Source organism: Streptomyces sp. NPDC045431 (assembly GCF_040646655.1).
In the GTDB taxonomy this organism is placed as follows: Bacteria; Actinomycetota; Actinomycetes; order Streptomycetales; family Streptomycetaceae; genus Streptomyces.
This window is the reverse complement of the sequence record NZ_JBEZAQ010000007.1, coordinates 1-226,738: the sequence shown is the minus strand read 5'-3', so window position 1 is coordinate 226,738 and position 226,738 is coordinate 1. Positions and strand designations below refer to the sequence as shown.

The window sequence follows — 226,738 nt, the reverse complement described above, 5'->3', positions numbered from 1 at the left end:
GTTGCGCAGGACGAGCTCCCGTCCGGCGTCGTGCTCGCCGGTGAACTCGTCGGCGTGCATCTGGTGCTCGCCGCGCACCAGCGGCCGTACGCCGGGCACGCCGGAGGCGTCGTCGGCCCGTACGACGTCGACGGTGCGCGTCGAGTCGGCCGCGTAGAGGAGCTCCACGGCCGTGGTCTCCAGGGCGTCCGCGACGCGCTCCAGGGAGCGGGTGCTGGGCCGGGCGCGCTCGTTCTCGATCTGGCTGAGAAACGGCACGGACAGTCCACTGCGCTCGGCCACCGCGGCGAGGGTGAGCGAGAGTGCTCTGCGCCTCCGGCGGACGGCCGCGCCCACGCGAAGCGTCTCCTTGTCGTCCATCTCTACGGCTCCCTCCCTCTCCGACCACCTTACGCAGCGTCGGTACCACCGAGTAGCGCAACGGGAGGGAAAGGCGCGATAGGGCGGGCCTCACGCGCACGGTGAGACTAGGGCCTGTCTTTCGGATCAGGCCGGATAAGGGAGCGGGGTCTGGTGCCGTACATCGCAAGGCGGAGGAGGGAGCCTCCCCCGTTGCCCGAAGGGCTACGGGGGCCATTGGCGACCGACGACAACGCGGCGTGGGGGCACCCCCAGGCGAAGCTCTGGGGGAGCGGCACCAGGGCACGCGAGCCCGGCAAGATCCGGAAGACAGGCCCTTAGCCCGGGCACTTCCGGCACAACGGAATGGTGATGCCCTTCACTGGCGTGTCAGTCCGGTGTCGGTGGGTGGTGCATGATCGGTGGTGTGACGCGACGCCTGATGCTCCTCGACACCGCCTCCCTGTACTTCCGCGCCTACTTCGGGGTCCCCGACTCCGTGAAGGCCCCGGACGGCACACCCGTCAACGCCGTGCGCGGGCTGCTGGACTTCATCGCCCGGCTGGTCCAGGACCACCGGCCGGACGAGCTGGTGGCGTGCATGGACGCGGACTGGCGGCCGCACTGGCGGGTGGAGCTGATCCCGTCGTACAAGGCGCACCGGGTCGCGGAGGAGGCCGCTCCGGGGTCGGGCCCGGACGAGGAGGAGATCCCGGACACGCTGTCGCCCCAGGTGCCGGTGATCGAGGCGGTGCTGGACGCGGTGGGCATCGCCCGGGTCGGCGTCGCGGGGTATGAGGCGGACGACGTGATCGGCACGCTCACGGCGCGGGCGGCGGGGCCGGTGGACATCGTCACCGGGGACCGCGATCTGTACCAGCTGGTGGACGACGCCCGGGGCGTGCGGGTGCTGTATCCGCTCAAGGGCGTCGGCAGCCTCCAGGTCACGGACGAGGACTGGCTGCGGTCGAAGTACGGCGTGGACGGGCGGGGGTACGCCGATCTGGCGCTGCTGCGCGGGGACCCGAGCGACGGGCTGCCGGGGGTGCCCGGCATCGGCGAGAAGACCGCCGCGAAGCTCCTGGCGGCGTACGGGGACCTCGCCGGGATCATGGCGGCGGTCGACGATCCGGCGTCGAAGCTCTCGCCGGCGCAGCGCAGGCGGCTGGCCGAGTCGCGGGAGTACGTGGCGGTCGCGCCGAAGGTGGTGCGGGTCGCCGACGACGTGCCGCTGCCGGACTTCGACCCCGCGCTGCCGGCGGGGCCGGTGGAGCCGGAGGCGCTGGACGAGCTGGCGGCGCGGTGGGGGCTGGGCGGCTCGCTGGACCGTTTGCTCTCCGTGCTGCGGGGGTGAGGTGTTAGCTTAGGTAAGCCTAAGCAACCATGTTCGGGGAGAGACGGGGAGACCACCGTGGCGCAGCAGCCCGCCCGCAAGGCACCAAAAGCCCGCGAAGCTCGTGTCGTTCGTACCGAGCGGCTCACGCCGCACATGGTGCGGGTGGTCCTCGCCGGCGAGGGGCTGTCCGATTTCAGCGCGGACGAGTTCACCGACCACTACATCAAGCTGCTCTTCCCGGCACCGGGGGTGACCTACCCGGAGCCGTTCGACATGGACCGCATCCGGGAGGAGTTCCCGCGCGAGCAGTGGCCGACGACCCGGACGTACACGGTACGGGCGTGGGACGCCGCCCAGCGCGAGCTGACCGTCGACTTCGTCGTCCACGGCGACGAGGGCCTCGCCGGCCCGTGGGCCGCCTCCGCGCAGGTGGGCGAAACGATTCGCTTCCTCGGCCCGGGCGGCGGGTACGCGCCGGACCCGGCGGCGGACTGGCACCTGCTCGTCGGCGACGAGAGCGCACTGCCGGCGATCGCCGCGTCGCTGGAGCGGCTGCCGGAGGGCGCCGTGGGGCACGCCTTCGTGGAGGTCGACTCCCCCGACGACGAACAGAAGATCGCGGCTCCGCCCGGCGTCGAGCTCCGCTGGTTCCACCGCACCGGCCGCCCGGTCGGCGAGGCGCTCCTCACAGCGGTCCAGGACCTGGACTTCCCGCCCGGCGACGTCCACGCCTTCGTCCACGGCGAAGCCGGCTTCGTCAAGGACCTCCGCCGCCACCTCCGCCAGGACCGCCAGATCCCCCGCGAACGGCTCTCCATCTCGGGCTACTGGCGCCTGGGCCAGACGGACGAGGCCTGGCGCGCGATCAAGCGCGACTGGAACGCCCAGGTGGAACGCGAACAGGAGCCCCCCGCGGGCCCGGCGGCCGCCTGAGCCACCTCCGGGCCGCCGCAGCCACCGGTCCCGGCCCCGACGAGCCCTGCCGTCCCCGCACCCCGGCCCGCCACCGCAGAGAAGGACGAGACACGCACGCCCTGAAGGGCCGGGGCCCCACTGGAGCCCGGGCGCGCCGCGAAGCTGCGCCCCGGGGCGCAGCCCCGCTGGGCCCAAGGCGCCGGCCCCTGGGTCCGGGGCGGATCACGGCTGCGAACCGATCGGCGATGGCCCGGTCACGGTCGCTGGTCATGTACCGGTCGAGGGTCCTGGAGACGCCGCTCCGCGATACCGGGTCGGGTGTCAGCTCACGGACGTGGCCTCCGTGCGGCCCCGCACGATGATCTTGCCGGTGTTCTCGCCGCGCAGCATTCCCAGGAACGCGTCCACGATGTGCTCGAAACCGTCGACCACCGTCTCGTCCAGAGCGAGCCGACCGCTCTGCAGATGCGGCACGGCGAATTCGTACAGTTCCTCCTGCACATCGCGGTGGTTGCTGACCAGGAAGCCCTCCATGCGGATGCTCTTCTCCACGATGTCCGCGTAGTCGAAGCGCGGGTGCGACGCGCCGGGGGTGTTGTACTGGCTGATCGTGCCGACGCGGACGATGCGTCCGAACTCGCGCAGCGCTCCCACTGCCGCGGCCAGTTGCTCGCCGCCGACGTTGTCGACGAACACGTCGATGCCGCCTGGTGCGGCCTTGCCGAGCAGGTCGGCGGCGGGCCCGTCGTGGTAGTTGAAGACGGCGTCATAGCCCACCTCCCGCGTAAGGTGGTCTGCCTTCGCTGCCGAGCCCGCGCTGCCCACGAGCCGTCCGGCGCCGAGCAGTCGGGCGAATCGCCCGGTCGCCGTGCCGACCCCGCCCGCCGCTGCCGACACGAACAGGTCCTCGCCCTCCTGGAGCCGGGCGATCCGGGTGAGGCCCACATAGGCGGTCAGGCCGGTGCCGCCGAGAGTGCTCAAGTACGCGGTCAGGGGCACCCCTTCGAAGCGGGGCAGCTGTCGGACCTCCTCCGGTGTGACCGCCGCGTGCGTGCGCCAGCCCTGCCGGTGGAACACGATCTCGCCCTCGGCCAGATGGGGTGTGCGCGAGGCGATGACTCGCCCTATGGTGCGGCCCTCCAGCGGTGCGTCGAGCGCGAAGCCGCCGGGCACATCGTCCATCAGCTCGCGGTGATACGGGTCGACGGACCAGTAGAGGTTTTCCACGAGCGCGCTGCCGGCTGCGGGCTCGGGAAGCGGGGACTCGATGAAGGCGAAGTGCTGGGCGGTGGGAAAGCCGTGGGGGCGGGCGATCTGATGCACGGTGAGCGCGGTCGTGTTCATGACCGGACCGTAAGGCGGGAATGCGCCACCTGGGCAGTCGGTTGGGCTCATGCGACCGACCGTTCCATGAGCAGTCCTCATATCTCGAGGTGAGCGCCCTGTGGCCCGCAGTACCGACTCCGATCTCGCCCCCCACGAACTGCGCGTCCTGGTGGCGGTCGCGGACACCGGCGGGTTCTCGGCCGCGGCCGGGACACTCGGTCTGACGCAGTCCGCGGTCTCCCACTCGGTGCGCGGCAGCGAGCGCAAGATCGGTGCCGTGCTCTTCGACCGCGGCCGCACCGGCGCCCGTCCCACCCTCGCCGGAGACAAGGCCGTGGCGTACGCCCGCCGCATCCTGCGCCTGCTGGACGTCCTGAACGCCGAGGCGCGCGGCGCGGCCCGGTTCGACGCGGCGGAGGGGCCGCTGCGGATCGCGGCCTTCCGCAGCGCGGCTCTCCACCTGCTGTCGCCCGTCCTCCAGCGGCTACGCGTCCGGCATCCCGGGATCGAGCCGCGGGTGCGGATCGTACGCGAGGTGGGGCGCGGCACCGCGGGCGAAGTGGCCGACGGGAGAGCCGACATAGCCATCGCCACACTCGGCGGCTCCGTGCCGCCTCCACCGGGTCTGGTCGCGAGCCGGCTCCTCGAAGAGCCGTACGCCCTGGTGCACCCGAAGGGTCACGCCGCCCCGCGCTCGCTGCCGCTGGTCGACTGGGCGGAGAACTGCGGCTCGTACACCCGCGACTGGTGGGCGGCACAGGACTGGATCCCGAAGGCGACCGTCGAGGCCGAGGATGACGGAGCGGTGCTCTCCCTGGTGAGCGGCGGTCACGGAATGGCGATCATGCCTGCGCTCTCCTTGGTCGGAGCGGCGAACTCGGTCGCGATCACTGATCTCGGTCTCGATCGCCCGACACGCCAGGTCGGCTATGTCACCACCTCCGAACTGGCCGGATCCGCCGTCGTGCGCGCCTTGGTGAGGGAATTGCGGGCGGTGGTCCCGCAGTGCGTGGGCCTTGCTCGACAGTGAGGCTTGATCAGGTCGAGCGTCGCGTGAGCGCAGATCCGCCTGGGGGATCAAGCCGAGCAACTCCGAAGCCGCCCTGGGCACCGCGTGGCAGATTCCTTCTTACTCCCGCGCCTCGCCCTCCTCCTCCCCATACCGCCGCGCCGACGCATCCACATGCGCCAACCGCCGCAACGCCGCGAACACCGCCTCCCCCAGCACCGTCCCGACCACCGCGCTCTCCACCAGGTCCTCGCGCCTGGCGCCCCCCGCCACCCACGCGAGATCCGCCGCGGCGACTCGCTCCGCGGCCTCCGCGTAGGTGTCCAGCACCTCGAAGAAATCCGCGTGCCCCACCTGCCGCAACGCGGCCAGCGCACCCGCGAGCGCGTCCAGCGCGGGGTTCTCGTCCCCGACGCGCCACCCCCGGTCCGCCACCAGCTCCTTCGCCGTCACGCGCGCCGCCTCCCGCTCCGGGTCCGCCTCGCCGCCGCTCGACGCCGTCAGGCGGTGGGTCGCCTCGCCCAGCACCTTGTGGACCGGCCGCTGGGGGTCGTCGATCGCGTCGAGCACCTCGCGCAGGGCCGCAACGGACAGCCCGCCGACGTCGATCAGGGCCCGCACCAGGCGGAGCCGCCGCTCGTGGGTCTCGTCGTAGGACGCCTGATTGGGGCTGGTCAGCCGCCCGGCCGGCAGCAGCCCTTCCCGTACGTAGTACTTGATCGTCGGGACCGACACCCCGGTCCGCCGACTCAACTCGCCAATGCGCATGCCCGCGTCACCCCTTGCCTTGAGAACTCCCATCATAGATAGTCTCGCTATCGGATAGCTCCGCTACCCAAAACTGGGGGTTCCCATGTCCTTCTCGCACCGGCTGTCGTCGCTGCACCGGCCTCTCCTCCTCCTCTCCGCCGCCATGGCCCTCCTCGCCGGCGTCTCCGCCGTCGGACTGGTCATCGACGACCGCGTCCTTGCCGGGGCGCCGGTCTGGGCCAAGCCGTTCAAGTTCGCGGTCTCGTTCGTGGCGTACTGCCTGTCGCTCGCGTGGATGCTGTCGCTGCTGCCGCGCTTCCGGCGCACCGGCTGGTGGGCGGGGACCGTCGTCGCCACGTCGTGCGCCGTCGAGATGGCGATCATCACCTTCCAGGCGGCCCGGGGACGACGCAGCCACTTCAACCACGCCACGCCCTTCGACAGCACGCTGTACGACGCCATGGCGGGCACGGTCGTCGTGCTGTGGAGCGCGACGCTCGTCATCGCCGTCCTGCTGTTCCGGGCGCGGTTCGTGGACCGGGCGTCCACCTGGGCCCTCAGGCTGGGCGCTCTGCTGGCACTGGCCGGCGCCGGAATCGGTTTCCGCATGACACGACCCGCGCCGGGTCAGCAGCCGGGCGCCTCCGAGGTGGTCGGCGCGCACAGCGTCGGCGTACCGGACGGCGGTCCGGCCATGCCCCTCACCGGCTGGTCGACGACCGGCGGCGACCTCCGCATCCCGCACTTCGTCGGCATGCACGCGCTCCAACTGCTGCCTCTCTTCCTCCTGCTCCTCGTCGCCCTGGCGCCCCGGTTCGCCCGGCTGCGCGACGAGCGTGTACGCCTGCGCCTGGTGCTCGTGGCCTCGGCGGCGTACGCGGCCGTCTTCGCCCTGGTCACCTGGCAGGCGCTGCGCGGTCAGCCCCTGGTCCACCCGGACGGCGCGACACTCACCGCAGCGGGGGTCGTCGCACTCCTCACCGCAGCCGGCGGCTGGGCCGCGCTCCGTACGACGGCGCCGGCGACCGGTGCCCACCCCACGCACCTGGAGCGAGTGGCATGACCGTCATCCTCTTCGAGCTGTCCTTCTATCTGGCCGCGCCCGTCTGGCTGCTGATGATCCTGGCGCCCCACTGGCGATGGACCACGCGGATCGCCTCGTCCCCCCTCACCGTCGTACCCATCCTGCTCGTCCATCTGGGCCTGGCCGTCCCGGTGTTCCCGGAGCTCTGGGCCGCCGTACGCGAGCCCGATCTGGAGACCTTCCGCGACCTGACCGCCCTGGCGGACGGGGCCGGAGCGGTCTGGGCCCAGGTCATCGCCTGGGACCTGCTGATCGGACAGTGGATCTTCCTGCGGTCGCGCGAACTCGCCCTGCACCCGCTGCTCGCCGGGCCCCTGCTGATCCTGACCATCCTCCTCTCCCCCATCGGCCTGCTCGTCTTCCTGGCCGTACGAGAGGTCAGAACTCGGCGCACCGGGCCCACGGGCCCCTAGGGGGTGTCTTATCGATCTTGCCGGGCTCGCGACGCCTGGCAAGATCGATAAGACACCCCCTAGCCTGAACGCATGCACCAGTACGAGCGCGTCACCGGCACCGTCCTGGGCTCCGCCGTCGGCGACGCCCTCGGCGCACCCTTCGAGTTCGGCCTGCCCGGCGTGTACCGCGCCCGGTTCCCGGACGGCGTCGGCGAGATGTGCGGAGGCGGGGGCTGGGACCCGGGCGAGGCCACCGACGACACGCAGATGGCGGTGCTGGTGGGCGAGTCTCTGCTGGAGCGGAGCGGCCTCGACCTGCCGGACGTCTTCGACCGGTTCCGGCGCTGGGCGGCGGGCCAACCCAAGGACATCGGGCTCCAGACGGAGGACGTCCTGACCAACGGCGAGCCGTGGGACCTGGCGGCCGCGCTGCATTTCCAGCTCAACGGCCGCGCGGCGGGCAACGGTTCCCTCATGCGGGCCGCCACGTCCGCCGTGTACTTCGCGGGCGCCGGACGTACCGGCACCATGGCGGCCGCCCGGCGGATCGCGGCGCTCACGCACGGTGACCGGGCCGCGTGGGAGGGTACGGCCCTGCTGCACGAGCTGATCCGCGTGGCACTGGAGGGCGCCGACCCTGTGGCGGCGGTTCCGGACGCCCTCGCCGCCGTGCACCCGGGCCATCGGGCGCGGTGGACCGCCGTCCTGGCGCCCGGCTGGCATCCGGCTGACGCCACCGAGTTCAACGGCGCGGTCTGGCCGTGCCTGGGCTCCGCGCTCTGGGCCCTGCGGACGACCGGCTCCTTCGAGGAGGCCCTGGCGGCGGCGATCGACCTGGGTGGCGACACCGACACGGTCGCGGCGGTGACGGGCGCACTGGCCGGCGCCGTGTACGGCGCGGCCGCCATCCCCGCGCGCTGGACGTCACCGCTGCACGTCCCTCTCCCGGGATACGGCGACCGGGTCCTGCGCGCCCCCGAACTCGTCGCGCTCGCCGAGCGTCTCGGCGCGCACCCACACTGAGGGCCCGGCCGGAGCGATCCGACCGGGCCCTCACCTCTCCACGGGGTGAAACGCCGTCAGCCCACCGAGCTGTACGCCACCACACCCCGCAGCAGCCCGTCGACCGCCTTGCGCGCGCTCTTGGCGACCGTGCTGTCCTCCCTCGGCGCCGCGGCCGCGATCTGGCCGAGGACGTCGATCACCTGCTTGCACCACCGGACGAAGTCGCCGGCCGGCATCTCCGTCTCGCGCAGCACCTCGTCCAGGCCGCTGCCGGAGGCCCACTGGTGGGCCGCCCAGGCGAAACCGAGGTCCGGCTCGCGCTGGCCGACGCCCTCGGTCTGGTTGATCCTGAACTCCTCCTCCAGGGCGTCCAGGTGGCCCCAGATGCGGACCATCTCACCGAGCGCGGCCTTCGTGCGGCCCGTCGGCAGCTTCGGTGCGACGGCGTCGTCCGACTGCCGGGCCTCGTACACCAACGCCGAGACGCAGGCGGCCAGTTCCGCGGGGTTGAGGCCCTCCCACACGCCCTCGCGCAGGCATTCACTGGCCAGCAGGTCCAGTTCGCCGTAGAGCCGGGCGAGCCGCTTGCCGTTCTCGGTCACCTCGTCGGCGCGCAGGTAGTCCATCTCGGTCAGCAGCGCGACGATCCGGTCGAAGGTGCGGGCGATGGTGTTCGTCCGCCCCTCGATGCGCCGCTCCAGCTGGCGCGTGTCCCGCTGGAGGCGGTGGTACCGCTCGGCCCAACGGGCGTGGTCCTCGCGCTCGTCGCACCCGTGGCAGGGGTGCGCGCGCAGCGCCTTGCGCAGCCGGGCGATCTCGCGGTCGTCGGCCGCCGCGGAGCGCTGCTTGCGGTGCCGGTCCGGGACGATGTGCCCGGCCTTGGAGCGCAGCGCGGACGCGAGGTCGCGCCGCGACTGCGGGGAGCGGGGGTTGAAGGTGCGCGGGATGCGCATCCGCTCCAGGGGCTCCACCGGCACCGGGAAGTCGATGGCGGCGAGCCGCTTGACCTGCCGTTCGGCGGTGAGCACCAGCGGGCGCGGCCCGTCGGCGTGCTCGAAGCCGCGGTGCCCGTTGGACCGGCCGGCCGGCAGGCCGGGGTCCAGGACCAGCGCCAGGCCGGCGAACTTGCCGGTCGGCACGTGGATGACGTCACCGGGCTTGAGCTTCTCCAGCGAGGAGGCGGCCGCCGCACGCCGCTGCGCCGCGCCCTGCTTGGCCAGTTCGGTCTCGCGCTCCTTGAGCTCGCGGCGCAGCCGCGCGTACTCCTCGAAGTCGCCGAGGTGGCAGGTCATGCCCTCGCGGTAGCCCTCGAGCCCCTCCTCGTTGCGCTGGACCTGCCGGGAGATGCCGACCACCGACTTGTCCGCCTGGAACTGCGCGAACGACGTCTCCAGCAGCTCGCGCGAGCGGTGCCGCCCGAACTGGTCGACCAGGTTCACCGCCATGTTGTACGACGGCTTGAAGCTGGAGCGCAGGGGGTAGGTGCGCGTGCCGGCGAGGCCCGCGAGGTACTCCGGGTCCATGCCGCGCTGCCAGAGCACGACGGCGTGGCCCTCGATGTCGATGCCGCGCCGCCCGGCGCGTCCGGTCAGCTGGGTGTATTCGCCCGGGGTGATGTCGGCGTGCTGTTCGCCGTTCCACTTGACGAGCTTCTCCAGCACCACGGACCGCGCGGGCATGTTGATGCCCAGGGCGAGGGTCTCGGTGGCGAACACCGCCTTGACCAGGCCCCGTACGAAGAGCTCCTCGACGACCTCCTTGAAGGTCGGCAGCATGCCGGCGTGGTGTGCGGCGATGCCCCGCTCCAGGCCTTCGAGCCATTCGTAGTACCCGAGGACGTGCAGGTCCTCCGTCGGGATGGACGCGGTGCGCTCCTCGACGAGCTCCCGCACCCGCCGGCGCGACTCCTCGTCGTTGAGCCGCAGCCCTGCGTACAGGCACTGCTGTACGGCGGCCTCGCAGCCGGCGCGGCTGAAGATGAAGGTGATGGCGGGCAGCAGCCCTTCGGCGTCGAGCCGCTCGATCACCTCGGGGCGTCCGGGTGTCCAGATCCGCGAGCGCTGGCGCCGCTCGCGCTCCCGGTCGGCCTCGCTCATCCTGCCGCGCCGCCGGTCACGGCCGTTGAACGGGCGGGAGTTCTCCATGCGGGCCAGGCGCAGCAGATCGGGGTTGACCTCGCGCCGGGCGGAGCCGCGGCCGCCGTGGTCGGTCTCCTCCTCGAAGAGGTCGTACATCCGGCGCCCGGCCAGCACGTGCTGCCACAGGGGGACGGGACGGCTCTCGGAGACGATCACCTCGGTGTCGCCGCGGACGGTGTCCAGCCAGTCGCCGAACTCCTCGGCGTTGGACACGGTCGCCGAGAGCGACACCAGCGTCACCGACTCGGGGAGGTGGATGATCACTTCCTCCCACACGGCGCCGCGGAACCGGTCGGAGAGGTAGTGCACCTCGTCCATGACCACGTAGCCGAGGCCGCGCAGCGACTGGGAGCCCGCGTACAGCATGTTCCGCAGGACCTCGGTGGTCATGACGACCACCGGTGCCTCGGAGTTGACGCTGTTGTCACCGGTCAGCAGGCCGACCTTCTCCGGCCCGTAGCGTTTGACCAGGTCGGCGTACTTCTGGTTGGACAGCGCCTTGATGGGCGTGGTGTAGAAACACTTGCGCCCCTGCTCCAGGGCGAGGTGCACGGCGAACTCACCGACGATGGTCTTGCCGGAGCCGGTGGGGGCCGCGACGAGTACGCCCTTGCCTGCCTCCAGGGCACGGCAGGCCTCGATCTGGAACGGGTCCAGCTCGAAGTCGTACAGGTCGCGGAAGGGAGCGAGCGCGGTCGCCTGCTCGGCGGCGCGGCGCCGGGCCGCCGCGTACGCCTCCGCGGGTGTGAGGTCTTCTTGGGTCATCTTGTTATCGAGCGTACCCGCCACCACTGACAGTCAGCTCGATCTTTAATCCGCCTTGCACAACGCCACGGTCCGCAGCGGTACGGGGGCGCGGCGTGACCGGACCTCAGGTGATGTCGTCGTAGCCGTTCAGCCGCTGCGGACGGGAGCCGGCGGCGTCTCCGGTGGCCTGCTCGGGCAGCGCGGCGCGCGCGGACGGCACTGCCTCCACCTCGCCGATCGGGGCGGGGGTGAGGTCGACGGGAGCGGCCTCGTCGTCGTCCAGCTCGGCGTCCGGGTCGTTCCGCCGTCGCCGCTTGTCGTTGAGGAGGGCGATGCCGACGGCCAGGAAGTACAGCAGGATGATGGGCCCGGAGAGGGCGATCATGCCGAGCGGGTCCGTGGACGGGGTGGCGATGGCGCCGAAGACGAAGATGCCCATGATCACACCGCGCCACCAGCCGGCCATGCGCCGTCCGGTGACGATCCCGGCGGCGTTGAGCATGATCAGCAGCACCGGCAGCTCGAAGGAGAAGCCGAAGATGAGGACCATCCGGACCGTGAAGTCCAGGATCTTGTCGACTTCGAGCAGGTTGGCCGCGGGGTCCGGCGTGATGCTGAGCAGCACGCTCATGCTCACCGGCATGATCAGGTACGCGACGTAGACGCCGGCGGCGAAGAGCGGGACGGCGGCGGCGGCGAAGTAGTACGTGTACTTCTTCTCGCTCTTGTGGAGGCCGGGCGCGACGAAGGCCCACAGTTGGTAGAGCCAGACGGGGCACGACAGGACGATGCCCGCCATCAGGACGACCTTGACCGTGGTCGTGAACGGGGACAGCAGGTCGTTGTAGACGATGGTGGCGCACTTGCCACCGGTCTCCATGACTCCCTTCGGGCACCGCTCGACCGGTGACGAGAGGAAGTCCATCAACTCCTGGCTGTAGAACGCCGCGGCGATGGACGTGATGGTGATCGCCAGCATGGCCTTCGCGAGCCGGTTGCGGAGCTCGCGCAGGTGGTCCGCGAGCGGCATCCGCCCCTCGGGGTCCTTCTCCTTCTTACTGCGGGCAGGCTTGAGCAACCCACGTCCTCATCTCGTGCGGCAGGCCGTCCGCTCGGCGGTCGGCCTTGGGTCAGCGCTGGGTGGTGTCGGACGGCTCGGTGACCGGGCGGGCGCTGGTCACGTCACCGGGCGCCGCCTTGATGGTGCGCTGGGCCGGGGGCTGCTCGGCCGGCGGGTCGGCCGGGGCGGGCTGCTGCCCGTCCGCCTTCATGGCCTTGGCCTCGCTCTTCAGGATGCGGGCGGACTTGCCGAGCGAACGGGCCATCTCCGGGAGCTTCTTGGCGCCGAAGAGGAGGACGATGGCCAGGACGATGAGAGTGATCTCAAGAGGGCCGATCTGTCGGAACATAACTGTTGTCTACCTTCTCACCGAGGCGGCTTGGGGCGGGCTCCCGACCGGTGAACCGGACTGATGTCCGAGCCAACGGCCGTCAGGATCGTAACGCGCGCGGGTAAACGCCCGGCAATCCCTGTGCGTACTCCCGTTTGCGGCGGATTTCAGCGAAACCGCCGCAACCAGCAGCGTACCTGCCGGGAGTGGACGCGAGGAGGTCGCGTGCGCTATCGCGTCACCGCAGCGTCTCCCCCGCACGGGCCAGATCGGTGGCCGCGCGTTCCAGGTCCTCGGCCGCGCGATTGATCCGCTGCGTGGTGTGCGTCACTTGACGTCCGAGGCGCTGGGCCTCGATGAACACCCGGATGCCCAGGACGCCGAGGACGGCGATACCGAGGAAACCGAGGGCGATGGCGAGCATGGGCCAGAACATGCGCAGAGCCTAGACCTCGTCAGACGGTGGAGTGGAGCCGCAGCGTCCGCACGCCGCCCCCGGTGAGGAGCTCGACGATGCGCGCGCCGGCCGGTTTGCGGACGGCGGAGCCGCACGCGGGGCAGGTGAAGGAGTAGAAGGTGGTACGCCGACTGGCGCCGATGGCGAGCCGGAGGCAGCCGGCGGAGAGCTCGCAGCGTGCGTGGCACTCGGAGCAGGCGGCCCTGAAGAGGACCGGCGCGAGCGGCGGGGACAGGGACAGGGTTCCGGTTCCGGTGGCGGCTCCGGCCCCGGCACGGGTGCCGGCACCGGCGGCGCTTCCGCTTCCGCTTCCGACGCTGGTCCCGGTTCCGGGCGTCGCGGACATATCGCTCAATTCCCTCGACTTTTCATCCACTCGTCGGCTCCCACATGGCCGGTTCTTCGCGGTCGCCCCCGACGACCGTCGCCGTCTGGAGCCGTCGGGCCCGTCGGACCCGTAGGACGCCATCGGACCCGTCGGCCGCCGCGTCAGACGCCGTCGTACGCGGCCAGCGCCTCGGCGGCCGCCCGCCGCGCGCTCTCGGCGAGCTCCGGCGGCGAGACGATCCGCCCGTCGCGCCCCAGCCGCAGCGCGAGCCGCCGCAGCGACGCCGGGTCAGGGGTGCGCACGGTGACGCGCAGGCCGCCGTCGGGCAGCTCCTCGGCGCTGTCGTGCGGGTAGTACTCGGCGACCCAGCGGCCGCCGGGGCCCACCTCGATCACGACCTCGGGGTCGTCGGCCGACGGCTGGACGAGCCCCTCGGACAGGTCGCGCAGCTCTATCTCCGGCGGCGCCGACGGCTCGTCGAGGATCCGGATCTCGGCCACCCGGTCGAGCCGGAAGGTGCGCCGCGCCTCGGAGAGCCGGCACCACGCCTCCATGTACGTATGGCCGACCGCGAAGAGCCGGATCGGGTCGACCTCGCGCTCGGTGAGCTCGTCGCGCGCGGGAGAGTAGTACCGCACCCACAGCCGGCGCCGCTCCGAGATGGCGCGGTCGACCTCGGCGAAGACGCCGCCCTCGGACTCGAAGGTCACCGAGAGGCGGGAGCTCGCGCCCGCCGCCTCACCGGCCGCGGCCTCCAGCTTCGCGGTGGCGCGCAGCAGCGCCTCGCGGTCGCCCTCGCGCAGCCCCGGCAGGGTGGCGACGGCCCGCGCGGCGACCAGCAGCGCGGTGGCCTCGTCGGCGGCGAGCCGCAGCGGCTCGGCGGCCTCGGCGGCGAGGGCGGCCGGGTTGTGCCACCAGATCCGCTCGCCGTCGGTGTCGATGTCCAGCAGGTCGCCGCCGCGGAAGCTGGTCCCGCACATGGGCAGCACGTCGAGGTCGGAGATCAGCTCGTCCTCGGTGATCCCGAAGGCCCGGGCGACGTCGCCGACGTGCGCGCCGGGGCGCTCACGCAGGTACGTCACCAGGGACAGCATCCGCCGGGTCTGGTCGATCGCGTTCGTGGCCATCGTTTCGTACGTCCCCCTCAGCCCTTGGCCACGGCGCGCAGCCGGTCCACCACGTCGGCCCGCAGATCGGCCGGTTCCAGTACGACGACGTCCGGCCCGAACTCGACGAGCCAGGCGTCCAGGCCGTGCCCGTACGGAATCTCCAGCTCGTCCCAGCCGTCACCCAGCTCCGTCACGGACAGGGCGCGGGCGCGCAGCGGGTAGCCGCAGTCCGTGCGCAGCCGGATCCGCGCGGAGCGGGCCGCGCTCTCCCCCGCCCACCGCTCGACGGTCTCGCGGACGGTCGAGACGTCCGGTACGGGCGCGGTGAAGGCGCCGGCCCGGGAGCGGACCGTGCCGGTGATCCGGGAGAGGCGGAAGACGCGCCCGGCGCCGCGCTCGCGGTCCCAGCCGGCCAGGTACCAGTGGCCGCGCCAGCACTCCAGCGACCACGGCTCGACCTGGCGGGTCTCCGGGCGGGCGGCGTTGGCCTTGCGGTACTGGAAGACGACCGGGCGGCGGTCGCGGCAGGCCAGCATGAGCGGTTCGAAGGCGGCCTCGTGGACCGGGATGCGCGGTTCGAGCGCGCTGTGCCGGTCGTCGAAGGTGTCCTCGGCCTCGGGCATGCCCGCGGCACGCAGCTTCTGCAGGGCGCCGCTGGCGGCACCGGCGAGGCGGGCCTGCTGCCACACCTTGGCGGCGAGGCCGAGCGCGGCGGCCTCCTCGGCGTCGAGCTGGACGGGCGGCAGGCGGTTGGAGTCGCGGCGGGCAAGATAGCCGGTCTCGCCGTCGAGGTTCTCCACGGTCTCGATGACCAGGCCCAGTTCGCGCAGGTCGTCCTTGTCGCGCTCGAACATGCGGTTGAAGGACTCGTCGGAGCCGGCTTCCAGGTACGCCTCGATGGAGCCGCGCAGCTCGCGCTTGCTCAGCGGACGGCGGGTCCCGAGCAGGCACAGCGCCAGATTCATCAGCCGCTCGGCCTTGGCAATCGCCATCGACGCCCTGCACCCACCTCTGCTCGTGGAGACACTCTCGCCGGATGACGGTACCGCCCCGGGGTGTCGTGGCAAAAGCCGAGGCCCATGCCGTGGAACGGCATGGGCCTCGAACGACCGGTACGACCGGTACGACCGGGAAACGGCCGCGGGCGTCAGCCCTAGCGGACGGCCACCAGGTCGCAGACGAAGATCAGGGTCTCGCCCGGGGCGATGGCGGAACCGGCGCCACGGTCGCCGTACGCGAGGTGCGGGGGGATGATCAGCTGGCGGCGGCCGCCGACCTTCATGCCCTGCACGCCCTTGTCCCAGCCCTCGATGACCTGGCCGACACCGAGCTTGAACTCCAGCGGGGTGCCGCGGTTCCAGGAGGCGTCGAACTCCTCGCCGGTGGAGAAGGCGACACCCACGTAGTGGACCTTGACGAACTGGCCGGCCTGGGCGACCTCGCCGTCGCCCTCCCAGACGTCCTTGATCTCAAGGTCGGCCGGCGGCTCGCCGCCCGGGAAGTCGACCTCGGGCTTGTCGTTGCTCACGGGAAACATGCTCCTTGGTGTGCGATGTGCAAAGGGCCAGTCTTACAGACGTCCGCTACGCGACTCCGAGGATGTCCACCGCGAACACCAGCGTCGCCTTGGGCGGGATCGGCCCCTGGCCCTGGTCGCCGTACGCCTTGTCCGGCGGTACGACGAGGAGCACGCGGCTGCCGACCTTCTTGCCCGCCAGGCCCTCGGACCAGCCCGGGATCACGTTGGCCAGCGGGAAGGTGACGGGGCCGCCCTTCGAGAAGCTGCTGTCGAACTCCTTGCCGCCGTCCCACAGGACACCCTTGTACTGCACGGCGACCGTGTCGCTCGGCTTCACGGCCGGGCCGGTGCCCTCGATGACGTAGTTCGAGACCAGCTTCTTCGGCGCGGCCTTCTTCGGCACGTCGACCGACGGGGCCTTGCCGTCGGTGTTGGTGCCGACCTTGGGCAGGTCGATGTTGTCCTGCGCGACCTCGGTGCCCTTGGCGGAGGACATGAAGGTCTTGGCCTTCACGATGTCCATGACGAAGACGAGGGTGGCGTTCGGCTTGATGTCTCCCTGGCCCTGCGCGCCGTAACCGAGCTCCGGCGGGATCGACACCTCCAGGCGGCTGCCGACCTTCTGGCCGTCCAGGGCCTTCTGCCAGCCCTCGATGACGCCGCCGCCGCCGATGGACACGGAGAAGGGCTCACCGCGGTCGAAGCTGTTGTCGAAGGGCTTGTCGGAGTCCCAGGTCTGCCCGAGGTAGTGCACCTGGGCCTGGTCGCCCTTCTTGAGCTTCTGGCCCTTGCCCTCGCTGAGGACCTCGACCTTGAGCTCCTTGGGCGGGGCGCCCTCGCCCTTGGCAAGGGTGGGCTTCTCCCCGAACTTCGCTCCCGCGGTGATCGCCGGGAGACCGTTCTTCATCGAGGCGGTAGAGGCGGTGTCGGAGGCGGTGGAGCCCTTGTCGTCGCCGCACGCCGCCGTGGACAGCAGCAGCAGGGGGACGACGAGTAGGCCGGCAAGTCGGCGCACGTGTTCCTCAGATCTCAGACGGCACAGTGGTCGTCCGCCACTCTAGGGTGCGAAACGGCCCCGCACGAGAAACGTGCGGGGCCCTTTCACCTCCCAGGAGATCCGGATCACATTCCGGCGGTCACATCCCGGCGATCAGCTTCTCCACCCGGTCGTCGACCGACCGGAAGGGGTCCTTGCACAGCACCGTGCGCTGCGCCTGGTCATTGAGCTTCAGGTGCACCCAGTCGACCGTGAAGTCCCGGCGCTGCTCCTGGGCGCGGCGGATGAAGTCGCCGCGCAGGCGGGCGCGGGTGGTCTGCGGGGGCACGGACTTGCCCTCGAAGATCTTCACGTCGTTGCAGATCCGGGCGGCCTGTCCGTTCTTCTCCAGCAGGTAGTAGAGCCCGCGCCGACGGTGGATGTCGTGGTACGCGAGGTCTATCTGGGCGACCCGCGGGTGCGACATGGTCATGTTGTGCTTGGCCCGGTAGCGCTCGAGCAGCTTGTACTTCATGACCCAGTCGATCTCGGTGTCGATCCGGTCCAGGTCCTCCTGCTCGATGGCGTCGAGCGTGCGGCCCCACAGCTCCAGGACCTGGGCGACCGTACCGGTGCGGATGCCGCGCCGGTCGACGAAGTCGACGGCCTTGTCGTAGTACTCGCGCTGGACCTCCAGGGCGGAGGCCTCCCGCCCGCTGGCGAGGCGCACCTTGCGCTGTCCGGTGATGTCGTGGCTGACCTCGCGGATGGCCCGGATCGGGTTCTCCAGGGTGAGGTCGCGCATGACCGTGCCCGCCTCGATCATGCGCAGGACGAGGTCGGTGGCGCCGACCTTGAGCAGCATGGTCGTCTCGGACATGTTCGAGTCGCCGACGATGACGTGGAGGCGGCGGTAGCGCTCGGCGTCCGCGTGCGGTTCGTCGCGGGTGTTGATGATGGGCCGGGAGCGGGTCGTGGCGGAGCTGACGCCCTCCCAGATGTGCTCGGCCCGCTGGCTGACGCAGTACACGGCGCCGCGCGGGGTCTGCAGCACCTTGCCGGCGCCGCAGAGCAGCTGCCTGGTCACCAGGAACGGAATGAGGATGTCCGCGAGCCGGGAGAACTCTCCGTGACGGGCGACGAGATAGTTCTCGTGGCAGCCGTAGGAGTTTCCCGCCGAGTCGGTGTTGTTCTTGAAGAGATAGACGTCGCCCGCGATTCCCTCCTCGTGCAGACGGCGTTCTGCGTCGACGAGCAGGCCTTCCAGAATGCGCTCGCCGGCCTTGTCGTGCGTGACCAGTTCGGTCACGTTGTCGCATTCGGGCGTTGCGTATTCCGGATGCGATCCCACGTCGAGGTAGAGGCGGGCGCCGTTCCGCAGGAAGACGTTGCTGCTGCGGCCCCATGACACGACACGGCGGAAGAGGTAGCGCGCCACTTCGTCAGGAGACAGTCGGCGCTGTCCCCTGAACGTGCACGTGACGCCGTACTCGTTCTCCAGCCCGAAAATGCGGCGGTCCATGAGGGAACATTACGCCTGATGGCCCGTGCTGAAACCGGGTTCGACTGCACCGTTTCGATCATTTTCCGATGTCGCCACGACATCGTCGTCGGGTTGAGCCGTACGCAGCGGAACTGCCAGCGCCCGCCGGGTGGCCAGCAGGACCAGCAGGGCGGCGAATCCGGCGGCGCCCGCGACGGCGAAACTCGCGGCGGTACCGGCCAGCTCTACTGCCGGACCGGCCACGGCCGTTCCCGCCGCGGCGCCCACGCCGAAGGTGGTGACCAGCCAGGAGAACGCCTCGGTGACCGTGCCGCGCGGCGCGTGCCGGTCGACGACGATGAAGGCGCAGGCGATGGCGGGCGCCAGGAAGACACCGGAGACGGCCGCCAGGGCCGTCATGGGGACGACCCCGGGGGTGAGCACCAGCGGCAGATAGCCGAGGGCCAGCAGGGCGACGAGCACGCGCAGCCGCCGCTCGGGGGCGCCGGCCCACTGGCGGGCACCGTACAGGCCGCCGCCGATGAGAGCGCCGAGCCCGAGCGCGGCCATCAGCCAGCCGTACACGGACTCGCTGCCGTGGTCCTCGGCGTACGCGTACGCCGCGACCGTGATGGAGCCGAGGGCGAGGCCGACGAAGAAGAAGGAGCCGAGCAGGGCGAGCAGCCCGGGCGAGCGCAGGGCGCCCAGCCAGTGCGCGTCGCGGGGCGCGGAGCGCCAGGTGCGCGACGGCTCGGAGACGACGACGGAGAGGGCGCCGAGGACGCCGAGCGCGTTGATGACCAGCAGCGCGGCGGACGGCGACCAGACCGCGACGAGCAGCGTGACCAGCAACGGGCCGACGGTGAACATGACTTCCTGGGCGACCGCGTCCATGGCGTACGCCCGGTGGACCCGGTCCTCGCGGCCCAGCACGCTCGGCCACAGGGCGCGCAGGCCGCCTTCCAGCGGCGGGGTGAACAGCCCGGCGACGGCGACGGCCGCGTACGTCAGCGGCAGCGGCTCCGTTCCGGTGAGGACGAGCAGCGCCATGCCGAGCGCGGAGACGACGGCGGCGGGCAGCTGCACGCGGGGCTGGCCGTACAGGTCGACGGCGCGGCCGAGGACGGGCTGGCCGATGGCGTTGGCGAGGCCGTACACGCCGGCGAGGGCGCCGGCCAGGCTGTAGCTGCCGCCCTCGGCCCGGGTGAAGACCATGATCGCGATGGGTCCGGTGCCGTTGGGCAGCCGCCCGACGAGGGTGCCGACGAGCAGCCGGAGGGCGTGGGGTGCCCGGAGTATGTCGGCGTATCCGCCGGCCGTGGCTGCCATGTACTGCCCCTCTCCCCCGGCGATCATGCCGAGGTTTTACGTATAACGTCCTGCGTCATACGTACCATGACGGCATTCCGCGGGTCCACCCCCGCGGCCACTGATCGTCGAGACGTGGAGGCGCGCGTGCACCACCCGGACCCGGACCCGGCACCCAGGGCCGCAGCCCCGCCCACCAGCCGGGACGTGGCCCGCGCGGCCGGGGTGTCGCAGGCCACCGTGTCCCTGGTACTCGGCGACAAGTGGCGCGGGCGGGTCTCGGAGCGGACCGCCGCCGTGGTGCGGGACGCGGCGGACGAGCTGGGCTACCGGCCCAACCTCGCGGCGCGCAGCCTGCGCCTCGGCCGTACGCGCACGGCGCTGCTGGTGGTCCCGGCGCTCACGAACGAGTTCTTCGCCCGCGTCTACACGGGCGCGGCCACGGTCGCCGCCGCACACGACTTCGGCGTGGTCCTGTACCCCTCGCCCGAGGGCGTCGGCCCGGCACGGGACCCGTTCGCCTCGGCGCGCGCCGCGCTGGACGGGGTCATCGCCTCGTCGATGGCCGCCGACGCGCTGCGGGCGATCCGGGGCACGGACCTGCCGCTGGTGATGCTCGACAGCGACCCGGCCGATCCGGGCGCGGCCGCCCATGTGAACCTCGACGTCGCCGACGGCATGCGGCAGGTGCTGGCCCACCTTCTGGGCCTGGGCCACCGCCGCTTCCTGCACCTGTCGTCGGCGGTGCCGTCCTGGACCTTCGACGTACGCGCCCGGGCCCTGGACGCCTACCTGCGCGAGGTGCCCGGCGTCGAGGTCCGTACCGTCGCGGCGCCGCTGAGCGTGGCGGGCGGCCGGGAGGCGGCCGAGCGTGCGCTGGGCGGGCCCGGCCCGCGTCCGACGGCCGTCGTGTGCGACGACGACATCCTGGCGGCGGGCGCCTGCAAGGCGGTACGGCGCCTGGGGCTGCGGGTGCCCGAGGACGTGTCGGTCACCGGCTTCGACGACCTGGCGCTGGCGACCGCGGTGGAGCCCGAGCTCACGACGGTGCGGCTGCCGGCCGAGCGCATCGGCGAGCGCGGCATGGCGGCACTGCTGGCCGTGCTGACGGGCCGGCCCCCGGAGCACGGCGACCTCCCGGTGGCCCTGGTCCCCCGCGGCTCCTCGGGCCCGGCACCGGCGTAGCCCGCGGCCGGCGTGCCCACACCGGCATAACCCGCGCCCGCCGTGCCGGGCCCCGGCACGGCGATGCCCCGTCCCGCCTGGCGGCGGACCGGGGCATCAGCAGCGGATGGAGTCCCTGAACCCGGGGCTACTCCTCCTCCGCCTCGTCCGAGGGGGCGTCCGTCGGGGTCGAGGCCGCGCCGTCCGCCTCCAGCAGGCGGACCAGCTGGCGGCCGACGATCCGCTTGAACTTGCGCTGCTGCGGGCGCGTGCGGTCCAGGACCGCCACCTCCAGCCGCTCCGCGGGGATCTCCCGCTCGCTGCCGTTGGTGTCCCGGGACAGCGCCTGCACCGCGAGCTTCAGCGCCTCGGCGAGCGACATCCCGTCGCGGTGCCGCTGGTCGAGGAAGCTGCTGATCTGCTCGGCGTTGCCGCCGACCGCGACCGAGCCGTGCTCGTCGACGATCGACCCGTCGTGCGGCAGCCGGTAGATCTGGTCACCCTCGGGCGACGTGCCCACCTCGGCGACGACCAGCTCCACCTCGTACGGCTTCTCGCCGGCACTGGAGAAGATCGTGCCGAGCGTCTGGGCGTAGACGTTGGCGAGCCCACGGGCCGTCACGTCGTCCCGGTCGTAGGTGTAGCCGCGCAGGTCGGCGTAGCGCACACCGCCGATCCGCAGGTTCTCGTACTCGTTGTACTTGCCGGCGGCGGCGAAGGCGATCCTGTCGTAGATCTCGCTGAACTTGTGCAGGGCACGGGACGGGTTCTCACCGACGAAGACGATGCCGTCGGCGTACTGCAGCACAACCAGGCTGCGGCCGCGGGCGATGCCCTTCCGGGCGTACTCCGCCCGGTCGGCCATGGCCTGCTGGGGTGAGACATAGAACGGCGTCGACACCGGCTATCCGTCCCTTTCTGTCAGTGGCGGGTTCATCAGAGCAGCGCGGCGCGCGGTCCGTCGGGCTGTTCGAGGCGGCGCTCCAGCACGGCGCGGGAGATCTCGGAGGCCTCGGCCTCGGTGAGCCGCCGGAAGCCCTCGTCCGTGATGACGGTGAGGACCGGGAAGATCCGGCGCGCCACGTCGGGACCGCCGGTCGCCGAGTCGTCGTCCGCCGCGTCGTACAGCGCCTGCACGACGAGGGTGACCGCCTGCTGCTCGGTGAGGTCCTCGCGGTAGAGCTTCTTCATGGAGCCCCGCGCGAAGATCGAGCCGGAGCCGGTGGCCGCGAAGCCGTGCTCCTCGGAGCGGCCGCCCGTCACGTCGTACGAGAAGATCCGGCCCTTCTCGCGCTCGACGTCCCAGCCGGCGAAGAGCGGGACGACGGCCAGGCCCTGCATGGCCATGCCCAGATTGCTGCGGATCATCGTCGAGAGGCGGTTGGCCTTGCCCTCCAGGGACAGCTGGGTGCCCTCCACCTTCTCGAAGTGCTCCAGCTCCAGCTGGAAGAGTTTGACCATCTCCACGGCGAGACCCGCGGTGCCGGCGATGCCCACGGCCGAGTACTCGTCGGCCGGGAAGACCTTCTCGATGTCGCGCTGGGCGATCATGTTGCCCATGGTGGCCCGCCGGTCACCGGCGAGGACGACGCCGCCGGGGAACGTGGCGGCGACGATGGTGGTCCCGTGCGGGGCCTCGATGGCGCCCTGCAGGGGCGGCAGCGTCCGGTTGCCCGGGAGCAGCTCCGGCGAGTGGTCGGCCAGGAAGTCCATGAAGGACGAGGAGCCAGGCGTCAGGAAGGCAGCTGGTAGACGCCCGGTGCTACGAGTGTTGGCTTCCACGAAGTCCCCTCCAGGTAGGCGGCAGCCCGACGAACGGTGTCGGGATCATCTCCCAACTTGCCGATGGCCGAATTGCAGTTGAAGCACAGTACGCCACGGACCTTACCCGTCTCGTGACAGTGATCCACATGGACGGCCGGACGCCTTAGACAGATGGAGCAGATACCCATCTGCGAGGACACCATCTCCTCGCGCTCGGCGCCGGTGATGCCGTACTGGCGCTTCAGGTGCCCTTGTCGGCCTTGGATGGCTTTGCACGCCTTGCATCGCATGGCCAGGCCGTCCGAAGCCGACGCGTTGCGATGCCATTCGCTGTGCGGCTTGATCTCGCCGCAGGTTCGGCAGAGCTTGCGCCCGGGCGAGACGTCCACCTTTTCACGCACCGGTTTTCCGATCGCCTCGCGGCGGCGCCGGTAGTGCGCGGCGCCGTACTCCGCCACGCACTCCCGGCAACGCACCTGGAGGCCGTCACGCCGATTCCTGTCCGCCGCGAAAGCAGCGGCGGGCAGCGTACGCCTGCAGCCGGTGCACTGCTTACCGCTCGCAGAGGCAGAACTCTCGCTCACTGCCCGCCTTTTTGAACAAAGCTTCGAACGAAGTCCTCTGCGTTCTCCTCGAGCACGTCGTCGATCTCGTCCAGCACGGAGTCGACGTCGTCCGACAGCTTCTCCTGGCGCTCCTTGAGGTCCTCGGAAGCCTGCGCCTCCGGGGCCTGCTCCTCGACCTCCTCCGTGGAGCGCGTCGCCTTCTGCTGCCCGCCGCCGGTGTCCTTGGTCGCCATATCCCTCACCCCGCTCGGTTTGCCCGCTTGGTTCGGTCTCTCAAGATCAGACCCTACAAGGACGGTCTGACATCGGCCCTGCACTTTCCTCAACGTCCGGGGCCCATCACCATGATTCCCGGAAGATCGCCGGCCGAAGCTCTTTTCGAACGACTGGTCCCGTGGTCTCAGCCGCCGGACAGGACGCGGACCAGCTCCTCGGCCGTGCGGCAGCGGTCCAGCAGCGCCTTCACGTGGTTGCGTGTACCGCGCAACGGCTCCAGGGTGGGCACCCGCTGCAGGGAGTCGCGGCCGGGCAGGTCGAAGATGACCGAGTCCCACGAGGCCGCCGCGACGTCGTCCGCGTACTGCTCCAGGCACCGGCCGCGGAAGTAGGCCCTGGTGTCCTCCGGCGGCTTGCTCTGGGCCCGCTGGACCGCTTCCTCGCCCAGGAGGCGCTTCATCTTCCCGCGGGCCACCAGACGGTTGTACAGACCCTTGTCGGGCCGTACGTCGGCGTACTGGAGGTCCACCAGGTGGAGCCGGGCGGCGTCCCAGTCGAGGTCGTCCCGGCGCCGGTAGCCCTCCATGAGCTCGCGCTTCGCGATCCAGTCGAGCTCACCGGAGAGGCTCATCGGGTCGTTCTCGAGCCGGTTGAGGGTGTCCTCCCACCGGGACAGGACGTCCTTGGTCTGCTCGTCGGCGTCGGCCCCGAACCGTTCCTCCACGTACTTGCGGGCCAGCTCGAAGTACTCCATCTGCAGCTGCACGGCGGTCAGCGTCCGTCCGTTACGGAGCGTGATCAGGCGCTTCAGGGAGGGGTCGTGCGAGACCTGGTGGAGGGTGCGCACCGGCTGGTCGACGGCGAGGTCGACCGTGATGAAGCCCTCCTCGATCATGGACAGGACCAGGGAGGTCGTGCCCAGCTTGAGGTACGTCGAGATCTCCGACAGGTTCGCGTCACCGATGATCACATGGAGCCGGCGGTACTTCTCGGCGTCGGCGTGCGGCTCGTCGCGGGTGTTGATGATGGGCCGCTTGAGCGTGGTCTCCAGGCCGACCTCGACCTCGAAGTAGTCCGCGCGCTGGCTGATCTGGAAGCCGTGCTCGTGGCCGTCCTGGCCGATGCCGACCCGGCCGGCGCCGGTGACGACCTGCCGGGAGACGAAGAACGGCGTCAGGTGGCGCACGATGTCCGAGAAGGGGGTCTCCCGCTTCATCAGGTAGTTCTCGTGCGTGCCGTAGGACGCGCCCTTGTTGTCGGTGTTGTTCTTGTAGAGGTGGATCGGCTGGGCGCCGGGCAGCTGGGCCGCCCGCTCGGCGGCCTCGGCCATGATCCGCTCGCCCGCCTTGTCCCACAGGACGGCGTCGCGCGGATTGGTGACCTCCGGGGCGCTGTACTCCGGGTGGGCGTGGTCCACGTAGAGCCGGGCGCCGTTGGTGAGGATCACGTTGGCCAGGCCGATGTCCTCGTCGGTGAGCTGGCTGGAGTCGGCGGCCTCGCGGGCGAGGTCGAAGCCGCGGGCGTCCCGCAGCGGGTTCTCCTCCTCGAAGTCCCAGCGGGCGCGGCGCGCCCGGTGCATCGCCGCCGCGTAGGCGTTGACGATCTGGGACGAGGTGAGCATGGCATTGGCGTTCGGGTGCCCAGGGACGGAGATCCCGTACTCCGTCTCGATGCCCATTACTCGCCGTACAGTCATGCGGCCCTCCTTGCCCGGCGGCGTCCCCGTTCGGAAACGGCGCTCAAGTACCGCTGGTACCCCGATGCGTATGCGGTGCCCGTCCCCGCACTGCGCGACCCGGCGGTATGGAAGAGCCTAGAACGCCTCCGCGCTGGTGGGGAGATCCATTGCGTCATTGCTGCGGTGTGGTCGGAATGATGCCCACGTGGCCGTTCATTCGTTCATTTGTTCATCACGGAAAGCAACCGGCTGCGGATGCCCGGTACGGACACCCGCAGCCGGTTTGCGATTACAGGTACTGGCCGGTATTCGCCACCGTGTCGATGGAGCGACCGGTGTCCGCGCCCTGCTTTCCGGTGACGAGGGTGCGGATGAAGACGATCCGCTCGCCCTTCTTTCCGGAAATACGAGCCCAGTCGTCCGGGTTCGTGGTGTTCGGCAGGTCCTCGTTCTCCTTGAACTCGTCCACGCACGCCTGGAGGAGGTGGGAGACCCGCAAACCCTTCTGGTTGTGGTCGAGGAATGCCTTGATGGCCATCTTCTTCGCCCGGTCGACGATGTTCTGGATCATCGCTCCGGAGTTGAAGTCCTTGAAGTACAGGACTTCCTTGTCGCCGTTCGCGTACGTGACCTCGAGGAACCGGTTCTCCTCGGACTCCGCGTACATCTGCTCCACGACCGACTGGATCATGGCGTCGACGGCGGCTTCCTTGTTGCCGTTGTGCTCGGCCAGGTCGTCGGCGTGCAGCGGCAGCGAAGGTGTCAGGTACTTGGCGAAGATGTCCTTGGCCGCCTCCGCGTCCGGGCGCTCGATCTTGATCTTCACATCGAGCCGGCCGGGCCGCAGGATGGCGGGGTCGATCATGTCCTCGCGGTTGGAGGCGCCGATGACGATGACGTTCTCCAGGCCCTCCACACCGTCGATCTCGGCGAGCAGCTGGGGGACGATGGTGTTCTCCACGTCCGAGCTGACACCGGATCCGCGGGTGCGGAAGAGGGACTCCATCTCGTCGAAGAAGACGATGACGGGGGTGCCCTCGCTCGCCTTCTCACGGGCACGCTGGAAGACGAGGCGGATGTGCCGCTCGGTCTCGCCGACGTACTTGTTGAGGAGCTCGGGGCCCTTGATGTTGAGGAAGTAGCTCTTCCCCGCGGGCTGGCCGGTCACCTCGGCGACCTTCTTGGCAAGGGAGTTGGCGACGGCCTTCGCGATCAGCGTCTTGCCGCAGCCGGGCGGGCCGTAGAGCAGGATGCCCTTCGGTGGCCGCAGTTCGTGCTCCTGGAAGAGGTCGGGGTAGAGGTACGGGAGCTCGACCGCGTCGCGGATCAGCTCGATCTGGTTGCCCAGACCGCCGATCTTCGTGTAGTCGACGTCCGGAACCTCTTCGAGGACGAGCTCCTCGACCTCGCTCTTCGGGATGACCTCGTACACATAGCCGGACCTGGGTTCCAGCAGCAGGGCGTCGCCGGGGCGGATGGTGGTGTCCAGCAGCGGCTCGGCGAGCCTCACCACCCGCTCCTCGTCGGTGTGCCCGAGCACCAGGGCCCGCTCGCCGTCCTCCAGGATCTCCTTGAGGGTGACGATGTCCCCGGCGCGCTCGAACTCCATGGCCTCGACCACGTTGAGCGCTTCGTTGAGCATTACTTCCTGGCCGCGCCGGAGCTCCTCGAGCTCGACGCTGGGGCTGACGTTCACCCGGAGCTTGCGGCCCCCGGTGAAGATGTCGCAGGTGCCGTCCTCGTTCGCTTGCAGGAAGACACCGAAGCCCGCCGGCGGCTGCGCGAGCCGGTCGACCTCCTCCTTGAGGGCCACGATCTGATCGCGGGCCTCACGGAGCGTGTTGGCGAGCCGCTCGTTCTGAGCGGACACGCCGGCCAGATTGGTCTGCAGCTCGACGATCCGCTCTTCGAGAATCCTCGTGTGACGCGGAGAGTCGGCGAGCTTACGTCGCAGGACGGCGATTTCCTGCTCGAGATAGGCGACCTGGCCGGCTGGGTCCTCAGACCCCCGCCCCGGCCGGATGCCGCGGTTGATGTCGTCGTCGTGGGCTGCCACGGTCCTCACCTCCTCCAAGGGGAGCTGGACGCTTCCTGACCCTACCTGGGTGGGTGGTGATTGAAACCCCTAGATCACAAAGACTCTCGAGGTGTGTCCGATCTTCACCCTTGCGCTCTCCCTCACTGCCAGGGGGATACCCACCCATCAACATCTGAAAGCGGGCGGTTGTATGGTCGGAGGGGCCAACACCCGTCGGGGGTGGCCGGACTTAGACGAACGAAGCTAGGGGAATTGCGTGCAGCACGAGGCTCCGACCACGGGCGCCGACGAGGCCCTTGAGGTCTGGATCGACCAGGACCTCTGCACCGGCGACGGGATCTGCGCGCAGTACGCCCCCGAGGTCTTTGAACTGGACATCGACGGCCTGGCGTACGTCAAGAGCGCTGACGACGAGCTGTTGCAGGACAAGGGCGCCACGACGCCCGTACCGCTGCCGCTCCTGCGGGACGTGGTGGACTCCGCCAAGGAATGTCCGGGCGACTGCATCCATGTCCGACGCGTTTCGGACAAGGTGGAGGTCTACGGTCCCGACGCTGAGTGACAGCGTCGACACGGACATACCCCTACATATCGCTCGGTTCGGCGGGTTCGGAGCGGACGAACTTTCCACCCGCCCACCGCCACTTGACCGTCTCCACCTGGTCCGGGCAGCAGCGCGGCACGTCCGCCGACGAGTACCCCATGAGCGTCGCGGTGACGGCACCGTCACGGACGGCGAGCTCGCTCGCCGAGAGCCGCTCGGCGGGCTCCACCAGGGTGGCCACCACGCGCGCACCGGTGCCGTCGCGCCCCGCCGTGAGGACGTAGAGGCCGCTCGGCGGCGTACCGGAACCGGCGTCGCAGCGGACGGCCGCGACCGTCTCGGGACGTCCGTCCCCGTCGAGGTCCCCCGATGCGCTCTTCGCCACCGCGGTGGGCGCTCCGCCGCACTCCAGCGGGTACGTCGCCGCCCTCGCGTCCGGGGCGGTGACCGGCGCCGGGGCGGCCGGGGCCGCGGCGGTGGTGACGGCGCCGCCGGTCTGCGAGGCGGTGGCGGCGCCGGGTTGCAGCAGTCCGGCGGCCGCGACCACCGCGGCCATCGCCGCGGCGGTGGCGAGCCAGTGCACCGGGCGGGCGTGGGTGTGCGCGAGGTCCAGGGCGGCGGAGGGCTGCACGCGGAGTGCCTCCTGTGGGCTGTGCGGTGGGGGTGGCCTGCATCGTGCCATATGTCACAGGGAGGCGGAACAGGGGGGGTCAAGCCCGGGTGAACGTGAAGGCGCCGCCCTCCAGTTCCCGCGCCGGTGGCGGGAACTGGAGGGCGGCGCCCGTGCGTTGTCGAGGCGTCAACCTCAGGGCGTCAGCCCTTGTTGGGGCCTTCGTAGTCGTCGCCGTACGCGCCCTTGGCGGGGCGGCGGCGGCGCATCGGCGGCTCGACGCCGTCCGCGAGGCGGCGGGCGGTGACCAGGAAGCCGGTGTGGCCGATCATCCGGTGGTCGGGGCGGACGGCCAGGCCCTCGACGTGCCAGTTGCGGATCATCGACTCCCAGGGCTGCGGCTCGGCGTAGCAGCCGATCTCGCGGATGGACTCGACGGTCCGCGCGAGCTGGGTCGTGGTCGCCACGTAGCAGCAGAGGATGCCACCGGGGACGAGCGCCTTGGAGACGGCCTCCAGGCACTCCCAGGGGGCGAGCATGTCCAGGATGACGCGGTCGACGTCGGAGTCCGACAGGTTGTCCTGGAGGTCGCCGACGGTGAGCTGCCAGGCGGGGTGCGGGCCACCGAAGTAGCGCTCCACGTTGGCCTTCGCGATCTCGGCGAAGTCCTCGCGGCGCTCGTAGGAGTGCAGCATGCCGCTGTCCCCGATCGCGCGCAGCAGGAAGCTGCTGAGCGAGCCGGAACCCACCCCCGCCTCGACGACGCGCGCGCCGGGGAAGATGTCGGCGAAGGCCAGGATCTGCCCCGCGTCCTTGGGGTAGACCACGGCGGCGCCGCGGGGCATGGACAGGACGTAGTCGGGGAGCAGGGGGCGCAGCGCGAGGTAGGCGACGTTTCCCGTGGTTCGGACAACACTGCCCTCGGGAGCACCGATCAGCTCGTCGTGCGGGAAGGAACCCTTGTGGGTGTGGAAGTTCTTCCCGGCCTCGAGCGTGAACGTGTAGTGGCGTCCCTTGGGGTCGGTGAGCTGGACCTGGTCCCCGACCTTGAAGGGCCCGCGACGGCGGGCGGCACCGGTCGGTTCGGACATGTGACCAGTGTATGGGGTTTACGAACCCGGCCGTGCCATGGCCTGGACGAAGGCCCGCTCGACGTCGGCCGTGGACAGGACGCCGTAGATCTCCCCGGTCTCCTCGACGACGAGGTACTCGCTGGCGGGGGTGGCCCGCAGCCGGTCCAGGAGGGCCTCTCCGGCGAGCTCGGCGGGGACGCGCATGCCGTCGGTGAGCTCCTGGGCGAGGCCGCTGACCGCGACCCAGGGGCGGCGGTGCTGGGGGACGCCGACGATGGCCGTCTCGCGGACGAGGGCGGTCGGCTCGCCGTGGCCGTCGACGACGACCAGGGCGCGGGCGCCTGCTTCGTTGGCGCGGCGCAGGGCCTCGGAGAGGGGGGTGTCGGACTCGACGGGAACGGCACGCCGGGTGAGGGCGCGGGCGCGCAGGTCGGGCAGGTGCTCGCGCAGGCGGGCCATGCGCAGGCTGTTGCCGGCGCCGGTCCAGATGATCGCGGCCAGGATGGCGGCCAGCAGGGCGTCGGTGACGGTCTCCATGCCGCCGATCTCGCCGCCCGCGGCGCCGAGTGCGCCGGTGTGGGTGAGCAGCGGCAGGCCGATGAGGACGGCGACGGCGAGGGCGCGGCCCACCCAGGCGGCGGCGACGGTGCCGGCCATGGGCCTGCCGGTGATCTTCCAGACGACGGCGCGGAGCATGCGGCCGCCGTCCAGCGGCAGGCCGGGCAGCAGGTTGAACGCGGCGACGAGCAGGTTGGAGATCATCAGTCCGGCGAGCAGGACGCCGGGTACGGTGCCGGGTTCGACGGCGTACAGCGCGGCGTAGAAGGCTCCGGCGAGGACCAGGGAGAGCAGCGGGCCGACGAAGGCGAGGACGAACTCGCGGCCGGGGGTCTCGGACTCCTTCTCGATCTCGGAGACGCCGCCGAAGAACTGGAGCTGGATGCGGCGCACCGGCAGTTTGAAGCGGAGCGCGGCGAGGGTGTGGGCCAGTTCGTGGACGAGTACGGAGGCGTAGAACGCGACCGCGAAGAAGAGGGAGACCAGGTAGCGCATGTTGCCGAGTTCGGGCAGGACGCGGTCGAGCTGGCCGCCGAAGACCCAGGTGATGAGGGCTGCCACCAGGAACCAGCTCGGGGCCACGTACACGGGCACGCCGAAGAGGCGGCCCATGAGGATGCCACCGCCGGGTTCGCGCGGTGTGCCGGTGTCGGGGCCGGCTGCGGCCGTGTCGGACCTCGGGCGGGGGGTCTCGCCGCTCTCGTCGTCCTTTTTCACGGGTTCCCTTCGGTGCGTAGCGTGATGAGCTACTCACGATCATGCAATGGCGGGGGGTCTGGCGTCGATGGTATGCCGCTCGCTGTCAGTGGCGGGCCGTAGGGTTCTGAACCATGACCACGAGCTCTTCCGGCTCGCCGGGCCCGGACGGCCCCGCGAGTCCCCGGCCGCCCGCGTCGCTGTCGCCGTCGCGGGCGAGCGACTTCATGCAGTGCCCGCTGCTGTACCGGTTCCGGGTGATCGACAAGCTGCCCGAGAAGCCGAGCGAGGCGGCGACCCGCGGCACGCTGGTGCACGCGGTGCTGGAGCGGCTCTTCGACGCCCCGGCGGCGGAGCGTACGGCTCCGCGGGCGAGGTCGCTGGTGCCCGGGCAGTGGGAGCGGCTGCTTGAGGCGCGGCCGGAGCTCGGGGAGCTGTTCGAGGGGGACGCCGAGGGCGAGCGGCTGACGCGGTGGCTGGCCGAGGCGGAGCAGCTGGTCGAGCGGTGGTTCACGCTGGAGGACCCGACGCGGCTGGAGCCTGCGGAGCGGGAGCTGTTCGTGGAGACGGAGCTGGAGTCGGGGCTCCGGCTGCGGGGGGTGATCGACCGGGTCGACGTGGCTCCTTCGGGTGAGGTGCGGATCGTCGACTACAAGACGGGCAAGGCGCCGCGGCCGGAGTACAGCGAGGGGGCGCTGTTCCAGATGACGTTCTACGCCCTGGTGGTGTGGCGGCTGAAGGGCGTGGTGCCGCGCCGGCTCCAGTTGGTGTACCTGGGCAGCGGCGATGTGATGACGTACGACCCGGTGGAGGCGGACCTGCTGCGGGTCGAGCGCAAGCTGCTGGCGCTGTGGGACGCGATCCGCCGGGCGACCGAGACGGGTGACTGGCGGCCGCGGCCGACGAAGCTGTGCGGCTGGTGCGACCACCGGTCGTTCTGCCCGGAGTTCGGGGGTACGCCTCCGGTGTACCCGCTGCCGGTGATCCCGGCGCAGCGGGCGGACGCTCCGGAGGCGGCAGGGCAGAATGGGCCTGGTCAGCCGAGCCTTGACGGCCTTTAAGGAGTACTCGTGGCCATCCGCGTCCTACTGGTCGACGACCAGCCGCTGTTGCGCACCGGTTTCCGGATGATTCTGGAGGCGGAGCAGGACATCGCGGTCGTCGGGGAGGCCGGGGACGGCCTCCAGGCCCTCGACCAGGTGCGGGCGCTGCAGCCCGATGTGGTGCTGATGGACATCCGGATGCCCCGGATGGACGGGGTGGAGGCGACCCGGCAGATCACCGGGCCGGAGCGGGACGGGCCGGCGAAGGTGCTGGTCCTGACCACCTTCGACCTGGACGAGTACGTGGTGGAGGCGCTGCGCGCGGGGGCGAGCGGCTTCCTGCTGAAGGACGCGCCCGCCCATGAGCTGGTGCAGGCGATCCGGGTGGTCGCGGCGGGCGAGGCGATGCTGGCGCCGAGCATCACGCGCCGGCTGCTGGACAAGTACGCGAGCCATCTGCCCTCGGGCGAGGAGCCGGTGCCCGACGCGCTGAACACGCTGACCGACCGTGAGGTCGAGGTGCTGAAGCTGGTGGCGCGGGGGCTGTCGAACGCGGAGATCGCCGCGGATCTGTTCGTCAGCGAGACGACGGTCAAGACGCACGTGGGCCATGTGCTGACGAAGCTGGGCCTGCGCGACCGGGTGCAGGCGGCGGTGTACGCGTACGAGAGCGGCCTGGTGCGCCCCGGCGCGCAGCAGTAGCCCGGCCCGGCGAGCAGCCCGGCCCCGTAAGTGGTCCGGCCCGGCCTGTCGGTACGACGACGGGGCGGGGTGCCCGGCGTCCGCCGGAGGCACCCCGCCCCGTATCCGGCCATCGGGCCGGTCAGGCCTTCTTGATCTCCCAGAAGCGGAAGACGGTCGACGCGTCCAGCGTCCACTCCAGGCCCGTGATGCCGTCGCGGGCGACGGCGTACTGCTTGCCCTGCCACAGCGGGAGGATCGGCAGCTCCTCGGCGACGAGGTCCTGGAGCTTGCCGTAGTCCTCCTCGGTGGCCGTGCGGTCGGCGGCGGCCGCGGTCTTCGGGATGATCGTCCCGGTGATCCGCTTGTTCTCGTAGTTGTTCTCGAGGACGTTGCCCTCGCCGAAGAACGGCGAGGTGAAGTTGTCCGGGTCCGGGTAGTCGGGGACCCAGCCCTTGACGTACACGCCGTACTTGCCGGCCTTGATGTCCTTCTCGTACTGGGCGTACTCGACGGACTTCACGGTGACGTCGAACAGGCCACTGGCGTTGAGCTGCTTGGCGATCGCCTTCAACTCCTCGTCCGTGGACGGGCCGTAACGGCTGGGCGTGGACCAGAGGGTGAGCTGGACCTTGCCGTCGACGCCGGCGGAGCGCAGGGCCTGCTTGGCCTTCTCGGGCTGGGGCCGGTCGCCGTAGGTGTCGAAGAAGGCGGTGTTGTGGCCGGTGATGCCGGCCGGGACGATCGAGTAGAGGGAGGTGGCGGTGGCCCGGTGGACGTCCTCCACCAGGGCGTCGCGGTCGACGAGGTACGCGATGGCCTTGCGGACGCCGAGCTTGCCGACGACCGGGTCCTTCACGTTGAAGACGAGGTGCTTGACCTCGGCGCTGGTGCCCTCGATGACCTCGATCTTGGAGTCGGCCGTCGCCGACTCCTTCAGCTCGGCGATGTCGGCGGCGGCGAGGCCGCGGTAGGCGACGTCGATGTCGCCCTTCTTCAGGGCGTCGGCGAGGGACTTGCGGTCGCCGTTGTAGAACTTCAGCGTGACGCCGCCGTTCTTCACCTTGGCCGTGCCCTGGTACTCGTGGTTGACCGAGAAGACCGCCTTGCCGTCGGAGTACGACTCCAGCTTGTACGGGCCGGAGCCGACCGCCTTGCCGTCGGTGCGCAGGCTGTCGGCGGCGTACTCGCGGTGGTCCACGATGGAGCCCGCACCCGAGGCGATCTTGCTGGGGAAGGTGGCGTCCGGGACCTTCAGCTTGAAGACGACGTTCTGCTCGTCGGGCGTATCGATGGACTGGATCGAGGTCAGCAGCGGCGCCGGGCCGGCCGGGTCGTTGATCTTCAGCGCCCGCTCGAAGGAGAACTTGACGTCCTCGGAGGTCAGCGGGTTGCCGTTGCTGAACTTCAGGTCGTCGCGGAGCGTGCAGCGGTAGACCGTGCTGTTGCCCTGGTCGAAGCCGCACTTCTCGGCCGCTTCCGGCTGTGGCGTGGAACCGCCCTTGGGGAAGCTCAGCAGGGACTGGAAGACGTTGTTGAACAGCAGCCAGGAGCCGGGGTCGTAACCGGCGGCGGGGTCGGTCGACAGGACGTCGTCGGACATGCCGACGAGCACCGTGACGCCGCTCTCACCCGCGTCGCCCTTCTCCGAACCGCAACCGCTCAGCATGGCGGCCGCCAGCACTGCCGAGAGGGGGGCGGTCAGCCACTTGTTGTGCACCTTCACAGGAACCTTGCCTCTGGATCTTGCATGTGACGACCGCGCCCGTCGCGCGGCCGGGTACATCGTGGGTCAGGCGTCGCCTCGGGCCAGCTCCCAGAGCTGGAGGTCCGAGGAGGTGTTGAGGGCCCACTCCACACCGGTGAGGTCGTTGCGGTGGGCGACGTACTGCTTGCCCTGCCACAGCGGAAGCACGGGGACGTCGTTGGCGACGATGTCCTGGAGCTGCTCGAAGGCGGGCGAGGCGGAGTTGCGGTCGGCGGCGCGGCGCGACTGCGGGATGAGCTTGCCGCGCGCCTCGGTGCTGACGTAGGGGGAGTTGAGGAAGTTGTCGGCGTCGAGGAACGGCGCGATGTAGTTGTCCGGGTCGGGGAAGTCGGGGACCCAGCCGAGCCCGTAGACGGCGTACTCGCCGCGCTTCTGCGCGGGGCGGAAGGTCGACCAGGGGACGCCCTCGACGCGGACGTCGAAGAGCTTGGTGGCGTTGAGCTGGTCGCGCAGCGCCTCGAACTCCTTGGCGGTGCCCGGACCGTAGTAGTCGCTGGTGTAGTGCAGCGTCAGCTTGACCGGGGTGGTGATGTCGGCTTCGCGCAGGATGGAGGCGGCCTTCTGGCTGCTGGGCTCGCCGTACTTGTTGAAGAACGAGTTGGTGTGCGCGGTGATCGTCGACGGGATCAGCGAGTAGAGCGGGGTGGCCGTGGAGCCGTACACCTTGGCGGCGATCTGGCCGCGGTCGACGACGGCGGCGACGGCCTGGCGGACGGCCTTGTCCTGGACGGAGGCGGCCTCGGTGTTGAAGGCGAGGTAGCGGATCTCCAGGCCCGGCATCTCGCGGAGCTCGACGCCCTCCTCGGGGTGCTCGGCGAGGTCCTTGATCTGCTCGGGCGACATGGTGCGGGTCATCATGTCGATGGAGCCGGCCTGGAGGGCGTCGCCCATGGCGGCGGAGTCGTCGAAGGAGCGCAGCTCGACGCGGTCGTTGCGGAGCTTGATGTGGCCCTTGTAGTGCTCGTTCCGGGTGAAGACGATCTTCGTGACCTGGTCGTCCCGCACCTCGGGCCGCATGGTGTACGGGCCGGAGCCGTCGACCTGGAAGCCGTCGCGGAGCTTCTTGGCGTCGTACTTGTCGGCGCTGAGGATGCCCGCGACGGGCGTGGACAGCTTGTACGGGAAGGTGGCGTCGGGCGTCTTGAGGTGGAAGACGACCTCGTCGTCGGCCTTGGTCTCGATGGTGTCGATGTTCGACAGGAGGCCGGCGGCACCGTTGTCGGAGTTGATGGCGAGGACGCGCTCGATGGAGAACTTCACGTCCTTGGCGGTGACGGGCGTGCCGTCCGAGAAGGTGAGGCCCTCGCGCAGGGTGCAGCGGTAGCGCTCGCTGGCCCGGTCGGTGAAGGCGCACTGGGAGGCGGCCTCGGGGACCGGCGTGCCGCCGCCGCGCGGGACGCGCATGAGCGTCTGCACGGTCTGGCGCAGGACGTTCCATGCGCCGGCGTCGTACGCGAAGGCCGGGTCGAAGGGGGCGGAGGCGTCCTTCGTGGCGGTGAACCGGTCCGTGGTGCCGACGACGATGGCGTTGCCGTCGCCGGATCCCGCCTCCGAGCCGCCGCAGGCTGCGAGTACGGGGGCCAGCAGGCCGATGAAGGCCGGCAGCACCAAGGTCTTGCGGTTCATCTGAACGTTCTCCTCATCCGGCACTGGGTACAGCGGTGTGGCGTACTCCGCCGCGGCCGCCCGGTCGGGGCGGGGCGATCGGGCCGGGATACAGAGCGATCGGTCCGGTGTTCACGGAGTGCTGGTGGCTTGACGCGAACACGCGGATTAGTGCGGCGAAGTTCTCGCCAAGAGATTAGTGGGCGGTGTCAGGCGCTCTGGAACGGGCTTGAGTTGAGCCCGCATCAGACAGTGAGGAGTAATGCGCCACCGGCGATCACTATGCGACGGAATGTTTCGTACACGCCCTAATGAATCGGGACACATGGGCCCACCTCAGGGGCCGGAAGCGGCGCCCGGAGGCTCCGAAGGCCTGGCCTGACCAGCACGCAGAGTGACCAACGTCACGCCGGATTCCCTCTTTTCCCGGTTACGGAAAAGACCCGGCCGGGCGCTCTCGGTTTTCGCCGTATGCGGCTCAGTTCATTCCGTTGATCAATGAACGGAGAAAACCGAGGTCGACCTCTTCCAGGGAACGGACGACGGCCCGGCCGGCGGCGGGCGCGATCGGCGCGACGGAGGGAACGGCGACCACCCTGCAGCCCGCGGCCTCGGCGGCGGCGACCCCGGTGGCGGTGTCCTCGATGACGGCGCACCGGCCGGGCTCGGCGCCCACGCCGCGGGCGGCGAGGAGATACGGGTCCGGGTGGGGCTTCGTCCGGGGCACCTCGTCGCCCGCGACGGTGAGGGTGAACCGGTCCGGGCCCAGGGAGAGCAGGACGCGGTCGATGATGCGGCGGTGCGAGGCGGAGACGAGGGCGGTGGGGACCTCGTGCGCGGTGAGCTCGGCCAGCAGCCGCTCGGCCCCCGGCATGAGCGGCACACCGCGGTCGATGCGCTGTTCGAATCTGTCGTTGAGGAGCACGGTCAGCTCGGGGAGGGTGATCTCGGCGCCGGTGGCCTCGATGAGGAACCCGGCGCTGCGGGTCATCGGCCCGCCGACCACCACGTCCCGCCAGGACTCGTCGAGCCGGTGGCCCAGCTCGGCGAAGACCTCGACCTCCGCGTCCCACCAGAAGCCCTCGGTGTCGACCAGCGTGCCGTCCATGTCCAGGAAGACGGCCTGAAGGGCGGCTCCATCGGCCGTACGGGTCGGGGACACGGGGACCGTGCTGGTCATCGGCACACCTCCATCGAGGGACGAGAAGGCCGGTCGCGCTCCCGCGGGGGAACCCCCGGTGGGAAGAGCGACCGGCCTGCACTGGACCGACCAGTGTACGTCGCGTTCCGGAAACGCGCCTTCGGCTGCGTCGACGGGTACCTCAGCGGGCGTTGAAGTACTTCGCCTCCGGGTGGTGGAGGACGATCGCGTCCGTGGACTGCTCGGGGTGGAGCTGGAACTCCTCGGAGAGGTGGACCCCGATGCGCTCCGGCTGGAGGAGGTCGGCGATCTTGGCGCGGTCCTCCAGGTCGGGGCAGGCGCCGTAGCCCAGGGAGAACCGGGCGCCGCGGTACTTCAGCGCGAACATGTCCTCGACGTCCGCCGGGTCCTCGCCGGCGAAGCCGAGCTCGGCGCGTACGCGTGCGTGCCAGTACTCGGCGAGGGCCTCGGCGAGCTGGACGGACAGGCCGTGCAGTTCGAGGTAGTCGCGGTAGGAGTCGGCGGCGAACAGCTCGGCGGTGGCCTCGCCGATCTTCGAGCCGACGGTGACGACCTGGAGGCCGACGACATCGGTCTCGCCGGACTCCTCCGGGCGGAAGAAGTCCGCCAGGCACAGGCGGCGGCCGCGCCGCTGGCGCGGGAAGGTGAAGCGGGTGCGCTCGTGGCCGCTGTCGTCGAGGAGGATCAGGTCGTCGCCCTTGGACACGCACGGGAAGTAGCCGTAGACGACCGCCGCTTCGAGCATGTTCTCGGTGTGGAGCCGGTCCAGCCAGCCCCGCAGCCGCGGCCGGCCCTCGGTCTCCACGAGCTCCTCGTACGTGGGGCCGTCCCCGGTACGGGCCTGCTTGAGGCCCCACTGGCCCTTGAACAGCGCGCCCTCGTCCAGCCAGGACGCGTAGTCCTTGAGCGGGATGCCCTTGACGACGCGAGTGCCCCAGAACGGCGGGGTGGGCACCGGGTTGTCGGTGGCGACGTCGGAGCGGACGCCGCCCTCGGGGGCCGGCTCCTCCACCACGGTGGCGGCCGCCCGGACGCGGCGCTGCTTGAGCTCGGGCAGGGTGGCGCCGGGTACGCCGCGCTTGACGGCGATCAGGGCGTCCATCAGGCGCAGGCCCTCGAACGCGTCGCGGGCGTAGCGGACTTCGCCCTCGTAGATCTCGTGGAGGTCCTGTTCGACGTAGGCGCGGGTGAGGGCGGCGCCACCGAGGATGACCGGGAAGCGGGCGGCCAGGCCGCGCTGGTTGAGCTCCTCCAGGTTCTCCTTCATGATCACCGTGGACTTCACCAGGAGCCCGGACATGCCGATGACGTCGGCCTTGTGCTCGTCGGCGGCATCGAGAATGGCCGAGACCGGCTGCTTGATGCCGAGGTTGACGACGTTGTAGCCGTTGTTCGACAGGATGATGTCGACGAGGTTCTTTCCGATGTCGTGGACGTCGCCGCGGACGGTGGCCAGCACGATGGTGCCCTTGCCCGCCTCTTCGCCCTCCACCTTCTCCATGTGGGGTTCGAGGTAGGCGACGGCGGTCTTCATGACCTCGGCCGACTGGAGCACGAACGGCAGCTGCATCTGGCCCGAGCCGAACAGCTCGCCGACGACCTTCATGCCGTCGAGCAGCGTCTCGTTGACGATGTCGAGCGCCGGGCGGGTGGTCAGCGCCTCGTCGAGGTCGGCCTCCAGGCCGTTGCGCTCGCCGTCGATGATGCGGCGCTTGAGGCGCTCGTCCAGCGGCAGCGCGGCGAGCTCCTCGGCCTTGCCGGCCTTGAGGGACTTGGCGGTGGCGCCCTCGAAGAGCTGCATCAGCTTCTGGAGCGGGTCGTAGCCCTCGCGGCGCCGGTCGTAGATGAGGTCGAGGGCGGTGGTGACCTGCTCCTCGTCGAAGCGGGCGATCGGCAGGATCTTGGAGGCGTGCACGATCGCCGAGTCGAGGCCCGCCTTGACGCACTCGTCGAGGAAGACGGAGTTGAGCAGGATGCGGGCGGCCGGGTTGAGGCCGAAGGAGATGTTCGACAGGCCGAGCGTGGTCTGGACGTCCGGGTGGCGCCGCTTGAGCTCGCGGATCGCCTCGATGGTGGCGATGCCGTCCTTGCGCGACTCCTCCTGACCGGTGCAGATGGTGAAGGTCAGGGTGTCGATGAGGATGTCCGACTCGTGGATGCCCCAGTTGCCGGTCAGGTCGGCGATCAGCCGCTCGGCGATCGCCACCTTCGTCTCGACGGTGCGGGCCTGGCCCTCCTCGTCGATCGTCAGCGCGATCAGCGCGGCGCCGTGCTCCTTGGCGAGCGCGGTGACCTTGGCGAATCGCGACTCGGGGCCGTCGCCGTCCTCGTAGTTCACCGAGTTGATCACCGCGCGGCCGCCGAGCTTCTCCAGGCCGGCCCGGATGACCTCGACCTCGGTGGAGTCCAGCACGATCGGCAGCGTGGAGGCGGTGGCGAAGCGTCCGGCCAGCTCCTCCATGTCGGCGACGCCGTCACGGCCGACGTAGTCCACGCACAGGTCCAGCATGTGGGCGCCTTCGCGGATCTGGTCGCGGGCCATCTCCACGCAGTCGTCCCAGCGGCCCTCCAGCATGGCCTCGCGGAACTTCTTCGAGCCGTTCGCGTTCGTCCGCTCGCCGATGGCGAGGTACGAGGTGTCCTGCCGGAACGGCACCGTCTGGTACAGCGACGCGGCGCCCGGCTCCGGGCGCGGGTCGCGCGGCGCCGGGGCGAGGCCGCGGACGCGCTCGACGACCTGGCGCAGGTGCTCCGGGGTCGTACCGCAGCAGCCGCCGACCAGCGACAGCCCGTACTCGCGCACGAAGGTCTCCTGCGCGTCGGCGAGCTCGGGGGCGGTCAGCGGGTAGTGCGCGCCGTTCTTGCCCAGGACCGGCAGGCCGGCGTTGGGCATACAGGACAGCGGGATACGCGAGTGGCGGGCCAGGTAGCGCAGGTGCTCGCTCATCTCGGCGGGGCCGGTGGCGCAGTTCAGACCGATCATGTCGATGCCGAGCGGCTCCAGCGCGGTCAGCGCCGCGCCGATCTCCGAGCCCAGGAGCATGGTGCCCGTCGTCTCCACGGTGACGGAGACGATCAGCGGCAGATCGGCGCCGAGGGCGTCGAGCGCGCGGCGCGCGCCGAGGACGGCGGCCTTCGTCTGGAGCAGGTCCTGTGTGGTCTCCACGAGCAGCGCGTCGGCGCCGCCGGCGATCATGCCCTCGGCGTTCTGCTGATAGGCGTCGCGGAGCGCGGTGTACGGGGCGTGGCCGAGCGTCGGCAGCTTGGTGCCGGGGCCCATGGAGCCGAGCACCCAGCGCTGCTGTCCGGTGGAGGCGGTGTACTCGTCGGCGACCTCGCGGGCGATCCGGGCGCCGGCCTCGGACAGCTCGTGGACGCGCTCGGGGATGTCGTACTCCCCCAGGGCCGCGAGGTTCGCGCCGAAGGTGTTGGTCTCGACGCAGTCCACGCCCACGGCGAAGTACGCGTCGTGGACCGAGCGCACGATGTCGGGCCGGGTGACGTTGAGGATCTCGTTGCAGCCTTCGAGGTTCTCGAAGTCCTCGAGGCTCGGGTCCTGGGCCTGGAGCATGGTGCCCATGGCTCCGTCGGCCACCACCACACGGGTGGCGAGGGCCTCGCGGAGGGCGGCGGCTCGGGTCCTGCTGTCAGTGACCTGATTGCTGTCAGCGGAAGGGGTCGGCGACGAGGCCATGGAAGTGCTCCCTGGTTGCGACGGCTGTCGGCTTTGCGCCTCCAGTGGGAAGCGCACCGGCCCAGGGTAACCGCGTACCCCATGGGGTGGACATCTCGTTCCACGTGCCGGACTGCATGCTGTCCTCGGGCTGTCGGGGGCGTGCCGGGGCCGGCTGATTTCCGAGTGCTTCTCGGGTGTGGCTCAAGGTCGGCATCGGCCGATAGTGTTCAGCATTGTCGAACTGTGGAAGAAGGGCCGGGGCGATGCCGAAGAACATCCAGTCGCTTGAACGAGCGGCGGCGATGCTGCGCCTGCTCGCGGGTGGGGAGCGCCGTCTCGGTCTGTCCGACATCGCCTCGTCGCTGGAGCTCGCTAAGGGTACGGCCCACGGCATCCTGCGCACCCTCCAGGCGGAGGGCTTCGTCGAGCAGGACCCGGCCTCCGGGCGCTACCAGCTGGGCGCGGAGCTGCTGCGGCTCGGCAACAGCTACCTGGACGTGCACGAGCTGCGGGCCCGGGCCCTGGTGTGGACGGACGACCTGGCCCGCTCCAGCGGCGAGAGCGTCCACCTGGGCGTGCTGCACCAGCACGGCGTGCTCGTCATCCACCACGTCTTCCGCCCGGACGACAGCCGCCAGGTGCTGGAGGTCGGGGCGATGCAGCCGCTGCACTCCACGGCGCTCGGGAAGGTGCTGTCGGCGTACGACCCGGTGGCGCACAGCGAGGCCGTGGAGGCGGAGCGCGAGGCGTTCACGCCGCGCACCATCACGACGCTGGACGACTTCGAGACCGTACTGGAGATGACGCGGGCGCGCGGCTGGGCGGCCGACGTGGAGGAGACCTGGGACGGCGTGGCGTCGGTGGCCGCGCCCATCCACGACCGGCGCCGGATGCCGGTCGGCGCGGTCGCCATCACGGGCGCGGTGGAGCGGGTCTGCAACGACGGCGAGCTGCGCTCGGAACTGATCGCGGCGGTACGGGACTGCGCCCGCGCGGTCTCCCGCGACCTGGGCGCGGGCCGCTTCTGAGCCCTCCGGCACCTGCTGTGCGGGGCCCCGCGCGGCACGACCGCACACGACTCCGCGCACGCCGGCGCCGTAGAACCCCGGAGCCCTGAACCCGTCTGACCCCGGCGCCGCAGAGCCCCGGCGCATCCCGGAGAGCCCCGGACCCGTCCGACCCCGGCGCCGTAGAGCCCCGGGGCGCCCGGGGCCCCGGGCTCGTCCAACCCCGGCGCCGCAGAGACCCGGCGCCTGGAGCGCGGCAGCCGGTTCGGCCTGTCGCGCAGGCTTCCGATGCCCGCCCGTCGGCCTGCGGGCGGCCAGCCGCCGCTCCTGGCACGGCGAAACCCCCGCGTCCGCGAGCCCGGGACCGGGCGAGGGTGCTCCCACGCTCCCCCCGGGCCCCGAGCCCTGGCCGCCGGGGCCCGCACCGCCGATCCCGCGCCCTACCGGGCGCGGACACGGACCGCCGTACGGATCCTCAAGCCCACCGAGCCCCCTGCGCCCACGCGCCCCGGCCCTGCCGGACCCCCAGTGCGCCAGGCCCGGCCGCGCGGGCCCCCGGCCGCCGGCCCCGCCGCTGCAGCGCTCGCGCCGCACACCGGGGCAGGCCTCACAGCACCGCCCGCACCCCGGTAACGAACGCATTTCGGCCAGCCGAACCCATTGACGGCACGTTTAACCGACGGCAAAACTGCCGTTCATCGGTCGGCATTGTCGAACACCTACCGGCAATAGGCGCTAGAGTGTGGCAACGCCAGGAGGCCGGTTAACGCCCTCAGCCGAGGGCGCGGACCACCGGAGGGACCCGGGGTTCGCCTTCCCCTGGACGAAGGACAAAGGAGTCGCGGGTGTCCAGCTCCGACATCTTCATCGGCGAGATCATTGGTACCGCCGTACTCATCCTGCTCGGCGGCGGCGTGTGCGCCGCCGTCACACTGAAGCGCTCGAAGGCGCAGAACGCCGGCTGGCTGGCCATCACCTTCGGGTGGGGCTTCGCGGTCCTGACCGCTGTCTACATGACGGGTTCCCTGTCCGGCGCCCATCTCAACCCCGCCGTCACGGTCGGCATCGCGATCAAGGACGGGGACTGGAAGAACGTCCCCGTCTACTTCGCGGGCCAGCTCCTCGGTGCCATGATCGGCGCCGCGCTGGTCTGGATCGCGTACTACGGCCAGTTCCACGCGCACCTCACCGATCGCGAGATCGTGGGTGACACCGCGGACAAGGCCATCGAAGGCCCGCACAACGAGAGCGCGGCCAAGGCCGGGCCCGTCCTCGGCGTCTTCTCCACCGGCCCCGAGGTCCGCAACGTGTGGCAGAACCTCGCCACCGAGATCATCGGCACCGCGGTGCTCGTCCTCGCGGTCCTCACGCAGGGCCTCAACGACAGCGGCAAGGGCCTCGGCACTCTCGGCGCCCTGATCACGGCGCTCGTCGTGGTCGGCATCGGCCTCTCGCTCGGCGGGCCGACCGGTTACGCCATCAACCCGGCCCGCGACCTCGGCCCGCGCATCGTGCACGCCCTGCTCCCGCTGCCGAACAAGGGCGGCTCGGACTGGGGGTACGCCTGGATCCCCGTCGCCGGCCCGCTGATCGGCGGAGCCCTCGCCGCGGGTATCTACACCCTTGCCTTCGCCTGAGCAGGCCGTCCTTCGTCCTCTTACCGACTTCCGGGAGCAACCGTGACCGACGCACACACCACCGGGCCCTTCATCGCGGCCATCGACCAGGGCACCACCTCCAGCCGCTGCATCGTCTTCGACCGCGACGGGCGCATCGTCTCCGTCGACCAGAAGGAGCACGAGCAGATCTTCCCCAAGCCCGGCTGGGTGGAGCACAACGCGACCGAGATCTGGACCAACGTCCAGGAGGTCGTCGCCGGCGCCATCGAGAAGGCCGGCATCACCGCCGCCGACGTCAAGGCCATCGGCATCACCAACCAGCGCGAGACCACGCTGCTGTGGGACAAGAACACCGGTGAGCCCGTCCACAACGCCATCGTCTGGCAGGACACCCGCACCGACGCGCTCTGCAAGGAGCTCGGCCGCAACGTCGGCCAGGACCGCTTCCGCCGCGAGACCGGCCTGCCCCTCGCGTCCTACTTCGCCGGCCCGAAGGTCCGCTGGCTGCTCGACAACGTCGAGGGCCTGCGCGAGCGCGCCGAGCGCGGCGAGATCCTCTTCGGCACGATGGACTCCTGGGTCATCTGGAACCTCACGGGCGGTGTCGAGGGCGGTCACCACGTCACCGACGTCACCAACGCCTCCCGCACCATGCTGATGAACCTGCACACCATGGACTGGGACCAGAAGATCCTCGAGTCCATGGGCGTCCCGGCGGCCGTGCTGCCGGAGATCCGCTCCTCCGCCGAGGTCTACGGCCAGGTCAAGGGCGGCGTCCTCGACGGCGTCCCGGTCGCCTCCGCGCTCGGCGACCAGCAGGCGGCCCTCTTCGGCCAGACCTGCTTCTCCGAGGGCGAGGCGAAGTCGACGTACGGCACGGGTACCTTCCTGCTGCTGAACACCGGCGAGAAGATCATCAACTCCTACTCGGGCCTCATCACCACCGTCGGCTACAAGATCGGCGACCAGGCCCCGGTGTACGCGCTGGAAGGCTCCATCGCCGTCACCGGCTCCCTGGTGCAGTGGATGCGCGACCAGATGGGCCTGATCAGCACCGCCGCCGAGATCGAGACCCTCGCCTCCTCCGTCGAGGACAACGGCGGCGCGTACTTCGTACCGGCCTTCTCCGGCCTCTTCGCCCCGTACTGGCGCTCCGACGCCCGCGGTGTGATCGCCGGCCTCACCCGGTACGTCACCAAGGCGCACATCGCCCGCGCCGTGCTGGAGGCCACCGCCTGGCAGACCCGCGAGATCACCGACGCCATGACCAAGGACTCCGGCGTCGAGCTCGCCGCGCTCAAGGTCGACGGCGGCATGACCTCCAACAACCTGCTGATGCAGACCCTCTCGGACTTCCTGGACGCCCCCGTGGTGCGCCCGATGGTCGCCGAGACCACCTGCCTCGGCGCCGCCTACGCCGCCGGTCTGGCCGTCGGCTTCTGGCCCGACACCGACGCGCTCCGCGCCAACTGGCGCCGCGCCGCCGAATGGACCCCCCGCATGGACGCGGACACCCGCGACCGCGAGTACAAGAACTGGCTCAAGGCCGTTGAACGCTCCATGGGCTGGCTCGAAGAAGAGAACTGACGAGGAGTAAATCGACATGACCACCCTGCAGAGCGTCCCGGCCCTCGGGACGCACCCGGCTGCCGGTTCCCTGCCGAGCCGTGCGGAGACGCGGGAGCAGCTCTCCAAGGCGACGTACGACCTCCTGGTGATCGGCGGCGGCATCCTGGGCATCTCCACCGCCTGGCACGCCGCCCAGTCCGGGCTGCGGGTGGCCCTGGTGGACGCCGGCGACTTCGCCGGCGCCACCTCCTCCGCCTCCTCCAAGCTGCTCCACGGCGGTCTGCGCTACCTGCAGACCGGCGCGGTGAAGCTGGTCGCGGAGAACCACTTCGAGCGCCGTGCGGTCTCCCGCCAGGTGGCCCCGCACCTGGCGAACCCGCTCACCTTCTACCTGCCGGTCTACAAGGGCGGCCCGCACGGCGCCGCCAAGCTCGGCGCGGGCGTCTTCGCCTACTCGGCGCTCTCCGCCTTCGGCGACGGTGTCGGCCACCTGCTCAGCCCCGCCAAGGCCGCGCAGGACGTGCCGGAGCTGCGCACCGACAACCTCAAGGCCGTGGCCGTGTACGGCGACGACCAGATGAACGACGCGCGCATGGCGCTGATGACGGTCCGCGCCGCCGTCGACGCGGGCGCCACCGTCCTCAACCACGCCGAGGTCACCGGCCTGCGCTTCACCCGCGGCCGGGTCACCGGCGCGGACCTCAAGGACCGCCTCAGCGGCGACGAGTTCGGCGTCGACGCGCGCCTCGTGCTCAACGCCACCGGCCCCTGGGTCGACCACCTGCGCCGCATGGAGGACCCCAACGCGGCCCCCTCCATCCGCCTCTCCAAGGGCGCGCACCTGGTCCTGAAGCGCACCTCCCCCTGGCGCGCCGCGCTCGCGACCCCCATCGACAAGTACCGCATCACCTTCGCCCTCCCGTGGGAGGACATGCTGCTGCTCGGTACGACCGACGAGGAGTACGAGGGCGACCCGGGCGAGGTCGCGGTCAACGACAAGGACGTCACCCAGATCCTGGACGAGGCCGCGTTCTCCATCCGCGACCAGCAGCTCTCCCGGGACCTGATCACGTACTCCTTCGCCGGTCTGCGGGTGCTGCCCGGCGGCCCGGGCGACACCTCCAAGGCCAAGCGCGAGACGGTCGTGACCGAGGGCCGCGGCGGCATGCTGTCGGTGGCCGGCGGCAAGTGGACGACCTTCCGCCACATCGGCCGCACGGTGATGAACAAGCTGGCGTCCCTGCCCGGCGGCCCCCTCGGCGACGACATGGAGCCGATCTCGGCCCTGCCGAAGAAGCTGCCGCTGCCCGGCATAGCCAACCCCAACGCCGTGGCCCACCGGCTGCTGGTCGACGGCGGTACGCCGGGCCCGCGCATGGCCGCCGACACCGCCCGCCACCTGGCCACGCACTACGGCTCCCTCTCCTTCGACATCGCGCGCATGGCGTACGACGACCCGGAGCTGGGCGAGCGCATCCACCCGGACGCGCCGGAGATCTGGGCGCAGGTCGCCTACGCCCGCGACCACGAGTGGGCCGAGACCGCGGACGACGTGCTGCGCCGCCGTACGACGCTGACGATCCGTGGCCTGGCGACGGACGAGATCCGCGCCAAGGTGGAGGACATGCTCGGCAAGAAGGCCTGATCCCGCGGGGTCTGGTGACGACGAGGGCGGCTCCCCCGGGGGGCCGCCCTCGCCCGCGTCCCGGGGGTGCGCGCCCCGGCTCGAACAGTGCACTCGGACGTGTACAGGGGCTGCGGCCGTGCCCCCTGGAAGCCGTAAGGTTGGTTCGTACGCACGGAACTTCGGAAGGAGGCCTGGGTGATCGAGCTCGAGGGGGTTCCCGAGCTGATCGACCCGGTCATGGTGGCCGCGTTCGAGGGCTGGAACGACGCCGGCGACGCCGCCTCCACCGCGGTCGCGCACCTGGAGCGGGAGTGGAAGGGCGAGGTGTTCGCGGCGCTCGACGCCGAGGACTACTACGACTTCCAGGTCAACCGCCCCACGGTGTACCTGGACGGCGGGGTACGGAAGATCACCTGGCCCACCACGAGACTGTCGGTGGTCCGGGTGGGCGGCGACAAGCCGCGCGATCTGGTGCTGGTCCGCGGTATCGAACCGTCGATGCGCTGGCGCTCGTTCTGCAACGAGTTGCTGGGCTTCGCCCACGAACTGGGCGTGGAGATGGTGGTGATCCTGGGCGCGCTGCTCGGGGACACCCCGCACACCCGGCCGGTGCCGGTCACGGGCGTCACGTCCGACCCGGACCTGGCGCGCACGATGGACCTGGAGGAGACCCGGTACGAAGGGCCGACGGGCATCGTCGGCATCCTCCAGGAGGCCTGTACGCACGCGGGCGTGCCGGCGGTGAGCCTGTGGGCGGCGGTGCCGCACTACGTGTCGCAGCCGCCGAACCCGAAGGCGACGCTGGCGCTGCTGAACCGGCTGGAGGACCTGATCGACCTGCGCATCCCGCTGGGTGAGCTGGCCGAGGACGCGCGGGCCTGGCAGGTCGGCGTGGACCAGCTCGCCTCGGAGGACAGCGAGGTGGCGGAGTACGTGCAGACGCTGGAGGAGGCGCGGGACACCGCGGAGCTCCCGGAGGCGTCGGGTGAGGCCATCGCCCGGGAGTTCGAGCGGTACCTGCGGCGCCGTGACGGCGGCCCCGCAACCGGTCCAGGGGCCGGGGGCCAGGGAGCCGCTCCGGGGCACGCGACCGACATGGGCGACAGCTCGTACCTGCGCGACACCTCCAGCGGCCGTACGCGGCCGCCGAAGCCGCCGAAGCGGGAGGCCGGTTCGGGGCCCGACACCGAGCCCGGCAGCGGGCCTGACACCGGGCCGGACGCCAGACCGGAGGCCGGGCCGGACGCCGGACCGGGCACCGGACCGGACGCCGCCGAGGAAGACGGCTCCGCCGAGGAGTGAGAGCACGCCGGAGGGGCGGCACCGAGGATTCGGTGCCGCCCCTCCGTCATGGTCACGGCCGCTCGGCCGCCGCCCGGTGCCCGCCGCCTGACGGTACGTCGGGCGGACGGCGTCACTACAGCGCGACGCCCATCAGCGCGTCGACGGTACGGGAGACGAGGCCGGGCGCGGTCTCGTCCGTGCCGCCCTCGGACTCCTGGAGCGCGGCCCAGCGGTCCACGGCCGCCAGCGCGCGCGGGGTGTCCAGGTCGTCGGCGAGTGCCTCGCGGACCTCCTCGAGCAGGGCGTCGGCGGACGGGCCGTCGGGGCGGGAGACGGCGGCGCGCCAGCGGCCGAGCCGCTCGACGGCGTCCTGGAGGACCTGGTCGGTCCACTCCCAGTCGGCCCGGTAGTGGTGGGCGAGGAGCGTGAGCCGGATGGCGGCCGGGTCGACGCCGTCGCGGCGGAGCTTGGAGACGAAGACCAGGTTCCCCTTGGACTTGGACATCTTCTCGCCGTGGAGGGCGACCATCCCGGCGTGCACGTACGCCTTGGCGTACGGGTGCTCGCCGGTCAGGGCCTGCGCGTGCGAGGCGCCCATCTCGTGGTGCGGGAAGATCAGGTCGGAGCCGCCGCCCTGGACGTCGAAGCCCATCCCCAGGTGGTCCAGGGCGATGGCGACGCACTCGATGTGCCAGCCGGGCCGTCCGGGCCCGAGGCTGGCGCCGTCCCAGCGGGGCTCGCCCTCGCGGGCGGCCATCCACAGCATCGGGTCGAGGGGGTTCTTCTTCCCCGGGCGGTCCGGGTCGCCGCCGCGTTCGGCGGACAGGGCGCGCATGACGTCGTGGTCGTAGTGGGACACCTCGCCGAAGTGCGGGTCCGCCTCGACGGAGAAGTAGACGTCCCCTTCGAGTTCGTACGCGGCGCCGGCGTCGCGGAGCCGCTCGATGAGCGGCACGATGCCGGGTATCGCCTCGACGGCACCGATGTAGTGCTGCGGCGGCAGCAACCGCAGGGCGGTCATGTCCTCGCGGAACAGCGCGGTCTCGCGCTCGGCGAGCCCGACCCAGTCGATGCCGTCCCGCTGGGCCCGCTCCAGGAGCGGGTCGTCGACGTCGGTGACGTTCTGGACGTAGTGGACCTGCCGCTTGGTGTCGAGCCACACGCGCTGAACGAGGTCGAACGCGTTGTAGGTCGCCGCGTGACCCATGTGGGTCGCGTCGTACGGCGTGATGCCGCAGACGTAGATACGGGCGACGGGGCCGGGGGCGAGGGTCACTCGCCCGCCGGTCGCGGTGTCGTGGATCCGGAGGTCGCGGCCCTTGCCGGGCAGGGCGGGGACCTCAGAAGCGGGCCAGGCATGCATGTCACGAGCGTAACCGGACGGGTGTTCCGGATACGAACCGGATGCACGATCATGACGCGATAGGCACTCTTGCGCCGTGGCGCCATCTGTGCAGGTGACGCGGCCGGGGTGCGTCGGGCGCGTCGGTGCGTCAGACCGGGGGCCAGGGGATCGCGGGCCACCGCCCCGACGGCTCGGGATGGCGGGCGGAGGTGCGCAGCTGTGCCACCCGGGCCCGGGCCGCCGTCACCTCGGCGGGCGTGAGCAGCTCGGCCAGGCGGTCGGCGAGGGCTGCTCCGGGGGCCAGGGCGGCGTCCAGGCGGGCCAGGACCTCCAGCGCCTCCTGTGGGAGCGGCTCGCCCGCCCAGCCCCACAGCAGCGTGCGCAGCTTGTCGTCCACGTTGAAGGTCACGCCGTGGTCGATGGCGTACAGTCGGCCGTCCGGCGCCGGCAGCAGGTGGCCGCCCTTGCGGTCGCCGTTGTTGATCACCGCGTCGAGGACGGCGAGCCGTCGCAGCCGTACGTCGTCGGCGTGGACGAGCAGCGCCGTGCGGCCCTCGCCGACCTCCGCGAGGCCCACCGCCTTCCAGCCCTCCCCCGGCTCGTCGTCGTCGACGAGGGCGAGGAGCGGGGTGGCCGACGGGTCGCCGTCGATCCACAGCTGGACCATGCCCCGGCCGTACGGCCCGTCGCGCAGGACCGTCGGCGGGACCAGGCCCCAGCCGGTCGCCTCGGAGACTTCGTACGCCGCGACCTCGCGCTGCGCCAGGGTCCCGTCCGGGAAGTCCCACAGGGGGCGCTCCCCCGCGACGGGTTTGTAGACGCAGTCGGCTTCCTGGCCTTCGTACGCGACGGAACAGAGCAGCACCGCGTTGGACGCCTCGCGGACCTGGCCGCGCACGGTCAGCTCCCCCTCGGCGAGCAGGTCGAGCTGCTCCACCGCCGTGAGGCCGGTCAGGCCCCTCGACGGTATCCGTTCTGACGCGGGCATACGTGTCCTTCCGGATCGAGCGGCAGGCTGCACAGCGGGCACGGCGGCCGGCCGGCGTTGACGACGTCGAGGGCGCGCTTGGCGAAGGCCCGCGCCTGGGCCCCGGTGAGCCGGACGCGCAGCATCGGCGGGCCGTTCTCCTCGTCCTGGAGCAGCCGCTCCTCGGCCTCGGCGAGGTCCTCCTCGGAGTCCGCGTCGAGCTCGACGAGCGCCTGCGCCTCGACGATCATGCGCTGGTTCTCGCCGTCCCACGCGAGCGCCATCGTGCCGACCCGGAACTCCTCCTCGATGGGGGCGTCCAAGGGGGCGGTGTCGGCGGTGTCGGGGGGAGCCACGGCCGGGACCGGGGCGTTGCCGCCGGTCCGGCGTACCACCTCGTCGAGCAGTTCGTCGATCCGCTCGGCGAGCGCGGCGACCTGCGTCTTCTCCAGCGCGACGCTGGTGACGCGGCCGCCGGCGGACGCCTGCAGGAAGAACGTACGGCGCCCCGGCAGCCCGACCGTGCCGGCCACGAAGCGCTCCGGTGGGTCATAGAGGAACACCTGACGGGACACGTTCCCTCTCCCTTGCGTCCTTGAGTTGTGCGGTGCGACGGCGTGCGGTCCGACGGCACTTCGGCCCGTCCACCCTACTGTGCCGGGCGATCACGGTGCGCCCGCGCCGCCTCCCACCTCCGCCGCCCCTCCTTCGGTGCCTCCGTCGGTCCGCTCGCGCGGGATCAGCGCCGCGAAGTCACCGGTGTCGCCGAGCCGTACGAGAAAAGGCCGCAGGCGGGTGTAACGGATCACGGTCACGGAACAAGGATCCACATGGATCCGCTGGAAAAGATCGAGATGCATCCCGAGGGCGTCGGCCACGAGGGACTTGATGATGTCGCCGTGCGAGCACATCAGGTACACGGCGTCCTCGCCGTGCTCCGCCTCCACCCGGGCGTTCCACTCCCGTACGGCGTCGACGGCGCGCGCCTGCATGGCGCGGACCGACTCGCCGCCGGGGAAGGCCGCGGCGGACGGGTGCTGCTGGACGACCTCCATCAGCGGTTCGTCGTTGAGCTCGGCGAGCTTGCGCCCCGACCAGTCGCCGTAGCGGCACTCGCCGATCCGCTCGTCGGTGTGGACCGGCAGCCCGGGCCGGGCGTCCAGCAGCGGCTGCAGGGTCTCCCGGCAGCGCTGGAGCGGGCTGGTGACGGCGGCGGCGATCGGCACGCCGACCAGCCGCCCGGGCAGCGCGGCGGCCTGCGCGGCACCGCGCTCGTCGAGCGCGACGCCGGGCGTCCAGCCCGCGAGCACACCGGCCGTGTTGGCGGTCGAACGTCCGTGCCTTACGAGGATCAGCGTGGCCATGCACGTCAGCCTAGGCGGCCGCACCGACATCGGGGGTGCAAGGGGCCGGTGACCGGGGAAGAATACGCGCCGTGATCGTGGACTGCGCCATCTACCGGGACGGGCACCGCAGCGAGGGCCCCTCCGACTTCTCCGACGCCCTGGACCAGGCACGGGCCTGGGGTGGTGACGCGTTCCTGTGGATCGGCCTGCACGAGCCGACGGAGAGTGAGTTCGATCACGTCGCGGAGGAGTTCGGGCTCCATCCGCTCGCCGTGGAGGACGCCCTCAAGGCGCATCAGCGGCCGAAGCTGGAGGTGTACGACGACTCGCTCTTCGTGGTCCTCAAGCCGGTGGTGTACGAGCCGCAGGGCGACACCGTCACCACCGGCGAGCTGATGGTGTTCATGGGCGACTCCTTCGTGGTGACCGTCCGGCACGGCGAGGGCGCACCGCTGGGGGCCGTGCGCAAGCGGCTGGAGGCGGAGCCGGAGCTGCTCCGGCACGGGCCGACCTCGGTGCTGTACGCGATCAGCGACGCCGTCGTGGACCACTACATAGAGGTGGCGGGCGAGCTCCAGGTGGACCTGGAGGAGATGGAGACGGAGGTCTTCCAGCCCGCGGGCGGCGACTCCAAGAACACGGCGTCGCGGATCTACATGTTCAAGCGGCAGGTCCTGGAGTTCCGGCGGGCCACCGGTCCGCTGGCCGCGCCGATGACCCGCCTCGCGGGCGCGGGCGTGCCGTTCGTGAACGAGCACGCCCAGCCGTTCTTCCGGGACGTGAGCGACCACCTGACCCGGGCCACCGAGCAGGTGGAAGGGCTGGACCGACTGCTTTCGGACATTCTCTCGGCACACCTCGCACAGATGGGCGTGCGGCAGAACGACGACATGCGCAAGATCTCGGCATGGGCGGCGATGGCGGCGGTGCCCACCATGGTCGCGGGCGTCTACGGCATGAACTTCGAGCACATGCCGGAGCTGACGTGGGTGTTCGGCTACCCGATGGTCATCGTCCTGATGGCCGTCGCGTGCGTGGGCCTGTACCGGCTCTTCAAGCGCCGCGGCTGGCTCTGAAGCCCGCCGGCCCGGCCCCGTCGCGACCGTCGCGCGCGGGACCGGGCCGGCTCCGCGTCAGAAGGCCGGGGCCGGCTCGGCCGGGCCGCCGAGCGCGTCGCGCCGCTGGGGCATGGTGAGGCTGACCATGCGCCGCCAGCCGCCGGCCCGTTCGTACGCGTACATCGCCCGGATCCCGAGGGCGAGGGCGGTCCGCTTGGGGCGGGGCCACTTCAGGAGACGGCCCATGTGGTCCATGACGGCGAGGCTGACGTCGCGGTAGACCTCGATCTCGGCGAGGGCGGACTCGCGCAGGGTGCGCTGGATGGTGCGGCCGTGTCCCTCGCGCGCGAGGCGCAGCAGTTCCTCGTGGCAGTAGGCGAGGTGGTTGTCCTCGTCGTGGCAGATCATGCGGATGGCCTTGCCCACCTCGGGGTGGTCGGCGAAGTACTTGACCAGCATGTCCATCTGGTCGGCGGCGCGCTGCTCGGTGACCCGGCTGTGGGACAGGTAGACGACGATGTCGCGCTCCGTCAGCGGCTCGTCGCGGCGGAGCTTGTCGTGGGCCAGGCCGATGCCGCGCCGCTCCAGCAGCATGGTGTAGTCGGTCTCCGGCGGGACGGGGGCCGGGTCCAGGCCGCGCTTCTTGAGCAGGGCGTTGAAGATCCGGCCGTGCTTGTCCTCGTCGGCGCCGTGCCGGGTGATCTTGGGGGCGAGCTCGCGCATGCTCTCGGGGACGAGGGCGGCGATCCGGGCGTTCTCCCAGCCGCCCTGGGCTTCGCCGCTGGCCGCGATGGAACAGAACAACCGGTAGGAGTCGTCGTTGTCCAGGATCTCCTGGAACAGGCTTCGCGCCGAAAGCATCACTGCACCTCCATGCAGGCGGGCGGCCCTATGCGTCCGCACTTCCGCAAAGGACGAGTCAAGTGCGGCGAGGGGGGCGTGGCAACAGAACCACGGGGCAACTCCGCCGAAAGGAGCAGCATGGGGAGGAACCGGACGCTTCCCGAGGCGTCCAGGCAGTAACCGACGCGACCGGTGGCGCGTTGTGCAGCGTGACGGCCGTGGCGGGGATGACCCCGAGCCCCCACCACGGCCGCAGGCTTGTCCGTCAGCCGGTGCCCGTGTGCTAGTCCGCGAGCCCGGCGCGCTCCAGGGCCTCCGTACCGGCCCGCAGGGCCGCGATCCGCTCCTCCAGCGTGAAGCCGGCCGGGGCGAGCGTGAGCGTGGTGACACCGGCCGCCGCGTACGCCGCCATGCGGTCGGCGATGCGCTCCACGGAGCCCAGCAGCGTGGTCTGGTCGATCAGTTGGTGCGGTACGGCGGCCGCCGCGCCCGCCTTGTCGCCGGAGAGGTACTTCTCCTGGATCTCGGCGGCCTCCTTCTCGTAGCCCATGCGCTGGGCGAGCTGGTTGTAGAAGTTCTGCTTGCGGCTGCCCATGCCGCCGACGTACAGGGCGGTGTACGGGCGGAAGGTGTCGGCGAGCGCGGGGATGTCGTCGCCGAGGGCGAGCGGGACGGTCGGGGCGACGTCGAAGCCCTCCATGGTCAGGCCGGCCTTCTCGCGGCCCGCGCGCAGGTGCCGCAGGGCCGTCTCCTCCAGGTGCTCGGCGGAGGGGAAGATCAGCAACGCGCCGTCGGCGATCTCGCCCGTCTGCTCCAGGTTCTTCGGGCCGATGGCCGCGATGTAGAGCGGGATGTGCGCGCGCTGCGGGTGGACGGTGAGCTTGATCGGCTTGCCGGGACCGCCCGGGAGCGGGAGGGTCCAGTGCTCGCCCTCGTGCGTCAGGCGCTCGCGCGCCATCGCCTTGCGGACGATCTCGACGTACTCGCGCGTGCGGGAGAGCGGCTTGTCGAACTTCACGCCGTACCAGCCCTCGGAGACCTGCGGTCCCGAGACGCCGAGGCCGAGGCGGAACCGGCCGCCGGAGAGCGTGTCCAGGGTGGCGGCCGTCATCGCCGTCATGGCGGGCTGGCGGGCCGGGATCTGCATGATCGCCGAGCCGACGTCGATGTTCTCGGTCTGGGCGGCGACCCAGGCGAGGACGGTCGGGGCGTCGGATCCGTAGGCCTCGGCGGCCCAGCACACGTCGTAGCCGAGGCGGTCGGCCTCCTGGGCGACGGCGAGGTTGTCGCCGTCCATGCCGGCGCCCCAGTAGCCGAGGTTGATGCCAAGCCGCATACCGGCCCCTCCACTCATCTACTCATCAGTAATGTCCTGGTGCCGGACTCTAGCGCGCGGGCCCCCGATGCGGCAGGGGACGGCACCCGGGGAGGTTGTCCACAGGGTCTCTGCGCGTGGGCCCTTGGCCAGTAATCTCGCGACCATGGAGCAGAGGCATCTCGGCCGTACGGGCCTGCGTGTGTCCCGGATCGGGCTCGGCACCCTCACGTGGGGCCGGGACACCGACGAGCACGACGCCGCGGACCAGCTGAAGCTGTTCTGGGAGGCGGGCGGGACGCTGATCGACACGGCGGACGTGTACGGCGGCGGTGAGGCCGAGTACCTGCTCGGGCAGCTCGTGGAGCGGCTCGTACCGCGGCGGGAACTGGTCATCGCGACGAAGGCGGGCAGCGTGCCGGACCCGGACCGGCGGTTCGACGGCTCGCGCGGCCATCTGCTCGCGGCGCTCGACGCCTCGCTGGCCCGGCTGGGCACCGACTACGTGGACCTGTGGCAGATCCACGCCTACGACCCCGAGACGCCGCTGGAGGAGACGCTCCAGGCCCTCGACATCGCGGTGAGCAGCGGGCGCGCGCGGTACGTGGGCGTGTCGAACTTCTGCGGCTGGCAGCTGGCGAAGGCGGCCACCTGGCAGCTCGCGCACAGCGGGATACGCGCCCGGCTGGCCAGTACGCAGATGGAGTACTCGCTGCTGCAGCGGGGCGTGGAGCGCGAGGTGCTGCCGGCCGCGCGGGACCTGGGCGTGGGCCTGCTGCCGTCGTCACCGCTGGGACGAGGGGTGCTGACGGGCAAGTACCGGCACGCCACCCCGGCCGACTCGCGCGGCGCCTCGGAGCGGCTGGCGCCGTTCGTGGAGCCGTACCTGGAAGAGGCGTCGAGCCGGATCGTGGACGCGGTGACGACGGCGGCGGACGGGCTGGCGACCACCCCGCTGCACGTCGCGCTGGCGTGGGTGCGGGACCGGCCGGGGGTGGTGGCGCCGATCGTCGGCGCGCGCACCGCGCGGCAGCTCGGCGAGGCACTGTCAGTGGAGAGCCTTAGTCTTCCTGACGAGATCCGCCGGGCGCTGGACGACGTGTCCGCCCCGGTGCACCGCTATCCCGACCAGGACTGGAGCACGCTGTGACCGCGCTTCCCCGGGGGACCGCCCCCGGCCCCTCCTCCGACGACCAGGCCCCCGCTGCGGAGCCCGAACCGGGCGCGGCGGTCGAGGCGGAGGCCGAGGCCGCCGCGGAGGACGGCACGGAGCCCAGTACGGAGGACTCGGCGCAAGGCACGGAGGGCGCGGAGGGCACGGAGCAGACCGCCGAGGGGCTCTCCGAGGCGGCAGCCGAGCTGGCCGCCCAGCGGGAGCTGCGGGCGCGCATCGAGCGGCGCAAGGCCGAACAGGCCGGGCCCATCGAGGCGGGCACCAAGCTCAGCGGGCGAGCGGCGGACCTGCTCGCGGCGGTCCGCGCCGTGGAGAGCGGTGAGAAGCCGGCCGCCTCCTTCCTGGACTCCCCCGCGCCCGCGCCCCGGCGCCCCGCTCCCGAGCCGTCGGCGCCCGAGCGGCCCCGGGCCGTCGAGGCCCCCCGCGCGCCGCGTACGGCCGATGCGGACACCGTGGCGGCCGTGCGTGCGGTGCTGGCCGAGGGCGGCGCTCCGGAGGCCCTCGCCGTGCGCGTGGCGACGGTGCTCGGCGAGTCGGCGGCGCAGGTGCTGCGCGAGGACCCGTGGCAGCTGCTGGCTGTTCCGGGCGTACGGCCGGAGCAGGCCGACGGCTTCGCACGGGCGCTGCTCGGCGCGGAGTGCGGACCGGGCGACGAGCGCCGGGCCGCCGCGCTCATCGGCTGGCTGCTGGAACGGGCGGCGCTCCAGGGGCACACGGCGCTGGAGGCGACCGAGGTGCGCGCGGCGCTGGCCGGGCACTCGGTGCCGGAGCCCGACGACGCCGTACGGCACGCCATCGCCGAGGGCGCGGTGCTGGTCTTCCACGAGGAGGAGGAGCCGCAGGACGACCTGGAGGAAGGCCCGGAGGAGGAGCCCGCCGAGGCGTCCGGCGAGCCTGCGGAGCCGGCGCCCGTGCTGCTGGGGCTGGACCGGTACGCGCTCGCCGAGGAGAGCCTCGCCGACGGCCTGGCCCGGCTGGCCAAGTCGGGGCCCGATCCCCGCTGGGAGGGCGCCGAGCCGGCCGAACTGGCCCGCGCGGTCGCCGAGCACGGGCTGGTCGCCCACACGGGCGGCGAGGCGGCCCGGGCGGAACCGCTGGCCCTGGCCCGGGCGGCGCGCGGGCTGGGCCTGCGGGCCACCGTGGCGACGTACACGGAGAACGGCCGCCGCAGGCTCGACGCGGACGGGGGCGGCGGCGCGGAGGGGCGCGCGGACGGCGCGGTGGACACGGTGACGGTCTCCGGTCTGCTCTCGGGAGCCGTGGACACGGCGGACCTGGACCTGCTGGTGGTGCTGGACGCCCCGCAGCTGGACGTGGAGACCGCCGCGATGCTGGTGGAGTCCCTGCCGGACGGCTGCCGTCTGGTGCTGAGCGGCGACCCGGGGGTGCTGTGGTCGGCCAGCGCGGGACGGGTGTTCGCGGACGTCCTGGCCGCGCGGGTGTGCCCGCAGATCGCCTCCCGCAGGCCGGACCCCGGCCCCCTGGGTGAGCTGGTCTCCGGCATCGGGGTCGGCGAGCTGAACCAGGTGGAGGCCCCGGACAAGGAGGTCGTGATCGTCCCGGTGCGGGACGCGGGCGAGGCCGTGCACCGTACGGTGCAGCTGGTCGCGGACTCGGTGCCGCGGGCGTTCGGGATCCCCGCCGACCAGACCCAGGTGATCACCGTCGGCCACGGCGGCTCGGCGGGCACCCGGGCGCTGAACGCGGCGCTGAAGCAGCGGCTCAACCCGGGGCCGGGCCGCTTCGGCGGCTTCGACCCGGGCGACCGCGTGGCGTACGCCCCCGCGCCGGGCCGTACGGTGCCGGGCACGGTGGTGTCGGCCGACGCGCAGGGGCTGCACCTCGACTGCGCGGGCGAGCGGGTCGTCGTGGCCAGGGACCGGGTGGAGTCGGCGGTCCGCCACGGCTGGGCGCTGACCGCGCACCAGGCGGTGGGCGCGCGCTGGCCCGCGGCGGTCGTGGTGCTGCCGGGCGATGCGGCGCAGGGCCTGAACCGGGCGTGGGTGTACACGGCGTTCGGCCGCGCCGAGCGGCATCTGTCGGTGGTGCACGGCGTGGACCAGGCGCTTCCGCGCGCGGTCGCGGAGATCCTGCCCGCGCCCCGCACGACCCGCCTGCGCGGGCTGCTGGAGTCGCTGCTGGCGGCACCGGAGGAGTGACGCGCGGGGCGCCCCGCCCGGGCGGGGCGCCCACGGGTTCAGGAGCTGCCGGGCGGGGCCTCGTCCGGGTCGCCGTGGAGCTCGTCCTCATCGAACACCGCGCTCACGTCGAAGCGGCAGATCACCCGTTCCGGGTCCGCCTGGTCGAAGGGCGTGCTGAGCCATTCGCCTGGTTCGGGGAGCTCGTCCGCGGCGGCGACCCAGAGGGTCGAGTCGCCTTCCTCCAGGCCGAACTCCTTGTGGCGCGACGCGATCTCGTCCGGCTCGAACTCGCCGAAGAGCACGCCGAGGGCCGCGTGCACGCTCGCCCCCACCACCGCGGCCGCGTCCGCGCCGTCCTCCTCGCGGTCCCCCCGGTCCAGGTCGGCGATGCGCTGCGCCTGGGCCAGCAGCCTCTGCGGCTCGGCCACGGCGTAGTCGCGGCGGATCAGCACGGTGAGCGCGCTCGGGTCCTCCGGGCCCTCGTAGGGGGGTAGCGAGTCCTCCACGCCCGGGATCTCGAAGGGCGTGACCTCGTCGTAGCGGTCGTAGAGACGTTCGTCGTACGCCTCGGCCGCCGCGGCGAGCTCGTTGAACGCGGCGTAGACGGCCGGGTCGTCGTCACCGGTGCGGTTCTCGACCGCCTCCAGGTGGCGGTCCAGTGCGGCTTTGACCGCCTCGGCGGCGGCGCGTACCTCGGCAGCGGTGGGCTGCGCAGCATCAGACATACCCCAGACGCTATCCGTACGAAGCCGGTGCTTGCACAATAGATGCGATGCCGGAATACGAATTTGTCGACGTGTACGTACCTCGCGGGGTGTCCCGCAAGGAGGCGACCCGTCTGCTGACCGACCATGCCGAGTACGGACACTGGGAGTTGGACCGACTGAGTCTGCACCGGGACGGCAGCCGTCGAGTGCGGCTGCGCCGGCGCATCATCCGTCAGGTACGCGCCACCTGGTGAGGTGACGCGCAGGAGCGCACAGGACGGAGCGGGCCCCGCGATGCGGGGCCCGCTCCGTCGTGGGGCGTGCGTCAGTGGCCGACTACCGACGGCGACCGCCGGTGACTACGAGGACTGCCGGGCGCGGCGGTAGAGGACCGTCCCGCCGAGCAGGAGGCCCGCACCCGCCGGGATGAGCATCCCGAGGGCGCCGGCACCGGTCTGCGCCAGCTCGTCCTCCGCCTTCGGCGGGGTGACGGTCTGGGCGCCGGGCTCGTTCGGCTCGACCGGGGAACCGGGCTCCTCCGGAGTGGTCGGCTCGTCCGGGTTGGCCGGCTGGCCGGGCTTCCCGGGCTTGCCGGGCTCGTCCGGGCCGGGCTTGCCCGGCTCGCCGGGGCCGGGGTTGCCGGGGTTGCCGGGCTCACCCGGGCCGGGGTTGCCCGGGCCGGGCTGGCCGGGCTCACCGGGGCCCGGGTTACCCGGATTGCCGGGTCCGGGGTTCCCGGGGTTGCCCGGGCCGGGGTTGCCGGGGTGGCCGGGCTTGTCGTGGCCGTTGGCGCAGCCGTTGCCGAACGTCGGGTTCAGCGCGCCGGCGACGTCCACGCTGTTGCCGCAGGCGTTGACCGGCACGCTCACCGGCGCCTGGACGTTGTTGCCGGACGCGACACCGGGCGAGTTGCTGGTCGCGCCGCTCGCCTTGGCCCCGCTCGACTTGTTGGCGCACCTGTTCCCGAACGCGGGGTTGAGCGCCCCCACGACGTTCACGGAGTTGCCGCACGCGTTCACCGGCACGCTCACCGGCGCCTGGACCGAATTCCCGGACGCGACGCCCGGGGAGTTCGTCGCGGCCCCGTGGGCGCCGGCGCCGTTGTGCGCCTGTGCGTACCCGCCGCCGAGAGCGAGTACCCCGCCCGCGGCCGCCATGATGGTCAGGCCCTTTCGCGTGACCTGTCGCATAGCTAGTTCCCTGCCTTCTGGGCTCCGGAAATACCCCCGGGCACACCGCGCGGAGGCGTCATGTCCACCGGCCCCGGAGCGCGTCCCGCGCGCTCCGGGGCCGGCCGGGCCTCACACCCTTGCGGGCCGAGGCCCAGGCATCACTTGTTGATGCAGACGTTGCCGAAGGCCGGGTTCAGCAGGCCCACGATGTTGACGGTGTTGCCGCAGACGTTCACCGGGATGTGGATGGGAACCTGAACCACATTGCCCGAGATGACGCCCGGGGAGCCCACAGCGGCACCGTGCGCACCAGCGTCGGCGACGGCCATGCCGGCGCCCGCCAGAACGAGGCCCCCAGTGGCGGCCGCGATGGCGACGACCTTCTTGATCATTATTCCTCCTTGTTGGCAATGCGATCCCAGCCGCGGACCGCACCACCTGTAACGAGGGGGAGGTAATGGGGCTACGTCGTGATGACCGTGTTCACCCTTTTCGGTCGCATGTGCACAGGCGGTCGATTATTGGAGTTTCGTTTCAGCCGACTAATCGCCCGGTTGGAGCCCCGAGCGGTCTCAGCTGGCGTCGATGAAACGGTCCAGCACCCGCACGCCGAACTTCAGTCCCTCCACCGGCACCCGCTCGTCCACGCCGTGGAACATCCCGGCGAAGTCCAGCTCCGGCGGCAGCTTCAGCGGCGCGAAGCCGAAGCAGCGGATGCCCAGGTCGTCGAAGGACTTGGCGTCGGTGCCGCCGGAGAGCATGTACGGCACGGCACGGGCGATCGGGTCCTCCGCCCGCAGCGCGGTCTGCATGGCGTCCACCAGGTCCCCGTCGAAGCTGGTCTCCAGCGCCTTGTCGGCGTGCACGTCCTCGCGCCGCACGCGCGGGCCCAGGAGCCGGTCGAGGTCGGCGAGGAACTCCTCCTCGTACCCGGGCAGGAAGCGCCCGTCCACATGGGCGGTGGCCTGCCCCGGGATGACGTTGACCTTGTAGCCGGCGCCGAGCATGGTCGGGGCCGCCGAGTTGCGGAGCGTGGCGCCGATCATCTTGGCGATGCCGCCCAGCTTGGCGAGCGTGGCCTCCATGTCCTCGGGGTCCAGCGGGGTGCCGAGCGCGTCCGAGAGCTCGTCGAGGAAGGACCGCACGGTCTTGGTGACCCTGACCGGCCACGTGTGGCGGCCGAGCCGGCCCACGGCCTCGCACAGCTCCGTGATGGCGTTGTCGGTGTTGGTCATCGAACCGTGGCCGGCCGTGCCCTCGACGGTCAGCCGCATCCAGTGCATGCCCTTCTGGGCGGTCTCCACCAGGTACAGGCGCAGGTTCTCGTTGACCGTGAAGGAGAAGCCGCCGACCTCTCCGATGGCCTCCGTGACGCCCTCGAAGAGCCCGGGGTGCTTGTCGACCAGGTGGCGGGCGCCGTACGTGCCGCCCGCCTCCTCGTCGGCGAGGAAGGCCAGCACGATGTCGCGCGGGGGCTTGCGGCCGCTGCGGAGCCGGTCCCGTACGACCGCGAGGGTCATCGCGTCCATGTCCTTCATGTCGACCGCGCCGCGGCCCCAGACGCAGCCGTCGGCGACCTCGCCGGAGAAGGGGTCGTACGTCCAGTCCTCGGCGTTGGCGGGGACGACGTCGGTGTGGCCGTGGATGAGGAGCGCGGGCCGGGACGGGTCCTCGCCCTCGATGCGGGCCACGGTGGAGGCGCGGCCCGGGTGCGACTCGATGATCTTCGGTTCGAGTCCGACCTCGGCGAGCTTCTCGGCGATGTACTCGGCGGCCGCGCGCTCCCCGGGGCCCGAGTGGTCGCCGTAGTTGCTGGTGTCGATCCGGATGAGGTCGCGGCAGAGGTCGGTGACCTCGTCCTCGCCCGCCGTGACGTTGGCGGTTCGTGCCGTGCTCGACTCGCTCACGCTGGTTCCTCCCGCGTAGCTGCTGCTGGGTCCTCTCATCCTGCCCCCTCCCCCGGTACGGGCGGGGGCGTGATCGAGCACCTCGAATGTTTGCTATGGTTTTCCACGTCGGAACGGCCACGGGCCGCGAGACAGACACCTTGTCCGGGTGGCGGAATGGCAGACGCGCTAGCTTGAGGTGCTAGTGCCCTTTATCGGGCGTGGGGGTTCAAGTCCCCCCTCGGACACAGAGAAGGAGAGCGGGTCCGGTCGGCAGACCGGGCCCGCTCTTCGGTGTGGGCGGGGTTCGCATAGGCTCGGCCGCACGATGAGGAACACGCTGGATCCGCTGGAGCCCAAGGCCGACAAGGCGACCGTGCGCCGGCACAACCTGAGCCTGGTGCTGCGGGCCGTGCACGACGAGGGCGAGGTGACCCGGGCGGCGGTCGCGGCGCGGGTCGGGCTGACCAGGGCGGCGGTGTCGTCGCTGGTCGAGCAGCTGATGGTGAGCGGGTTCCTCACCGAGTCGGGCAAGACGTTCAGCGGGCACGCGGGGCGGCCGGGGACCGCGCTGCGGGTGGCGCGCACCGGGCCCGCGGGGCTCGGTGTGGAGATCAACATCGACTACGTCTCGGTCTGCGTCGTGGACCTTTCCGGCGCCGACCGCGTACGGCTCACCGAGCACCTCGACAACCGGGGCGCGGAGCCGGGCGAGGTGCTGGAGCGGGCGGCGCGGATCGCGGCGCGGGCGCTGGAGTCGGCGGCGGCGGAGCGGCTGGATCCCGCCGGGGTGCGGCTCGCGCTGCCGGGCCTGGTCTCGGGCGGCAGCGTGCGCCAGGCGCCGAACCTGGGCTGGAACGGGGTGGCGGCGGAGGAGCTGTTCGGGCGGGCGCTGGGCGGGCTGCTGCCCGGGCGGCCGGCGCTGCCCGTCGGGTCGGACAACGAGGCCAACGCGGCCGCCCTGGCCGAGCTGTGGTTCGGCGGGCCCGAGCGGGTGCGCAGCTTCCTGTACGTATCGGGCGAGATCGGCGTGGGCGGCGCGCTCGTCGTCGACGGGGAGCTGCTGCGCGGGGCGCACGGTTTCGCCGGGGAGATCGGGCATGTGGTGGTGGACCGCGACGGGCCGGAGTGCCGGTGCGGCTCCCGTGGCTGCCTGGAGCAGTACGCGGGCCAGGCGGCGCTGCTGCGGGGCGCGGGCCTCGACGAGGCCGCCGGGGTGCCGGGGGTGGCGCGGCTGGAGCGGCGGGCCCGGCGCGGGGACGCGGCGGCCGTGGCGGCGCTGGAGCGCGCCGGGCGGATGCTCGGGCTCGTGGTGTCGGGTGCGGTGAACCTGCTGGACCCGGAGGCGGTGGTGCTGGGCGGGATCTACCGGGGCCTGATGCCCTGGCTCGGCCCGGCGGCGGACCGCGAGCTGACGGAGCGCGTCGTCTCGGGCCTGTGGCCGGCGGGGAGCGGCCGGCTGCGGGCGTCGTCGTCCTCCGGGGACGCGGCGCGCGGGGCCGCGGCGCTGGTGGTGCGGGATGTGATCGCGGACCCGGCGGGGTACGTGGAGCGGGCGGGAGCCGTCCCGTCCCACGCCCCCGCCCCGTGAACCGCTCCCGTGCGGTGAACCCGGACGGGGCTCAGCGGGTCGCCAGCAGGTGCTCCAGGGCCAGCTGGTCGAGGCGCTCGAAGGACAGGGAGCGGGCGGCCGCCGCCTCCGGGTCGAAGGACTCGTAGGCGGAGGCGTCCGCCAGGAGGCCCGCGAGGCCGTCCTCGGCGGTGGGGCGGGCGAGCTCCGGGAGGCGGGAGGCCGCCAGGGCCTCCTGGACCTCCGGGTCGGCGCGGAAGGCGGCGGCCCGGGACTTGAGGATCAGGTAGTTGCGCATGCAGTTCTTCGCGGACTCCCAGACGCCGTCGGAGCCGTCCGTGCGCACGGGCTTGAAGTCGAAGTGGCGCGGGCCCGCGTAGCCGGCGCTCTCCAGGAGGTCGACCAGCCAGAACGCCTGACGCAGGTCACCGGCGCCGAAGCGGAGGTCCTGGTCGTACTTGATGCCGGACTGGCCGTTGAGGTCGATGTGGAAGAGCTTGCCCGCCCACAGGGCCTGGGCGATGCCGTGCGGGAAGTTGAGGCCCGCCATCTGCTCGTGGCCGACCTCCGGGTTGACGCCGACCAGGTGCGGGCGCTCCAGGCGCTCGATGAAGGCCAGGGCGTGGCCGATGGTGGGCAGCAGGATGTCGCCGCGCGGCTCGTTGGGCTTGGGCTCGATGGCGAAGCGCAGGTCGTAGCCCTGCTCGGTGACGTACTGGCCGAGCAGGTCGAACGCCTCCTTCATCCGGTCGAGGGCGGTGCGGACGTCCTTCGCGGCGCCGGACTCGGCGCCCTCGCGGCCGCCCCAGGCGACGTACACGGTGGCTCCGAGTTCGACGGCGAGGTCGATGTTGCGGAGGGTCTTGCGCAGGGCGAAGCGGCGGACGTCGCGGTCGTTGGCGGTGAAGGCGCCGTCCTTGAATACGGGGTGGGTGAAGAGGTTCGTCGTGGCCATCGGCACCTTGAGGCCGGTGCGGTCGAGGGCGGCGCGGAAGCGCTTGACGGCGGTCTCGCGCTCGGTGTCCGAGGAGCCGAAGGGGATCAGGTCGTCGTCGTGGAAGGTCACGCCGTACGCGCCCAGTTCGGCGAGGCGCTCCACCGACTCGACCGGGTCGAGGGCGGGGCGGGTGGCGGTGCCGAAGGGGTCGACGCCCTGCCAGCCCACGGTCCACAAGCCGAAGGTGAACGTGTCCTCGGGGGTGGGAATGAAGCGTTCCGGCATGTCCGGGCCTCCAGGTCTATTTGTTTTCTCGCATTACTAATACGCTACGGATGCTCCGCCGCCAAGCACCGCAGAGAACCGAGACAAGCGAGAAGAGGTACGCGATGCCGTCGTCCCCGGTCGTCATCGGCGTGGACAGCTCCACGCAGTCCACCAAGGCGGCGGTGGTGGACGCCGCCTCCGGGCGGGTCCTCGCCCTGGGACGGGCCGCCCACACGGTCAACGGCTCGGACGGTGCCCGCGAGAGCGACCCCGGGCAGTGGTGGCGGGCGCTCACCGAGGCCGTCGGCGAGGCGCTGCGGGGGCTGGACCCGCGGGCCGTCACCGGTATCGCGGTCGCCGGGCAGCAGCACGGGCTGGTGGTCGTGGACGGCGCCGGAGTGCCCTTGCGCCCGGCCGTGCTGTGGAACGACACCCGCTCGGCGCCGCAGGCCGCCGCCCTCACCCGGGAGCTCGGCGCCCAGGGCTGGCTGGACCGCACCGGGTCGGTGCCGGTGGCCTCCATGACGGCCGCCAAGTGGCGGTGGCTGCGCGAGCAGGAGCCGCGCACGGCCGACGCGGCCGCCGCCGTGCGGCTCCCGCACGACTTCCTCACCGAGCGGCTGAGCGGGGCGGCCGCGACCGATCCGGGCGACGCCTCGGGCACCTGCTGGTACAGCACGGCGACGGGGGCGTACGACCCCTTCCTCCTGGAGCTGCTGGAGCTGGACGCGGGCCTGTTGCCGGCCGTGGTGCCCGGCGGGGCCACGGCCGTCGGAACGCTGACCGGCTCGGCGGCGAAGGAGCTCGGGCTGCCGGAGGGCGTCCCGGTCGCCGCCGGTACGGGTGACAACATGGCCGCCGCCGTGGGCCTGGGACTCGGCCGGGCGGGGCTCCTCGACCACCCGGTGGTCTCGCTCGGCACCTCGGGGACCGTCTTCGCGGCCACCCGCACCCGGCCCGCCACGGCCGCGCTCGCCGGTTTCGCCGCCGCCGACGGCCCCGGGACGTACCTGCCGTTGGGGTGCACGCTGAACTGCACGCTCGCCGTCGACAAGGTCGCCGCGCTGCTCGGTCTTGACCGCGAGGACGCCGCGCCCGGCGGCGAGGCCGTCCTCCTGCCGTACCTCGACGGCGAGCGCACCCCCGACCTGCCGCGCGCCTCCGGGCTGCTCACGGGGCTGCGCCACGCCACCACCCCGCAGCAGCTCCTCGGGGCCGCGTACGAGGGCGCCGCCTTCACGGTGCTGCGGGCGCTGGACGCGCTGCCCGGCGCCGCCGGTACGGAGGTGCCGCTGCGGCTCGTCGGGGGCGGTGCCCGGGGGCGTACGTGGGTGGAGACCGTGCGCCGGCTCTCGGGGCGGGCCGTCGTGGTGCCCCGTGCGACCGAGCTCGTCGCCCTGGGCGCCGCCGCGCTCGCCGCCGGGGCGGCCGGCGGCGGGGATCCGGTGGCCGTGGCGACCGCCTGGGGCGCCGGGGACGGCGAGACGCTGCCGCCCGTCGAGCGCGACCATGCCACCTGGGCCCGGATCGCCGCGGCCCTGGACACCTACGTCTCCCTGGGGGCGCTGTGAAGTTCACCGACGGCTTCTGGCTGATGCGCGACGGCGTCGACGTCTCGTACGCCACCGAGGTGCGGGACCTGCACGTCAGCAACGACCACTTCACCGCGTACGCGGCCGTCCGGCGCGTGGAGCATCGGGGGCACACGCTCAACTCGCCGCTGATCACCGTGGAGTGCTTCTCGCCCGCCGAGGGCGTCATCGGCGTCCGCGCCACCCACCACGCCGGGAAGGCGCACCGGGGGCCGGACTTCGCCCTGCGGAGCGACGGGGAGCCGTTCGCGGCGCGCACCCGGCGCGAGGGGTCGGTGACCGAGCTGACGAGCGGGCCGCTCACCGTACGGCTCGACCGGGAGGGGCCCTGGGGGCTGGCCTTCCTGGACGCGGAGGGCCGGCGGCTGACCGCCGTCGAGGCCAAGGGCACCGCCTTTGCCACGACCGGCGACGGCGCCCATCACATGGTCGCGCAGCTCGCGCTCGGGGTCGGCGAGTACGTGTACGGGCTCGGCGAACGCTTCACGCCGTACGTGAAGAACGGGCAGAGCGTCGACATCTGGCAGGCGGACGGCGGCACCAGCAGCGAACAGGCGTACAAGAACGTGCCCTTCCACCTCTCCTCGCGGGGGTACGGCGTCTTCGTCAACCACCCGGGGCGGGTGTCGTACGAGATCGGCTCCGAGTCGGTCGGGCAGGTGCAGTTCAGCGTCGAGGACCAGTCGATCGAGTACTACGTGATCGCCGGCCCGACGCCGAAGGAGGTGCTGGCCCGCTACACGGCGCTGACGGGGCGGCCCGCGCTGCCGCCGGCCTGGTCGTTCGGGCTGTGGCTGACGACGTCGTTCTGCACGCCGTACGACGAGGAGACGGTGACGTCCTTCGTGGAGGGGATGGCGGAACGGGACATCCCGCTGTCCGTCTTCCACTTCGACTGCTTCTGGATGCGCGCGTACCAGTGGACGGACTTCCGATGGGACCCGGACACCTTTCCGGATCCGGCGGGGATGCTGGCCCGGCTCAAGGAGCGCGGCCTGCGGATCAGCCTGTGGATCAATCCGTACGTCGCGCAGAAGTCGGCCCTCTTCGAGGAGGGTGCACGCCGCGGCTATCTGGTGCGGCGGGCGAACGGCGACGTCTGGCAGTGGGACCTGTGGCAGGCCGGGATGGCGCTGGTGGACTTCACCAACCCGGAGGCGCGCGCGTGGTTCCAGTCGAAGCTGCGGGCCCTGCTCGACCAGGGCGTGGACTGCTTCAAGACCGACTTCGGGGAGCGGGTGCCGACCGATGTGGTGTGGCACGACGGCTCCGATCCGGAGCGGATGCACAACCACTACGCGCAGCTGTACAACCAGTGCGTCTTCGAGCTGCTGGAGAAGGAGCGCGGGGCGGGCGAGGCGGTGCTCTTCGCGCGGTCGGCCACGGCGGGCGGGCAGCGGTTCCCGGTGCACTGGGGCGGCGACTGCTTCTCGTCGTTCTCGGCGATGGCGGAGTCGCTGCGCGGCGGGCTGTCGCTGTCCCTGTCGGGGTTCGGGTTCTGGAGCCACGACATCGGCGGCTTCGAGGGCACGCCCGATCCGGGGGTGTTCAAGCGGTGGCTGGCCTTCGGGCTGCTCTCCTCGCACAGCCGGCTGCACGGGAACACGTCGTACCGCGTGCCGTGGGAGTTCGGCGACGAGGCGGTGGACGTGGCGCGGCGGTTCACCGAGCTGAAGCACCGGTTGATGCCGTACCTGTACGGGGCGGCGGTGGAGGCCCACCGGACCGGTGTCCCGCTGATGCGGCCCATGCTGCTGGAGTTCCCGGACGACCCGGGCTGCCGGACGCTGGACCGGCAGTACATGCTCGGCCCGGACCTGCTGGTGGCGCCGGTGTTCACGACGGAGGGGGACGTCGAGTTCTACCTCCCGGAGGGCGTCTGGACGCACCTGCTGACCGGTGAGACGGTCACCGGGCCGGGGTGGCGGCGCGAGCGGCACGGCTTCGACAGCCTGCCGCTGTACGTGCGGCCGGGCGCGGTGCTGCCGCTCGGCGCGGACGACCAGCGGCCGGACGGCGACTGGACGGCGGGCCTGACGCTGCTCGTCGCCCCGGGAGCAGGGGCCACGGCGGGCGGCCGGACGGTCGCGGTGCCGGACCACGCCGGGGCGCCGGCCGCCACGTACGGCGTCGTACGGACGGCGGACGGCGCGGTGCGGGTGAGGGCGCGCGGGACGGACCGGCCGTTCCGGGTGCGCGTGGTCGGCGGCGGGTCGGCGCGGGGCTCGGGCGAGGTGACCGTACCGCTTACGGTGGGGCGGTGAGACGGAGAACGAAGACCCCGGCGGCCCCGCTGCCACAGCGCGCCGGTGTCGACCCGGTGCGGCTGCGGCTGCCCGCCGACCCCGACGGGAGCTGGGCGACCGTACGCGACCACCTGGTCGGGCGGTACGCGGCGGCGATCGGCGCCGGGCGGGTGGAGGCGATGCTCGCCGAGGGCCGGTTCGTCGGCGCGGACGGGGCGCCGGTCGCGGGGGACGAGCCGTACGCGGCGGGCCGGTACCTGTGGTTCCACCGGGACTTCCCCGCCGAGGAGCGGGTGCCGTTCGAGGTCGGCGTCGTGTACCGCGACGAGCGGATCGTCGTCGCCGACAAGCCGCACTTCCTGGCGACGACCCCGCGCGGCCGGCATGTGACCGAGACGGCGCTGGCCCGGCTGCGGCGCGACCTGGACCTGCCCGCGCTGCAGCCCGCGCACCGGCTGGACCGGCTGACGGCGGGGCTCGCGCTCTTCGTCGTACGGCCGGAGGACCGGGGCGCGTACCAGACGCTGTTCCGGGACCGGCGGGTGCGCAAGGAGTACGAGGCGGTGGCCCCGTACGACCCCGGCCTGGTCCTGCCCGTGACCGTGCGGAGCCGGATCGTGAAGGAGCGGGGTGTGCTCGCGGCCCGGGAGGAGCCGGGCGAGCCGAACAGCGTCAGCCGGATCGAGCTGCTGGAGCGGCGGGCGGGGCTCGGCCGGTACCGGCTGGTGCCGGAGACCGGCCAGACCCACCAGCTGCGCGTGCACATGAACCGGCTCGGCATACCGATCCTCGACGACCCGTTGTATCCGGTCGTCCGGGAGGACGGTACGGAGGACTACGCGCGGCCCTTGCGGCTGCTCGCGCGGGTGCTGGAGTTTACCGATCCGGTCACGGGTGAGGAGCGGCGCTTCGTCAGCGGGCTGACGCTCGGCGAGCTGTCCGCCCGGGGAACGGTTTCGGCCGAAGGGAACTCGGGCGGAAACTGAGCGGCGGACCGGGACGTCCTCACGGGTGCAGGGCCACACCACTGCGCTACGGGGGAAACATGACACAGACCGTCGAAGAGGGCGAGACCGTCGAGAGCCTCGCCCAGAAGATCGTCGAGGCTGTCTCGGGCAGCGCCGCCGCGAGGGACGGGGAGCTCGTCCCGTACGTCGACCCGCTGACCGTCCCGCCCGTCATCCGGCCCGACCAGCCGGACGTACGGCAGGAGATCGAGATCGCGCTCCGGCCCACGTGGGTGCGGATGCACTCGCAGCTGCCGCCGACGCTGATGTGGGGGTACGAGGGCAGCGTCCCCGGCCCCACCATCGAGGTGCGGCGCGGGCAGCGCGTCCGGATCGCCTGGACCAACCGCATCCCGCCGGGCAGCGAGTACCCGGTCACCGCCGTCGAGGTGGACCGGGTGGCGGGGCGGCCCGATCCGCACAACCGGCCCGGCCGGGAGGGCGTGGAGCCCAGCAAGGACGTGGCGGCGCTGCCCGCCTGGTCGGTGACGCACCTGCACGGCGCCCAGACGGGCGGCGGGAACGACGGGTGGGCGGACAACGCCGTCGGGTACGGCGACGCCCAGCTGTCGGAGTATCCGAACGACCACCAGGCCGTGCACTGGTGGTACCACGACCACGCCATGAACATCACCCGCTGGAACGTCTACGCGGGGCTCGTCGGCACGTACCTCGTACGGGACGACGAGGAGGACGCGCTCGGGCTGCCGTCCGGTGCGCGGGAGCTGCCGCTGGTCCTCGCCGACCGGAACCTGGACACCGACGAGGACGGGCGGCTGAACGGGCGGCTGCTGCACAAGACGACGGTGCTGACGCGGGAGCACCCGGAGACGGGCAAGCCGGTGTCGCTGCCGTTCCTGGGCCCGTACACGACCGTCAACGGCACGATCTGGCCGTACCTGGACGTGGAGGACGGCTGGTACCGCTTCCGGCTGGTGAACGCCTCCAACGCCCGCGTGTACGACCTGGTGCTGGTCGACGACGAGGACAACCCGGTGCCGGGCGTCGTCCACCAGATCGGCAGCGACGGCGGGCTGCTGCCGCGGCCGGTGGCGGTGGACTTCGAGGCGGGTGAGCCCCTGACGATCGCGCCGGCCGAGCGGTTCGACCTGCTGCTCGACTTCCGGGGGCTCGCGGGCCGACGCGTGCGGCTGGTGAACAAGGCGGCGGGGCAGGCGCCCGGGGTGCCGGACGTGACGCGGAACGTGCCGTACCCGCAGGTGATGGAGTTCCGGGTGGCCGAGGGCGCGGGCGCCGACACCTTCGAGCTGCCGCGGGTGCTGTCCGGGTCCTTCCGGCGGTTCGACCACGACCACATCGACCACGGGCACCGGCTGATCGTGCTGACGCCGCCCGCGACGGTGGGCGGCGGCGGTCACCCGGAGATCTGGGAGATGGCCGAGGTCAAGGACGTCGACGTCCAGGTGCCGACGACGGGGATCATCCAGGTGAAGGGCCCCGACGGCACGGTGCGCACGTACCGGCGCACGGCCCGCACCTTCAACGACGGGCTCGGCTTCACCATCGCGGAGGGGACCTACGAGCAGTGGTCGTTCCTGAACCTGGGGGCGCCGCTGCACCCGATGCACATCCACCTGGCGGACTTCCAGGTGGTGGGCCGGGACGCGTACTCGGTCGCGGGGTTCGACCCGGCGCTGGGCGGGACGCGGGCGCCGGTGGCGTACGACCCCGAGCGGAGGATTCCGGTACCGGCCAACGAGCAGGGCTGGAAGGACGTGTTCCGGGTGGCTCAGGGCGAGATGGTGCGGGTGATGGGCCGGTTCGACGGGGCGTACGGGCGGTTCATGTACCACTGCCACCTGCTGGAGCACGAGGACATGGGCATGATGCGGCCGTTCGTGGTGATGCCGAGGGAGGCGCTGAGGTTCGACCACGGCGGCGGCGGACACGGCGGGCACCGCTGACGCCCGTATGACGAAAGCCCCCGCCGGACGACGCTGTCCGGCGGGGGCTCCGTGCTTCGTACGGGAGGGGGTCAGTCCTGCTGCCGCTCCGCGGCGAGGGCGAGGACGCGCTTGCGGACCACGAACCAGCCGCCGACGAGCAGCGCCGCGATGACCGGCAGCAGGTTGACGGTGGTGCGGCCGACGCCGCCGCCGTACCACATCAGGAACAGGACGGTGGCGAGGAAGACCAGCGTCACGATCTGCGTGTACGGGGCCCACGGGAGCTTGTAGGAGGGGCGGGTGACCCTGCCGTCCTTGGAGCGGGACCAGAACAGCAGCGAGCAGAGCATGATCATGCCCCAGGTGCCGAGGATGCCGATGGAGGCGAGGTTCAGCACGATCTCGAAGGCCTCGCCGGGCATGACGTAGTTCAGGCCGACGCCCAGGACGCCGAAGGCAGCGGTGAGCAGGATGCCGCCGTAGGGCACCTGGCCCTTGTTCATGCGGGCGGTGAACTTGGGCGCGGAGCCGCTCATGGCCATCGAGCGCAGGATGCGGCCGGTGGAGTACAGGCCGGAGTTCAGGCTGGACAGGGCGGCGGTGAGGACGACCAGGTTCATGATGTGGGCCGTGCCCGGGATGCCCAGCTTGTCGAAGACGGTGACGAAGGGGCTCTGGTCCGCGGAGTACGAGGTGTACGGGAGCAGCAGCGCCAGCAGCACGACCGAGCCGACGTAGAACAGGCCCACGCGCCACATGATCGAGTTGATCGCCTTCGGCATGATCTTCTCGGGGTTCTTGGTCTCACCGGCGGCGACACCGACCAGCTCGACGGAGGCGTACGCGAAGACGACGCCCTGGACCACCATCAGCATCGGCAGCACGCCGGTCGGCAGGATGCCGCCGTTGTCGGTGATGGTGGCGAGACCCGGGGTGTGTCCGCCGACCTCGTGCTGGGTGACGACGAGGAAGATGCCGACGCACATGAAGATCACCAGCGCGGCGACCTTGATGATCGCGAACCAGAACTCCATCTCGCCGAAGTACTTCACCGAGATCAGGTTCGCGGTGAGGACCACGGCGAGGGCGATCATGGCGAGCACCCACTGCGGGATGTCGCTGAACAGTGACCAGTAGTGGGCGAAGACCGCGGCCGCGGTGATGTCGGCGACGGCGGTGGTCGACCAGTTGAGGAAGTACAGCCAGCCGGCCGTGTAGGCGCCCTTCTCGCCCATGAACTCACGGGCGTAGGAGACGAAGGCGCCGGAGGAGGGCCGGTAGAGCACCAGCTCACCGAGGGCCCGGACCACGAAGAAGGCGAAGACGCCGCAGACGGCGTACGCGATGGCGAGCGAGGGGCCCGCGCCGGCCAGGCGGCCACCGGCGCCGAGGAAGAGGCCGGTACCGATCGCACCACCGATGGCGATCATGTTGACGTGGCGGGACTTGAGGTCCTTGCTGTAACCGGCGTCACCGGCGTCGATGTGGGGGGCGCCCGTCGCCGCCGGGGATCCGGGGTTCAGGGTGTCGGCCGCAGGCATGGTGCGGTCACTCATCTGGAAGTCGCCTTTGTGAGGGGTCGTGCGGTATCAGCCGTACGCAGGTGATGAGGGTGGTCACCGGGGCACGCAGGCCAGGGGCCATAGTCACGGCTACCTGCCGTTTTGGCTGTGGCCTATGTCACGTACGGGCGGATCTGAGATGTTTTTGAGGTTACCGGCCGGTTAATCGGCTGCAGCAGTTTAAGGGCGCCGGCCGGGTACGCCGGTCAGGGGGCGAGCACATCGAGCTCGCGCAGGGCGCCCTCCGCGATCTGCCGCGTCAGCTCCTCGGCGCGCGCCGCGTCCCGTTCCCGTACGGCCTCGGCGACCTGGACGTGCAGCGTGACGGCGGCCGGGTCGGGATCCTCGAACATGACGTGGTGGTGGGTGCGGCCGGCCAGGACCTCCGCGACGACGTCCCCGAGGCGGGCGAACATCTCGTTGCCGGAGGCGGCGAGGATGACCCGGTGGAAGGCGATGTCGTGCACCAGGTAGCCCTCCAGCTGCCCGCCGCGCGAGGTGGCGACCATGCCGAGCGCCTGCTCCGTGAGCTCCCGGCACTGCTCGGGGGTGGCGTGGACGGCGGCGAGGCCCGCGGCGACGGGCTCGACGGCGGAGCGCAGGACGGTCAGTGACCGGAGCTGTCGCGGGCGGTCGCCGCCGGCCAGCCGCCAGCGGATGACCTGGGGGTCGTAGACGTTCCACTGCGCGGTCGGGCGGACGGTCACCCCGACGCGGCGGCGCGACTCGACGAGGTGCATCGACTCGAGGACGCGGACCACCTCGCGGATGACCGTACGGGACACCTCGAAGCGCTGCGCGAGCTCGTCGGTGCGCAGCACGCTGCCCGGCGGGTACTCCCCCGCGGTGATCGCCAGACCCAGGGTGTCCAGTACGTGGGTATGGAGGCCGCGGGCCGGAGTCGTCATGCACATAGCGTAACCGGCGCAAATAAGTATGACTTTTAAGTCACAGGGCCTTGAATATGTCGTACGCGATGGGTTTCAGTGTGCGGCGACAGTCAGTCGATGTCACGTGTCGAAGAGGACAGCGAGGCGCAGGCCCCATGCAGAACCCCCCAGTCGTCGTCGTGATGGGTGTCTCGGGCACCGGCAAGACCACCATCGGTCCGCTGGTCGCGGAGCGCCTGGGCGTGCCGTACGCCGAGGGCGACGACTTCCACCCCGAGGCGAACATCGCCAAGATGTCCGCCGGCACCCCGCTGGACGACGAGGACCGGTGGCCGTGGCTCGACGCCATCGGGCGGTGGGCGCACGGCCGCGCGGGTCTCGGCGGGGTGGTGAGCAGCTCGGCGCTGAAGCGGTCCTACCGCGACCGGCTGCGGGCGGCCGCGCCCGGTGTCGTGTTCCTGCACCTGACCGGCGACCGGGCGCTGATCGAGGGGCGGATGGCGGCGCGCAAGGGCCACTTCATGCCGGCGGCGCTGCTGGACTCGCAGTTCGCCACGCTGCAGCCGCTCGGCGCCGACGAGGCGGGCGTCGCCGTCGACGTCTCCGGCGGTCCGGAGGCCATCGCGGACCGCGCCGTCGACGCGCTGCGGCGGCTCATGACGAACCGCTGACCCCCTGGGGCTCCTGACCCCTGGCCCCTGCTCCCTTCCGGGCCCGGGCCGGGCCCGGCCCCGGCCCTCGCACCCCTTCCCCCGAACCCCGAGGACCCCCTGTGACCAGTCTCAACGTCGAGATGCTGGCAGCGGACGCCACCGAACCGATCACCTCGGCCGGCAACGCCCACCTGGGCTTCGCCGTCCTGGCGGGCATCGCCGTCATCGTCCTGCTCATCACCCGGTTCAAGCTCCACGCCTTCCTGGCGCTGACCATAGGCACCCTGGCGCTCGGCGCCTTCGCGGCCGCCCCGCTCGACGCGACGATCGCGTCGTTCACCAAGGGCCTCGGGTCGACCGTCGCCAGCGTGGGCGTGCTCATCGCGCTCGGCGCGATCCTCGGCAAACTGCTCGCCGACTCCGGCGGCGCGGACCAGATCGTCGACACCATCCTGGCGAAATGGGGAGGGGCAGGGCCGCAGGCCCTTCCGCAGAAGGGTGGCGGCGGGCGACGGGCGGGCGGGCGCGCCATGCCGTGGGCGATGGTGCTGATCGCCTCCGTGATCGGCCTGCCGCTCTTCTTCGAGGTCGGCATCGTGCTGCTGATCCCGGTGGTGCTGCTCGTCGCCAAGCGCGGCCACTACTCGCTCATGCGGATCGGCGTCCCCGCGCTCGCCGGACTGTCCGTGATGCACGGGCTCATCCCGCCCCACCCCGGGCCGCTCGTCGCGATCGACGCCCTCGGCGCGAACCTCGGCGTCACGCTGGCGCTGGGTGTGCTCGTCGCGATCCCGACGGTGATCATCGCCGGGCCGCTGTTCTCGCGGTACGCGGCCCGCTGGGTCGACATCCCGGCGCCGGACCGCATGATCCCTGAGCGGGCCACCGAGGACCTGGACCGGCGGCCGGGGTTCGGCGCCACCGTCGCCACGGTGCTGCTGCCGGTGGTCCTGATGCTGGCCAAGGCGCTGGTGGACATCGTCGTCGACGACCCGGAGCACCACGTCCAGCGGGTCTTCGACGTCATCGGCTCGCCGCTGATCGCCCTGCTGGCAGCGGTCGTCGTGGGCGTCTTCACACTGGGCCGGGCGGCCGGGTTCACCAAGGAGCGGATCTCCTCCACGGTCGAGACCTCCCTCGCCCCCATCGCGGGCGTGCTGCTGATCGTGGGCGCCGGCGGCGGCTTCAAGCAGACGCTCATCGACGTGGGCGTCGGCCGGATGATCCTGGACTTCTCCGAGGACTGGTCGATCCCGGCCCTGCTGCTCGCCTGGCTGATCGCGGTGGCGATCCGGCTCGCGACCGGCTCGGCGACGGTGGCCACCATCTCGGCGGCCGGCCTGGTGGCACCGCTGGCGGCCGACATGTCGACGACGCACGCGGCGCTGCTGGTGCTGGCGATCGGCGCCGGCTCGCTCTTCTTCAGCCATGTGAACGACGCCGGATTCTGGCTGGTGAAGGAGTACTTCGGGATGAGCGTCGGCCAGACCGTCAAGACCTGGTCGGTGATGGAGACGATCGTCTCGGTCGTCGGCATCGCCGTGGTGCTGCTGCTGTCGCTGGTGTTGTAGAGGCGGCGGACATCGCGGGGTATGGGCGGAAGACACGCGTGCCGGACGGGCGCGCATGTCTTTTGCCCACACCCCGTTGCCGCCGAGGCCGAGGGCGAGGAACTCCCGCCGGTGGGTGTCGGGCGGGGCGCGGCCCGTCGGGCATAGGCTGCGCCCATGGTGCATGTACTGGGCAGCCGCATCCTGTTGAGCCCTGTGGACCCGCAGCGCTCGCGCGACTTCTACGGCGGGGCGCTGGGGCTCGCGGTCTACCGCGAGTTCGGTACCGGACCCGAGCGGGGCACGGTGTACTTCCTCGGCGGCGGGTTCCTCGAACTCTCCGGCCGCTCGGACGCCCCGCCCTCCCCCGGCATGCGGCTGTGGCTCCAGGTCGCCGATGTGCACGCCGCGTACGAGGAGCTGCGCGGGCGCGGGGTGGAGGTGCTGCGGCCGCCGCTGAAGGAGCCGTGGGGGCTGGTCGAGATGTGGATCGCGGACCCGGACGGGGTGCGCATCGCGGTGGTGGAGGTACCGGAGGACCATCCGCTGCGCTACCGGCCCTGACCGGGGGCGGGGGCGTCAGCCGCTGAGCGGAAGCTTCCAGCGGGCGGCTTCACGGCCCGGGTAGCCGTCGGTGACGAAGGTTTCGAAGACCACCGCGTCCGCGTCCGCGGAGACGTTGATCTGGACCGGGACCGTGACGCGTTCGCCGGGCGCGAGCGTCTCGGGGAACCAGTCCTCACCGGAGCGGGGGGCCTCCCGGTTGACGGCCAGTTCGGCGCCGTAGCCCGAGGTGCCGCCCTCCTCCGTGATCTCGTCGAACGCGTCGATCCCGAGTGTCTTGTCGCTGTCGTTGACGTACGTGACCGAGAACTCGAAGGTCACCTGACCCGGCCTGCGGTCGTCGTTCGGCACGGGCGGGATGCGCCGTGCCGCACTGACGGTGGCGCGGACGTTGTCCTCGTACCGTGCCGTGTACCCCGGCACGAGGGTGTAAGGGCCGTCGCCCACCAGGTCGATGCTCGCCGCGTCCTTCGACGCCTCGATGGACCGCTCCAGGTAGACGGCCCCCGCCACGAACACGCACAGGACCGTGAGGACGACACCGCCGATCCCCCAGGCCAGGAAGCGGAGGAAGGAGCGCAGGGGCGTACGGCTCTTGGGGAGGACTGGGGCGTTGGTCATGTTCCTGACGCTATCGGCGCGGCCGGGGCGCCGGCCTGCGGTGGACTACTCAATTCCGCATGGGGCGGCGTACTCAGGCGACGCCTCGTGGGCCCCCGGCCGACCGCACTCAGCCGACCGCCCTCGCCGCCGCGCGGCCCGCCGTACGGCCGGAGAAGAGGCAGCCGCCGAGGAAGGTGCCCTCCAGGGAGCGGTAGCCGTGGACGCCGCCGCCGCCGAAACCGGCGGCCTCACCGGCCGCGTACACCCCGGGCAGCGGGGTGCCGTCCGGGGTGAGGACGCGGGAGGAGAGGTCGGTCGCCAGGCCGCCGAGGGACTTGCGGGTGAGGATGTTGAGCCGGACGGCGACCAGCGGGCCGGCCTTGGGGTCGAGGATGCGGTGGGGCGCGACCGTGCGGATCAGCCGGTCGCCGAGGTACTTGCGGGCTCCGCGGATCGCCGTCACCTGGAGGTCCTTGGTGAAGGGGTTGGCGATCTCCCGGTCGCGGGCGACGATCTCGCGGCGCAGCGCGGCCTCTTCGATGAGCGGTTCCCCGGTGAGCGCGTTCATGGAGCGCACCAGGGAGGGCAGGTCCCGCTCGACGACGAAGTCGGCGCCGTGGTCCATGAACGCCTTGACCGGCCCGGGCACGTCGGCGCGGGCGCGGTCGAGGACGCCGCGTACGGACTTGCCGGTCAGGTCCGGGTTCTGCTCGGAGCCGGAGAGGGTGAACTCCTTGCCGATGATGCGCTGGTTGAGGACGAACCAGGTGTGGCCGTGCCCGGACCGCATGATGTGTTCCAGAGTGCCGAGGGTGTCGAAGCCGGGGAAGAGCGGCACGGGCAGGCGGCGGCCGCGGGCGTCCAGCCACAGGGACGACGGACCGGGCAGGATGCGGATGCCGTGCCGGGCCCAGATGGGGTTCCAGTTCTCGATGCCCTCGGTGTAGTGCCACATCCGGTCGCGGTTGACGTGGTGGGCGCCGGCCTTCTCCGCGATGCCGAGCATCAGGCCGTCGACGTGGGCCGGCACACCCGAGAGCAGCTTCTCGGGCGGGGTGCCGAGCCGCTCCGGCCAGTGGGCGCGGACGAGGTCGTGGTTGCCGCCGATGCCGCCCGAGGTGACGATCACCGCCTGGGCCCGGTACTCGAACGCCCCCGCGACGCCGCGGCTGCTGGCGGTGCCGCGCTCGGCGTCCGACGGCTCCAGGATCTCGCCGCTGACGGTGTCGACGGAGCCCGCGGTGCGGCCGAGGGCGGTGACGCGGTGCCGGAACGCCGGCCGTACGAGGCCCTTGGCGATGCCCGCGCGGACCCGGCGCTCGAAGGGGGCGAGGAGGCCGGGGCCGGTACCCCAGGTGATGTGGAAGCGCGGCACCGAGTTGCCGTGGCCGGTGGCGTCGTAGCCGCCGCGCTCGGCCCAGCCGACGACCGGGAAGAACCGGACCCCCTGCCGGTACAGCCAGGGGCGCTTCTCGCCGGCCGCGAAGTCGACGTACGCCTCGGCCCACTTGCGGGGCCAGTGGTCCTCGGGGCGGTCGAAGCCGGCCGTGCCGAGCCAGTCCTGGAGGGCGAGGTCGCGGCTGTCCCGGATGCGCATCCGGCGCTGCTCGGGCGAGTCGACGAAGAAGAGGCCGCCGAAGGACCAGTGGGCCTGGCCGCCGATCGACTGCTCCGGCTCCTGGTCGATGAGGATGACGCTGCGCCCGGCGTCGACGAGCTCGGCGGTGGCGGTCAGGCCGGCGAGGCCCGCCCCGATCACGATCACATCAGCGTCGTACGCCATGGGCTTCTTCCTTGTCGGCGCCGGCAGGTGTTCCGATCTTCGGTACGCGCGAGTAACACGTCAACCGCACGGACCGATAATGTCCCCATGACTCCCGAGACACCTGCGACTCCGGGGATTCCCGGGACTCCGGGGACTTCCGCGAGGCCCGCGACGCCCGCGGCCTCCGCCGCCTCCGCGGCCTCCGCCGACGAGATCCTGGACGTCGTCGACGAGAACGACGTGGTGGTGGGGCAGGCGCCGCGCGGCGAGGTGTACGCGCGGGGCCTGCGCCACCGCTGCGCGTTCATCCTGGTGCGGGACGCCGAGGACCGGATCTTCGTGCACCGCCGGACGGCCACCAAGCTGGTCTTCCCCTCGATGTACGACATGTTCGTCGGCGGTGTCGTCGGCGCGGGCGAGAGCTACGACGAGGCGGCGCTGCGCGAGGCGGAGGAGGAGCTGGGCGTGCGCGGCCTGCCCCGGCCGAGGCCGCTCTTCCGGTTCCTGTACGAGGAGGGCGGCGGGCACGGGTCCTGGTGGTCGGCCGTCTACGAGGTGCGGTGCACGCTCCCTGTGGCGCCGCAGCCGGAGGAGGTGGCCTGGCATGCCTTCCTGCCGGAGGCGGAGGTGCGGGCGCGGCTGGCCGACTGGCCGTGGGTCCCGGACGGCGCCGCCGCGTACGCGCGCCTGCCGGCCCATCGGGCGACCGACGACCCGGCCCGTTAATGTGATCATGTGAGCGATTTCGTGCGAGGACTGCGGCTGTGGATCTCGCCGCGGCGGATCCGGGAAGAGGGCGACACCCCGGACTACCGCTTCTCCCTCGCCAATGAGCGCACCTTCCTCGCCTGGATACGCACCGCGCTCGCGCTGGTCGGCGGCGGCTTCGCCGTCGACCAGTTCCTGCCCGATCTGCGGTGGGGCGTACGGGTCGGGATGGCGCTCGCGCTGCTGGCCGCCGGGGCGCTGTGCGCCCTGCGGGCGGTGAACCACTGGGTGCGGTGCGAGCGGGCGATGCGGCGCGGCGAGGACCTGCCGATGAGCCGGTTCCCGGCGCTCCTGAGCATCGCCGTGGGGGTGGTCGCCGGCGCGATGGTGATGGTCGTGCTGTTCGGCTGGCGGGGCTGATGGCGGCGCGCCCCGGGGCGGCGGGTGAGGCCGAGGAGCGGGACCCCGGACTGCAGCCGGAGCGGACGCGGCTCGCGTGGCGGCGTACCACGCTGTCGGCGACGGTCGCCGCGGTGCTGGCCGCCAAGCAGGCGCTGCACGACGACGTCACCGCGGGCGGCCTGGTGGGCGCGGCGCTGTCGCTGCTGGTCTGGCTGGCGTTCCTGGGTGTGGCGCACCGCCGGATGCGGGCCCTGGACGCCGTCCGGCCCCGGTCGCTGGCGCCGCGGGGCGCGGTCGCGGCGGCGGTCTGCACGGTCGCGCTCGCCGCGTTCGCGGTGGCGGTGGTGGTGTAAGGGGCCGGGCCGCTCCGGCCTGTCGGTCCGTTCGGCCTACTCCGTCCAGTCGACGGTGACGACGACCTTGCCGCCGAGGCCGCCCTCCCTGCTCGCCCGCTGCGCCTCGGCGGCCTGCTCCAGCGGAAACGTCTTGGCGACCCGTACGGCCAGCACCCCCTGGTCCGCCAGTTCCGCGAGGGCCGCCAGGTCCGCCGGGTCCGGGCGCACCCAGCAGTAGCGGCCGCCCAGGCCGACCACCTCGCCGTCCGCGATGGAGGCGAGGCGGCCTTCGGGGGCCAGCAGGTTCGCCGAGTCCTTGAGGGCCTGGCCGCCGAGGGTGTCGAAGGCCGCGTCGACGCCGTGCGGCGCCAGGGCCTTGACCCGGCGCGTGAAGCCGTCGCCGTACGGCACCGGCTCGGCGCCCAGCTCGCGGACCCGTTCCTCGCCCGATCCGCGTGCGGCGCCGATGACGCGGGCGCCGAGGTGGCGGGCGATCTGGACGGCCATGGAGCCGACTCCCCCGGAGGCCGCGTGCACCAGCACGGTTTCGCCGGGCCGCACCCGCAGGGCCCTTGTCAGCACCTGGTAGGCGGTCAGTCCGGCCAGCGGGAGGCCCGCCGCCTCTTCGAAGCCCAGGCTGCGGGGCTTGCGCGCCAGGGTCCGCACGGGCGCGGCGACGTACTCGGCGAAGGTGCCGTGCCACAGGACGTCCTCGCGGACGTACCCCATGACCTCGTCGCCGACCCCGAACTCGGTGACGGCGATCCCCGGCTGGACGACCACACCGGACACGTCCCACCCGGGGACCACCGGGAAGACGGCGTCCATGGCCGTGTCCATGTAGCCGGCCTGCACCTTCCAGTCGACCGGGTTCACGGCCGCGGCGCGCACCTTGACGAGCACCATGTCCGGCCCGACCTTGGGGTCGGGATGCTCACCGAACTCCAGGACCTCGGGGCCGCCGTAACGGCTGTAGCTGATCGCCTTCATGATCCGACCCTCGGGTCCGCTCCGCGTCCGTGCAAGCCGAAACAGACCTTCTATGACAAAAGTGATTAGCCTGGAAGTGTCATCGACCCTCCGCACCGGCTCCCCGGGGGTTCCGCCATGACCGTCCCGCCCCACCACGAACACCTGGTCCACGAGCACGCGCACAGCCCGGCCTGCGGGCACGAGGCCGTCGCGCACAACGACCACCTCGACTACGTCCACGACGGGCATCTGCACCGCGAGCACGCGGGCCACTGGGACGAGTGCGAACCCGGCGAGCACATCGCCCACAGCGGGCACGCCCATGAGCACGGCAAGGGCTGCGGGCACCCGGCCGTCGCGCACGGCGACCACGTCGACTACGTACACGAGGGGCACCGGCACGCCGCCCACGGCGGGCACTGGGACGACCACTGAGGGGGTGAGGGGGCGGGCGCAGGTACCCGGGGCGCCCTGCGTCAGCCGTGCGGCCAGGGGTAGGCGGGGTCCGCGGTGATCCTCACCTGCTGCGGGGCGTCCCGGGGGAAGGTCCAGACGCGGCCCGCAGAGCTCGTGGCGATCACCGAGGTCGCGTCCAGGGCCACCTTGGTGAACGGGTCGGAGGAACAGGAGACCGCCAGCCACTCCAGGGCGCCCTCGTCGCCGTCCCGCGTCAGGGCCACCCAGCCGATGCTCCCGTGGTCCACCCCCTCGCCGCTCAGGGCGCGGCTGCCGAGGTAGGCGCACGAGGCGTGGGTGAGGTCGATGCTCATCCAGTCCCTGGGGCCCACGCGGTGGCTCGCAGGGTCTCCCACCACTCCCACTCCTCGGCCCGGGGGTCGTCCCGCCGGCCGGGCGGTGAGGAGCGCTGAAGACTCATCACCGACAGGGAGCCGTCGGAGAACACGACGAAGTCTCCGAAAGGCGCCTCGCGCGCGCGCCAGCGTTCCGCCACCCGGTGAGTGCCGCCTGTCGCGTCGAAGGAGCTCACGCCCACCATGATGGCAGCGAGGCGCGGCTCCCGCGGTGCGGGGGCGCGGGCCGGGCCGCCTTCTCCGCGCACCGGGTCAACTGGCAGGCTCTCTCCGCGTAGTCGACCAACGACCTCTGGGAGCGCCCGGTGCCCGCCACCGATCCGTACACCGTCCAGCTCGCCCCCGGCGTGCACGCCTACGTCCAGCCGGACGGCGGCTGGTGCCTCAACAACGCCGGTTTCGTCAGCGACGGCGAGACCACCGTTCTCGTCGACACCGCCGCCACCGAGCGGCGCGCCCTGTGGTTGCGCGAAGCGCTCAGGGAACACGGCGCCCCGCTGCCGCGGTTCGTGGTCAACACGCACCACCACGGGGACCACACCTACGGCAACTCCGTCTTCACGCCCGGCGCGACGGTCGTCGGCCACGAGGCCTGCCGGCGGGAGGTGCTCGCGGCGGGGAGGCAGCTGCACCTGGTGTGGCCGCAGACCGACTTCGGCGACATCGACGTCACCGCGCCCTCGCTCACGTACGAGGACCGGCTCACGCTGCACGTGGGCTCCACGGAGGTGGAACTGATCCATCCCGGCGTGGCGCACACGCCCGGGGACACGATCGTGCACCTGCCCGGGCAGTCCGTCGTCTTCACGGGCGACCTCGTCTTCGAGGGCGGTACGCCCTTCCTCGCGTCCGGCTCGCTACGCGGGTCGCTGCGCGCCGTGGAGCTGCTGCGCTCGCTGGGCGCGCGCACCGTGGTGCCCGGGCACGGCCCGCTCACGGATCCGTCGGCGTACGACGCGACCGAGCGCTATCTCCGGTACGTCGCCGAGCTCGCCGAGAAGGGGCGGGCGAAGGGCCTGACGCCCCTGGAGGTGGCCCGCGAGGCGGATCTGGGCGAGTTCGCCGCGTGGCGCGAGAGCGAGCGGCTGGTGGCGAACGTGCACCGGGCGTACGCGGAGCTGGACGGCGAGCCGGAGGGCTCCCCGCTCGACATAGCCGCCGTCTTCGGGGACATGACGGCGATGAACGGCGGCGTGCCGGTGGCCTGCCACGCCTGAGCCGGGACGGCGAGGGGCCGCCGGTTCACCAGCGCGGTAAGGGGGCGTGACCCACGTGGGGTCCGCCCTCCGCATCGCCGCCGCGTCGTCGCGCTCGCGCTCGCGGGCAACCTGGGCGACGCCGGTAGATATTTCCCAGCAGGTCCAGGAGGTCCAGCAGGGGACCGACCAGCGCTTTCCGGACCCCGACGGGCCCGGCACTGGACGACATACCGACTGGTCGGTCATGCTGCTCCGTACGACACCGGTTCCTTCGCCCCGGAGGTGCGAACGATGAGCGCAGTCCATCCGCCAGGTCTCGACCCCGAGCAGTTGCGCGGCTTCCTCGACCGCGAGCGGCCCGGACTGGTGAGCGGACCGCTCGGCGCCCGCGTCGTGGAGGGGGGCCGGTCGAACCTCACGTACGTCGTCACCGACGGCACCGGCCAGTGGGTCGTGCGCCGACCGCCCCTGGGGCACGTCCTCGCCACCGCGCACGACATGAAGCGCGAACACCGGGTCATCAGCGCCCTGCACCCGACGGCGGTGCCGGTACCGGAGCCGGTGGTGCTCTGCGAGGACGAGTCGGTGCTCGGAGCGCCGTTCTACGTCATGGAGTTCGTGAGCGGCACGCCGTACCGCACGGCGGAGCAGCTCGCCCCCCTCGGCCCCGAGCGCACGCGCGCCGCGCTCCTCGGGCTCGTCGACACGCTGGTCGACCTGCACGCCGTGAACCCGGAGGCGGTGGGCCTCGGCGACTTCGGCCGTCCCGACGGCTTCCTGGACCGGCAGCTGCGCCGCTGGGGCAAGCAGCTGGACGCCTCGCGCAGCCGCGAGCTGGCCGGGATCGACGAGCTGCACGCCACGCTGGGGCGCCGGCTCCCGGCCTCGCCCGCCGCCACCGTCGTCCACGGCGACTACCGCCTCGATAACGTCCTGCTGGGCGAGGACGACCGCGTCAACGCCGTACTGGACTGGGAGATGTCCACGCTCGGCGACCCGCTCACGGACGTGGGCCTGCTGTCGATGTACAGCGTCCGGCTGGACCTGCCGGGCTCGCCCATCTCCACCACGGCCGCCGCCCCCGGCCATCCCTCGCCCGCCGAGCTGATCGAGCGGTACGCCGAGCGCTCCGGCCGCGACGTCTCCGCCCTCCCCTGGTACACGGCGTTCGCCTGGTTCAAGCTCGCCGTGATCCTGGAGGGCATCCACTACCGCTACACGCTCGGGCAGACCGTCGGGGCCGGCTTCGACCGGATCGGCGAGCTGGTCCCCGTCTTCATCGAGCACGGCCTGACCACCCTCCGCCGCCAGGAAGGCTGACGCACCCATGGACTTCGCATTCGACGCGCGCACCGAGGAACTGCGGGCCAGGCTGCTGGCCTTCATGGACGAGCACGTGTACCCGGCCGAGGCCGTGGCGCACGCGCAGCGGGCGGAGCTCGCCTCGCCGTGGGACACCCCGCCGGTCGTGGAGGAGCTCAAGGCGGAGGCGCGCAGGCAGGGCCTGTGGAACCTCTTCCTGCCGGACACCGAGTACGGCGCCGGGCTGACGAACCTCCAGTACGCGCCGCTCGCCGAGATCACCGGCCGTTCGCCCCAGCTGGCGCCCACCGCGCTGAACTGCGCGGCGCCGGACACCGGGAACATGGAGGTGCTGGCGCAGTTCGGCGACGAGCGGCAGCGCAAGCAGTGGCTGGAGCCGCTGCTGGCCGGGGAGATCCGTTCCGCGTTCGCGATGACGGAGCCGGAGGTGGCCTCGTCCGACGCGACGAACATCGAGACCCGGATCGAGCGGGCCCCCGACGGAGCGGACGAGTACGTCGTCACCGGCCGCAAGTGGTACATCTCCGGGGCGATGAACCCGGACTGCAAGATCTTCATCGTCATGGGCAAGACCGACCCGGACGGCGAGGACATCCGGCGCCAGCAGTCGATGATCCTCGTCCCGCGCGACACCCCCGGTGTCCAGGTGCGGCGCGCGATGCAGGTGTACGGGTACGAGGACCACTCCCACGGCGGCCACGCCGAGGTGGTCTTCGACGGCGTCCGCGTCCCGGCCGCGAACCTCATCGGAGAGGAGGGCGGCGGCTTCGCCATCGCCCAGGCGCGGCTCGGGCCGGGCCGGATCCACCACTGCATGCGGCTGATCGGCATGGCCGAGCGGGCCATCGAGCTGATGTGCCGCAGGGCGGTGTCCCGTACGGCCTTCGGCAAGCCGCTGGCCGCGCAGGGCCAGGTGGGGGCGTGGATCGCGGACGCCCGGGTGACGGTCGAGCAGCTGCGGCTGCTGGTGCTGAAGACGGCCTGGCTGATGGACACGGTGGGCAACCGGGGGGCGCACACCGAGATCCAGGCCATCAAGATCGCCACCCCGCGCGCGGTGGTGGACATCCTCGACAAGGCCGTCCAGGTCCACGGCGCGGGCGGCGTCAGCCAGGACTTCCCGCTCGCCGAACTGTGGGCCGCGGCGCGGACGCTGAAGCTGGCGGACGGGCCGGACGAGGTGCACCAGCGGTCGCTGGCCCGCCGGGAGCTGAAGAAGTACGCCTAGGGGACCCGGTTTACGGCCGCAGGGCCCTCAGCAGGAGGTCGGCCAGGTGGTCGGCCACCTGCTGGGGGGTGAGCGGCCCGTCCGGGCGGTACCAGGTGGACAGGTGGTGGACGGAACCGAAGTGGTAGTCCACCACCAGGTCCGCCGGGGTGGCGGAGGAGAAGACTCCGGCGGCCTGCCCCTCCTCGATGAGCGCCCGGAACCGCTCGTGGTAGCGGCGCCGCTCGGCCCGTACCTGCTTGTTCTTCTCGGGGCTCAGGTGGTGCATGGAGCGGAAGAAGATGGACGCGTCGTCGAGGTTCTCGATGGTGGTGACCACCACGTCGGCGGCGGCGTCGCGCAGCCGCTCCTCCACGGGCGCGTCGGCGTCCGCGAAGGCGTCCAGCCGCTCCTGCTGGAGCCGCAGCACGCGCGCGTAGACCTCCTGGAGGAGGTCCTCCTTGGAGCCGAAGTAGTGGTAGAGCGCTCCCTTGGTGACGCCGGCCGACTCGACGATCTCCTGGACGGAGGTGCGGTCGTACCCCTGCTCGGCGAAGAGCCGGGTGGCGGTGGCCAGCAGCCTCTGGGGGACGGGGGTGCCGCTCCCGTCCGTCGTCCTGGCCATGTGCCGCCACCTCTCTCGTGTCTCTCGGGTCGCTCTGATCTCTCGGGTCGTCCGTCGGGTGTCCGGATCTCGACGGCGCCTACGCGGGTGAACGCAGTTCCCGCCTGAGGATCTTCCCACTCGTCGTCTTGGGCAGCTCCGGCAGGATCTCGACCTCGCGGGGATATTTGTACGCCGCCAGGCGCTGCGCGCAGTAGGCGGAGAGCTCGGCCGGCTCGGCGGCGGCGCCCGGGCGCAGGCTGACGTACGCCTTGACCGTCTCGCCCCGGTACGCGTCGGGGACGCCGACGACGGCCGCCTCGCGCACCGCGGGATGGCCGTAGAGCACGTCCTCGACCTCGCGCGGCCAGACCTTGAAGCCGGAGGCGTTGATCATGTCCTTCTTGCGGTCGACGACGTACAGCCAGCCGTCCGGGTCCATGAAGCCGATGTCGCCGGTGCGCAGTTCGCCGTCCGGGAAGGCCTCGGCGGTGGCCTCGGGGAGCCGCCAGTAGCCGGGGACCACCTGGGGGCCGCGTACGGCGATCTCGCCGGGCTCCCCGAAGGGCACCTCCCGGCCGTTCTCGTCCAGGATGCGGACGACCGTGTCGGGGCCCGGGACGCCGACCGAGAGGGTGCCGGACGCCGGGTCGACGGGGGCCTCCTTCTCGGGGGGTACGGAGGCGCAGGGGGCGGTGCACTCGGTCAGGCCGTAGCCGTTGCGGATGTACGGGCCGAAGCCGGCGCGGAACTTCTCGACCAGCGCCGGGGGCAGCGGCGCGCCGCCCGAGGAGATCACCCGGAAGGAGGCGAAGTGGTCCGGTGTGGCGGAGGGGTGGGCGGCCAGCGCCATGAAGGCGGTGGAGGGGCCCACGGTGTAGGCCGGGCGGTGCTCGGCGAAGGCGTCGAGGACGACGCCCGCCTCGAAGCGGTACGCGAGGACGAGGGTGCCGGCGTTGGCGACGCAGGCGCCGAGTTCGCAGACCATGCCGGTGATGTGGAACAGCGGCGCGAGCGCGAAGTAGGCGGCGCCCTCGGCGATGGGGTGGCCGGCGCGCTGCCGTTCGGCGTTGTACGTGATGCCGCCGTGCAGGTTCATGGCGCCCTTGGGCGTGCCGCTGGTGCCGGAGGTGTAGCTGATGAGCGCCACGTCGGCGGCGCCGAGGTCCCGCCCCTCGGGCGCCGGGTGGCCGGCGCGGGCGACGGCGGTGAGGTCGTCGGTGTCGGCGGGCGCGGGGAGCCGCTCGAACCCGAGCACCCGCGGGTCGTCGCGGGTCTGGAGGTCCTTCTCGCACACGGTGAGGGCGACGCGTACGGAGGAGCCGGCGGCCGTGTCGCGCAGGTACGCCTCCCAGGCGCGGTCCGCGCAGACCAGGGCGGTGGCCCCGGAGTCCTTCAGGACGTGGGCGACCTCGGCGGACTTGTACATCGGGTTGAGCGGGACGACGGTGGCGCCCGCCTTCCAGGCGCCGAGCAGCGCGAGCACGAAGTGCGGGGTGTTCTGGAGCATGATGGCGACCCGGTCGCCGTGCCGTACGCCGCGGGCGGCGAGGAATCCGGCCACCGAGTCGGAGAGCGCGTCGGTCTCGCGGTAGGTCAGGCGCCCGTCGAAGTAGGCGAGGGCGGTGTGCTCGGGGGCGCGGGCCACGGCCGCGCGGAAGGCGTGCACCACGGTCGGCGCGGGGTCTATCGGGGCCCGCTGGGCGTCGCTGAGCTGCGCGAGCCACGGCTTGGCCGCGTAGATCGAGGTCGCGGTCACTGTCCGGTGCCCTCCCACTTCTGCTGGATGTGGCTCATATTGTTCAGCCAGCGCTCCGGGTCGCTCGCCCGGGCCCGGTAGTAGCCGGCCACCTCGGGGTGGGGCAGGATCAGGAACCGGTCGGCCTCGATGCCGTCGAAGAGGGCGTCGGCGACGTCCTCCGGCTCGATGGCGGTGGGCGCGAGGACGAGTTGGCCGGCCGTTCCGGCGGCCGTGAGCATGTCCGTACGGACGCCTTGCGGGCAGATGGCGTGGACCTTGAGGCCGCGGTGGCGGTAGGTGAGGGAGAGCCACTCGGCGAACGCGTACGCGCCGTGCTTGGAGACGCTGTACGGGGCGGCGCCGACCATGGTGAGCAGCCCGGCCGCGGAGACGGTGGAGACGAAGCGGCCCGCTCCGCGTTCCAGCCAGTCGGGCAGCAGGGCCCGGGCGGCGCGCACATGGGCCATGACGTTGACGTCCCAGGCGGCCGCCCAGACCTCCTCGTCGGCGAAGGCGTCGCCGGGCGAGGCGAGTCCGGCGTTGGCGCAGTAGACGTCGACGGTGCCGCCGAGCGCCTCGCGGGCCTCGTCGACGATCGCGGAGGCGTCTCCGGCGACGGGCGTGGCGCCGGTCTCGTCGGCGATGGCCTTGGTGCGGGCCGGGTCGAGGTCGTTGACGACGACACGCGCGCCTTCGGCGACGAACCTGCGGGCGAGCGCGGCGCCGATGCCGCCGCCCGCTCCGGTGACCACCACGCCCGCGCCCTGGACCGTCGTACTCATCGAGACCCGCCTCTCCGTCGTGACTGTTCGCTGCTCTCCAAGTCGACAGACTAACCAGTCGGTATGTTCGCTGGGAAGGGCGCGGTGTCCGCCTCGTTCCCTGGGCGGGGTGCGCGCGCTAGCGTGCGAGACCGGATCGGTCGAACGGCACGGAGGTGTGCGGATGAGCGTGTCCAGACGGGGTCTGCTGATCGCCGGCGGCGCGGCGGGGGTGGCGGCGGCTGCCGCGCCCGGCAGCGCCACCGCCCACGAGGGCGGCCGCCGGGTGCGCACCGGGTTCGACCGGCTCGCGGCGGACGGGTACGCGGCACTGGCGGGACAGCGCGTGGGCGTGGTGACCAACCCGACGGGGGTCACGGCCGAGGTGCGGCACATCGTGGACGTGATGCACGCGGACGAACGCGTGGACCTGGTGGCCGTGTTCGGCCCCGAGCACGGTTTCCGGGGGACGGCGCAGGCGGGCGGCTCGGAGGGCCGGTACGACGACCCGGCGACGGGGCTCCCGGTGTACGACACGTACCTGAAGAGCGGGCGGGCGCTGGCGGACGTCTTCACCGCGTCGGGCGTCGACACGGTGGTGTTCGACATCCAGGACGTGGGCGCGCGCTTCTACACGTACATCTGGACGCTCTACGACTGCATGGTGGCGGCCGCGCTGGCGGGGAAACGTTTCATGGTGCTGGACCGGCCGAACCCGGTGACCGGGCGGGCGGCCCTCGGGCCCGTACTGGACAGGGCGTTCGCGACGTTCGTCGGGCGCGAGCCGATCGCACAGGCGCACGGGATGACGGTGGTGGAGCTGGCGCGGCTGTTCAACGGCGAGTTCCTCGCGCGGCCGGTGGAGCTCGCGACCGTACGGATGGCGGGGTGGCGGCGCAGGGACTTCTTCGACACGACGGGCCTGCCGTGGGTGCCGCCGAGCCCCAACATGCCGACGCCGGACACCGCGCTGGTGTACGCGGGGACCTGCCTGTTCGAGGGGACGAACCTCTCCGAGGGGCGGGGCACGACCCGCCCCTTCGAACTGCTCGGCGCGGAGGGCGTCGACCGGCGCTGGGCGGAGGCGGCGAACGCGCTGGAGCTGCCCGGAGTGCGGTTCCGGGAGGCGTACTTCACGCCGACCTTCTCCAAGTTCCAGGGGAAGACGGTGGGCGGGGTGCAGCTGCACGTGGACGACCGGGAGGCGTTCGACCCGGTACGGACGGGGGTCGGACTGCTGGTGACGGCGAAGCGCAGCTGGAGCGGCTTCGCGTGGCGCCCGGACCACTGGATCGACAAGCTCACCGGCTCCGCGAAGGTGCGCACGCTGATCGACGCGGGCGCGGGAACGGACGACGTCGCGGCGGCCTGGGAAGCGGACCTGGCGGCCTTCAGTGCGGTACGGCGGCGGTACCTGGCGTACCGCTGACGGGGGTTGCTCCGGTCGGCCGTGAGCCCTGACGGTCAGTCGTGGCGCACCAGGAGGTCCAGGCTGCCGGACACGAGCAGCTCGCCGTGGCCGAAGCGTGCGCCGAGCGCGACGCACCGGGCGTACCGCTCCTCGGTGAGCGGGGCGTGCAGGACCCGCAGCAGCCGCAGGAACAGCCGGAACCCGAGGTCGGGGTCGACGCGGGCGGTGACCTCCTCGACCGCCGCGGCCGCGGTGGTGCCCGGGATCGGGTGCCAGTGGGGGCTGACGACCCGGTCCGCCAGGAGCGGCGCCGCTTGGCGCACCTCGCGCAGGACGTCGTCCGCGAGGTCGGCGCGCACCGGAGGCAGGACGGGCGCGTACGACGGGGCGACCTCCCGGAGCCGTTCCCGGCACACCTCGGCGACGAGCCGGAGCCAGCCCCCCGTGTCCATGCCGAGCAGGTCGGGGTTCAGGCCCCGGTCCGACGCGGCGGCCCACAGCGTGGTCAGCGTGTCGTCCGGCAGGGGGGAATCCAGCAGGCGGGTCACGTCCACGAGTAGCGCGGCCGCCGCCGAACCGGGCGTCTCGGCGGTGCCGTCGTCGGCGGCGGCTTTCCGGACCCGCTCGCGCGGCGCGTCCTCGCCCGTGTGGTGGGCGAACCACGAGGTGAGCGCGGAGAGGCCGAAGTCGCCGGAGCCGTCACGCCGGGCGGGGTCGACGGGCGGCCACCGCACGGTGAGGCCGTCGTACACCAGGGGCCCCGGGTAGCCGAGCCGGGCGTCGAGCTCCATGAGCCGGTCGTACCGGTCCTTGGCGACCGGGACGCCGTACGCCTTCAGCACCCGCAGGAAGAACCGGAGCCCGAGGTCCGCGTCGGCTTCCCGGACGATGCGCTCGAGAGCCGCCGGTACGGCGGCGGCCGACGGGGCGGGCGGCGTCCCGGCGCTCGTCACCGCGCGTGCCATGTCGTCCGCGCAGCCGTGGACCTCGGCGACCACGGCCGCGCGCAGCTCCCGCTCGTCCACGTCGGGCCGGTGCCACATGGCCTGCCGGCCGCGGGGCTGCTCACGGGGGCGTGCCGGATACGCGGCGGCGAGCCGGCGCAGCCAGTCCCGCACGGTCATGCCGTGGCCGCCCGGGTCGAAGCGCCCGTGCGTCGCGGCGAGCCAGGCCGTGTGCAGCACGTCCTCCGGCAGGCCCGAGCCGAGCAGGCACCCCGTGTCGGCCGCCAGCTCCACGCCCCCCTCCCCCTCGCCCAGGCCCGCCACCTCGGCCGCCAGCTCCAACGCCCGCGCCACGTCGGCACGGTCCTCGCGGGACAGCCGCTCGGTGAGCGCGCTGAGCCCGAAGTCACCTTCGTAGAAGAGGCCGTACATCTCGCGCCGTCTCGCCATGGAAGCCCTTCCGGGTGTGTACGTGGTCAGAACGGTGGGCCCGCTCCGACACGACGGAGCGGGCCCACCACAGGAGATCAGAGGTTACGAGCGGAGGTCATGCCTACGGGAGCGGGTAGGCCGTGTAGACGATGAAGCCCTGGTGCCCGCGCTGCCCCGGCAGCCGTTTCAGGACCACCCGGACCGTGTTGCCCGCCGGGACGGGGGTCGAACCGTCGGCCTTGTACACCGTTCCCAGGGAAGGGTGCTTGTGCCAGGTGAAGTCAGGGAGCGGGAACTCGTCCTTGTTCTTCCACTGGCCGCGCCGGTTGAGGAAGTTGTCCAGAGCCTTGAAGCTGGCATCCCTCCTCTGGCCGTTGGGGAAGAAGTAGTACTTCAGAGCCTCGTCGACGGCCTCCTGAGCGATGGTCTGGTTGGTCCACACCGTGTTGATCGGAGCGAGGCCCTTCCCCTGGTTCTCGCGGGCGAGGGCCTCGGCTTGGGCCCGGTTCGGATTGACGTGCTTGCTCAGGGTGTGAGCCCCGCTGCGCGGGTAGTCCAGTTCGTCCGAGAGTTTGCTGCAGTTGTGGACCAGGACGTCCTCGGCCTCGCGCACCCCTTCGGCACGCACGTAGAACGTGTGCAGCCCCGCGACCGTGATGTCGAAGACCGTCCGGGGCGCGATCCCCGACCGGTCCGTCAGCCCGCTGACGCGGTGCACCTCGCCGTCCGGCGTGCGCAGGGCGTCGCCCGCGCGCAGCTCCGACACGACCGTCCAGCCGGCCCCCACCACGTACACGCGGTGGCCGGCGGTGCTGGTCAGCCGTGATCCGTCGGCGAAGGCGATGTCCACCAGCCGGTCGGTGTCGTGCGCGTAGGTCGCGGTGACGGCCTGCGGGGCCCGCACGCCACGCTCGGGGTCGGCTGCCAGGACCCGGTCGCCGCGGCGTATCTCGCTGATCGCCTTGTGGCTGCCGTCCGCCATCAGCACCTGGGTGTCGCCCGGGAAGCTGTTGATCCGGCAGGACGTGACCAGGTCCTCGTACAGGTTGACCGTGTTCTCGATGCGGGCGAGCGTCGCCGGGTCCAGCTCGTCCAGGGCCTTCAGGGCGTTGAACGCGTCCCGGACGTTCACGCCGGTGTTCATCGCCGCGTCCAGGGCGCGGATGGCGTCCGCGACCTTGTCGAACGCCTTGCCCGGGATGAAGTTGCTCGCCGCCCAGGCGCAGCCGCTCGCGCTGCCGTGCCAGCAGTCCAGGAAGTCCTGGACCAGGACCGCCTTGAGGATCTGGTAGACGACGGTCTGCTTGATGATGTCGAGCTTGCTGAAGTACTCGGTGACCTCCTTCTTCAGCCCCTTGAACGGCTCCGTTCCCAGCGGGAGCGTGTCCTCGGAGGGGCAGCCGGAGGCCGTGGCCGGTACGTCCGGGTTGGTGCAGAGGAAGAAGTCGACGTTCACGTCGAACGTCACCAGGTAGGTGACCTCGCAGCCCTCGAAGCCGACCGTGATGACGCAGTCGTTCTGCTGCTTCGCGTCGGTGATCTCGAGGCTCTTGTCGTCGACGACGTAGAACATGCCGCCGATGCCGGTGCCTGCTCCCGTCGCGACCTGTTCGTTGGCCTTCTTCCGCTCGGCGGACTCGTACGCCTCCTGTGCCTCCTTGGCGTACTTGTCCGCGTCCTTCGCCGCCTGTTCGGCCTCCGTGGCGGCCTGGTCCGCGCGGGTCGCCGCGGCGCGGGCGTCCTTCGCGGCCTGTTCCGCCGCCGCGGCGGCGGCGCGGGCCGCCTGGGCGTCGAGCGCCGCCTGGTCGGCGGAGTCGCGGGCCGTCTTGGCGTGGCCCTCGGCGCGTCCGGCCGCCTTGTCGGCGGCCGCGGCGTCCTCGGCGGCCTGCCGGCCGTACTCGACCGTGCGGGCCAGCGACTGTGCCGCCTTGGACGCCGCGAGGGCGGCGTCGGCCGCGTAGCCGAGGGCCTCCTTGGCGTACGTCCGGGCCTGGGACGCGTGGTTGGCCGCGTTGGCGGCGTGCTGGTACGCGGCCTTCGCGTCGCCCTGCGCCGTCTGCGCGAGGGCCATGGCCGCGGCGGCCTCCTCCTGCGCGTTCTTCGCGTGGGCGTCCGCGACGGCCTTCTGCTGCTCGGCGATCGACTTGGACGCCTGGCCCGTCAGGACGACCAGACCGGCGGCCGAGTCCTTCGTGACGTACGGGGAGCCCAGCTGGATCGCGTCGTTGGCCGGCTTGGCCACCTGCCCGGCGGCCTTCCCGGCGTCCACGGCGGCCCGCGCGGTGACATGGGCGAAGCCGGCGGCCTTCGCCGCGGCCGCCAGGGCCTTGGCGGCCTCCTTGTTCGCCTCGTCGGCGTGGTTCTTGGCGGTCTTGGCGTGGGCCTCCGCCTCGTCGGCGAGCTTGACGGCCGCCCGGGCCTCCGCGGCGGCGTGCTGCGCGGCGGCGATGGCGTCGGCCGCCGCGCTGGTCGCGGTCTTCACGGCCGCGTCCGCCCGCAGCTTCGCGGCCTGGGCGGCGTCCGCGTCGGCGCGGGCCCGCTTGGCGGCCGACTCGGCGCGGGTGGCCGCGGCGTCCGCGTCGGCCGCGGCCTGGGTCGCCGCGTCCGCCGCGCCGCGCGCGTTCTTCGCCGCCGTCTCGGCGTCGGTGGCGTACTTGTCGGCCGCGTCGGCCGCCGCGCGGGCCTCCTGCGCGTTGGCGTCCGACTCGTGGGCCTGGGCGTACGCCTCCTTCGCGTCCGCCTTGGCGCGTGCCGCGTCGGCCTTCTGCTCGGCGTCCCACGCGTCGTCCCGCAGGTCGCGGGCCTTGTCGCGGGCGGTCACGGCGGCGTTCTTCTTCTGGACGGCGGTCGCCTCGGCCGACTCGGCCTTGTCCTTGGCGTCCTTCGCCTTGCCCGCCTCGGTCTCGGCGGTCTCGCGGTGCTGCGCCGCCTCGGCCTGCTTGGCCGCCGCGGTCCGCATCTCCTTCTCGGCCGTCTTCTCCTCGGCCTCCGCCGCGAGCCGCTTGGCGTGGGCGTCGGCGGCGGCCGCCTTGGCGTCGCCCTCCGCCTTCAGGGCCTCGGCGAGCTTCGCCTCCGCGGTCTCCTTGTCCTTCTTGGCGTTGTCCCGGTGCACCTTGGCCGCGTCCGCCGCCGCCTTGGCCTGCAGCTCGGCCGCGTGCGCGGCCTCCTTGCGGAACTCCGCCTTGGACTGCGCGGCCTGGGCCAGGGCGCGCTGGGCGATGGTGGCGCTGTCGCCGGCGGAGGCGCGGGTGGCGGCCTCGGCCGTCTCACCGGCCTTCACCAGGGCCTCCAGCGCGGCGGCCGCGCCCTTGGTGACCTGCGCCTTCTGCTGGCCCACCAGCAGACCGCGACCGCGCGGCGCGCCCTTCTGGTCGGCGATGGCGTAGGCGGCCTGTTCGGCGGCGTCCGAGGCGGTGACGGCCTTCTTCGCCACGGCGGCCTGAGCCTTGAGGACGGCGAGCTCGCGCGTCGCTGTGGCCTGCGCGGCGACGATGCCCCGCTTCGCCTTGTCGAACTGCGCCTTGTCCGGGTAGCCGAGGCTGTCGGCGCCGTTGCTCCCGGACGGCTTGATGGTGAACTGCTGCGGACCGGTGCCGTTGCAGGCCCACTGCCACGCGTCGCGGCCGTTGTCGTAGGTGTGCAGGTCGACGCACTTGCCGGTGGCGGCGTTCTTCAGCGCGGTCTTGGCGCGCGGGTTGTACTCCCAGGTCTGCGCCGGGCTCTCGTTGCACGTCGCGATCTGGATCTTCGCGCCGTTGTCGGTCTTGCCGCCCGCCACCTCCAGACACTTCTGGGAACCGAGGCCGCGCAACCGCTGGTGCTGCCCGCCGCCTTCGAGGAGCCACTTCTGCCCGGCGGATCCGTTGCAGGTGTAGATCTGGACCGGGGTGCCGTTGGCCGACGCGCCGCCCGCCACGTCGAGGCACTTGCCCGGGGCCGCGGGCACTTCGATGACGGCCGGGCTGTCGCCGATCCAGCCGAGCCCGCCCGGCGACCAGTAGTCCTGCCACTGCGCCAGGTGGTCGGCGATCCACGAGCGGCCCAGCAGCTCACCCATCGCCTTCGCGCCGGTGGCGAGCGCCTGGGTGGCGTCCTTGTTCGCGGCGAGGATCTGGTCGCGCTGCGTCGCCTGGGAGGCGATCTCCTCCTGCCACTCGGCCGCGGCGGTGGTGCCCATCGTGCCGAGCACCTTGTTCGGGTCGATCGGGTCGCGCCAGGCGCACGACGCGAACCGGGCCTTCAGGTCCTCCACGCCGATGCGGAACTCCGCGGACCCCGGCGCCGGAGCCGTGCGCGGGAAGCCACCGGACGCGAGGAACAGCCGGGCGTTGTCGGCGCCGGTCGGCTCCAGGGACCAGTCCACCAGGCGCGCGAACGCGTCCCGCTCGGCTACGTCCCGGTTCCAGTCCGGGGACTGCGGGTCGGGGTCCTTCCCGTAGAGGGGGGCGCCGAGCTCCTTGACCGCCTTGGCGGTCTTCTCGTCGGCCAGGGGAGTCGAATCCCGGTAGAAGTCGGAGTCCTCCTTCCAGAACCGCTCGGCGATCCACTTGGCCAGGCCGGTCTGGGAGTGGAAGTCCTCCTTGCCGTCGCCCGGCGCGCCCGGGGGCGAGTGGAAGTCGGCGACGGTGAAGCCGCCCGGCGTCTCCAGCCCTTCCAGCGGCACTCCCCAAGCGCCCCGCCGCGTCTCGAGGGCTTTGAGCTCCCGTGTCACGGCGGCCCGGTCCTTGGCGTACGCCTGCGCCAGCGGGGTCTGCTCCCAGTGCTGACGGTTCGCGAGGGCGTGCAGCTGCTCCTGCGGTTGGTTGAGGCCGTCCTGGGCGACGGTGGCCATCGCCGGGCCGCCCAGCCGCAGCACTTCGGCCATCAGGCACTGGTCCTGCCGCAGTTGCTCGGCGGGGGTGTCCTCGTTCCAGTCGTACGTGGCGCTCGCGGGCGCGGCCCGCAGCTCGGTACGGCCCAGCACGTCGGGCTGGACGGCGAGGCCGCCGAGGAGCGCGGCGGCGGTCACGGAAGTGACGAAAGGGGTGAGAGCGAAGGATCTGCGTGACGACGATCTGCTTCTCGACAACCCTGGTATCGGGCGCAAGGGGGTATCCCTTCATGGAAACAGGGGCGACTCGGGGCGCTTGGGATGCTCGGGGAGCTTGAGGCGCGCGAGAGACATGAGGTGCTCGGAGGCGCGAGGGGTGGCCGGCCAGCCTTCGAATCAGTCGGAACCCGCCGGAGCGGCCGTCACGATGAGCCGGTGACACGGCATGGCTGTCCCCCTCCCCCTCGGCGTTCCCTCCCCGGACGCCGATCGATGAGCGCGCGGATCAACGGACCGGGTCAAGATCCCTCCACGCGCAGGGCTCACCATAAACTCAGCCCCGTACCCCTCGGCAAGAGCCTTCCGACCCGACAAGAGGGGCTCGGCCGCGCGCAGTTGCCCAGTGGCGCGCCGCCGTCGCCGGTGGCCGGAGTGTCACCGGCCGGGCGGCCGGGACGGCCGGGCCGGGCACGGCGGCGGTGGCGATTCCGAGCCGTGCGGTTCCTCCGGCGCGTCGCCGGGTGGACGGTGACCCGCAGGACGGCTCCTGGACGGTGACTGGCGGTACCGCCGTGCGGTGAGGTGACCGGCCGTCACCTTCGCGGCACCGCCCCACACGGCGCGACGGGCACGTTTCGCGCCAGATGTACCGATGATGGCTCCCATCCGTTTTTCGATGGAGCCGGAACGGGCACTCGTACGTCCATTCATCGACGCCGAAGTACGAGCGACGGAGGTGGCAGGACGATGGCCGGTTTCCGCAGTCTTGCGAGACAAGTACGCGATCCGGAGTGCGATCTGGCGCTGCGGCGGTATTCGCTGCGCAAGTGCCTGGAGCGGTTCGCCCCTTACGGGCACCGCGCCACATGGGACCACCTGTGCAGCAGGCACAGGTTCGGGCCCGAGGACCGGGCGCCGGATCCGGCGCGGCTGGTGGCCGCGCTCGACGAGGTGGAGGAGGCGCGGGCCGTGTGGCTCGCGTACGAGGAGGAGTTCGCGGCGCGCCGCAAGCGCGAGAAGCACGACGGGCTGCGCCGGCCGGGCTGGATCGACGACTGGCACCGGCGCACCTGGGGCGGCAACGGCATCGCCCGGTGCGACGACCCGTCGGTGCATCCGACGCTGCCGCTCGCGGACGCCCTGCGCCGGCTGATCAAGGCGCTGGAGTCGGCACCCGGGGAGGACTGCCCGGTGTGCGCGGACGACCGGATCGTGTGGCGGCCGGAGCTGAGCGCGGAACCGTGGTTCGGGCCCGTCTGCACGGGCTGCGGGATCGTGGTGCCGCAGCCCGTGCTGACCCCCGAGGCGCTGGCGGCGGCCAAGCGGCGGATGCGGGCGGGGGCGCGGACGGAGGAGCGGGCGCGGTCGCGCAGGGAACTCGTGTCGGTGGGGTGAGACGAGTCGGACACAGTGGGGACAACGGGGGCACGGGGGCCTACGGGGGACACGGCTGCCCACGGAGGACACGGGGGACGCACGGCAGCGGGGCGTGGCGCGCCGGGCCGGGGCGAGGGTCCCGGCGCCGGCGGCGGCGCCGGTGCACCGGTCCGTTGTCAGTGGGGGGTGCCACCATCGAGACATGATCCAGGTCTGTCTCAACGGGCGGCGCGGAGCCGGGGATTCCGCGGCCGTGCCCATGTCCCCGGCCTCCATGGCCGAGTCGGCGGCCGGGGCCGTGGCGGCCGGCGCCGCCGACGTGCACGTGCACCCCAAGACGCCGTGCGGCCATGACTCGCTGTCAGCGCGCGTGCTGGAGCCCGTCCTCACCGCGATACGGGGCGCGGTGGACGTACCGGTCGGGGTGACCACGGGCGCGTGGGACGAGCCGGACCCGGTACGGCGGGTGGAGCGGGTGCGTTCCTGGACGGTGCTGCCCGACCACGCTTCGGTCAACTGGGACGAGCCCGGGGCCGAGGAGCTCGCGGCCACGCTGCTGGAGCGCGGGGTGGGCGTGGAGGCGGGCATCCGGTCGGGGACGGAGGCGGCACGCCGCTTCCTGGCCTCTCCCCTGGCGCCCCGCGTGACGCGGGTGCTGGCCGAGGTGGCGGACCCGGACCCCGCGACCGCTCTGTCCACGGCCCGGTCCCTGCTGGACGAGCTGGGCGCGGCCCACGGCGTACCGGTGCTGCTGCACGGCGAGGACGGCGGGGCGTGGCCCGTGGCGGGGCTGGCGATACGCCTGGGGCTGGACACCCGCATCGGCCTGGAGGACACCCTGCTCCTGCCGGACGGGCGGCCCGCCCGGTCCAACGCCCAGCTGGTGGAGGCGGTTCGGCGGCTGCAGCCGCGGCTGCCCGGAAGCGCGTGACGCTACCAGCCGGAAAACCGCTGGGCCAGCCGATTCGGCGCCGGAACAGTGGGCGGCGATGCGAAAACACCACTGAACGCACGACCCACCCCGAGGAGTCGCCGCCATGTCGACGCTGCGTGTCACCGCCGAGCTGCTGACCGTCCACGAGCATCCGAACGCCGACGCCCTGGAGCTGGCCCAAGTGGGCCTGTACCGGGCCGTCGTCGCCAAGGGCGCCTATCGCAGCGGCGACGCCGCCGTGTACATACCGGAGCAGGCCGTGCTGCCGCCCGAGCTCATAGCGGAGCTGGGGCTGACCGGGCGCCTGGCGGGCAAGGCGTCCGACCGCGTCAAGGCGGTGCGGCTGCGCGGGGAGCTGTCGCAGGGCATCGTGTGCCGGCCGCGCGCGCTCGCGGACGTGGACCTGGTGCGTGCCGCCGCCGAGGGGACGGACTTCGCGGAGCTGCTGGGCGTCACCAAGTGGGTGCCACCGGTGCCGACGACGATGGACGGCGAGGTGGAGGCGGCGCCCGACCTGCTGCCGTGGGTCGACATCGAGAACGTCCAGCGGTACCCGGACGTCTTCGAGCCGGGAGAACCGGTGGTGCTGACGGAGAAGGTCCACGGCACCGCCTGTCTGGTGACGTACGTCGCCGAGGACGAGCGGGTGTACGTCTCCTCGAAGGGATTCGGCGCCAAGGGGCTGGCGTTGAAGGAGGACCCCGGCAACCTGTACTGGCGGGCCGTGCGCGCGTACGACGTCCCGGCGGTCGCCGCGCGCCTCGCCGCCCGTCTCGGCGCCACGCGGGTCGGGATCTTCGGCGAGGTGTACGGCGCGGGGGTCCAGGACCTGGCGTACGGCGCGAACGGCCGCGCCGAGGAGGGCGTGGGGTACGCGGTCTTCGACGTGTCGGCCGAGATCGACGGCCGCGTGCGCTGGCTGGGCGCGGACGAGCTGCCGGCCGACGAGCTGCCGCTCGTACCGCGGCTGTACGCGGGGCCGTACGACATCGCGACCGTGCTGGAGCTGGCGACCGGCCGGGAGACGGTGTCGGGGCGGGAACTGCACCTGCGGGAGGGTGTGGTGATCCGGTCGGCCGTCGAGCGGTACAGCCCGGTCGTGGGCGGGCGGGCCATCGCGAAGGCGGTCAGCCCGGCGTACCTGATCCGGAAGGGCGGCACCGAATACGAGTGAGGTTTCTTGAGTCCCCTCTTGTCAACTTCGGAATGGCGCGCTATAGAAGGAGATGTAACGGTCAGCACCATCTGTGAGGACATGGAGCAGACAGAGGAGGGACCGATGATGCTGATGCGTACCGACCCCTTCCGTGAGCTCGACCGGCTCACCGAGCGGCTGATGGGCACCGCCGCGCACCCCGCGGCCATGCCGATGGACGCCTACCGCGAGGGAGACACCTTCGTCGTGCGGCTCGACCTCCCGGGGGTCACACCGGACGGCATCGACCTGGACGTCGAGCGGAACGTCCTCACCGTCCGGGCCGAGCGCCGTACGGCCCCGGAGGAGGGGGCCGAGATGGTGATCGCGGAGCGGCCGGCCGGCACCTTCAGCCGCCAGCTCTTCCTCGGCGAGACCCTGGACACCGACCGTATCGAGGCGTCGTACGACATGGGTGTCCTGACGCTGCGGATCCCGGTCGCCGAGCAGGCGAAGCCGCGCAAGATCTCCGTCAGCGGCGGCGGCGACCGCAAGGAGATCAGCGGCTGAGCCGGGCGGCGGCCACACCTCACCGTACGGGGGCGGTGGGCCCCTCCCGGCCCCACCGCCCCCGGCCCACCGGTCGAAAGGCCCAGGGAGAACCATGCGCATGCAGTGGGACGCGTTCCTGACGTCGGTGCAGGAACGCGGCGAATACCCGTCACGGCGGGAGGCCGACCGCGCCACCCGCGTCGTCCTCGCCCTGCTGGGCGCACACCTGGTCGGCAACGAGCGGGCCGAGCTGGCCGCCGGGCTGCCGGAGACGTGCGCCCTGGTCCTGCTCAACCCGCTCACCGCGGCGGAGCCCCTCAGCCCGGAGCGGTTCGTCCGTGCGACCGCCGCGTGGATAGAGGGCGCCACCGAGGAGACCGCCAAGTGGGACATCGGCGCCGTGCTGAGCGTCGTGGCCGACACGGCGGACGAGGACCTGATGCGGCGGGTCCTTCTCCAGCTGCCGCCGGGCTACGACCTACTCTTCGGTCGGCCCGGCATGACGGAGCGGGAGCCCGACGAGCAGCCGTACCAGGACCGGGCCGAGCAACCGGAGCGGTTCGCGGCTTCCGAGTAGGCGGCCCGCCCCGCGGTCCGGTCAGCCGCCCGATCCTCGGCCGCCCAATCCTCGGCCGTCCGCTTCGGACGTCCGCTTCAGTCGTCCGTTGCAGTCGTCCGTTGCGGCCGGCGCGGGCTTCGGGCGGGCGGCCTCGGGCATGAGGCGGGAGCCGGCCAGGCGCTCTCCGAAGACGTCGTCCGGGTTGGACAGCACGCACGTCTTCAGCGAGAGGCAGCCGCATCCGATGCAGTCGGTGAGGTGGTCGCGCAACCGGCTGAGCTGCTTGATGCGTTCGTCCAGCTCCGAGCGCCAGGCCTCGGAGAGGCGGGCCCAGTCCTCCCGGGTCGGCGTGCGCTCCTCGGGGAGTTCGGCGAGGGCGTCCCGGATCGTGGCGAGCGGGATGCCGACGCGTTGCGCGGCGCGGACGAAGGCCACACGGCGCAGCGCGTCCCTGCCGTACCGGCGCTGGTTGCCGCTGGTGCGCCGGCTGCTGATCAGGCCCTTGGACTCGTAGAAGTGCAGGGCGGACACGGCCGCGCCACTGCGCGCGGACAGCTGTCCGACCGTGAGCTCGTGGATCTTCTCTGGAATCTTCGGCACCCGTCGCACCCTACTGGCCGTGCCGGAGCGTCCGTTGACAGGAGCCCTCTCCCCCGACCATGCTGAGCAAGCGCTTAGACATCACAGTCAGGTCAGGGAGCTGGGACATGGCAGAGCCGAGGATCTTCACGTCCGCCGACGAGCTGCGCGCCGCGGTCGGCGAGCAGCTGGGCCACAGCGACTGGCTGGAGGTCGACCAGAAGCGGATCGACCTCTTCGCCGAGGCCACCGGCGACCACCAGTGGATCCATGTGGACCCGGAGCGGGCGGCGACCGGCCCGTTCGGCACGACCATCGCGCACGGCTACCTCACCCTGTCGCTGCTGCCGCTGTTCGTGCCGCAGGTCTTGCGGGTGGAGGGCGTGAAGATGGGCGTCAACTACGGGACCAACAAGGTCCGCTTCCCCGCCCCCGTGCCGGTCGGCTCGCGGCTGCGCGCGACCGCCGCGCTCCAGGGCGTCGAGGAGGCGGGCGGCGGCGTGCAGGTGACCGCGCTGGTGACGGTGGAGCGCGAGGGCGGCGACAAGCCGGTGTGCGTCGCCGAGTCGGTGTCCCGCTACTACTTCTGAGCCCGGGGCGCCCCCGGGGCCCCCACCATGCGCAGGACGAGGTCGGCGTAGAGCGCGCCGACCTCGTCGGGCGTCCGGCGCCCCGCGGTGTTGAACCAGCGGGCCACGTCGATGCAGAGCGAGAGCACGGCGAGGGTGGTGCCGGAGACGTCGGGCACGTCGAACTCACCCGCCGCCACGCCGTCGTTGATGATGCGGCGCACCACCGCGTCGCTCTTGCGGCGCAGCTCGTGGATCTCGGCGCGGTGCTCCTCGCTCAGCGAGTCGAGCTCGTACTGGACGACCCGGGCGGTGGTGCGCCGCCCGGCGTGCCAGCGGACGAAGGAGCGCACGGCGTCGGCGAGCCGCTCCGCGGCGGTGCCGGGGCCGCTCTCCGCGGCCTGGAGGATCTTCAGGGCCTTCACGTGGCCGATCCGGCTGATCCGGTGGAGCAGCTCTTCCTTCGTCTTGTAGTGGATGTAGAGCGCGGCCGGGCTCATCCCGGCGCGGCTCGCGATGTCACGCGTGGTGGTGGCGTGGTACCCGCGCTCGGCGAAGGCGTCGACGGCGGCGACCAGCAGCCTCCTGGCCGCCTCCGGTGTGACCTCGTCCCACGGCGTGTCCTCGCCGCCGGCCGTCTCCTCCGCCGTGCTCATCGCGTGCGCCCCTTCCATGACCTGCAGGACGAACACCATACCGCGACGGTGAGCAAGCGCTTAGAGCTGCGCGGCGCCCGGCGCCTCAGAGCTTCTGGAAGGGGTCGTGCTCGGCCAGGAGCTTCTCCAGGCGGGCCTGGTCGACGCGGCTGACGATCTGGCCGGCCTCCTGGCGGTCGCGTACGACCTTGGCCAGGGTGAAGGCGGAGGTGGTGAGGTACAGGACCGCGATGGCCAGGAAGGCGCGGACCCAGGCGTCGGCGTCCAGGTTGAAGATGCCGATGGCCACCGCGCCCAGGGCGAGCGCGAAGGAGGCCACGGCCTGGCCGTAGTAGGCGGCCGTGTTCTGCTGCTTGACCGGTGTGTCGCTCATGGCCACGAGCATGCGCCCGCCGGGGCCCGGGCCACATCCGCTCCCGTACTCAGAGGCGGTACTCAGGATCGGTACCCGGCAGCGGCGCTCAGAAGGCGGAGACGCCCGTCAGCGCCCGCCCGATGATGAGCTTCTGGATCTGGCTGGTGCCCTCGTAGAGCGTCATCACGCGCGCGTCGCGCAGCAGTTTGCCGACCGGGTACTCGTCGATGTAGCCGTAACCGCCGAAGACCTGGAGGGCGTTGTTGGCGCACCGTACGGCGGCCTCGGAGGCGAAGAGCTTCGCCTGGGAGGCGGCGGTGGCGAACCTCTCGCCCCGGTCGACGAGATCGGCCACCCGCCAGGTCAGCAGCCGGGCCGCGTCGACGTCCACGGCGATGTCGCTGATCAGTTCCTGCACGAGCTGGTACGAGGCGATCGGCTTGCCGAACTGCTCGCGCTCGCCCGCGTACCGCACGGCCGCGTCCAGCGCCGCCTGTGCGATGCCGACGCACCCGGCGGCGACCGACATGCGGCCCTTGGCGAGCGCCGACATCGCGATCGAGAAGCCCTTGCCCTCGGGGCCCAGGAGGGCGGAGGCGGGCACCCGCACGTCCTCCAGGACCAGCTCGGCGGTGGCCTGCCCGCGCAGGCCGAGCTTGCCGTGGACGGTGCGGCGGGTCAGGCCGGGGGTGTCGGCCGGTACGAGGAAGGCGGAGACGCCCCGGTGGCCGGGGGTGTCGTTGGTGCGGGCGAAGAGGAGCACCACATCGGCCCAGGTGCCGTTGGTGATGAACATCTTGCTGCCGTTGACGACGTAGTCCTCGCCGTCGCGCACCGCGCGGGTGGTGAGGCTTCCGGCGTCGGAGCCGGTGCCGGGTTCGGTGAGGCCGAAGCAGCCCAGGGCGTCCCCGGCGGTGAGGCGGGGCAGCCAGTGGCGCTTCTGCTCCTCGCTGCCCCAGGCGGCGATGGTCTTGGTGACCAGGCCGAGCGAGACCGAGACGATGCCGCGGACGGAGGAGTCGCCGCGCCCCAGCTCCTCGGTGACCAGGCAGTACGCGAGGTGGTCGCCGCCGCTGCCGCCGTACTCTTCGGGGATGGTGAGGCCGAGGAAGCCGACCTCGCCGAGCTTCTTCACGATCGACCGGTCGACGCTCTCGGCGCGGTCCCAGGCGACGACGTGCGGGGCGATCTCGCGCCGCACGAACTCCTCGGCGAGCTGCCGGACGGCCGCCTGCTCCTCGCTCAGCTCCAGGTCCACGGCGCGACACCCTCCCGTTAACTATCACTGCTAGTTTCTTTTCGGCAGGGCCTACTATGTGTCGCATGGCCCGACCGCGCAAGCCCCTCCTCAGCAGAGAACGCATCGTCACCGCGGCGCTCGCGCTCGTGGACGCGGAGGGCCTCGACGCGGTCTCGACCCGCCGCCTCGCCGCCGAACTCGGCGTCAGCGGACCCTCGCTCTACAACCACTTCCGCAACAAGGACGAGATCCTGGACGCGGTCGCCGACTCCGTCAGCGCCCAGATCGACCTGTCGATGTTCGACGAGGCCGACGGCCGCGACTGGCGTACGGCGCTGCACGACTGGGCGGTCTCCTACCGCGCCGCGCTCGCCGACCACCCGCACATCGTCCCCGTCCTCGCCCGCGGCCCCGGCCGCCGCCCGGCCGGCCTGCGCGTGGCCGACGCCGTCTTCGGCGCGATGGTCCGCGCGGGCTGGCCCCCGGCGCACGCCACCCACATCGGCGCGCTGATGCGGTACTTCATCACCGGCTCGGCCCTCGGCTCCTTCGCGCGCGGCTTCGTCGACGACGAGACGGCGTACGACCCCGCCGACTACCCGCACCTGGGCCAGGCGCACCTGCTCGCCGAGCACCAGAAGCAGGTCGACGAGGGCGCCTTCGAGACGGGGCTGCGGGCGCTGCTGGACGGGCTGGCGGTGCGGTACGAGTCCGTGAGCCGTGGGCACGCTTCGGCCGCCGCCGAACAGTAGGTGCCGCATCCTGGGGGCATGGCCCCCAGAGACCTCGCCGCGTTCGCGGCGCTCTTCGCCGATGAGACGCGTGCCGCCTTCTGCCTCGCCCTGCTCGACGGGCGGGCCTGGACCGCCGGGGAGTTGGCCCGGCACGCGCGGGTGGCGGCGTCGACCACCAGTGAGCACCTGGGGCGGCTCGTCGCGGGTGGGGTGCTCGTGGAGGAGCGGCAGGGGCGGCACCGGTACGTACGGCTGGCCGGGGAGCGGATCGCGCACCTGATCGAGGACCTGGCGGCGCAGGCGACGGCCGGGCGGGAGCCGCGGGCGCCGCGCTCGCTGCGGGCGGCGAGCGTGGACGGCGCCATGGCGCGGGGGCGCACATGTTACGACCACCTCGCCGGGAGGCTCGGCATCGCCGTCACCGAGGCCATGACCGTACGGGGGCTGCTGCGGCAGGACACGGGGTTCGCGCTCACCGACGCGGGGGTGGACTGGTTCCGCGCGAAGGGGATCCCGCTGGAGCCGAAGGGGCGGCGTCCGATGGCGCGCGGCTGCCTGGACTGGACGGAACGCAAGCCCCATCTGGCGGGAGTGGCGGGCGCGGCCCTGTGCCGGCACGCGCTCGACGCCGGCTGGTGCGTACGGATCGGGTCCGAGCGGGCCGTGAAGGTGACGGCGGACGGCGAGCGGGCGCTGCACGCGCTGCTCGGGATCGAGCCCGTGACACTTCGGTGAGCGCCGAACGGTTCCCGCCGTACGGTCGGCCCATGACCGACTCCCCGAAGTCACCGCTCCTTCCGCTCGCCGCCGCCGGTGTCACCGTCGTGCTCTGGGCCTCGGCCTTCGTGTCGATCCGCAGCGCCGGCGCCGCGTACTCCCCCGGCGCTCTCGCCCTGGGGCGGCTGCTCGCCGGCGCGCTCACCCTCGGGTGCGTGCTGCTGATCCGGCGTGAAGGGCTGCCGCCGCGCGCCGCCTGGCCCGGGATCCTGGTGTCGGGCCTGCTCTGGTTCGGCGTCTATATGGTGGTGCTCAACTGGGGCGAGCAGGAGGTCGACGCGGGCACCGCCGCGATGATCGTGAACATCGGGCCGATCCTGATCGCCCTGCTGGGCGCGCGTGTGCTGGGCGAGGCGCTGCCGCCGCGCCTGCTGGCCGGGATGGCGGTGTCGTTCGCGGGCGCGGTCGCCGTGGGCCTGTCCATGTCCGGCCGGACCGGCGCGGGGCACGCCTCCGTCCTCGGGGTGCTGCTGTGCCTGCTGGCGGCGGTCGGGTACGCGGCGGGGGTCGTGGCGCAGAAGCCGGCGCTGGCGCACGCGAGCGCCCTCCAGGCGACGGCGTACGGCTGCCTGACCGGCGCGGTGCTGTGCCTGCCGTTCGCCGGACAGCTCGTCGACGAGGCGGGCCGCGCGCCGCTGTCCGCCACGCTCAACATGCTCTACCTGGGCGTCTTCCCGACGGCGCTGGCGTTCACGACGTGGGCGTACGCGCTGGCCCGTACGACGGCGGGGCGGCTGGGCGCCACGACGTACGCCGTGCCCGCGCTGGTGGTGCTCATGTCGTGGCTGTTCCTCGACGAGCTGCCGGGGGCCCTGACGCTGGCCGGTGGCGCCCTGTGCCTCGCGGGTGTGGCGGTGTCGCGCTCCCGGCCGCGGCGCGCGGCGCGGCCGGGAGCTCCGAAACAGGAGCAGGAGCTGGGCTAGAACACGACCAGCGCCCGGCCGCCCTTGCCCGCGATCATGTTCTCGAAGGCGGCCGGGATGCCGTCCAGCCCGATCCGCTCGGTCACCAGGGCGCCCAGGTCGAGGCGCCCGGCCCGGATGTGCCCGGCGAGGAGGGGCAGGTCCTCGACGGGGTTGGAGTTGCCGTACACGCAGCCGGACAGGGTGCGGCCCCAGTGGAAGATCTCCAGGGCGTTGAAGGTGACCTGCTGGTCCTTGCCGCCGATGCCGACGACCGTGGTGCGGCCGCCGCGCCGGGTGGAGTCCCAGGCGGTACGGATGGCCGTGGCGCGACCGGCGCACTCGATGGCCACGTCGGCGCCGTGCCCGCCGGTGAGCTTGCGGATCTCCTTGGCGGTGGTCTCGGAGGCGACCACGTACTCCGTGGCGCCGGCCCGGCGGGCGAGCTCCTCCTTCTCCGGCGACACGTCGACGGCGATGAGGGGTCCCGCGCCCGCGATCCGGGCCGCCTGGAGGGTGGCGAGGCCCACGCCGCCGATGCCGAACACGACGACCGACTCGCCCGCGCGGACGCGGGCGGAGTGGTGGACCGCGCCCCAGCCGGTGAGGACCGCGCAGCCGAGCAGGGCGGCGTCGACGAGCGGGACGCCGTCCGGCACCGGCAGGACGCAGTTGGCCGCGACGACGGTCTCCTCGGCGAACGCGGCGACGTTCAGGCCCGGGTGGAGCTCCGTGCCGTCCTCGGTGACGGCGTAGACGCTGCCCGCGCCGGTGAGGGCGTCGGCGCACAGCCACACCTCGCCGAGCGAGCACGGGTGGCAGGAGCCGCAGGACGGCGCCCAGTTGAGGACGACGCCGTCGCCGGGGGCGACATGGGTGACGCCCTCGCCGACGGCCAGGACGGTCCCGGCGCCTTCGTGGCCGAGGACGGCGGGGACGGGCACGCGCATGGTGCCGTTGGACAGGGACAGGTCCGAGTGGCAGACACCGGCGGCGGCGAGGCGGACCCTCACCTGGCCGGGGCCGGGCTCGGGGAGCTCGATGCCGGTGATCTCCAGCGGAGCACCTATGGCGGGCAGGACGGCGGCGCGGACCACGATCTTCTTCTCCCGGGCGGTCAGAACTGGAGGGACTTGGTCTGGAGGTACTCGGCGAGGCCGTGGGTCCCGAGCTCGCGCCCGACGCCCGACTGCTTGTAGCCGCCGAAGGGGGCCAGCGGGTTGAACCGGCCGCCGTTGATGTCGACCTGGCCCGCCTCCATGCGGCGCGCGAAGGCGACGGCCTCCGCCTCGTCGCCGGCCCACACCGCACCCGCGAGGCCGTAGACCGTGCCGTTGGCGATGCGCAGGGCGTCCTCCTCGTCCTCGTACCGCAGGATCGACACGACGGGGCCGAAGATCTCCTCCTGGGCGATGGTCATCTCCGGGGTGACGTCCGCGAAGACGGTCGGGCTGACGTAGTAACCCCGGTCGAGGGGCGCGTCGGCGCCGCCCGTGACGAGCCGTGCGCCCTCCTCGACGCCCTTCTCGATGTAACCGCGCACGCGCTGGAGCTGCTTGGCGTTGACCATCGGCCCCAGCCGGTCGCCGGGGGTGTACTTGGCGACGGCCTCCGTCGCGATGGCGACGGCCTCGTCGTACTGGTCCTTGTGCACCAGGACGCGCGTGAGGGCGCTGCACCGCTGGCCGGAGTTGGACAGGGCGTTGGCGATGCCCACGGTCACCGCCTTGGCGAGGTCGGCGGAGGGCAGGATGACGTTGGCGGACTTGCCGCCGAGCTCCAGCGCGACCTTCTTGACGGCGGCGCCCGCGATGGCGCCGATCTTCCGGCCGACGGCGGTCGAGCCGGTGAAGGAGACCAGGTCCACCCCGTCGTGCTCGGCCAGGGCCTGGCCGGCGACCGGGCCGAGACCCGTCACCAGGTTGAACACCCCGGCGGGGAAACCGGCGTCGTGGACGGCCTCGGCGAAGAGCTGGGCGGTCAGGGGCGTGTCCTCGGCGGGCTTGAGGACGACGGTGCACCCGGCGGCCAGGGCGGGCGCCACCTTGGCGACGAGCTGGTGCAGCGGGTAGTTCCAGGGCGTGATCGCGCCCACCACACCGACCGGTTCGAGCAGCACGGTGGAGTTGCCCACCTTCTCCTCGAACGGGTACGAGGCCGCCATCTCGGCGTACGTGCCGGTGACCAGGACCGGCAGGCCGACGTGCACCTGCTGGGCGAGCTGCCGAGGGGCGCCGAGCTCGGCCGTCACGGTCTCGGCGATCTCCTCCGCGCGCGCGGTGAGCGCGTCGCGCAGGGCGGTGAGCCGGGCGGCCCGCTCGGCGGGCGCGGTCGCGGCCCAGGCCGGGAAGGCCGCGCGGGCGGCCCGTACCGCGGCGTCGACGTCCTCGGCCGTGCCGGCCGGGACATGGGCGATGACCTGCTCGTCCGCCGGGTTCACCACGGCGATGGTGTCGGTGCCGGCGGCGGGCCGCCACGTCCCGCCGATGTACATCCCGTCGTGGGCCTTCATCCGCTTCTCCTTGTGTGGGCTTGGGTGGGCCTTCGGAGCCGTGCCACTGGGTCGTCCACTGAGTCGTCCGGCACCAAACTAGCGGTGGTAGTTTTCTGGCGCCAGAGGATGCCGGACCGACCACATCACATCAGAAGTCCACGGAGGTGCGTTCGTCGAGGCGGGCCACCGACTCCTGGCCGAAGGCGAGCCGGTAGGCGTCGCGGATGCGCTCGATCCTCGGATCGCGGGCCTTGGCCTCCGCCACCGGGTACAGCAGGATCAGCTCGTACGACCGCTCCCGCTCGATCCGGCCGCTCGCGTCCCGCCACTGCCCGCGCCCGTCCTGCACGGTCAGCCCCTCCGGGAAGGCGGGCGTGACCTCGCGGTCGACGAACGCCGTGAACTGCTGGTCCGTGACGTCCGGGCCGCCGTCGGGCCGCTCGGTCCCGAAGAGCAGGCGCGTCTCCAGATAGGCCGCGCCCCGGGCGGTGGCCGCGCCACCGGTGTCGCGCCCGCCGAGGGTGTCGAGGTTCGCGTACGCGGCGGGGGCGCCGGCCGCGAGCAGGACGGTCGCCGTGGTGACGGCCAGGCGGGCGCGGGTGCGGGTGGCGGCGGCGAGGATCGGCATGGCGGGCCCTTTCGTACGAGGGGGGCGAGCGCCGATCACTCTGGCAGTCCACCGTCGCGCGATCCGGCCGAAACTCCGAACTCGACCGGATCCGCGCGTCGGTGGCGGCTCTACGCCTCCCGGTGCGTCACCCGCCCCGCCGCGACCGTGAGCCGGATCGGCGCCTCGGCGACCTCGTCGGCCGGCGCCTCCACCGGGTCCACCGCGAACGCCGTCAGGTCGGCGCGCAGGCCCGGCGCGACGCGGCCCGCCACGGACTGCTCGCCCGCCGCGACCGCCGCGTGCGTGGTGCACCCCTCCAGGGCCATCAGCCCGGTCAGCCCCCGGCCCGCCGAAGCGGCCCCGCGCGGCGCGCGGGCGGTGGCGAGTACCTGCCGGGCGTCGTAGTGGGCGATCGGCCAGTCCGAGCCGAGCGCGAGGTAGGCCCCCACGTCCCGCAGGTCGCGGCAGCGCCAGGCGCGCGACGCCCGCTCGTCGCCGAGGCGCCTGGACCACTCGTCGGTGTGGTCGGCGCGCGTGTACGCGGTGTGCGGCGGCTGCATGGAGGCGATGACGCCGAGGTCGGCGAAGCGGGCGAGCTGATCGGCGGGGAGCGTCTCGATGTGCTCGATCCGGTGCCTGAGGCGCCCGCTCTCCCCCAGAGCCTCGACGGTGTCGAGGACGTGCCGTACGGCGGCGTCACCGATCGCGTGGGTGGCGGTCCGTACGCCCGCCGCGTGGAGCCGGCGTACGGCGGCGCTGTACGCGGCCGGGTCCGGCCAGAAGGCGTCCGTGCCCTGGCCGTGGCAGTCGGCGTGCTCCAGCCAGGCCGTACCGCCCTCGACGGTGCCGTCCATGAAGAACTTCACGCCGCCGACGAGCCAGTCCCTCCCGCGCAGCCGCTGCAGGGCCACGAGCTCGTCCAGCGCCTCCTCGTCGGCGCCGGGCATGCACCACGGGGCCAGCCGCAGCCGTAGCGGCAGGTCGGTCGCCTCCTCGACGGAGGCCAGCAGTTCCGGTACGTCGCCGTCGCCGAGGTCCATGACGTGGGCACCGGTCAGGCCGGTCGCGGCCATGGCGGACAGCAGCTCGACGAGCCGGGCGCGCCGCTCGGCCCGGGAGGGCTTCGGCACCACCGCGGTGACCAGCGCCATGGCGGCGTGCTCGATCAGATGGCCGGTGGGCCGCCCGTCCGCGTCGCACACGATCTCGGAGCGCTGGTCGAACGAGCGGGGCCCGTCGATGCCCGCGGCCCGCAGCGCGGCCCCGTTGGCGAGCGCGGAGTGGCCGTCGTACAGGCGGATGAAGACGGGGACGCCGGGCAACGCCTCCTCGATGAGCGCCCGGTCGACGCGGCGGCCGCCGAAGGTGTTGTGGTCGAGGCCGTACGCGACGACCCAGCCGCCGGTGCGCTCGGCGCCGCGCAGCGCCGCCCGCAGTCCGTCCAGGTCGGTGACGGCGGAGAGGTCGAGTCCGGTCGCCATCTCCAGGCCCCAGACGGGGTGGCTGTGGGAGTCGGTGAGGCCGGGGGTGACGGTGGCTCCGGCGAGGTCGACGGTCTCGGTGCCGGGGCCGGTCCACTCCGGTACGTCGGCGGCGTCGCCGACGGCGGCGATGAGGCCGTCCCGTACGGCCACGGCGGTGGCGTGCGGACGGGTGGGGTCGAGGGTGCGGACCCGGGCGCCGGTGAGGACGAGGTCGGCTGCGGTCACGTGCGTACTCCCTGCTCGATGTCGGTGGTGTCCGCCGGGTCGGTGGTGTCCGCCGGGTCGGTGGTGTCCGCCGGGTCTTCCGGCTCCTCGGCGAAGCGCGCGTACACCTCCGGGCGGGTGCGCCGCAGCCGGAAGGCGAGCAGCACACCGAGGACGAAGACGGCCGGTACGAGCGCGACCAGGATGGTGTTGACGGTGGTGGAGGCCCCGGTGAACACGTCGATCTTCGAGACGACCAGTCCGATCGCGGCGGTGAGCAGCACGGCTGCGGCGACGGGCGCGACCACCGTCCGTACGACGCCCTCGGTGTGGCGGACGCGGCGGAAGTAGAAGGGGATGGCGAGGGCGGCGAGCAGCTGGAGCGCCATCAGGCCGAGGCCGCCGGGGGTGTTGAGCCACAGCAGGAGCTGGGTGTACGGGTCGGCTCCGGCGAGCGCGAAGGCGAGGACCAGGGCCAGGCCGAGGATGGTCTGGGCGGCGCCGACGACGTACGGCGAGCGGTGGCGCGGCTGCACCGTGGCGAAGGCGCGGGGCAGGACGCCCTCCTCGGCGAGGGCGAGGCCGTAGCGGTTGATGGCGTTGTGGAAGGCCAGCAGCGAGGCGAGGATGCTGGTCACGATGAAGACGTGCATCAGGTCCGCGGCCCAGCCGCCCACGAAGGTGGTGATGGCGGCGAAGAACAGCCCGCCGGGGTCGTCGCCCGCCGCCTCGACGACCTGCGCGTCGCCGAAGGCCTGGATCACGGTCCAGACGATGAAGGCGTAGAAGAGCCCGAGGAAGCACACGGCGATGTACGTCGCCCGGGGGATGGTGCGGCCGGGGTCGCGGGCCTCGCGGCGGTAGATCACCGTGGACTCGAAGCCGGTGAAGGCGGTGAACGCGAAGGCGAGGACGGCGGCCGTGCCGGGCACCAGGAAGCTGTCGGGCGCGAAGGACGCGAGCGAGAGCCCGTGCGCGCCCCCCTTGAGGAGTACGCCGCCCGCGAGGAGGACGAGTATGCCGGTCTCGGCGACGAGCAGGACGCCGAGGACCTTGGCGCCGAAGTCGATGGAGCGGTAGCCGCCGTACCAGATGAGCAGCAGCCCGGCGAGGGAGACCGGCAGCCAGGGGACGTCGACGCCCCACAGGGCGTGGGCGGTGTCGGCGGTGGCGGTGCCGAGGAGCCCGTAGACCCCGATCTCCATGCCGTTGTAGCCGATCAGGGCGAGGAGGGCGGCGCCGACGCCGGCGGGTTTGCCGAGGCCCTGGGTGATGTACGCGTAGAAGGCGCCGCCGCTGCGGACGTGGCGGCTCATGGTGGTGAAGCCGACGGCGAAGACCGCGAGGGTGACGCCGGCGATCAGGTACCCGACGGGGGCGCCGATCCCGCCGAGCACGATGGCGATGGGCGCGACGCCCGCCATGACGGTGAGCGGGGCGGCGGCGGAGATGACGAAGAAGGCGATGTCGGAGGTTCCGAGCGTGCCGGTACGGAGCCGGACGGCGGGCGACGCGGGCCCGCCGGCTCTCTCCGGGGACGCCTGGTCGGAGGTCACGGACATGGGTGTGCTGAGCCCTTCTGCGTACGGGAGCGGGGGCTACGGCCTGGGGGAACCGGAAACCTAAAGGCTTTCGGTTGCGGCAATGTAGCCTCCGTGGGGGCATCCGGGAAGACCTCACGAAGGGGACGCGACGATGGGACGGCCGCGCACGCCACTGCTCGACCGGGCGCGCATCACCACGACGGCGCTCGAACTGGTGGCGGAGCAAGGGGAGTTCAGCGTTCCGCAGATCGCCCGGCGGCTCGGGGTGCAGACGGCCTCGGTGTACCACCATGTGGACGGCCGGGACGGCATCGTCGAACTGATGCGTGAGCGGGTGTGCGCGGCCGTCGACACGGCGACCCTCGAAGCGGCCCCGTGGGACGAGGCCCTGATCGCCTGGGCCCGCTCCTACCGCGCCGCCTTCGCCGCGCACCCGCGCGTCATCCCGCTGCTCATGACGTCACCGGTGCGCGCGCCCAAGGTGCTGGAGCAGTACGAACAGGCCGTCGGGCTGCTGCTGGGCGCGGGCTTCGCGGCGGAGGACGTCATGCCGCTGCTGACCGGCCTGGAGAACCTGGTCCTGGGCTCGGCGCTCGACCTGACGGCGCCCGAGGCGATGTGGGAGCTGCCCGACGAGACGAGCACGCCCCGGCTGGCGCTCGCCCTGGCGGCGGTGGGCCCGGGGCGCGCCGAGGCGGCCTTCGAGGCGGCGCTGGAGGGGCTGGTGGCGCACTGCCGGAGGGTGCTGGCGGTGACGAAGGCGGGGGCCGCGGAGGCGGGCGGGGCCTAGGGCAAGGCTCGGGAGCCTGACGGGGCCTGGGAGCCGCGGGAGCTCGGCCAGCCTGACGGGGCCTGGGAGCCGCGGGAGCTCGGCCAGCCCTGACGGGGCCCAGGATCCGCGCGGTGCCCGGGGTCCGCGCGGGCCTCAGCGGGACGGTTGACCCACGCCGCGGCGGCGGGCGGCCCGTGCCGGTTCGCCCCCCGCCGGTTCGCCCCCCGCCGCGCCGGGCTGCCGCCCGACCCGTACCCCCAGGGCCGCCGCCACCAGCAGCAGCCCGCCGAGCACCACGAACGGCGCGGCCGGGCCCGCCGCGCCCGCCACCAGGCCCGCCGAGGCGGGCGCGGCGACCTGGCCGAGGCGGTTGCCGGTCAGGCGCAGGGCCAGCGCGGTGGACCGGGCCCGGTCGGGGGCGGCCCGCACCACGGTCGTCATGGACAGCGGCTGGCCCACGCCGAGGCAGAAGCCCAGCACCGCCAGCATCGGCGCGAGCACGGAGACCGGGACGGGCAGCGCGATCGCGGCGCACAGCAGCCCGGCGAGCAGACAGGTGACGGTCAGCAGCACCGTGCGGCCCAGCAGCCGGATCATCGGCGTCATGACCAGGCGGCAGGCGATCGTGGCGGCGGCGCGCAGGCTCAGCAGCAGCCCGATGGTGGCGGGGGCGATGGAGCGGTGCTCTCCGATGACCGGGAGGTAGGCGGTGAGGATGTCCGTCGCGGACAGGACGGCGAGGCTGATGAAGATCCCGGCGGGCACGCCGCGCGCCCGCAGGATCCGGCGCACGGGAACCTTGTCCGCCGCCGCACGCGCCCCCGGCCGTTCCGTACGGTCCGTACGGTGCTCGATGCGCCACAGCGACGCCAGCGACACGGCTCCGACGGCCGCCGACACGACGAGGGCGAGGGCGCTCGTGCGGCCCAGGGCGCCGTCCTCGCCGGAGATCAGCAGGCCCGCGGCGACCGGCCCGATGAGCTGGCCCAGCGAGGCGCCGATGGTGAAGTACCCGAAGTTCCGGTCCTGTTCGGTGGCGGCGGGCGGGGACTGGCGGGCGACGATCGACTGGGCGCCGATGACGAAGCACAGGTGCCCGAGCCCCATGACGCCGCTCCACGCCGCCATCGCGGGCAGGGACCCCGCCGTACCGCTCAGCGCGCAGCCGCCCGCTATCAGCACCACCCCGGCGGGCAGCAGCGGCGCGCACCGCCCCCGGTCGGTCCTGCGCCCGAGCGGTACGGCCGCGAAGAGCGGCAGCAGGGCGTACACGCCCGCGATGACGCCGACCGCGCGCTCGTCCGCGCCCAGGGAGAGGGCGCGGTACGAGACGGCGGGCCGCGCCATCGACACCGCCGCCTGCGCGAAGCCGAAGGCGATGACGAGGCGCAGCAGCCAGTACCGGTGGGGCCGCGTGGGCTGGCGCGGCATCAGATGATGCCGAAGAGGATCCCGGCGCCGAGCACCACCAGCGAGGTGAGCGCGGCCCACTTCACGGTGAAGCGGGTGTGGTCGCCGAACTCGACCTTCGCCATGCCGACCAGGACGTACACCGCCGGCACCAGCGGGCTCGACATGTGCAGGGCCTGGCCGACGAGCGAGGCGCGGGCGATCTCCAGCGGCGACACGCCGTGCGCGGCACCGGCCTCGGCGAGGACCGGCAGGACGCCGAAGTAGAAGCCGTCGTTCGACATGAAGTACGTGAGCGGGAGGCTGAGCAGGCCGGTGACGAGGGCCATGTGCGGGCCCATGCCCTCGGGGATGGCGCCGACGAGCCAGTCGGCCATGTGCTTGACCATGCCGGTGCCGGTGAGGACGCCGGTGAAGACGGCCGCGGCGAAGACCATCCCGGAGACGTTGAGAACGTTGTCGGCGTGGGCGGCGATGCGGGCCTTCTGGTCGGGCATGTGGGGGAAGTTGACCGTGAGGGCGAGGGCCGCGCCGATGAGGAAGAGCACCGGGATCGGCAGCAGCTCCATGATCATGGCGGCGAGGAGCGCCACCGTGAGGGCCGCGTTGAACCAGTACAGCTTCGGGCGGAGGGTGGGCCGGTTCGGGTCGAGGCCCTGGAAGCCGCCCTCGGCCTGCGGCCCGGTCTCCGGCAGGTCGGCGCCGCCGACGGCGGCCGTCGTGGGCCGGCCCTCTCCGCCGCCGGTGGCGACCAGCACCGTCTCGGCCTGCGGCTCCAGCGCCTCGTCCAGCGTCAGGTAGCCCAGCCGCTTGCGCTCGCGCCGCCCGAGGACGTACGCCAGGGCGAAGACGAAGAGCAGGCCGACGCCGAGGGCCGGGATCATCGGTACGAAGATGTCGCCGGCGTCCAGCTTGAGGGCGGTGGCGGCGCGGGCGGTGGGGCCGCCCCAGGGGAGGGTGTTCATGACGCCGTTGGCGGTGGCGGCGATACCGGTCATGACGACGAGGCTCATCTTCAGGCGCTTGTAGAGCGGGTACATCGCCGAGACCGTGATCATGAAGGTGGTGGAGCCGTCGCCGTCGAGCGACACGATCGCGGCGAGCACCGCCGTGCCGACCACCACGCGCATCGGGTCGGCCTTGCAGAAGCGCAGGATGCCCCGGACGATCGGGTCGAAGAGGCCGACGTCGATCATCACGCCGAAGTAGACGATGGCGAACATCAGCATCGCGGCGGTGGGCGCGAGGTTGCCGACCCCTTCGATGACGTAGTCGCCGAGCTGCGCGCCTTGTCCGACGAGGACGCAGAAGAGTGCGGGGATGAGGACGAGCGCCGCGATCGGCGACATCTTCTTCAGCATGATCAGGACCAGGAAGGTCGCGATCATGGCGAAGCCGAGGATTGTCAGCATGGAGGACACCTAACGTTCACCCTTGAACTCCACCGGGGGGAGCGGCGGTCCGGATGACGTTAGGTGGCCCGTTCAGCCGTTAACAAGGTGTTGACGCGTGAGCAATACGAGCAAAACCCCAGGTCACCGGCTGGGTGTCACCTCCACGGGGAAGCCGTTGAGCACGGCGGTGCCGGACAGCGGGTCGAGCAGGGTGCCGTCGAGGAGCTGGTTGACGTTGACGCCGGGGCGCGTCGAGGCGACCGCCAGGCGGGTGCCGGGCCGGTCGTGGCCCCAGCCGTGCGGCAGGCTCACCACTCCCCTGCGTACCGCGTCGGTGATCTCCACCGGGGCCTGGAGCTCGCCGCCGGCGCCCTTGACGCGGGCGGGGGCGCCGTCGGTGAGGCCGAGGCGGGCGGCGTCGTCGGGGTGGACCTGGAGGGTGCAGGTGTTGGTGCCGCCGTTGAGGGCGGGGATGTTGTGCAGCCAGCTGTTGTTGGAGCGCAGGTGGCGGCGGCCGACCAGGACGAGGGAGTCGCCGCGCGGTTCCAGGGCGGCGCGCAGCCGGGGGAGGTCGGCGGCGATCGGCTCCGGCAGGAGCTCGACGCGTCCGCTGCGGGTCTTCAGGACCTGCGGGAGGCGGGGCTTGAGCGGGCCCAGGTCGATGCCGTGCGGGTGCTCCCGGAGCCGGTCGAGGGTGAGGCCGTCGTACGGGCCGAGGCGCAGCATCAGGTCCAACCGCCGCTCCGGGCCCGTGCGGCCGCCGAGCCGGGCCGCGTACTCCTCGGGGTCCTCGCCGTACGCGGGCGAATGGGGCTCGGTCACGGCCTTGGCGAGGGTGCGCTCGATGACCATGGCGTCGACGGCGCCGGGCTCGGCGCCGTGCATGCCGGTGACGGCGAGGATCAGCCGGGCGTGGATCTCGCACTCGTCCATGCGGCCGGGCTCCAGCGGGACGGCCGCCGGGGTGTAGCGGACCTGGTCGCGGACGGCGAAACCGTTGAAGGCGAAGTCGAAGTGGGCGCTCTGCGCGGGCGGTGGCGGGGGCAGGATCACGTGCGCGTGGCGGGAGGTCTCGTTCAGGTACGGGTCCACGCTGACCATGAAGTCCAGCTCGGCGAGCGCGTGGTCGAGCCGGTCGCCGTCGGGCGCGGAGAGCACCGGATTGGCGGCGATGGAGATCAGCGCGCGGACACGGCCGTCGCCCGGGGTCGTGATCTCCTCCGCGAGGGCGGCGAGCGGCAGTTCGCCCTTGGCCTCCGGGTGCCCTGAGACCCGGCTCGCCCAGCGGCCCAGCGCGAAGCCCTTGCCGGGCCCGGCGGGGCGGGGCGCGGGCGCGGTGGCGGAGAGCGGGAAGAGGGCGCCGCCGGGCCGGTCGAGGTTGCCGGTGAGGACGTTGAGGACGTCGACGAGCCAGTTGGTGAGGGTGCCGTACGCGACGGTGCTGCCGCCGATCCGCCCGTACACGGCGGCCGAGGGCGCCGCCGCCAGCTCGCGGGCGAGCTCCCGGATGGTGGCGGCGTCCACGTCGCACGCGGCGGCGACGGACTCGGGCGTGAACTCCCGTACGGCCGCCTCGACTTCCTCGACCCCCTCGACCTGCCCGGCGAGCGGTCCCGGGTCGGTGAGCCCCTCGGCGAAGAGCACCTGGGCGACGGCGGCGAGCAACAGGGCGTCCGTGCCGGGGCGGATGGCGACGTGCCGGTCGGCGAGGCGCGCGGTGCGGGTGCGGCGCGGGTCGACGACCGTGAGGGTGCCACCGCGCCGGCGCAGGGCCCTCAGCCTGCCGGGGAAGTCGGGGGCGGTGCACAGACTGCCGTTGGACTCCACGGGGTTGGCGCCGATCACCAGCAGGTGCGCGGTGCGGTCCAGGTCCGGGACGGGGATGGCGAAGGCGTCGCCGAAGAGCAGCCCGCTGGAGACGTGCTTGGGCATCTGGTCGAGCGTGGAGGCGGTGAAGAGGTTGCGGGTGCGTACCGCGCCGAGCAGCACGGGCGGGTAGAGCGCGCCGGCCATGGTGTGGACGTTGGGGTTGCCGAGGACGACCCCGAGGGCGTCGGAACCGTACCGCTCGATGAGCGGCGGCAGGCGGCGGGCGATGGTGTCGAACGCCTCGTCCCAGCTCGCTTCCCGCAGGACGCCGTCCTCGCGGAGCAGCGGTGTGCGGAGCCGGTCGGGGTCGGCGTCGATCTCGCCGAAGGACGCGCCCTTGGGGCAGATGAAGCCCTCGCTGAACACGTCGTCCCGGTCACCTCGGGCGCCGGTGACGCGGGAGCCGTCGAGGGTGAGGGTGAGCCCGCAGGTGGCTTCGCAGAGCGGGCAGATGCGCAGGGCGGTGGGCATGGAGGCCTCCGGGACAGCGGCGGTGACGCGCGGGTGCCGCGAGCATACCGACCGGTAGGCACGGTGGCGATGGCCTTGCCGTGGCACCGGGGCGGCCGGCTCACGCCAGGACGGGCCCCAGATAGGCGTGGAGCAGCGCGCGGGTCTCGGCGATGAGGGCGGGGTCCCCCGCCGGGTCGGCACGGAAGGCGAGCCGGAGGAGCGCGTCGGCGGCCTCGACGGCCACGAGCACCTTGCGGCGCATCACGACGTCGAGCGGGCGGTCGGGCGGGCGGCGGAGATGGGTGGCGAGCAGCCCGCAGAGCCGGTCGGCGACGAGGTGGTTGGGCTCGTCGTCCCCGCCGGGGCCGGCCGGGGCCGGCACCCCGAAGTCGACCAGCGCGAAGCCCGGCACGGTGCGCTTCATCGCGAGGTACTCGTCCAGGACGGCGTCGACGGCGGCGTACGCGTCCGGCGGCGCGCCCGCCGACGCACGCGGCGCCGCGTCCGGCGCCCCACCCGCCCAGACACCCGGCACCGCACCCGGCGCCGCCCCTTCCACCGGGACCGACGGCACCTCCGGCGGCTCCGGCAGCGCGGCGAGGCGGGCGGCGACGCGCTCGGCGTAGCCGTCGAGGTTGCGCCGGGCGAGGGCGGCGGCCATGGCGCGCTTGTCGGCGAAGAAGCGGTAGACCGAGCCGATCGGCACACCGGCGCGGACGGCGACCGCGCGCGTGCTCAGCGCTTCGTACCCGGTCTCGTCGAGAAGTTCCGCGCAGGCGTCGAGGATGCGGGCCAGGCGCTCGGCGCTGCGCCGCTGGACGGGCGTGCGGCGGAGGGAGCCGGTCCGGCTGGGCTGGGGCACGCGCCCCATCATGCCGCCGCCCCCGGGCCGTGTCCGCCGGGAAGCGCACCGGGCTCCACAACCGCGCCGGAAACCGCGGTCGCGCCGGAAACCGCGCGCCCGCACCGAAACCGTGGTCGCGCCGGACCCGTCCAAGCCGCACCCCTCCGGCCAGTGCACCGTTGACGGGGGGCGCCATGGAATCCTACGGTCTTGCATAGGATTCCGGATTCCTTCTGAGCAGGAGCGGGCGATGACGATCAACGACACCGAACGGGCGGTCCAGGCGCGAAAGCTCGCCGACGCCCTGGAGTACTCCCCCGGCTTCGGCAACGAGCACAGCTCCGAGGCCCTGCCCGGCGCGCTGCCGCTCGGGCGGAACTCCCCGCAGCGCGCGCCCCTCGGCCTGTACGCCGAGCAGCTGAGCGGCACCGCGTTCACCGAGCCCCGCGCGCACAACCGCCGCTCGTGGCTCTACCGCATCCGCCCCTCGGCCGCGCACCCGCCGTTCGTACGCACCGACAACGGCGCCCTGCGCACGGCGCCCTTCACCGAGACCGTCCCCGATCCCAACCGGCTGCGCTGGAACCCGCTGCCGGACCCGGCGCCCGGCACCGACTGGCTGGCCGGTCTGTGGACCCTGGGCGGCAACGGCGACGTCACCCAGCGCACCGGCATGGCCGTGCACCTGTACCACGCGAACGCCCCCATGGACCGGGTGTTCAGCGACGCCGACGGCGAGCTGCTGATCGTCCCCGAGCGCGGCGGCCTGCTGCTGCGCACGGAGTTCGGCATCCTCGCCGCGCGCCCCGGCGACGTGGCCCTGATCCCGCGCGGCGTCCGCTTCCGCGTGGAGCTGCTGGACGAGACCGCGCGCGGGTACGTGTGCGAGAACTACGGCCAGCCCTTCCAGCTCCCGGACCTCGGCCCCATCGGCGCCAACGGCCTCGCCAACGCCCGGGACTTCCGCGCGCCGGTCGCGGCGTACGAGGACGTCGAGGGCGACGTCGAGGTGGTGAACAAGTACTGCGGCAACCTCTGGACCGCGACGTACGGCCACTCCCCGCTGGACGTCGTCGCCTGGCACGGCAACCACGTGCCGTACGTCTACGACCTGCGCACCTTCAACGTCATCGGGACGATCTCGTACGACCACCCCGACCCGTCGATCTTCACCGTGCTCACCTCGCCCTCCGACACCCCGGGTCTCGCGGGCGTCGACTTCGTCGTCTTCGCGCCGCGCTGGCTGGTCGGCGAGGACACCTTCCGCCCGCCGTACTTCCACCGCAACGTGATGAGCGAGTACATGGGCCTGATCGAGGGCGCGTACGACGCCAAGGCCGAGGGCTTCGTGCCCGGGGGCGGCTCGCTGCACAACATGATGTCCGCGCACGGCCCGGACCGGGAGACCTTCGACAAGGCGAGCGCCGCCGAGCTGAAGCCGCAGAAGATCGACGACGGTCTCGCCTTCATGTTCGAGACGCGCTGGCCGGTCACCGCCACCGCCCAGGCGGCGAACGCCGACCACCTTCAGCGGGGCTACGACGACGTGTGGCAGGGTCTTGAGCGCCACTTTCGGCCGTAGTACGGAGTACACGTGACCGCCTTCGCCCCCGACTCGCTCGTCCTGAACCGGAAGCTCCCGCTCTGGTACCAGGTCTCGCAGTCCCTGCGCGCCTCCATACTCGGGCGCGCGCCGGACGCCCCCCTGCGCCTGCCCACGGAGGAGCAGCTCGCCGCGCACTACGGCGTGAGCGTGCTGACCATGCGGCAGGCGCTCAAGGAGCTGGAGGCGGAGGGCCTGATCAGCAGGCACCGGCGGCGCGGCACCTTCATCGAGCCGGGCGCCCGGCGCAGCACCCCGCGCCGGCTGCTCGGCTCGATCGACGCCATCGTGGCGCAGCAGTCGGGGGAGCTGACCACGATCCTCGGCCACGGCGGGGCCAAGGTCCCCGTCGAACTCGCCGAGCACTTCCCCGACCTGGCGGAGGTCGTCACGTACAAGCGGCTGCGCCGCGACGGCGAGAGCGGCGAGCCGACGAACTGGGCGGAGAACGCCGTCCGCCCCGAGGTGGCGGCCGGCATCGACCTCGCCGACCTGGAGCGCTGGCCGATGACGAAGGTGCTGCGCGACGCGGTCGGCGTGCGCATCAGCCGGATCACCGACACCGTCGAGGCGCGGCTCGCCGACCCCGAGACGGCGGAGCTGCTCCAGGTCCCGCTGCTGTCGCCGATCCTGCACTACACGGGTGTGACGTACGACGACGAGGGCCGGGTGGTGGACGTGGCGCGCATCCGCTACCGCGGTGACCGGTTCTCCTTCACGGTCACGGTGGAGGCGGACTGAGCGCGGTCACTAGCATGCGGCGCGTGAACGAGGATGTCCCGCTGCTCGATGTCCCGCTGCTCGACGACCTCATGCCGTGGTCCGTGGCGCCCCTGCGCCTGGGCCGGTCCTGGGTCGTCGCCCCGGACGTGCGCACGCTGCGGGCCCGCTGGGACGCGCTGGTACGGGCCGAGGGGGGTGACCGGGAGGCACTGTTCCGGCCCAGCCGGGCGCGGACGCTCACGACGGCGGTTCCCGCGCTGCCGGGGCAGCGGACCGGTACGGCCCGGTTCGCGCGGGAGACGGGTCCGTGCCCGGAGCCGGTGCGGCTGGCCCACGGCCCCCTCGACGAGCAGTGGCTGCTGCCGGACCACCGTCTGCTGGACGCGGCCCGCCCGGAGCTGTGGCGGGTGGCGGACGACCGGCAGCTCTTCGCGGTCGAGCAGGGGTACGTGCCGCAGGGCCCCGGGGCGCCCGCGCCGGGCCCGGCGCTGCTGGTGACGGCCGCGCTGCCGGACGGACGCTCCCCGGCGGGCCGCCCCGGCCGCATCAGGCCGCTGTACCGGCGGCCCGGCGGCCGCGAGCCCAACGTCGCGCCGGGGCTCCTCGCGGTGCTGAGCGCCCGGTACGGCTCCGAGGTCACCGCCGCGGACCTCCTGGCCTGGGCGCTGGCCACCGCCCGCCCCTCCCCCGCCGGGTCCGCCGTCCCGCTCCCCGCCGACCCGGCCGTGTGGGCGTCCGGCACGGCGCTGGGCCGCCGCATGGCGGAGGTCCAGCTGCGCGGCGCCCGGGGCGGCGAACGCCCCCGCCTGCCCGGCGGCCGCCGGCCCTACGTCCGCGCCGCGCTGCCGCCGCGCCCGACGACGCTGGCGTACGACGCGGAGGGCGAGGCCCTGCTCGTCGGCGACGGGGGCCGCATCGCGCCCGTACCGGCCGAGGCGTGGGAGTACCGGGTGGGCGGGGTCCGGATGCTGGAGCTCTGGTTCGAGCAGCGCACCGCCCCGGCCGCCGAGCCGGGCTCCCTGGAGGCGATCCGCCCGGCCGCGTGGCCGCAGGAGTGGACGTCCGAGCTGCTGGAGCTGATCACGGTGCTGGCGCTCCAGGCCGGGCTGGAGTCCGAGCGGCCGGACCTGTCCGGCGCGGAGCTCCTCACCCGCGCCGGCCTCCGCGCGGCCGGGGTGCTCCCCGTTCCCGCCCCGGCGCGCCGTCCCGCGTCCGTACTGGACCGGGAGGAAGAGGGCCCCGAGGGCCAACTGGCGCTGCTGTAGCCGCTCGGCCTCAGCCGAAGGAGTCCAGCACCCGCCGCAGCGTGCGCTCGAAGACGGCGTCCGCGTCGCCCGGCGCCTCCGCCTCCGCGAGGAGCGCGGCGAGGAGCGGATACGCGCCGCTCGACACCTCCCGCACCAGGTACGCCGTGCGGACGGCCTGCTCCCGCTCCTGGGACCAGGGCAGTCCGCGGCTGCGCTCCGCCATGGCGAGCTCGTTCGCGACGGTGGCCATCACCGTGCCGTTGACCATCGCGATGAGCTCCATCTTGACGCCGCCCGGCACGTCGAGCGGGGCCAGGACGCCCAGGCAGTGCTCCAGGTAGCGCAGGGCGTTGGGGCCGAACGCGTACACCGACGACATCACCCGGGTCAGCCAGGGGTGCCGGTACATGATGTCCCGGGTCTGCCGGCCCAGCGCCAGCATGTCGGCCTTCCAGTCCCCGCTCGGCGTGCCGGGCAGCTCGTACTCGCCGCTGACCGCGTCGACCATCAGCTCGTACAGGTCCTCCTTGCGCGGCACGTAGTTGTACAGCGACATCGTCCCGCAGCCCAGCTCGGCCGCCACGCGCCGCATGGACACCCCGTCGATGCCGTCGGCGTCCGCGATCCGCACCGCCGCCGCCGCGATGTCCGCGCGGCTGTACGCCGGCCTGGGGCCGCGGCCCGTGCGCTCGGGGCGCGCCCAGATCACTTCGGGTTCGGCCGCTCGGCCCGCCATGGATCATCACCTCGCCCCCATCCTAGTTACGTACACCGTACGTAGTGCGCTATGGTCGCACCATGACGACTACGTACGCTGTACTTAGTGAGGGCCTGGAGAAGCGCTACGGCGAGGTGCGCGCACTGCGCGGGCTCGACCTGGCGGTCCGGGAGGGCACGGTCTGCGGGGTCCTCGGACGGAACGGCGCGGGCAAGACCACCGCCGTACGGGTCCTCACCACGCTGACCGCGCCCGACTCCGGCAGCGCCCGGGTCGCCGGCCACGACGTGGTGCGCGAGCCTGCCGCCGTACGCCGCCGCATCGGCGTGACCGGCCAGTACGCCTCCGTCGACGGAGACCTGACGGGCGCCGAGAACCTGCGGCTGTTCGCCCGGCTGCTGCGCGCCCCGCGCGGCCGCGCCGACGAGCTGCTGGAGCGGTTCGGGCTGGCGGCGGCGGCCGGGCGGCCGGCGCGCACCTACTCCGGCGGCATGCGCCGCCGCCTCGACCTGGCCGCGAGCCTGCTCGTCCGGCCCGCGGTCCTCTTCCTCGACGAGCCGACCACCGGCCTCGACCCGCACAGCCGCAACGCCATCTGGGACGCCGTACGGGGGTTGGCGTCCCAGGGCACGACCGTGCTGCTCACCACCCAGTACCTGGAGGAGGCCGACCGGCTCGCCGACGACATCGTCCTCGTCGAGGGCGGCCGGGCCGCCCACCGCGGTACACCGGCCGAGCTCAAGGCGATGATCGGCGGGTACGCCGAGGTCGTCGTCGCCGACCCGTCCGGGCTGCACGCCGCCGCGGCCGTCCTGGACCGGCTCACCGGCCACGAGCCGGTCCTCGACGCGGAGGCCCGCACCGCGGGGGCCGTCACGAAGGACCCCACGCTCACGCTGCCCCGGATCGTCCGCGAGCTGGACGCCGCGGGCGTCCTGATCGTCGACGCTGCCCTGCGCCCGCCCACCCTCGACGAGGTCTTCCTCCGCCTGACCGACCGCAAGGAGCCCGCCGCATGACCGCGCTCGTCCACGACGGGGCCGCCGTCCTCGGCCGCCACCTCCAGCGGATCAGGCACGCGCCCGCGATGCTGGTGATGACCCAGACGATGCCGATCGTCTTCCTGCTCTTCTTCGGGTACGTCTTCGGCAGCGCGCTCGCCATGCCGGGCACGGAGTACCGCGCCTACCTCGTGCCGGGGCTGCTGGTGGCCACGGCCGCGAACGGCGTCATGACCGGGATGTTCACCGCCGCCCAGGACGCGCACCGGGGCGTGATGGACCGGTTCCGCACGCTGCCGATGAGCCGGGCCGCCGTACCCCTGGGCCAGGCGGCGGCCGACCTGCTGACGACGGCCGTCGGGCTGGTGCCGCTGCTGCTGGTGGGGTTCGCGATGGGGTGGCGCGTCGAGAGCGGCGCGCTGCGGGCGGCGGGCGCCTTCGGACTCCTGCTGCTGTTCCGGTTCGCGACGACCTGGGTCGGGATCCTGCTGGGGCTCGCCTCGCGCAGCGAGGAGGCGGCGGGCCAGCTGGGCAGCGCCACGTTCATGCTGCCGCTGCTGTCCAACGCGTACATCCCGACCGACGGGATGCCCGGCTGGCTGCGGACGGCCGCCGAGTGGAACCCGATCTCGGCGGTGACGACGGCCGTGCGGCACCTGTTCGGCAACGCCCCCGCCCCGGAGGGCGCCGCCTGGCCGGTGGCCCACCCGGTCGCGGGCGCGGTGTGCTGGTCGCTGCTGCTGGTGGCGGTGTGCGCGCCGGCGGCCGTGCGGAGCTACGCCTCCCCCAAGGGGTGACAAAGGTGGTACGTACACGATAGGTACGGCTGTCATGAGCACTCAGCCGCTGCCCCTGCCCCTCGAAGGCGTCACCGTCGTCGCCGTCGAGCAGGCCGTCTCCGCCCCCTTCGCCACCCGCCAGCTCGCCGACCTCGGCGCCCGTGTCATCAAGATCGAGCGCCCCGACGGCGGTGACTTCGCGCGCGGCTACGACACGGCGGCGGCGGGCCTCGCCTCGCACTTCGTCTGGTGCAACCGGGGCAAGGAGTCGGTTGCCCTCGATCTGAAGGACCCGCGCGGCCTGGAGGTGGCGCGCAGGCTCGTGGCCGGTGCCGACGTGTTCGTCCAGAACCTCGCGCACGGTGCGGCGGCGCGGCTCGGCCTCGACGCGGCGACGCTCTGCGCGGCGGACCCCCGGCTGATCGCGGTGGACATCTCCGGGTACGGGGCGGGCGGGCCGTACGCGCACAAGCGGGCGTACGACATGCTCGTGCAGTGCGAGGCGGGCCTGGTGTCGGTCACCGGCACGCCGGAGCAGCCGGTGAAGGCGGGCATCCCGGCGGCCGACATCTCGGCGGCGATGTACGCCTTCTCGGGGGTGCTGGCGGCGCTGCTGCGGCGGGCGACGACGGGGCGCGGCGGGCCGGTGGAGATCTCCATGCTGGAGTCGCTCGCCGAGTGGATGGGGCATCCGCTGCACCACGGGATGCACGGGGGCGAGGCCCCCGCGCGCACCGGGGTCGCGCACGCCGTCATCGCGCCGTACGACGCGTACCCGACGGCCGACGGCGGCCAGGTGCTGCTGTCGGTGCAGAACGACCGCGAGTGGCGGCGGCTGGCCGAGCGGGTGCTGGGGCGGCCGGAGCTGGGCGACGACCCGGCGTTCGCGACGAACACGGCGCGGGTCGCGCACCGCGAGAAGACGGACGCGGTGGTGGCGGAGGCGCTGGCGGGGCTGGGGACGGCGGAGGCGGTCGCCCGGCTGGAGGCGGCGGGCATCGCCTGCGCCCGCCTGAACACGGTCGCCGACGTGGCGGCCCACCCCCAGCTCGCGGCCCGCGACCGCTGGCGCGAGGTCCCCACCCCGACGGGGCCCCTGCGGGCCATGCTGCCGCCGATCACCCTCGCGGACGGCCCGGAGCCCCGCATGGGCGCGGTCCCGGACCTGGGCGAACACACCGACGCGGTGCTGGCGGAGCTGGGCCTCACGGAGGAGACCCGGGCCCTGCTGCGGCGGGAGGGCGTGGTGGCCTGAGACCGGCCGCGGGCCGGGCGGGGACGGGCCGGTGGCCGTGGGGTGCGGGCAGACGTTCCGCAGGGCGGAACGTTTGGGCACGACCGGGCCACCGGGCCGCGGGCGGACGGGAGTTCGGGGCGGAGCCCCGACGTGGGACCTGGGACGCCGGGAGCGGGGCTACGGAGCCTGCGGGCCGGGGCTCAGCCGTGGTTGCCGAAGAGCGAGCGCCGCAGCCGGCGCAGCGGCGCGAAGAGGCGCACACGCGCGCTCTTGCTCGCGCGGGTGTGCACGACGTCACGCGTCGTCAGCTCCCGCATGAGCAACGTCGCCTCGGCCGTCTCCCGCCGCGGCACCGCCGGGCCGCCGAGCACCGAGAGATGGCGGTCGAGGCGCGAACTCGTCGCGCTGCTCCCGCAGGTGATGGCAGGCACACGCGGCCTGCTGCGCACTGTTATCCGTTCCATGACACTCCCCACCCGTACGAAGGCACCCGGCCCGGGCAGGTTAACCCTATCGTTCCCGCAACTCACGCGTGTATCCCGGTGGCGTGATTCACCACCCATGTACGGGTGTTGACGATTACTCTCCGAATACGTCTGATTCCAGGGCGAGTTGGACACATTCCCAGAGGGGCCGACTTCGGCTAGCTTGGAGTGGTTTCCGCCGCATCGTCTGAAGGGGGCGCCGGTGACCGAACGGACGGGCGGGGAAAGACTGGTGGCGGGCCGTTACCGGCTCGCGGGTCCGCTCGGCGAAGGCGGCATGGGCGTCGTGTGGCGGGCCCGTGACGAGGTGCTGGGGCGCGAGGTCGCCGTCAAGGAGGTGCGCGCGCCCGCCGGGCTCGGCGCGGCGGACGTGCGGCGGCTGTACGCGCGGCTGGAGCGGGAGGCGTGGGCGGCGGCCCGCGTGGCGCACCACAACGTGGTGACGGTCTACGACGTGGCCACCGAGGACGACCGGCCCTGGATCGTGATGGAGCTGGTCCGCGGGGTGACGCTCGCCGAGGCCCTGGATGCCGACGGCCCGATGCCGCCCCGGCGGGCCGCGCGCGTCGGGGCGGAGGTGCTGGCGGCCCTGCGCGCCGCGCACGCGGCGGGGGTGCTGCACCGGGACGTCAAGCCGGCCAACGTACTCCTGGCCAACGACGGCCGCGTGGTGCTGACGGACTTCGGCATCGCGGTGGTGGAGGGTGCGTCGAACCTCACCATGACGGGTGAGCTGATCGGCTCGCCGGAGTTCCTCGCGCCGGAGCGCGCCCTGGGGCAGACGCCGGGGCCGGCGTCGGACCTGTGGTCGCTGGGGGTGCTGCTGTACGCGGCGGTCGAGGGCAATTCGCCGTTCCGGCAGAACACGCCGCTCAGCACCTTGCGCGCGGTGGTCGACGAGGAGCTGCCGCCGCCGCGCCGCGCGGGGGCGCTGGAGCCGGTGATCGAGGGGCTGCTGCGCAAGGGCCCCGCCGAGCGGCTTCCGGCCGAGGAGGCCGAGCACCTGTTGCGGGTCGTGGCCGCGGGCGGCAGCGCGAAGCGGACGGTTCCGTTCGCGCCGTCGGAGCCGTACGCGCCGACGGGCGTGGGCGGCGCGGGCGAGGGGGCCGCGGGGCGGCCGGTCCCGGCGGCGGAACCGGAGGAGCGCCGGGAGCCCGGGGAGCGGCACGCGCGGTCCGCGGTCGGCTTCCTCGCGGTCGGCGTCGCCGTACTGCTGCTGGCGGTGGCGGGGCTCACGTACGCGCTGCTGCGCGACAGCGACAGCGGCGGGGGCGGGAACGGGAACGGCAAAGGCGACCCCGGCGCCGCCACCGGCACGACCAGCGCGTCAGCAGGCGTTCCCACGCGTACGGCGCCGAGTCCGACGCCGTCCACGGAGAAGCCGGCCCCCACACCCACGCCCCAGCAGTCGGTGCTGGTGTACGCGCGTGCCGTACGCGGTGCTTACAGCGGGCCCTGCCCGCCGCCGGCCGCCGAGGCTCCGGCCGTCTCGGGGACGGTGACGGTGGGGCGTACGCCCGCGCGGGTCGAGTACCGCTGGGTCACCGAGGGCGGTGAGGGCTCCGGCTGGACGTCGCTGGAGTTCGCCGCGGGCGGCCGCGAGGAGCAGCAGGTCCGCCACACGGTCGAGGCGTACCGGGAGGGCGGGACGTACCGCGACCGGGTCCGGATGGAGGTCCGGAGCCCGGTCGTGGCACGGTCGAACTGGGTGGGGTTCTCGGTCACGTGCCACGACGCGAGCCCCACGGGCGGCGGGTCTCCGAGCGGTCCCGGCGGATCGCCGGGCGGATCGCCGGGCGGGTCACCGGGCGGATCGCCGCCGTCCGGTCAGAGCGTCACGCCGTCGCCCTGAAGACGGGCAGGTAGCCGCTGGACTGGCCGGTGGCGGTGGGGTGGTACGACTCGCCGATGTTGAACCAGTTGACGCTGTGCAGCCAGGACGCGCCCGAGCAGATCTCATGGCCGGTGAAGGCCCCGGTGACGCTCGCGAAGGTGTAGCCGTGGTCGGCGGCGCGCTTGGCGATGGCCGCGTTGAGGTGGTCCGAGCCGCCGTTGATGGCGCGGCGCTCGTTCTCGGTGAGGCCGGCGATGCAGCTGCCGCTCAGTTGGTAGAAGCGGGGGTAGCCGAGGACGACGACGCGCGCCGACGGTGCCTTGGCGCGGATCGCCCGGTACAGGGTGTCGAGGCGGCCCGGGAGCGTGCTGTCGACGTATCTCTTGGCTTCGTCGACGCGGGCGATGCAGGTGGCTTCGGACTGGAGGACGCAGGTGGTCATGACGTCGGCGAAGCCGGCGTCGTTGCCGCCCACGGTGAGGGAGACGAGGTCGGTGGCGGCGGAGAGCGGGCCGAGCTGGCTCGCGGACACGTCGGTCGTGCGGGCGCCGGAGCAGGCGGTGAACGCGAACGACGAGGGGGAGTTGGCGGTCGCCCACAGCGCGGGGTAGGCGCGGGGGGTGCGCTTGCAGTCGCCGCTGGCGCCGTCGTAGTTGCCGGCGCCGACTCCGGAGGAGTACGAGTCGCCGAGCGCCACGTAGTCGACGGCTGAGGACGAGGCGGCCGATGCCGCCCCCGCTCCGGTCAGGGCGAGGACGGCGCTCAGGAGGAGTGAGGACGAGAATGCCGCGGCTCGGGACAGTTTCATGGAACCTCCCTTGAGCAGTGTTTCTGCCTGGTTTGGTGGTAGCAGCCTGGAGTGTCCATGCCAAGACGTGCGGGAGGCTCCCGGGTGGCCGGCGGACGGCGCACGGAAGCACGGGAGTTGGCGAGCGGGCCTCCGCCAGCCGTCACCGGGCGGCATGAATCGCGCGGAATCCCATTTCCCCCACGGAAGGATCTCCACCCGTTTTTACGGGTGTTACGGCTGTTACGGTCAAGGCACGTTTCTTTCCCCAAAGAAGCGAAAAGGTGAGCCTCACCCCAGGCCTTGCCATACAGTCCACATCATCAATACCGTCGTACATCCACCCGCAACGGACCATCACGTATAACGGCTCAGGGGAGGGCTCGTGGCCGCGATGGATCCCGGAGCGGGCGTGGGGGGCTTTCGTCAAGGCCCTCTGGGGGGGAGTGCCGTGCTCGGTGATGCCCTTGTGCCGAGGCGCATTGCCGCGCGCGGCCGGAAAGACCAACTCATCCATCCCGTACGGAGAGCCATTCCGTCCTGGCCGGGGTGAGAACCCCCCTTTCGCACCGGACATTCAGCCGGGCCGCCCGGGGGCGGGCGGTCCACCGGACGAGAGGGAAACGACTCATGAGCGACTCCTTGGTCGCGTCCGCCGATCACGACCGGCGTGCGGCGGGCCGAATACCCGTCCACTACCGGGCGATCACCTCCCACCTGGCCATCGCGCCACCGGTGAGCGTCGTCATCCCCGCCATGAACGAGGCGGAGAACCTTCCGTACGTCTTCGAGAGCCTGCCCGAGTGGATCCACGAAGTCGTCCTCGTCGACGGCAACTCCACGGACGGCACGGTCGCCGTCGCACGCGCCCTGCGACCGGACGTCAAGGTCGTCCGGCAGGCCGGCAAGGGCAAGGGCGACGCCCTGATCAGCGGCTTCGCCGCCTGCACCGGCGACATCATCGTGATGGTCGACGCGGACGGCTCGGCCGACGGCCAGGAGATCGTCAGCTACGTCTCCGCCCTCGTCGGCGGCGCCGACTTCGCCAAGGGCTCCCGCTTCGCCAACGGCGGCGGCACCGACGACATGACCCTGGTCCGCCGGCTCGGCAACCGCGCCCTGTGCGCCGTCGTCAACGCCAAGTTCGGCGCCCGCTACACCGACCTCTGCTACGGCTACAACGCCTTCTGGCGTCACTGCCTCGACGAGATCGACCTGGACTGCACCGGCTTCGAGATCGAGACGCTGATCAACATCCGGGTCGTCAAGGCGGGCCTGCGGGTCCAGGAGGTGCCCAGCCACGAGTACCTGCGCATCCACGGCGTCAGCAACCTCAACGCCCTGCGCGACGGCCTGCGCGTCCTGAAGGTGATCCTCCGGGAGAAGGGGGCCCGGCGTGCCGCTCGCCGTCGCACCGCGAGCTTCTCGGTGAGTGCCCCGCGAGGCGCGGTCTCTTGAGCGAGCGTCGGTTCTCCGTGGTGATCTGCGCGTACACCGAGGACCGCTGGGAGGACGTCCTCGCGGCGGTCGTCTCGGTGCTGCGGCAGTCCCGGCCGGCCCTGGAGACGCTGCTCGTGGTGGACCACAACGCGGCGCTGCTGGAGCGGCTCGGCCGGGAGTACGAGGACGCCGGGGAGAAGGTGCGGGTGCTCGCGAACGCGGGCCCCCGCGGCCTCTCGGCCGGCCGCAACACCGGCGTCGCCGCCGCCCGCGGCGACATCGTCGCCTTCCTCGACGACGACGCCGTGGCCGAGCCCGACTGGCTGCGGTGGTTCGACGAGGGGTTCGACGACCCCCGGGTGATGGCCGTCGGCGGGCGGACGGTGCCGGCGTGGGCATCGGGGCGGCGGCCGGTGTGGTTCCCGGAGGAGTTCGACTGGGTCGTCGGCTGCACCTACCGGGGGCTGCCCTCCGGGCGGGTGCGGGTGCGCAACATCCACGGCGGCAACGCCTCCTTCCGGCGTACCGCCTTCGACGCCGCCGGGGGCTTCGCCACCGGCATCGGGCGGGGCGGCGACGAGCGGCCGCTCGGCGGGGAGGAGACCGAGCTGTGCATCCGGCTCGGCCGGGCCCTGCCGGAGGCGGTCCTGCTCATGGACGACCGGGCGGTGATCCACCACAAGGTGCCGCCCGCTCGCGAGCGGTTCGGCTACTTCCGCTCCCGTACGTACGCCGAGGGGCTGTCCAAAGCGCTGGTGGCCCGGAGCGTGGGCGCGGGCAAGGGGCTCGAAACGGAGCGCCGCTACACGACCCGCGTGCTGCCCGCCGGAGTGGCACGCGGCCTGCGCGACCTCGTACGCGGCCGGCCCGGCGGCGCGGGGCGCGCCGGCGCCATCGTGACCGGCGTGTCGGCCGCGGCGCTCGGGTACGCCCGGGGGACGTGGCGGACGCGGCGCGGCGGCGGTGCGACGTTCGCGTACGGCCCGATCGGCGCGCGTCCCCTCGGAAACCGGCCGACCGGAGGCGCGTCGTGACCGAGCCCGTGCCGATCCTGATGTACCACGCCGTCGGGCACCGGCCCGCGAAGGCGGCGTACGGGCTGTCCGTCGCGCCCGGGGCGTTCGCGGCGCAGATGGCGCTGCTCTCCGAGCGCGGGTTCACCCCGGTCACGGCCGCGGAGCTGGGTGCGGCCTGGCGGGGCGGCGCGCCGCTGCCGCCGCGGCCCGTCCTGATCACGTTCGACGACGGCTACGAGGGCGTGCACCGGTACGCCCTGCCCGTCCTCGCCTCGCACGGGTTCGCCGCCACGCTGTTCGTCACGACGGGCTGGCTGCGGGGCGCGTACGAGGAGGGCGGCGCCCCGGACACCATGCTCGACTGGGGCCAGGTGCGCGAACTGGCCGCCGCGGGCACGGAGATCGGCGGCCACACCCACACGCATCCGCAGCTGGACCAGCTCGACGACGCGCGGCTGCGGTCGGAGACCGTACGGTGCCGGGAGATCATCGCCGGGGAACTGGGGGCCGCGCCGGTGTCCTTCGCCTACCCGTACGGCTACTCCACCCGGCGCGTACGGAGTGCGGTGCGCGAGGCCGGCTTCGCGCAGTCGCTCGCCGTGGGCAACGCGCCGGCCCGGCGGTCGCAGGGGCCGTACGCGCTGCGCAGGGTGACCGTACGGCGCGGCACCGGCATCGAGACGTTCGGGCGGCTCGTGGAGGGGCGGGCGGTCGGGCGGGCGTTCGCGAAGGACCGGGCGCTCACGAAGGGATACGCGGTGGTGCGCGCGGTACGGCGCGCCGGGACGGCCTTGGGGGCGGCCACGGCATCCGTGGCATCCGTGGCATCCGTACATAAAGGCCGTGCGGCGCGGCCGCGTGTGCCGGATCATGGGGTGCATGTCTGCCAACCCGCACGAGGCCCTGCCGATCCGGCTCAACGTCGATGACAGCGACTCCCCCGCCGACGTCGTCGACGCGCTGTTCCTGGGGCGCTTCGCGACGGGCGAGCAGCCGTACGCGCGGAGCACCACCATCGACCGGGTCAAGCCCGGCGCGGAGCTGTTCCCGCCGGGTGGCGCGGTGCTGCGCGCGGCGCGCGACGACGACCGCAGTGCGACCCTCGCCGAGGGCGACGGCTGGACGCTGCTGGTCTCCCGCTGGAACCGCGGCGCCGACGTCACCGTCACGGCGACCGACGCGGAGCTGGCCGAGCGGATCCTCCGGCAGGCGACCGACGGCGCGCAGGACGAGCCGGAACCGCAGCCCGACAACGTCACCATGGGCTTCTGGTACGTGTCGCCGCGGCGCGGCCCGCACCGTACGACGCGCCGGATCGCGGCGGGCACGTGGGAGGAGGTGCGGCCCAACTACACGGCGCCGGTGGCCGAGGCGATGGACCGGCTGATGAAGGTCACGCCGGACGACATCGCGGGCCGGCTGCTGCTCCTGCACGGCCCGCCGGGCACGGGCAAGACGTCCGCGCTGCGCACGCTGGCCCGGTCGTGGCGGGACTGGTGCCAGGTGGACTGCGTGCTGGATCCGGAGCGGCTGTTCAACGACGTCGGCTACCTGATGGACATCGCGATCGGCGAGGACGAGGGCACCGCCAACGGCCGCTGGCGGCTGCTGCTCCTGGAGGACTGCGACGAGCTGATCCGGGGCGAGGCCCGGCACACGGCGGGCCAGGCCCTGTCCCGGTTGCTGAACCTGACGGACGGTCTGCTGGGCCAGGGCCGCAACGTCCTGGTGGGCGTGACCACCAACGAGGACCTGGAGCGCCTCCACCCCGCGGTGGTCCGCCCGGGCCGCTGCCTCGCCCGCATCGAGGTGGGGCCGCTCACGCGCGAGGAGTCGGTGGCCTGGCTCGGCACCGAGGAGGGCGTCGGACGCGACGGCGCGACCCTGGCGGAGCTCTACGCGCTGCGCCGCGGCACGGGCCCGGCCTCGGTCCCGGACCAGCCGAAGGGCCGCGACGCGGGGCTGTACTTGTAGCGGCGGCCCCCGCCGACGAGCAGTGGCGCGCCGCCGGTCGCCCCGGCGAGGGACACCCCCTAGGGAGTGTCCGCAAAGTAGCGTCGTCCGCCCGCGAGGGCGGGCCTGGCGGCGTCTGGTGCGTGCGATCGCAAGGCGGAGGATGGAGCCACTGCGGAGCATTGGCGACTGACGACAACGCGGCGAGCGTGCGTGCCAGGCGTCGCCAGGCAGACGGGACTTTGCGGACACGACCTAGTCGCCGTACGCCGCCCGCAGCGCGTCCGTGACCGCCGCGAGGGCCTCGGCGTGGGTGAGGCCCAGGCGGTGGGCCTCCGTCGCGTACGCCGTGGCGGCCGTGGCGGCCTGGCGGGCGGCGGCGTCGGCCGCCGGGGCGATGAACGTGCCGCCGCGGCCGCGGGTCTCGATCACGCCGTCGGCCTCCAGCACCCGGTACGCCTTGGCGACCGTGTTCGCGGCGAGGCCCAGCTCCTCCGCCAGGCCGCGGACGGTCGGCAGCTTGTAGCCGACCGGGAGGCGGCCGGAACGGGCTTGCTCGGAGATCTGGGCGCGGAGCTGTTCGTACGGAGCGGTGGAGGAACCCGCGTCGATGGAGATCGTCAAGGTCACGGGGCCGATTGTCCCCCACCTCTCCCCCGGGGCGCGGAAACGGGGAGGCGGCCGTCGCCGGACCGCGCGTAGCGTCGGCCCCATGACTGTGATCGTGCGCGATTTCCGACCCGAGGACGCCGAGGCCGTGAGCCGGTCGCGGCGCGTGACCGTGCCTTTCATGGCGGTGACGCCCCGCTCCGTGCTCTTCGACGTCGAGACGGCGAACCCGGCCGAGAAGATGCGGCTGCTGGTCGCCGAGAAGGACGGCGAGATCATCGGCACGGCCTATGCCGGCATCGCGTACGACAGCAGCGACCCGGGCCAGTCGCATGCCACTCCGCAGGTCCATCCCGGTCACCGGGGCCAGGGCGCGGGCGCGATGCTGCTGCGGGCGGCCGAGGAGCACCTGGCCGCCGAGGGCGCCACGGCGGTCTACAGCTGGGTGCTGGACGAGCCCGGGAGCCGGGCGTTCGCCGAGAAGCGCGGCTACCGCCCCACCCGGACCGCGCACTTCCAGCACCTGGACCTGGCCCGCGCGGCCCTGCCCGAGCTGCCGGGCACCCTCCCACCGGGCGTCGAGCTGCGTACGGCCGCGGACTACGAGGCCGACCCGCGCCCGATGTTCGAGGCGGACGCGGAGGCGACGTCGGACGAGCCGAGCGACATCGACACCGACCTCGACGACTACGAGGACTGGCTGGCGACGATCTGGAACAACCCGCTGCTGCACCGCGGTCTGTCGACCGTCGTGACCGTGGACGGCCGGGTGGCGTCGTACACCGCCGCCTACACGGACGGCGAGACGCGGTACGTCTCCGGTATGACCGGCACCCTGCGCGCGTTCCGCGGCCGGGGCCTGGCCAAGCTGGCCAAGACGGACTCGCTGCGCCGCGCCCGCGCGGCCGGCTTCACCGACGCGTACACCAGCAACGACGGCGAGAACGGGCCGATGCTGGCCATCAACAAGTGGTTCGGGTACGAGATCTGCGCGACGGAGGTCCGGCATGTCCGCACGCTCGGTTGACATCCGCCTCGTCAAGGCGGGCCGTACGAAGATCCGTTACCCGGCGGAGCTCGTCGCCGACGACGGCACCCGGCTCACCGTCCGCGCGCCCTGGGCCGTGGACGGGGTGCGGGACTTCGGCTTCGTACGGTTCGAGCCGGGCGACGTCTTCACGGAGCACTACTGGCGGGACCGGTGGTACGCGGTGAAGGAGGTCCGGGACGGGACGGGTGCCCTCAAGGGCTGGTACTGCGACATCACCCGGCCCGCCGTCGTCGACGGTGGCGAGGTGGTGGTGGAGGACCTGGACCTCGACCTGTGGGTGTCGGGGGACGGAGCCGAGGTCCTGCGCCTGGACGAGGACGAGTTCGAGGCGAGCGGCCTGGCGGAGCGGGACCCGGAGGCGGCGGCCGCCGCCCGTGAGGCGCTGAACGCGCTGGAGGTCCTGGCCCGCGAAGGCCGCCTGCCGGGCGGCGGCCGGGGATCCGGGCGGGTGCCGGCGCCGGGGATGTAGGTCAGGAGACGGGCTTGCGGTAGTGGATGCGGTCGTACGGCCCGTCCAGGCGCCGTTCGACGACCTCGTAGCCGTACCGCTCGTACATCTTCTGGTTCTCCCACATCATCGCGTTCGTGAGGAGCCGCACCTCGGGCAGGCCGAGCTCGCGGGCGCGCTCCTCCACGAAGGCGAGCAGGCGCCGGCCGAGGCCGGTGCCCTGCGTGTCGGGGTGGACGGCGATGTTGTCCAGGTACAGGTGGTCGGCCTCGGTCCGCACCACCACGAGGCCGGCCACGGGGTCACCGGCGACGAACACCCTGCCCGCCGCGACGTCGGCCGCGTGGTCCGCCTCCATCGGGGCCGGTACGAGACCGATCCGCGCGATGTAGTGGTGGTAGGCCGCGTCGGTGACGGCCTTCACGCGGCCGGTGTCGGCGGGGGTCGCGATCCGGATATCAAGATCGTTCATGCCGGTAGGTTACGGCGGCGGGAGATCACCTTCCTCAGCAGGGGCCAGGCCAGCAGGAGCACGATCACGGCGTACACGGCCACCGAGAACGGCGTGTCGACCAGGCCGGTGACGCTGCCGTCGCTGATCTGGAGCGCGCGGCGCAGCTGCTGTTCGGCGGCCGGGCCGAGGATGACGCCGATGACGGCGGGCAGCACCGGCAGGCCGTAGCGGCGCATGCCGAATCCGATGACCCCGATGACCAGCAGGACGACCAGGTCGAGGGCCTCGCCGCCGACCGCGTACGCGCCGACCGCCGCGAAGAAGAGGATCCCGGCGTACAGGTAGGGCCGCGGGATGCGCAGCAGCTTGGCCCACAGGGGTGCGAGTGGCAGGTTCAGCGCGAGCAGTAGCACCATGCCGACGAAGAGCGAGGCGATCAGGCCCCACACCAGCTCCGGTTCGCGCTCGAAGAGCAGCGGTCCGGGCTGGATGCCGTACTGCTGGAAGGCGGCGAGCATCACGGCGGCGACGGCCGTGGTCGGCAGCCCGAGGGTGAGCATCGAGACCAGGGTGCCGGCCGCCGAGGCGGACGCCGCCGACTCCGGTCCGGCGACGCCCTCGATGGCGCCGCGCCCGAACTCGTCCTTGTGCTTCGACAGCCGCTTCTCGGTTACGTACGACAGGAAGGTCGGGATCTCGGCGCCGCCCGCCGGGATCGCGCCGAAGGGGAAGCCGATCAGCGGTCCGCGCAGCCACGGCTTCCAGGTGCGCCGGAGGTCCGCGCGGCCGAGCCAGGGCCGGCCGACGGGGATCGCGTCGCCGCCGGTACGCCGCAGGTGGGCGGCGACCCACAGCGCCTCGCCGATCGCGAAGAGGCCGACCGCGACGATGACGACGTCGATGCCGTCGGCGAGCTGGAGGGCGCCGAAGGTGAGCCGTTGCTGGCCGGTCATCTGGTCCAGGCCGACCAGGCCGAGGGTGAGGCCTATGAGGAGCGAGGCCAGGCCCCGGATGCGGGAGGAGCCGAGCACCGAGGTCACGGCGATGAACGCCAGCACCATGAGGGCGAAGTAGTCGGGCGCGCCGATGTCCACCGCCAGGTCGGCGACGGTCGGGGCGAGGGCGACGAGCAGGATCGTGCCGATCATGCCGCCGGCGAAGTGGCCGCCCGCGGCGGCCGCGAGCGCCTGCGCGCCGCGCCCGGCCTTGGCCATCGGGTTGCCCTCGATGGCGGCGACGACGGCGGCGCTCTCGCCCGGGGTGTTGAGCAGGATGGAGGTGGTCGAGCCGCCGAACATCGCGCCGTAGTAGATGCCGGCGAACATGATGAACGCGCCGGTGGGCTCGAGCCCGTACGTCACGGGCAGCAGCAGCGCGACGGCCATGGCCGGGCCGATGCCGGGCAGGACGCCGATGGCGGTGCCGAGCAGGACCCCGATCGCCGCCCAGAGCAGGTTCATGGGGGTGAGGGCGGTGGAGAAGCCGCCGAGGAGGGAGTTCAGGGCATCCATCAGAGCACTCCCATCAGCGGTCCGCCGGGGAGCGGGACGCCGAGCAGCCGGGTGAAGACGAGGTGGGTGAGGACGGAGAGGACCGCCGCGACGAGCGGGTCCCGGTCGAGGCGCCGGCTGCCGAGCGCGTACGCGGAGCCCCAGAAGAGCAGCGCGCCCGCGAGGGGGAAGCCGAGCGGGTCGATGAGGACGGCGGCCGCGAGGAACACCCCGGCGAGGAGGAGGACCGTGCGCCAGTCGCCCGGCTCGGACAGGTCGACGTCCTCGCCGCCCTCGGCTTCGCCGCGCCCGCCGCGCAGGACGTCGACGGCGAGGAGGACGGCGACGACGAGGAGGCCCGCGCCGACGACGAGGGGGACGGTGGTGGGGCCGACGGGCCCGCGCTGCGCGAGGTCGACGTCCATCGTCAGCGCGTCGGTCAGGACGAGTACGCCGATGACGGCGAGCAGCAGGCCGACGCCGAGCTCGGAGTGCTCGCGCAGCCAGGAGCGGCGGTCGGTGGGCGTGGTCACAGTCCCAGCTCCTTCAGTACGGAGTCGACCCGGCGGTCCTGCTCGTCGAGGAAGGCGCCGAACCGGTCCCCGGCGAGGAAGGCGTCCGTCCAGCCGTTCTTCTGGAGGGAGTCCCGCCACTGCGGGGAGTCGTGCAGTTCGGTGACGAGACCGATGAGCTTGTCGCGCTCGGCGGCGGAGAGGCCGGGCGGTGCGACGATGCCGCGCCAGTTGGTGAACTCGGTGTCGAGCCCCGCCTCGCGGAGGGTCGGCGCGTCGAGGCCGGGGACGCGCTGGGGGCCGGTGACGGCCAGCAGCCGCAGCTCGCCCGCCTTGATCTGGTCGAGGTACTCGCCGACGCCGGAGACACCGAAGGCGACCTTGTCGCCGAGGATGGAGGCGAGCAGCTCGCCACCGCCGTCGAACGGGACGTAGTTCACCGATTTCGGGGCGATCCCGGCGGCCTGCGCCATCAGCATGGGCGCGAGGTGGTCGGGGCCGCCGGGCGACGACCCGCCGCCGACGGGCAGCTTGCCGGGGTTTGCGCGCCAGGCCGCCAGCAGGTCCTGGATGGTCTTGTACGGGGAGTCCTTGGAGACGACCACGATGTCCTGCTCCTCGGTGAGCCGGGCGATGGGCGTGGTGTCGGCGAGGGTCGCCGGGGTCTTGTTGGTGTGGACGGCTCCGACGACGCCGAGGCCCATGGACATGGCGAGCTTGCCGTTGCCGTGCTCGCCGACGAGCCGGGTCAGGCCGACGGTGCCGCCGGCGCCGGGCAGGTTGAAGACCTCGATGTCCTGGGTGAGGCCCGCGTCCTCGGCGTTCTTGGCCGCGGTGCGCGCGGTGATGTCGTACCCGCCGCCGGGGGTGTTGGGCACCATGAGGCGCAGGCCGGGGATCCGGGTGCCGGTGTCGGAGCCGCTGCCCGGGGTGAGCAGCGGCGGTCCCAGGAGGACCAGCAGCGCCGCGCCGAGCAGGGCGAGCGGGGTGCGCGATCGCAACGGAGCCGCCTTTCGTGTCGGAAGGGTGTGAGGTGGCCCACATGTTGCCCGTGCGTGAAGAAGCTGTCTCCCTTCCGCAACCAACGGACGTTGTGGTCGTTGTGGTCACGACCTAGCGTGTCGCCGTGACGAAGGTGCTGGTGGTCGACGACGACTTCATGGTCGCCAAGCTGCACTGCCGCTATGTCTCCGCCGTGGAGGGCTTCACGGTCGTCGGGGCCGCGCACACCGGCGCGGAGGCGCTGCGGGCGGCCGACGCCCTGCGCCCGGATGTGGTGCTGCTGGACGTCTACCTGCCCGACATGGACGGGATCGCCGTGCTGCGTGCGCTGCGGGCGGCGGGGCACGGCGTGGACGCGCTGTTCATCACGGCGGCGCGGGACGCGGGCACGGTCCGCTCGGCGCTGCGCGCCGGGGCCCTGCACTATCTGATCAAACCCTTCAGCCAGGCGGCGCTGCGCGATCAGCTGCTGCACGTGGCGGCGGTGCGCAGCCGTCTGGACGCGTTGGACGAGGCGCGCCAGGAGGACGTGGACCAGATCTTCGGCACGCGCCCGCCGGGCTCGCGCGACCTCCCGAAGGGCCTGGCGCCGCACACGGCGGAGCTGGTGGACCGCATCCTGCGGGCCCATCCGGCGGGCCTGTCGGCCGCGGAGTGCGCGCAGGCGGGCTCGCTGTCGCGCGTGAGCGCCCGCCGGTACCTGGAGTACTTCGCGGAGACGGGCCGCGCGGAGGTGACCCTGCGGTACGGCGGCACGGGCCGGCCGGAACGGCGCTACCGGAGGGTGGGCTGAGACACGACGAGGCCCGTCTCGCCCACGGTGGGCGGGACGGGCCTCGTCACGGGGCCCGGCGGGCGGCCGGGCGGGGAGGTCGGCCGGGCGGGGCCTCAGCCGCCGAGCTTGTCCAGGTCGACGATCTGGTCGGCGGGGGGCGGCGTCACGGTGACGGGCTTGCCGAAGTCGGCGAAGTCGCCGGAAGCGGGGGCCTCGCCGCCCACCACGGTGTACTTGAGCAGGTACGGCTCGCCCTTGGCTGCGACGTAGAGCGTGGTGGTCTCGGCGCCGTTCTTCTTGGTGAGGACGGCGGCCGGCTGCCCGTCGACGGTGGTGTCGGCGCCCCGGGTGAGGCCGGTGACGTCGTCACCGACGTCGAGGAGGCCGTCGGAGTCGCACATCTCCGTCATGCCCTCCGCCTCGGCGTCCGCCTGCGGCATCTGCACCCAGCGGCCCTTTAGGATCTCGACCATGGCGTCGACCTCCTCCTTGGGCGTGCCCTCCTCGCCCTGCCGCCAGTACTTCTCGTCACCCTTCAGGTAGTAGGCCTTCGCGGCGTGACGGAACTGGAGGCTCGCCCCTTCGCTGGTCAGCGTGCCGTCGCACTCGCCGGTCTTGCTCACCACGACCTCGAAGGTCTCGGGCACCTTCTCCACCGTGTCGGTGACCTTGGCCTTGAGGGAGTCGACGGCCTTGGTGACGTCCAGCGACTTGTCGGCGATCTGGTCGGCCGTCATCCCCGCGAAGGGGTCGACCGGCTTGGCCGGCGACGGCGACGCGCTCGGGGTCGCCTTGCCGGCCTTGTCGGACGTGCCGCCGTCGCTCTTCGAGCAACCCGTCAGGGTCAGGGCCACGGCGGCGCAAACGGCCGCGCTCACCAGCGTCTTGTTGATCGCCATGATTGTTCTCCTCATTCGCATGCGCTTCAGCGCGTCATGCCAGACCTGCGAGGCCACGTGAGGGATGTACGCCGCAAACGTGATGTACGCCACTCGGCCTGCCGAGGCCGGGCGCACGGCTGAGCGGGAGCCGGAAGGCCGCTTCCTGATCGTCTTCTTAGCGCTCCCTTAAGCGGAGCATAAGAATCCCCATCCGCCGCTCCCTGCAGGCCTTTTCGGGGTTTCGAGGGGCTAGCTTGCTGATCACCGGGCTGGTCCGGGCCGTCGGCGCCGAGCTCATCGGGGGGCTGCGCCGCCCGTCCGGATCCGGTTTCCGTAGCCACCCCCCACAACGCCGTCCCTCGAAGGAGTACGTCACCATGAGCTCTCGCCGCCGTACGGCCGCCGCAGCCGCCGTCCTCGGAGCCGCGCCGCTCGCGCTGGCAGGACTGGCCGCCGCCCCGGCCGCCGCGCACGGGACGTTGACGGACCCCGTCAGCCGGGTGTCCGCCTGTTACGCCGAGGGGCCCGAGAGCCCCGACTCGGCGGCGTGCAAGGCGGCGGTCGCGGCGAGCGGGGCGCAGGCGTTCTACGACTGGAACGAGGTCAACATCGCCAACGCCGCCGGGAACCACCAGCGGCTGATCCCCGACGGCAAGCTGTGCAGCGCCAACCGCGACAAGTACAAGGGGCTCGACCTGCCCCGCGCGGACTGGCCGTCCTCGCCGCTCGCCGCCGGCAAGCACACCTTCCACTACAAGGCGACCGCGCCGCACAAGGGCTCCTTCGAGCTGTACATCACCAAGGACGGCTACGACCCGTCCAAGCCGCTGAAGTGGTCGGACCTGGAGGCCAAGCCGTTCGCGAAGGTGACCAACCCGAAGCTGGAGAACGGCGCGTACTCCTTCGACGGCGTCGTCCCGGCGAAGTCCGGGCGCCACCTGGTCTACTCGATCTGGCAGCGCTCCGACTCCCCCGAGGCGTTCTACACCTGCTCCGACGTGGTCTTCGGCAAGGACAGCGGCGGCTCCGCCCCGGCGCCGACCGCCTCGGCCCCCTCCGACCAGCAGATCGAGGACGGCGCCGACCAGTCGACGGTCGACCACGGCGGCCACGGGGGCGACGAGCACCACACCCCGCAGCCGTCGACGGAGCCGACCGACGCGACCGACGCGAAGGACCCGAAGGACACGAAGGACACGAAGACGCCCGGGGCCAACGCTCCCCAGGCGAACGACGCGAGCACCCCGTCGCCCGCCGCCGCGCCCGCGACCGCGGCCGACGGGGACAACCTCGCCGAGACCGGAGCCGACGGCACGACCACGTACGTGGCGATCGGCGGCGCGGCCGTCCTGGCCCTCGGGGCCGCGGTGCTGTTCGGTGCCGCGCGCCGCAAGTCCGCCCCGGCGGGGCGGCACGGCCGCTGACGGCGGCGTACAGACCGACGGTGCCGGGGTCCGCGCGGAGGCGAGCCCCGGCACCGTCATGCCACGCTCACTCCCACACCGGCATGAGGTGGTCGTGGATCAGGCGCAGCTGCGTGTCCACGTCCGCGACGCCCTCCAGGTCCCGACCGGTGAAGGCCCGCACCAGCGCTCGGTCCGTGACGGCGCAGATCATGTGGTTGACCCCGCTCGGCTCGATCTCGCGGCGGATCTTCTCCAGGCACTCCTCGGGCGTGCCCGACACCGACAGCTTCTCCGCGACCTCCGGCGAGGTCAGCTCGATGCCCCGGGCGAGGTCGCCGGCGCCGATGGCGTCGATCACCGGCTTGAGCTCCGCCGGGTCGACACCGTTGCGGCGCAACTGCTCCTCCGGCATGGCGGAGGCGTAGATGCCGACCATGGAGCGGGCGGCCTCCTTGGCCTTCGCCCCGTCGGGCCCGGTGGCGAAGACCACCCACGCCCCGATGTCGAGGGACCGCCAGTCCTTGCCCGCGCGCTCGGCGCCGGCGCGGATACGGCCGACGGCGTAGTCGTACGCCTCGCGCGTGTAGCTGAGCGCGTGGTGGCAGCCGTCCGACAGCTCGCCCGCCGCCTCGAAGGACCTGGGCCCGCGCATCGCGCCCAGTTTGACCGGCAGGTGGTCCTGTACGGGGCGGGCGAAGGTGAACAGCCCGTCGTACCGGAAGAACTCGCCGTCGTACGTGAGGGTGCCCTCGTCCAGCAGGGTGCGGATGACGTGCAGCGCCTCCTTGGTGCGGGACAGCGGGCGCTGCCCGGCCCAGTCGATGCCGTACTGGGCGAGGAGGCCGAAGTTCCCGCTGGAGATCACGCCTTCGGCGCGTCCGCCGGACAGTTCGTCGAGGGTGGCGAGGGACTGCGCGATGAGGGTGGGTTCGCGCAGGACGACGGAGGAGAGGCTGGGTCCGAAGCGGATGCGGCTGGTCTGTCCGGCCGCCGCCGCGAAGAGCAGCCACATGTCCTTGTGCCAGGTCTCGTCGGCGGCGTAGCAGGCGTGGAAGCCGAGTTCGTCGGCGAGCCTGATGGAGGCCAGGGAGTCGGTCAGCGGGTAGTCGGGAAGGAGCACGTAGCTGAACTTCACTTCAGTCCCTTCAGTTGACGACTGACGCGCACGTGGTCGGTGTCGCGTGCGCCGGATCCAGCGCGTTCACGACCTCGTGGAACACGATCCGGTCGGTCAGCCCTATCGCCACGTGCTCGGAGAAGTCCAGGGGGCACAGGTCCTGGAGGAGCACGTTTCGGACACGCGGGCCGTCGAGGAACTGGGAGCGGTACGGCGTGACGACCTGGTCGTACCGGGTGGCGATGACGGTGTAGTCGACGCCGGGGACGGTGTCACCGCCCTCGTTGAGCTTCGTCAGGAACGGCGAGCCGGCCACCTGGTCGGCGAGGGCCGGGGTCTTCTCGTTCAGCAGGTGGGCCACGCCGGGGAAGTACGGCAGCAGCGCGGTCAGGCCGAGCAGCGTGGTGCCGTGGTTGTCGGGGGCGATGCCGACGAGGGCGTTCACCTTGTCGGCGCCGCCGAGGAACTTGAGGTAGTGGCGGGGCATCATGCCGCCCTGCGAGTGGCCGACGAGGTCGGCCTCGGCGGCGCCGGTCGCGGCGAGGACCTCGTCGACGTACGCGTCGAGCTGTTCGGCCGACTTCTCGATGGGGCCGAGGCCGTGGACGAACGGCACGCCGGGCAGCTGCCCGTAGTCGAGCGAGAAGACGCAGTAGCCGCGCCGGACCAGGTACGGCGCGAGGCCGAGCCAGTTGTCGACGGAGTTGGCGAACGTGCCGTGGACGAGCACGACGGGCCGGGGGTGGGCCGCGGACGGCTTGCAGGAGTAGTCGTTCCAGCCGCTGCTGGGCGCGGTGGCGGCGTGGGCGGTTCCCGCGGCCGGGGTGAGGGTCGCGGCGGCGGTGAGGGCCAGGGCGGCCAGCGTCGCTCTGAACGCGCGGCGGAGGGGTGAGGGCAGCATCGAGTGGTCTCCCTGCGGCTCGAGGAATGGGTGGGGCGTCGGCGGGACGCCCCGTGGCCCGGACCACTGATGGGGGACGCGGCATGGGGATTGCCGCGTTCATGCCAAATTACGCAGAGGTAGCGGGGCAGGGGAAGTTACGCGTCGGTAAAAAAGCGGCCGCGTTACACCGCGCCGCGCTATGTGCGACTGGGCCCCGTTACGCCGCGCCGCGTTACGCACCCCTCGGCCACGCCGCTCGGCCCTGTTACGCGCGACCCGGCCGCGTCACTCGGTCCCGTTACGCACGACTCGTACGCACGACTCGGCCGCGTTACGCCGCCAGCGAGCCCGGGCCGATGATGCCCGGCCCGAACCGGGCGCGCGCCTTGTCCGCCACCGCCTCCAGCCGCCGCGCCTTCTCGTCCGCCGCGTCGAAGGAGAGCTGGTGCGCGGCGTGTTCGGCGGGCATCAGCCCCTCCGCGCGCAGCCCGACGGCCCGCACCCGGGCCCGCTGCAGCCCGAGCGCCTCGTGCATCGCGTACGCGGTGGCCGCCAGGTCCGCCGAGTGGGCGCTCGGTTCGCGCAGGGTACGCGTCCGCGTGGTCGCGGTCCGGTCGGCGTACCGCACGGTCAGCGTCAGCGAGCGGCACACCTGTCCCTCGCCCCGCATCCGCGCGCCCAGCTCCCCGGCGAGCGACAGCAGGGCGCGCCGGTGCCGCTCCCGGTCCAGCTCGTCGCGGTCGAAGGCCCGCTCGGCCCCGACGGAGCGGGAGGCGGCGTTCGGGACGACGGCCGTGCGGTCGACGCCCCGGGCCCGCTCCCACAGTTCGCGTCCGGCCCGCGCGCCGACGATCCGCTGGAGCACGGCGAGCGGCGCGGCGGCGACGCGCCCGATGGAGTCGAGCCCGTACGCGCAGAGCGTGCGCGCGGTGGCGGGACCGACGCCGTACAGCGCGGCGACCGGCTTGTCCCGCAGGAACGCCTCGGCGTCCTCCACCACCAGGGTCGTGCCGGGTGCCGCGTCCCGCGCCGCCATGCGGGCGAGCATCGGGTTGGGTCCGGCGCCGATGGCGCACTCGACGCCGTACAGGGCGAGCGCCCGGACCCGGATCACAGCGGCGAGTTCGGCGGGGCCGCGCCCGAAGTACCGTACGGCTCCGCGGACGTCGGCGAGCGCGGCGTCGGGCGGGGCCGCCTCGACGACGGGCGTGAACTGGCCGAGCATGCCGACCAGTTGCGGAAGCAGTGCTTCGGCCCCTCCTCCCTCGCGAGTGGGCTCCAGCCGGAATCGTACGTAGAGGATCATCCCGCGCTCCCCTGACTCTGGTGCCACAGCTTCTTCGGGACCTTCGCCGCCCCCTCGCCCGCCGGGCGCAGGTCGGCCCAGGGGTTCATCTCGTAGCCCGTCGGCATCGTGATGCGCCGTCCGCTGTCGGAGGACGACGGCGGGGCGCCGCCCGGCGCCGGCTCGGCCAGCCGCGCCGCGACCGCGTCCAGGCCGCCCTCGCGCCGCAGCTCCACCAGTTCGGCGAGGTTCCAGGCGGCGGAGGCCACCACGCTGTAGCTGCGCGGGCCGCGGCGCTGCACCACGCCGCGCACGAGCAGCAGCCAGGAGTGGAAGACGGTGTGCGCGCACCGCTCGTGGCTGTCGTCGAAGAAGGCGAGGTCGACCAGGCCGGTGCCGTCGTCGAGCGTGGTGAAGATGACGCGCCGGCCGGACCTGATGGGCGGGGTCTGCGTGGCCGCCTTGGCGCCCGCGACCAACACGGTCTGCCCGTGCGGGGCCGCGCGCAGCCGCTGCGCGGAGACGACGCCGAGCTCGGCGAGGAAGGCATGGTGATCGCTCATCAGGTTCCGCGAGGCGTCCATGGACAGCACGCCCAGCTCGGCACTGAGCCGCTCCTCCTCGGTGAGGTCCGGCAGCCCGATCGGCGCGGACTTCCGGCCGCCGGCGAGCGGCAGCTGGTCGCCGTAGGAGCCGGAGCCCCGCTGCATGCGGTGGAGTTCGGAGAGGTGCAGCAGCAGGTCGCGGCGGTTGCCGCCGAACGCGTCCAACGCGCCGACCTGGGCGAGCCGTTCGGCGACGGGCCGGCTGGGCCGGGCCCGCTCCCAGAAGTCGAGCAGGGAGGCGTACGGCTGCCCGGCCTCGATGCGCGCCGCCTCCGCCTCGCTCATCCCGTGGACGTCCGCGAGGGCGAGCCGCAGGCCCCACTTCCCCAAAGAACCAGACACCAGTTCGATACGGTGGGCGACCGCCGACCGGTTCACATCCACCGGCAGCACCGGCACCCCGCGCCGCCGCGCGTCCGCCAGCAGCAGCCGCTTGGGGTACATACCGGGATCATGCGTGAGCAACCCGGCGTAGAAGGCGGCCGGGTAATGCGCCTTCAGCCACGCCGACTGGTACGTCGGTACGGCGAAGGCCACCGCGTGCGCCTTGCAGAAGCCGTACGACCCGAAGGCTTCGACGATCTCCCAGGTCCGGGCGACCACGTCGTCCGCGTACCCCCTCTCCTTGGCGTGCCGCTCGAACCAGACCTTGATGCGGCCCTGCGACTCGGGGTCGGACAGCCCGCGCCGCACCGCGTCGGCCTCCTCGCGGCCGCAGCCGGTCATGATGTCGAGGATCTTGATGATCTGCTCGTGGAAGACGACGACCCCGTACGTCTCCTTCAGCGCGTCCTCCAGGTCCGGGTGCGGATAGCGCACGGGCGCCCGGCCGTGCCGGGCCTCGATGAACGGCCGCACCATGTCGGCCGCGACCGGCCCGGGCCGGAAGAGCGAGATGTCCACGACCAGGTCGTGGAAGGTGGACGGCTGGAGCCGCCCGACCAGGTCGCGCTGGCCCGGCGACTCGATCTGGAAGCAGCCGAGCGTCTCCGCCGACTGGATGAGCCGGTACGTGGCCGGGTCGCCGGGCCGCACCCGCTCCGGGTCGTCGATGTCGACGACCTCGCCGCTCGCCCGCTCGACCTCGGCGACCGCGTGTGCCATCGCCGACTGCATCCGCACGCCGAGCACGTCGAGCTTGAGCAGGCCGAGCTCCTCCACGTCGTCCTTGTCGAACTGGGACATGGGGAAGCCCTCGCCGCTGGTCGGCACCACCGGCGTGCGCCGCAGCAGCGAGGCGTCCGAGAGCAGCACCCCGCACGGATGCATGGCGGCACCGCGCGGCAGCGCGTCCAGCGCCTCGACCAGCTCCCACAGCCTGCCGTACCTCTCCTTCTCCCCCGCCAGCGCGCGCAGCTCGGGCAGCTCGTCCAGCGCGGCGCGGGCGTCGCGGGCGCGGATGTGCGGGAAGGCCTTGGCGATCCGGTCGATGTCGGCCGGGTCCATGGACAGCGCGGCGCCCACGTCGCGTACGGCGTGGCGCACCCGGTACGTCTCGGGCATGGCGACGGCGGCGACCCGCTCCGGGCCGAAGCGGTCGAGGATCGCGCGGTAGACCTCCAGGCGGCGCGCGGACTCCACGTCGATGTCGATGTCGGGCAGCGCGGGCCGCCGCACGGAGAGGAACCGCTCCATCAGCAGGTCCTGCTCCACGGGGTCGGCGTGGGCGATGCCGAGGACGTGGTTGACGAGCGACCCGGCGCCGGAGCCGCGCGCGGCGACCCGGATGCCCATCTTCCGGGTGTCCTCGACGACCTGGGCGACGGTGAGGAAGTACGTGGCGAAGCCGAGCCGCTCGATCGTGCGCAGCTCGTCGTCCAGGCGGGTCCAGTACGCGCGCTTCCGGTCGTGGCCGCGCAGCACCATCCCGGCGGCGCAGCGCGAGCGCAGCACCCGCTCGGCGGTGCGCCGGTCCGCGCCGACGAGGTGCGCCTCGGGGAAGTGCACGCTGCCGATGCCGAGGTCGTCCTCGGGGTCGACGAGGCACGCGGCGGCGGTCTCCTCGGTGAGGGCGAGCAGCCGGTGCGCGGTGTCGCGGCGGAAGCCGGCGGCCTCGGCGACGCGCCCGGCGGTGGCGGCCATCGCGGCCGGGTCCTTGAGCCAGCGCTCCCCGCTGTCGAGGCCCTTGCGCGGGTCGATCGGCACCAGGCGGCGGGCCGCGTCGAGGACGTCGGCGACCGGGCCGAGGCCGGGGTCGGCGTACCGCACGGCGTTGCTGAGCACGGCCCGTACGCCCTGCTCGGCGGCGAGGCCGAGGGTGCGGGCGGCGTGCCGCAGCGAGCCGGGGCCGGTGCCGGTGCGGCCGTGGTGGACGACCTCCAGGCGCAGGGCGTCGCCGTACGTCTCGCGCCAGGGGGCGAGGAGCCGGGCGGCGCGGTCGGGCCGTCCGGCGGCGAGGGCGCGGCCGACCTCGGAGTCGGGTCCGAGCAGCACGGTCACGTCGTCGCCGTGGTTGTCCCGCCAGGGCAGCAGCGGCGTGGGGCCTCCGGCGGCGTGCGCGGCGGTGATCAGCCGGCACACGGTGGCCCAGCCCGCCCGGGAGCGGGCGAGGAAGAGCGCGCGGGGCGCGGACTCGTCGACGAAGGCGCCGCCGCGCACGGGGGTGCGGCGCCGCTCGGTGGGCGACCCGCCCTGTGGCCCGTCCTCCCGCGCCGGCGCGCCGATCGCGAGGTCGACGCCGAACAGGGGGCGGACGCCCTCCTTGGCGCAGGCCAGGGCGAAGCGGACCGCGCCCGCGACGGTGTCGCGGTCGGTCAGGGCGACGGCGTCCATGCCGCGCTCGGCGGCGCGCGCCGCGAGCCGCTCCGGGTGGGAGGCCCCGTACCGCAGGGAGAAGCCCGAAACGGTGTGCAGATGCGTGAAGCCTGGCACCCGCACCTCCTGGATCGATCCGCTCTCACCTCCCCCGCTCACCACCATAGACCAAGTTCGAACGTCTGTACGACACAATGCGCATCGACCATTCAGCCCACCCCACCTGCGCGAACAGGCGCAGCCCCGGAGCGTGGGGGCATGAAGTTCGCCGACGAGGTCAAGAACGCCGTCACCCCGCGGGCCGCGCTGCTGGTCATCGGCGTCCTCGCCCTGCAGCTGCTCTTCATCGCCTCCTACGTGGGCGCCCTGCACCATCCGAAACCCCGGGACGTGCCCTTCGGCGTGGTGGCCCCCGGCCCCGCCGCCGCCCAGACCGCCGACCGCCTGGGTCGGCTGCCGGGGGACCCGCTCGACCCCCGGGTGGTCCGCGACGAGGCGGAGGCGCGCCGGCAGATCACGGACCGGAAGATCGACGGCGCGCTGATCGTCGACCCGCGGGGCACCACCGACACCCTGCTGGTCGCCTCCGGCGGGGGCGCCGCCCTCGCCAACGCGCTGACCCGGATCACCACCGACGTCGAACAGAACCAGCGGCGCACCCTCCGTACCGTGGACGTCGCGCCCGCGTCCCCCGGGGACTTCAACGGCCTCTCGGCCTTCTACCTCGTCGTCGGCTGGTGCGTGGGCGGCTACCTGTGCGCGTCGATCGTCGCGATCAGCGCGGGCTCGCGGCCCTCGAACCCCCAGCGGGCGATCATCCGCCTCGGCGTCGTCGCGCTCTCCGGAATCGCCGGCGGCCTCGGCGGGGCGCTCATCGTCGGGCCCGTGCTCGACGCGCTGCCGGGCAGCATCCTGGGCCTGTGGGGCCTGGGCGCTCTGGTGGTCTTCGCGGTCGGCGCGGCGACCCTCGCGCTCCAGGCGGTCACCGGTGTCGTGGGCATCGGGCTGGCGGTCCTGCTCATCGTGATCGCCGGGAACCCGAGCGCGGGCGGCGCCTTCCCGGCCCCGATGCTGCCGGACTTCTGGCGCGCGATCGGCCCGGGCCTGCCGCCGGGCGCCGGTACGTGGGCGGCGCGCTCGATCGCGTACTTCCGCGGCAACGCGGTCTCCGGCCCGGCGCAGGTGCTCGCGATCTGGGCGCTGATCGGCACCGTGATCACGCTGGTGGCGTCGGCGGTACGCAGGGAGAAGAGCATGCCGGCATGAGCACCATGACAAGACCCCGGGCCTCCACCAAGAGGGCCCGGGGCCTTGTGCCCGTGTCGGCCGGACCGCGCCGGCCGTCCCGCGTCAGCCGATCCGCGCGCCGTACACCCTCAGCGGCTCCGTCACCGGCTGGAAGAAGGTCGTCCCGCCCGCCGTGCAGTTGCCGCTGCCGCCGGAGGTCAGACCGATCGCGGTGTCGCCCGCGAAGAGCGAGCCGCCGCTGTCGCCCGGCTCGGCGCAGACGTTGGTCTGGATGAGGCCGTGCACGATCTGGCCGTTGCCGTAGTTGACCGTGGCGTTGAGGCCGGTGACCTCGCCCTCGTGGACCTGGGTGGTCGAGCCGCTGCGGGTCACCTTCATCCCGACGGTCGCCTCGCCCGCCTTGGTGATCTTCTGCACGCTGCCGTTGTAGAGGTTCACCTCGCTCGGCTCCGGGGTCATGCTGTGGTACCTGACCAGCGAGAAGTCGTCGCCCGGGAAGCGCGAGTCGACCATCGTGCCGATCGCGGGACCGCCCGCGGTCGCCGACCAGCGGCTGCCGGCCTTGCCGCAGTGGCCCGCGGTGAGGAAGTGCGGCTGGCCGTCCTTCACCACGTTGAAGCCCAGCGAGCAGCGGCCGCCTCCGCTGTGGATGGCGTCACCGCCCCGGAGGAACGGCGTGAACACACCCGAGGTGCGCTTCAGTTCCGCCTTCGACCCCAGGCCCCGCACCACGCCGCTCAGCTTCTCCCACGACGCGCCCTTCACGGTCCCGTCCGCCGTGACGACCACCTTGTTCGTCACCGGGTCCAGGGCCCAGGAGGTCCCCGGCATGGTCGCCCGGTCCGTCAGGGTCCGCCGGGCGTCGGCGAGCTCGGCCAGGCTGTGTTCGACGACTCTCGCCTTGCCGCCCGCCTCGCGGACGGTATCGGCCGCGTCCTCGTCGACCACGTTGACCACGAGTGCCCGGGACTTCGCGTCGTAGTACGCGCCGGCCGCGTCGCCGCCGAGCCGCTCGGTGAGCGTCGAGGCGAGGTTTCCGGCCGCCGTCACGGACAGCGGCCTCACCTCCGCGTCACTGGCGTTCGCCGTCTGGAACGTGATGCCCGCGCCCAGCAGGGCCACCGCGGCTCCGCCGGCCAGCGCCGCACGCCTTTTGGGTATGCGCCGATGCTTCAACTTCGACCTCCTGTGGGGGGCCGTACCAGGACAAGTGGGGTGACCTGACACGGAGGATGGGAGTCCACTATCCCGATGCAAACAGGTAGCACACAAGGTCGACTTCGGGACGCGCACGCGATTTTCACTATGCGCCCCCGGCGCTCCCACGCCGGTAAGGCGACAATGCGTCCCCCGCGCGCCCCCTCTGATGGGTCATCATCAGACCTGTGACCCAGCGGAGGAGGCGGGGGCTTGCGACGTCGCGTACGCACGGCGGACGGCCGGCATCTCATGGTGGAGCGCCTCGGGGACCCGCGGGGCCGTCCCGTCTTCCTGCTCCACGGCACACCGGGCAGCCGACTCGGCCCGGCGCCCCGCGGCATGGTGCTCTACCAGCGCGGCATGCAGCTCATCGCGTACGACCGCCCCGGCTACGGCGGCTCGGACCGCCTGCCCGGCCGGAGTGTGGCGGACGTGGTCCAGGACGTGACGGCCATCGCCGACGCGCTGGACCTGGAGCGGTTCGCGGTGGTGGGCCGTTCCGGCGGCGCCCCGCACGCGCTGGCCTGCGCGGCGCTCATCCCCGAGCGGGTGACGCGCACCGCGGCGCTGGTGACGCTGGCGCCGCGTGACGCGGACGGGCTCGACTGGTTCGAGGGCATGGCCGCGTCGAACGTCATCGAGTACACGGCCGCCACCACCGACCCCGACGGCGTCGCCGCCCGCCTCACCCCCCGCGCCGACGCGATCCGCCAGGACCCGGTCCGGCTCCTGGACGACCTGCGCCGCGAGCTGACCGCCTCCGACCGGATGGTCGTCTCCGACGCGGGCGTCCGCTCGATGCTCCTGCGCAACTACCAGGAGGCGCTGCGGACCTCCGCGTACGGCTGGATCGACGACGCCCTGGCCTTCTGCAGCCCGTGGGGCTTCGACCCGGCGGACATCCCGGGCCAGGTGCTCCTCTGGCACGGCGAGCAGGACGTCTTCTCACCGGTGGGCCACTCCCGCTGGCTGGCCGCCCGCATCCCCGGCGCGACGGCCGTCCTGGAACCGTCGGCGGCCCACTTCGACGCGCTGCACGCACTGCCCCGCGTACTGACCTGGCTCCTGGAGGAGCCCCCGGCCCGGCCGGTGCCCTGACGAGGTCGGGGGCTGGGGCTCCGGACAGTCAGGCGTCTGGAGTGAGCGGGAGCGGTTCCGCCCGCCGCCGCAGTTGTTCGGCCTCGGGCACGTGTCCGCCCGGTCCAGTCGGACGTGCATATCACTCAGAGCCGCGAGGACGATCCCGCGGCTGCAGAATGCAGCTCCTTCACGGTGAGCGTCCAAGGACCCAGGGCGTAGTAGTCCATTACCACTGGGCCGTCCATGACGGGGACCGTCCGCCGAAGCGCCCCGGAGTCGTGGAGCAGCCCAGACGGATCGAGCCGCATCCGGTAGTGGCCGGCAACCTCGTGTGCCCGGACGCTGACAAAGCCACCGCCATGGCCCGGCCCCCCGGCGAAGTCCACCCTCAGGTCGACCCCCTTGCCTGGATGGATGAGGATCTCGGGTCCGTAACCGTGAAGGACCCCCTCCAGCCGGCGGGCAGCGGCCATCGGCTTGACCCGTAGGATCCACCGGTTCTCGGCGACGACCCGGAACCGCAGGGGGCGGTCCTTGGGCGCGTGGACGACGCGGCTGCCCCGCAGGTCCGGCAGCGATACGGCGAAGACGTACTCCTCGTCCTTGTTGCGTTCGTCGAGCGGGTAGAGGGCGAAGTACCCCTCGCCCTCGTGCGCGACCTCGACGAGGACCGGACCGGACGGCAGCCCGGCGCCGACCGTGACCACCTGGTTGCCGTGCCCCTCGGCGGTGAACGGCTCGAAGACCGGGCCGAACTCCCATCCCTCCAGCAACCGATACGGCCGCTCCGGCGGCGGATAGAGTCCCGGCACGTACGCCCCCTCCTCGGGCGGCGCCTGGCCAGGCATCTTCACCACACCGGTCAGCGGCACCGGCCCGGACAGGACCGTCGGCCGGTCCGCGTCGGCCACCTCGATGCCGTACGACGCGATGAGCCCCGCGAGCCCGGAGCCGTAGCCCTGCCCGAGACCGTCGAACTTCCAGCCGTCTGCCTCCCGGAAGAAGGCGCCGAGGGCGACTGCGGACACCTCCGCTTCCTCCGCCACCGTGTACGTGACGATGTCTGCTCCGTCCGGCGCGACGGCCTTGAGTGTGGGGAGCGCCCTGAAGGCGCTGTGCCGGGTCCAGCCGGCTACCACGATCCGTTCCACCGCCGGCTCGACCCCGTTCAGATCCAGGGCGAGCCCGGCCGGGCCGAGCCGGACCGCGCCCGACGGGTGCGCGGGCTGACCGTGGAAGACCAGATCCGCGTCGCCGCGGACCCGGCCGGAGGAGTCCAGCAGCAACGCCGCCGTCTCTGCGCCGGCTGTGCCGATGCGCAGAACAACCGACGGCACCCAGTGACCGGTGGCCTTCGTTATGCGATCCATGCCGCTCATCATGCGCCATGGATCACCAGGCCGTCGGTCGGCCTCGGAGCGGAGGACCCGCCTCACACCGCCAGCGGCTCCAGGTCCCGGTGGACGCGGCGCTCGTCGCGGGCCAGGCGGGTGAGCGCGTGGTCCTCGCCGAGCTGGCGCGACAGTTCCTCCGCGGTCTCGGCGCGCAGGTGGGCCGCCTCGTCCTTGCGGCCCAGCGCGCCGAGCGTGACGGACATGTTGGAGGCGACGGCCAGCACCTCCGGGTGGTGGCCGCCGAGCACCTCGCGGAGCAGGCCCACCGTGCGCCGCTCGATGCGCAGCGCCTCCTCCAGCTCGCCGAGGTCGGCCTTGGCGTTGGCGAGGTTCACCGTGCAGAACAGCACGTGCGGGTGGCGGTCGCCGAGCACCTCGACCAGCACCCGCAGCGTGGCCCGGAGGGTCTGCTCGGCGGTGTCGGGCATCCCGCAGCCCCACTGGTAGATGCCGAGGTTGTTGAGCGCGGCGAGGGTGTACGGGTGCCGCTCCCCCGGCACCTTCATGTACTGGTCCACGACCTCCTGCGCGAGGTCCCGCGCCGCCACCGGCTCCCCGGCCGCGTACAGGTCCGCCGCCAGGTTGAGGTCGCAGGCGAGGGAGTCGGGGTTGGCCGAGGTGTACTTGGCGCGGTAACGGTTGCGCGTGGCGGTGGTGAGCCGCCGCGCGTCCTCCAGGCGGCCGGCCCGCCGCAGGGAGACGGCGAGCGACTTGGCGGCGGCGAGCGTGCCGGGGAAGGCCCGTCCGAGGGTGTCCTTGTAGATCTCGTACGTCCGGCTGAGCAGCGTCACCGAGTCCTCGTACCGCCCGACCTCCCGCAGGTCGCGGGCGAGCGAGGTGGCGGACGACAGGGTGTACGGGTGCTCGGGTCCGAGGACCTCGGTGCGGCGGTCGAAGACCTCCTGGTCGATCTCCCGGGCCCGGGCGTACTGCCCGACCATGCGCAGGTTGAGCGCCAGGTTGTTGGCGGCGGCCAGCGTCCTCGGGTGGGCCTCGTGGAAGATCTGGCTGAAGCCCTCGTGCGCCTCGGTCGCCAGCTCCATGGCCCTGCCGTACTCGCCCAGCGTGCCGAGGTCCATGGCGAGGCCGCTGGTCGTCATGTACGTGTGCGGGTGCGAGGGCCCGAGGACCTCCCGCTGCCGCTCCAGCGTGACCTCGTCGAGCTCCCGGGCCTCCACGTAACGCCCCTGCGAGCGCAGGATGTTCGACAGGTGGAAGCGCAGGTACAGGTACTGGAGGTCGTCGTTGCCCAGCATCTCGCGCCAGGCGTCCCGCAGCTCGGTGCCGAGCGACCACGCGGTCTGCCAGTCGCCGCGCTTCCACAGGTAGCGCACCCGGTCGATGAGGAGCCGCCGGGTCTCGGGGTCCCGGCACAGGCGCGCCTCCGACGGGCCGAGGTGGGGCCAGATGGTGGCGAACCGGGGCCAGGTCTCGGGGTTGTCGATCGGCTCGTCGTCGTCGGGCCGCGCCCCGGCGAGGATGCGGTGGACGGCGTGCCGGGCCTCCTTCTGCTCCTCCTCCGTCAGCTGGGAGCGGATGACGGCCTGCACCAGCCGGTGCACCTGGATGGAGTTGGAGACCTGGTCGACCTTGGCGAGGGCGAACCGTCCGATCTCCCGGATCACCCGCCCCAGCACCAGCTTCTCCTGGAGCGACGCGTCGTACGGCTTGAGCGCCTCGATCATCTGCTTGCTGTACAGCAGGTTGGCGTGGATCGGCTCGGGCGCGAAGAAGGCGCACAGCTGCAGCAGCCGCACGGCGGCCGGTGAGCGCTCCTGGAGCCGTGCGATGGAGACGTTCCAGGTGGCCGCGACCGGCTCGGGGTAGCCGGCCGGCTGGTTGAGGGCGAGCGTGCTGGCGGCGGCCTGTTCCAGCTGCTCCAGGTAGGCGGAGACGGGCGTGGCGGTCTCGGCGATCCAGGCGGCGGCCTGCTCGACGGCCAGCGGCAGGTCGCCGACGGCGGTCGCCACCTTGTCGGCGTCCTCGGCGGTCAGCCCCTTGGCACGGCGCTGGAGGTGCTCGATGGACTCCTCGCGCAGGAACACGTCGACGGGCAGCGCGTCCCCGTACTGCGACCACGTCTGGTTCCGGGAGGTCACCAGGATGTGGCCGCCGGTGGGGAAGAAGCGCTTCAGCGCGTCGGGGTCGTCGGCGTTGTCGAAGACCAGCAGCCAGCGGTTGGTGGGCACCCCGCGCCGCAGCAGGTCGATGGCCTCCTGGGACGCGGAGGCCATGTCCTCGCCGACCTGCGCGCCGAGCCGTACGGCGAGTTCGGCGAGGGAGGCGATGACGTCGTCCGTCTGCTCGGCGGAGACCCACCACACCAGGTCGTAGTCGGCCATGAAGCGGTGCACGTACTCCAGTGCCACCTGCGTCTTGCCGACGCCACCGAGCCCGTACAGGGTCTGCGGCTGCGGCAGGACGACGGCGAGGCCGCCGCCGAGCTGGTCGCGCATCCGCTCCAGCACCATCGACCGGCCGGTGAAGCCGGGGTTGCGGGGCGGCGCGTTCCAGATCTTCGGCACGGTGCCGGGGAACCGCGGCCCGGGCGGCACGCCCTCGTTGAGTTTGACGGGCCGGTCCAGGGCGCGCAGCAGCGCGGCGGTGGCGCCCACCTCGTCGAGCCGGTACAGGTCCACGGGGTTGCGGTCGATGTACGGGGCGGTGAGCCGGACGTCGCCGACGCGCAGCGGCAGCAGCTGGCGCCGCCCGCCGCCCGGGTCCTCGGCGGCGGCCCGCTCCCAGACCTGCACGGCGCGGGAGGACTTCAGGTAGGCGCTGGAGAGCAGGACCACCGTGCGGGCGGCGCTCTCGGCGGCCTCCAGGGGGTCGCTGCCCGAGACGGCGGGGTCGGCGGAGACGTCGCGGGGTACGACGCGGAAGCCGGCCCGGGTGAGGACGGACTCGATCCAGTCGGCCCACATCCGGTTCTCGGCGACGTACGACAGGAACAGGTCGGCGGGCTGGGCGGGGCGGCGGCGGGTGAAGGCGTCGCGGATCCGCAGCCGCACCTCGTCGTTGACGGACGGCATGGCGGTGACCTCGCCGTCGGTGATGACGGCGGTGAGCCGCTCGAAGGCGGAGAGCAGCGAATTGGCGATGCCGGCGTCGTCGCCGAAGGTGGCGAGGGTCTCCTCGTACGCGTAGTACGGCCGGTACGGGATCTCGACGGCGCCCCAGTAGGAGGCGAGCTCCTCACCGGTGAGTCCGCTCGGGAAGCCGTCGAACTTCAGCCGGGCCAGGGCGCGGCCGGCGTCGGCCTTCTCCTTCTCGCCCTCGTCGATGCGCATGGGCACGGGGAATATCCGGATGCCGCGGCCGCCGTACCGCTCGTCGATCTGCCGGGCGACGGCGGCGGCGCCGTCCATGGACTGGTCGCTGAGGGTGAAGCAGTCGACCAGGGCGTCCGGGAGGTGGACGGTGCAGATGTCGGCGATGTCGGAGAGGCCGGTGCGGCTGTCGATGAGGACGTAGTCGTAGGTGGCCTTCATGTCGTCGCGCAGGGCGTCGAAGAAGTGCCCGCCGCCGAGGCGGTCGTAGAAGTTGTCCCAGTCGAAGGTGGAGACGGTGGCGGAGTACTCGCGGTTCTGCCGGCCGGCGGAGACGAAGTCGAGGGTGCCGCCGTCGGGGAACTGCCAGCCGAGCGCCTCGGGGGTGAGGGAGACGGCGTGCGGCTGGATGCGCGCGTAGTCGCGGTGCCAGTCGTCGGGCCGCTGGACGGGGCTGGTGGCGGCCCAGGCGTACTCGGTGATCAGGTCGATGACACCGGTGGTGGCGCCGAGCGTGGACGGATCGAGGAAGGGGTGGAAGAAGCGGTGCAGCCCGGGTGCCTCCAGGTCCCAGTCGACGGCCAGGACCCGCTTGCCGTTCGCGGCGAGGATCCAGGCCGTGTTGGCCAGGGCCATCGTCCGTCCCGTACCACCCTTGTACGAGTAGAAGGTGACGATGCGTCCGTCACGGCGTCCGTCACGACTGGCGGTCATCCAAGTCCTCCGCATCGGGCGCGATCTCGTGCGTCTCGGGGGTGAAGTGCGTGGTGGCGTACCCGGCGGCCATGGGGCCGCGCAGCCGCGGGCGCTCGGTGTGGCGGCCGCCGGCGGGCGGGTAGACGGCGGCGTGCCGCAGGTACTGCTGGGCGGCCGCCTCGACCACCTGGGGCAGGATCTGGCCGAAGGCCTCCATGCTCGGTACGCCGCGGGCGGCGGCGCGGCTGGCGGCGCGGCCCTGGCCCATCTTGACGGGCATGGTCGCTTCGAGCTTCCCGGTGAGCTCGGTGTCGGCGGCGCGGCTCTGGTAGTCCATGTGGTTGCGGGGGACGACGACGCTGACCCAGGGCCGGTGCTCGGCGTCGAAGGCGGCGAGCCGCTCGCGGCGTTCCTCGTCCTGGAGGGCCCAGCGGTCGACGAGGAGGATCTCGGGCCGGGTGGGGGGCTGCTTGGCGTCCAGCGGCCCGGTGTCGTGGTCGAAGGAGGCGACCGTGGCCTGGTAGTTGAGCGCGCGGACCAGGTCCTGGGCGACGTAGGCGAGGGGCCGGGAGGATTCGGGGTGGTACGGGTTCCAGTCCTGCGGCAGGTCGCCGTAGTACTCGGGGGCGCGGCCCTCGGGGAGGTCGTGGCGGGTGGGGGCGGCGACGGTGACCTGGATGGGGCGGGGGCCGCCGCCGGGCTGGCCGAAGGCGCTGGGGGCGAGGCGGTAGTCGACGGGCCGGCCGGGGCCGATGGCGGTGGAGTCGGCGACGGAGACGATGCGCTTCGCCAGTTCGTAGACGGCTCGCTCGTACTCCTCGGCGAATATCCGGAGTTTGATCAGGCCGTACAGTCCGTCGGTGACATAGCGGTCGCCGAAGGCGCGGTGGTTGAACTGGAGCCGTTCGGCGGGGCCGGGGAGTTGTTCCGGGGGGACGGGGACCCAGAGGGCGGGGACGATGGCGTCGGCGGGTCTGTTGTGTTTCGCCTGGTGGTAGATGGCGCGCTGGGCGAAGGCGAACCATTCCTTGCCGCACATCTCGCTGGCGAAATAGCGCGGCGAGAAGAGCGGGACGAAGACGCGGCAGTTGGCCAGGACCTCGCCCAGCCGTTCCGACCAGCCTTCGCCGGAGCGTATCTCCCGGTCCATGAATCCGGCTTCGGCTCCGGCCGGCAGATCGGTCATGGCCATTACATGGCCGCACAAATCGCGGAACAGCCGTTCCACCCACATGTCGGGATCGGGGCCTCCGGCTCCGTACCTCGGCGTGTGGGCGTAACTCAGAAAAAAGTACGGCCGATGATCCGCCCCTCGCCGTTGCGGTGACGTCACGCGACCCCCGTCCTGTGTGAACCACTCGCATCAAGGATGGGAAGGATACGAGCGAATCAATCATTCCGGAGCAGGTTCGCTCCGCCCCCACGACGTTCAGTCAATCAACGCCGCTTTTCAGTCATCCGCGGCCACGGCACAGCTCTTCCCGCAGGGCGGCCACCAGCGCTTTGCCGCTGACGGTGAGCTCGGCGGCGCCTTCGAGCCGGTCCAAAGCCCGCTCGGCGTGCACGGCGTGGACCGGGTGGCCGGGTTCGTACGCCGCGAGGCCGGTGCGCTCGTACGCCCCGGCGAGCAGCGCGGAGACGGGGACCGGCGCCTCCTGCCAGGGCGCGGGGTGGCTCCAGGCGCCGTCCAGGGCGTAGAGGTCCGTCACGTCGAGCAGCGCCCGCAGCGTGGCGCGCCGGAAGCCGCGCAGCAGCGCCCGGGCCAGCTCGCCGGGGGCGCCCCGCAGCGGCAGGCCGAGCGCGCCGTAGCCGTGCCGGCCCACGCGGGGCGCGGTCCCGGTGAGCGGGGTCAGGGTGGTCAGCCGGGCGGCGGCCTCGGCGGCCTGGCCGGGTACGGCGTCCCGCAGCAGCCCCCAGGCCGCCTCCAGGCGCGCGCTCCAGTCGGCGGCGTCGGCGGCGGTGAGCCGCCCGGTGGCGGGGGCGGCGAAGCGGTCGCGGTACGGGTCGAGGTCGTCGAGCGCGCGGCCGTCGCCCGGGTGGCGCCGCACGGGGAGCCAGCGGGGGCCCTCCTCGCCGAGCCGTTCGACGCGCTGCTCGGCGCCGCCGGCCCGTACGACGAGGCCGTCCCCGGTCGCCCGCACCTCCGCGGTGCCGGCGGCGGTGACGGTGAGCGCGCCGAGCGTGGGCAGGTGCAGCGGGCCGCCCGGATGCGGGACGCGGACCGGGGCGTCGACCCGGCCGCGTACGGCCGCGGCGGCGACGTACCGCGGCAGCTGCCGGGCGAGGGCGGGCGCGGTGGGGCGGTCCTCGTGGAGGGCGTCGAGGCAGTCGAGGAGCCAGGTGCGGGTGTAGGGGTGGGCCAGCACCTCGTCGAGGCCGTCGGAGCGCCGCTCGACGGCGGAGGCGAGCTCCCAGGCCTCGGCCCACGGCTCGCCGCCGCGCCCGTCGAGGCGGCTGTGCAGCTCGGCGAGGAGGACGCGGGTCAGGTCGTGCTGTTCGGCGGCGAGGGCGGCCGGGTCGGTCACGGCGGGGGACGCCGTACGCGCCGCCGTGCGGTCCTCGACGCCGCGCACCAGGGCTTCGAGGTCGGCGCAGTAGACGGAGGGGTTGGCGAAGCCGGTGCCGTCCGCGCGGTAGCGGTGGGTGTAGAGCCCGCCGCCGCAGGAGCGGACCACGGGGCAGTCGCGGCAGGTGGCGCTCACCCCGGCGAGCCCGAGCTGGCGGACGCGCACGCCGGGGTGGGCGGCGACCTCGTCGAAGGAGTGCCGGTAGACGTCGAAGCCGGTGGCGGCGGCGCCGTCGTAGGCGCTCTTGAGGGAGTCGACCTGTTCGAGGGTGCCGTCGGTCTCCACCACGACGAGGTCGGTGGGGGCGAGGCCGAGGGATTCGGTGAGGCTGGGGCCGCCGCTCAGGGTGGAGAGCACCGACTCGAAGAGCCGTACGGGGACGGGCCTGCCCTGCCGGTCCCACCGGTCGAAGACGGTGAGGATCCAGTCGGCGTACGCGGTGGGCGAGCCGTCCGGGCGGGGCGGCGGGTTCTGCCAGGTGGCGTGCGGCAGCAGGAAGTCGATGCGCGGCGGTTCGAGCGCGGCCAGCGCGTCGTAGACGGCGACGGGGTCGTTGGCCACGTCGATGGTGCAGAGCAGCCCGAGGTCGAGGTGGCGGTAGCGCTCCTGGCGCAGCAGGCCGACGGCCTTGAGGACGAGGGGGTGGCTGGAGCGGCCGTCGGCGAAGCGGCGGTGGCGGTCGTTGGCGGCCTTGTCGCCGTCGAGGGAGATGCCCACGCGGACGCCGTACTCGGCGAAGAGGTCGAGGTAGCGGGGGCCGAGCTGGAGGCCGTTGGTGTGGATGCGCAGGTCGAGCGCGGTGTGGGGGCCGAGCGTCCGGGTCAGTTCCTCGCAGACGCGCCGCAGCCGGGCCGGCCCCGCCAGCAGCGGCTCCCCTCCGTGCAGGATCACTGTCACGGAGGGCAGGGCATGTTCCTTCGCATGCTCGGCCAGTCGCAGAGCTGTCCAGGAAATCGCCTCGTCAGAGATTGCCTTAGGGCGGGTACGCCAGCTCTGATCAGCGTGTTCGTACACATAGCAGTGGTCGCATGCGAGATCGCACCTGCTGTGCACTTTCAGAACGATCTCGCGGAAAGGGACCAGCGGTCCGGTCATTCCGCCAGTTTAGAGCTACTTCAGGGCTGTTTTCGGCCGCTTCAGAGCGCGGAGTTGAACGTCGCCCCGCGTCCGGTACGGTCACCGGTGGCGGGCAGCACCCGGTTGATCTTCTTGGCCGCTTCCGCCGCCCGGACGTCGATCTCGGCGAGCGGAACACGATTCTTCTTCGCGACAGCGAATGTCATAGAGGTCTGAAAGCTCACGGCGGCCGTCCTTGGGCATATGTGGCGATCTGAGGGGAACCGCACCGTTGCAGTGTCGGCGGCACGACTTTACTCTCGTGGCCACCCACGGCAAATCAGCGCGAACACATGAAGGAAATGCGTTGCGCCAGTATTCCCCGACCTCCCCGGAACGATCCATTCCACCGAAAGAGTGACACAAAACCGCAGACGGGGGTGCGTATGACCGGGTATCAGGGTCCACTGCAGAGCATGGTCTTCCGGAACGAGGATCTGCCGGCGCTGTTCCACCGGGCGGACGAGACGGCCATCGCCCGGCAGCGCGAGGCGGTGAGGGACACCCGGATGCAGCTGCTCCTGCTGGTGCTCGGCGCCTGCCTGGCGGCGATGCCCGGCGGCTGGCGGATCGGAGACACCTTCCAACTGGCGGGCGCGCTCAGCGCGTTGGCGTACGCCGGCGTACTCCTGGCCGGCTACCGCGCCTCCAGGCGCCGTGCGAAGTCGCATTGGCAACTGAACCGGTCGGCCGCCGAGTTCATCAAATCGATGTGCTGGAGGTACGCGGTCCACGGCGCACCCTTCGACGCCGACTCCCGCGATCCGGAGGGGGAGTTCCTCCTGCGCCTGGAGGAGGGGCTCGGCGAGCTGCGCAAGGTCGGCTGGCTGGACCCCCGGGAGCAGGGGCACGACCCCGGAGCCGAACTCATCACCCCGGCCATGCGGATGCTGCGCGACAAGCCCTTCCGGGTGCGCAAGGAGACGTACGTACGGGACCGGCTGATCGAGCAGCGCAACTGGTACCACCGGCGGACGGAGGTCTCGCGGCGGGCCACGGCCCTGTGGCGGGCGAGCACCGCCGTGCTCACCCTCGTCGCCTTCCTCCTCGGGCTGTTCCAGACCTTCTCGGCCGGCGGGTCGGCCGTGCTCGCGGGCCTGCTGTCCGCCACGGCGGCCGCCGGTGTCGCGTGGAGCGAGATCCGCCGCCACCAGCCGCTCATCGCCGCGCACTCGCTGGTGGAGGAGGACCTCGCGGCCATCCACACCGCGATGGAGACGACGGTCGGCGAGGACAGGTGGCCGGCGGCGGTGTACGAGACCGAGCGCATCGTCTCGCCGCAGCACACGGACTGGCTGGTGCAGCACCGCAGCTAGGCCAGGCCCTCAGGGGCGCTCGACGCCCGCGCGCCAGATGACCGTCACCGGTTTCCCCAGCTCGCGGGCGTAGCGCACGATGTCCCCCGTACCGCCCAGGCCGCGCGCCGGGCGGCCGTCCCAGACCGCGAGCAGCCGGTCGCAGTGGTCGGCGATGTACGTGCCGGCCGCGTAGTACGCCTCGTCGGTGGAGTGCGGGAACGCCATCCGGACCTCCCGCGTGGCGCGCTTCCTCAGGCCCCGGTAGCGAGCCAGTTCGACGTCGTCCGCGAAGCCGTCCTCGTAGTCCCCGCTGGGGATGACGGCGACCAGCTCGGCCCCGCAGGCCAGCGCGATGTCCGCGAAGAGCTGGTCCGCCCCGGTGGCGAGGCTGGAGAGCGCCTCCAGGGCGCCGTCGTGCCCCAGGAACGCGGCCCGCATCGCGGCCCGGACATGGGCGTGGAGCTCGTCGGGGATGTCCCTGTGGCCGGTCACTCCGATGCGCTTCATCCGCCCCCGCTCCCTGTGCCCGACCGTCCTCACATCCCCTCGAATGTGGACGACCGCGGGCAGCGCGTCGAGTCCCCCGGCCGGATTCCGGCCGGGGGACTCACCGAGCTCACACGGAAGGGTGGTTCGGCCTACGGGTCAGTAGACGCTGACCCCGTACGCGCTCAGTGCCTCGGTGACCGGCTGGAAGAAGGTCGTCCCGCCGGAGGAGCAGTTGCCGCTGCCGCCGGAGGTGAGGCCGATGGCGCGGCTGCCGGAGTAGAGCGGACCGCCGCTGTCGCCGGGCTCGGCGCACACGTTCGTCCGGATCATGCCGTAGACCACGTCGCCGCCGCCGTAGTTGACCGTGGCGTTCAGGCCGGTGACGGAGCCGCTGTGGGTGCCGGTGGTGGACCCGCGGCGCGTGACGGACATGCCGACGGTGGCGTTGGCGGCGCTGGTGATGTCCACGCTGCCGACGGTGCCGGACTTGGTGATGGAGCTGTTGGTGTAGCGGACGATCCCGTAGTCGTTGTTCGGGAAGCTGGACCCGGACGTGGACCCGAGCACTGTGGTGCGGCCGGAGTTGGCGTACCAGGTGCCCACGCCGTCGGTGCAGTGCCCGGCGGTGAGGAAGTAGTACGCGCCCGCGCTGTCGCGGACGTTGAATCCGAGGGAGCAGCGCGAGTTGCTGGAGTAGATGGCGTCGCCGCCGGAGATGAGTTTGGTGAACTTGCCCGGGGTGCGCTCGATGCGCAGGGCACCGGCGTTGGCGCCGGCTTCGCGCTTGATCTTCGCGATCTCGTCCTGGGAGACGGTCGAGTCGGCGGTCACGACCAGGGTGTTGGTTTTGCCGTCGACGTGCCAGGCGGTGCCCGGTACGTCGGCTTCCAGCACGGCGGAGCCTGCGGCGGACAGGTCGGACGCGCTGTAGGTCCGGGGAGAGTCCGCGTTCGCGGCGGGGACCGCGAGGGCGGCGGCGGAGACCAGACCGACGGAGACGGCGAGCAGACGGGTGCGTCTGGCTATGCCGTCGCGGGGGGTGGTGCGCTTGATCCTCACTTACGTTCCTCCGAGGGAATCGGGGGCCCGCCGTGGGGTGTCGGGCCCGTGAGGCGCAGCCAGGGTTTTTTACGCGTTCGGATTGCGAACACGTCGTGCCCCTGACAAGCGCTGCTCCGGGAGTATTCGCGGGATCAACTACCGCGCGCAAGGGTGTCTTTCGGCCGTACCCGATCAGTGCGGCAGGACGTTCCGCTCGCCCGCGCGGACCGGGACGGAAGGGGTGTTGCCGGGCGGCGGGAAGGGCAGATGAAGTGCTCGGCGAAGACCGCCCCCAGCGAGCCGTCGCCCCCGACCGCGACCCGCAGCGTGTGCGTGGCACCGCCGAGCACGAAGGCGAGCCCCCGGCCAGGGCCGACGGAGGCGGACGCCGCGCTCCTCTCCGTACGGACGGAAGGGTCCCCGGCACGGCCCAGCGCGGGTCGTACGGCGTGGCCTCGATGCCCTGGAACGCCGCCCGCGCCGGGGCCGAGGCGTCGAAGTCGCGGACGGCCCACAGCTCGCCGGTCAGGGGCGGGCCGTCGGCGGTGAGGCCGTCGGCGGCGGTGGCGGCGGCGGTGGCGGTCAGCAGGACGTGGTCGCCTGCGTCCCGCCACGTACCCGGGACGGCCGGAATTCGACCTTCCGGGTGGTCGGCCGAGCCAGAGGGGTCGTCAGCAGCCGTCGCAGGGGCAGCAGCAGTCGCAGCTTCCGACGTTGCAGTCGCAGTCGCGGCAGCACCCCTCGCGCTTCTTGCGCGACCAGGGGCCCTCGTACTCCTTGGCGCAGCAGATCTGGCAGGTGCAGAAGAGCCAGGTGAAGGCCGCGCACCCGGCCAGGAAGCCGCGGGGCGGCTTGGGCCGGGAGGGCTCCCCGCCGCCGGGCCCGCCGCCGAAGCCGGGCGGCATGCCGCCGCCGGGGCCACCGGGGTACCCGCCGCCGTACGGTCCCTGGCCGCCACCCTGGTGCGGCCCACCCTGGTAGGGCCCGCCCTGGTGCGGACCGGGCTGGTAGGGGCCGCCGGGCTGCCCGCCGTACGGGTTGGGCGCGCCGTACGGGTTGGGCTGGCCGTACGGGTTGGGCGCGCCGTGCCCCTGGTGCGAGCAGGTCGCCGTCCCGAACGCCCGGTCCACCGACCGGCGCAGCTCGTGGGCGAGCAGCACGTGCAGCAGCTTGTCGTCCGCGAACTCCGCGTCCCGCAGGGCCAGCCGTATCCCGTGCAGCGCGTCGTCCGCGAGACGCCGTGCCTCGGGGAGTGACGTGCCCGTGGCGGTGAGGGGATTCCAGGCGCCGGAGGCGGCGTCGGCCTCGCGGTCCTCGACGGCGTCGAGGAGGTGCGCGAGGCGTCCGAAGAGCCGGCCCGCCTCGGCCAGCGGCTCGGCGTTCGACGGCCTGCCCGCGAGGACGGCGGTGTGCGCGAAGGCCGCGGCGGTGGCGGTCTCCGTGGGCTCGGTGATCGCGAGCAGCGGCGTACCGGGGCCGGCCAGCGCCTCGATGCCGGTCTGCCGGTCCACCGCGTCGACCAGGACCGCCGTGTCGAAGCCGAGCTCCCGGCCGGCCCTCGCGCCGGCCCGGTCCCAGCCCCGGGCGACGCGCCGCGCGGCGGCGGCCATCGGGCGGCGGGCCAGCAGCCCGTCCCGGTCGGCGACATGGTCCCGTACCTTCGCCGAGGCCAGCACCAGCGAGACGGCGGCGGCCAGCCGCGCGCCCTCGCCCCGCGCGACCGGGGCGGTGCGCATCGCGCGCAGCGGGCAGGGCCCTGCGGTGCGGCGTGCGGCCGGGTCGCGCTCGGCCTGAGCCTCCGTCAGGACGGAGATGATGAGGCCGTCGTAGTTGGTGGCGACCCGGGCGAACTGCCCGTGATCCGCCCTCAGGGCCAGGCAGAGGCCGCAGAGATGGGCCATCCACTCCGTCTTGAGCCCGTCGGTGAGTCTGTGCGTGCAGGGCCTGACGATTCCGAACACGTGCTTTTCCCGCTCCCCCGTGTGTTGCGCGACTGTGCGGCGGGCATCGTATCGGCCTGATCCGTTCACCCGTACGTCCGCCCGCTCACCCATCCGGCCCGAATGTCATATATGAGTTGCGGAAGCCCTCCTTCAGGGGCCGTATGCCCGCAGAATCTTGACGAATCGCCACATCCACTGCACCAGTACCGTCACGAATCGCCTGCGCGGCGACTATCCACTTGGCGCGCGATCCGCATGATGGTCGACGATAGGGATAGCGGAACCACAAGTGACCGCGACGAAAGGAGGCGTCCATGGGATCGGTGCGCAAGGCGAGTGCATGGCTCGGTCTCGTCGAGGACAACGACGAGCGTTACTACGACGACGAGTACGCCGGGAGCGACCGCGGCGGCGACGCCTGGGTGACCGACCCGCGGGTGCGGGTCGCCTCCGAAACCGCGCAGGAGGAGGGCCGCCGCATCGCCACGGTCTCCCCGGACGGCTTCCGGGACGCCCGGGCCATCGGCGAGCTCTTCCGGGACGGCGTGCCGGTCATCATGAACCTCACCGCCATGGAGCCCGCCGACGCCAAGCGCGTGGTCGACTTCGCGGCCGGCCTGACCTTCGGGCTGCGCGGCTCGATCGAGCGCGTGGCGACCCGGGTCTTCCTGCTGACGCCCGCGAACACGGAGATCGTCAACGGCGAGGCCGGGCCGCGCACCGAGGACGGCTTCTTCAACCAGAGCTAGGGCCTGGCCGCTTACCGGAAGGCGTCGAGCCCGGTGAGCGCCTTGCCCAGCACCAGCTGGTGCATCTCCACGGTGCCCTCGTAGGTGAGCACCGATTCCAGGTTGGTGGCGTGCCGCATGACGGGGTATTCGAGCGAAATCCCGTTGGCGCCCAGGATGGTGCGCGAGGTGCGGCAGATCTCGATCGCCTCCCGCACGTTGTTCAGCTTGCCGAAGCTGACCTGCTCGGGGCGGAGCCTCCCGGCGTCCAGCTGGCGCCCGAGGTGGTGGGCGAGCAGGACCCCCTTGTGGAGCTCCACGGCCATGTCGGCGAGCTTGGCCTGGGTGAGCTGGAAGCCGCCGATGGGCTTGCCGAACTGCTCGCGGGTCTTCGCGTACTCCAACGCCGCCTCGAACGACGAGCGCGCGGCGCCCATGGCGCCCCACACGATGCCGTAACGGGCGTGGCTCAGACAGCTGAGCGGCCCCTTCAGCCCGGTGACGCCCGGCAGCACCGCGTCGGCCGGGAGCCGTACGTCGTCCATGACCAGCTCGCTGGTGACGCTCGCGCGCAGCGACCACTTGTGGGTGATCTCCGGCGCCGAGAAGCCGGGGGTGTCCGTCGGGACGGCGAAGCCGCGGATGCCGTCGTCGGTCTGCGCCCAGACGACGGCGACCCCGGCGACCGAGCCGTTGGTGATCCACATCTTGCGGCCGTTGAGGACCCAGTCGCCGCCGTCCTTCTTGGCGTACGTCCGCATCGCGGCCGGGTCGGAGCCGTGGTCGGGCTCGGTCAGGCCGAAGCAGCCGATCGTCTCGCCCGCCGCCATCGACGGCAGCCAGCGCTGCTTCTGCTCCTCGGAACCGAAGCGGTGGATGGCGTACATGGCGAGGGAGCCCTGGACCGAGACGAGGGAGCGGATGCCGGAGTCGGCGGCCTCCAGCTCCAGGCAGGCCAGTCCGTACTGGACGGCGCTCGCCCCCGCGCAGCCGTACCCCTCCAGCGACATGCCGAGCGCGCCGAGGGAGCCGAGCTCGCGGGCCAGCTCGCGGATGCCGGGCAGCTCGCCCTTCTCGTACCACTCCGCGATGTGCGGCAGCACCCGGTCGGCGGCCCAGCCGCGGACGGTGTCGCGGATGGCGAGGTCCTCGGGTTCGAGGAGGTCGTCGATGCCGAGGGGGTCGCTGGGGTCGAAGGGCGGGAGCTTCGCGGGTGCGGACACGACGGGACCTCCGGAGGGCCGGCCACTAAAACTAACGCCGTTAGGTACGGCTCGGCGCCGACGTTACGACGCGGTGTGCGGCGGCGTCCAGCCCCGGCCGCCCCGGCGCGGGCTCAGTGTGCCGTACGCCCGGACCTGGCCGGCTCCGCGGGCTCGCGCCGCGCGGGCACGTGCAGCAGCTCGCGGTCCTGCGACGGCGCCGGGCGGGCGCCGGGCACGGTGTCCGGACGGCCCTCCGGCTCGGGCGCGGGTTCGGGCGCACCGCCGAGGCGGGCGTCGAGGTCCGCCTGCGACTCCATGACGCGCGGCAGGCGCAGCGCCATCGCGGCGCCCGCGAGCAGCAGTCCCGCGCTGACGACGAGCGTGACGTGCAGGCCGTGCACGAAGGAGTGCCGGGCGGCGGTGCGCAGGGCCTCGCCCGCCGCGCCGCCGAGCTGGGCGGCCACCTGGTACGCCTCGCCCAGCGAGTTGGCCGCCGCGGCGCCGGCGGCCTCGGGCACGCCCGGCACCCGCGCCAGGCCGGGCGCGTACGCGGCGTTCATGACGCTGCCGAGGAGCGCGATGCCCATGCCGGCACCGAGCTGGTAGGAGGTCTCGCCGATGGCCGCCGCGCCGCCCGCGCTGTGCGCCGGCGCCTCGCTGAGCATCGACTCGTACGCGCCGAAGAGCGTGGTCTGCAGGCCGAAGCCGAGCAGCACGAAGCCGGCCGTGAGCAGCAACGGACGGTCCTGGTGCCCCATGAGCACCAGCAGCAGCACGGCGCCGGCCGTGAGGACGAAGCCCCAGCCGACCATCCGGCGCGGCCCGACGCGGCGCAGCGTGTACGAGCCGGTGGCCCCGGCGGCCATCGCGGCGAAGGTCAGCGGCAGCAGCCGCAGCCCGGTCTCGACGGGGCTGAGCTCCAGCACCAGCTGGAGGTACTGGACGGCGATCAGCTCCAGGCCGACCAGCGCGAGCATGGCCAGCACGATGCAGCCGACGGACGTGGTGAAGGCGGCGCGCGAGAACATCCGCATGTCGATCAGCGGGTGCGGCCGGCGCCTCTGCCGCCGTACGAACAGCACCAGCAGCGCGGCGCCCACGAGCAGCGGCCCGACCGTCCCCGGGCTCAGCGGCGAGTCGTCACCGGCGCCGAGCCGCTTGACGCCGAGGACCACGCCCATGACGCCGGCCGCGGCCATGAGCGCGCCGAGGACGTCCCAGGGGCCGTCGCCGCTGCCCTTGGACTCGGGCAGGAGCCAGCGGCCGGCGGGCAGGATCACCGCCATCAGCGGGATGTTGATCAGGAAGACCGAGCCCCACCAGAAGTGCTCCAGCAGGAAGCCGCCGAGCACCGGACCGGTCGCCGCGCCCACGGCGGCGACGGCGGTCCAGATGCCGATCGCGGTGGCGCGCTCGCGCCGGTCGGGGAAGACCGCGCGGAGGATCGACAGCGTCGCCGGCATGATCATGGCGCCGCCGATGCCCAGCAGGGCGCGCGCGGCGATCAGCACGTTCGGTGTCTCGGCGAACGCCGCGACCGCCGAGGCCACGCCGAACAGTCCGTAACCGGCCAGCAGGACCCTGCGCCGCCCGAGCCGGTCACCGAGCGTGCCGAAGAGGATCAGCAGCGAGGCGCACACCAGCGGATAGGCGTCCACCATCCACAGCAGGGCGGTGGAGCTGGGGCGCAGGTCCTCGGTGACGGCGGGCACGGCGACGTGCAGCACGGTCGCGTCGAGCGCGACGAGCAGCAGGCTGACGCAGAGGACGAACAGGACGACCCAGCGGTTGGCACCGCCGCCGGCGGCACGGAGCCGTGCCGAGGCCGTGGTCGTCCCGAGCATGTACGTACCTCCCACAGATGAATCCCTCGCGCTCGGTGGGCACTGGCCGGGGGGAGGGACGCCCCCGGACGGCCCGGCATCGACGGGCGAGTGAGCCGTCAGCGTACGCGAGTCGGGGCGGGTGGCGCGTGGTCCACCTCTCACCGGGGCGCGCGGGGGCGTGTGGCGTACGCCACTCGGGGCGCGCGGCGCGCCGGGGTGAATTCCGGGCGACCGTACTCCGCATGCTTTTCCGCACCCGCCGATCGGCGTTCCCGCGGGAGCCTCGGGCGTAAATACGACACACGACCTGCACGCTTTATGGATAAGCATGGAATAAGCAGGTGGCTGAGACACACTCCACATCACATCGTCATCACGAAGAGACCGGATCGGCCTGAACGGCCCCTCACTCGCTGTAACGTCGATTGGGTGCGTACCGACATCTTCGCCCGGCTGGACCGGGAGCCGGAACCGCCGAAGATTGAGATCCCGCGGATGAGCCGCACCCGTCTCGCCCTCTTCGGCGGGACGGCGGCGTTCTATCTCGCGATCGTGGTGGCCGTGCTCGTCTCGTCGTGGCTCGTGACCCTCGACTGGAAGGTCATGCTGTTCCGGCCGTATCAGCAGTGGCCGGAGGTGCACGCGACGCTCGACTACTTCGTCGTGCTCGGCCAGCGCGGCCCGACCGCCGTGATGGTGGCGGCCTGGCTGGGCTGGCGCTCCTGGCGCCAGCACACGCTGCGGCCGCTGCTGGTGCTGGGCGCCGCGCTGCTGCTGCTGAACGTCACGGTCGGCGCGGTCAAGATCGGTCTGGGCAGGCTCGGGCCCCATTACGCGACGCAGATCGGCTCGGCCGAACTGTTCGCGGGCGGCGATATATTCCCTTCCGGACACACCGCCAACGCGGTCGTGACCTGGGGAATCCTCTCCTACCTGGCCACCACGCCGCGGGCCCGGCGCCATCTGTCGGCGCTGTCCGCCGTGGTCGCCCTCGGTGTCGGCCTGACCACCGTCTACCTCGGTACGCACTGGCTGAGCGATGTGCTGCTGGGCTGGGCCGCCGGTCTGCTGATCCTGCTGGCGCTGCCGTGGTGCGAGCCGCTGATCGCCCGCGCCGAGGCGCTGATCCTCGGGGCGCGCGACCGGCTGCGCACGTCCCTGCGGGCCCGGCGGCGCCGGGTGCCGTCGGTGCCGGTGGCGGCGGGCGGGCCGCGGCCCGCGATGTTCCCGCAGCGCGCGGGCGCGGGCACGGTGGCCGCACCGGTCGACGAGGAGCCGGTCGCGGAGCCGGAGCCCGTCGGCGCGGGCGCGGGCCCGGAGCCGGTGGGTGCGGGCGCCGGCCCTTCGGCGGGGGCCTCGGCCGGCGGCCGTGCGGCGAGCGTGCGGGCCACGCTGGCCCAGCCGCGGCCGCACGCGGTGGTGCGCTCCGAGCGGACGCCGGTCACGCCGGCCGGCAGCCGCAGGCCACCGCACGCGCGGCCGCACGACGGGCGGCTGACGGGCGGCTGACCCGCGTGACGTGTACGGCGAAGGCCCCGGCTGCTGATGCGGCCGGGGCCTTCGCCGTACGCGCGGACGGGGCGTCAGCCCACCCAGCAGCGGGTGACCGTGTGGTCGTCCACCTCGAAGTTGATCCGGCCCGCGAGGAACTCCATGGTGATGATCGCGCCGGGCGGCAGCGAGCGGACCGTCGTCCAGCCACGGGAGCGGGCCACCTGCTCGGCGTCGCGCTCGTCGAGGCCCACGTAGGACTCGGGGGTGTCGTCGGGCTGTGCGGGAGGGGTCGGAATCGGTGCCATGTCCTTCACCGTAGGCGGCGCCGCACAGTGACGGAAGCGGGGCCGCCCGACCCCACCAGACGCATGTCCCCCACCGGTCACGCTTCTGTCACAGAACCACGACACATGTTTGGGGGGAATTCTTCACCCCCCAGGATGCCGTTCCTGCCGGATTGTTCCGGATGACGCACACCGCCTCACCAGGCCGCGGAGCCGAATTCCCGAAGCCTCCGATTTGCCTTTCGGCATATCACCCGGAAATCGCCGCGGCAGGGAAATAGGCGCCTTCGCGCATCACGCCGTCACGCGCACGCACAGGGTGTTGTCGGTCGTGTAACACGGTGCCGCCCGGTAGCCCTCACCCCGGTGCGCGGGGTAGACGAAGACGCTCTTGCGGTCCCAGACGTCGTCGAGGATCCGCGAGACGCGAACCGCCTCGGCGTCCGCGTCGGGACGCAGCCACAGCTCCCACAGCAGCTGCCCCTCGGCCGGGGGCTCCTCGGCGAGGGGCGCGTAGGGCAGGGTGAAGGCGAAGGCGCCCTTCTCGCCGGCGGCCGGCACCCGGTGCACCCGCTCCCCCAGCCGCGCCTCGGCGACCGCGCCGGGGCCGAGGTCGGCCCCGTACAGCGTGCCCTCGACCGTGCAGGCGGCCTCGCCGAAGGAGAGGTCGCCGGCCTCGGCGTGCGGGCCGCGCACCCAGCTCCGCACGGCGAGCCGCCCGTCGGCCGTCGGGTACGGGATGCGGACCGCGACCGGGCCCCCCTCGTCGGGGACGCGGTCGACGAGCGCGCGCAGGTCCCGGATGCCGGGCTCCACCGGCCGCTCGTCCACGTACACGTCCCAGCGGCCCTCGGCGAGCCCCATGGTGCTGGGCAGCACGGCCCGCAGACGGCCCCCGCCCGCCGGGGTGAGCGGCAGCCGGGCCTCCTCGGCCGGACCGCCGCCGCGCCCGCGCCGGCGCAGGAGGAGGACCGGCTCGGCGGTGTCGACGACCGCGATGTCGAAGGTGATGCCGCCGGCGGCGTCCGCGACGCAGTCCGCGCGCGGCGGCTCGCCGGGCGCGGGGGCCGGGGTCGTGGCGTCGGTCATGCGGGCTTCCCCTTCCGGAGCACGTCGGCGGCCTTGTAGCGCACGGTGAACGCAACGTCGAGGACCGCGCCACGGGTGCGGTGCAGCAGGTCGCGCACCCGGCTGCGGGAGCGGCTGTTGGCGCCCCGGGCGACCAGCTCGGCGAAGATCGCCTCGTGACGCTCGGCGATGGCGGCCGGGTCGAAGCGCCGGGAGGCCGCCAGCGCGGCCTCACCGGTGCGGCGGCGCAGCTCGTCGTCCTGGATCAGGGCGAGCAGCGCGCCGGCGATGGCGTCCACGTCCCCGACGGGCACGAGCCGTCCGTCGACGCCGTCCTCGATGATCTCGCCGGGGCCGTGCGGGCAGTCGGTGGAGACCACCGGCAGGCCGCAGCGCATGGCCTCGACGATGGTCATGCCGAAGGCTTCGAGGCGGGAGGTGACGGCCGCGATGGAGCCCTTGACCCACTCGGGCTCCAGCGGGTTCGCCGGGCCCATCAGATAGACGTGGTTGTGCAGGCCGCGCTCCTCGATGAGGGCGCGCAGCGCGTTCTTCTCGTTGCCGGTCGCGTCGCCGGAGCCGTAGATCCGCAGCCGCCAGTCGGGGCGGGCGGCGGTCACCTTGGCGAACGCCTCGATCAGCACGTCGTACCGCTTGACCCGGGTGAGGCGGCCGGCGGCGACGACCCACTTGGCGGTGGTGTCGGAGGGTTCGACGGACGGCGCCGGGACGCTGTTGGGGACGGCGTCGATGCGTACGCCGGGCAGCTTCAGCTTGGCGCGGTAGGAGCGGGCGTCGGCCTCGGTGACGGTGGTGACGGCGTCGAGCAGGGCGTAGCGGTGGCTGATCTCGCGGCGCAGCCGGTACCCGTGGCTGTCGAGGGTGAGGTGCTCCTGGCCGACGCGGACGGGGCCGCGGCGGGCCTGGCGGGCGATGTGCACGTTGAGGCCCGGGCGGGTACCGACGACGACGTCGGCCTCCAGGCTCCTCAGATGGGCGCCGATGCGGGCGTCGGTGAGGCGGCTGTACTGCTTCCAGCGTCCGTCGCCGCGCGGGAAGACCGTGGCGGGCCGCCGGTAGTCGGGGTGGTCGCCGTCGTACGTGGGGCTCTTCTTGCGCAGGTCGACCAGGTGCTTCATGGTCACGCCGACGGGGGCGTCCAGCGTCGGCTCCTCGCGGTGGCGGAAGACGGACACGATCTCGACGTCGTGCCGCTCGGCCAGGGCCGCGGCGAGGTTGAACGTCGTGCGGATCGTGCCGCCGATCCCGTACGCGTTGTGGAGCAGGAATGAGATGTGCATCGCGTCGCCGCGTCCCCCAGGTCCAGCAGTTTCGGATGGTCGTCAGGCATGGACTGTACTTGGGATTGAGGACGCGGTTTTCGGCACGCGGGTTCAGGGCGCGGGTCGGCCGCCCCGGTCGGCGGCCGGGCCGGGGCGCGGGTTCAGGGCCGGTAGCCGAGCTGGGGGACGGTGGCGCAGTTGCGCTCCATGTCACCGCCCTGGGTGACCCAGCCGCGGCCGTCCTGCCAGCGGGCGACGGACAGGCAGGTGCGGCTGGTCTTCGGCGGCTCGGGGAGCCGCCGGAAGACGGCGGGCAGGAGCAGCCCGCGGGCGGTGTACCCCTCGGGCCGGTCGAGGAACCGCTCGACGCACGCCCGCGTGAGGCCCGCCCCGGCACACGAGCGGGCCGCGTCCGTGAACCACATGGCGGCGGCCCACCCCTCCAGCGCCCACTGGGAGAGCGGCCGGTCCCCCATGGCGTCGCGGAACTCCCGTACCGCCGGGTGGGACGTCTCGTCGTGGTTGCGGCTGGCGCCGGTCGCCCACAGGGCGTTGCGGCAGCGCGGGGCGTCCTTGAAGTCGCGCGGCACGCCCTCGTTCCAGTTCTGGACGTTGGTGACCTTGGCGGTGACGCGTACGCCGACGGCGTCCATCGCCTCGCACAGCTGCGCGTTGCCGTGCGTGTCCAGGGCGTCGAAGACGACGTCGACGCCCTGTTCGCGCAGGTCGGCGGCGACGGCCCGGTAGTTGGGCAGCGCGAAGTCGACCTGCGCGCCGACGACCCGGTACCCCTCGGTCCGCAGGCCCCGCTCCACGTAGGCCGCGTACCGGGCGGAGTCCGCCTGGTTGTACGCGACGACGGCCGCGGTACGGGCGCCGAGCTCGCGCTTGAACCAGCGGTAGACCTCGGTGCCGCCGTACAGGACGCCGCCCCAGCCGGGTTCGCCGGTGCGCGGGGCGGAGCTGCCGTAGATGCCGTACAGGTGCGGATACGTGTCGTACGCCGGGCCGATGGGCTGGCCGCCGATGTCGGGGACGCCGGCGGCGGCGACGCGCGGGGCGCCGGCGTAGTCGAAGGCGGTGGTGGCGACGAGGGCGAAGACCTTCGCTTCGTCGACGAGTTCGTGGACGCACGCGTTGTTGCCGACGCCGCTGCCGCCGTCGTCGCAGGTGAGCACCTCGACGCGGCGGCCGTCGAGGCCGCCGCGCGCGTTGAGGGCGGCGAAGTACGCCTGGGCGCCGTCGCGGGGCCCGGTGAACGCGGCGCCGCCGACGGGGCTGGTGGCGCTGGTGATGATGCCGATGCGGATCGGGGGGCCGTCGGCCGTCGGCGCGGGGCGCCGCGCGGTGAAGTGGCTCTCCGGCAGGCGGCTGCCGCAGGCGGCGCTCAGCAGCAGGGCGAACAGCAGGAGCGCCACCGGCAGCAGGGATTCAGCAGCCCGGCACGGCTGTCGCATCGGGGCTGAGCTTGACCAGCGCGCACAGCGTCTTCACGGACACCTTCCAGGTGTCCTGCTGGTGCACGGCGGTGCCCTTGGAGTTGGACAGCGCCGGGGTGCCGCCGACCATCAGGTCGTAGGTGACGTCGGCCTGGGTCGCCGAGGTGAAGGCGACGTCGTCGACGCTCGCGGACGTCTGCGCGGCCTGCGGGTTGGCCGAGAATGCCTCCAGGACGGGCCGCATCCGGTCGCCGTTCTCCAGCAGCTTGACCTTCTCGTCGACCGGCGTCTTCGGGTTGAAGAAGGCCGCCCAGTTCTTCTCGATCTGCTGCCGGGCCGCGGTCGGGTCCGCGGGCTGGTCACCGGTCGGCGAGGTCGCCGTCGCGGTCGGGGACCTCCCCGCGTCGCCGTTGCCGTTGCCGTCGCCGCAGGCCGCGGTGGTCGGTACCAGGATCAGGACCGCGGCGGCCGCCAGGGCCGCCGTGCGGGGGTGCTTGCGCAGGCTCGTACGCGTGGTGTGGACCATATGGCTCACCGCCGGTTTCCGGGGTCTGTGCCTTTTTTGTCCTTCTTGGGCATAGTGCAAGGAATCGCCCTCTCTCGCCAGCGGAGGCCCGTGATGCCGACATCGCGACTGCTGTGGTGGGGCGGGGCCGTGGCCGTCGCGGTGGGCGCGGTGCTGTGCGTGGTGGGCTGGTACGGGGTGTCGGGCGAGCGGTTCGCGGAACGGCAGATCCCCTACCTGGCGTCGTGCACCGTGCCGGGGGCGGCGCTGATCGTGGCGGGCGCGGTGCTGCTGGGCGCGGTGCCGCCGGGCGGGCCCGGGCCGCGGCCCGGCACACCGGAAGCGGGCCCCGGCCCGGAGGAGCCCCCGGCCACGGACGACCGGCCCTCGTCGGACGCTCCGCCGCTGCGGGTCCCGGGCGGGACCCTGGCCCACCGCCCGGACTGCCCCCTGGTCGCGGGCCGGGCGGACGCGGTCCCCGTCGGGGACGCCCGGCTGGACCCCTGCCCGGTGTGCGATCCCGAGAGCTGACCCGTGTCCTCGCTGACGTACGAACTGTTCCTCGCCGGTCTCGCGGTCGGCGGCGCGGCGGCCCTGACCGGCATCGGCCTGCTCGTCACGTACCGGGCGACGGGCGTGCTGAACCTCGCGCACGGCGCGGTCGCCATGGTCTGCGCGTACGTGCTGCGGCAGTTGGTGGTCGAGTGGGGCTGGCCGCTGCCGCTCGCCGCGTGCGTGACGCTGCTGCTGGTCGGGCCCGGTGTCGGGCTGGTGCTGGACCGGGTGGTGTTCCGCCCGGCGGCGGTGCTCGGCTCGGACCCGGCGACGACGCTGGTGGCCTCGATCGGCGTGTTCGTGCTGCTCGTCGGCGCGGCGGCGCTGCTGTGGGGCGGCGGGGCGCGGGACGACGCGCCGGTGCTGCTCGGCGACGACCCGTGGCTGCACCTCGGGGCAGCCGTCCTGCTGGCGGTCGCGGTGGGGGCGGTGACCCGCTGGACGCGGCTGGGGCGGGAGCTGCGGGCGGTGGTCGACAACCGGGAGCTGGCGGCGCTGGGCGGCATCGACGCGGACCGGATGTCGGCGGTGGGCTGGGCGTTCGGGTCGTTCACGGCGGGCCTGACGGGGGTGCTGCTCGCGCCGTACGTACGGCTCGACCCGTACGGGCTGCCGCTGCTGGTCGTCGAGGTGATCGCGGTGGCGGTGGTGGCCCGGATGCGGAGCCTGCCGGTGGCGGTGGTGACGGCGCTGGCCATCGGTGTGGGGCAGGCGCAGCTGACCCGCTTCCACCCCGCGGGCTGGTCCGGTCCGCTGGTCCAGGCCGTCGCCGCGAACCTCTTCGTCGTCGCCCTGCTGGTCGCCGCGCTGGTCCTGCCGGGCGTGGGGGCGCGCGACGCCCTGCCGCGCGCCTCGACGGCGGGGGCCCGGGTGCCACCGGGGGTGTGGGGGGTGGCGGGCGTGCTGTTCCTGCTGCCGCTCGGTTTCGCGGGCACGGACCTGCACACGGCGATCCAGGTCCCGGCGCTCGCCGTGATCCTGCTGTCCCTGGTGGTCGTCACCGGCCGGGGCGGCCAGATCTCCCTGGGCCAGGCGGCGTACGCGGGCCTGGGCGCGCTGTTCACGGCGCTGCTGGCGGCGGGCCGCTTCCCCGGCCTGCCCCGGCTGCCGGAGCTCACCGCGCTGGTGGTGGCCGTCGTCCTGGTCGCCCCGCTGGGCCTGCTGACAGGGTGGCCGGCGATCCGCCGCCGCGGGCTCGCCCTGGCGCTGGCGACGCTGGCGGTCGGCGTCGCGGTGAGCCGCTTCGTCTTCGCGCAGCCGTACGCGACGGCGGGCCTGGCCCCGGCGCGCCCGGCGGGCTTCGCGTCGGACCGCGCCTACTACGCCCTGGAACTGGTGCTCCTGGCGTCCGCCCTGCTCCTGGTGGCCGCCATGCGCCGGGGTCGTACGGGCAGGGCGCTGGCGGCGCTGCGCGACCACGAGGCGGGCGCGTCGGCCGCGGGCGTCCCGGTCCCCGCCCTGAAGGTCCTCGCCTTCGTGGCGGGCGCGGCCCTCGCGGCCCTGGGCGGCGGGCTGCTGGCCATGGGCCTGCGGGCCTTCGACCCGGCGGCGTACGACCCGGTGCGGGGCCTGCTCTGGTTCGCGGCGGTCCTGGTCCTGGGCGCGGACAGCCTCCTCTCCCCGCTGGCCGCCGCGGCCCTCCTGGTGGGCCTCGACGCGGGTGCCCGGGGCGGCGCGGCGGCGGCCCTGATCGGCCTCCTGGCCGCTCTGACGTCCCGCGTCCCGCCGCTGATGTCGCTGCTGCCGTCCGCCCCTCGCCGCCAGGCACCACCCGAGGGCGTCCCCCGGGCCCCGGCACGGGTCCACGCGGGCCACCGCCCCGCCGACACCCCTCGCGCACCCACCGACGGCGGCCATGCGCGCCCGACCGGGCCCCGCAGCGGCCCCGCAGTCGCCGACGGCGGGCAACCCCCGCCAGGGGTCCCGCGCCCGAAGCGCCGGCCCGCACCGGGCCACGGCGCGCAACCACCCACCCAACGGCCCCGCGGGCTGGAGGCCCACCACCTCACCCTCCACTACGCCGGAGGCGTCAGCGCCCTCGACCACGTCACCCTCCGCCTCCCGCCCGGCCGCCTCACCGCCCTCGTCGGGCCCAACGGTGCGGGCAAGAGCACCCTCTTCCACTGCCTCGCCGGCACCGCGCGCCCCGGTTCCGGCCGCGTCACCCTCGACGGCGTCGACATCACCGCGCGCCCCGCCCACGCCCGTACCCGCCTGGGCATCGCCCGGACGTTCCAGGAGCTCGCGGTCTTCGCGTCGCTCACCGTCGAGGAGAACGTCCGCGTCGGCGCGGAACACGGCCGCGTCCGCGACCCGCGCCACGTCGAGCAGACCCTGCGCCTGCTGGACCTCAACGCCGTACGGCACGTGCCTGCCGCCGGGCTGGCGACCGGCACCCTGCGCCGCGTCGAGGTGGCCCGCGCCCTCGCGGGGCGGCCGCACACGCTGCTGCTGGACGAACCCGCCGCGGGGCTCGACGCCACCGAGACCGCCGCACTCGCCCGCGTACTGAAGGCGCTGGCCGCCGACGGCATGGCGGTCCTCGTCGTCGAACACGACCTCGATCTGGTCGCGGACATCGCGGACGCGGTCCACGTCATGGAGGCGGGGCGGATCATGCCATGAGCATCGAGATGCGACTCCGCGCCGCCCGCGTGCGCTACGGCCCCCTGGAGGCCCTGCACGGCATCGACCTGCCCGTCCCCGCCGCCGCCCTCACCGTGCTCCTCGGCCGCAACGGCTCCGGCCGTACGACGGTGCTGCGGGCCCTCGCCGGCGCGGTGCCGCTCTCCGCCGGGCGCGTCCTGTGGCGCGGCGCCGACGTCACCCGCCTGCGCGCCCATGACCGGGCGCGCCGCGGCCTGTGCTTCGTACCGGACCGGGGCGCCGTGTACCCGGGCCTCACCGTCGCCGAGAACCTCGGGCTCGCCGCCCCTCACAGCCCGGCCGCGCCGGCCCTCGTCGCGTACCCGGAACTGCGCCCGCTGCTCGACCGCCGCGCCGGTACGCTCTCGGGCGGCGAGCGGCGGATGCTCGCGCTCTCCCGCGTGGTGCTGTCGGGCGCCCGTGTCGTCCTCGTCGACGAGCCGGCCCTCGGCCTGTCCCCGCCGGTCGCGGCGCGCACGTACACGCTGCTGGCGGAGCTGGCGGGCACCGTCGCCGTCGTCGTGGCCGAGCAGCGCCTTCCGCCCGGCCTGCGGCCGGGCACGCTCGTGCACGAACTGCGCCGCGGCGCGCTCGCCTTCAGCGGTCAGGCGGCGGAGCTCACTCCGGAAGGGACAGCATCATCCCCGGGCGGATCCGGTTCGGATCGGCCCCGATGACGGTCTGGTTCGCCTTGTGGAGGGCCTTCCAGCCGCCCTTCACCTTGAACCGCCGCGCGACGGCGGACAGCGTGTCCCCGGGCTGGACCACATGCGCGCGTCCGGACAGTCCGTACCGCTTCGAACACGTCGGCCAGGCGCCCCAGCCCTGCTCGCGGAGGACCTCCTCCGCGACCGTGATCTGCTGCTGACGGCTCGCCAGGTCGGCGCGCTGGGCGTACTTCAGCCCGCCGTACGCCTCCCACGTGGACTGCTTGAACTGCAGGCCGCCGTAGTAGCCGTTGCCGGTGTTGAGGTGCCAGCGGCCGCCGCTCTCGCACGCGGCGACGCACCCCCAGGGCCACTGGTCGGCGGCGCAGTCGGCGAGCGGGGACGCGGGCCCCGGCCCGGGCCTGGGCGGCGGCGGATGATGGCCGGCGGCCACCGCGGCACCTGCGCCCGCCCCGGCGCCCTGCATGAGCAGCACCGCCGCCGGCACCACGACCGACGGCCAGAAACGGTTCTTCAGCACCGGCCCACGCTAGGCACCGTCCCGCCCCGCACCCGCGCCGCCGCGCGCGTGACCCCGGCCCCGGTTCACCCGTTGAGCTCTTCATGAGACGAGCCGGGAACCGCCCGGCCTCGAACCGCACACGACTCCGAGGAGCCACCCGTGCCGCGCATGCTCGACGTCAGCGAGGACGTACGCGCCGAGATCGGCGACGAAGAAGCCGACCGGCTGCTCGCCGGCGAGAACGCCCCGGGCAGCTACGACTGCACCTCCTGCCGCACCTCGGGCGACTCCGAGCAGGAACGCACCAGCACCGTACTGTTCGTCGGCGAGGAGACCGCCGTCCTCGCCTTCGCTCACGCCACCTGCATCCCCTCCCAGGTCGTGAAGGTCGCCGAGGAGCAGCTCCAGGGCGCCGTCCGGTCCATCACCGGCGCCCCGGCGCCCGCCGCCGCCCCCGCCGTCTCCGTACCGGCCCAGTCCCCCGCGCCCGCCGGCGAGCAGGCGGTCCTCGGGGTCACCAGCGGTCTCGTCCTGATCGACGGCGAGCTGCACCCGGCGCTGGTCGTCGAACCGACCGCGCCCATCGCCCGCCCCGGCTCCACCGCCGGCGTCGACGAGTTCCTGCCGCTGCTGATGGAGCACGGCTTCCTCCCGGTCACCGACGTCAACCAGAAGCCGAGCCCGCTGCACGGCTGGTCGGTGCTCCTCGCCATGGGCCAGCTGCACGCCATCCTCCAGCCGGGTACGGCCGGGGGCGGCCCGGTCGCCTGGTGGCAGGCGCACCAGCCGCTCCAGGTCACGGAGGGCTGGCGGGCCGCGGCGAACAAGTCGCACACGGTCCTCGTGTTCGCCGCGCCGGTCGGCTCCATCGGCCAGCAGCCGCGCGAGGACCTGCTGCGCGACGCGCTGGAGAAGGCGTCGGCCGACGGACGCCTGGTGGCCGCGGCGCTGCCGCTGGCGGGCACGTGACCGCGAGGCACGTCAGGGCGAGGCCGCATCCGACGGGCGGCGAGGTCGTTGGCACCTACGTGCACGCATACGAGCCCTCCCGCTACGAGTCCGCCCGCTACGGGTCCTCCCGCCAGCCGTACCACCAGATCCCCGCGATGCGCCCGTCGCAGGACGGTACGTCCTGCGCCTCGGCCACGCCGATCTACGACGCGCTGTACTCCGAGTACCTGCGGACGTTCAGGACGCTTCCGGGTGACCGCAGCGGCGAGGAGGACCTGGGCTTCCGGTCCTTCGCCGCGGTGGCGGGGGCGCAGCGCCCGATGAGCGCGACCACGACCACGACGGCGTACACGGGGATGTGGCAGCGGCAACACCACCCCGTCCACGTCCCGGCGGCGCTGCCACCGGCGCGCAGGGGCGGCCTGTGATACGCGCCCATGACGACGGCGGGGCCGGAGCGAAATCCTTCGCTCCGGCCCCGCCGTCGTCATGTGTCGCTACTTCCTCATGTGTCGCTACTTCTTCCGGCCGCGCTTCTCGCGCACCCGCACCGAGATGTGGATCGGCGTGCCCTCGAAGCCGAACTCCTCGCGCAGGCGCCGCTCGACGAAGCGACGGTAGCCGTGCTCCAGGAAGCCGGAGGCGAAGAGCACGAACCGGGGCGGCTTGGTGCCCGCCTGCGTACCGAAGAGGATGCGGGGCTGCTTGCCGCCGCGGATCGGGTGCGGGTGGGCCGCGACGAGCTCGCCGAGGAAGGCGTTGAGCCTGCCGGTCGGCACGCGGGTCTCCCAGCCCGCGAGCGCCGTCTCGATCGCCGGGACCAGCCGGTCCATGTGGCGGCCGGTGCGGGCGGAGACGTTGACGCGCGGGGCCCAGGAGACCTGCTGCATCTCGGTCTCGATCTCGCGCTCGAGGTAGTAGCGGCGCTCCTCGTCGAGGTCGTCCCACTTGTTGTACGCGATGACGAGCGCGCGGCCCGCCTCCACGGCCATGGTGATGATCCGCTGGTCCTGGACGGAGATGGACTCGGTGGTGTCGATCAGGACGACGGCCACCTCGGCCTTCTCGACGGCGGCGGCGGTACGCAGCGAGGCGTAGTAGTCCGCGCCCTCCTGGAGGTGGACCTTCTTGCGGATACCGGCGGTGTCGACGAACTTCCAGGTCGTGCCGCCGAGCTCGATCAGCTCGTCGACCGGATCGCGGGTGGTGCCGGCCATCTCGTTGACGACGACCCGCTCCTCGCCCGCGAGCTTGTTCAGCAGGGACGACTTGCCGACGTTCGGACGGCCGATGAGCGCGATGCGGCGCGGGCCACCCACGGCGGCGCCAAAGGTCTGCTCCGGGGCCTCCGGCAGCGCCTTCAGCACCTCGTCCAGCAGGTCGCCGGTGCCGCGGCCGTGCAGCGCGGAGACCGGGAACGGCTCGCCGAGGCCCAGGGACCACAGCATGGCGGCGTCGGCCTCGGCGGAGGGGCCGTCGACCTTGTTGGCGGCGAGGACGACGGGCTTCCCGGCCCGGCGCAGCAGCTTGACGACGGCCTCGTCGGTGTCGGTGGCGCCCACGGTGGCGTCCACGACGAAGACGACGGCGTCGGATGCCTCGATGGCGTACTCGGCCTGGGCGGCGACAGAGGCGTCGATGCCGAGGACGTCCTGCTCCCAGCCGCCGGTGTCGACGACCTTGAAGCGGCGGCCGGCCCACTCGGCCTCGTACGTGACGCGGTCGCGGGTGACGCCGGGCTTGTCCTCGACGACGGCCTCGCGGCGGCCGATGATGCGGTTGACGAGGGTCGACTTGCCGACGTTCGGCCGGCCGACGACGGCGAGGACCGGGAGCGGGCCGTGCCCGGCCTCCTCGATCGCGCCTTCGACGTCCTCGATGTCGAAGCCCTCTTCGGCGGCGAGCTCCATGAACTCCGCGTACTCGGTGTCGCCGAGTGCCCCGTGGTCGTGCTGGTCGTTCATGAAGTCCGTTCCTCGTTCATCATCATCGGCGGATCGAGTGATCCGCTACTCAAGTCTCGCTCAGCGCCCGGTGAGGCGCTTGGCGTTTTCCAGGTGGGCGGTGAGCCGCTCCTGGATGCGTACGGTGGCGTCGTCCAGCGCCTTGCGGGTGCGGCGGCCACCGGGCTCCCCCGCCTCGAAGGCGTCGCCGAAGACGACGTCGACGCGGCTGCGCAGCGGCGGCAGCGCCTTTATCAACCGCCCGCGGCGCTCGGTGCTTCCCAGCACGGCGACCGGGACGATCGGCGCGCCGCTGCGCACGGCGAAGTACGCCAGCCCGGCACGCAGCGAGGCGAAGTCGCCCTCGCCCCGCGTGCCCTCCGGGAAGATGCCCAGCACACCGCCGGCCGCCAGCACCTCCAGGGCGCCGGTGATGGCGGTGCGGTCGGGCACCGAGCGGTCCACCTTCAGCTGCCCGATGCCCTCCAGGAACGGGCCCAGAGGCCCTATGAAGGCCTCCTTCTTGATCAGGAAGTGCACGGGCCGGGGTGCGGTGCCCATGAGCATGGGGCCGTCGAGGTTGTGCGCGTGGTTGACGGCGAGGATCACGGGCCCGGAGGCCGGGACGCGCCAGGCGCCGAGGACGCGGGGCTTCCACAGCCCGTACATCAGGCCGATGCCGATGCCCCGGCCGACCGCGGCGCCCTTCTCGGACGGGGTCACTTGGCGGCTCGCTTCTCCTCGACGAGGGTGACGACGCACTCGATGACCTGCTGGAGGGTGAGGTCGGTGGTGTCGACCTCGACCGCGTCGTCCGCCTTGGCGAGCGGCGACGTCTTGCGGCTGGAGTCGGCCGCGTCCCGCTTGATGAGCGCCTCGCGGGTGGCGTGGACGTCCGCGCCCTTGAGCTCGCCGGAGCGGCGGGCGGCGCGGGCCTCGGGGGAGGCGGTCAGGAAGATCTTGAGGTCGGCGTCCGGGAGGACGGTCGTGCCGATGTCGCGGCCCTCGACGACGATGCCCTCCACGGCGCTCGCCGCGATGCTGCGCTGGAGCTCGGTGATCCGGGTGCGCACCTCGGGGACCGCGCTGACGGCGCTGACCTTGGAGGTGACCTCCTGGGTGCGGATGGGCCCGGAGGCGTCCACGCCGTCGACCGTGATGGTGGGGTGGGACGGGTCGGTCCCGGAGAGGATGGTGGGCTTGCCGGCGGCCGAGGCGATGGCCTCGGGGTCGTCGGTGTCCACGCCGTTGCTGATCATCCACCAGGTGATCGCGCGGTACTGCGCGCCGGTGTCCAGGTAGCTGAGCCCCAGCTTGGCGGCGACCGCCTTGGAGGTGCTCGACTTGCCCGTGCCGGAGGGCCCGTCGATGGCGACGATCACGGTTTCCACGGTGTCGGACACCTTCCTGGTACGCGGGAGAGGGGCCGGCCGGTTGCCAAGGGGCCCGGCACAAGGTTACCGACTGCGGGCCGAACCCCTTGCACCCGTTCGGAGGACCCCTCGCGCCGGGCGCCGGACTCCGTCCTCCGCCGGGTCGTCGCTACGGCCGCAGCGCCCAGCCCCGCTCCCGCAGGGCCGCCGCGAGGACCGGGGCCGCGCTCGGTTCGACCATGAGCTGGATGAGGCCGGCCTGCTGGCCCGTGGCGTGCTCGATGCGGACGTCCTCGATGTTGACGCCCGCCCGGCCCGCGTCGGCGAAGATCCGGGCCAGCTCGCCCGGCTGGTCGCTGAGCAGGACCGCCACCGTCTCGTACGCCACCGGCCCGCCGCCGTGCTTGCCCGGCACGCGGGCGCGGCCGGCGTTGCCGCGGCGCAGGACGTCCTCGACGCCGCTGGCGCCGTCGCGCCGCTTGTCGTCGTCGGCGGACTGGAGCGAGCGCAGGGCCTGGACCGTCTCCTCCAGGTCGGCGGCGACGCCCGCGAGGACGTCGGCGACCGGGCCGGGGTTCGCCGAGAGGATCTCCACCCACATGCGCGGGTCGGACGCCGCGATGCGCGTCACGTCCCGGATGCCCTGCCCGCAGAGCCGTACCGCCGTCTCGTCGGCGTCCGCCAGCCGCGCGGCGACCATCGACGAGACCAGCTGCGGGGTGTGGGAGACGAGCGCGACGGCCCGGTCGTGGGCGTCCGCGTCCATGACGACCGGCACGGCCCGGCACAGCGCGACGAGCTCCAGCGCCAGGTTCAGCACCTCGGTGTCGGTGTCGCGGGTGGGCGTCAGCACCCAGGGGCGGCCCTCGAAGAGGTCGGCGGTCGCGGCCATCGGCCCCGACTGCTCCTTGCCGGACATCGGGTGCGTACCGATGTACGCCGTCAGGTCGAGGCCCATCTCCTCCAGCTCGCGCTTGGGCCCGCCCTTGACGCTGCCCACGTCCAGGTACGCGCGGGCCACGCCGCGGCGCATCGCGTCGGCGAGCGTGGCGGCGATGTGCGCGGGCGGTACGGCGACGACCGCGAGGTCGACCGGCCCCTCGGGCGCCTCGTCGGTGCCGGCGCCGCGCGCCGCGGCGGTGCGCGCGCGGGCCGGGTCGTGGTCCACGAGGTGGACGGTGACGCCGCGCCCGGTCAGCGCGAGGGCGGCCGAGGTGCCGATCAGGCCGGTTCCGATGACGAGTGCGGTTCTCACTGGGCGATGTCCTTGCGCAGGGCGGCCGCGGCACCGAGGTACACGTGCGCGACGGCGGATTTGGGCAGATCGGTCTCGACGTGCGCGAGCAGCCGTACGACGCGCGGCATGGCGCCGTCGATGTCCAGCTCCTGCGCGCAGATGAGCGGTACGTCCACGATGCCGAGGTCGCGCACCGCGGCGGCGGGGAAGTCGCTGTGCAGGTCCGGCGTGGCCGTGAACCAGATGCTGATCAGGTCGTCCGTGGTGAGGCTGTTGCGCTCCAGTACGGCGGTGAGCAGCTCGCCGACCTGGTCCCGCATGTGCCCGGCGTCGTCCCGCTCCAGCTGGACGGCCCCTCGGACCGCTCGTACCGCCACGTCCCGCTCCTTCGTCGGCTTGGGTGCTGCTGTGATCAGCCTAGTCAGGCACGGTGGGTTAGAACTGTCCGCATGCTCTTTCACGTCGTCCCCCTCGCCCAGTGGTCCGCCGATCCGGAGGGCCCGTACGCGCCCGCCTCCCTCGCCGCCGAGGGCTTCGTGCATTGCTCGCCCGACGAGGCGGCGGCGCTCGCCATCGCCGACGCCCACTACCGGGACGCCCCCGGCCCGCTGCTGGTGCTGCGGATCGACGAGGAGCGGTTGTCGTCGGAGGTCCGCTGGGAGGGCGGGTTCCCCCATGTGTACGGGCCGGTCGACCGCGCCGCCGTGACCGGGGTCCTGGAGGTACGCCGGGAGGCGGACGGCACGGCGACGGGGCTGCTCCCGCGGGCGTAACCGGCGGCCCGGGAGACCGCGCGGCTCCTTCGCGCGGTGCGGCCGGGGCGTCAGGATGCGGCGCATGAACGCAGCGAACGCAGCCTCCACCCCCCGCCGTACCGTCCTGGCGGCCTCGGCCGCCGCGACCGCCGCCCTGGTCACCGCCTGCGGCGGCGGGGGCGACGGCGAGGGTCCCACCGACGGCGGGTCGCCGGCCGGTGAGGAGCTCGCGAGGGCCGCGGACATCCCCGTCGGCGGCGGCCGGATCTTCGCCGACCGGCAGGTCGTGGTGACCCAGCCCAGCGAGGGCGAGTTCAGGGCCTTCTCGGCGATCTGCACGCACCAGCGCTGCACGGTCGGCTCGGTCGCGAACGGCGTCATCCGCTGCCCCTGCCACGGCAGCACCTTCCGGGTCGAGGACGCCTCGGTCGTGACGGGCCCGGCCACCAGGCCGCTTCCGGCCAGGGAGATCTCGGTGTCGGAGGGCGCCATCCGCCTGGGATGATCCCGGTCATGACACCGCCGACCCCGCCGATCCCGATGACCCCGCCGGCCCCCGAAGACCTGGTGCGCGACCACACCGTCTACTCCTGCGTCATGGGGTCGCGCGCCTTCGGGCTGGCCACGGACGGCAGCGACACCGACCGCCGCGGTGTGTTCCTCGCCCCCACGGCGCTCCAGTGGCGCTTCGCCAAGCCGCCGACGCACATAGAGGGCCCGGCGGAGGAACAGTTCAGCTGGGAGCTCGAGCGCTTCTGCGAGCTCGCGCTGCGCGCCAACCCGAACATCCTGGAGTGCCTGCACTCCCCGCTCGTCGAGTACGTCGACGACACCGGACGCGAACTGCTCTCGCTGCGCCGCGCGTTCCTCTCCCGCCGGGCCCACCAGACGTTCGTCCGGTACGCGGTGGGCCAGCGCAAGAAGCTCGACGCGGACGTCCGCCGGCACGGGGCCCCGCGCTGGAAGCACGCCATGCACCTGCTGCGGCTCCTGATGAGCTGCCGCGACCTGCTGCGCACGGGCGAGCTGGTCCTCGACGTCGGCGACGCCCGCGAGCGCCTGCTGGCGGTCAGGCGCGGCGAGGTGCCGTGGCCGGAGGCCGAGGCGTGGATGGCCCGCCTGGCGGCGGAGGCGGACGAGGTGGCCGTACGCTCCCCGCTCCCGGCGGAGCCGGACCACCGGGCGGTGGAGGACTTCCTCTACCGCACCCGCCGGGCCTCAGCCCTCCAGGCCCTCCAGGGGCTGGAGACGCTCCAGGCGCACCCGTACGACGAAGTCGTGGAGGGCGTCGTACGTGGCGGAGGCGGGCGCGTCCGGTAGCGCCGACGCCGCCTGCGCCTCGTCCAGCACGGCGTGCAGTCCCTCCACGTCCGCGCGCACCCGCTCGGTGTCCACGCCGGTGGCCGGTCCGTGCTCGGCGTCGGACTTGGCGGCGATCAGCTCGGCCACGTACTCCGGCGCCGGTACCGACCCGAGCAGCGTCGGCAGGTGGGCCACCACCTCGCCCGTGCGCATCAAATGGATGCCGGTCAGCAGCACCCGGAAGGTGTACAGCAGCGGCTTGAGCTCCCCGCTCTTCTCGAACAGCCGCCACTGGGTGGCCGCGAACCCACGGTAGTGGTGCGCGTGGTGGGTGGTGAGCACACCGGGCGCGAGCGCGGCCAGCTCGGCGTGCGCGTCCGAGGTGTGGGCCACCAACGGGGACAGCAGCTGCTCCAGTACGTAGCCGTTGCGCCGCAGCATGAGCCGGACGAACTTGCGCAGGTCGTGCGTGACCAGGTCCATCTCCACGCCGTCCCGCTCCCACATCCGGGACCGGGTCTCCTCGGGCTCGCGCAGCCCGATCACCGCGTCGACCGGCAGCAGGTGCACCCCGCGCAGGTCCACGTCCGAGTCGCGGGACGGGAAGCCGTACAGGTGGGCGCCGGAGACGGTCGCGAAGAGCAGCGGATCGGGCTGCTCGGCGACGATGGAGGCCAGGTCGGGCAGGTCAACGAGGTGGGTCATGCGCTCAAGCGTCCCAGAGCGCCCCCAGCGTCGACAGCTCGCTCCCGTACTCGATCCGGTCCGCCCAGTCCCTCGGCCACGCCCCGGCCCCCAGGTGCGCCCCGGCGAAGGCGCCCGCGAGGCACGCGATCGAGTCGGAGTCGCCCTTGGTGCAGGCGGCCCGGCGCAGGGCCGTGAGCGGCTCCTCGGGGAACAGCAGGAAGCACAGCAGACCGGTGGCGAGGGCCTCCTCGGCGATCCAGCCGTCACCCGTAAGGAGACAGGGGTCGGCCTCCGGGTCGGCGGTGCGCAGGGCGGACTCCAGGGTGGTGAGGGCGGCGGCGCACTCGTCCCAGCCGCGCTCGATGAACGCCTGAGGCGTGGCGTCGTGCGCGTACGTCCACAGGTCGCCGAGCCACTTGGCGTGGTAGCGGGAGCGGTTCTCCTGCGTGTACGCGAGCAGCTGCCCGACCAGGCCGGCCGGGTCCGCGCCGTGCGACAGCAGGTACACCGCCCGCGCGGTGAGGTCCGAGGCGGCGAGCGCGGTCGGGTGCCCGTGCGTGAGGGCGGCCTGGAGCTGCGCGGCGCCGGCGCGCTGTTCCGCGTCCAGCCGGGGTACGAGCCCGAGGGGCGCGACCCGCATGTTGGCGCCGCAGCCCTTGGAGCCGATCTGGCTGGCCTCCTGCCAGGGCAGGCCGCTGTCGAGCCTGCCGCAGGCCACCAGGCACGTACGGCCGGGGGCCCGGTTGTTCTCCGGGGAGTGGTACCAGGCGACGAACTCGTCCCGCACGGGCTGCGTCAGCCGCTGCGGGGTGAACGGCCCGCGGTCCATCGCGGTGCGGATGCCCCGTGCCAGCGCCAGCGTCATCTGGGTGTCGTCCGTGACGAAGGCGGGCCGGGGCAGCTCCATCTCCCGCCAGGGGCCGCACTTCGCGAGGATCGACGGGACGTCGTTGAACTCGGTCGGGAAGCCCAGCGCGTCACCGAGCGCCAGCCCGATGAGCGAGCCGGTGGCCGCCCGCTTGATGGTGGTGGTCCTGGCGGTGGTCGTTCCAGCCGTCATGCCTGCCGTCCTTCCGGTCGCAGCAGTGGCGGGTGCAGGGCCGTGGCCCCGCCCGCCCGGTACAGGGCGGCCGGTTTCCCCCGTCCGCCGGTCAGGCGCGGCGGCCCCTCCACGGCCTCGACGAAGCCGGGCGTGGCGAGGACCTTGCGCCGGAAGTTGGGGCGGTCGAGCTCGACGCCCCACACCGTCTCGTACACCTGGCGCAGCTCGCCGAGCGTGAACGCGGGCGGGCAGAAGGCGGTGGCGAGGCAGGTGTATTCGAGCTTGGCGCCCACGCGCTCGCGCGCGTCGGCGAGGATCGTGTCGTGGTCGAAGGCGAGGGGCCCGTACGAGCCGTACGGCAGCCACTGCGCGTGCGCAGCGTCGCCGCCGCCCCGGGGCTCCGGCAGGTCCGGTACGAGGGCGGTGTACGCGACGGAGACGACCCGCATCCTCGGGTCGCGGTCCGGGTCGCTGTAGGTGCGCAGCTGCTCCAGGTGGAGGCGGGCGGCGGTGGCGCCGGAGATTCCGGTCTCCTCGGCCAGCTCGCGCCGCGCGGCCTGTTCGGCGGACTCGCGGGGCAGGACGAAGCCGCCGGGCAGGGCCCAGCAGTCCTTGTACGGCTCTTGCCCCCGCCGTACGAGCAGGACCTGCAGCCGCTCCTCGCGGACGGTGAGGACGGCGAGGTCGACGGTGACGGCGAAGGGTTCGAAGGCGTGCGGGTCGTAGCCCTCGGGACGCTCGGCCTTCGGCGCCTTCGACGCCGGTGCCTTCGGCGTGCTCATACCCGCACCACCCCCGCCGCGCGGGTGTCGGAGCCCGGGCCACCCCCGTGGGTCCAGGTTCGCCGCCCGTGCGCGGCAGGGGTGATGGGGAGTCGCAACGCCGCCTCCTTAAGAGTCACTATGACTATAAAGGCGGGAGGGTGCGTCCCACAAGCGCGAAAGCCCGCGCTCCTCGGGGAGACGCGGGCTTTCGTACGGGAACGTGCGGTTACAGGCCGACTTCCTTCATCAGCATGCCGACCTCGGTGTTCGTCAGGCGCCGCAGCCAGCCCGACTTCTGGTCGCCCAGCTGGATCGGGCCGAACGCGGTCCGGACGAGCTTGTCGACCGGGAAGCCCGCCTCGGAGAGCATGCGGCGCACGATGTGCTTGCGGCCCTCGTGGAGGGTGACCTCGACCAGGTAGTTCTTGCCGGTCTGCTCGACGACCCGGAAGTGGTCGGCGCGGGCGTACCCGTCCTCCAGCTGGATGCCCTCCTTGAGGCGCTTGCCGACCTCGCGCGGGAGCGGGCCGGTGATCGCGGCCAGGTACGTCTTCTGCACGCCGTACTTCGGGTGCGTGAGGCGGTGGGCCAGCTCGCCGTGGTTGGTGAGCAGGATGATGCCCTCGGTCTCGGTGTCGAGCCGCCCGACGTGGAAGAGGCGCGTCTCGCGGTTGGTGACGTAGTCGCCGAGGCACTGGCGCCCGTCCGGGTCCTCCATGGTCGAGACCACACCCGCGGGCTTGTTGAGCGCGAAGAAGAGGTACGACTGGGTCGCCACGGTCAGGCCGTCGACCTTGATCTCGTCCTTCTCGGGGTCGACGCGCGTGCCCTGCTCGATCACGATCTTGCCGTTGACCTCGACGCGGCCCGCGTCGATCAGCTCCTCGCAGGCGCGGCGCGAGCCCATGCCCGCCCGGGCCAGCACCTTCTGCAGGCGCTCGCCCTCCTGGTCCCCGAAGGTCTTCGGGGTCTTGATCTCGGGCCGGTTCGCGTACCGCTCGCGGTTGCGCTCCTCGATCCGGGCGTCCAGCTCGCGCGGGCGCGCCGGGGTCGTGCGGCCGCCGCCGCGCTGCGGGGACTGCCTGGGGCCGCCCTTGGCGCCCCCGCGGGCCGCCGCGCCGCGTCCGCGCTTCGGGGCCTCGGAGGGGCCGCCCACGTCGTAGCTGCGCTCCTCGGGGCGGGGCTTGCGCGGGTTGCTCCCGCGCGGAGTGCGGTCGTCGCGGCTGTTACCGGCGCCCCGGTAATTTCCGCGGCCGCCGCTGCTGCCGCGGCCGCCGCTGTTGCCACCACGGCTCCCGCCGTTGTTTCCGCTGCTGTTCCTGCCGCTGCTGCTTCGCATCAAAGTTCCGTCTTGTCGTCGTCTGGATCGAACGACGGGAGCCCTTCCCGGCTCTCCGCCTCGACCGCGTCCGCCTCGGGGAGGAAGGGCGCGAGCTCCGGGAGTTCGTCCAGGCCGCGCAGGCCCATCCGCTCCAGGAAGTAGTTCGTCGTCCTGTACAGGATCGCACCTGTTTCGGGTTCCGCGCCCGCCTCCTCCACCAGACCGCGCTGGAGGAGGGTGCGCATGACCCCGTCACAGTTCACGCCGCGCACCGCCGAGACCCTCGACCGGCTGACCGGCTGGCGGTACGCGACGACCGCGAGGGTCTCCAGGGCGGCCTGGGTGAGCCGGGCCTGCTGCCCGTCGAGGACGAAGCGCTCGACGGCCTCGGCGTACTCGGGGCGGGTGTAGAAGCGCCAGCCGCCCGCCACCAGCCGCAGCTCGAAGCCGCGCCGCTGCACGTCGTACTCGTCGGCCAGCTCGCGCAGCGCGTCGGCGACCTCGCGGCGGGGGCGGTCCAGCACCTTGGCGAGGTGCTCCTCGGTCGCCGGCTCGTCGACGACCATGAGGACGGCCTCCAGGGCCGGCTTCAGCTCCATCACGTCTCCTCCCGGCCGCTCTCGCGGTCGAACTCGTCGGTCACGGCGACGGCGGCACCGCCGTCCGCACCCGTCCACCGCACGGTGAGCTCCCCGAGGGCGTCGTCCTGCTCCAGGACGACGGCCTTCTCCCGGTACAGCTCCAGCAGCGCGAGGAAGCGGGCGACGACGGTGAGGGTGTCGGGCGCGTCCTCGGCGAGCTCCCGGAAGGTCGCCTCGCCGCGCTCCCGCAGCCGCGCGACCACCACCTCGGCCTGCTCCCGCACGCTGACCAGCGGAGCGTGGATGTGCTCCACGTACACCTGGGGCTTGGCCCGGGGCTGCATGGCCTTCACGACGAGCCGGGCGAACCCCTCGGCGCCGATGCTGATGACCACGTCCGGCAGCAGCTCGGCGTGGTGCGGCTCCAGCCCGACGGTACGCGGGTAGCGCCGGCCCTCGCTCTCCAGCCGCTCGCTGAAGATGTCCGCGACCTGCTTGTACGCGCGGTACTGCAGCAGCCGCGCGAAGAGCAGGTCCCGCGCCTCGAGGAGCGCGAGATCCGCCTCGTCCTCGACCTCGGCGGCGGGCAGCAGGCGGGCCGCCTTGAGGTCGAGCAGGGTCGCGGCCACCACCAGGAACTCGGTGGTCTGGTCCAGGTCCCAGTCGGGGCCCATGGCGCGGATGTGGGCCATGAACTCGTCGGTGACCTTGGAGAGCGCGACCTCGGTGACGTCGAGCTTGTGCTTGGAGATCAGCTGCAGGAGCAGGTCGAAGGGCCCCTCGAAGTTCGCCAGCCGCACGGTGAACCGCCCGTCGCCCTCACCGGCCCTCTCGGGCCCCGGCGGCTCGGGCTGCTCCGGCGGTACCGGCGGCTCCGACCGTACCGGCGGCGCGGGCTGCTCCGGCTCCTCCGGCGGTACGGACTGCTCCGGCTCCTCGGGCTGCTGCGCGGGTGAGGCCCCCGGGCCGCGGCCCAGGGGGCGGCGTGTGCGGCGGGGCGGGTCGTCGGTCGGGGGCATCGTGGTCCAGGAGCGTGGCGAGCGGGGGCCGGCCGGAGGAACCGGCGGGCCAGGGGGCGGCTCGCGCAGGCTACCGCCGGGGCCGCCGTCAGCGCCCGCGCAGCCGCCGTACGAGGATGCTCGCGTCGCCGCGCGACTCCAGGTCCGCCAGGACCACGGCGACCGCCTCGCGGACGATGCGGCCGCGGTCGACGGCCAGGCCGTGCTCACCGCGCAGGACCAGGCGCGCGTGCTCCAGGTCCATGAGCTCCTCGGCGGAGACGTACACCGTGATCTTCTCGTCGTGGCGTTCGCGCCCGCTGGGCCGCCGGCTTGCGGACCGGCCGCGGCGCCGGGGCGCCGGAGCGCCCGCAGCCGCGGCGGCGGCCGGCTTCGCGGGAGCGGCGGCGGGCTCGGTCGCGCGGGTACGCGGCTCCGCCGCCGCCTCGGCCTCGGCGGCCGCGTGCTCCTCGGCGGGCGCCGGAGAGGCGGGGACGGCGGCCGTGGGGTCGCTCTCGCCCGCCGGCGCCGGCACCCGCGGCTCACCGTTCGCCGCGCTCGCCTGGCGCCTGGGGGTCGACGCCTGCAGCGCCATGCCCCCGGTCGTACGGAACAACTCGTCGGCACCGGGCAGACTCACTCGGCGTGACACCGGGCGAGCACCTCCCTGGCGAGCTGGCGGTAGGCGGCCGCGCCGACCGAGTTCGAGGCGTACGTGGTGATCGGCTCACCGGCGACCGTGGTCTCCGGGAAGCGCACGGTCCGGCCGATCACCGTGTGGTAGACGTGGTCGTCGAAGGCCTCGACGACCCGGGCCAGCACCTCGCGGCTGTGCACCGTGCGGGAGTCGTACATCGTGGCGAGGATGCCGTCGAGCTCCAGGTCGGGGTTGAGCCGCTCCTGGACCTTCTCGATGGTCTCCGTCAGCAGGGCCACCCCGCGCAGTGCGAAGAACTCGCACTCCAGCGGCACTATCACCTTGTGAGCGGCCGTCAGCGCGTTGACGGTCAGCAGACCGAGCGAGGGCTGACAGTCGATCACGATGTAGTCGTAGTCCGGCAGCAGGGGCTTCAGGGCCCGCTGGAGCGTGGACTCGCGCGCGACCTCGCTCACCAACTGCACTTCCGCCGCAGACAAATCGATATTGCTGGGCAGCAGGTCCATGTTGGGCACGGCGGTCTTCAGCAGCACCTCGTCCGCCGACATGCCCCGCTCCATGAGCAGGTTGTAGACGGTGAGGTCGAGCTCCATGGGGTTGACGCCGAGGCCGACCGACAGGGCGCCCTGCGGGTCGAAGTCGACGAGAAGGACCCGCCGTCCGTACTCCGCGAGCGCGGCGCCCAGGTTGATGGTCGACGTCGTCTTGCCGACGCCGCCCTTCTGGTTGCACATCGCGATGATCTTGGCGGGGCCGTGGTCGGTCAGCGGGCCCGGGATCGGGAAGTACGGCAGGGGCCGTCCGGTAGGGCCGATCCGCTCGCGGCGCTGGCGGGCAGCGTCCGGGGCGAGGGTGGCCGCGTACTCCGGATCGGGCTCGTACTCGGCGTCGGGGTCGTAGAAGTGCCCCTCGGGCACCTCGTCGTAGGCGGCGAAGTGGGTGGACTCTCGGCCACTCTCGTTGCCGGCCATGGCGTTCACGTGTTGGCCGTCCATCATCTTCATCGTGTGGGCTGTCGTCAGGTGCTGCCGGCCGGTCTGCTGACCGGTCTGCTGACCGGCCTCGAAGGGGCGGACAGCGACGGAACCGGCATCGCCGACCGACCCTGGCTGACCACCTCCGGGAGTAAATGTCGACTCATTCACAAGTCGTCTTACCTCCTTGGAAGTGGCCAGGGGACTTATCGATAGGTCAGCGTGGCACCATGCCGACGGTTGGCGACTCTATGGCGTGTCACCGCTCCGCAGCAACACAATCGCCCGGACGCGGGCCGATGTGTCGGCAAAGAAACACTCCTCTGTCAAGGGTGCACGGCCACGCATCGACACGTTTCCCGGGTGTGCGAAACGGTTAAAGGGTTACGTTCGAGACGACTTGAACGACGGTCAGGAAGCGTCCGGACACACGTCCGGCCGGACCTTGCGCACAAGGTCCGGCCGGATGTGTGAGGTTGACGGCAACCGTTGACGGTCGGTCCCCGTCAGCCCCGGGCTCGTCAGCCGATGAAGGTGGCGGGGTCCACGTACTCCAGGTCGTGGGCCTCGGCGACCTCCTTGTAGACGACCTTGCCGTCGTGGGTGTTGAGACCCTTGGCGAGCGAGGCGTCGCGGCGCAGCGCCTCGACCCAGCCGTTGTTGGCGAGCGAGACGATGTACGGCAGCGTGGCGTTGGTCAGCGCGTACGTCGACGTGTTCGGGACGGCGCCCGGCATGTTGGCGACGCAGTAGAAGACCGAGTCGTGGACCTGGAAGGTCGGCTCGGCGTGCGTGGTCGGACGGGAGTCCTCGAAGCAGCCGCCCTGGTCGATCGCGATGTCGACAAGGACACTTCCGGGCTTCATCTTGGCGACGAGCTCGTTGGTGACCAGCTTCGGAGCCTTGGCGCCCGGGATGAGGACGGCGCCGATGACGAGGTCGGCCTCGACGACGGCCTTCTCCAGCTCGTAGGCGTTGGAGACGACCGTCTGCACCTGGGTGCCGAAGATCTTGTCGGCCTCGCGCAGCTTGTTGATGTCACGGTCGAGCAGGGTCACGTGGAAGCCCATGCCGACGGCGATCTGGGTGGCGTTCCAGCCCGAGACGCCGCCACCGATGACCACGGCCTTGCCGGCGTGCGTACCGGGGACACCGCCGGGCAGGACGCCGCGGCCGCCGGCCGAGCGCATCAGGTGGTAGGCGCCGACCTGCGGGGCCAGGCGGCCCGCGACCTCGGACATCGGGGCGAGCAGCGGAAGGGCGCGGTTCGCGGTCTCGACCGTCTCGTAGGCGATGGCGGTGGTGCCGGAGGCGAGCAGCGCGTCCGTGCACTCGCGGGACGCGGCGAGGTGGAGGTAGGTGAAGAGCGTCTGGTCCTTGCGGAGGCGGTGGTACTCCTCCGCGATCGGCTCCTTGACCTTGAGCAGCAGGTCGGCGGTGGCCCAGACCTCGTCGGCGGTGGGCAGGATCTGCGCGCCGGCGGCCACGTACTCGCCGTCCGTGATCGAGGAGCCGACGCCGGCGTTCTGCTCGATGAAGACCTGGTGGCCGTTGCGGACGAGCTCGTGCACGCCGGCGGGGGTGATGGCCACCCGGAACTCGTTGTTCTTGACCTCGCGGGGGATGCCGACCTTCACGTCGATCACGGTCCTTGGCTCGGGGGGTACTGGGGGCAATGCAATACATACCCGGATGCAGTGGACGCATCGGGATAGACCGCGGTCAATCGCGGCTCACCCAGTCTATTGAAGGACTTCCCGTTGTCTAGCCTTGCAAAGACCTAATCTTCGGCTGAAGCACTGCGGATTTCGTAGGCGGAGCTTTCGCTTCCCAGCATGCGCTCGGCGGTCGCGCGGTGCAGCCGGGCCGCCGCCGGATCGCCGAGCCGGTCGAGCGTGTCGGCGAGCCGCAGCTGGAGCGCGGCGAGAAGCCGCATGTCGTCGGCGCGCCGGGCCCACTCGATCGCCTCCTCGCAGGTGCGCAGCGACTCGTGCGGCCGGCCCGCGTACTCCTGGACCCGGGCGATTTCGCTCAACGCCCGCGCGTGGCCCGGGAGATCGCCGAGGCGGCGATATCCGGCCGCGGCCGCCCGCCAGCTGCGCAGCGCCTCGCCGTACCGCCCGGCATAGGTGTGTACGGCGCCGAGCCTGCCGTACAGCCGGGCCTGGTCGGCGCGCTCGTCACGGGCGAGGCGCTGGGAGAGGGCCCGCCCGTACCAGTCGGCGGCCCGCTGCCAGTCCCCCAGCTCCTGGTACGCGCCACCTACGGATTCCATCGCGCGACCGGTCGCGTACGGGTCATTCGCGTCGCGTCCGGCGTCCAGAGCTGCGCGATACCGCATCAAAGCGTCCTGGGTCCTCCCGGTGGCGGCGTCCAGATCGGCGAGGTTCAGCAGGGCCGCGGCCCGCTCGCGGTGCAGGCCGCGCCGCTCGGCGACGTCGAGCACCAGCTGGTGCAGCCCGTACAGCTCGGGCGCCGCCGTCTCGGGGCCCCGGTGCGCGGTGAGCGCCCGGACGAGCGCGGCGATCAGTCGGCGGGCCAGGGTGTCGAGCTCCCCGTCGGCGACCGCGAGCCGGGCGGAGGCCAGCAGCGCGGGCTGCCGGGTGCGGAGCCACTGGCTGGCGGTGCCCACGCTGGGGAAGCGCAGGGCGCGCGGCAGCCCGGCGAGCCGGCGCCGCGCGGCCGAGCCCTCGGGCTCGGTGACCGCCCGGCACGACTGGAGCAGCCGCACGGTCCGTTCCAGCATCCGCGCCCGCGCCAGCTGCACTTCGGCGGGCCGGTCCTCGCTCTCCAGCAGCTCCCTCAGCAGCGGCACGAGGCAGCCCGGGACCTCGTACTGGCCGCCCCGCTCCCCGTCCCGTACGAGCCCGAAGGCGACGAAGCCCTCCAGCGTGGAGCGGGCGGCCGACACCGAGCAGCCGGCCAGCGCGGAGGCGGTCTGGGCGTCGGCGAGGCCCAGCGGCGCGAGGGCGAGGAGCCGCAGCAACCGGGCGGCGGGCGGCGGCAGGGCCTCGTAGGCGAGGCGGAAGGCGCGGGCGAGCGGGCGGGCTGCTTCGGGCCGGCCGGGGTCGTCGGGCAGGGACCGCAGCCGTTTGGCGAGGTCGGCGACGGACGACATGGGGCGGGCGGCGAGCCAGCCGCCGGCCAGTACGAGCGCGGCGGGCTGGCCGCCGCACAGCTCGGTGAGCGTCTCGGCGGCCTGCGGGTCGACGGTGATGCGTACGGAGCCGGTGAACCGGTTGAGGAGCTCGATGGACGACTTGGCGTCCAGCCCGCCCAGCGTGCAGGGCCGTACGCCGGGCAGCCCGGTGAGCGGCCCCTGGGCGACGGCGACCACCAGGCAGTCGGAGGTGTCCGGCAGCAGGGGGGCGACCTGGCCGGCGTCGGTGACGTCGTCGAGGAGGAGCACCATGCGCCGCCGGGCGAGGGCGCCGCGCAGCAGCTGGGACAGCTCGTCCTCGTCGGCCCCGGCGGGCGCCTCGATGCCGAGGTCGACCAGGAGGTCCCGGGCGGTCCGCTCGGTGGGGACGGGCGCGCCGCCGGGCTCGGTCAGCCGGGCCCGCAGCACCCCGTCCTCGTACGCGCCCTCCGCGAGGAGCCCGCGCACGAGCTCACCGGCGAGCGCGGTGCGCCCGCTGCCCGGCCGCCCGGCGATGAGCAGCACCCGGGGACGGGGCGTGGTGCGCCCGGCGATGGTGTCGAGCCCGGCGTTCTCGATGTCGGCCCGCAGTGCCTTCAACTCGCGCTGGCGGCCGAAGAACCGGCCGCTCTCCGGCTCAGCGCCCTCGTCGAAGTCCACCGCCTGCTCCGCCACGGGTCACGCTCCCGTCCACTGCGCCACGTGCTGTCCCGCCGGGTCTCCGGCGGGTGATCCGAGCGTAGTTCAGCCGGGTGGGCCTCCCCCGCGGAGCAGGGCGGACAGGTCCCTCTTTCGGATCAGCAGATCGTCACACTGCGGGACCTATGGCGAGTGAGCCGAAGGGGAGCGCGGGTGTCGAAAGGGAGAACGCGCGGAGGGTCGTGAGGAACGATCGACCCGAGCACGGTCGACCGTCGACGCACGCTTGAGCGCCCCGGTGGGGGTCCCCCCGGCGAAGCCAGGGGGAGAACCGAGCCCCTAAGAGAACGGCCTGGCCGGCCAGGGGGCGTCCGCCGGGCGCAGGGCGTCCAGGCCGTCGCCCGCCCGGGCCGCCAGCAGCGAGAGCACGCCCACCACCAGGCACGTGTTGTGCAGGTCGCCGGCGAGCACGCCACGCGCCAGCTCGTCGAGCGGTACGCGCGCGAGCTCCATGTCGGCCTCCTCCTCGGCGACCTCGAAGCGGTCGCCCTCGGCCGCCGACAGGCCGCGCGCCAGGAAGATCCGTACGGCTTCGTCGCAGCCGCCGGGCGTGGTGTAGACGTCGGTGAGGACGTTCCACCGGTCGGCCTTGACGTGCGCCTCCTCGTACAGCTCGCGCACCGCCGCGTTCAGCGGGTTCTCGCCGGGGACGTCCAGCAGACCGGCCGGGATCTCCCACAGCTTGTGCCGCACCGGGTGGCGGTACTGGCGCAGCACGAGCACCCGGTCCTCGTCGTCGAGTGCGAGGACGGCCACCGAGCCGGGGTGGACCTGGTAGTCCCGGCGTACGACGGACCCGTCCGGCATGACCACGTCGTCGGTGCGGACACTCGTCTTGTTGCCCCGGAACGGCACCTCGGTCGCGGTGACCCGCCACTCCTCGGGTGTGTCCTTGATGGTCATGAAAGACGTCCTCCCTCGTGCACAAGAAAACCGGGGCACGTGCCCTGATCAGGCCCGTACCCCGGTCAACCGTATCTCTAGCGGGCTACTTGCCCGTCTTCCGCTCCGCCTGCTGCCGCTCGACGGCCGCCTTCACCAGGCCCGCGAAGAGCGGGTGCGGGCGCGTGGGGCGCGAGCGCAGCTCCGGGTGCGCCTGGGTGGCGACCAGGTAGGGGTGCACCTCGCGGGGGTACTCCACGTACTCGACGAGCTTGTTGTCCGGGGAGGTGCCGGAGAAGACGATGCCCGCCTTCTTCTCCAGCTCCGCGCGGTAGGCGTTGTTCACCTCGTAGCGGTGGCGGTGGCGCTCGTCGACGTACGGCTGGTCGCCGTAGACCTCGCGGACGATGGAGCCCTCGGCGAGCTTCGCCGGGTACAGACCCAGGCGCATGGTGCCGCCCAGGTCGCCGGCGCCCTCGACGTACGCCAGCTGCTCCTCCATCGTCGAGATGACGGGGTGCGAGGTGGCGGGGTCGAACTCGGTGGAGTTGGCGTCCGCGATGCCGGCGAGGTTGCGCGCGGCCTCGACCACGATGCACTGCAGGCCCAGGCACAGGCCGAGCAGCGGGATCTTGTTCTCGCGGGCGTACTGGATGGCGCCGACCTTGCCGTTGACGCCGCGCTCGCCGAAGCCGCCGGGGATGACGATCGCGTCGACGTCGCCGAGCTGCTTGGCGGCGCCCGCCTGGGTCTTGCAGTCGTCGGAGGTGACCCACTTGACCTTGACGCGGGCCTTGTTGGCGAAGCCGCCGGCGCGCATCGCCTCGGTCACCGAGAGGTACGCGTCGGGCAGGTCGATGTACTTGCCGACGAGCGCGACCGTGACCTCGTGGTCGGGGTTGTGGACGCGGTCCAGCAGGTCGTCCCACGTCGTCCAGTCGACGTCCCGGAAGGGCAGGTCCAGCTTGCGCACGACGTACGCGTCGAGGCCCTCGGTGTGCAGCACCTTCGGGATGTCGTAGATCGACTTGGCGTCGATGGCCGCGACCACGGCCGCCTCGTCGACGTCGCACATCAGCGAGATCTTGCGCTTGATCGCGGTCGGCACGTCGCGGTCGGCGCGCAGCACGATCGCGTCCGGCTGGATGCCGATGTTGCGCAGGGCGGCGACCGAGTGCTGGGTCGGCTTGGTCTTCAGCTCGCCGGAGGGGCCGATGTAGGGCAGCAGCGAGATGTGCACGACGAAGACGTTGTCCCGGCCGACCTCGTGGCGGACCTGGCGGACGGTCTCCAGGAACGGCAGCGACTCGATGTCGCCGACCGTGCCGCCGACCTCCGTGATCACGACGTCGACGTCGTCCGTCGCCATGCGGCGGATGCGGTGCTTGATCTCGTTGGTGATGTGCGGGATGACCTGGACGGTGTCGCCGAGGTACTCGCCGCGGCGCTCCTTGGCGATGACCGTGGAGTAGACCTGGCCGGTGGTGACGTTGGCCGAGCCGTCGAGGTCGACGTCGAGGAAGCGCTCGTAATGGCCGATGTCCAGGTCGGTCTCGGCGCCGTCGTTGGTGACGAACACCTCACCGTGCTGGAACGGGTTCATGGTGCCGGGGTCGACGTTCAGGTACGGGTCGAGCTTCTGCATCGTGACCCGCAGGCCCCGCGCCTTGAGCAGCGCACCCAGGCTGGAGGCGGTCAGCCCCTTGCCGAGGGAGGACGCGACACCCCCGGTGACGAAGATGTGCTTGGTCGTCGTTGTTTTGGGCGGCATGGCCAAGAGGGGGCTCCCGTGGTCGCGGTTGGAGGTGCGTACCGGCGTCCGGTCCGGAGTGCTCCGAGGAGTTCCGGGGGTGCCGTCGCTGCGGTTCGGGGGCCGCCGATTCGTTGTGCGGCGCCCACCGGTCCACGGGCTACCAGGGTATCAGCGCCAGGGGGAGACCGCTCCCGGCCACGCGCGGCACCTGGATTGGCACGGCGTGCGACGGGCACGAGAGTGGGCACCCGTCAGCCACCCGCCGGGCACCCGATCGGCTCAAGGAGGACATTGGATGGAGGCGAACGCCCCACCAGGACGATCACACGGAGGAGCTGGCAGCATCGTATTCTGCTCTGACATTCTCCCCTGACACCCCAGACCAGTAAGCGCCCCACGGGGCGAACGTGGCCGTTCGACTGGAGATGCACGTGGCCGGGCGCATCGAAGACTACGCACTCATCGGAGACATGCAGACCGCTGCGCTGGTCTGCCGGGACGGCACGGCCGACTGGCTGTGCCTGCCGCGCTTCGATTCGCACGCCGTCTTCGCGGGCCTCCTCGGCACCGAGGAGCACGGCTTCTGGCGGATCGGACCGGCGTACGCCGACGGCGCCGAGCCGCCGACGGCCGACCGGCGCCGGTACGTCGGCGACTCGCTGATCCTCGAATCCGAGTGGGACACCCCGGGCCGGGGCACGGTCCGCGTCACCGACTTCATGCCGCCGCGCGACGGCGCGCCGCAGCTGGTGCGGATCGTGGAGGGCGTCAGCGGCCGGGTGCGGATGCGCTCGGCGCTGCGCATGCGGTTCAGCTACGGGCGGGTGGTGCCGTGGGTGCACCAGGTGGACGGCCGGACGGTCGCCGTCGCCGGTCCCGACTCGATCTGGCTCGACACCGAGGTGGAGACGCACGGCGAGGACCTCACCACGTACTCGGACTTCACGATCAAGGAGGGCGACCGGGTCGCCTTCACCATCAGCTGGCAGCCCTCGCACCACGCGCCGCCGCCGCTGGCGGACCCGATGGGCGCGCTGGAGACGACCTCCGCGTTCTGGCGCGAGTGGGTCGAGCACTGCACCTACCGGGGCCCCTACCGCGAGGCCGTGGTCCGCTCGCTGATCACGCTGAAGGCGCTGACGTACGCCCCGACGGGCGGCATCGTCGCCGCGCCGACCACCTCGCTGCCCGAGGACATCGGCGGCGTGCGCAACTGGGACTACCGCTACACCTGGCTGCGGGACGCCGCGATCACCCTCTCCTCGCTGCTGCGCACCGGCTACCGCGAGGAGGCCCGCGCCTGGCGCGAGTGGTTGCTGCGCGCGGTCGCCGGCGACCCGGAGAACCTGCAGATCATGTACGGCATCGCCGGTGAGCGCGAGCTCGGCGAGGCCGAGCTGGACTGGCTGCCGGGGTACGAGAACTCCGCCCCGGTCCGGGTCGGCAACGGCGCGGCGGCGCAGCTCCAGCTGGACGTGTACGGCGAGGTCACCGAGGCGCTGCACCTGGCGCACATGACGGGCCTGGCGCGCAACGACTACGCCTCGCTGCTCCAGCTGAAGCTGATCCGCTACCTGGAGGACCACTGGGACCAGCCCGACGAGGGCATCTGGGAGGTGCGCGGGCCGCGCCGCCACTTCACGCACTCCAAGGTCATGGCGTGGGTCGCGGTGGACCGGACGATCAAGCTGATCGAGTCGGGTGACGCGGACGGGCCGCTGGAGCGGTGGCGCGCGCTGCGCGACGAGATCCACCGGGACGTGTGCGAGAAGGGTTACGACCCGGAGCGCAACACCTTCACGCAGTCGTACGGTTCGAAGGAGCTGGACGCTTCGCTGCTGCTGATCCCGCAGATGGGCTTCCTGCCGCCGGACGACAAGCGCGTCATCGGCACCATCGAGGCGATCCAGCGGGAGCTGTCCACGGAGGACGGCTTCATCCTGCGCTACCCGACCGAGGGCGCGGAGGAGGGCGTGGACGGCCTGCCCGGTGACGAGGGCGCGTTCCTGGCGTGCTCGTTCTGGATGGCCGACGACCTGGCGATGATCGGACGGGTCGACGAGGCGCGCCGGCTCTTCGAGAAGCTGCTGGCGCTGCGGAACGACCTGGGGCTGCTGGCGGAGGAGTGGGATCCGCGCCTGCAGCGCCAGGTCGGCAACTTCCCGCAGGCCTTCAGCCACGTGCCGCTGATCGACACGGCACTGCGGCTGACGGCCTCGGGCGCGTACGGCGGCTGACGGCCGGTCGGCGACCGGTCGGCGGCTAACAGGCGGCGATCACCTCGCGGGCGGCGCGCTCACCCTCGGTCGCGCCGCCTTCCATGAAGCCCTGGAAGTCGTAGGAGCAGTGCTCGCCGCCGATGTGGATGCGGCCGCCGGGGCCCTGGGGGGTGCCCTCGTAGCCGGCGTACCGGTGCAGGTAGCCGACGGGCCACATCGAGTACGCGCCGAGCGTGTACGGGTTGCGGTGCCAGGCGGAGAGCTGGGCGCGGCCCGTCCACGCCTTGGAGGTGCCGGGGAAGAAGGCGTCGATGCCGCGCAGGCGGCGGGCGACGAGGTCGCGGACGTACGGGTCGGACTCGGTGGAGAACGGCCCGGCCGGGGTGAGGGTCCTGGCGAGGGTGCCGCCGGCGTACTGGATGAGGATGCCGCCCGTGCCCGGCTGGATCTTGGTGGTGTCCCAGGTCTGCTGGACGTCGGTGTCGGTGAAGCAGTCGCCCGCCGAGACGCCCGGCCAGGGCCCGGTGCCGCGCCAGGGGCGGGTACCGAACTGCATGTTGAGCTTGGTGCAGTGTCCCATGCGCGCATCGCGCAGGAGGTCCCGCATGCGCGCGTCGAAGCCCGCCTGGGTGAGGTCGAGCCGCTGGAGGACGGGCAGCGGCACGCACAGGATCGTGTGGTCGGCGGTGACCGTGCGGGTGGTGCCGCCCTCGCTGAAGGTGAGGGTCTGCGTCCCGTCGGAGTTGGCGCGTACGGCGGTCAGCGACCAGCCCATGCGCAGGGTGCCGGCGGGCAGTGAGGCGGCGATGGCGCGCGGGAGTTGGTCGTTGCCGCCGGTGATGTGGTAGCGCTCGTTGGACAGGCCCCAGACGTTGAAGTTGCCCGGGTTGGTCTGGTAGCCCATCAGCAGGACGAGCGCGAGGGACGACTGCTCGGTGGTGTCGGCGCCGTACTCGACGTTGTAGGCGACGTCGATGAAGCGGCCCAGCGGCGAGGAGTGCCCGCCGGGGACGCGGCTCTCGATCCAGTCGTATATCGACATGTTGTCGAGGGCGGTGCCGGCCGGGGTGGTCTGGTTCCACTTGACCTCGCCGGCTTCCTGGAGGTCCCGGTGGAGCTGCTGGTAGACCGCCTTGAAGTCCTCGTCGGCCTGGTGGCGGGGGTAGTAGGTGCCGTTGAACCACAGCACCTCCTCGGCGCCGGTGGGGCCGCCGCCGAGGAAGTCCTCCAGGGGCAGGTTGAAGCGGCGGCAGAGCTCCTGGATCTTCTTGTGGCTGGTGTCGATCAGCTCGCCGCCGATCTCGGAGATCTGGCCGTACGCCCAGTGGTCGCGCTGCGTCCACATGCGGCCGCCGACGCGGGTGGGGTTGGCTTCGTAGAGCGTGCAGTTCAGGCCGGCGTCGCGGAGGGTGAGGGCGGCGGTGAGGCCGGCGATGCCGGCGCCGACGACGGCGATGCGGGGCGCGGTCGCGGCCGTGGTCGCGGCGTGCGCCTGCGTCGGCTTGGCGGCCACGGTGGTGCCGACGCCCGCCGCGAGGCCGAGAGCGGCGGCGCGCTGGAGCAGTTGGCGGCGGGTGGAGCCGCGGACTTCGGCGACGGGCATGTCGAGCCGCTCGGCGGCGGCGCGGTGGGCGGCGATGTCGCGCAGGGCGCGCATCAGGGGCGTACGGGACATGGGGGCTCCTCGGAGGGGGGATCCGCCCGGACGGTGGCGGGGTGACTCGGACGGCGGGGGGTGGCGGGTAGCGGGGGTGGCGCGGGCTCAGACGGTGGCGGGGGCTCAGACGGTGGCGGGGGCTCAGACGGTGGCGGCGGGCCGGCCGTCGTGCTGTTCGTCGCCGTGCTGCTGGTCTTCGTCGTCGCGCTCGGCCGCGTCCTCGAGGACGATCCGGCCGATGATCTCGTAGCGCTGGGGCTGCTTGGCCCGCAGGTAGAAGCCGAGACCGAGGCCGCCGAAGAAGACGGCGCCGACGATCCACGGGATAAGGGTGAAGAAGAGGGAGTCGGCGGCGAGGCCGGCGGCGGTCTCCATGTTGAGCACCAGCAGGACGACGACCGCCGTCATGCCGATGCCGCCGAGGAGGGGCGCGGTGAAGGTCTTGAACCAGTGCCGGTCCTCGGGGTGGTTCTTGCGGAAGTAGCCGATGACGGCGAAGGAGCAGAGGGTCTGGACGATGAGGATCGCCATCGTGCCGAGGATCGCGAGCAGGGTGTAGAGGTGGATGTACGGGTCCTGGCCGGTGAGCCAGAAGGCGCCCACGAGCGCGACGGCGATGGCGCTCTGGACGTACGAGGCGATGTACGGCGAGCCGTGCTTGGCGTGCGTACGGCCGAGGGCGGGGTGGAGGAAGCCCTCGCGGCCGATGGCGTACAGGTAGCGCGAGGCGCACTGGTGGAAGGCCATGCCACAGGCGAAGGAGCCGGTGAGCAGCAGCCATTGGAAGGCGTCGACGGCCCAGGCGCCGATGTACGCCTGGGTGGGGTGGAAGAACAGGTCGAGCGGGGTGGCGGAGGCGGAGACCTCGACGGCGCCCTTGAGGCCGTTGCCCGCGATGGTCATCCAGGACACGTAGATGTAGAAGAGGCCGACGCCGATGACGGAGACGAGCGTGGCGCGGGGGATGACCCGCTTGGGGTCGCGGGACTCCTCGCCGTACATCGCCGTGGATTCGAAGCCGACCCAGGACCAGAAGGCGAAGAAGAGGCCGAGTCCGGCGGAGGTGCCGGTGAAGGCGTTGGCCGGGTTGATGGGCTCGGTGGGTATGCCGTCGGGGCCGCCGCCCGCGATGAGCACCGCCGTGGCGACGGCGAACAGGACGGCGATCTCGGCGACGAGCATCACGCCGAGCGCCTTGGCGGTGAGGTTGATGTCGAAGTACGCGAGGACGGCGGTGACGGCGAGCATCCCGGCCGCGTACAGGATCCACGGGAGGTCCACGCCCAGTTGGTCGGCGACGGTCGTCTTGGTGAAGTAGGCGAAGACGCCGACGATGGACGCCTCGAAGACGATGTACGCGAGGACCGCGAGCATGCCGGAGGCCATGCCGGCGATCCTGCCGAGGCCGTGCGAGATGTAGCCGTAGAAGGCGCCGGCCGCGGTGATCCGCTTCGCCATGGCGACGTACCCGACGGAGAAGACGGTCAGGACGAGCGTCGCGAAGAGGTAACCGGCCGGGGCGCCGGTGCCGTTGCCGAAGCCGACCGCGATGGGGAGGTTTCCGGTCATCGCGGTGATCGGTGCGGCGGTGGCGACCGCCATGAAGACGACGCCGACCAGTCCGACGGAGTTCGCCTTGAGCCGTTGCACCTGGTGCGCTTCGGGGGTGTGGTTCTCTGCCATGCCGGGAGACCCTCCTCCAGCGTGACGTACGCCACAAGCGACATGCGGTCATACAAATGCCGTGCCGGGGCGACGACTTGTCGAGGGGTGCGGCAGGTCGTCACCGGCGCGTGATGTCGGCGCGGCGGCGGGGCCGGTAGCGTCCGGCTGCATGAGCTCGATGGATGGTCAGGGCGGCCGGGGCGATCACGGTGGCGGGATCACCGTGCGGCGCGCGCTGGAGCTGCCCGGTCTGCGCGGTGGCCTGCCGGAGGTGGTGGCGGGCGCGGAACGGCTGCACCGCACGGTGCGCTGGGTGCACGCCGGTGAGGTGCCGAACATCGCGTCGCTGCTGAAGGGCGGCGAGCTGCTGCTCACGACGGGCCTCGGCCTGGGTACGCGCCCGGCCGAGCAGCGCGCGTTCGTGCGGCGGCTGGCGGAGCGGGGCATCGCGGCGCTGGTGGTGGAGCTGGGGCCGAGGTTCTCGCGACTGCCGGCGACGATCGTGGAGACGGCCCGGGCGGCGGGCCTGCCGCTGGTGCAGCTGCACCGGGAGGTGCCCTTCGTCTCCGTCACGGAGGAGGTCCACACCGAGATCGTCAACGGCCACTACGCGATGCTGCGGCAGGCCGAGGAGGTGCACCGGCGGTGCACGGAGGCGCTGCTGGGCGGGGGCGGGGTGCCGCAGGTGCTCTCCATCCTGGCCGACTTCGCCGCCAACCCCGTCTTCCTGGAGACGGCGGACGGGCAATTGCTGTACGCCGCCGGGACCGAGTCCGGCCCTTCGTGCGCCGATCCGCTCCAGGTGTGGGACGGGCTGCGCGGCCAGCGGGCGGCGCGGGAGGCGGAGCCGCCGGCGGGCGCGGTGCTGGTGGACGTGCCGGGCGGCGGCCCGGGCGCGGCGGCCGTCCGGGCCCGGCTGGTGATCCTGTCCGTCTCGGGGGTGCTGTCCCCCGTGCACCGCATGGCGGCCGAGCGCGCGGCGGGCATCCTGGCGGTGGTGCTGATGCAGGCCCGGCAGGAGGAGGAGCTCGCGGCGCGGGGCCGGGGCGACTTCCTGACGGACCTCGCGGAGGGCCGGATCCCCGCCGAGGAGGCGCCGGCGCAGGCCCGGGTGCTCGGCTTCAAGCCGGGCGACGGCCCCCTGCTGCCGGTCGTCATGCGCCTGGCCTCGGCGTCGCCGCCCGCGGGGAACTGGTCCCTGCTGACCCGGGCCGTCCTGGAGGAGTTGGGCGCGGTGGGCGTCCCCGTACTGCTGGGCGTCCGACCGGTCGAGGGCCGGGTGCCGCTGCTGCTGGGCCTGCGCACGGAGTCCGAGCGCACGGCGGTCGCCGACCGCGTGGCGGCCGCGCTGCGGGCGGGCGTCTCCCGCGCGGGCCTCGAACCCACGGGCGCCGGGGCGCCGGTCGTCGTGGTGGGCGTCCCGGGCAACTGGGCCGCGGCCTCGGCGGGCCTGCGCCACGCCGCCGAGACCGCGACGGCCGCGCAGGGCCTGCCGGACCGCCCCTGGTACGACGCGCGGCGCCTCGACATCGACCTGCTCCTGTGGCGCCTGAGCCACCACGGCGAGGGCGCCGCCCTGGCCGCCTTCGTGGACCGCGCGATCGGCCCCCTCCGCGACCACGACCGCACCTCCCGCCCGCCCCTGCTGCCCACCCTGGAGACGTACCTGGCCCACGCGGGTCGCAAGGCGGAGACGGCCCGCGAACTCCACCTCAACCGCCAGACCCTCTACAACCGCCTGGCCCGCATAGGCGACCTCCTGGGCACGGACCTCGACGACCCCCAGACGGTCCTGGCCCTCTCCCTGGCCTTGCGGGCCCGGCGGCATACCTCCTGATGCGGGCCCGGCGCGACATCTCCCGAGGGCGGGAGGAGTCCCGCATCTCCGGCGGGGGCCCGGCCGATTCGCCGCGTACCGTCAGGCGCCGGGTCCCGGGTCTGGGTGGACCGGCTCCTTGATGCCCGCCCTGGCGGCTTCGAGCTGAGCGGCGAAGGCGATACCAAGGAAGAGGGCGATGCCGGTCACGTTGGCCCACAGCAGCAGCGCGACAAAAGCCGTGAGGGGGCCGTACACGGCGCCGAACGAGCCGCTCCTGCCGATGTAGAGGGCGAGCAGCCAGGTGGCAACGACCCAGAGCAGCAGGTGGACACCCGAACCGAAGACGAGCCATGTGTAGCCGGGCTGATCGCGGCGGGGTGCCCAGCGGAAGATCACGGCCGAGGCCAGCGCCGCGAGCAGTACCCCGACCGGAATGTGCAGTGGCTGCCACCAGTCGAGCAGTGACGGGGACCAGTGCAACGCCTGGACCACCGACTCGCCGATGTCCCGGCCGGCGACGATGGCCAGGAAGCCGCCGCCCAGGGGGAGCCCCGCACACACGGCCAGCAGCACACCCCGGCCGTACTTGGCGAGGAAGGGGCGATCGCGTTCGATGCCGTAGATCCGGTTGCAGCCACGCTCGATCTGCCCCATGGCGGAGGCGAGGTTGAGGAGGGCGAAACCGAGCCCCAGCCACATGGCGACGGCGCCCGCGATGTCCGCCCCGGCGCTGCGCCGGGTGTCGCTCAGGGCCTGCCGGACCAGGTCCGCACTGGTTCCCGGCACGATCCTTGCCAACGCCAGTTCGATGGCCTGCCCGAGGCCCTCCGTGTGCATGGTCGTGGCCACTCCCACCAGGGCGATGGTGAACGGCACGATGCCGAGAACGACCTGGTACCCCAGGGAACGGGCGAAGCTGAAGCCGTCCGCGTACCGGAAACGGACGAAGGAGTCGAGGAACAGCTCGCGTCCTCCGTAGTGTCGCAGCGCGGTGAACGCCTCGTCACCGGAGAGCTCCTCCCCGACCATGTCCCGCGTCTGCGGCACATGCACGACCGTGCCCATGTCGTCCCTTCCGCCGAGGCGCCCGGCAGTTTCTTCCCGCGTGCGGCAGTCCCCACCGCATGGATGGTGCCTGCCATGTGCCCCCTGGGGGAGGGCGTATACCCACGCGGTCCTCAGTCCTGCCCGCCACGCCGGTGCGGACCGCCCTCGCCCCGCCGCCCGCGGCGCACAGGGGAGAGGGCGCACAAGGGGGGCGCGCGCCCCCGTCAGGGGCTCTGGGGGCGCTGTCTACGGATTCGTGAACCCGCGCACAGCTCGTCGTACACGCTCAGCACCTGCACCACCGTATCGTCCTCCGTCGGCCACGTCCCCGCCTGCACCCGCCCCGCCGCCGCCAGCTCCGCCCGCCGCACCGGGTCGGCGAGGAGCCCCGACACCGCCTCGGCCAGCGCGCCCGCGTCCCCGTACGGCACCAGGACCGCCGCGTCGCCGACCAGTTCCGGCACTCCGCCCACCGCCGTCGCGACCAGCGGGACGCCGAGGCGCAGGGCCTCCTGCGCCAGCGGGGCGCGGGCCTCCCAGCGGCTGGGGAGGAGCGCCACGTCCGCGGCGGCGAGCAGGGACGTGACGTCGTCGCGGCGCCCGAGCAGCCGTACCGGCAGGTCGTCGGTGTCGATGCGCCGCTGCAGCGCGCCCCGCTGCCGCCCCTCGCCGGCGACGGCGACCAGCGGCACGGGGTCGTGGCGCAGCCACAGCCGGGACGCGTCCAGCAGGGTGCCGTAGCCCCGGTGGGCTTCGAGCGCGCCGACCGCCATGAGCAGTGGCCGGTCCATCGCGCCGAGGTCCGCGCGGGCCTTGCCGTCCACGGCGTCGGAGCCGCGCCGGGGCGCGGGGATCGAGACGGGACCGAGGCGGGCGTCGCGGGCGCCCCGCCGCCGCGCGCGGTCCACCAGCTCGGACGACGTACCGAGCACGACGGCCGCCGCCCGCACGGCCTTGCGCTCCATCAGCCGGAGCAGCCTCGCCCGGGCGGGCCCGTCCGCGAGCGTACGCGTGTGCCAGGTGACGACGAGCGGCACGCGGCGGCGCTGCTGGGCCTGTGAGCCGAGCGCCAGCGCCGCCCGCACTCCGGCGTGCACGCCGTGCGCGTGCACCACGTCCGCGCCGGCGCACGCGGCGCGCAGCACCGCGATGGCGAGGGGGTCACTGCGCCGCGGCACGGGCACGAAGTGCGCGCCGGTGCCGAGATAGTCGTAGTCGTGGTCGAGTTCGGCCGGGGCGCACACGGTCACCCGCACGCCCCTCGCCACCAGCCCGGCGGCCAGTGATCTGACATGAGCGCTGCTGCCCGCGCTGCCGCCGCCGAGCACTTGGACCGTACGCAGCTGTGTCACGCGCCCAAGAATGCCAGTCCGTACGCGCGTTCCGGCACCAGCGAGGCCCCGTTCCCGTGTCCGGTGGCGTAACCTCGCAGCCCGTATCACTCACATGGGTGAACCTGCGATACGTCGGCTGACTTGGTCCCCGTACACCGCCGCCGCGACGACCCCGGCCGCGTGGATCACCAGCCCCACCCGGCCGTTGGCGGAGGCTATCGCGGTGCCGAGCGCCGCGCCCAGCGCGTGGGCGCCCGCGTCGCCGAGCATGGTGCGCTCCCCCAGGTCGTCGCCGACGATGGCCGCGGCGGCCCCCATGGACGCGAGGGCGAGCGGTTCGGGCCCGCGCAGCAGCCCCGGCGTACTGAGCGTGAGCACGGCGAGGGCGGCCCGCCCGGGGCGTACGTCGATGAGGTTGACGAGGTGCGCGGTACCGGCGATGACCACGCCCGCGAGGACCTTGTCGACGGGCCGTGCCTTGAGCAGTGCGCCCGCGGCGAGCCCGGCGGCCCCGATCCCGAGGAGTTTGACGGCGCCGCTGGTGACCTCCCCGTCCCGCAGGGCCCCGAGGTGGGCGCGGAAGCCGCGCCGGTGGTCGCCGTTGCGGTCGTCGTACGCGCCGCAGACCCCGGCCGCGAGAACGGCCGGCGCGGCGGCGGCGCGCGTGGGGGCGGGCAGCGCGCCGAGGGCGGCGCCCACGGCCACCGCGGGCCCGGCGTACAGATCGACGGCCCGTCCGGCGTAGTTGGTCCGCTCCCACCGCCGGTCGCCGCCCCGGCGTCGCCGCAGCCCGGCGTAGACGGCACGGGTGGCTCCGGCGGCAAGCCCGAACGCGACGGCGCTCCTGCGCAAGTTCTCGATCATGAGTGCCAGCCTAGGACGCGGTCAGGACCCCGTTGTCAGTGGCATCTGTCACTCTCTGTTACGTACCGATCGGATCCGTGAGGAGGGCCCATCCATGACGCGGTTCAGCTCCGGGAAGCACCCGTCGCCCGCACGACAGGAGGCCGGGCGGGCCCGGCGGGCCCGGCGAGCCCCACAGGCCCCGCCGGGCGCCCCTCAGCCGTCCGCCCGCGCCGCCGCCAGCAGCTCCTCCGCGTGCGCCCGCGCCGTCTCGGAGTCCTCCTGGCCGGCCAGCATCCGCGACAGCTCCCGCACCCGGTCCTCGCCCTCCAGGACGGTGACGCCGGAGCGGGTCACGGAGCCGTCGTTGGTCTTCTCGACCAGCAGCTGGCGGTCGGCGAAGGCCGCCACCTGCGGCAGGTGCGTGACGACCACGACCTGCGCCGACTTGGCGAGCTTGGCCAGCCGCCGCCCGATCTCCACCGCCGCCTTACCGCCGACACCCGCGTCGACCTCGTCGAAGAGGTACGTCGGCACCGGGTCCGTGCCGGCGAAGACCACCTCGACCGCGAGCATCACGCGCGAGAGCTCACCGCCCGAGGCGCCCTTGGCGATCGGCCGGGGCGGCGCGCCCGGGTGCGGGGCGAGCAGCAGCTCGACCTCGTCGGCGCCGTGCGGCCCGTACGCCACCGTCCGGCCGTTGACCTCCACACCCTCCGGATCCTCGGTCTGCCGGATGGCGAAGGACACCCGCGCGTGCGGCATGGCGAGCGACGCCAGCTCCGCCGTGACCGCGTCGGCGAACCGCGCCGCCGCCTCGGTGCGCGCGTCCGTGAGCGCCTGCGCCAGCCCGGAGAGCTCGGCGCGCAGGGCGTCCCGCTCGGCCGTCAGCTCGCCGATCCGGTCGTCGTCGCCGTCCAGTTCGGTGAGCCGGGCGACACCGTCCTCCGCCCACGCCAGTACGGCGTCGATGTTCTCGCCGTACTTGCGGGTGAGCGAGGTGAGCGCGGCCCGCCGCTCCTCGACGGCGGCCAGCCGCCGCGGGTCGGCGTCCAGGTTGTCGGCGTATCCGGCGAGCTCGCCCGCCACGTCCGCGAGGAGGATCGAGATCTCGCCGATCCGGTCGGCGAGCGCCGCCAGCGCGGGGTCGTGCGACCGTACGGCCTCCAGGGCCCGGCCCGCGCCCGCGACGAGGGTGGTCGCGTCGACCGCCTCCGGGTCCTCCGGGTTGCCGGCGAGCGCGCCGTGCGCGAGCGCGGCGGCGGACGCGAGGGCCTCGGCGTGGCCGAGCCGCTCGGCCTCGGCGGCCAGCTCGGCGTCCTCACCGGCGCGGGGCTCGACCGCCTCGATCTCGGCGAGTCCGAAGCGCAGCAGATCGGCCTCCTGGGCCCGCTCCCGCGCCCGCGTGGTCAGCTCCTCCAGCTCGGCGGAGACGGCCCGCAGCCGCCGGTACGCCTCGCTGTACCCGGCGAGCGGCCCGGCGACCGCCTCCCCCGCGTACCGGTCGAGTGCGCCCCGCTGCCGGGCCGGCTTGAGCAAGCCCTGCTGGTCGGTCTGGCCGTGTACGGCGACGAGGTCGTCGGCGAGCTCGGCGAGTACGCCGACGGGCACGGAGCGCCCGCCCAGGTGCGCCCGCGAGCGGCCCTCCGCCGAGATGGTGCGGCTGACGATGAGGGCACCGTCGTCGAGCTCGGCTCCCGCCTCCTCGGCCCGTACCGCCGCGGCGTCGCCCGGCGCCACGCTGATCCGCCCCTCGACGACGGCCGACGGCGAGCCGATCCGCACCAGGGCCGGGTCGGCGCGCCCGCCGAGCAGCAGCCCGAGGCTCGTCACCACCATGGTCTTGCCCGCACCGGTCTCGCCGGTCACCGCGGTGAAACCGGGTGACAGCTCGACCACCGCGTCGTCGATGACTCCGAGCGACCGTATCCGCATCTCCTCCAGCACGGAGAAGACCTTACGAGGTCCGGAGCCCGGAGTGCGACGGCCCCCGCCCCGCGTCGCCGATCCCGCAGGTCGCGCCCGCGTCATCCGGGCCCCGGTCAACCCACGTGCTCCCCGGATGTCACTCCACGGAGTGGCGGGGGCCGGCGGCGCCGCCGGAGTGCACCGGGTTGACCGCGCTCCAGTCGCGCTGTCCGCGGCCTGCGGCGAGCGCGGCGTCGAACTGCGCCAGCACGCCGTCGAGGAGCGGGTGCCGGTCCTCACCGGCCTCCCCGGCCATGCGGGCGGCGTAAGTGAGGTCCTTGTGGGCCCACTCCACCTGGAAGTTGGCGGGCTCCGGCGGGCTGAGGTAGCTGTCCCAGGCGAGCCGGGTGACCACACCGCCGGGGCGCTCCACCAGCGCGGGCCCGACCTGGAGCGGGTCGAGGCCCACCGCCTCCGCCAGACGCAGGGCCTCGCCCAGTCCGGCGAGGTGGACGGCCTGGAGGGCGTTGAGGACCAGCTTGAAGCGGGTGCCCGCACCGGCCGGTCCGAAGTGCTTGACCTCCTTGGCGATGGCGTCGAACACCTCCTGCAGCCCGGGGAGCCGGGAGGCGTCCCCTCCGGCGAGCAGCACCAGGTTCCCGGTCCTGGCGCCGGCGGCCCCGCCCGTCAGCGGCATGTCGAAGAAGACCGCGCCCTGCCGCTCGCACGCGGCGGCCAACTCCTCCACCCAGCCCACGGAGAGCGTCGCCGAGGCGACGAGCACCGCGTCCTCCCGCGCTCCCGCCAGGATGCCGTCCGGCCCCTGCCACACCTGCCGGGACGAGGCGTCGTCGGCCGTCACCTCGAAGACGACGTCGGCCCGGGCGGCGGCCTCGGCCGGGGTGGCGGCGATCACCGCGCCGGCGGCGGCGAGTCCTTCGACGCGCCGGGGGCTGCGGTTCCACACCACCACCTCGTGCCCGTGCCGGAGCAGGTTCTCGGCCATGCCCCCGCCCATGATGCCCACGCCCACCACGGCGACCTTCGCCATCGGTTCCTCACTTCACTCGTACGACCGCGCCCGCCCGAAAGTCTGCGCCATCGCCCCCGCGCGGCACACACCCGCCCAAGGCGGGCCCGCCGCCGCCCCGGTGGCACGCCTTCGCGCAGCCGGGAGCCGCGACGTCCAGGACATCCGGCACGGGCTGTACCAGGCTCCGGACAGGGTCGTCGTACACCGCCCCTAGTGCGGCGCCCCCCGCCACCCCGACACCGGCAGGGCGAACTTCGCCACCAGCCGGTCGGTGAACGACGCGTGGTGCAGCCGCGCCAGCCGTACCGGCACGGCGCCCCGGCGGACCTCCACCCGCGCGCCGGCGGGCAGTTCGACGGTGCGGCGCCCGTCGCACCACAGCACGCCGTGCGGCGTGTGCGGCTCGACCTCCACCGCCAGCACCGACTCGGGCGTGGTCACCAGCGGCTTGGCGAAGAGCGCGTGCGCCCCGATCGGCACCATCAGCAGCGCCTCCACCTCGGGCCAGATCACCGGCCCGCCCGCCGAGAAGGCGTACGCCGTCGAGCCGGTCGGCGTCGCGCAGATCACGCCGTCGCAGCCGAACCCGGTCACCGGCCGCCCGTCGATCGCGAGGACGACCTCCAGCATGCGCTCGGCCGACACCTTCTGGACGGCGGCCTCGTTGAGCGCCCAGTCGGTGTGCAGCACGTCGCCGTTCTCGTACACGGCGACGTCGAGGGTCATGCGCTCCTCGACCTCGTACGCCCGTGTCACCACCCGGTCCACGACCTTGTCGAGGTCGTCGCGCTCGGCCTCGGCGAGGAAGCCGACCCGCCCCAGGTTGACGCCGAGCATCGGCACGCCGGAGGCGCGCGCGAACTCGGCGCCGCGCAGCAGCGTCCCGTCACCGCCGAGCACGATCAGCAGCTCGCAGTCGTCGAGCACGCCGGGCGTCGCCTCGGGGACGGTCTCCACGGTCGGCGGCAGCGGCAGGTCCGCCGCCTCCGCCGCCAGGACGCGGACGCCGATGCCGCTGCGCAGCAGCCCGAGGACGACCAGCTCGGCGCTGCGCACCGCAGCCGGCCGGCCGGTGTGCGCGAGCAGGAAGACGGTCCGTCCGGTCGTCGCTTGCGGTGCCGCTGTCGTCGATGTCACCGAGGTCCCTCCGCCACAGCCCGGTCCACATCCGCCGGATCCAGGACGGGCGCCCCCGCCCGCAGCCACAGAAAGTACTCGACGTTGCCGGACGGCCCGGGCAGCGGGCTCGCCGTCACGCCCAGCACACCGAGCCCCAGCTCGGCGGCGTGGCGCGCCACGCCCCGCACCGCCTCCGCGCGCAGCTCCGGGCTGCGGACCACTCCCCCGCTGCCCAGCCGCTCCTTGCCCACCTCGAACTGCGGCTTCACCATCAGCACCAGGTCGGCGTCGGGCGCGCAGACCCGCACCAGAGCGGGCAGCACGAGCCCGAGGGGGATGAAGGAGAGGTCTCCCACGACCAGGTCCACCGGCTCTCCGTCGATCGCGTCCAGCGTCAGCTCACGTACGTTCGTACGGTCCTTGACGGTGACGCGTTCATCGCTCTGCAGCGACCAGGCGAGCTGCCCGTACCCGACGTCGACGGCGACGACGTGCGCGGCCCCGGCGCGCAGCAGCACGTCGGTGAAGCCGCCGGTGGACGCCCCGGCGTCCAGCGCCCGCCGCCCCTCGACCTTCAGCCCGCGCGGTACGAACGCCTCCAGCGCCCCGGCCAGCTTGTGCCCGCCGCGCGAGACGTAGTCGGGGTCGGTGTCGTCCTGGGCGACCACGATCGCGGCCGCGGTCTCCACCTGGGTGGCGGCCTTGGTGGCGGTGGCGCCGCCGACGGTCACCCGCCCCGCCGCGATCAGCTGGCTCGCGTGCTCGCGCGAGCGGGCGAGCTTGCGGCGTACCAGCTCGGCGTCGAGACGGCGGCGTGCGACTCCTGCCACGTTCGGTTCAGCTCCTGTGTTCGTACGGCGAAGGCATCGGCGGGCGCGCGTCGAGCGCGGTCAGCGCGTCCCGCAGCCCCCTGTGTACATCCTCGTACACCTCGAGGTGACCGTCCGCAGGGAGGTGGTCGGCGTCGCCCAGCCGCTCGAGACCGGCGTCGACCCCGGGATGGCCGGTGGGCACGCGCTCCACGCCGAGCGGCGCGGGCGCCGCCGGCTCGTACGCCTCGGGGTCGTACGCCTCGGGGTCGTGCGCGCCGGGCTCGTACGCCTCCGTCCGCGCGGGCGTCACCACCGGCGCGGGCGTCACCGGGCCCGTCGCCGGGGCCGTCCCCGGGTCCCCCTCCTCGGGCATCACGTCGCTCATGCCCAGACGCTACCGCGAAGCGCTGGGGTACGGTCGGTGGCGATGGCCACGATCGAGGAGTGCCGCAGCGCACTCGACAGACTTTCCGACAGCCTCACGCGGGCGAACGGCGAGGTGCGCGACGCCACCGCCCTCGACCGCACGCTCAGCTGCCACATCACGGACCTCGACGTCACCTTCACCGGCCGCCTCGCGGGCGGCCGGATCGAGGTCGGCGACCAGGTCGAGGGGCCGCCACAGGAGCGGGCCGAGATCCGGCTGGCGATGACCGGTGACGACCTGGTGGCGCTGGTGGACGGCGGGCTGAACTTCGCCAGGGCCTGGGCCTCCGGCCGCGTCAGGCTGGAGGCCGGCTTCCGCGACGTGCTGCGGCTGCGCTCACTTCTGTAGCGCGGGCGTCACCCGGGCCTTGCGGGCGGCCGGCACCACCAGCGGAGTCCCGGTCTCCGGGTCCTCGATGACCTGGCAGCGCAGGCCGAAGACCCGCTCGACCAGCTCCGCGGTGACGATCTCGCTCGGCGGGCCCTCGGCGATGATCTCCCCGCCCCGTACGGCGATGAGGTGGGTGGCGTACCGCGCCGCGTGGTTCAGGTCGTGCAGGACGGCGACCAGGGTGCGGCCCTGCGTCTCGTGCAGCTCGGCGCACAGGTCCAGCACGTCGATCTGGTGCTGGATGTCGAGGAACGTCGTGGGCTCGTCGAGCAGCAGCAGCGGCGTCTGCTGGGCGAGCGCCATCGCGATCCACACGCGCTGGCGCTGGCCGCCGGAGAGCTCGTCGACGTACCGGTCGCCGAGCTCGCCGACGCCGGTCGCGTCCATCGACTCCTGGACGATCCGCTCGTCCTCCGGGGACCACTGCCGCAGCAGCCCCTGGTGCGGGTAGCGGCCGCGGGCGACGAGGTCGGCGACGGTGATGCCGTCGGGCGCGATGGACGACTGCGGCAGCAGGCCCAGCGTGCGGGCGACCTTCTTGGCGGGCATGGAGTGGATGGCCTGGCCGTCGAGGAGCACACGGCCCTCGGTGGGCTTCAGCATCCGGGACAGCGCGCGCAGCAGCGTCGACTTGCCGCAGGCGTTGGGGCCGACGATCACCGTGAAGGAGTTGTCCGGGATCTCGACCGACAGGTCGCGGGCGATGATCCGCTGCTCGTAGGCGAGCGTGACCGACTCGGCGCTGAGCCGCTGGTGCTGGCGCTGCATGGACGTACTCCTGGCGTTCTCGTGGTTCGTGGGGGTCATATCCGGCCTGCCCTGCGCTCCGTGACCAGCAGCCACAGCAGGTACACACCGCCGACGACGCCGGTCACCACGCCCACCGGAAGCTGCCGGTCCCCGAAGGCGTTCGTGGCGGTCCAGTCCGCGATCAGCAGCAGCGCGGCACCGGTGAGCATGGCGGCGCCCAGGTTCGGCCCGGGCGAGCGGGTGAGCCGGCGGGCGACCTGCGGGGCGCTGAGCGCGACGAAGGTGATGGGTCCGGCGGCGGCGGTGGCGACGGAGACCAGCAGGACGGCGGAGGCCGTGAGCGCCACGCGCGTGCGCTCCACCTTCACGCCGAGGGCGTACGCCGCGTCGTCGCCCATCTCCAGCATCCGCAGCGGCCGCCCGTACGCGAGGACCACGGGGATCAGCACGCAGGACACGGCGAGCAGCGGCCAGAACTGGGTCCAGTCGCGCCCTTCCAGCGAGCCGGTCATCCAGACGGTGGCGCGGGTGGCGTCCACCAGGTTCGCCTTGGTGATCAGGTAGTGGATGACGGCGGTGAGCATGGCCGCCACACCGATGCCGACGAGGACGAGCCGGAACCCGTGGACGCCCCGCTTCCAGGCGAGCAGGTACACGGCCGCGCCGGTCAGCAGGCCGCCGACGACGGCCCCGGCCGCGACGGCGGCGGAGTCGCCGTCGAAGAGCACGATCACGGTGAGCGCGCCGACGGTCGCACCCTGCCCGAAGCCGATCATGTCGGGGCTGCCGAGCGGGTTGCGGGTGAGGGACTGGAACACCGCGCCGCCCAGGCCGAGCCCCGCCCCGACGAGGACCGCCACGAGGACGCGCGGCAGCCGCAGGTCCCACACGACGAAGTCCTGCACCACCGTGCCGTCGCCGAGGAGCGTGGCGACGACGTCGCCAGGGGCGAGGGGGAAGTCACCGCTGCCGATGAGGACGACCCCGGCCGCGAGCGTCACCAGGAGCAGGCCGAGGGCGACGCCTAGGCCGCGCGGCTCGACCCGTACGGAGAGCCCGCCGGGCATGCGTATCACGCGTGTCGCTTTCACAGCTGGGCCATCCTCTTGCGGCGTACGAGGTGGATGAAGACGGGCCCGCCGATGACCGCGGTGACGATGCCCACCTGGAGCTCGGCCGGCCGGGCCACGACCCGCCCGATGACGTCGGCGCCGAGCAGCAGCACCGGCGAGAGGACGGCCGCGTACGGCAGGATCCACCGCATGTCCGGGCCGGTGAGCGCCCGTACGAGATACGGCACCGCGAGCCCGACGAAGACGATGGGCCCGCAGGCGGCGGTCGCGGCGCCGCACAGCAGCGTCACCGCGACCATCGCGAGCACGCGCGTGCGGTTGAGGTTCGCGCCCAGCGCGCGGGCGGTGTCGTCGCCCATCTCCATGGCGTTGAGCGGCCGCGCGATCAGCAGCGCGAGGACGACCCCGACCACGACGAACGGCGCGACCTTGCCGACGGTCGCCATGTCGGCGGTGGCCAGCGAGCCCACGGTCCAGAACCGCAGCCGGTCCAGCGCCGCCGCATCCAGCAGTTGTACGGCGTTGACGTAGCCGTACAGCGCGAAGGTGGCGGCGGTTCCGGCGAGCGCGAGGCGCACGGGCGTGGCGCTGCGGCTGCCGCCGAGGACGTACACGACGACGGAGACGAGCGCCGCCCCGGCGAACGCGAACCACACGTACCCGGACAGGGAGGTGATCCCGAAGAAGCTGATGGCGGTGACGACGGCGGCGGCGGCGCCCGCGTTGACGCCCATGAGTCCCGGCTCGGCGAGCGGGTTCCGGGTCAGCGCCTGCATGACGGCCCCGGACAGCCCGAGCGCGACACCGACGAGCAGTCCCATCAGGGTGCGCGGCATGCGCAGCTCGGCGATGACGACGTCGTTGCCGGTACCGGAGTTGTGGAACACCCCGTGCCACACATCCCCGACGGGAACCGGTTTGGCACCGATCACGATGCTCGCGACACACACCAGCAGCAGGACACCGACGGCCCCCAGCAGCCCCAGCGCACGCACCGAATGGCGCCTGCGCGGCTGGGCGGCGGGTATCGGCTCCGCGCTCACTTCGGAAGGACTCTCGACCAACACCCGGTTAGGTTAGCCTATCCTCCTTTCGCCACCAGCCCCCTGACCTGCACAGCCGCGGCGTGGCAGCCGAGGGGAATACGGAACCAACGGCTGGAAACAGACGGAAGGGGCGGACCGCGGACCCGGCGCGCCACCGGCGGAACGACGAACGGCCCACGGCCGGGCCACCGGACCGGCGGGCCACGGCGGGACCCCGCCGAAGAGCCCCGTTCCCACGTCCGGCCGCTTACGCAACCGCCCGCCCCGCGAGGGATCGCTCCCCTGACGAACCCTCACCACCCCAGGCGCGCCAGCGCCTTCCCGGCGTCCAGCCCGCACGCCCCCGCACCCGCCTGCGCCCACGCCGCCGCGCACAAGGCCCGCAGCCCGTCCAGGTTCTCGCCCTCACCCTCCAGGGCCAGCGCGCCGCCCCCGCTCACCGACGCGGTCCAGCCCCCGCAGACGAACCCGTCCGCCGCCGACCCCGTCACCTCGGGCTGCCCCGTGAGGAGCCCCCGCAGATCCGCGTCCACGTACGTCGGCCGGTGCTCCGGCACGGCCGCGAGCAGCTGCGCCGGGTCGGTCACGCCGGTCAGCACGAGCAGCGAGTCCACGCCCCCGTTGACGGCGCCCTCGATGTCCGTGTCGAGCCGGTCCCCGACCACCAGCGGCCGCTCCGCTCCCGTCCGCAGGATCGTCTCGCGGTGCATCGGCGTCAGCGGCTTGCCGGCGACCTGCGGCTCCGCGCCCGTCGCGATGCGGACGACCTCCACCGCCGCGCCGTTCCCGGGCGCGATGCCCCGCGGGCCGGGGATGGTGAGGTCGGTGTTGGACGCGAACCACGGAACCCCACGCGCGACGGCGTACGCCGCCTCCGCGAACCGCCCCCACGGCAGGTCCGGGCCCCCATACCCCTGCACCACCGCCGCCGGGTCGTCGTCCGCGGACTCCACGGGCACCAGCCCGCGCTCGCGCAGCGCGACCCGCAGCCCCTCACCGCCGATCACCAGCACCCGCGACCCCTGCGGCACCTGCTCGGCGATCAGCCGCGCGACGGCCTGCGCGGAGGTGACCACGTCCGTCGCCTCCGCCGGCACGCCCAGCTCCGTCAGGTGCGCCGCCACGGCCTCCGGTGTCCGCAGCGCGTTGTTGGTGACGTACGCCAGGTGCATGCCACCGGCCCGTGCCGCCTCCAACGCGTCGACGGCGTACGCGATCGCCTCTCCGCCCGCGTACACCACCCCGTCCAGGTCCAGCAGCGCGGTGTCGTACGCCTCGCTCAGCGCGGTCGCGCTTCCGCTCGGCCGCGTGCGGGCCGCCCCGGCCGCCGGAGCCTGCGCCGCCCGGTCAGTGCCGTCCGTTCCGTCCGTGCCGTCGCCGTGCCGCTGCTGCGCCATGTCCGTCGTCCTCCCTGCGAATCCACTCCCTCGATCATCGCTCATGGCGCGTCCCACATACGATGCTGGGATGAACAGCACGGGTCCTGCGGCCAACGACGGTCTGCACCTGCTCCCCTTCCGTGGGCTGCGCTACGACGCCCAACGGGTCGGCAGCCTCGCCGCGGTGACCTCCCCGCCGTACGACGTCGTCGTACGGCCCGACGGCCTGAACCATCTGGAGTCGGCCGATCCCCACAACATCGTCCGGCTGATCCTCCCGCAGGCCGCCACCAACGGCGCCCGCCACCGCCAGGCCGCCGAGACCCTCGACGCGTGGCTCGCCGACGGCGTCCTCGCCCCGGAGACCGAGCCCGCCCTGTACGTGTACGAGCAGCGCAAGGGCGACCTCCTCCAACGCGGCCTCATCGGCGCCCTGGAACTCTCCACCCCCGCCGAGGGCGTCGTCCTGCCGCACGAGGACGTGATGCCGCACGTCATCGAGGACCGCGCGGCCCTGATGCGTACGACCGCCGCCAACCTGGAGCCCCTGCTCCTCACCTACCGCGGCAACGGCAGCGCCACCGGCGCGACCGCCGTCATCGAACGCACCACCCTGCGCGCCCCCCTCCTCGCCACCACCACGGAGGACGGCTTCAGCCACCGCCTGTGGGCCATCACCGACCCGGCCGACATGGACCGGATCGCCGCCGACCTCGCCCACCACCAGGCCCTGATCGCGGACGGCCACCACCGCTGGGCGACCTATCTGCGCCTGCGCGAGGAACACCCCTCCCCCGGCCCCTGGAACTACGGCCTGGTCCTCCTCGTCGACACGGCCCGCTACCCCCTCCAGGTCCGCGCCATCCATCGCCTGCTGAACCGCCTGCCCGTCGCCGACGCGCTCGCCGCCCTCGACGCCCACTTCCGGATACGCACCCTGGAGGAAGGAACCCCGCTTCCGGCGGCCATGGAGGCCCTCGCCTCCGCCGCCGCCGAGGGCAACGCCTTCCTCCTCACCGGCGACGACGGCCGCCTCCACCTCATCGACCGCCCGGACCCCGCCCTACTGGCCCGCACGGTGCCCGCCGATCGCCCGGAGGCATGGCGCACGCTCGACGCCACGGTCCTGCACGCCACCCTGATCGACCGCGTCTGGCAGGTCCCGGACACGCCGGAACACATCGCGTACATCCACGACACCGAGGCCGCCGTCACCCTCGCCGCCCGTCGAGGCGGCACGGCGGTCCTGATGCATCCGGTACGCGAAGAGGTCGTACGCGACCTCGCCCGCCAGGGCGTCACGATGCCCCGCAAGTCGACGTCGTTCGGCCCGAAGCCCGCGACGGGCCTCGTGCTCCGCAGCCTCACGCTGGGCTGAAACGCAAAAAGGGCGGCACCCCGGGATGGGGTGCCGCCCTTTCGTCATCAGCGCTGGTCGCTCCGGTCGCCGTCCTCGGCGTCCGGCTCGTCCGCGTCGTCCTCCGCGTCCGCGTCGAGGTCCTCGTCGGTCACGGCGGCGTCGACGAACTCGACGCCGTCCATCTCGGCGAGCCGGTCGGAGGCGTCGGTGCTGCCGTCCTTGTCGGCCTCCAGCGCCTTGGCGAACCACTCCCGCGCCTCGTCCTCGCGGCCCGCCTCCAGCAGCGCGTCGGCGTACGCGTACCGCAGGCGTGCGGTCCACGGCTGGATGGAGTTCGAGGCCAGCTCCGGGCTCTGCAGGGTCACGATGGCGGCGTCGAGCTGCCCCATGTCCCGGCGGGCTCCGGCGGCCACGAGCCGCATCTCGACCTGGCCGGCCTTGTCGAGCTTCTGCACCTCGGGCTCACCGGCCATCGCCATGGCCCGCTCCGGCCGGCCCAGCCCGCGCTCGCAGTCCGCCATGACGGGCCACAGCTCCACGCTGCCGGTCATCCGCCGCGCCGCCCGGAACTCGGCCAGGGCCTCGGCGTACTTCTGCGTGGCGTACGCGGCGAAGCCGGCGGCCTCCCGCACCGCGGCCACGCGCGAGGCGAGCCGCAGCGCGATGCGCGAGTACGCGTACGCCTGCTCCGGGTCCTCGTCGATGAGCTTGGCGACCATCACGAGGTTCCTGGCGACGTCCTCGGCGAGCGTCTTCGGCAGGCTCATGAGCTCCTGCCGCACGTCCTTGTCGATCTCGTCGCCGGTGACGTCCGCCGGGATGGGCAGCCGCTTGATGGGCTCCCGGTCCCGGTCCTCGCGCCGGAACCCACCGCGGTCGTCCCGCCCCCGGTAGCCGCCACCGCCGCCCCCACGCCGGTCGTCACGCCGGTCATCCCGACGGTCATCCCGACGGGGCCCACGCGCACGGTCGTCCCGACGGAACCCGGGCCGGTCGTCACGACGGTCATCGCGGCGGTCGTCCCGCCGCTGCATGCGGTCGTCACGGGGGAAGGTGCCGCGGTCGCGGTCGTCGCGCCGGTCGTCCCGACGGAACCCACCACGGTCCCGGTCGTCACGCCGCGGAGCCCGGTCGTCCCTGGGGAACGCCGGCCGGTCGTCCCGACGGAAACCGGCACCGCGGTTGTCGTCTCGCCGGTCATCGCGACGGAACCCGCCACGGTCGCGGTCGTCGCGCGGAGCGTCACGACGGTCATCCCGCCGGAACGCCGGGCGGTCGTCTCGCCGGTCATCACGACGGAAGCCGCCACCACGGTTGTCATCGCGCTGGTACGCCGGGCGGTCGTCTCGCCGGTCATCACGACGGAAGCCGCCACCGCGATTGTCATCGCGCTGGTACGCCGGCCGATCGTCACGGCGGTCATCACGACGGAAGCCACCACCACGGTTGTCATCCCGGCGGAAGCCGCCGCCGCGGTTGTCATCGCGCCGCGGCGCCCGGTCGTCACGTCGGTCGTCCCGGCGGAAACCGCCGCCACGGTTGTCATCCCGACGGTCGTCGCGACGGAAGCCGCCGCCGCGGTTGTCATCCCGGCGGTCGTCGCGGCGGAAGCCACCGCCACCGCCACGGTTGTCGTCACGACGCTCATCCCGTCGGTCGTCACGGCGGAAGCCACCGCCGGAAGGACGCGCGCCCCGGTCGTCACGGCGCCCGAAGCCGCCCCGGTCGTCGGTACGACGGGGCCCACGGTCACGTTCGTCCCGACGGTCGTCACGCGGAGCGTCACGCCGGTCATCCCGCCGGAACGCCGGGCGGTCATCGCGGCGGTCGTCGCGGCGGAAGCCACCGCCACCGCCACGGTTGTCATCACGGCGCGGCCCGCGGTCATCGCGCCGGAAGCCGCCCCGCTCGCCACCGTCCCTGCGACGCGGCTCGCGCTCCGGACGATCGTCGGAGGAGTTGGTGGACATGGGCATGGCTCCTGTCATTCGGGTACCGCAGTCATTCTCGCGCAGTCGGCCGTCCGACGCGCTTCGGGAAAATCCCGCACAATTACAAAAGGACCCTTGGTCCCAGCATGCACGCTGGGACCAAGGGTCCTTGAAAGATTGTTCGGCGGCGTCCTACTCTCCCACAGGGTCCCCCCTGCAGTACCATCGGCGCTGAAAGGCTTAGCTTCCGGGTTCGGAATGTAACCGGGCG

At 72.9% G+C, this 226,738-nt stretch carries 203 protein-coding genes, 1 tRNA gene, 1 rRNA gene and 1 pseudogene (1 of these 206 cut by a window edge); 78 read left to right on the top strand and 128 right to left on the bottom strand.

The window, feature by feature from the left end; genetic code table 11:
• Positions 1-360: the 5' portion of a helix-turn-helix domain-containing protein gene (locus AB0A69_RS18125; protein WP_361422237.1), read on the bottom strand. Its footprint begins 192 nt before the window's first position; only the first 360 of its 552 coding nucleotides appear in the window; its start codon is at positions 358-360; the stop codon falls past the left edge of the window.
• Positions 361-781: 421 nt separating this feature from the next.
• Between AB0A69_RS18125 and AB0A69_RS18120 the strand changes: the two genes are divergently transcribed.
• Entirely contained in the window at positions 782-1,693 is a 912-nt protein-coding gene (locus tag AB0A69_RS18120; RefSeq protein WP_361422481.1) for a 5'-3' exonuclease, read from the top strand.
• 57 nt (positions 1,694-1,750) lie between these two features.
• The gene (locus tag AB0A69_RS18115; RefSeq protein WP_361422234.1) at positions 1,751-2,608 is read left to right on the top strand and encodes a siderophore-interacting protein; all 858 of its coding nucleotides are present in this window, start codon (positions 1,751-1,753) and stop codon (positions 2,606-2,608) included.
• Between the two features lie 303 nt (positions 2,609-2,911).
• Here the strand turns inward: AB0A69_RS18115 and AB0A69_RS18110 are convergent, their stop codons facing one another.
• Positions 2,912-3,934, bottom strand: a complete 1,023-nt coding sequence (locus AB0A69_RS18110) for an NADP-dependent oxidoreductase (RefSeq protein WP_361422231.1) — start codon at positions 3,932-3,934, stop codon at positions 2,912-2,914.
• Positions 3,935-4,034: 100 nt separating this feature from the next.
• Between AB0A69_RS18110 and AB0A69_RS18105 the strand changes: the two genes are divergently transcribed.
• Positions 4,035-4,946, top strand: a complete 912-nt coding sequence (locus tag AB0A69_RS18105; RefSeq protein WP_361422229.1) for a LysR family transcriptional regulator — start codon at positions 4,035-4,037, stop codon at positions 4,944-4,946.
• 99 nt (positions 4,947-5,045) lie between these two features.
• Here the strand turns inward: AB0A69_RS18105 and AB0A69_RS18100 are convergent, their stop codons facing one another.
• Positions 5,046-5,693, bottom strand: a complete 648-nt coding sequence (locus AB0A69_RS18100) for a MerR family transcriptional regulator (RefSeq protein ID WP_361422226.1) — start codon at positions 5,691-5,693, stop codon at positions 5,046-5,048.
• Positions 5,694-5,778: 85 nt separating this feature from the next.
• Here AB0A69_RS18100 and AB0A69_RS18095 point away from each other — a divergent pair, with 85 nt between their 5' ends.
• The 3 genes from AB0A69_RS18095 to AB0A69_RS18085 all read left to right on the top strand — a co-directional run bounded on the left by AB0A69_RS18095 (position 5,779) and on the right by AB0A69_RS18085 (position 8,177).
• Positions 5,779-6,738, top strand: a complete 960-nt coding sequence (locus tag AB0A69_RS18095; protein ID WP_361422223.1) for a hypothetical protein — start codon at positions 5,779-5,781, stop codon at positions 6,736-6,738.
• On the top strand, positions 6,735-7,172 hold the full coding sequence (locus AB0A69_RS18090; protein ID WP_361422220.1) for an ABA4-like family protein: 438 nt from the start codon (positions 6,735-6,737) through the stop codon (positions 7,170-7,172). The genes AB0A69_RS18095 and AB0A69_RS18090 overlap by 4 nt, the downstream gene beginning before the upstream one ends.
• A gap of 72 nt (positions 7,173-7,244) precedes the next feature.
• Positions 7,245-8,177: an ADP-ribosylglycohydrolase family protein gene (locus AB0A69_RS18085; protein ID WP_361422217.1), complete on the top strand. Its 933-nt coding sequence runs from the start codon at positions 7,245-7,247 to the stop codon at positions 8,175-8,177.
• Between the two features lie 56 nt (positions 8,178-8,233).
• On the opposite strand, the gene AB0A69_RS18080 is transcribed toward AB0A69_RS18085, so the two are convergent.
• The 11 genes from AB0A69_RS18080 to AB0A69_RS18030 all read right to left on the bottom strand — a co-directional run bounded on the left by AB0A69_RS18080 (position 8,234) and on the right by AB0A69_RS18030 (position 19,636).
• The gene (locus tag AB0A69_RS18080; RefSeq protein ID WP_361422214.1) at positions 8,234-11,062 is read right to left on the bottom strand and encodes a DEAD/DEAH box helicase; all 2,829 of its coding nucleotides are present in this window, start codon (positions 11,060-11,062) and stop codon (positions 8,234-8,236) included.
• Positions 11,063-11,168: 106 nt separating this feature from the next.
• The gene (gene tatC, locus AB0A69_RS18075) at positions 11,169-12,122 is read right to left on the bottom strand and encodes a twin-arginine translocase subunit TatC (protein ID WP_361422211.1); all 954 of its coding nucleotides are present in this window, start codon (positions 12,120-12,122) and stop codon (positions 11,169-11,171) included.
• A gap of 52 nt (positions 12,123-12,174) precedes the next feature.
• A complete protein-coding gene (gene tatA / locus AB0A69_RS18070; RefSeq protein ID WP_361422208.1) occupies positions 12,175-12,453 on the bottom strand; it encodes a Sec-independent protein translocase subunit TatA in 279 nt (92 codons plus the stop codon).
• A 220-nt stretch (positions 12,454-12,673) separates the two neighbouring features.
• Positions 12,674-12,871: a hypothetical protein gene (locus tag AB0A69_RS18065; protein ID WP_361422205.1), complete on the bottom strand. Its 198-nt coding sequence runs from the start codon at positions 12,869-12,871 to the stop codon at positions 12,674-12,676.
• Positions 12,872-12,890: 19 nt separating this feature from the next.
• On the bottom strand, positions 12,891-13,133 hold the full coding sequence (locus tag AB0A69_RS18060) for a hypothetical protein (RefSeq protein ID WP_361422478.1): 243 nt from the start codon (positions 13,131-13,133) through the stop codon (positions 12,891-12,893).
• A gap of 248 nt (positions 13,134-13,381) precedes the next feature.
• Positions 13,382-14,347 (bottom strand): WYL domain-containing protein, encoded by a 966-nt coding sequence (locus AB0A69_RS18055; protein WP_361422202.1) that lies wholly within the window; start codon positions 14,345-14,347, stop codon positions 13,382-13,384.
• A gap of 17 nt (positions 14,348-14,364) precedes the next feature.
• On the bottom strand, positions 14,365-15,321 hold the full coding sequence (locus AB0A69_RS18050; protein WP_361422199.1) for a WYL domain-containing protein: 957 nt from the start codon (positions 15,319-15,321) through the stop codon (positions 14,365-14,367).
• A 161-nt stretch (positions 15,322-15,482) separates the two neighbouring features.
• Positions 15,483-15,857 carry an FKBP-type peptidyl-prolyl cis-trans isomerase gene (locus AB0A69_RS18045; protein WP_361422196.1) on the bottom strand — a complete coding sequence of 125 codons (375 nt, stop codon included), beginning with the start codon at positions 15,855-15,857 and terminating at the stop codon, positions 15,483-15,485.
• A 55-nt stretch (positions 15,858-15,912) separates the two neighbouring features.
• Complete coding sequence (locus AB0A69_RS18040) at positions 15,913-16,863, bottom strand: FKBP-type peptidyl-prolyl cis-trans isomerase (RefSeq protein ID WP_361422193.1); 951 nt, start codon at positions 16,861-16,863, stop codon at positions 15,913-15,915.
• Between the two features lie 121 nt (positions 16,864-16,984).
• The gene (gene pafA / locus AB0A69_RS18035; protein WP_355362339.1) at positions 16,985-18,346 is read right to left on the bottom strand and encodes a Pup--protein ligase; all 1,362 of its coding nucleotides are present in this window, start codon (positions 18,344-18,346) and stop codon (positions 16,985-16,987) included.
• A gap of 9 nt (positions 18,347-18,355) precedes the next feature.
• On the bottom strand, positions 18,356-19,636 hold the full coding sequence (locus AB0A69_RS18030) for an MFS transporter (RefSeq protein ID WP_361422190.1): 1,281 nt from the start codon (positions 19,634-19,636) through the stop codon (positions 18,356-18,358).
• A 114-nt stretch (positions 19,637-19,750) separates the two neighbouring features.
• Between AB0A69_RS18030 and AB0A69_RS18025 the strand changes: the two genes are divergently transcribed.
• On the top strand, positions 19,751-20,800 hold the full coding sequence (locus AB0A69_RS18025; RefSeq protein ID WP_361422187.1) for a LacI family DNA-binding transcriptional regulator: 1,050 nt from the start codon (positions 19,751-19,753) through the stop codon (positions 20,798-20,800).
• A 127-nt stretch (positions 20,801-20,927) separates the two neighbouring features.
• Here AB0A69_RS18025 and prcA read toward each other — a convergent pair whose 3' ends face one another.
• From prcA to arc, 6 genes are all read right to left on the bottom strand, one after another.
• Entirely contained in the window at positions 20,928-21,680 is a 753-nt protein-coding gene (gene prcA, locus AB0A69_RS18020; RefSeq protein WP_361422184.1) for a proteasome subunit alpha, read from the bottom strand.
• A 35-nt stretch (positions 21,681-21,715) separates the two neighbouring features.
• A complete protein-coding gene (gene prcB, locus AB0A69_RS18015; RefSeq protein ID WP_361422181.1) occupies positions 21,716-22,561 on the bottom strand; it encodes a proteasome subunit beta in 846 nt (281 codons plus the stop codon).
• Entirely contained in the window at positions 22,513-23,127 is a 615-nt protein-coding gene (locus AB0A69_RS18010; protein WP_361422178.1) for an endonuclease VII domain-containing protein, read from the bottom strand. Before AB0A69_RS18010 ends, prcB begins: the two co-directional genes overlap by 49 nt.
• Positions 23,124-23,342: a ubiquitin-like protein Pup gene (locus AB0A69_RS18005; RefSeq protein WP_062646942.1), complete on the bottom strand. Its 219-nt coding sequence runs from the start codon at positions 23,340-23,342 to the stop codon at positions 23,124-23,126. The genes AB0A69_RS18010 and AB0A69_RS18005 overlap by 4 nt, the downstream gene beginning before the upstream one ends.
• Before the next feature lie 167 nt (positions 23,343-23,509).
• The gene (gene dop / locus AB0A69_RS18000; RefSeq protein ID WP_361422175.1) at positions 23,510-25,021 is read right to left on the bottom strand and encodes a depupylase/deamidase Dop; all 1,512 of its coding nucleotides are present in this window, start codon (positions 25,019-25,021) and stop codon (positions 23,510-23,512) included.
• A gap of 271 nt (positions 25,022-25,292) precedes the next feature.
• Positions 25,293-27,059, bottom strand: a complete 1,767-nt coding sequence (gene arc / locus AB0A69_RS17995) for a proteasome ATPase (protein ID WP_361422172.1) — start codon at positions 27,057-27,059, stop codon at positions 25,293-25,295.
• 238 nt (positions 27,060-27,297) lie between these two features.
• On the opposite strand from arc, the gene AB0A69_RS17990 reads away from it, so the two are divergent.
• Positions 27,298-27,603 (top strand): ferredoxin, encoded by a 306-nt coding sequence (locus AB0A69_RS17990; protein ID WP_361422170.1) that lies wholly within the window; start codon positions 27,298-27,300, stop codon positions 27,601-27,603.
• A gap of 22 nt (positions 27,604-27,625) precedes the next feature.
• Here AB0A69_RS17990 and AB0A69_RS17985 read toward each other — a convergent pair whose 3' ends face one another.
• From AB0A69_RS17985 to AB0A69_RS17975, 3 genes are all read right to left on the bottom strand, one after another.
• On the bottom strand, positions 27,626-28,216 hold the full coding sequence (locus AB0A69_RS17985; RefSeq protein WP_361422167.1) for a hypothetical protein: 591 nt from the start codon (positions 28,214-28,216) through the stop codon (positions 27,626-27,628).
• Between the two features lie 182 nt (positions 28,217-28,398).
• A complete protein-coding gene (locus AB0A69_RS17980; protein ID WP_361422164.1) occupies positions 28,399-29,286 on the bottom strand; it encodes a tRNA (adenine-N1)-methyltransferase in 888 nt (295 codons plus the stop codon).
• Positions 29,287-29,304: 18 nt separating this feature from the next.
• Positions 29,305-30,543: a site-2 protease family protein gene (locus AB0A69_RS17975; RefSeq protein WP_361422161.1), complete on the bottom strand. Its 1,239-nt coding sequence runs from the start codon at positions 30,541-30,543 to the stop codon at positions 29,305-29,307.
• A gap of 113 nt (positions 30,544-30,656) precedes the next feature.
• Between AB0A69_RS17975 and AB0A69_RS17970 the strand changes: the two genes are divergently transcribed.
• Together AB0A69_RS17970 and AB0A69_RS17965 are read left to right on the top strand one after the other, a co-directional pair.
• Positions 30,657-31,583 carry a RecB family exonuclease gene (locus AB0A69_RS17970; protein ID WP_361422158.1) on the top strand — a complete coding sequence of 309 codons (927 nt, stop codon included), beginning with the start codon at positions 30,657-30,659 and terminating at the stop codon, positions 31,581-31,583.
• 9 nt (positions 31,584-31,592) lie between these two features.
• Positions 31,593-32,267, top strand: a complete 675-nt coding sequence (locus AB0A69_RS17965; RefSeq protein WP_361422155.1) for a response regulator transcription factor — start codon at positions 31,593-31,595, stop codon at positions 32,265-32,267.
• A gap of 121 nt (positions 32,268-32,388) precedes the next feature.
• Here the strand turns inward: AB0A69_RS17965 and AB0A69_RS17960 are convergent, their stop codons facing one another.
• The 4 genes from AB0A69_RS17960 to metH form a co-directional block, all read right to left on the bottom strand.
• Positions 32,389-33,972 carry an ABC transporter substrate-binding protein gene (locus AB0A69_RS17960; RefSeq protein ID WP_361422152.1) on the bottom strand — a complete coding sequence of 528 codons (1,584 nt, stop codon included), beginning with the start codon at positions 33,970-33,972 and terminating at the stop codon, positions 32,389-32,391.
• Between the two features lie 66 nt (positions 33,973-34,038).
• Positions 34,039-35,640 (bottom strand): ABC transporter substrate-binding protein, encoded by a 1,602-nt coding sequence (locus AB0A69_RS17955; RefSeq protein ID WP_361422149.1) that lies wholly within the window; start codon positions 35,638-35,640, stop codon positions 34,039-34,041.
• A gap of 457 nt (positions 35,641-36,097) precedes the next feature.
• The gene (locus tag AB0A69_RS17950) at positions 36,098-36,799 is read right to left on the bottom strand and encodes an HAD family phosphatase (protein WP_361422146.1); all 702 of its coding nucleotides are present in this window, start codon (positions 36,797-36,799) and stop codon (positions 36,098-36,100) included.
• A 142-nt stretch (positions 36,800-36,941) separates the two neighbouring features.
• Positions 36,942-40,475, bottom strand: a complete 3,534-nt coding sequence (metH, locus tag AB0A69_RS17945) for a methionine synthase (protein WP_361422143.1) — start codon at positions 40,473-40,475, stop codon at positions 36,942-36,944.
• A 245-nt stretch (positions 40,476-40,720) separates the two neighbouring features.
• Between metH and AB0A69_RS17940 the strand changes: the two genes are divergently transcribed.
• From AB0A69_RS17940 to AB0A69_RS17920, 5 genes are all read left to right on the top strand, one after another.
• A complete protein-coding gene (locus AB0A69_RS17940) occupies positions 40,721-41,485 on the top strand; it encodes an IclR family transcriptional regulator (RefSeq protein ID WP_361422140.1) in 765 nt (254 codons plus the stop codon).
• Positions 41,486-42,309: 824 nt separating this feature from the next.
• Entirely contained in the window at positions 42,310-43,101 is a 792-nt protein-coding gene (locus AB0A69_RS17935; RefSeq protein ID WP_361422137.1) for an MIP/aquaporin family protein, read from the top strand.
• 42 nt (positions 43,102-43,143) lie between these two features.
• Positions 43,144-44,670, top strand: a complete 1,527-nt coding sequence (gene glpK, locus AB0A69_RS17930; RefSeq protein ID WP_361422134.1) for a glycerol kinase GlpK — start codon at positions 43,144-43,146, stop codon at positions 44,668-44,670.
• Between the two features lie 16 nt (positions 44,671-44,686).
• A complete protein-coding gene (locus AB0A69_RS17925; RefSeq protein WP_361422131.1) occupies positions 44,687-46,297 on the top strand; it encodes a glycerol-3-phosphate dehydrogenase/oxidase in 1,611 nt (536 codons plus the stop codon).
• Positions 46,298-46,474: 177 nt separating this feature from the next.
• Positions 46,475-47,581 carry a PAC2 family protein gene (locus AB0A69_RS17920; protein ID WP_361422128.1) on the top strand — a complete coding sequence of 369 codons (1,107 nt, stop codon included), beginning with the start codon at positions 46,475-46,477 and terminating at the stop codon, positions 47,579-47,581.
• 115 nt (positions 47,582-47,696) lie between these two features.
• On the opposite strand, the gene mshC is transcribed toward AB0A69_RS17920, so the two are convergent.
• The 4 genes from mshC to AB0A69_RS17900 form a co-directional block, all read right to left on the bottom strand.
• Positions 47,697-48,926, bottom strand: a complete 1,230-nt coding sequence (gene mshC, locus AB0A69_RS17915) for a cysteine--1-D-myo-inosityl 2-amino-2-deoxy-alpha-D-glucopyranoside ligase (protein ID WP_361422125.1) — start codon at positions 48,924-48,926, stop codon at positions 47,697-47,699.
• A gap of 130 nt (positions 48,927-49,056) precedes the next feature.
• On the bottom strand, positions 49,057-49,896 hold the full coding sequence (locus AB0A69_RS17910; RefSeq protein ID WP_361422122.1) for an SCO1664 family protein: 840 nt from the start codon (positions 49,894-49,896) through the stop codon (positions 49,057-49,059).
• The gene (locus tag AB0A69_RS17905; RefSeq protein WP_355366865.1) at positions 49,860-50,450 is read right to left on the bottom strand and encodes a DUF3090 domain-containing protein; all 591 of its coding nucleotides are present in this window, start codon (positions 50,448-50,450) and stop codon (positions 49,860-49,862) included. Before AB0A69_RS17905 ends, AB0A69_RS17910 begins: the two co-directional genes overlap by 37 nt.
• Positions 50,451-50,540: 90 nt before the next feature.
• The gene (locus AB0A69_RS17900) at positions 50,541-51,239 is read right to left on the bottom strand and encodes a histidine phosphatase family protein (protein WP_361422119.1); all 699 of its coding nucleotides are present in this window, start codon (positions 51,237-51,239) and stop codon (positions 50,541-50,543) included.
• A gap of 62 nt (positions 51,240-51,301) precedes the next feature.
• Between AB0A69_RS17900 and corA the strand changes: the two genes are divergently transcribed.
• A complete protein-coding gene (gene corA, locus AB0A69_RS17895) occupies positions 51,302-52,297 on the top strand; it encodes a magnesium/cobalt transporter CorA (RefSeq protein ID WP_361422475.1) in 996 nt (331 codons plus the stop codon).
• A 57-nt stretch (positions 52,298-52,354) separates the two neighbouring features.
• Here corA and AB0A69_RS17890 read toward each other — a convergent pair whose 3' ends face one another.
• Both AB0A69_RS17890 and AB0A69_RS17885 read right to left on the bottom strand, forming a co-directional pair.
• Positions 52,355-53,140 carry a ferritin-like domain-containing protein gene (locus AB0A69_RS17890; RefSeq protein WP_361422116.1) on the bottom strand — a complete coding sequence of 262 codons (786 nt, stop codon included), beginning with the start codon at positions 53,138-53,140 and terminating at the stop codon, positions 52,355-52,357.
• 265 nt (positions 53,141-53,405) lie between these two features.
• Positions 53,406-54,458 (bottom strand): LLM class F420-dependent oxidoreductase, encoded by a 1,053-nt coding sequence (locus AB0A69_RS17885; RefSeq protein ID WP_361422113.1) that lies wholly within the window; start codon positions 54,456-54,458, stop codon positions 53,406-53,408.
• Positions 54,459-54,603: 145 nt separating this feature from the next.
• Here AB0A69_RS17885 and AB0A69_RS17880 point away from each other — a divergent pair, with 145 nt between their 5' ends.
• On the top strand, positions 54,604-55,587 hold the full coding sequence (locus AB0A69_RS17880) for an aldo/keto reductase (RefSeq protein WP_361422110.1): 984 nt from the start codon (positions 54,604-54,606) through the stop codon (positions 55,585-55,587).
• Positions 55,584-57,770, top strand: coding sequence for a helix-hairpin-helix domain-containing protein (locus AB0A69_RS17875; RefSeq protein ID WP_361422107.1), 2,187 nt, complete (start codon positions 55,584-55,586; stop codon positions 57,768-57,770). The genes AB0A69_RS17880 and AB0A69_RS17875 overlap by 4 nt, the downstream gene beginning before the upstream one ends.
• A 38-nt stretch (positions 57,771-57,808) precedes the next feature.
• Here AB0A69_RS17875 and AB0A69_RS17870 read toward each other — a convergent pair whose 3' ends face one another.
• Positions 57,809-58,477 carry a hypothetical protein gene (locus AB0A69_RS17870; RefSeq protein WP_361422104.1) on the bottom strand — a complete coding sequence of 223 codons (669 nt, stop codon included), beginning with the start codon at positions 58,475-58,477 and terminating at the stop codon, positions 57,809-57,811.
• Positions 58,478-58,524: 47 nt separating this feature from the next.
• On the opposite strand from AB0A69_RS17870, the gene AB0A69_RS17865 reads away from it, so the two are divergent.
• On the top strand, positions 58,525-58,713 hold the full coding sequence (locus tag AB0A69_RS17865; RefSeq protein WP_005319466.1) for a DUF5703 family protein: 189 nt from the start codon (positions 58,525-58,527) through the stop codon (positions 58,711-58,713).
• A gap of 105 nt (positions 58,714-58,818) precedes the next feature.
• Here the strand turns inward: AB0A69_RS17865 and AB0A69_RS17860 are convergent, their stop codons facing one another.
• From AB0A69_RS17860 to AB0A69_RS17850, 3 genes are all read right to left on the bottom strand, one after another.
• Positions 58,819-59,649: a chaplin family protein gene (locus tag AB0A69_RS17860; protein WP_361422101.1), complete on the bottom strand. Its 831-nt coding sequence runs from the start codon at positions 59,647-59,649 to the stop codon at positions 58,819-58,821.
• A gap of 140 nt (positions 59,650-59,789) precedes the next feature.
• Positions 59,790-60,023: a chaplin gene (locus tag AB0A69_RS17855; RefSeq protein ID WP_361422098.1), complete on the bottom strand. Its 234-nt coding sequence runs from the start codon at positions 60,021-60,023 to the stop codon at positions 59,790-59,792.
• A 180-nt stretch (positions 60,024-60,203) separates the two neighbouring features.
• The gene (locus AB0A69_RS17850) at positions 60,204-61,538 is read right to left on the bottom strand and encodes a M20/M25/M40 family metallo-hydrolase (RefSeq protein ID WP_361422095.1); all 1,335 of its coding nucleotides are present in this window, start codon (positions 61,536-61,538) and stop codon (positions 60,204-60,206) included.
• 142 nt (positions 61,539-61,680) lie between these two features.
• On the opposite strand from AB0A69_RS17850, the gene AB0A69_RS17845 reads away from it, so the two are divergent.
• Both AB0A69_RS17845 and AB0A69_RS17840 read left to right on the top strand, forming a co-directional pair.
• Positions 61,681-61,765, top strand: a tRNA-Leu gene (locus tag AB0A69_RS17845).
• An 80-nt stretch (positions 61,766-61,845) separates the two neighbouring features.
• The gene (locus AB0A69_RS17840) at positions 61,846-63,108 is read left to right on the top strand and encodes an ROK family transcriptional regulator (RefSeq protein ID WP_361422092.1); all 1,263 of its coding nucleotides are present in this window, start codon (positions 61,846-61,848) and stop codon (positions 63,106-63,108) included.
• Positions 63,109-63,139: 31 nt separating this feature from the next.
• On the opposite strand, the gene xylA is transcribed toward AB0A69_RS17840, so the two are convergent.
• Positions 63,140-64,309, bottom strand: a complete 1,170-nt coding sequence (xylA, locus tag AB0A69_RS17835) for a xylose isomerase (RefSeq protein ID WP_361422089.1) — start codon at positions 64,307-64,309, stop codon at positions 63,140-63,142.
• A gap of 104 nt (positions 64,310-64,413) precedes the next feature.
• Between xylA and xylB the strand changes: the two genes are divergently transcribed.
• From xylB to phsA, 4 genes are read left to right on the top strand one after another with little or no spacing between them, the layout of a single operon-like run.
• Positions 64,414-65,862, top strand: a complete 1,449-nt coding sequence (xylB, locus tag AB0A69_RS17830) for a xylulokinase (RefSeq protein WP_361422086.1) — start codon at positions 64,414-64,416, stop codon at positions 65,860-65,862.
• Positions 65,859-68,147: an alpha-xylosidase gene (gene yicI / locus AB0A69_RS17825; protein ID WP_361422083.1), complete on the top strand. Its 2,289-nt coding sequence runs from the start codon at positions 65,859-65,861 to the stop codon at positions 68,145-68,147. The genes xylB and yicI overlap by 4 nt, the downstream gene beginning before the upstream one ends.
• The gene (locus tag AB0A69_RS17820) at positions 68,144-69,115 is read left to right on the top strand and encodes an RluA family pseudouridine synthase (protein ID WP_361422080.1); all 972 of its coding nucleotides are present in this window, start codon (positions 68,144-68,146) and stop codon (positions 69,113-69,115) included. The genes yicI and AB0A69_RS17820 overlap by 4 nt, the downstream gene beginning before the upstream one ends.
• Before the next feature lie 59 nt (positions 69,116-69,174).
• Positions 69,175-71,061: an O-aminophenol oxidase PhsA gene (phsA, locus tag AB0A69_RS17815; protein WP_361422077.1), complete on the top strand. Its 1,887-nt coding sequence runs from the start codon at positions 69,175-69,177 to the stop codon at positions 71,059-71,061.
• A gap of 71 nt (positions 71,062-71,132) precedes the next feature.
• Here the strand turns inward: phsA and AB0A69_RS17810 are convergent, their stop codons facing one another.
• The gene (locus AB0A69_RS17810; protein WP_361422074.1) at positions 71,133-72,599 is read right to left on the bottom strand and encodes an amino acid permease; all 1,467 of its coding nucleotides are present in this window, start codon (positions 72,597-72,599) and stop codon (positions 71,133-71,135) included.
• A 212-nt stretch (positions 72,600-72,811) separates the two neighbouring features.
• Positions 72,812-73,513 (bottom strand): FadR/GntR family transcriptional regulator, encoded by a 702-nt coding sequence (locus tag AB0A69_RS17805; RefSeq protein WP_361422071.1) that lies wholly within the window; start codon positions 73,511-73,513, stop codon positions 72,812-72,814.
• Between the two features lie 137 nt (positions 73,514-73,650).
• On the opposite strand from AB0A69_RS17805, the gene AB0A69_RS17800 reads away from it, so the two are divergent.
• The 3 genes from AB0A69_RS17800 to AB0A69_RS17790 all read left to right on the top strand — a co-directional run bounded on the left by AB0A69_RS17800 (position 73,651) and on the right by AB0A69_RS17790 (position 76,262).
• Positions 73,651-74,166 carry a gluconokinase gene (locus AB0A69_RS17800; RefSeq protein WP_361422068.1) on the top strand — a complete coding sequence of 172 codons (516 nt, stop codon included), beginning with the start codon at positions 73,651-73,653 and terminating at the stop codon, positions 74,164-74,166.
• Positions 74,167-74,267: 101 nt separating this feature from the next.
• A complete protein-coding gene (locus AB0A69_RS17795) occupies positions 74,268-75,719 on the top strand; it encodes a gluconate:H+ symporter (RefSeq protein ID WP_361422065.1) in 1,452 nt (483 codons plus the stop codon).
• Positions 75,720-75,875: 156 nt separating this feature from the next.
• On the top strand, positions 75,876-76,262 hold the full coding sequence (locus tag AB0A69_RS17790; RefSeq protein WP_361422062.1) for a VOC family protein: 387 nt from the start codon (positions 75,876-75,878) through the stop codon (positions 76,260-76,262).
• Between the two features lie 15 nt (positions 76,263-76,277).
• Here the strand turns inward: AB0A69_RS17790 and AB0A69_RS17785 are convergent, their stop codons facing one another.
• Positions 76,278-76,883: a hypothetical protein gene (locus AB0A69_RS17785; protein WP_361422059.1), complete on the bottom strand. Its 606-nt coding sequence runs from the start codon at positions 76,881-76,883 to the stop codon at positions 76,278-76,280.
• Positions 76,884-76,992: 109 nt separating this feature from the next.
• Positions 76,993-78,648 (bottom strand): FAD-binding dehydrogenase, encoded by a 1,656-nt coding sequence (locus tag AB0A69_RS17780; protein WP_361422056.1) that lies wholly within the window; start codon positions 78,646-78,648, stop codon positions 76,993-76,995.
• A gap of 87 nt (positions 78,649-78,735) precedes the next feature.
• Here AB0A69_RS17780 and AB0A69_RS17775 point away from each other — a divergent pair, with 87 nt between their 5' ends.
• From AB0A69_RS17775 to AB0A69_RS17765, 3 genes are read left to right on the top strand one after another with little or no spacing between them, the layout of a single operon-like run.
• Positions 78,736-79,356, top strand: a complete 621-nt coding sequence (locus tag AB0A69_RS17775) for an NUDIX domain-containing protein (protein WP_361422053.1) — start codon at positions 78,736-78,738, stop codon at positions 79,354-79,356.
• A gap of 9 nt (positions 79,357-79,365) precedes the next feature.
• A complete protein-coding gene (locus AB0A69_RS17770; protein ID WP_361422050.1) occupies positions 79,366-79,758 on the top strand; it encodes a DUF202 domain-containing protein in 393 nt (130 codons plus the stop codon).
• Positions 79,758-80,093, top strand: coding sequence for a DUF202 domain-containing protein (locus AB0A69_RS17765; protein ID WP_361422047.1), 336 nt, complete (start codon positions 79,758-79,760; stop codon positions 80,091-80,093). The genes AB0A69_RS17770 and AB0A69_RS17765 overlap by 1 nt, the downstream gene beginning before the upstream one ends.
• A 36-nt stretch (positions 80,094-80,129) precedes the next feature.
• Here the strand turns inward: AB0A69_RS17765 and AB0A69_RS17760 are convergent, their stop codons facing one another.
• Positions 80,130-81,065, bottom strand: a complete 936-nt coding sequence (locus AB0A69_RS17760; protein WP_361422044.1) for an NADP-dependent oxidoreductase — start codon at positions 81,063-81,065, stop codon at positions 80,130-80,132.
• A gap of 117 nt (positions 81,066-81,182) precedes the next feature.
• Here AB0A69_RS17760 and AB0A69_RS17755 point away from each other — a divergent pair, with 117 nt between their 5' ends.
• Positions 81,183-81,482: a hypothetical protein gene (locus tag AB0A69_RS17755; RefSeq protein ID WP_361422041.1), complete on the top strand. Its 300-nt coding sequence runs from the start codon at positions 81,183-81,185 to the stop codon at positions 81,480-81,482.
• A 41-nt stretch (positions 81,483-81,523) separates the two neighbouring features.
• Here AB0A69_RS17755 and AB0A69_RS17750 read toward each other — a convergent pair whose 3' ends face one another.
• Together AB0A69_RS17750 and AB0A69_RS17745 are read right to left on the bottom strand one after the other, a co-directional pair.
• The gene (locus AB0A69_RS17750) at positions 81,524-81,817 is read right to left on the bottom strand and encodes a hypothetical protein (protein WP_361422038.1); all 294 of its coding nucleotides are present in this window, start codon (positions 81,815-81,817) and stop codon (positions 81,524-81,526) included.
• Entirely contained in the window at positions 81,814-82,035 is a 222-nt protein-coding gene (locus AB0A69_RS17745; RefSeq protein ID WP_361422035.1) for a hypothetical protein, read from the bottom strand. Before AB0A69_RS17745 ends, AB0A69_RS17750 begins: the two co-directional genes overlap by 4 nt.
• Before the next feature lie 129 nt (positions 82,036-82,164).
• Between AB0A69_RS17745 and AB0A69_RS17740 the strand changes: the two genes are divergently transcribed.
• From AB0A69_RS17740 to AB0A69_RS17730, 3 genes are all read left to right on the top strand, one after another.
• On the top strand, positions 82,165-83,076 hold the full coding sequence (locus tag AB0A69_RS17740) for an MBL fold metallo-hydrolase (RefSeq protein ID WP_361422032.1): 912 nt from the start codon (positions 82,165-82,167) through the stop codon (positions 83,074-83,076).
• Between the two features lie 273 nt (positions 83,077-83,349).
• Positions 83,350-84,378: a phosphotransferase family protein gene (locus tag AB0A69_RS17735; RefSeq protein WP_361422029.1), complete on the top strand. Its 1,029-nt coding sequence runs from the start codon at positions 83,350-83,352 to the stop codon at positions 84,376-84,378.
• A 7-nt stretch (positions 84,379-84,385) separates the two neighbouring features.
• Entirely contained in the window at positions 84,386-85,609 is a 1,224-nt protein-coding gene (locus AB0A69_RS17730) for an acyl-CoA dehydrogenase family protein (protein WP_361422026.1), read from the top strand.
• 10 nt (positions 85,610-85,619) lie between these two features.
• Here the strand turns inward: AB0A69_RS17730 and AB0A69_RS17725 are convergent, their stop codons facing one another.
• From AB0A69_RS17725 to AB0A69_RS17715, 3 genes are all read right to left on the bottom strand, one after another.
• Positions 85,620-86,213 carry a TetR/AcrR family transcriptional regulator gene (locus AB0A69_RS17725; RefSeq protein WP_361422023.1) on the bottom strand — a complete coding sequence of 198 codons (594 nt, stop codon included), beginning with the start codon at positions 86,211-86,213 and terminating at the stop codon, positions 85,620-85,622.
• Positions 86,214-86,292: 79 nt separating this feature from the next.
• Positions 86,293-87,969 (bottom strand): AMP-binding protein, encoded by a 1,677-nt coding sequence (locus AB0A69_RS17720; RefSeq protein ID WP_361422020.1) that lies wholly within the window; start codon positions 87,967-87,969, stop codon positions 86,293-86,295.
• Positions 87,948-88,715, bottom strand: coding sequence for an SDR family oxidoreductase (locus AB0A69_RS17715; protein ID WP_361422017.1), 768 nt, complete (start codon positions 88,713-88,715; stop codon positions 87,948-87,950). The genes AB0A69_RS17720 and AB0A69_RS17715 overlap by 22 nt, the downstream gene beginning before the upstream one ends.
• A 163-nt stretch (positions 88,716-88,878) precedes the next feature.
• Here AB0A69_RS17715 and AB0A69_RS17710 point away from each other — a divergent pair, with 163 nt between their 5' ends.
• Positions 88,879-90,123, top strand: a complete 1,245-nt coding sequence (locus AB0A69_RS17710; protein ID WP_361422014.1) for a DUF1343 domain-containing protein — start codon at positions 88,879-88,881, stop codon at positions 90,121-90,123.
• A gap of 35 nt (positions 90,124-90,158) precedes the next feature.
• On the opposite strand, the gene AB0A69_RS17705 is transcribed toward AB0A69_RS17710, so the two are convergent.
• Both AB0A69_RS17705 and AB0A69_RS17700 read right to left on the bottom strand, forming a co-directional pair.
• Complete coding sequence (locus tag AB0A69_RS17705; RefSeq protein ID WP_361422011.1) at positions 90,159-91,499, bottom strand: hypothetical protein; 1,341 nt, start codon at positions 91,497-91,499, stop codon at positions 90,159-90,161.
• Positions 91,500-91,602: 103 nt separating this feature from the next.
• Positions 91,603-96,489 (bottom strand): RICIN domain-containing protein, encoded by a 4,887-nt coding sequence (locus tag AB0A69_RS17700; protein ID WP_361422008.1) that lies wholly within the window; start codon positions 96,487-96,489, stop codon positions 91,603-91,605.
• 768 nt (positions 96,490-97,257) lie between these two features.
• On the opposite strand from AB0A69_RS17700, the gene AB0A69_RS17695 reads away from it, so the two are divergent.
• The 5 genes from AB0A69_RS17695 to AB0A69_RS17675 all read left to right on the top strand — a co-directional run bounded on the left by AB0A69_RS17695 (position 97,258) and on the right by AB0A69_RS17675 (position 101,085).
• Complete coding sequence (locus AB0A69_RS17695) at positions 97,258-97,905, top strand: hypothetical protein (protein WP_361422005.1); 648 nt, start codon at positions 97,258-97,260, stop codon at positions 97,903-97,905.
• Between the two features lie 184 nt (positions 97,906-98,089).
• Positions 98,090-98,818: a 3-keto-5-aminohexanoate cleavage protein gene (locus AB0A69_RS17690; RefSeq protein ID WP_361422002.1), complete on the top strand. Its 729-nt coding sequence runs from the start codon at positions 98,090-98,092 to the stop codon at positions 98,816-98,818.
• Positions 98,819-98,924: 106 nt separating this feature from the next.
• Positions 98,925-99,995, top strand: a complete 1,071-nt coding sequence (locus tag AB0A69_RS17685) for an RNA ligase (ATP) (protein WP_361421999.1) — start codon at positions 98,925-98,927, stop codon at positions 99,993-99,995.
• A 105-nt stretch (positions 99,996-100,100) separates the two neighbouring features.
• Complete coding sequence (locus AB0A69_RS17680; protein ID WP_361422472.1) at positions 100,101-100,526, top strand: Hsp20/alpha crystallin family protein; 426 nt, start codon at positions 100,101-100,103, stop codon at positions 100,524-100,526.
• A 94-nt stretch (positions 100,527-100,620) separates the two neighbouring features.
• Complete coding sequence (locus AB0A69_RS17675; RefSeq protein WP_361421996.1) at positions 100,621-101,085, top strand: DUF2267 domain-containing protein; 465 nt, start codon at positions 100,621-100,623, stop codon at positions 101,083-101,085.
• Between the two features lie 21 nt (positions 101,086-101,106).
• Here the strand turns inward: AB0A69_RS17675 and soxR are convergent, their stop codons facing one another.
• The gene (soxR, locus tag AB0A69_RS17670; RefSeq protein ID WP_361421993.1) at positions 101,107-101,667 is read right to left on the bottom strand and encodes a redox-sensitive transcriptional activator SoxR; all 561 of its coding nucleotides are present in this window, start codon (positions 101,665-101,667) and stop codon (positions 101,107-101,109) included.
• Between the two features lie 107 nt (positions 101,668-101,774).
• Between soxR and AB0A69_RS17665 the strand changes: the two genes are divergently transcribed.
• Entirely contained in the window at positions 101,775-102,236 is a 462-nt protein-coding gene (locus AB0A69_RS17665) for a MaoC family dehydratase (RefSeq protein ID WP_361421990.1), read from the top strand.
• Here AB0A69_RS17665 and AB0A69_RS17660 read toward each other — a convergent pair.
• The 3 genes from AB0A69_RS17660 to AB0A69_RS17650 all read right to left on the bottom strand — a co-directional run bounded on the left by AB0A69_RS17660 (position 102,227) and on the right by AB0A69_RS17650 (position 104,484).
• Positions 102,227-102,871: a TetR/AcrR family transcriptional regulator gene (locus tag AB0A69_RS17660; RefSeq protein ID WP_361422469.1), complete on the bottom strand. Its 645-nt coding sequence runs from the start codon at positions 102,869-102,871 to the stop codon at positions 102,227-102,229. The two genes, AB0A69_RS17665 and AB0A69_RS17660, sit on opposite strands and share 10 nt — an antisense overlap.
• Before the next feature lie 85 nt (positions 102,872-102,956).
• Complete coding sequence (locus tag AB0A69_RS17655) at positions 102,957-103,244, bottom strand: YiaA/YiaB family inner membrane protein (RefSeq protein ID WP_361421987.1); 288 nt, start codon at positions 103,242-103,244, stop codon at positions 102,957-102,959.
• A gap of 88 nt (positions 103,245-103,332) precedes the next feature.
• On the bottom strand, positions 103,333-104,484 hold the full coding sequence (locus tag AB0A69_RS17650) for an acyl-CoA dehydrogenase family protein (RefSeq protein WP_361421984.1): 1,152 nt from the start codon (positions 104,482-104,484) through the stop codon (positions 103,333-103,335).
• Between the two features lie 65 nt (positions 104,485-104,549).
• Between AB0A69_RS17650 and AB0A69_RS17645 the strand changes: the two genes are divergently transcribed.
• From AB0A69_RS17645 to AB0A69_RS17635, 3 genes are read left to right on the top strand one after another with little or no spacing between them, the layout of a single operon-like run.
• Positions 104,550-105,218: a TetR/AcrR family transcriptional regulator C-terminal domain-containing protein gene (locus AB0A69_RS17645; RefSeq protein ID WP_361421981.1), complete on the top strand. Its 669-nt coding sequence runs from the start codon at positions 104,550-104,552 to the stop codon at positions 105,216-105,218.
• An 18-nt stretch (positions 105,219-105,236) separates the two neighbouring features.
• Complete coding sequence (locus tag AB0A69_RS17640; protein ID WP_361421978.1) at positions 105,237-105,935, top strand: helix-turn-helix domain-containing protein; 699 nt, start codon at positions 105,237-105,239, stop codon at positions 105,933-105,935.
• 32 nt (positions 105,936-105,967) lie between these two features.
• Positions 105,968-106,900: a DMT family transporter gene (locus AB0A69_RS17635; RefSeq protein ID WP_361421975.1), complete on the top strand. Its 933-nt coding sequence runs from the start codon at positions 105,968-105,970 to the stop codon at positions 106,898-106,900.
• On the opposite strand, the gene AB0A69_RS17630 is transcribed toward AB0A69_RS17635, so the two are convergent.
• The 5 genes from AB0A69_RS17630 to AB0A69_RS17610 form a co-directional block, all read right to left on the bottom strand.
• Positions 106,897-107,976 carry a Zn-dependent alcohol dehydrogenase gene (locus tag AB0A69_RS17630; protein WP_361421972.1) on the bottom strand — a complete coding sequence of 360 codons (1,080 nt, stop codon included), beginning with the start codon at positions 107,974-107,976 and terminating at the stop codon, positions 106,897-106,899. The genes AB0A69_RS17635 and AB0A69_RS17630 overlap by 4 nt on opposite strands.
• A 20-nt stretch (positions 107,977-107,996) precedes the next feature.
• On the bottom strand, positions 107,997-109,391 hold the full coding sequence (locus tag AB0A69_RS17625; protein WP_361421969.1) for an aldehyde dehydrogenase family protein: 1,395 nt from the start codon (positions 109,389-109,391) through the stop codon (positions 107,997-107,999).
• A 130-nt stretch (positions 109,392-109,521) separates the two neighbouring features.
• Positions 109,522-110,001, bottom strand: a complete 480-nt coding sequence (locus tag AB0A69_RS17620) for a DUF3574 domain-containing protein (RefSeq protein ID WP_361421966.1) — start codon at positions 109,999-110,001, stop codon at positions 109,522-109,524.
• Positions 110,002-110,111: 110 nt separating this feature from the next.
• Entirely contained in the window at positions 110,112-111,692 is a 1,581-nt protein-coding gene (locus tag AB0A69_RS17615; protein ID WP_361421963.1) for an amidohydrolase, read from the bottom strand.
• Positions 111,689-113,233 (bottom strand): APC family permease, encoded by a 1,545-nt coding sequence (locus tag AB0A69_RS17610; protein ID WP_361421960.1) that lies wholly within the window; start codon positions 113,231-113,233, stop codon positions 111,689-111,691. The genes AB0A69_RS17615 and AB0A69_RS17610 overlap by 4 nt, the downstream gene beginning before the upstream one ends.
• Before the next feature lie 133 nt (positions 113,234-113,366).
• On the opposite strand from AB0A69_RS17610, the gene AB0A69_RS17605 reads away from it, so the two are divergent.
• Complete coding sequence (locus tag AB0A69_RS17605) at positions 113,367-114,005, top strand: TetR/AcrR family transcriptional regulator (protein ID WP_361421957.1); 639 nt, start codon at positions 113,367-113,369, stop codon at positions 114,003-114,005.
• A 135-nt stretch (positions 114,006-114,140) separates the two neighbouring features.
• Here the strand turns inward: AB0A69_RS17605 and AB0A69_RS17600 are convergent, their stop codons facing one another.
• The 4 genes from AB0A69_RS17600 to AB0A69_RS17585 all read right to left on the bottom strand — a co-directional run bounded on the left by AB0A69_RS17600 (position 114,141) and on the right by AB0A69_RS17585 (position 119,984).
• Entirely contained in the window at positions 114,141-115,418 is a 1,278-nt protein-coding gene (locus tag AB0A69_RS17600; protein ID WP_361421954.1) for an MFS transporter, read from the bottom strand.
• Positions 115,418-116,809, bottom strand: a complete 1,392-nt coding sequence (locus AB0A69_RS17595) for a CitMHS family transporter (RefSeq protein ID WP_361421951.1) — start codon at positions 116,807-116,809, stop codon at positions 115,418-115,420. Before AB0A69_RS17595 ends, AB0A69_RS17600 begins: the two co-directional genes overlap by 1 nt.
• Positions 116,810-116,932: 123 nt before the next feature.
• Entirely contained in the window at positions 116,933-119,131 is a 2,199-nt protein-coding gene (locus AB0A69_RS17590; RefSeq protein ID WP_361421948.1) for a molybdopterin oxidoreductase family protein, read from the bottom strand.
• A gap of 100 nt (positions 119,132-119,231) precedes the next feature.
• The gene (locus AB0A69_RS17585; protein WP_361422466.1) at positions 119,232-119,984 is read right to left on the bottom strand and encodes a TetR/AcrR family transcriptional regulator; all 753 of its coding nucleotides are present in this window, start codon (positions 119,982-119,984) and stop codon (positions 119,232-119,234) included.
• Positions 119,985-120,207: 223 nt separating this feature from the next.
• Between AB0A69_RS17585 and hmgA the strand changes: the two genes are divergently transcribed.
• From hmgA to AB0A69_RS17570, 3 genes are read left to right on the top strand one after another with little or no spacing between them, the layout of a single operon-like run.
• The gene (gene hmgA, locus AB0A69_RS17580) at positions 120,208-121,539 is read left to right on the top strand and encodes a homogentisate 1,2-dioxygenase (RefSeq protein ID WP_361421945.1); all 1,332 of its coding nucleotides are present in this window, start codon (positions 120,208-120,210) and stop codon (positions 121,537-121,539) included.
• Positions 121,540-121,551: 12 nt separating this feature from the next.
• On the top strand, positions 121,552-122,301 hold the full coding sequence (locus tag AB0A69_RS17575; protein ID WP_361421942.1) for a GntR family transcriptional regulator: 750 nt from the start codon (positions 121,552-121,554) through the stop codon (positions 122,299-122,301).
• A 14-nt stretch (positions 122,302-122,315) separates the two neighbouring features.
• On the top strand, positions 122,316-123,548 hold the full coding sequence (locus AB0A69_RS17570; RefSeq protein ID WP_361421939.1) for a type ISP restriction/modification enzyme: 1,233 nt from the start codon (positions 122,316-122,318) through the stop codon (positions 123,546-123,548).
• 10 nt (positions 123,549-123,558) lie between these two features.
• Here AB0A69_RS17570 and AB0A69_RS17565 read toward each other — a convergent pair whose 3' ends face one another.
• Positions 123,559-124,266 (bottom strand): TetR/AcrR family transcriptional regulator C-terminal domain-containing protein, encoded by a 708-nt coding sequence (locus AB0A69_RS17565; RefSeq protein ID WP_361421936.1) that lies wholly within the window; start codon positions 124,264-124,266, stop codon positions 123,559-123,561.
• 62 nt (positions 124,267-124,328) lie between these two features.
• Here AB0A69_RS17565 and AB0A69_RS17560 point away from each other — a divergent pair, with 62 nt between their 5' ends.
• From AB0A69_RS17560 to AB0A69_RS17550, 3 genes are read left to right on the top strand one after another with little or no spacing between them, the layout of a single operon-like run.
• Positions 124,329-125,267, top strand: coding sequence for an ATP-binding cassette domain-containing protein (locus AB0A69_RS17560; protein WP_361421933.1), 939 nt, complete (start codon positions 124,329-124,331; stop codon positions 125,265-125,267).
• The gene (locus tag AB0A69_RS17555) at positions 125,264-126,046 is read left to right on the top strand and encodes an ABC transporter permease (RefSeq protein WP_361421930.1); all 783 of its coding nucleotides are present in this window, start codon (positions 125,264-125,266) and stop codon (positions 126,044-126,046) included. Before AB0A69_RS17560 ends, AB0A69_RS17555 begins: the two co-directional genes overlap by 4 nt.
• 34 nt (positions 126,047-126,080) lie before the next feature.
• Positions 126,081-127,283, top strand: coding sequence for a CaiB/BaiF CoA-transferase family protein (locus AB0A69_RS17550; protein ID WP_361421927.1), 1,203 nt, complete (start codon positions 126,081-126,083; stop codon positions 127,281-127,283).
• 182 nt (positions 127,284-127,465) lie between these two features.
• Here the strand turns inward: AB0A69_RS17550 and AB0A69_RS17545 are convergent, their stop codons facing one another.
• Complete coding sequence (locus AB0A69_RS17545; RefSeq protein ID WP_361421924.1) at positions 127,466-127,729, bottom strand: hypothetical protein; 264 nt, start codon at positions 127,727-127,729, stop codon at positions 127,466-127,468.
• A gap of 223 nt (positions 127,730-127,952) precedes the next feature.
• Between AB0A69_RS17545 and AB0A69_RS17540 the strand changes: the two genes are divergently transcribed.
• Positions 127,953-129,602, top strand: a complete 1,650-nt coding sequence (locus AB0A69_RS17540) for a serine/threonine-protein kinase (protein ID WP_361421921.1) — start codon at positions 127,953-127,955, stop codon at positions 129,600-129,602.
• On the opposite strand, the gene AB0A69_RS17535 is transcribed toward AB0A69_RS17540, so the two are convergent.
• Complete coding sequence (locus AB0A69_RS17535; protein ID WP_361421918.1) at positions 129,586-130,392, bottom strand: SGNH/GDSL hydrolase family protein; 807 nt, start codon at positions 130,390-130,392, stop codon at positions 129,586-129,588. The two genes, AB0A69_RS17540 and AB0A69_RS17535, sit on opposite strands and share 17 nt — an antisense overlap.
• A 609-nt stretch (positions 130,393-131,001) precedes the next feature.
• Here AB0A69_RS17535 and AB0A69_RS17530 point away from each other — a divergent pair.
• From AB0A69_RS17530 to AB0A69_RS17515, 4 genes are read left to right on the top strand one after another with little or no spacing between them, the layout of a single operon-like run.
• On the top strand, positions 131,002-131,829 hold the full coding sequence (locus AB0A69_RS17530; RefSeq protein WP_361421915.1) for a glycosyltransferase family 2 protein: 828 nt from the start codon (positions 131,002-131,004) through the stop codon (positions 131,827-131,829).
• Entirely contained in the window at positions 131,826-132,845 is a 1,020-nt protein-coding gene (locus AB0A69_RS17525) for a glycosyltransferase family 2 protein (protein ID WP_361421912.1), read from the top strand. The genes AB0A69_RS17530 and AB0A69_RS17525 overlap by 4 nt, the downstream gene beginning before the upstream one ends.
• Positions 132,846-132,865: 20 nt before the next feature.
• Positions 132,866-133,756: a polysaccharide deacetylase family protein gene (locus tag AB0A69_RS17520; protein WP_361422463.1), complete on the top strand. Its 891-nt coding sequence runs from the start codon at positions 132,866-132,868 to the stop codon at positions 133,754-133,756.
• Entirely contained in the window at positions 133,707-134,801 is a 1,095-nt protein-coding gene (locus tag AB0A69_RS17515; RefSeq protein ID WP_361421909.1) for a DUF5925 domain-containing protein, read from the top strand. Before AB0A69_RS17520 ends, AB0A69_RS17515 begins: the two co-directional genes overlap by 50 nt.
• 234 nt (positions 134,802-135,035) lie before the next feature.
• On the opposite strand, the gene AB0A69_RS17510 is transcribed toward AB0A69_RS17515, so the two are convergent.
• The gene (locus tag AB0A69_RS17510) at positions 135,036-135,410 is read right to left on the bottom strand and encodes a GntR family transcriptional regulator (protein WP_361421906.1); all 375 of its coding nucleotides are present in this window, start codon (positions 135,408-135,410) and stop codon (positions 135,036-135,038) included.
• Between the two features lie 82 nt (positions 135,411-135,492).
• Between AB0A69_RS17510 and AB0A69_RS17505 the strand changes: the two genes are divergently transcribed.
• Positions 135,493-136,416, top strand: a complete 924-nt coding sequence (locus AB0A69_RS17505; RefSeq protein WP_361421903.1) for a GNAT family N-acetyltransferase — start codon at positions 135,493-135,495, stop codon at positions 136,414-136,416.
• A complete protein-coding gene (locus AB0A69_RS17500) occupies positions 136,397-136,909 on the top strand; it encodes a DUF402 domain-containing protein (protein ID WP_361421900.1) in 513 nt (170 codons plus the stop codon). The genes AB0A69_RS17505 and AB0A69_RS17500 overlap by 20 nt, the downstream gene beginning before the upstream one ends.
• A gap of 1 nt (position 136,910) precedes the next feature.
• Here the strand turns inward: AB0A69_RS17500 and AB0A69_RS17495 are convergent, their stop codons facing one another.
• The 4 genes from AB0A69_RS17495 to AB0A69_RS17480 are packed head-to-tail and all read right to left on the bottom strand — an operon-like array spanning position 136,911 to position 140,345.
• Positions 136,911-137,360, bottom strand: a complete 450-nt coding sequence (locus tag AB0A69_RS17495; protein ID WP_361421897.1) for a GNAT family N-acetyltransferase — start codon at positions 137,358-137,360, stop codon at positions 136,911-136,913.
• Positions 137,357-138,853, bottom strand: coding sequence for a tripartite tricarboxylate transporter permease (locus AB0A69_RS17490; RefSeq protein ID WP_361421894.1), 1,497 nt, complete (start codon positions 138,851-138,853; stop codon positions 137,357-137,359). The genes AB0A69_RS17495 and AB0A69_RS17490 overlap by 4 nt, the downstream gene beginning before the upstream one ends.
• A complete protein-coding gene (locus AB0A69_RS17485) occupies positions 138,853-139,365 on the bottom strand; it encodes a tripartite tricarboxylate transporter TctB family protein (RefSeq protein ID WP_361421891.1) in 513 nt (170 codons plus the stop codon). The genes AB0A69_RS17490 and AB0A69_RS17485 overlap by 1 nt, the downstream gene beginning before the upstream one ends.
• Complete coding sequence (locus AB0A69_RS17480) at positions 139,362-140,345, bottom strand: tripartite tricarboxylate transporter substrate binding protein (protein WP_361421888.1); 984 nt, start codon at positions 140,343-140,345, stop codon at positions 139,362-139,364. Before AB0A69_RS17480 ends, AB0A69_RS17485 begins: the two co-directional genes overlap by 4 nt.
• A 125-nt stretch (positions 140,346-140,470) precedes the next feature.
• Here AB0A69_RS17480 and AB0A69_RS17475 point away from each other — a divergent pair, with 125 nt between their 5' ends.
• Complete coding sequence (locus tag AB0A69_RS17475; RefSeq protein ID WP_361421885.1) at positions 140,471-141,139, top strand: response regulator; 669 nt, start codon at positions 140,471-140,473, stop codon at positions 141,137-141,139.
• 95 nt (positions 141,140-141,234) lie between these two features.
• Here AB0A69_RS17475 and AB0A69_RS17470 read toward each other — a convergent pair whose 3' ends face one another.
• Positions 141,235-142,020: a hypothetical protein gene (locus AB0A69_RS17470; RefSeq protein WP_361421882.1), complete on the bottom strand. Its 786-nt coding sequence runs from the start codon at positions 142,018-142,020 to the stop codon at positions 141,235-141,237.
• Between the two features lie 359 nt (positions 142,021-142,379).
• On the opposite strand from AB0A69_RS17470, the gene AB0A69_RS17465 reads away from it, so the two are divergent.
• Complete coding sequence (locus AB0A69_RS17465) at positions 142,380-143,426, top strand: lytic polysaccharide monooxygenase (RefSeq protein ID WP_361421879.1); 1,047 nt, start codon at positions 142,380-142,382, stop codon at positions 143,424-143,426.
• A 67-nt stretch (positions 143,427-143,493) separates the two neighbouring features.
• On the opposite strand, the gene AB0A69_RS17460 is transcribed toward AB0A69_RS17465, so the two are convergent.
• The 4 genes from AB0A69_RS17460 to AB0A69_RS17445 form a co-directional block, all read right to left on the bottom strand.
• Complete coding sequence (locus tag AB0A69_RS17460) at positions 143,494-144,543, bottom strand: LLM class flavin-dependent oxidoreductase (RefSeq protein WP_361421876.1); 1,050 nt, start codon at positions 144,541-144,543, stop codon at positions 143,494-143,496.
• A 10-nt stretch (positions 144,544-144,553) separates the two neighbouring features.
• Complete coding sequence (locus tag AB0A69_RS17455) at positions 144,554-145,426, bottom strand: alpha/beta fold hydrolase (RefSeq protein WP_361421874.1); 873 nt, start codon at positions 145,424-145,426, stop codon at positions 144,554-144,556.
• A gap of 313 nt (positions 145,427-145,739) precedes the next feature.
• Positions 145,740-146,714 carry a hypothetical protein gene (locus AB0A69_RS17450; RefSeq protein ID WP_361421871.1) on the bottom strand — a complete coding sequence of 325 codons (975 nt, stop codon included), beginning with the start codon at positions 146,712-146,714 and terminating at the stop codon, positions 145,740-145,742.
• Positions 146,711-150,169, bottom strand: coding sequence for a DNA polymerase III subunit alpha (locus AB0A69_RS17445; protein ID WP_361421868.1), 3,459 nt, complete (start codon positions 150,167-150,169; stop codon positions 146,711-146,713). Before AB0A69_RS17445 ends, AB0A69_RS17450 begins: the two co-directional genes overlap by 4 nt.
• A 141-nt stretch (positions 150,170-150,310) precedes the next feature.
• Here AB0A69_RS17445 and AB0A69_RS17440 point away from each other — a divergent pair, with 141 nt between their 5' ends.
• Positions 150,311-151,318, top strand: coding sequence for a DUF3533 domain-containing protein (locus AB0A69_RS17440; RefSeq protein WP_361421865.1), 1,008 nt, complete (start codon positions 150,311-150,313; stop codon positions 151,316-151,318).
• Between the two features lie 84 nt (positions 151,319-151,402).
• Here the strand turns inward: AB0A69_RS17440 and AB0A69_RS17435 are convergent, their stop codons facing one another.
• Positions 151,403-152,476 carry a S1 family peptidase gene (locus AB0A69_RS17435; protein ID WP_361421862.1) on the bottom strand — a complete coding sequence of 358 codons (1,074 nt, stop codon included), beginning with the start codon at positions 152,474-152,476 and terminating at the stop codon, positions 151,403-151,405.
• Between the two features lie 234 nt (positions 152,477-152,710).
• Here AB0A69_RS17435 and AB0A69_RS17430 point away from each other — a divergent pair, with 234 nt between their 5' ends.
• On the top strand, positions 152,711-153,598 hold the full coding sequence (locus AB0A69_RS17430) for an alpha/beta fold hydrolase (protein ID WP_361421859.1): 888 nt from the start codon (positions 152,711-152,713) through the stop codon (positions 153,596-153,598).
• Between the two features lie 125 nt (positions 153,599-153,723).
• On the opposite strand, the gene AB0A69_RS17425 is transcribed toward AB0A69_RS17430, so the two are convergent.
• The 5 genes from AB0A69_RS17425 to fxsA all read right to left on the bottom strand — a co-directional run bounded on the left by AB0A69_RS17425 (position 153,724) and on the right by fxsA (position 162,789).
• Positions 153,724-154,950, bottom strand: a complete 1,227-nt coding sequence (locus AB0A69_RS17425; protein WP_361421856.1) for a TerD family protein — start codon at positions 154,948-154,950, stop codon at positions 153,724-153,726.
• Positions 154,951-155,012: 62 nt separating this feature from the next.
• Positions 155,013-158,957: an FxSxx-COOH system tetratricopeptide repeat protein gene (gene fxsT, locus AB0A69_RS17420; protein ID WP_361421853.1), complete on the bottom strand. Its 3,945-nt coding sequence runs from the start codon at positions 158,955-158,957 to the stop codon at positions 155,013-155,015.
• A complete protein-coding gene (gene fsxC, locus AB0A69_RS17415) occupies positions 158,941-160,272 on the bottom strand; it encodes an FxsC protein (protein WP_361421850.1) in 1,332 nt (443 codons plus the stop codon). Before fsxC ends, fxsT begins: the two co-directional genes overlap by 17 nt.
• 121 nt (positions 160,273-160,393) lie before the next feature.
• Positions 160,394-162,601, bottom strand: coding sequence for a radical SAM/SPASM protein FxsB, inactivated metallohydrolase extension form (fxsB, locus tag AB0A69_RS17410; protein WP_361421847.1), 2,208 nt, complete (start codon positions 162,599-162,601; stop codon positions 160,394-160,396).
• A gap of 41 nt (positions 162,602-162,642) precedes the next feature.
• Entirely contained in the window at positions 162,643-162,789 is a 147-nt protein-coding gene (gene fxsA, locus AB0A69_RS17405) for an FxSxx-COOH cyclophane-containing RiPP peptide (protein WP_361421844.1), read from the bottom strand.
• 249 nt (positions 162,790-163,038) lie between these two features.
• On the opposite strand from fxsA, the gene AB0A69_RS17400 reads away from it, so the two are divergent.
• Positions 163,039-163,938 (top strand): DUF4231 domain-containing protein, encoded by a 900-nt coding sequence (locus tag AB0A69_RS17400; protein WP_361421841.1) that lies wholly within the window; start codon positions 163,039-163,041, stop codon positions 163,936-163,938.
• Positions 163,939-163,947: 9 nt separating this feature from the next.
• Here the strand turns inward: AB0A69_RS17400 and AB0A69_RS17395 are convergent, their stop codons facing one another.
• From AB0A69_RS17395 to AB0A69_RS17380, 4 genes and pseudogenes are all read right to left on the bottom strand, one after another.
• Positions 163,948-164,427 (bottom strand): hypothetical protein, encoded by a 480-nt coding sequence (locus AB0A69_RS17395; protein ID WP_361421838.1) that lies wholly within the window; start codon positions 164,425-164,427, stop codon positions 163,948-163,950.
• Between the two features lie 138 nt (positions 164,428-164,565).
• On the bottom strand, positions 164,566-165,468 hold the full coding sequence (locus AB0A69_RS17390) for a S1 family peptidase (protein ID WP_361421835.1): 903 nt from the start codon (positions 165,466-165,468) through the stop codon (positions 164,566-164,568).
• 174 nt (positions 165,469-165,642) lie between these two features.
• Positions 165,643-166,105 (bottom strand): annotated as a pseudogene (locus AB0A69_RS17385) (hypothetical protein); the annotation flags it as partial.
• 16 nt (positions 166,106-166,121) lie between these two features.
• Complete coding sequence (locus AB0A69_RS17380; RefSeq protein WP_361421832.1) at positions 166,122-167,411, bottom strand: DUF5685 family protein; 1,290 nt, start codon at positions 167,409-167,411, stop codon at positions 166,122-166,124.
• A gap of 296 nt (positions 167,412-167,707) precedes the next feature.
• Here AB0A69_RS17380 and sepF point away from each other — a divergent pair, with 296 nt between their 5' ends.
• Entirely contained in the window at positions 167,708-168,142 is a 435-nt protein-coding gene (gene sepF / locus AB0A69_RS17375; RefSeq protein WP_361421829.1) for a cell division protein SepF, read from the top strand.
• An 11-nt stretch (positions 168,143-168,153) separates the two neighbouring features.
• Here the strand turns inward: sepF and AB0A69_RS17370 are convergent, their stop codons facing one another.
• Together AB0A69_RS17370 and AB0A69_RS17365 are read right to left on the bottom strand one after the other, a co-directional pair.
• Positions 168,154-169,344 carry an acyl-CoA dehydrogenase family protein gene (locus tag AB0A69_RS17370; protein WP_361421826.1) on the bottom strand — a complete coding sequence of 397 codons (1,191 nt, stop codon included), beginning with the start codon at positions 169,342-169,344 and terminating at the stop codon, positions 168,154-168,156.
• A gap of 113 nt (positions 169,345-169,457) precedes the next feature.
• On the bottom strand, positions 169,458-171,170 hold the full coding sequence (locus tag AB0A69_RS17365) for an MFS transporter (RefSeq protein ID WP_361421823.1): 1,713 nt from the start codon (positions 171,168-171,170) through the stop codon (positions 169,458-169,460).
• A gap of 411 nt (positions 171,171-171,581) precedes the next feature.
• Here AB0A69_RS17365 and AB0A69_RS17360 point away from each other — a divergent pair, with 411 nt between their 5' ends.
• Entirely contained in the window at positions 171,582-172,661 is a 1,080-nt protein-coding gene (locus AB0A69_RS17360; RefSeq protein ID WP_361421820.1) for a phosphatase PAP2 family protein, read from the top strand.
• Positions 172,662-172,735: 74 nt separating this feature from the next.
• Here AB0A69_RS17360 and AB0A69_RS17355 read toward each other — a convergent pair whose 3' ends face one another.
• From AB0A69_RS17355 to AB0A69_RS17335, 5 genes are all read right to left on the bottom strand, one after another.
• Complete coding sequence (locus AB0A69_RS17355) at positions 172,736-172,951, bottom strand: I78 family peptidase inhibitor (RefSeq protein ID WP_361421817.1); 216 nt, start codon at positions 172,949-172,951, stop codon at positions 172,736-172,738.
• 273 nt (positions 172,952-173,224) lie between these two features.
• Positions 173,225-174,019, bottom strand: coding sequence for a hypothetical protein (locus AB0A69_RS17350; RefSeq protein WP_361421814.1), 795 nt, complete (start codon positions 174,017-174,019; stop codon positions 173,225-173,227).
• Positions 174,016-175,299 (bottom strand): glycosyltransferase family 4 protein, encoded by a 1,284-nt coding sequence (locus AB0A69_RS17345; protein ID WP_361421811.1) that lies wholly within the window; start codon positions 175,297-175,299, stop codon positions 174,016-174,018. Before AB0A69_RS17345 ends, AB0A69_RS17350 begins: the two co-directional genes overlap by 4 nt.
• A 143-nt stretch (positions 175,300-175,442) precedes the next feature.
• A complete protein-coding gene (locus tag AB0A69_RS17340; protein ID WP_361421808.1) occupies positions 175,443-176,738 on the bottom strand; it encodes an ABC transporter substrate-binding protein in 1,296 nt (431 codons plus the stop codon).
• Positions 176,713-177,246 (bottom strand): hypothetical protein, encoded by a 534-nt coding sequence (locus AB0A69_RS17335; protein WP_361421805.1) that lies wholly within the window; start codon positions 177,244-177,246, stop codon positions 176,713-176,715. The genes AB0A69_RS17340 and AB0A69_RS17335 overlap by 26 nt, the downstream gene beginning before the upstream one ends.
• Positions 177,247-177,339: 93 nt before the next feature.
• Between AB0A69_RS17335 and AB0A69_RS17330 the strand changes: the two genes are divergently transcribed.
• From AB0A69_RS17330 to AB0A69_RS17320, 3 genes are read left to right on the top strand one after another with little or no spacing between them, the layout of a single operon-like run.
• Entirely contained in the window at positions 177,340-177,756 is a 417-nt protein-coding gene (locus AB0A69_RS17330; RefSeq protein WP_361421802.1) for a hypothetical protein, read from the top strand.
• A gap of 3 nt (positions 177,757-177,759) precedes the next feature.
• On the top strand, positions 177,760-180,405 hold the full coding sequence (locus AB0A69_RS17325; RefSeq protein WP_361421799.1) for an ATP-binding cassette domain-containing protein: 2,646 nt from the start codon (positions 177,760-177,762) through the stop codon (positions 180,403-180,405).
• Positions 180,402-181,103, top strand: a complete 702-nt coding sequence (locus AB0A69_RS17320) for an ATP-binding cassette domain-containing protein (protein ID WP_361421796.1) — start codon at positions 180,402-180,404, stop codon at positions 181,101-181,103. The genes AB0A69_RS17325 and AB0A69_RS17320 overlap by 4 nt, the downstream gene beginning before the upstream one ends.
• Here the strand turns inward: AB0A69_RS17320 and AB0A69_RS17315 are convergent.
• The gene (locus AB0A69_RS17315; protein ID WP_361421793.1) at positions 181,045-181,614 is read right to left on the bottom strand and encodes a transglycosylase family protein; all 570 of its coding nucleotides are present in this window, start codon (positions 181,612-181,614) and stop codon (positions 181,045-181,047) included. The two genes, AB0A69_RS17320 and AB0A69_RS17315, sit on opposite strands and share 59 nt — an antisense overlap.
• Positions 181,615-181,755: 141 nt before the next feature.
• Here AB0A69_RS17315 and AB0A69_RS17310 point away from each other — a divergent pair, with 141 nt between their 5' ends.
• Together AB0A69_RS17310 and AB0A69_RS17305 are read left to right on the top strand one after the other, a co-directional pair.
• Positions 181,756-182,565, top strand: a complete 810-nt coding sequence (locus tag AB0A69_RS17310; protein ID WP_361421790.1) for a hypothetical protein — start codon at positions 181,756-181,758, stop codon at positions 182,563-182,565.
• A gap of 59 nt (positions 182,566-182,624) precedes the next feature.
• Positions 182,625-182,975 (top strand): hypothetical protein, encoded by a 351-nt coding sequence (locus AB0A69_RS17305; protein ID WP_361421787.1) that lies wholly within the window; start codon positions 182,625-182,627, stop codon positions 182,973-182,975.
• An 87-nt stretch (positions 182,976-183,062) separates the two neighbouring features.
• Here the strand turns inward: AB0A69_RS17305 and der are convergent, their stop codons facing one another.
• The 5 genes from der to aroH form a co-directional block, all read right to left on the bottom strand.
• Positions 183,063-184,511, bottom strand: a complete 1,449-nt coding sequence (gene der / locus AB0A69_RS17300) for a ribosome biogenesis GTPase Der (protein WP_361421784.1) — start codon at positions 184,509-184,511, stop codon at positions 183,063-183,065.
• A 60-nt stretch (positions 184,512-184,571) separates the two neighbouring features.
• Positions 184,572-185,252 carry a lysophospholipid acyltransferase family protein gene (locus tag AB0A69_RS17295; RefSeq protein WP_361421781.1) on the bottom strand — a complete coding sequence of 227 codons (681 nt, stop codon included), beginning with the start codon at positions 185,250-185,252 and terminating at the stop codon, positions 184,572-184,574.
• Entirely contained in the window at positions 185,210-185,872 is a 663-nt protein-coding gene (gene cmk, locus AB0A69_RS17290; protein ID WP_361422460.1) for a (d)CMP kinase, read from the bottom strand. The genes AB0A69_RS17295 and cmk overlap by 43 nt, the downstream gene beginning before the upstream one ends.
• Positions 185,873-186,032: 160 nt before the next feature.
• Positions 186,033-187,118: a prephenate dehydrogenase gene (locus tag AB0A69_RS17285; RefSeq protein ID WP_361421778.1), complete on the bottom strand. Its 1,086-nt coding sequence runs from the start codon at positions 187,116-187,118 to the stop codon at positions 186,033-186,035.
• The gene (gene aroH / locus AB0A69_RS17280; RefSeq protein ID WP_361421775.1) at positions 187,115-187,477 is read right to left on the bottom strand and encodes a chorismate mutase; all 363 of its coding nucleotides are present in this window, start codon (positions 187,475-187,477) and stop codon (positions 187,115-187,117) included. The genes AB0A69_RS17285 and aroH overlap by 4 nt, the downstream gene beginning before the upstream one ends.
• 72 nt (positions 187,478-187,549) lie before the next feature.
• On the opposite strand from aroH, the gene AB0A69_RS17275 reads away from it, so the two are divergent.
• The 3 genes from AB0A69_RS17275 to AB0A69_RS17265 all read left to right on the top strand — a co-directional run bounded on the left by AB0A69_RS17275 (position 187,550) and on the right by AB0A69_RS17265 (position 189,175).
• Complete coding sequence (locus AB0A69_RS17275; RefSeq protein WP_361421772.1) at positions 187,550-187,873, top strand: DUF952 domain-containing protein; 324 nt, start codon at positions 187,550-187,552, stop codon at positions 187,871-187,873.
• Between the two features lie 64 nt (positions 187,874-187,937).
• The gene (locus tag AB0A69_RS17270; protein WP_361421769.1) at positions 187,938-188,360 is read left to right on the top strand and encodes a Rieske (2Fe-2S) protein; all 423 of its coding nucleotides are present in this window, start codon (positions 187,938-187,940) and stop codon (positions 188,358-188,360) included.
• A 35-nt stretch (positions 188,361-188,395) separates the two neighbouring features.
• On the top strand, positions 188,396-189,175 hold the full coding sequence (locus AB0A69_RS17265) for a nucleotidyltransferase domain-containing protein (RefSeq protein ID WP_361422457.1): 780 nt from the start codon (positions 188,396-188,398) through the stop codon (positions 189,173-189,175).
• Here the strand turns inward: AB0A69_RS17265 and AB0A69_RS17260 are convergent.
• The 12 genes from AB0A69_RS17260 to AB0A69_RS17205 all read right to left on the bottom strand — a co-directional run bounded on the left by AB0A69_RS17260 (position 189,074) and on the right by AB0A69_RS17205 (position 202,673).
• Positions 189,074-189,862 (bottom strand): nucleotidyltransferase domain-containing protein, encoded by a 789-nt coding sequence (locus AB0A69_RS17260; RefSeq protein ID WP_361421766.1) that lies wholly within the window; start codon positions 189,860-189,862, stop codon positions 189,074-189,076. The genes AB0A69_RS17265 and AB0A69_RS17260 overlap by 102 nt on opposite strands.
• A 4-nt stretch (positions 189,863-189,866) precedes the next feature.
• Positions 189,867-190,904 carry an ADP-ribosylglycohydrolase family protein gene (locus AB0A69_RS17255; protein ID WP_361421763.1) on the bottom strand — a complete coding sequence of 346 codons (1,038 nt, stop codon included), beginning with the start codon at positions 190,902-190,904 and terminating at the stop codon, positions 189,867-189,869.
• The gene (locus AB0A69_RS17250; protein WP_361421760.1) at positions 190,901-191,668 is read right to left on the bottom strand and encodes an NUDIX domain-containing protein; all 768 of its coding nucleotides are present in this window, start codon (positions 191,666-191,668) and stop codon (positions 190,901-190,903) included. The genes AB0A69_RS17255 and AB0A69_RS17250 overlap by 4 nt, the downstream gene beginning before the upstream one ends.
• A gap of 208 nt (positions 191,669-191,876) precedes the next feature.
• Positions 191,877-192,989, bottom strand: coding sequence for a pseudouridine synthase (locus AB0A69_RS17245; RefSeq protein ID WP_361421757.1), 1,113 nt, complete (start codon positions 192,987-192,989; stop codon positions 191,877-191,879).
• The gene (gene scpB / locus AB0A69_RS17240) at positions 192,989-193,570 is read right to left on the bottom strand and encodes an SMC-Scp complex subunit ScpB (RefSeq protein ID WP_361421754.1); all 582 of its coding nucleotides are present in this window, start codon (positions 193,568-193,570) and stop codon (positions 192,989-192,991) included. Before scpB ends, AB0A69_RS17245 begins: the two co-directional genes overlap by 1 nt.
• The gene (locus AB0A69_RS17235; RefSeq protein WP_361421751.1) at positions 193,570-194,571 is read right to left on the bottom strand and encodes a segregation/condensation protein A; all 1,002 of its coding nucleotides are present in this window, start codon (positions 194,569-194,571) and stop codon (positions 193,570-193,572) included. The genes scpB and AB0A69_RS17235 overlap by 1 nt, the downstream gene beginning before the upstream one ends.
• Positions 194,572-194,659: 88 nt before the next feature.
• A complete protein-coding gene (locus AB0A69_RS17230; RefSeq protein ID WP_361422454.1) occupies positions 194,660-195,190 on the bottom strand; it encodes a hypothetical protein in 531 nt (176 codons plus the stop codon).
• A complete protein-coding gene (locus tag AB0A69_RS17225; protein ID WP_361421748.1) occupies positions 195,187-196,353 on the bottom strand; it encodes a ParA family protein in 1,167 nt (388 codons plus the stop codon). Before AB0A69_RS17225 ends, AB0A69_RS17230 begins: the two co-directional genes overlap by 4 nt.
• A gap of 350 nt (positions 196,354-196,703) precedes the next feature.
• Positions 196,704-197,819: an alanine dehydrogenase gene (gene ald / locus AB0A69_RS17220; RefSeq protein ID WP_361422451.1), complete on the bottom strand. Its 1,116-nt coding sequence runs from the start codon at positions 197,817-197,819 to the stop codon at positions 196,704-196,706.
• A 143-nt stretch (positions 197,820-197,962) separates the two neighbouring features.
• Positions 197,963-199,996, bottom strand: a complete 2,034-nt coding sequence (locus AB0A69_RS17215; protein ID WP_361421745.1) for a tetratricopeptide repeat protein — start codon at positions 199,994-199,996, stop codon at positions 197,963-197,965.
• 303 nt (positions 199,997-200,299) lie between these two features.
• Positions 200,300-200,923, bottom strand: coding sequence for an NUDIX hydrolase (locus AB0A69_RS17210; protein WP_361421742.1), 624 nt, complete (start codon positions 200,921-200,923; stop codon positions 200,300-200,302).
• 85 nt (positions 200,924-201,008) lie between these two features.
• Positions 201,009-202,673, bottom strand: coding sequence for a CTP synthase (locus tag AB0A69_RS17205; protein ID WP_361421739.1), 1,665 nt, complete (start codon positions 202,671-202,673; stop codon positions 201,009-201,011).
• 413 nt (positions 202,674-203,086) lie between these two features.
• On the opposite strand from AB0A69_RS17205, the gene AB0A69_RS17200 reads away from it, so the two are divergent.
• On the top strand, positions 203,087-204,892 hold the full coding sequence (locus tag AB0A69_RS17200; RefSeq protein ID WP_361422448.1) for a glycoside hydrolase family 15 protein: 1,806 nt from the start codon (positions 203,087-203,089) through the stop codon (positions 204,890-204,892).
• 25 nt (positions 204,893-204,917) lie between these two features.
• Here the strand turns inward: AB0A69_RS17200 and AB0A69_RS17195 are convergent, their stop codons facing one another.
• Positions 204,918-206,549, bottom strand: a complete 1,632-nt coding sequence (locus AB0A69_RS17195) for an NAD(P)/FAD-dependent oxidoreductase (protein WP_361421736.1) — start codon at positions 206,547-206,549, stop codon at positions 204,918-204,920.
• Between the two features lie 123 nt (positions 206,550-206,672).
• Complete coding sequence (locus AB0A69_RS17190) at positions 206,673-208,214, bottom strand: APC family permease (RefSeq protein ID WP_361421733.1); 1,542 nt, start codon at positions 208,212-208,214, stop codon at positions 206,673-206,675.
• Between the two features lie 160 nt (positions 208,215-208,374).
• On the opposite strand from AB0A69_RS17190, the gene AB0A69_RS17185 reads away from it, so the two are divergent.
• Complete coding sequence (locus AB0A69_RS17185) at positions 208,375-210,033, top strand: PucR family transcriptional regulator (RefSeq protein WP_361422445.1); 1,659 nt, start codon at positions 208,375-208,377, stop codon at positions 210,031-210,033.
• A gap of 81 nt (positions 210,034-210,114) precedes the next feature.
• Here the strand turns inward: AB0A69_RS17185 and AB0A69_RS17180 are convergent, their stop codons facing one another.
• From AB0A69_RS17180 to AB0A69_RS17145, 8 genes are all read right to left on the bottom strand, one after another.
• Positions 210,115-211,080: a YihY/virulence factor BrkB family protein gene (locus AB0A69_RS17180; RefSeq protein WP_361421730.1), complete on the bottom strand. Its 966-nt coding sequence runs from the start codon at positions 211,078-211,080 to the stop codon at positions 210,115-210,117.
• A 206-nt stretch (positions 211,081-211,286) separates the two neighbouring features.
• Positions 211,287-212,414 carry a glycosyltransferase family 4 protein gene (locus tag AB0A69_RS17175; protein WP_361421727.1) on the bottom strand — a complete coding sequence of 376 codons (1,128 nt, stop codon included), beginning with the start codon at positions 212,412-212,414 and terminating at the stop codon, positions 211,287-211,289.
• 90 nt (positions 212,415-212,504) lie between these two features.
• Complete coding sequence (locus AB0A69_RS17170; RefSeq protein WP_361421724.1) at positions 212,505-213,260, bottom strand: hypothetical protein; 756 nt, start codon at positions 213,258-213,260, stop codon at positions 212,505-212,507.
• A gap of 195 nt (positions 213,261-213,455) precedes the next feature.
• Positions 213,456-215,174: a DNA repair protein RecN gene (recN, locus tag AB0A69_RS17165; protein ID WP_361422442.1), complete on the bottom strand. Its 1,719-nt coding sequence runs from the start codon at positions 215,172-215,174 to the stop codon at positions 213,456-213,458.
• 130 nt (positions 215,175-215,304) lie between these two features.
• Entirely contained in the window at positions 215,305-216,198 is an 894-nt protein-coding gene (locus AB0A69_RS17160; protein WP_361421721.1) for an NAD(P)-dependent oxidoreductase, read from the bottom strand.
• A gap of 192 nt (positions 216,199-216,390) precedes the next feature.
• A complete protein-coding gene (locus AB0A69_RS17155; RefSeq protein WP_361421718.1) occupies positions 216,391-217,317 on the bottom strand; it encodes an NAD kinase in 927 nt (308 codons plus the stop codon).
• Positions 217,314-218,129 carry a TlyA family RNA methyltransferase gene (locus AB0A69_RS17150; protein ID WP_361421715.1) on the bottom strand — a complete coding sequence of 272 codons (816 nt, stop codon included), beginning with the start codon at positions 218,127-218,129 and terminating at the stop codon, positions 217,314-217,316. Before AB0A69_RS17150 ends, AB0A69_RS17155 begins: the two co-directional genes overlap by 4 nt.
• Before the next feature lie 7 nt (positions 218,130-218,136).
• On the bottom strand, positions 218,137-218,496 hold the full coding sequence (locus tag AB0A69_RS17145; RefSeq protein WP_361421712.1) for a hypothetical protein: 360 nt from the start codon (positions 218,494-218,496) through the stop codon (positions 218,137-218,139).
• 42 nt (positions 218,497-218,538) lie between these two features.
• Here AB0A69_RS17145 and AB0A69_RS17140 point away from each other — a divergent pair, with 42 nt between their 5' ends.
• Positions 218,539-218,886, top strand: coding sequence for an SCP2 sterol-binding domain-containing protein (locus AB0A69_RS17140; protein ID WP_361421709.1), 348 nt, complete (start codon positions 218,539-218,541; stop codon positions 218,884-218,886).
• Here AB0A69_RS17140 and AB0A69_RS17135 read toward each other — a convergent pair.
• The 4 genes from AB0A69_RS17135 to AB0A69_RS17120 all read right to left on the bottom strand — a co-directional run bounded on the left by AB0A69_RS17135 (position 218,875) and on the right by AB0A69_RS17120 (position 223,194).
• Entirely contained in the window at positions 218,875-219,696 is an 822-nt protein-coding gene (locus tag AB0A69_RS17135) for an ABC transporter ATP-binding protein (RefSeq protein ID WP_361421706.1), read from the bottom strand. The genes AB0A69_RS17140 and AB0A69_RS17135 overlap by 12 nt on opposite strands.
• Before the next feature lie 35 nt (positions 219,697-219,731).
• Positions 219,732-220,745, bottom strand: coding sequence for an iron chelate uptake ABC transporter family permease subunit (locus AB0A69_RS17130; protein WP_361422439.1), 1,014 nt, complete (start codon positions 220,743-220,745; stop codon positions 219,732-219,734).
• 20 nt (positions 220,746-220,765) lie between these two features.
• Positions 220,766-221,779, bottom strand: coding sequence for an iron chelate uptake ABC transporter family permease subunit (locus AB0A69_RS17125; RefSeq protein WP_361422436.1), 1,014 nt, complete (start codon positions 221,777-221,779; stop codon positions 220,766-220,768).
• 311 nt (positions 221,780-222,090) lie between these two features.
• Positions 222,091-223,194, bottom strand: a complete 1,104-nt coding sequence (locus AB0A69_RS17120) for an HAD-IIA family hydrolase (protein WP_361421703.1) — start codon at positions 223,192-223,194, stop codon at positions 222,091-222,093.
• Positions 223,195-223,264: 70 nt separating this feature from the next.
• Between AB0A69_RS17120 and AB0A69_RS17115 the strand changes: the two genes are divergently transcribed.
• A complete protein-coding gene (locus AB0A69_RS17115; protein ID WP_361421700.1) occupies positions 223,265-224,554 on the top strand; it encodes a DUF1015 domain-containing protein in 1,290 nt (429 codons plus the stop codon).
• Positions 224,555-224,601: 47 nt separating this feature from the next.
• On the opposite strand, the gene AB0A69_RS17110 is transcribed toward AB0A69_RS17115, so the two are convergent.
• The 3 genes from AB0A69_RS17110 to rrf all read right to left on the bottom strand — a co-directional run.
• Entirely contained in the window at positions 224,602-225,363 is a 762-nt protein-coding gene (locus AB0A69_RS17110) for a tetratricopeptide repeat protein (protein WP_361422433.1), read from the bottom strand.
• Positions 225,300-226,394, bottom strand: a complete 1,095-nt coding sequence (locus AB0A69_RS17105) for a hypothetical protein (RefSeq protein ID WP_361422497.1) — start codon at positions 226,392-226,394, stop codon at positions 225,300-225,302. Before AB0A69_RS17105 ends, AB0A69_RS17110 begins: the two co-directional genes overlap by 64 nt.
• 252 nt (positions 226,395-226,646) lie before the next feature.
• Positions 226,647-226,738 (bottom strand): 5S ribosomal RNA (rrf, locus tag AB0A69_RS17100); the annotation flags it as partial.

Bases quoted from the DNA above. Each gene is read 5' to 3' on its own strand.
- AB0A69_RS18120 (WP_361422481.1), top strand. From the start codon at position 782: ATGCTCCTCGACACCGCCTCCCTGTACTTCCGCGCCTACTTCGGGGTC.
- AB0A69_RS18110 (WP_361422231.1), bottom strand. From the start codon at position 3,934: ATGAACACGACCGCGCTCACCGTGCATCAGATCGCCCGCCCCCACGGC.
- AB0A69_RS18100 (WP_361422226.1), bottom strand. From the start codon at position 5,693: ATGCGCATTGGCGAGTTGAGTCGGCGGACCGGGGTGTCGGTCCCGACG.
- AB0A69_RS18095 (WP_361422223.1), top strand. From the start codon at position 5,779: ATGTCCTTCTCGCACCGGCTGTCGTCGCTGCACCGGCCTCTCCTCCTC.
- AB0A69_RS18090 (WP_361422220.1), top strand. From the start codon at position 6,735: ATGACCGTCATCCTCTTCGAGCTGTCCTTCTATCTGGCCGCGCCCGTC.
- AB0A69_RS18085 (WP_361422217.1), top strand. From the start codon at position 7,245: ATGCACCAGTACGAGCGCGTCACCGGCACCGTCCTGGGCTCCGCCGTC.
- AB0A69_RS18080 (WP_361422214.1), bottom strand. From the start codon at position 11,062: ATGACCCAAGAAGACCTCACACCCGCGGAGGCGTACGCGGCGGCCCGG.
- tatA (WP_361422208.1), bottom strand. From the start codon at position 12,453: ATGTTCCGACAGATCGGCCCTCTTGAGATCACTCTCATCGTCCTGGCC.
- AB0A69_RS18065 (WP_361422205.1), bottom strand. From the start codon at position 12,871: ATGTTCTGGCCCATGCTCGCCATCGCCCTCGGTTTCCTCGGTATCGCC.
- AB0A69_RS18055 (WP_361422202.1), bottom strand. From the start codon at position 14,347: ATGGCCACGAACGCGATCGACCAGACCCGGCGGATGCTGTCCCTGGTG.
- AB0A69_RS18050 (WP_361422199.1), bottom strand. From the start codon at position 15,321: ATGGCGATTGCCAAGGCCGAGCGGCTGATGAATCTGGCGCTGTGCCTG.
- pafA (WP_355362339.1), bottom strand. From the start codon at position 18,346: ATGGACCGCCGCATTTTCGGGCTGGAGAACGAGTACGGCGTCACGTGC.
- AB0A69_RS18030 (WP_361422190.1), bottom strand. From the start codon at position 19,636: ATGGCAGCCACGGCCGGCGGATACGCCGACATACTCCGGGCACCCCAC.
- AB0A69_RS18005 (WP_062646942.1), bottom strand. From the start codon at position 23,342: ATGGCGACCAAGGACACCGGCGGCGGGCAGCAGAAGGCGACGCGCTCC.
- dop (WP_361422175.1), bottom strand. From the start codon at position 25,021: ATGACTGTACGGCGAGTAATGGGCATCGAGACGGAGTACGGGATCTCC.
- AB0A69_RS17980 (WP_361422164.1), bottom strand. From the start codon at position 29,286: ATGTCCGAACCGACCGGTGCCGCCCGCCGTCGCGGGCCCTTCAAGGTC.
- AB0A69_RS17970 (WP_361422158.1), top strand. From the start codon at position 30,657: ATGACCACGAGCTCTTCCGGCTCGCCGGGCCCGGACGGCCCCGCGAGT.
- AB0A69_RS17955 (WP_361422149.1), bottom strand. From the start codon at position 35,640: ATGAACCGCAAGACCTTGGTGCTGCCGGCCTTCATCGGCCTGCTGGCC.
- AB0A69_RS17950 (WP_361422146.1), bottom strand. From the start codon at position 36,799: ATGACCAGCACGGTCCCCGTGTCCCCGACCCGTACGGCCGATGGAGCC.
- metH (WP_361422143.1), bottom strand. From the start codon at position 40,475: ATGGCCTCGTCGCCGACCCCTTCCGCTGACAGCAATCAGGTCACTGAC.
- AB0A69_RS17940 (WP_361422140.1), top strand. From the start codon at position 40,721: ATGCCGAAGAACATCCAGTCGCTTGAACGAGCGGCGGCGATGCTGCGC.
- AB0A69_RS17925 (WP_361422131.1), top strand. From the start codon at position 44,687: ATGACCACCCTGCAGAGCGTCCCGGCCCTCGGGACGCACCCGGCTGCC.
- mshC (WP_361422125.1), bottom strand. From the start codon at position 48,926: ATGCATGCCTGGCCCGCTTCTGAGGTCCCCGCCCTGCCCGGCAAGGGC.
- AB0A69_RS17910 (WP_361422122.1), bottom strand. From the start codon at position 49,896: ATGCCCGCGTCAGAACGGATACCGTCGAGGGGCCTGACCGGCCTCACG.
- AB0A69_RS17900 (WP_361422119.1), bottom strand. From the start codon at position 51,239: ATGGCCACGCTGATCCTCGTAAGGCACGGACGTTCGACCGCCAACACG.
- AB0A69_RS17890 (WP_361422116.1), bottom strand. From the start codon at position 53,140: ATGCTTTCGGCGCGAAGCCTGTTCCAGGAGATCCTGGACAACGACGAC.
- AB0A69_RS17885 (WP_361422113.1), bottom strand. From the start codon at position 54,458: ATGCGGCTTGGCATCAACCTCGGCTACTGGGGCGCCGGCATGGACGGC.
- AB0A69_RS17880 (WP_361422110.1), top strand. From the start codon at position 54,604: ATGGAGCAGAGGCATCTCGGCCGTACGGGCCTGCGTGTGTCCCGGATC.
- AB0A69_RS17870 (WP_361422104.1), bottom strand. From the start codon at position 58,477: ATGTCTGATGCTGCGCAGCCCACCGCTGCCGAGGTACGCGCCGCCGCC.
- AB0A69_RS17865 (WP_005319466.1), top strand. From the start codon at position 58,525: ATGCCGGAATACGAATTTGTCGACGTGTACGTACCTCGCGGGGTGTCC.
- AB0A69_RS17860 (WP_361422101.1), bottom strand. From the start codon at position 59,649: ATGCGACAGGTCACGCGAAAGGGCCTGACCATCATGGCGGCCGCGGGC.
- AB0A69_RS17855 (WP_361422098.1), bottom strand. From the start codon at position 60,023: ATGATCAAGAAGGTCGTCGCCATCGCGGCCGCCACTGGGGGCCTCGTT.
- AB0A69_RS17840 (WP_361422092.1), top strand. From the start codon at position 61,846: ATGAGGAACACGCTGGATCCGCTGGAGCCCAAGGCCGACAAGGCGACC.
- xylA (WP_361422089.1), bottom strand. From the start codon at position 64,309: ATGCCGGAACGCTTCATTCCCACCCCCGAGGACACGTTCACCTTCGGC.
- xylB (WP_361422086.1), top strand. From the start codon at position 64,414: ATGCCGTCGTCCCCGGTCGTCATCGGCGTGGACAGCTCCACGCAGTCC.
- phsA (WP_361422077.1), top strand. From the start codon at position 69,175: ATGACACAGACCGTCGAAGAGGGCGAGACCGTCGAGAGCCTCGCCCAG.
- AB0A69_RS17810 (WP_361422074.1), bottom strand. From the start codon at position 72,599: ATGAGTGACCGCACCATGCCTGCGGCCGACACCCTGAACCCCGGATCC.
- AB0A69_RS17805 (WP_361422071.1), bottom strand. From the start codon at position 73,513: ATGACGACTCCGGCCCGCGGCCTCCATACCCACGTACTGGACACCCTG.
- AB0A69_RS17800 (WP_361422068.1), top strand. From the start codon at position 73,651: ATGCAGAACCCCCCAGTCGTCGTCGTGATGGGTGTCTCGGGCACCGGC.
- AB0A69_RS17790 (WP_361422062.1), top strand. From the start codon at position 75,876: ATGGTGCATGTACTGGGCAGCCGCATCCTGTTGAGCCCTGTGGACCCG.
- AB0A69_RS17785 (WP_361422059.1), bottom strand. From the start codon at position 76,883: ATGACCAACGCCCCAGTCCTCCCCAAGAGCCGTACGCCCCTGCGCTCC.
- AB0A69_RS17780 (WP_361422056.1), bottom strand. From the start codon at position 78,648: ATGGCGTACGACGCTGATGTGATCGTGATCGGGGCGGGCCTCGCCGGC.
- AB0A69_RS17775 (WP_361422053.1), top strand. From the start codon at position 78,736: ATGACTCCCGAGACACCTGCGACTCCGGGGATTCCCGGGACTCCGGGG.
- AB0A69_RS17765 (WP_361422047.1), top strand. From the start codon at position 79,758: ATGGCGGCGCGCCCCGGGGCGGCGGGTGAGGCCGAGGAGCGGGACCCC.
- AB0A69_RS17760 (WP_361422044.1), bottom strand. From the start codon at position 81,065: ATGAAGGCGATCAGCTACAGCCGTTACGGCGGCCCCGAGGTCCTGGAG.
- AB0A69_RS17755 (WP_361422041.1), top strand. From the start codon at position 81,183: ATGACCGTCCCGCCCCACCACGAACACCTGGTCCACGAGCACGCGCAC.
- AB0A69_RS17750 (WP_361422038.1), bottom strand. From the start codon at position 81,817: ATGAGCATCGACCTCACCCACGCCTCGTGCGCCTACCTCGGCAGCCGC.
- AB0A69_RS17735 (WP_361422029.1), top strand. From the start codon at position 83,350: ATGAGCGCAGTCCATCCGCCAGGTCTCGACCCCGAGCAGTTGCGCGGC.
- AB0A69_RS17730 (WP_361422026.1), top strand. From the start codon at position 84,386: ATGGACTTCGCATTCGACGCGCGCACCGAGGAACTGCGGGCCAGGCTG.
- AB0A69_RS17725 (WP_361422023.1), bottom strand. From the start codon at position 86,213: ATGGCCAGGACGACGGACGGGAGCGGCACCCCCGTCCCCCAGAGGCTG.
- AB0A69_RS17715 (WP_361422017.1), bottom strand. From the start codon at position 88,715: ATGAGTACGACGGTCCAGGGCGCGGGCGTGGTGGTCACCGGAGCGGGC.
- AB0A69_RS17710 (WP_361422014.1), top strand. From the start codon at position 88,879: ATGAGCGTGTCCAGACGGGGTCTGCTGATCGCCGGCGGCGCGGCGGGG.
- AB0A69_RS17705 (WP_361422011.1), bottom strand. From the start codon at position 91,499: ATGGCGAGACGGCGCGAGATGTACGGCCTCTTCTACGAAGGTGACTTC.
- AB0A69_RS17695 (WP_361422005.1), top strand. From the start codon at position 97,258: ATGGCCGGTTTCCGCAGTCTTGCGAGACAAGTACGCGATCCGGAGTGC.
- AB0A69_RS17690 (WP_361422002.1), top strand. From the start codon at position 98,090: ATGATCCAGGTCTGTCTCAACGGGCGGCGCGGAGCCGGGGATTCCGCG.
- AB0A69_RS17685 (WP_361421999.1), top strand. From the start codon at position 98,925: ATGTCGACGCTGCGTGTCACCGCCGAGCTGCTGACCGTCCACGAGCAT.
- AB0A69_RS17680 (WP_361422472.1), top strand. From the start codon at position 100,101: ATGATGCTGATGCGTACCGACCCCTTCCGTGAGCTCGACCGGCTCACC.
- AB0A69_RS17675 (WP_361421996.1), top strand. From the start codon at position 100,621: ATGCGCATGCAGTGGGACGCGTTCCTGACGTCGGTGCAGGAACGCGGC.
- AB0A69_RS17665 (WP_361421990.1), top strand. From the start codon at position 101,775: ATGGCAGAGCCGAGGATCTTCACGTCCGCCGACGAGCTGCGCGCCGCG.
- AB0A69_RS17660 (WP_361422469.1), bottom strand. From the start codon at position 102,871: ATGAGCACGGCGGAGGAGACGGCCGGCGGCGAGGACACGCCGTGGGAC.
- AB0A69_RS17655 (WP_361421987.1), bottom strand. From the start codon at position 103,244: ATGAGCGACACACCGGTCAAGCAGCAGAACACGGCCGCCTACTACGGC.
- AB0A69_RS17645 (WP_361421981.1), top strand. From the start codon at position 104,550: ATGGCCCGACCGCGCAAGCCCCTCCTCAGCAGAGAACGCATCGTCACC.
- AB0A69_RS17640 (WP_361421978.1), top strand. From the start codon at position 105,237: ATGGCCCCCAGAGACCTCGCCGCGTTCGCGGCGCTCTTCGCCGATGAG.
- AB0A69_RS17635 (WP_361421975.1), top strand. From the start codon at position 105,968: ATGACCGACTCCCCGAAGTCACCGCTCCTTCCGCTCGCCGCCGCCGGT.
- AB0A69_RS17625 (WP_361421969.1), bottom strand. From the start codon at position 109,391: ATGAAGGCCCACGACGGGATGTACATCGGCGGGACGTGGCGGCCCGCC.
- AB0A69_RS17620 (WP_361421966.1), bottom strand. From the start codon at position 110,001: ATGCCGATCCTCGCCGCCGCCACCCGCACCCGCGCCCGCCTGGCCGTC.
- AB0A69_RS17610 (WP_361421960.1), bottom strand. From the start codon at position 113,233: ATGTCCGTGACCTCCGACCAGGCGTCCCCGGAGAGAGCCGGCGGGCCC.
- AB0A69_RS17605 (WP_361421957.1), top strand. From the start codon at position 113,367: ATGGGACGGCCGCGCACGCCACTGCTCGACCGGGCGCGCATCACCACG.
- AB0A69_RS17600 (WP_361421954.1), bottom strand. From the start codon at position 115,418: ATGCCGCGCCAGCCCACGCGGCCCCACCGGTACTGGCTGCTGCGCCTC.
- AB0A69_RS17595 (WP_361421951.1), bottom strand. From the start codon at position 116,809: ATGCTGACAATCCTCGGCTTCGCCATGATCGCGACCTTCCTGGTCCTG.
- AB0A69_RS17590 (WP_361421948.1), bottom strand. From the start codon at position 119,131: ATGCCCACCGCCCTGCGCATCTGCCCGCTCTGCGAAGCCACCTGCGGG.
- AB0A69_RS17585 (WP_361422466.1), bottom strand. From the start codon at position 119,984: ATGGGGCGCGTGCCCCAGCCCAGCCGGACCGGCTCCCTCCGCCGCACG.
- hmgA (WP_361421945.1), top strand. From the start codon at position 120,208: ATGACGATCAACGACACCGAACGGGCGGTCCAGGCGCGAAAGCTCGCC.
- AB0A69_RS17570 (WP_361421939.1), top strand. From the start codon at position 122,316: ATGCGGCGCGTGAACGAGGATGTCCCGCTGCTCGATGTCCCGCTGCTC.
- AB0A69_RS17565 (WP_361421936.1), bottom strand. From the start codon at position 124,266: ATGGCGGGCCGAGCGGCCGAACCCGAAGTGATCTGGGCGCGCCCCGAG.
- AB0A69_RS17560 (WP_361421933.1), top strand. From the start codon at position 124,329: ATGACGACTACGTACGCTGTACTTAGTGAGGGCCTGGAGAAGCGCTAC.
- AB0A69_RS17555 (WP_361421930.1), top strand. From the start codon at position 125,264: ATGACCGCGCTCGTCCACGACGGGGCCGCCGTCCTCGGCCGCCACCTC.
- AB0A69_RS17550 (WP_361421927.1), top strand. From the start codon at position 126,081: ATGAGCACTCAGCCGCTGCCCCTGCCCCTCGAAGGCGTCACCGTCGTC.
- AB0A69_RS17545 (WP_361421924.1), bottom strand. From the start codon at position 127,729: ATGGAACGGATAACAGTGCGCAGCAGGCCGCGTGTGCCTGCCATCACC.
- AB0A69_RS17535 (WP_361421918.1), bottom strand. From the start codon at position 130,392: ATGAAACTGTCCCGAGCCGCGGCATTCTCGTCCTCACTCCTCCTGAGC.
- AB0A69_RS17530 (WP_361421915.1), top strand. From the start codon at position 131,002: ATGAGCGACTCCTTGGTCGCGTCCGCCGATCACGACCGGCGTGCGGCG.
- AB0A69_RS17520 (WP_361422463.1), top strand. From the start codon at position 132,866: ATGTACCACGCCGTCGGGCACCGGCCCGCGAAGGCGGCGTACGGGCTG.
- AB0A69_RS17515 (WP_361421909.1), top strand. From the start codon at position 133,707: ATGTCTGCCAACCCGCACGAGGCCCTGCCGATCCGGCTCAACGTCGAT.
- AB0A69_RS17505 (WP_361421903.1), top strand. From the start codon at position 135,493: ATGACTGTGATCGTGCGCGATTTCCGACCCGAGGACGCCGAGGCCGTG.
- AB0A69_RS17500 (WP_361421900.1), top strand. From the start codon at position 136,397: ATGTCCGCACGCTCGGTTGACATCCGCCTCGTCAAGGCGGGCCGTACG.
- AB0A69_RS17495 (WP_361421897.1), bottom strand. From the start codon at position 137,360: ATGAACGATCTTGATATCCGGATCGCGACCCCCGCCGACACCGGCCGC.
- AB0A69_RS17490 (WP_361421894.1), bottom strand. From the start codon at position 138,853: ATGGATGCCCTGAACTCCCTCCTCGGCGGCTTCTCCACCGCCCTCACC.
- AB0A69_RS17470 (WP_361421882.1), bottom strand. From the start codon at position 142,020: ATGGCGATCAACAAGACGCTGGTGAGCGCGGCCGTTTGCGCCGCCGTG.
- AB0A69_RS17465 (WP_361421879.1), top strand. From the start codon at position 142,380: ATGAGCTCTCGCCGCCGTACGGCCGCCGCAGCCGCCGTCCTCGGAGCC.
- AB0A69_RS17455 (WP_361421874.1), bottom strand. From the start codon at position 145,426: ATGCTGCCCTCACCCCTCCGCCGCGCGTTCAGAGCGACGCTGGCCGCC.
- AB0A69_RS17450 (WP_361421871.1), bottom strand. From the start codon at position 146,714: ATGATCCTCTACGTACGATTCCGGCTGGAGCCCACTCGCGAGGGAGGA.
- AB0A69_RS17440 (WP_361421865.1), top strand. From the start codon at position 150,311: ATGAAGTTCGCCGACGAGGTCAAGAACGCCGTCACCCCGCGGGCCGCG.
- AB0A69_RS17425 (WP_361421856.1), bottom strand. From the start codon at position 154,950: ATGGATCGCATAACGAAGGCCACCGGTCACTGGGTGCCGTCGGTTGTT.
- fxsT (WP_361421853.1), bottom strand. From the start codon at position 158,957: ATGACCGCCAGTCGTGACGGACGCCGTGACGGACGCATCGTCACCTTC.
- fxsB (WP_361421847.1), bottom strand. From the start codon at position 162,601: ATGACCGGACCGCTGGTCCCTTTCCGCGAGATCGTTCTGAAAGTGCAC.
- fxsA (WP_361421844.1), bottom strand. From the start codon at position 162,789: ATGACATTCGCTGTCGCGAAGAAGAATCGTGTTCCGCTCGCCGAGATC.
- AB0A69_RS17400 (WP_361421841.1), top strand. From the start codon at position 163,039: ATGGTCTTCCGGAACGAGGATCTGCCGGCGCTGTTCCACCGGGCGGAC.
- AB0A69_RS17395 (WP_361421838.1), bottom strand. From the start codon at position 164,427: ATGAAGCGCATCGGAGTGACCGGCCACAGGGACATCCCCGACGAGCTC.
- sepF (WP_361421829.1), top strand. From the start codon at position 167,708: ATGGGATCGGTGCGCAAGGCGAGTGCATGGCTCGGTCTCGTCGAGGAC.
- AB0A69_RS17365 (WP_361421823.1), bottom strand. From the start codon at position 171,170: ATGCTCGGGACGACCACGGCCTCGGCACGGCTCCGTGCCGCCGGCGGC.
- AB0A69_RS17355 (WP_361421817.1), bottom strand. From the start codon at position 172,951: ATGGCACCGATTCCGACCCCTCCCGCACAGCCCGACGACACCCCCGAG.
- AB0A69_RS17350 (WP_361421814.1), bottom strand. From the start codon at position 174,019: ATGACCGACGCCACGACCCCGGCCCCCGCGCCCGGCGAGCCGCCGCGC.
- AB0A69_RS17345 (WP_361421811.1), bottom strand. From the start codon at position 175,299: ATGCACATCTCATTCCTGCTCCACAACGCGTACGGGATCGGCGGCACG.
- AB0A69_RS17340 (WP_361421808.1), bottom strand. From the start codon at position 176,738: ATGCGACAGCCGTGCCGGGCTGCTGAATCCCTGCTGCCGGTGGCGCTC.
- AB0A69_RS17335 (WP_361421805.1), bottom strand. From the start codon at position 177,246: ATGGTCCACACCACGCGTACGAGCCTGCGCAAGCACCCCCGCACGGCG.
- AB0A69_RS17330 (WP_361421802.1), top strand. From the start codon at position 177,340: ATGCCGACATCGCGACTGCTGTGGTGGGGCGGGGCCGTGGCCGTCGCG.
- AB0A69_RS17320 (WP_361421796.1), top strand. From the start codon at position 180,402: ATGAGCATCGAGATGCGACTCCGCGCCGCCCGCGTGCGCTACGGCCCC.
- der (WP_361421784.1), bottom strand. From the start codon at position 184,511: ATGAACGACCAGCACGACCACGGGGCACTCGGCGACACCGAGTACGCG.
- AB0A69_RS17275 (WP_361421772.1), top strand. From the start codon at position 187,550: ATGCTCTTTCACGTCGTCCCCCTCGCCCAGTGGTCCGCCGATCCGGAG.
- AB0A69_RS17270 (WP_361421769.1), top strand. From the start codon at position 187,938: ATGAACGCAGCGAACGCAGCCTCCACCCCCCGCCGTACCGTCCTGGCG.
- AB0A69_RS17265 (WP_361422457.1), top strand. From the start codon at position 188,396: ATGACCCCGCCGGCCCCCGAAGACCTGGTGCGCGACCACACCGTCTAC.
- AB0A69_RS17260 (WP_361421766.1), bottom strand. From the start codon at position 189,862: ATGACCCACCTCGTTGACCTGCCCGACCTGGCCTCCATCGTCGCCGAG.
- AB0A69_RS17255 (WP_361421763.1), bottom strand. From the start codon at position 190,904: ATGACGGCTGGAACGACCACCGCCAGGACCACCACCATCAAGCGGGCG.
- AB0A69_RS17250 (WP_361421760.1), bottom strand. From the start codon at position 191,668: ATGAGCACGCCGAAGGCACCGGCGTCGAAGGCGCCGAAGGCCGAGCGT.
- AB0A69_RS17245 (WP_361421757.1), bottom strand. From the start codon at position 192,989: ATGCGAAGCAGCAGCGGCAGGAACAGCAGCGGAAACAACGGCGGGAGC.
- scpB (WP_361421754.1), bottom strand. From the start codon at position 193,570: ATGGAGCTGAAGCCGGCCCTGGAGGCCGTCCTCATGGTCGTCGACGAG.
- AB0A69_RS17235 (WP_361421751.1), bottom strand. From the start codon at position 194,571: ATGCCCCCGACCGACGACCCGCCCCGCCGCACACGCCGCCCCCTGGGC.
- AB0A69_RS17210 (WP_361421742.1), bottom strand. From the start codon at position 200,923: ATGACCATCAAGGACACACCCGAGGAGTGGCGGGTCACCGCGACCGAG.
- AB0A69_RS17205 (WP_361421739.1), bottom strand. From the start codon at position 202,673: ATGCCGCCCAAAACAACGACGACCAAGCACATCTTCGTCACCGGGGGT.
- AB0A69_RS17195 (WP_361421736.1), bottom strand. From the start codon at position 206,549: ATGTCCCGTACGCCCCTGATGCGCGCCCTGCGCGACATCGCCGCCCAC.
- AB0A69_RS17190 (WP_361421733.1), bottom strand. From the start codon at position 208,214: ATGGCAGAGAACCACACCCCCGAAGCGCACCAGGTGCAACGGCTCAAG.
- AB0A69_RS17185 (WP_361422445.1), top strand. From the start codon at position 208,375: ATGGATGGTCAGGGCGGCCGGGGCGATCACGGTGGCGGGATCACCGTG.
- AB0A69_RS17180 (WP_361421730.1), bottom strand. From the start codon at position 211,080: ATGGGCACGGTCGTGCATGTGCCGCAGACGCGGGACATGGTCGGGGAG.
- AB0A69_RS17170 (WP_361421724.1), bottom strand. From the start codon at position 213,260: ATGATCGAGAACTTGCGCAGGAGCGCCGTCGCGTTCGGGCTTGCCGCC.
- recN (WP_361422442.1), bottom strand. From the start codon at position 215,174: ATGCGGATACGGTCGCTCGGAGTCATCGACGACGCGGTGGTCGAGCTG.
- AB0A69_RS17160 (WP_361421721.1), bottom strand. From the start codon at position 216,198: ATGGCGAAGGTCGCCGTGGTGGGCGTGGGCATCATGGGCGGGGGCATG.
- AB0A69_RS17145 (WP_361421712.1), bottom strand. From the start codon at position 218,496: ATGAGCGACGTGATGCCCGAGGAGGGGGACCCGGGGACGGCCCCGGCG.
- AB0A69_RS17140 (WP_361421709.1), top strand. From the start codon at position 218,539: ATGGCCACGATCGAGGAGTGCCGCAGCGCACTCGACAGACTTTCCGAC.
- AB0A69_RS17135 (WP_361421706.1), bottom strand. From the start codon at position 219,696: ATGCAGCGCCAGCACCAGCGGCTCAGCGCCGAGTCGGTCACGCTCGCC.
- AB0A69_RS17130 (WP_361422439.1), bottom strand. From the start codon at position 220,745: ATGCCCGGCGGGCTCTCCGTACGGGTCGAGCCGCGCGGCCTAGGCGTC.
- AB0A69_RS17120 (WP_361421703.1), bottom strand. From the start codon at position 223,194: ATGGCGCAGCAGCGGCACGGCGACGGCACGGACGGAACGGACGGCACT.
- AB0A69_RS17115 (WP_361421700.1), top strand. From the start codon at position 223,265: ATGAACAGCACGGGTCCTGCGGCCAACGACGGTCTGCACCTGCTCCCC.